Below are 230,686 nucleotides of genomic sequence, written 5' to 3'. Positions count from 1 at the left end.
CACGCCCCCCATCAAGCGCACCAGCATGGCACCGCAGGCCTGGCGAACCAATCCGGTCGGGCGTTTTTGGGATTCAATGTTGGGCCGCAATCCGGTGTCACGTGAGCAAACAGATGAGCAGGCCGCAGCGGAGAAAAAGTGGCGCAGTGTCGGCTCTCTGCGGCGCTATATATTGCTGATATTGATTGTGCTGCAAACTGCCATTGCTACCAGCTATATGAAGACCATCCTGCCTTATCAGGGCTGGGCGCTACTCGATCCTTTCGAGATCTGGCAGCAGAACTGGCAAGTTTCCGTGTTGCAACTGCTGCCCTATTTACTGCAAACCGGCATCCTGATCCTGTTTGCCATTCTGTTCTGCTGGGTGTCGGCGGGTTTCTGGACTGCGCTGATGGGCTTTTTGCAACTACTGATTGGCAAAGATAAATATAGCATCTCCTCCACCATCAAAGGGGATGAGGCGCTCAATCCGGCCCACCGGACGGCGCTGATTATGCCAATCTGTAATGAGGACGTGGCGCGGGTGTTTGCCGGTTTGCGCGCCACTTACGAGTCCGTCGCGGCGACCGGTCAGCTTGAGCACTTCGATATCTATGTGCTGAGTGACAGCTATGATCCCGATATCTGTGTCGCGGAGCAGAAAGCCTGGCTGGAGCTGTGCCGTGATGTTGAGGGCCATGGCCGCATCTTCTATCGCCGCCGTCGCCGCCGGGTGAAACGCAAAAGCGGCAATATTGATGATTTTTGCCGTCGTTGGGGCGGCCAGTACAGCTATATGGTGATTCTGGATGCCGATAGCGTGATGAGCGGTGAGTGCTTGACCGGGCTGGTGCGGTTGATGGAGGCCAATCCGAATGCCGGCATCATTCAGTCTGCGCCGAAAGCTTCCGGTATGGATACCCTCTACGCGCGCATTCAGCAGTTTGCGACGCGGGTTTATGGCCCCCTGTTCACCGCCGGTTTGCACTACTGGCAGTTGGGCGAATCCCATTACTGGGGCCATAACGCCATTATCAGGGTGAAACCTTTTATCGAGCACTGTGCTCTGGCCCCGCTGCCGGGGGAGGGGTCGTTCGCCGGCTCCATCCTGTCCCATGACTTTGTGGAGGCTGCATTAATGCGCCGCGCCGGCTGGGGGGTGTGGATAGCTTATGATCTGCCGGGCAGTTATGAAGAGTTGCCGCCTAACTTGCTGGATGAGCTAAAACGTGACCGCCGCTGGTGTCACGGTAACCTGATGAACTTCCGCCTGTTCTTGGTGAAGGGGATGCATCCGGTTCACCGCGCGGTGTTCCTCACCGGGGTGATGTCCTATCTCTCTGCGCCGCTGTGGTTTATGTTTTTGGTGCTCTGTACCGCGCTACAAGCGGTGCATACCCTGATGGAGCCGCAGTACTTCCTGCAACCGCGTCAGCTGTTCCCGGTCTGGCCGCAGTGGCGACCAGAGTTAGCCATTGGGCTGTTCTCCACCACCCTGGTGTTGCTGTTCCTGCCGAAGCTACTCAGCATCATTCTGATCTGGGCCAAAGGGGCGAAAGAGTATGGCGGGGCGATTCGGCTGCTGCTGTCGATGCTGGCAGAGATGCTGTTCTCGGTACTGCTGGCCCCAGTGCGGATGCTATTCCACACCGTATTTGTGGTCAGCGCCTTCCTCGGCTGGTCAGTGCAATGGAACTCGCCGCAGCGTGATGATGATGCCACGCCGTGGAGTGAAGCCATGGTGCGCCACGGCCCGCAACTGCTGCTGGGCTTGGTGTGGGCCGGCGGTGTTGCCTGGCTGGATCTGCGCTTCCTGTGGTGGCTATCGCCCATCGTCTTCTCGCTGATCCTCTCTCCGGTGGTTTCGGTGCTCTCCAGTCGCCGGACTCTGGGGCTGGCCAGTAAGCGCGCTAAATTGTTCCTGATCCCGGAGGAGTGCCATCCGCCGCAGGAGCTGCTGGCGACGGAAACCTATCTGAAGCTGAACCATCAACGGGCGCTGAGTCATGGCTTCCTGGCCGCGGTAATGGACCCATCCTATAATGCCCTCGCCAGTGCCATGGCCACCGCCCGTCACCAGCGCCGTGCAATTATCGAGCAGGTTCGCGCCGAGCGTGTGGCGCAGGCACTGGTTGCCGGGCCGGATAAATTGGCTAAAAATCAGTGTTTAGTGCTGCTCAGTGATCCGGTATTGATCTCAGATCTGCACCAGAAAATCTGGCAGCAGCCGGAGCAGTATCAAGTCTGGAGCGGCTATTATCGCCAACGGGTGCATAATCAGCAGGCACTCCCCGCCGCGAAGTAACGGCAACAGAGTGATTGTCATGTGGACTAAAAACGGGCATACATTGGTATTGCCCGTTTTTTTGTTCTGCGAAGCTAAAAGAGTGATTACGTGAATCTCATCGTTAAACTGATACAACGCCCCAATATCATCCTCCGCACGCTCTTACTGGGGCTGGGGATTATCCTGCTGTCAGGGTGTGGCAGCATCATCAGCCGCATCGTGCCGGGGCAGGGCCATGGGCACCAGTACTATCCCGGCGTGCAGTGGGATATGCGGGAGGGGGCGTGGAAATACATCACGGTGATTGACGTGCCGCTGTCAATGATTGTTGATACTTTTATGCTGCCAATTGATGCCCAGCATGGGCCATATGAGTAGTGTCAGGTGCCGAGTTTAGGCACTGATTAGGTGATAAAAAGATGCCAGCAGAATCAATTAAATCGTCCGAAACTCATTCACCAGTGTTGCCGCCAACCTCAGTGATGCGGGTCGCCAGACCCACTGATAATCTTGATGCCATCAGTGAGATGTACTGCCGTGGTTTGGGATTCACCGAGCTGGGTCGTTTTGCTGACCATCAGGGATTTGATGGTGTGATCCTCGGTCATCCACACCACGCTTATCATTTAGAATTTACTCACCACCGTGGTGTTCAGGTGGGGCGAGCGCCAACACAAGATAATTTGTTGGTTTTTTATCTGCCGGACGAAGTGCTGTGGGGCCATCAGTGCCAGCAAATGCTCAGCGCCGGGTTTCGCGCGGTGGCGTCTTATAACCCTTATTGGGATGTTAGCGGCAAAACCTTCGAAGATAGCGATGGTTATCGGGTGGTATTGCAGCAACGGGCATGGGGGCAGTAAACCCGCCAATCAGGCGGGTTATTATCAATACAGAACACCATCACTATCAGGCGGCTTGCTGCCCTTGGGTGTTATTCATCATCCGACGAATCGGCACGATAAGCAGAATCAACACCGCGGCACAGATAACCAGGGCAATTGAGCAGCGGGCAAACAGAGTCGGCAGCATATCAAGCTGGTCAGCTTTAACATGACCGCCAATCAGACCCGCCGCCAGGTTACCCAGCGAGCTGGCGCAGAACCACAACCCCATCACCTGACCGCGCATTCTGTCTGGTGCCAGTAAGGTCATGGTCGCCAGGCCAATCGGGCTGAGGCACAACTCGCCAAGGGTCAGCAGCAGGATACTCATCACTAGCCACAGCGGGGAAACCCCCTCGCCACCACTGTTAAGCACATGCTGCGCCGCGTACATCATCACCGCAAAACCGGCGGCGGCACATAAAATCCCAATAACGAATTTAGTGATGCTGCTTGGCTGGATCTTTCTCTTCGCCAGTGCCGGCCAGGCCCAACTGAATATCGGGGCTAAAATGATAATAAACAAGGCATTAATGGACTGAAACCAGACGGTTGGGATCTCAAAACCCATCAAATTACGATTGGTATAGTCATTGGCGAACAGGTTAAATGAGGTCGGTTTCTGTTCAAATGCTGACCAGAAGAAGGCGGCTGAAACCAGCAGAATAAAGCACACCAGCAGGCGGGCGCGATCTTTGCGGCTCAACTTGGCGAAGGCGAACAGATAGACGAAATAGAGTGTCACCGAGGCGGCAATAATATAGGCCAGCAAGCTGGCAACCAGCACCGGATTAATGGGGATAATCCCCTGTGAAATCAGGGTAATGATGGCCATAACTAACAGCAGAATAGCCGTAACCCACTTGCCCACCCCCTGGCGCTTATTGGTGGGTCTATTCCAGCTTGAATCTAAGCCGACTTCGGCATCATAGCGTTTCATTGAGGGGATGGCGAAGTAACGGAAGATCAGTAATGCTACCAGCATCCCAATCCCGCCAATACCAAAGCCCCAATGCCAGCCGTGGGTCTTCAGCAGCCAGCCAGAGAGCAGCGGCGCAATAAATGACCCCATATTGATGCCCATATAGAACAGTGAGAAACCGCCGTCGCGGCGAGCATCACCGGGCTTATACAGTGTCCCTACCATCACCGAGATACAGGTCTTGAACAGGCCGGTGCCGAGCACGATAAACACTAAACCGATAAAGAACAGGTCATTGCCGAAGAAGGCGGATAGCGCGATCGACAGGTGGCCCAGTGCAATCAGAATCGAGCCATACCAGACTGCGCGTTGCTGACCAAGCCAGTTATCCGCCAGCCAGCCGCCGGGCAGAGCTGCCAGATACATACTACCGGCAAAGATCCCAACGATAGCCGAGGCTTGCTCGCGCGGCAGCCCCATACCGCCGTCAAAAACCGTGGCGGCCATAAACAGAATTAACAGTGGGCGGATGCCGTAGAACGAAAAGCGCTCCCACATTTCGGAAAGAAACAGTCCGCTCAGCGGATAAGGGTGGCCAAAGAACGTGCGGCCACCTTCAGATTTAACAGAGGTTTGCATAAGGTCTTCCCATAAGAATTTAACGCAGTGATCACGTTATATTTTTGTTTTCACGCTGGGTTATATCGTATTTTTAGATGAAAAGTCGACACTCATAACAATTATCAACCAGTTAAAGCAGAATGTGACTATTTTTTCAGCTTTTTCTTGTGGGATCACAGTGATGGCGTTTGAAGCTGAAAAAAGTGGGAAAAAGAGGGTGTTAGCTTGATAAGTATGTGCTTTTGGGGCATTGACATCAATAAGATGAATGTTAGTTTTTATTAAAATGGAAAGCCAGTTTGAATCGTCGGAATATGCTTATTCATTTTGGTGATAAGTCTGAATTGACGCCTAACCCACTGTTATAAGCAGGGTCAATAACATAAAAAAAGCCACCCCCGAGATGCGCGGAGTGGCTCAATATCACCGCTGAAAGTTTAGCGGTAAGCTTCGTTTTTGGTCACCGAGTAACGACCGCTGCCCAGCAACATAATGGCAACGCCACCTAAGAAGTACATCGCTTCGTTTTCCAGACCCCATGCACCGACCTGAGTCAGGGTAAAGAATTTACCTGTGCCGACCATCAATACCGCCACCAGCAGGTTAACCGCATAAACAAAAGCCGCAGGGCGGGTGAATAGGCCAAGAATGATCAGCAGTGGGGTAATGATTTCGCCAATGTAAACGCCATAAGCCACAAAACCGGGAATGCCTTGCGCCTGTAAAGAGTCAGCGATCCAACTGGTACCGTGCTGAATTTTTGCCACGCCGTGGAACAACATTAGAATACCGAACGTCAGGCGCAATAAGAGCTTACCGCCATCTTGATGATCAGTTAAGCGGGTGAACCAGAGATTGAGAGTTGCCAACATGAGTGTATCCTTATTAAGAAATAACCCTATAATAACTGCGATTAATTACTTTTAATTATCTGTCAGATAGATACTACATTTCTAGTGGATAAAACTGACAGATTATATCAAAAAAACTGATATAAAATAATTCTCATTATCATTTATGTTATTACTTTTCAGAATAAGTCGTGTTACTCATATAGCGAAGGTGCCCCCTCCGGGCGGGTCTTAAACCGCCGGTGCAACCACATATATTGGTCAGTGGCTTGAGTAATCTCTTTTTCGATCACTTTATTCATAAAGGCCGCAGCCTCCACTTCACTATCCAGCGGGAAGTTTTCAACGGCAGGCTGCAAAATCAGTTGATAGCCCTTGCCACCCGGCAAGCGCCGTGGCGTGAATGGGATCACCGCCGGTTTGCCCATGCGCACCAACAGATAAGTCCCGGTGGTGGTGGCGGCTTGTTCGACGGCGAATAGCGGCACAAAGACACTGCTGCGCGGGCCATAATCGTGATCCGGCGCGTACCAGATAATTTCGCCCTGTTTTAGGCAGCGGATCATCCCCTTCAGGTCTTTGCGGTCTAGCATGGCCTTATTTGAGCGCATCCGGCCCCAGGTCTGCATCCAATCCATAGCTTTATTATCATGGGGGCGATAGACGCCAATCCCCGGATTGTAGATGCCAAAAATACGCGCGCCCAGCTCCAGAGTCAGAAAATGCAGGCCAATCAGCAACACCCCTTTGCCTTCATCGCGGGCTTGCTGGATATGCTCTAGCCCACTGACACTACACCAGCGCTCAATGCGCCAGTTGGGCCAAAACCACGCCATACCGGTCTCAAATAGCCCCATCCCCACCGATTCAAAATTCTTAACCAGTAGCTGATCGCGCTCCACTTGCGGCATCGACGGGAAGCACAACTCCAGATTGCGCTGTGTAATCTGCTTGCGCCGTTTGAGAAAGCGCATAGAGAAGCGGCCAAGGGAAGTGCCCATGGCATAGATAACCGGGTAGGGGAGCAGCACCAGCAGGTAGAGAGTAGCCAGGCCGAGCCAGGTCAGCCAATAGCGGGGGTGCAGCAGTGAACGATCAAAAGAGGGAACTTGCATATCTATTCTCAGCGTCATTGTAATTCATCGGGACAGTTAACAATTAGTCTTGATGGCGGAGATGTGGTGCATTAGTGAATCTCGATGGGCACTCCATGCCAACCTGTTTAGCTGTCTCATCAGTGGTTTAAGATAGACCATTGTGGCATTTTTAGTGGGCTACGGGAAAAAAGACCGCACCAAAAAGCCATTTTTATGCCGCCTTGTTGAAGATCCCGACAGCTAAATCATCAAATTGAACGTAAAATAAGCAAAATTTCATCCGGCTATTTTATCGGACTCAGCAGGCTGACTAGCTCCGCGAGGCTGTTAACCGCCATCTTCTCCATGACTTTAGCCCGATGCACTTCTACCGTTCTGACCGACACACAAGCTCTGTCGGCGATATCGCGGTTAATCAAACCCTGCATCACCCATTGTGCAATCATCTGCTCCCGTGATGTGAGAGTAGCATAGCGCAGCGCGACCTGTCGGCGGGCAACCCACTGCTCAGATTGCAGCAAACCCTGCTGCAAGGCGGCAATCAATGGTGCAGTCGCCACCGGTTTTTGTAAAAAGTCCACCGCCCCCAGCTTCATCTGCTCAACCGCTTGCGGCACCTCGCCATGGGCGGTGAGGAAGATAGTGGCGAGTGTGCTCTCTATCTGACGCATCCGGGCATAGACCTCAGTGCCATCGAGCAATGGCATACGGATATCCAGCAGCACCACCCCGGCGTGATACAAATCAGCCTGCGCCAGAAAACGCGCACCGTCGTGCCACACCTTCACTCTATAGCCCAGGCTGTCGAGCAGAAAACGGCAGGCGTCGGTGACGGCAATATCGTCATCAACCAGATGAATCAGTGACAAAAGTCAGCTCCTTGTGTGGGTTAAGTGGCAGTGTTAGGGTCACTTGCAACCCCATTTTACCTTTGGTAGTCCGCTGGTTAAGTAGCGTCAGATGGCCGCCCTGACTGCTGATCAATCGCTGGCAAATCACCAACCCCAGCCCCAGTCCATCACTTTTAGTGGAGCGAAAGGGGATAAAGGGCAGGCGAAGTTGTTCAGCGGTCAAGCCGCCAGCATCATCTTGCAATATCAGGGTGACCACGCCAGCTTGCTGATAGGCATGACAGGTTAACTGACGCGCACCAGCCTGCAAGCTATTGGTGATCAGGTTACATAAAACTTGATCGAGTAAGGTGGGCGGCAAATGCAGTGTCAATGTGGTGTCGATATCCAGCTGTAACTGACAGGGCGGCTGATGCTGCTCGGCCCCCAATAACTGCCAGATATGGTTGAGCAACGTATGCAGTGGCTGGCTGATTATTGAATGCTTCGCCGCTGAATTAGGCGCGGGCTGTTTCCCGACCCACAGCCGCAGGTTGGCAATGATATCGGCCCCGCGCTGGGCCTGATGAGCTATCTGCCCGAGGATCGGCAGCAACGGGTGATCCCCTTGTTCCCGCTGTAAGCGGATGGAGCAGCCCTCGGCATAGTGCTGAATGGCACTGAGCGGCTGGTTCAACTCATGGGCAAACCCAGAGGTCATCTCCCCCAGAATACTCAGGCGCTGCGCCTGCTCCAATGCGCTCTCTCGGCTTCTCAGCTGTTGATGTAGCTGCTCCAACTGGCGACTGCGGCGGCGCACCAAAAAAGCCACCCAGATATGATTGGCACCGAGTAACAGCAAAATCAGCCCAATAGTGGCGATCAATAGCCGATGCTGCTGCGCCCAATCGACCATCTGCTGCCAAATCTGCGGTTGTCGCGGGTGTTGATTCACCGAGCGCAGTAAGCTTTCCACCTGACTGGTGGAGGAGGCCGCGCCCCACTGTGGATTTTTGCTGCTATCGGGGCTGAGTAAAGTTCGCGTGACACTGTCCACCAGCTTATCAGGCACGTGGGATAACGCGGCAAATGACCAGTTAGGGTACAACTCGGTGCTGGTCAGGCAGGGGATCGGGGTCTGTTTTGCCAATAGTGGCCGGAAATCCGCCGCCTGTACCAATCCCTCGGCTTGCATATCCTCCAGCAAGCAGGTGGGGACAATGGCGGCGGAGATGGCGCGATCGCGCAGCAGATAGATCAAGGCATCCACCGGAAAGCCCGAAAAATGTAACTGAAAATCCTGCTCGGGCTGAAGCCCGGCATCGCGCAACGCTTTGTAGCCCAAGAGATAACCGCCAAACGCAGCGGGTGAGACTGCGCCGACCCTCAGGCCCCGCAGACTCTGCGGGCTATGGATATCACTGTCAGCGCGCACCAGAATCACACTACCAATCACATTGCGGCTGGTGCTGTCCGGCTGGTGGCTGGAGCGCAGTGACACCAACCACCGCAAGGGGTAGTGACTATCAATCTGCACATATTGCGCCGGATTGGTGAGCAGAAAATCGATTCGGTTTTGCGCCACGGCGGTCTTCATCGTATTCAAATCCAGCGGCAACAACTGAAAATGGTGATCCGGCAACTGCTGATTTAGCCTCTCGGCCAGCGGTTGCCAATGGGCCTGCGCCTGCGCATCGCCACGCAGTGCCAAAACCCCGATGGTCCATTCATCGGCATCAGCGGCTGAAATGCTGCAAAAGAGCATTATCGCCAGCACTCTGAAATACATGCATTGTCCTTTTTATGATCCCGATCGCGGTGGGTAATTGTCCTGGATCAAGTCCCTAAAGGGAATGTGGAAAACCACAATAGGGCTTCTGCTGGCAGATTTCTACACTGCTTGTCACCAAGAAGATTCTTATCAAAAAAGATGAGCAGAAAAATGGATCACGGGAAGAGAGCATTTTTACAGCGGTTGGGGGTGCTAACCGCCGGAGCCGCACTGGTGCCGTTGGCGCAGGCGGGCTGGCAGATGGAGCCGGCGCGCAAACAGGGTGATATCAAACGGCGCTATGCCATGTTGATTGATTTGCGCCGCTGCATCGGCTGCCAAGCTTGCACTGTTAGCTGTGCTATCGAAAACCAACTGCCGCAGGGGCAGTTTCGCACCACGGTCAATCAGTATCAGATAGCACTGTCGGGGGCGGAGAGTGTCACCAACGTCTTGTTGCCACGGCTGTGTAACCACTGCGATAACCCACCCTGTGTGCCGGTTTGCCCGGTGCAGGCCACCTATCAGCGGCAAGATGGCATTGTGGTTATCGACAATACCCGCTGCGTCGGTTGCGCCTATTGTGTGCAGGCTTGCCCCTACGAGGCCCGATTTATCAATCACAGCACCCAAACCGCCGATAAGTGTACTTTTTGTGTGCATCGACTGGACGCCGGGCTACTGCCTGCTTGTGTTGAGTCTTGTGTCGGCGGGGCGCGCATCATTGGCGATCTGCGCGATGGCGATAGCAAATTACGCCAAATGTTGCTGGAACATGCGACGGATATCAAAGTGTTGAAGCCAGAACAGGGCACTCATCCGCAGGTGTTTTACCTTGGCTTAAATGAGCTATTTACCCGCCCATTACAGGGCCAGCCCGCATTGTGGCAGGAGATACATCCATGATCCGCGAAATTTTAGCCCGCCCGCAGGATATCGCCTGGCTACCTTGGGCGGTGCAGTACTTCTTCTTTATCGGGCTGGCCTGTAGCGCGGTGCTGTTTGCCGGTTGGCAGCGGGTCGTCTCGCGCCAGCACTCTAATCCGCTGGAGTTCGCCGCACTGATATTAGCGGTGACGGCGGTGGTGGTCGCGCCGCTGGCGTTAAATGCCGATCTTCATCAGCCGGCCCGTGTCTGGCACTTTTATGCGCACTTTACGCCGTGGTCATGGATGTCATGGGGCTCACTGTTCTTACCGCTATTTAGCCTGCTGGTAGTGGCCTATTTTATGGTGCTGACCTATAGCCGGTTGTGGGGGCGAGCGCTACCACGGCTACTGGCGGGGTTGGCACTGCTCTGTGCACTTTCTGCCGTCAGCATTTTGCTGTACACCGGCCGCGAGGTGTCGATATTACGCGCTCAGCCAGTGTGGTTTAGTCTGTGGCTGCCGCTGTTTATCTTCCTTAGCGCCTGGCAGGCTGTTCCGTCATGGCTGGCCGCATGGCTATGGCGCAATCGGCAATATCAGCACAAATTAGCGCGCTGGCAGTTGATCAATTTAGTGGCACTGGCGGCGGTAACCTTGCTGTGGGCCAGTGGCGATAGCCTGTCTGGACAGGCGCTGCGCGCGTGGGTCACCCACACCCCAATGTTGGCGGCACTCCCCATGGTGCTGTGGTTGCTACTACTTGGGCTGGCAGGGGCCAATTTACAAAAAAAATTATCAATCCCGCTGCTGGTGGCACAGGGGGGAATAGCCCTCAGCCTCTGCTGGTCGGTGCGCTGGTTGCTGCTGATGCAAACGCAAACCTTGCCTAAATACAATATCTTAGTCAATCCCTACTCCTTGCCGCTCGGCAGTGAGGGATTGCTGGCGATTATCGGCACATTCGGATTATGGATAGCCGTGATTATTGCGGTGCGCGAAGGTGTCAGTTGGCTGGAACAAAAAGTGTCGGGCGGAAAAACATTTGAAGGGGAAATGCATCATGGCTAAGTTTACACGGCGTCAATGGTTAAAAGGCAGCTTAGCTTTGGGTGGCGTGGCCGCGTTTGCTGCCAGTTACCATGAGGTGGCGCGCAAAACCGTGGCCGGACTGCTGGATGGCAGTGCCGGCAAGCTCACACTCGACCCTATCAGCGCCAATGCTCTACCCCCCGAAGGGCGTGTCGGGGCGCAGTGGCAGGCCAACCCACAACAGGCGGTATCAATGACGCAATGCTTTGGCTGCTGGACACTGTGTGGCCTGCGGGTGCGAGTTGATACCCAGCAAAATAAAATTTTGCGGATCGCCGGTAATCCTTACCATCCCTTATCCCATGACCACCACTTCCCCTATCAACTACCCCTGAGCGAAGCACTGCAACGCCTCGGCGGTGAACAGGGTATGGAGGGGCGCTCGACCGCCTGTGCTCGTGGTGCCACGCTACTGGAGGGGGTCGATAGCCCTTACCGCATCACTGAGCCGATGAAGCGAGTCGGCCCACGGGGCGGTGGTAAATGGCAGCGCATCAGCTTTGAGCAACTGGTGGCAGAAGTGACCGAGGGCGGTGATCTCTTCGGTGAGGGGCCGGTTGAGGGGCTGCGGGCGATCCGTGATCTGGTCACTCCCATTGATGCCAAACAACCCTCCCTTGGCCCGAAAGCTAACCAACTGCTGGTGACCAATGCCGGTGATGATGGCCGCGATGCCTTTATCCAGCGCTTTGCCAACCAGGCCTTCGGGACTAAAAATCTCGGTAGCCATGGTGCGTACTGCGGGCTGGCTTACCGTGCCGGCTCCGGTGCGCTGATGGGGGATTTAGACAAAAATGCCCACGTGAAGCCCGATTGGGATCACCTCCGTTTTGCTCTGTTCCTCGGCACCTCGCCGGCGCAATCGGGTAATCCATTCAAGCGCCAGGGGCGTCAGCTCGCCAATGCGCGCCAGCGTGATGATTTCAACTATGTGGTGGTCGCCCCCGCCTTGCCGCTCACCACCACCCTGGCCAATCAGCATAACCGCTGGGTGCCGGTGTTGCCGGGGAGTGATGCGGCGCTGGCGATGGGGATGATCCGCTGGATTATCGAACAAAATCGCTTCAATCATGGTTACCTGTCACTGCCCGGTGAAAGCGCCATGCAGGCTGCCGCAGAGCGCAGTTGGACTAATGCCAGCCATCTGGTGATTATGACGCCAACTCATCCGCTATGCGGTCAATTCCTGCGTGCGAGTCATTTAAGTGGTGAATCGGTAGCGGAGGGGGAAGAGAGCCAGGTGTTGGTACAAGTGGCACCAGACGCGGCACTGCAACCCGCCACGTCCACCCTACAGGCAGAGTTGTTCGTCACCCGAGAAGTGACCTTGCATGATGGGCTGCGTGTGCAGGTGCAATCGGGCATGAGCTGCCTGCAACAGGCGGCGGCGCGCTTCTCCCTGTCAGAATATAGCCAACAATGCGGTGTGCCAGAGGCCACGATGATTGGTCTGGCGCGTGAATTTACCGCGTATCAGCGGCAGGCGGCGGTGATCTCCCATGGCGGGATGATGGGCGGCAATGGCTTCTATACCACCTGGGCGGTGATGATGCTCAATGCCCTGATTGGCAACCTGAATCTCAAAGGCGGGGTGTCGGTCGGCGGCGGTAAATTTGATGGCTTTGCCGATGGGCCGCGCTATCAACTGGCGACCTTTGATGGCATGGTCAAACCCAAAGGTTTGCCGCTCTCGCGCAGCAAACAGCCCTATGAGCAGTCAGCCGAGTATCAGCAAAAAATTCAGCAGGGCCACTCCGGTTATCCGGCTCGCGGCCCGTGGTATCCCTTTGTTGGCGGGCAGTTGACCGAGCAGTTGGCTCCGGCGCTGGCCGGATACCCATACCCGTTAAAAGCTTGGATCAGCCACATGACCAATCCCCTGTATGGGGTGGCGGGTCTACGCAATCTGATTGAGGAGAAGCTGCGAGACCCGCACCACCTGCCGCTGTTTATCGCCATCGATGCCTTTATGAATGAAACCACCGCACTGGCGGATTATATCGTACCGGATACCCACAATTTTGAGAGTTGGGGCTTCAGTGCGCCGTGGGCGGGGGTGTTGGTCAAGGCCAGCACCGCCCGTTGGCCGGTAGTTGAATCGCGCACTGCCCGCACCGCACAGGGCGAACCGGTGGCGATGGAGAGTTTCCTGATTGCGGTGGCGAAAACATTGCAACTGCCGGGTTTTGGGGCCAATGCGATGCAGGACAGTGCGGGCAAGCATTGGCCGCTAGAAAGGGCAGAGGATTACTACTTACGGGCGGCGGCTAATATTGCCTATGGTGGCGAAAAACCCCTGCCAGCGGCGGCGGATGATGAGCTAAAATTAACCGGCGTGGATCGCTTGTGGCCGGCATTACAGCGCAGCTTGCAGGTGGATGAGCAGCGCCGTGTCGCCTATCTGTTGGCGCGCGGTGGCCGTTTTGCCCCCTATGAGAAAAGTTGGAGCGGTGATGCCACCGGGCCGCAGTGGAAAAAGCCACTGCAAATCTGGAATGAGAATGTGGCGAAACATCACCATGCCATTACCGGCGAGCGCTACAGTGGTTGTCCGACCTGGTATCCACCACGTTTAGCTGATGGTTCGGATCTGTTCCAACACTATCCGGCGGCGGAGTGGCCGCTGCGCTTGATGTCATTTAAGTCACATCTGATGAGTAGCTCGACGGCGATGATTGAGCGGCTGCGGGCGGTCAAACCCACAAATCTGGTTGCCATTAATCCAGGAGATGCCAGCCGCTATGGCATACAGCAGGGTGATATCGTGCAACTGATGACACCAGGAGGGCAGATGGAGGTGCAAGTCAGCCTACTGGATGGCGTTATGCCTGGTGTGGTGGCTATTGAGCATGGTTATGGGCATCGCGAAATGGGGGCCAGAACCCACTTCCTTGATGGCGAAATGATGGCGTCAGACCCGCGCATTGGTCAGGGAAGCAATCTAAATGAGTTAGGTTTTACCGATCCGACGCGGGAGATCCCCAACACCTGGTTGGACTGGGTGAGTGGTGCTGCTGTCCGGCAGGGCTTACCGGCGAAACTGGCGTTGATCAGCTAAAAAACGTCATTTTTAACCTACCGATTAACGGCTGACTATTTTTTGCATAAATCCCTCACCACTGGAGAGGGATTTATCATTTCTGGGTTATGATAATTTTGATGTATAAATCAGCATAATCAGTATTTAGCGGAGAAGCGGCAATGTCAGCAGCAAAATTCAGTGCGGGTCTATTGGCTGTTGGCGGCCTTTTGGGCTATGTCGGCGCCTATTGGCAGACAAAATCGTTGCTGATCGCGGCGGGCATCTCCCTGCTGGCCGGTATCATGGTCTCTGGTTTTACTGATCGCGCGAGTTTTACGGGTGAGGATCATCGCGGCAAATAGCGGGTGCCGCCGCTGATTTCAACGCCGCCCGCTGACCAATAAATGGGGCGACGCTATGTACCATCATGCCAACCATCACCAACCCGATACCCACATACCATTGGCGTCAAGTGCACCACCACCAGTCGCGCTAATGATGTGCCACCCCGCTGTTTCAGGTATTATATGCGCCGCACGGGGCAACCGGTGCCGGAAATATCAGTTCTATTGCGCGATGAATTACCTTGGTTAGTTGTCTAATGACTTACGTAACCCATTGAGCAGTAATTAAATATCTATCAGTAACCTCTTTGAAAGACAGGAACGTACACCATGCCAGTGTTACATAACCGAATTTCTAATGAGGAACTTAAAGCGCGCATGTTGGCTGAAACCGAACCGCGCACCACAGTTTCTTTTTATAAATATTTCACCTTAGAAGATGCCAAAGCCTTCCGCGATAGCCTCTATAGCCAATTTGTTAAACTCGGGGTATTTGGCCGGGTTTATGTGGCGAAAGAGGGGATTAATGCCCAAATTAGTGTGCCTGCTAACCGCTATGACGACTTTAAAGTCGCGCTGTTCGCCGCACACCCCGCACTGGATCAAGTGCGGCTGAATGTGGCCCATGAAGATGACGGTAAGTCATTTTGGGTGTTGCGCCTGAAAGTTCGTGAGCGCATTGTGGCCGATGGTATTGATGATGATAGCTTTGATCCCAGCAATGTGGGGCACTATCTGCAAGCGGATCAGGTCAATCAAATGATTGATGACCCGGATACTTTGTTTGTCGATATGCGTAACCACTATGAATACGAAGTGGGCCATTTCGAAAACGCGATAGAAGTGCCCTCCGATACCTTCCGTGAGCAACTGCCAATGGCGGTTGATATGCTGCAACATAACAAAGAGAAGAATATTGTTATGTATTGCACTGGTGGGATTCGCTGTGAGAAAGCCAGCGCCTATATGTTGCACAACGGTTTTAAAAACGTTTATCACGTTGAAGGCGGGATCATCGAATATGCCCGCAAAGCGAAAGAGCAAGGTTTACCGCTGAAATTTATCGGCAAAAACTTTGTTTTTGATGAGCGAATGGGGGAGCGGATCTCTGACGATGTGATCGCGCATTGCCATCAGTGCGGTGCCGCTTGCGATGCGCATACCAATTGCAAAAATGATGGTTGCCACTTGCTGTTTATTCAGTGTCCGGTTTGTGCGACTAAATTTGAAGGCTGCTGTAGCCCGATTTGCCAGGAAGAGCTGAAATTGCCGCAGGAAGAGCAGCGTTCCCGCAGGGCTGGGCGCGAAAACGGTGTCAAGATTTTTAATAAATCGAAAGGGCTGTTGCAAACAACCATGCATATTCCAATGCCAGAAAAGGGTACGGATAATAAAGAGTGATACTCAATTAATCCGAGTATTAACCTGCTGGTTATACTATTAAATAGAGACGTTGTCGGTTATTTTATTCGACAGCGTCTTTTTTTTGCCATTTTGAGCGGTGGCGGTTCTAATACAAGGATTGATAATGACAACACCTGTGGTAAGTCATCAAGGGTTACGGCTAGTTGCAATGCTGGCAATGCTGGTGGTAATTATGGCCGGAATAAAGGCTGCATCACCCATCGTTGTGCCATTCTTACTGGCTATTTTTCTCGCTATTGTACTGAATCCGCTGGTTAAATTACTCGAGAAAATAAGAATTCCCCGCACACTGGCTATTGTCCTATTAGTCACCCTCATTATTTTACTGATGGCACTACTCTTTAGCCGCCTGGGTTCCTCATTAAATGAGTTCGCCCGATCATTACCGCAATATCGCGGTATGATGCTGGAAAAAATGCGCGAGCTACAAGAGTTCGCCATGCGCTTTAATATCGAATTCTCGGTGGATGACATCATGAAACATGTCGATCCTAGCACTGCGGTGAACTTTGTTACTCGGCTGCTTAGCCATCTTTCTGGTGCCATGGCCAGCACGTTCTTGTTGCTGATGACCGTGGTGTTTATGTTATTTGAAGTGGAACGTCTGCCTTATAAAATGCAGCTGATGTTTGATAATCCAGAGCAGGGGAATGCTATCCTCAAACGTGCGCTAAATGGTGTAACCCACTATCTGGTCATCAAAACAGTTATTAGTATCGCGACGGGGATTGTTATTTGGCTATTCCTGGCGGCGATGGGCGTCAGATTTGCTTTCCTATGGGGCCTGCTAGCTTTTGTCCTGAATTACATACCTAATATCGGTTCAGTATTGGCTGCTATTCCGCCGATTATTCAGGCGCTGCTGTTTAACGGCTTTGCCGATGCTTTTGCGGTAACCGGCGGCTATATTCTAATCAATCTGATTGGCGGTAATATTATTGATCCACGTATGATGGGCCGTGGCTTGGGGTTATCAACGTTGGTGGTATTCTTATCATTGATTTTCTGGGGTTGGCTATTAGGGCCAATTGGTATGCTGCTCTCTGTCCCTTTAACCATCATTGCCAAAATTGCACTTGAACTCACCCCTGCGGGCTATAAATTTGCAGTTTTACTGAGTGATGGTAAACCGAGCAAAGCGGAGTAACACCAGATTAGTGGTTATCGGCTTGGGGCCTCGGGTGGATTGATACCCGTAGGCCCACTAGATACAGTAGCGTAGACGTATTAATTAAACTAATAGAAAAAGAAATAAATATCTAACGCCAACAAAATCAACCATAGGCAGATATAGAGCAATAGGTGCTCTCGGACATTATTGATAACCATCGAGAGCAATTTATTTAACATGCTGACTGCCTGCGGTTAAAATCGTTGCTCATTATAGGGATTTTTAATTTAGCAAACAATAAGCTAGCAGATTAAATTCCGGTATCTGGAATCTGGCAAGAGGATGAGGAGGTTAGATAGCCAGAGTAATAAAATAGTCAGTTGTGGACATCTCTTCTTATTAGAATTATCAGATCAAATGTAACCGTTTCTCTAACTGCAATCTATCGTTAGCTATATTAATCCGGCTACATTTTCTATCAAAATTACTTATATATCGGCTTAATTAATAATAAATTTAGTATAAATATTTAAAAACATTATAGATAAAGCACAGCTCTAGCCGATTTCTGACTTTGATTTTTTCGGTAATATGCCGCTTATGTGAATAAACGGTGCTATCACTGATATTCAATTTTCTGGCAATACGGTAATTGGGCATCTCCATCATCCAGTAGCACATCACTTTATGCTCTTGTGGGCTAAACAGTGATGATGGGCAAGGTGAGTGCGGTTTACGCATCTCATTTGAGATATTAGAAAGCTTTTTCAGCAGCTCCGGCAAATACCTTTTTGCCAAAATTGAGACTGAATCAGTCAAGGGAATTGGCGTTTCACTGAATGGATAGGAGGCATCCAAATAAATATAGATTTTAGCTTGGCCACAACAACTTAAAAATTGTTCGAGTAATGGGCAATAGCCGCCGAAACGGCAATATTTGGTAAGATTAACAATTATTATATCTGGAGCAAAATCATTAACAGTCAATGTCGCCTGCTCAACAGTAGGCGAATCCATTAAATTAAGTGATACAGAGCTATTAAAATAAGTATTTACCCCTGATCGGGTATAAAAACATTCATCAATAATTAATATTTTCATGAGACATACATCCTTGTCTAACTGCAACCATACCTGGCTGCATACAAGGATAAGGTAGTCCTCAGATGCCTTAAACGTCAATTCGGGATTATCGACTTATTTCGACGGAATGCACGAATAAATATTACCATTACCATTAATAGGGTGACTGTTTATACCAAAAAATAGGTATAAATAATATAAATAAAACTCGGGCGAGCTATTTTTTATTAAAATAGTCGCCGGTAAGAATATGTGGGTTAAGAGTCAGTTCTCAGGCTCGGAGTGAGTGAAACGAGACAAAGAAAAAGCAGATATATCAATGGGGGAAGCTCTGTTTTGTGCGAAGAGCGCCGCAACTTCTCCCAATGCTGTCGCAAATTTAAACCCATGGCCACTTAAACCCGTTACCACCATAATATTCTGGTTATCAGGCAGGGTATCAATGATGAAGTCTTCATCGGGGCTCATATCATAGCTACATGCGGCGCCACGCAGGCAGACGCCAACACCGGGTAAGAAATTCCGTAAAAATCCAAAAACTTCCGTGCCATCTTCTGCATAGCTGCCAAAAGGTTTGCGCTGAGCCGCTGACTCAATAGGCTGCCCGCCATTATGCTTGCCGAGTTTAAGCTCCTCATTTTGTGAGGGAAAACCGTAATAATGGATGTTATCCGGTGTTTCTACGGTAAATGCCGGGAAATGATTACCTTCGCTGTAGCGGCCATCGGCATGATGCCAGGAGAAAACTTTGCGTATTGCTGTCACGGGCAATGTAGGTAACAACTCTTTGACCCATGTGCCGGCGGTAACGACGACTTTTTTGGCACTATAAGTACCATCAATGGTGACGACATCTACCCCCTCCTCCAGAGGGACAATCGCCGTGACCGGGCAATTGAATAAGATACCGCAGCCAGCCTCAGTGACCGCCTTAATTAATGTTTTGATAGCTAATTCTGAACGCAAAAAACCAGCCTGCGGTTCAAACACACCAATATAATTGTCCGGTACAGTAAATACTGGCCATTTTTCACGAACCTGCGCTGCTGTTAACGTCTCTACCGGCAAATGATATTGTTGCGCGCTGTGTTGTGCATTTTGCAGGAAAGTTGAGTCATCTGGCCCCAAATTAAGCACGCCACTGGCCTGAAATAACCTCTCACCGGTTTCGGCTGACAGTTGATCCCAAAGCGCTTGAGCACGTAATACTAAGGGCACATATTTCTCGCCTTCACCATATGCATGGCGAATGATTCGGGTGTCGCCGTGGTGGCTGCCAGCCTGATGGGGAGGCATCGCACTATCAATCATTAGCACGTTTAAGCCGGCTTGTGAGGCATAGTAGCCCGCGGCAGAGCCAACAGAACCACTACCAATGACAATCAAATCGTAATCCATATTTTGCACCTTGGAGAATATCGTTACGGGCTTAATTCAACACGTTTTGGATTAGCTGCGCGTATTTATCGTGGTTTTTGCCAAAACGATTTCAATTCAGAAACAATAAAAACTAAAACGATAGTAATAGCATGGGAGTGAGGGGAGAAAAAGGGGTGTTAGCCCTATGGCGGTGGGAGTGGTTAATAAACAGGCACCAAGTGATATTCACTGGTGCCTGTTTTTGAGAGCATTGAACAATTAACTGGTGGACAAAAATTAATGCTTACGGTGATCCAGATCTTGATATTCTGATGACTCAATTTTTGCAATGCCTGCTTCTAAAATATTTATTAATTGGCGTGCAACATCGGTTGTTAACCAGAGTGTTCTATCAACCAGTGCATCTTCTGGCGGTTGATTCATGGAAGACAGGTAATGAAGACGTATCATCATCGCGTTGTATACATCTACCGTGCTGATATCCCAACCTACAAGCGGGTGAGTCTGAATAACTTCATCATTTCTGTGCATAAAGACCCCTTATCTAGTAGTTACTGACTGGAGTGACTAATGAGGATCAATGCGGCTCATTATCAAGTGAGCTTTTTCAGTATACGCAACGGCTAATAAATGTGGTGATTATCCACGGATCTTTACAAATTATTTATTTTCTGATGATTAATTAATCGCAGGCGAGTGACGAAAGTGCTGGGAGAAAGGGGGGATATATCCATTGATATAAAAAAGCCGAGGAGCGACCCCCGGCAAAAACAGCATTGTAGTGGGTTATTTTGCGTCAAACCAATCGTCAGCGCTTTCCCATATTTCTTGTAATATCTCAGAGATCAGGTCCTTATCTGTTTTAGCTCCGCCCAAAACAGAAAGGTTATTTGCTCCAGCGTAACGCACTTGCACTGTGGTGCTGGTGTCCGGGAATTTCGAATCCAGTCGTTTACTTAATTCATTGGTTAGCGCTTCGATAGCACCGGCGGGTAACTGGTTTTTTTTATCAATACTGACTTCAACACGCATATCTGGCCCTCCGAATATTTATACTGGTTATTTATACAGTGTAAGTATTCAGGTTGCAACTGGCTGAGATAAAAATTTTTGAGGGTAGGGAGTGAGGCTCCCTACCTCTGATCATTATTAACCTTTAACTGACCAGTTAATGCTTTGACCGGCTAGATAAGGGACGATCGACTCACTTCCCAGCGGGATCTCTTCCGGTTGTTGGCAGGGCGTTCGAACCAACTCAACAAAATCGTCGTTAACTGGCAGGCCATAGAAGCGTGGACCATTTAAGGAACAGAATGCTTCCAAATGTTGTAGTGCGTTCATCTCTTCGAAAACAGTCGCATAAGCAGGCAGTGCTGAGGGGGCATTGAACACACCAGCACAGCCACAGGATGACTCTTTACGCTGTTTGGCATGTGGAGCTGAGTCGGTTCCAAGGAAGAAACGGTCTGAGCCACTGGCGACAGCCTGGCGCAATGCTGCCTGGTGCGTGCTGCGTTTCAGTATTGGCAGACAGAACAGATGGGGGCGAATGCCACCGACCAGCATATGATTGCGGTTAAACATCAGATGTTGTGGGGTGATGGTCGCACCAAGGAAACGATTGCCTGCCAGCACGTAGTCGGCGGCATCTTTGGTGGTGATATGCTCAAAGACAATCTTCAGCTCGGGGAAGTTGCGGCGGATCGGTTCCATGATTTGATCAATAAAACGCGCTTCACGATCGAAGATATCGACTGCGGCATCGGTGACTTCGCCGTGGATAAGCAGTGGCATACCCATTTTTTGCATTTGCTCAAACAATGGATAAATCGCTGGAATATCGGATACACCATGATTTGAGTTGGTAGTGGCATTGGCTGGATAGAGTTTTGCCGCCGTAAATACGCCTTGCTCAAAACCGGCGGTCAACTCATTGATATCAAGTGAATCAGTCAGATAACAAGTCATCAACGGCGTGAATTTATGCCCAACCGGCACGGCCGCCAGAATACGGTCCCGATACGCAATCGCACTGGCAACAGTGGTAATAGGCGGGGCCAGATTCGGCATAACAATAGCTCTGGCAAACACCTCGGAGGTATAAGGCAGCACGGTACTGAGCATTTCGTCATCACGTAAGTGAATATGCCAGTCATCTGGGCGGCGAATTTTCAGGGTTTGGGGTTGTGCAGTCATTCAACAAGCTCCGCAGTGGTGATGAGATTTCGGGTTTTTATACTGTTTCCGGCGGGGTGTAAGGATAAGCGGAAAGTGCGCAGGATGCATCTGATTGTTAGGCTTAAGTTGAAAACATTGTAAGTGGTGAGTTGAAAATAACCTAAAAAGGGCATCTTATAGAGGGGCTATAGGTGAAATTGCTCGCTAAGATGAGTGATTAATTAGCCGTAAATAGATGGATTAAATGTACTGTATGGGAGAATTACGATGGAAGTTCGTGTGATTGCCAGTTTAGTGGCCAAGCCTGAATTTGTTAATGAAGTCAGAGAGGCGGTTCATCAGATTATAGAACCAAGTCGTGAGGAGAAGGGGAATCTGCAATATGATCTCCATGCTGAGAACGACCAAAATGGTTCTTTTGTGTTTTTCGAGCGCTGGGCATCTGCTGAAGCATTGGAAAAACATAATAAAGCGCAACATTTCATCGATTTTGTTAAATCGATAGAGGGCAAGCTGGAAAGTATTGAAATCAAGACACTGAAACAGATAGCTTAAACTTTATATAATAAAACCCGCCGAAGCGGGTTTTATTTTGCATGTTGCTTTTAGCAATAGTGCATTTATTCGACTGACTGTGGTTTGGTCGCCGGGGCTGTTGCCTGAGTGGCGGCTGCATGCCCGCCAGCAGAACCTTTGCCTGCAAAATCAAAGGCTGGGCGTTCCCAATGACCTTTGGTTTGCGACTCCGGCGCATATTCAGGTGCCGGTGCTTTGGTCATCGGTGCAGAGGCGTAGTGTTTGAATAACACGCCTTCCGGATGCGCGACAGCTGGTTGTTGCTGTGTCACAGCTGGCGTTACATCGACGACAGGTTCAGCTACATGCACCTCTTCAGTGGCAGCCTCTTCCGCGACAGTATTAGCTTCAGTCAGGTTCGGCTCTTCAACTGACTCTTCAACAACCGCCGACTCTTCAACAACAATCAGCTCTTCAACAGCCGCTGTCTCAGCGGCAACTGGCACCTCAACAATAGTCTCTTCAGCTTGGGTCTCTTCAACCTGAAGCTCTTCAACCACAGCTTCTGGCTCAATGGTGTTTTCGCTGGCAGTTTCTGGCGTGATAGCTTCTTCAACGACAGGGGCTGCTTCAATTGCTGTAATGGTTTCGGTTGCTGCTACCACTTCGGCAATTGGCTCCGCGATAATTTCAGGCACAACAACAGGGGCACGGCCTGGAACGGCGGCAGCCGAAGACGAAGAACCACCGGGCTTATGTTGCGGCGCAGGTGTCGGAGCAACAGCTTCAGTCACCGCTGCGATAACCACTGGCGCTGCAATGATTGCCGCTGGAACATTCACCGGAGCTTCGACTACGGAAGTTTCAACTACCGTAGCTTCTACTGCAGCAACGTCGACTGGCAATTGTTCTTCAACCGGATTTTCAACAAACGCGGCTTGTTCAAATGGCTGAGCGACCGGATAACGAACCCAAACCTTACCTGACGCCATTTCCGGTGAGGCGAAAGCACCCGCCAGAGGCATAGCAGATTGAGTCGGGTAGCGCTCATCACGGTAGCGACGACGGCGTTGACCGCTCACGCGCAGGTGACGAGGTGAACGGCGAGAACGACGTGGCATGCCATTTTCATTGTTGCCATTACGATCATTAGTCGCTTCATCATCTGCCTGAGCAGTTGCTTGCGGCAGTAACTTCACCTCTTCCTGCACGACTGGCGTAGCAAAAGTCGTGACTGATTCGCTGACAGGGGCAACCGGTGAGTTGCTTTCCTGAGCATTCAGTTCATCGTTGGCTGATTGAATGCGGACTTTCTGATTCAATTGGCGACGTTGACGACGTTGCATCACCTGTTGACGTTCTTCTTGCTCAGGTTGCGCTTCTTCGACACTGACGACGGGAACATCAACGTTAGCTTTAACATCCTGCGGTGCTTGACGTTTGTCATCCTGCCGGCGGCGCTGGCGATCACCACGACGTTGCGGCTGCTCTTCGCGCTGCTCTTTATCGGCTTCAACAATATCAGTTGATGCTGCTACAGCAGTTTGTTGAGTTGGACGCTTATTATTGCGGCGTTGATCATCACGACCCTCGCGATTGACATTGTCGCGGCCATTATTGTCACGACTATTGTTGTCACGACTATTGCTGTCGCGAGCACTGTTATCGCGGTTAGCATTATCACGGCCATTATTGTCACGGCTAGCGTTATCACGACCTTCGCGTGGTGTGCGGTCACCGCGATCTTTACGGCCACTGTTTTGGCGGCGTGGATTGCGACGATCATTACGACGAGTTTCGCTAGCTTCGGTTTTTTCAACTTCAACCGGCTTAACTTCGGCTTCTGCTGATGTAGCGAAGATGCCTTTCAGACCTGTGAACAGGCGGCTAAAGAAGCCTGGCTGTTCAGTGGTGGTAGTAGCAGCAACCTGTGGCGCAGCAGTGGGTTTAGCACTGGCGGCAGCAGGTGTTGATTCCGGTGGCACTTCCGTTGGTAAAGAGAAGGTCGCCAGCGCCGGTTGTTCTGGGCGCTTACGTTCAATAGTGGCCTCTTCCTGCGGCTGCGCCATTTCTGCTTCATGCAGTTGTGGCAACAGGTAGCTAAGGGAAGGAACTTCCTCACCTTTACGGACCCGAAGGACGGAGTAGTGCGGTGTTTGCATCTGATCGTTTGGCACGATCACCGCACGCACGCCGCCTTGACGTTTCTCAATGGCGTTCACTGATTCACGTTTTTCATTTAGCAGATACGAAGCTATCTGTACTGGCACAATGGCGTGAACTTCATGGGTGTTCTCTTTCAGCGCTTCTTCTTCAATCAAACGCAAAATAGAGAGTGACAGGGATTCGTTATCACGCACGGTACCGGTGCCGCTACAGCGTGGGCAGACATGGTGGCTTGACTCACCCAGCGATGGGCTGAGACGCTGACGGGACATTTCCAGCAAACCAAAGCGGGAGATGCGACCAATCTGGATGCGAGCGCGGTCCTGACGGACGGCATCGCGTAAGCGGTTTTCCACTTCACGTTGATGACGCACAGGGGTCATATCGATAAAGTCGATAACAATCAGGCCACCCAAGTCACGCAAACGTAACTGACGAGCAATTTCATCCGCAGCTTCAAGGTTGGTGTTGAAGGCCGTCTCCTCGATATCACCACCACGGGTAGCCCGTGCGGAGTTGATATCAATCGCGGTCAGGGCTTCGGTAGTATCGATAACGATGGAACCACCGGATGGCAGACGCACTTCGCGCTGGAATGCAGATTCAATCTGCGACTCAATCTGGTAGTGGCTGAACAGTGGGATTTCGCCACTATAGAGCTTGATTTTGCTGCTGAAATCCGGGCGACCTAACGCGGCGATATGCTCTTTCGCCAACTCGAGAACTTTCGGGTTGTCGATCAGAATTTCACCGATGTCTGGGCGCAGGTAGTCACGGAAAGCACGGACAATCACGTTACTTTCCTGATGGATCAGGAACGGCGCAGGGCGACCTTCCGCCGCTTTTTTAATCGCATCCCAGTGCTTCAGGCGGAATGACAAGTCCCATTGCAGCGCGTCGGCAGATTTGCCAACACCGGCAGTACGGACAATCAGACCCATGCCATCAGGCAATTGCAGAGAGGATAGGGCCTCTTTCAGTTCTGTGCGGTCATCACCTTCGATGCGGCGAGAGATACCACCGGCCCGTGGGTTGTTCGGCATTAGAACTAAATAGCTGCCAGCCAGGCTGATGAAAGTCGTTAGTGCGGCACCTTTATTGCCACGTTCTTCTTTATCAACCTGAACAATAACTTCTTGGCCTTCGCGCAGCACATCTTTGATGTTCGGGCGGCCATGGGAAGAGTAATTACTAGGGAAATATTCGCGAGAAATTTCTTTTAGTGGCAGGAAACCATGTCGTTCAGCGCCGTAATCAACAAAAGCGGCTTCCAGACTGGGTTCGATTCGGGTGATTTTACCTTTGTAAATATTCGCTTTTTTCTGTTCATGGCCTGGACTTTCAATATCCAAATCATACAGCCGCTGTCCATCTACAAGGGCAACACGCAACTCTTCTTGCTGAGTTGCGTTAATCAACATTCTTTTCATCTTTACTTACTCATTATTTTTACATTGGCGTTAGAACTGCGGGCAAATTAACCTCATGGTCGGGTAAACCGATGACCCCGAGTCTTCTAGCAAAGCCGTCAACCTCACGGTTGTCGCCTGCATAGGGGCGCATTATTTCGGTAAGCCTGTGTTTCGTTCTGAAAAACAGCGCTTTTATATAAAGGGCAGCTTCTGAATATAAGACAACAGAGCTTTACCCACTTGCCGACCAAGCTGCAACCCGCAGCCCGCTAATTGCTTGATTTCACATTACGTCTTACGCCATTGCTGCGTTTTTGTGTGATCAGGCAAATCTTTTTATTCCACAAGTCTCTTGGTCTAACGAGAATCAACGCAGAATTACTATCATTATTCCATTGCTGACACTGATATAGCAAGATGACTTTACCTGTCTACATAAAGATTATTTTACTGTTTACACAGTGTTGGCGGCTATCGTTGTCTTATTAAACAATAAATGTACGCAAACGTTATCTTTAAATAGTCAGAATGACAGTTAAGCACAGAAAAAGGGGTGGCGCTAATTCCTCGGTGTATTTAGAATCGCGCCCCATGAAAACGAATAATCCAGCAGTACAATTAATAACCATATCTGCCGATGAAGCGGGCCAGCGGATCGACAACTTTTTGCTCACCAAATTGAAAGGTGTGCCCAAAAGTATGATCTACCGTATCGTACGCAAAGGTGAGGTTCGGGTTAATAAAGGGCGCATTAAGCCAGAATATAAACTGGCCGACGGTGATGTAGTGCGCGTGCCACCGGTGCGTGTTGCGGAGCGTGAAGAGATTCAGATATCAGCTAAACTTGATAAAGTCGCGGTGCTGGCCGATTGCATCTTATTTGAGGACGACTACCTCTTGGTGCTGAATAAGCCTTCAGGCACGGCGGTGCATGGCGGCAGTGGTTTGAGTTTCGGCGTGATAGAGGCATTACGTGCTCTGCGCCCCGAAGCCCGCTTCCTGGAGTTGGTTCACCGCCTTGACCGCGACACCTCGGGTGTCTTGCTGGTCGCCAAAAAACGCTCGGCGTTGCGCTCTTTGCATGAGCAGTTGCGCTTGAAAGGGATGCAGAAAGATTATCTGGCGCTAGTTCGTGGTCAGTGGCAATCCCACTGCAAAGCAGTGCAGGCACCGTTGCTGAAAAATATTATGCAAAGTGGCGAGCGGGTGGTGAAAGTCAGCAGCGAAGGTAAACCTTCAGAAACGCGCTTTAAAGTAGAAGAGCGCTTTGAGCACGCGACTCTGGTTAAAGCCAGCCCAATCACTGGCCGTACCCACCAGATTCGCGTACATGCGCTACATGCAGGCCATCCAATCGCATTTGATGACCGCTATGGTGACCGTGAGTTTGATCAACAATTGCAAGGGACTGGGCTGCATCGTCTATTCCTACATGCTGCGGCATTACGTTTTGAGCATCCGAATACCGGTGAAACAATGCGCATTGAAGCACCGCTGGATAACCAGTTACGTCATTGCTTGCTGATACTGCGTAAGAAAACGGCCGTTTAAAGCCGCTTACAGTAATGGATTTACCCCTTGCTCAATTAACATTTGGGTGAGGGCAATGAGTGGCAGGCCGATGAGGCTGTTTGGATCACGGCCTGACAAACGCTCAAATAATGTAATACCCAACCCTTCACTTTTAAAACTACCCGCACAATTCCACGGTTGTTCTCGTATCAAATAGCCATTTATCTCCGCTTCACTTAAGGTGCGGAAATAGACGTCAAAGGTTTCGCAAAGACAATTAATGGTGCTGGTTGCTGTATTTAGCAGCGCTAAACCGGTATAAAAAGTGACACATTGCCCGCTGGCTTGCTGTAATTGTTTCACTGCATTGGCATGATTGTGGGGTTTTCCGACGATCTCTCCGTTAATCACACAAACTTGATCTGAGCCGATAATCCTATGTTGTGGATAACGCGCAGCCAGCGCTTGTGCCTTTGCGAGCGCTAGCCGTTGCACCAATGCGTCAGCGGCTTCCCCTGGCTGTGGTGTCTCATCGACCTTTGGCGCGGCGGTAATAAAGGGTAATTGCAGCTTTTCGAGCAAGGTGCGGCGATAAGATGAGGTTGAAGCAAGAACCAGTTGCGGCATAATATTTTCCATAAACCGTAGCGTAATTTAATCAGGCATTTTAAACTGTCTGCCGCTTCGGAAGCGAATATTGGTGAAAGGTGCAGTAAAACGGCCTTTTTCTTTGACTCTATGTCGTTACAAAGTTAATATGCGCGCCCTATGCAAAAGGTAAAATTACCCCTGACCATTGATGCGGTTCGTACCGCTCAGAAACGTTTAGATTACGCAGGTATCTATTCGCCTGAGCAGGTTACACGAGTAGCCGACTCAGTGGTAAGTGTGGACAGCGATGTCGTGGCCTCATTATCGTTTAATATCGATAATCAGCGTCTGGCGGTTATTACAGGTCATGCGGACGTCGATGTAACATTGATGTGTCAGCGCTGCAATAACACGTTTGCACACCATGTTCATACAACGTATTGTTTTAGCCCGATCGTCAATGATGAGCAGGCTGAAGCATTACCGGAAGCGTACGAGCCGATTGAAGTCGACGAATTTGGCGAAGTTGATCTGCTGGCAATGATTGAAGACGAAATTATTCTTTCACTGCCTGTCGTTCCGGTACATGATTCTGAACACTGTGAAGTGTCCGAGGCGGACATGGTATTTGGTAAACTGCCTGCAGAGGTGGAGAAACCCAATCCATTTGCCGTATTAGCCAGTTTAAAGAAAAGTAATTAAGGAGTAAGGTCAATGGCCGTACAACAGAACAAACCAACTCGTTCCAAACGTGGCATGCGCCGTTCACACGATGCGCTGACCACTGCCACTCTGTCTGTGGACAAAACTTCCGGTGAAACTCACCTGCGTCACCATATCACAGCTGACGGTTTCTACCGTGGCCGCAAGGTTATCGGCTGAGTAGTACTTGCTAATCTTTAGCAAGGCGATACCTTGACTTGTCTAACCCTGGCGTTAGATGCAATGGGTGGGGACTTCGGTCCCTGCGTCACAGTGCCTGCTTCATTGCAGGCACTGGCCTCTAACCCACAGCTAAAACTCTTGCTGGTCGGGGATCCCGACACCCTCACTCCGTTACTTGTTAATGCCGCTCCTTTGTTGCTGGAGAGGTTGCAGGTCATCCCTGCTGAGCATGTTATTGCCAGCGATGCTAAACTCTCACAAGCTATTCGTGCCAGCCGTGGTACTTCTATGCGCATAGCATTGGAATTAGTCAAAAACGGTGAGGCCCAGGCTTGTGTTAGCGCAGGGAACACTGGGGTATTGATGGGGTTGGCGAAGATGATGATCAAGCCACTGGATGGCATAGCGCGTCCGGCGTTGATGAGTGTCATTCCAAATCAACAGCGCAGTAAGACAGTGGTATTAGATTTAGGCGCTAACGTTGAGTGTGATAGTACGATGTTGGTGCAATTTGCTGTCATGGGATCGGTGATGGCAGAAGAAGTTGTTGGAATTACGAACCCGCGTGTTGCTTTGCTTAATATTGGCGAAGAGGAAAGCAAAGGGCTAGATAATATCCGCGAAGCCGCCGCAGTATTAAAAAATACACCGGCAATCAATTATATTGGTTATCTGGAAGGCAATGATTTGCTGACGGGCAAGACTGATGTAATGGTTTGTGACGGCTTCGTGGGTAACGTCACTCTAAAGACCATGGAAGGTGTGATAAGAATGTTCTTGTCACTGCTCAAATCATCGGGCGAAGGCAGTAAGCAATCCTGGTGGCTTAAACTCATTGGGCGCTGGCTGCAAAAACGTGTGGCAAAGCGGTTCGGTCATTTGAACCCCGACCAGTATAATGGTGCATGTCTGTTAGGATTACGGGGCATCGTAATCAAGAGTCACGGTGCGGCGAATCAACGAGCATTCGCAGTCGCCATCGAACAGGCTGTACAGGCGGTGCAGCGGCAAGTCCCTCAACGGATTGCCGCGCGCCTTGAAGCGGTACTACCCAAGAGTGACTGATCGTACATGTATACTAAGATTCTCGGTACGGGGAGTTATCTGCCCGTACAAGTGCGCAGTAATGCTGATTTAGAAAAAATGGTGGATACATCGGACGAGTGGATTGTCACCCGGACAGGTATTCGTGAACGACGTATTGCTGGGCTGGATGAAACCGTGGCGACCATGGGTTTCCAGGCGGCAGAAAAAGCCTTGGAAATGGCCGGCATTGATAAAGACGAAATTGGTCTGATCATCGTTGCAACTACCTCATCAAGCCATGCTTTCCCAAGCTCGGCCTGTCAGGTACAGCAAATGTTGGGCATCAAAGATGCCGCCTCTTTCGATTTGGCTGCGGCCTGTGCGGGCTTTACCTACGCACTCAGTGTTGCTGATCAGTACGTTAAAAGCGGCGCGGTCAAACATGCCATCGTGATCGGTTCAGATGTACTATCTCGTGCACTGAACCCTGAAGACCGAGGCACAATTATTCTGTTTGGTGATGGCGCAGGCGCTGTCGTGCTGGGCAGATCCGAGCAGCCGGGTATCATTTCGACTCATCTGCATGCAGATGGCCGTTATGGCGAATTGCTCGCACTGCCGTATCAGGATCGCCAACAGCAAGACCAACCCGCCTATGTCACGATGGCCGGGAATGAAGTCTTTAAAGTTGCGGTGACCGAGCTTGCCCACATTGTGGACGAGACATTGCAGGCCAATAATCTGGATCGCTCAGCGCTGGATTGGTTGGTGCCACATCAGGCTAACCTGCGTATTATCAGCGCAACGGCTAAAAAATTAGGCATGGGGATGGATAAAGTGGTGATCACGCTTGATCGTCATGGCAACACCTCGGCGGCATCAGTACCTGCGGCGTTTGACGAAGCAGTACGCGATGGGCGTATTCAACGTGGGCAGCTCGTGCTGCTGGAAGCGTTTGGCGGTGGCTTTACCTGGGGCTCTGCGCTGGTTCGTTTTTGATCTAATAGCGACTCTTTTGATTTAACAGGAATGCAGAATGTCGAAATTTGCTTGTGTTTTTCCAGGTCAGGGCTCTCAATCCCTTGGCATGCTGGCCGATTTGGCCGCACAATTTCCGATAGTTGAAGCAACCTTCAGTGAAGCATCATCGGTACTGGGTTACGACCTGTGGCAGTTGGTGCAACAAGGCCCAGCAGAAGAGCTGAATAAAACGTGGCAAACACAGCCTGCATTGCTGACGGCCTCGGTGGCTATCTGGCGTGTTTGGCAGCATCAAGGTGGTCAATTGCCTGCGATGATGGCCGGTCATAGTCTGGGTGAATATTCAGCTCTGGTTTGTGCTGGCGTACTGGATTTCAAACAGGCGGTGAGTCTGGTTGAACTGCGCGGTAAACTGATGCAAGAAGCCGTACCCGAAGGTACTGGCGCGATGTACGCAATTATTGGGCTGGATAATGAATCCATTGCCAAAGCCTGCGAAGAGTCCGCGCAAGGGCAGGTTGTCTCACCGGTCAACTTTAACTCACCGGGTCAGGTGGTTATTGCGGGTAACAAAGAGGCGGTAGAGCGTGCCGGTGCTGCGTGTAAGGCTGCTGGCGCCAAACGTGCTCTACCTTTGCCGGTCAGCGTGCCTTCTCATTGTGCGTTGATGAAACCTGCGGCGGATAAGCTGGCAGCAGCACTGGAAAATATTGAGTTCCAGGCACCGATATTCCCTATCGTGAATAACGTAGACGTGAAAACTGAAGTGTCGCCAGAAGCTATTCGTAGTGCGTTGGTGCGCCAGTTATATAATCCGGTACGTTGGACTGAGAGTGTTGAATTTATGGCAGCAGAAGGTGTTGAGCTGCTGTTAGAAGTTGGGCCGGGTAAGGTCTTGACTGGCTTAACCAAGCGTATCGTTGATACTTTAGCCGCAGCGCCGGTAAACGATGTTGCCACGCTAACGAGTGCGCTTGAAAATCAAGAAAGAGGATAACATGAGCTTCGAAGGAAAAATTGCGCTGGTAACCGGCGCTAGCCGCGGTATCGGCCGGGCGATTGCAGAGCTATTGGCTGAACGTGGTGCCCGTGTTATTGGTACAGCGACCAGTGAGAAGGGTGCACAAGCGATTAGCGCCTACTTGGGCGATAGTGGCAAAGGTTTAATGCTAAATGTCGTGGATCCAGCATCAATCGAGTCAGTTTTGGCAACGATTCGTGCGGAATTTGGCGAAGTCGACATTTTAGTGAATAATGCAGGTATTACGCGTGATAACCTGCTGATGCGTATGAAGGACGAAGAGTGGCAAGATATTATTGACACCGATCTGACTTCCGTATTCCGTCTGTCAAAAGCGGTAATGCGCGCTATGATGAAAAAGCGGTTTGGGCGTATCATCACCATCGGGTCTGTAGTTGGGACAATGGGCAATGCGGGGCAGGTTAACTACGCGGCAGCTAAAGCGGGTCTGATCGGTTTTAGCAAGTCTTTGGCGCGTGAGGTTGCTTCACGTGGCATTACTGTCAACGTTGTGGCACCTGGCTTTATTGAGACGGACATGACGACGGCGTTGACAGATGATCAACGCGCAGGCATTTTAGCCCAGGTACCAGCTAACCGGCTTGGGCAAGCTAAAGAAATCGCCAGCGCTGTTGCATTTTTAGCCTCTGACGAGGCCAGCTACATCTCTGGTGAAACATTACATGTCAATGGCGGCATGTATATGATTTAAAAATCACGAAAGTATTTGCGTTATTTGGGGTGGAAACCGCAAAATAGCGTAAAATCGTGGTTTGACCAGCCGAGATTTAGTTGCATCTTTTTCAACATTTTATACACTACGAAAACCATCGCGAAAGCGAGTTTTGATAGGAAATTTAAGAGTATGAGCACTATCGAAGAACGCGTTAAGAAAATCATCGTTGAACAACTGGGTGTTAAAGAAGACGAAGTGAAGAACAGTGCTTCTTTCGTTGAAGATCTTGGCGCGGATTCTCTGGACACCGTTGAGCTGGTAATGGCTCTGGAAGAAGAATTTGATACTGAGATTCCAGACGAAGAAGCAGAAAAAATCACTACTGTTCAGGCAGCTATTGATTTTATCAACGCTAATCAGCAGTAAGCGAACATGCTTTTAGTTTAGATAGTTAGGCGGTCATTCGACCGCCTAAGTTTTTTTTGTCCTAAGCGTTATTTTCCCTCCTTGGAGGACAACCGTGTCTAAGCGTCGAGTTGTTGTGACTGGACTGGGCATGTTGTCTCCTGTCGGTAATACAGTCGAATCCACATGGAAAGCTGTTCTTGCCGGGCAGAGTGGCATCAGCCTGATCGACCATTTCGATACTAGTGCCTATGCAACGCGATTTGCTGGCTTAGTAAAAGATTTTAATTGTGAAGATTACATTTCGCGTAAAGATGCACGCAAAATGGATGCTTTCATACAGTACGGTGTTGCCGCTGGCATGCAAGCCATGCAAGACTCCGGACTTGAAGTGACAGAAGCGAATGCGCCTCGTATCGGTGCCGCGATTGGCTCGGGGATTGGTGGCTTGGGTCTGATTGAAGAGAACCACGCCTCATTGGTGAATGGTGGGCCACGTAAAATTAGCCCGTTCTTCGTGCCCTCAACCATTGTTAACATGATTGCCGGCCACTTGACCATTATGTATGGTCTGCGTGGGCCAAGCATCTCTATTGCGACGGCATGTACTTCTGGTGTGCACAACATCGGTCACGCGGCACGTATCATTGCTTACAATGATGCTGATGTCATGGTGGCGGGTGGGGCTGAAAAAGCCAGTACGCCATTAGGTGTCGGTGGTTTTGGTGCTGCTCGCGCATTGTCTACTCGCAACGATAACCCACAGGCAGCAAGTCGCCCATGGGATAAAGAGCGTGACGGTTTTGTGCTGGGTGATGGCGCAGGCATGATGGTGCTGGAAGAGTACGAACACGCGAAGAGACGTGGTGCAAAAATCTACGCTGAAGTTGTTGGGTTTGGTATGAGCAGCGATGCCTACCATATGACCTCTCCACCGGAAGACGGCTCTGGAGCAGCATTGGCCATGGTGAATGCCTTACGTGATGCGGGTGTAACCCCCTCTCAAATTGGTTATATCAATGCCCACGGCACATCAACTCCTGCTGGTGATAAAGCCGAAACGCAGGCAGTTAAGTCTGTATTTGGTGAAGATGCCCGTAAAGTGATGGTCAGTTCCACCAAATCTATGACTGGGCACTTACTTGGTGCGGCAGGTGCAGTTGAATCTATCTTCACTGTGCTGGCTCTGCGTGATCAGGCCATCCCCGCGACCATTAACCTGGATAACCCAGATGAAGGTTGTGACCTGGACTTTGTTCCCCATGATGCCCGTCAGATAAAAGATATGGAGTACACTCTGTGTAACTCCTTCGGCTTCGGCGGCACAAATGGCTCTTTGGTTTTCCGCAAGGTATAACCTTGGCTGTTAAGCTTCTGCTGCTTAAAAGACCCGGTTTTCCGGGTCTTTTATTAGCTAAACCACCCACCCTCATAACATCCCTCAATAATAATTGTCTCAGATCTGAAAACATCCATTGGCTTAAAACTGATACTGTCAGATGACAAACAATCGCATCCCACTTAAAGAGAATCTGAATGTTCTGGATTAATGGCGTAGAGCAAAATTTGATTTCAGCTTCTGACCGTTCGGTGCAGTTTGGTGATGGCTGTTTTACCACTGCAAGGGTCTCTCACGGGCGGGTGGTGTGGCTTGATAAGCACATACTGCGCTTGCAGCAGGCGACTGAGCGCTTATTGATGCCCGCAGTAAATTGGAACGCATTGACCCAAGAAATGGTCGAAGCGGGAAACCATACCGAGGAGGGGGTACTGAAGGTGATTATTAGCCGGGGTAGTGGTGGGCGCGGCTACAGTGGCACGGCTTGTCAGCATCCGACGCGGATTATTTCCCTCAGTGATTATCCGGCCCACTACCATAGCTGGCGTGAACGTGGTGTCTCACTGGCACTTAGCCCTGTACCTTTGGCGCGTAACCCCTTGCTGGCTGGCCTGAAGCATCTCAATAGACTGGAACAAGTACTGATTCGTGCGCATCTTGAGCACACAACAGCCGATGAGGCACTGGTGCTTGACACTGAAGGTATGCTGGTGGAATGCTGTGCGGCTAACATATTTTGGCGTAAAAATGGGGTGATATTTACCCCCAATCTGAGCCAATCCGGTGTTGATGGCATCATGCGTCAACAGATTATGGCCTGCCTTGAGGCGCATGGTCGGCGGGTCGAGATTGTGGCACAACCGCCGGGTGTCCTGGCTGATGCAGATGAAGTGGTTATTTGTAATGCGCTGATGCCGCTACTGCCGGTAAATCGCGCCGATAACTGGGTTTATCATTCGCGGCAACTGTTTGATTTCCTGAGTCAACATTGCTGTGATGCATGAGTGACTCAATATAGCTTTCATGAATACTTTTAATGTGAAGATGGCCGTCCGATGAAAATAAAAAGCACCAGAGCGATAATCCTGTTGGTGGTGATCTGTTTGGGATTACTGCTGCTGGGTTATCAAAAAGTACAGCATTTTGCCAACCAGCCATTGGCGATTACGCAAGAGACCATTTTTAAGCTGCCGGCGGGTACCGGGCGGGTGGCATTGGAGAATTTGCTGCAACGTGATCACCTGATTAAAAATACCCGCTTATTTCCTTGGCTACTGCGTATCGAACCTGAACTGGCTAAATTCAAAGCGGGGACTTACCGCTTTACCCCCGGAATGACGGTGCGCGAGATGTTGCAACTGCTGGCCAGCGGCAAAGAGGCACAATTTACCGTGCGCTTTGTTGAAGGCAAACGGCTGCGTGACTGGATGGATGAGCTGCAACAATCAAAATATGTGAAGCAGGTGCTGGAGGGCAAGAGTGATGCAGAGATCGCGACCTTGCTGGGGCTGAAAGAGAGTGAGCACCCCGAAGGCTGGCTCTATCCAGATACCTACTCCTACACTGCTGGCACCACGGATCTTACATTGCTTAAACGCGCCCACGTGAAGATGAAGAGCACGGTTGATGAAATCTGGCAAGGGCGCGATAAATCATTGCCTTATAAGACGCCGGGCGAACTGGTCACGATGGCGTCTATCATCGAAAAAGAGACTGCGGTAAATGAAGAGCGGACCAAAGTGGCATCGGTATTTATCAACCGCCTGCGCATGGGGATGCGGCTGCAAACCGACCCGACGGTCATCTATGGTATGGGGGAGAATTATAACGGCAACATTAGTCGTAAAGACTTAGAAACCCCGACGCCTTATAATACCTACGTTATTTCCGGTCTGCCGCCGACCCCCATTGCGATGCCGGGGTTGGCATCCTTGACTGCTGCTGCCCATCCGGCCAACACTGCCTACCTCTATTTTGTGGCAGATGGTAAGGGCGGGCATACATTTACCACCAATTTAGCCAGTCATAACCAAGCGGTGCGGGTTTATCGCCAATCGCTAAAGGATAAAAATGAACAGTAAATTTATCGTTATTGAGGGGCTTGAAGGGGCAGGGAAAACCACCGCCAGAGAGACTGTGGTTGCCACGCTACGTGCCCAGGGGATTAACGATATTGTCTTTACCCGCGAGCCGGGAGGGACGCCGCTGGCAGAGAAGCTGCGTGATTTGATTAAGCAAGGCATCGATGGCGAAGTTTTGACAGATAAAGCAGAAGTGTTGATGCTGTATGCCGCGCGCGTGCAACTGGTTGAAAACGTGATCAAACCTGCACTAGCCCGTGGCAGTTGGGTGGTGGGTGATCGCCATGATTTATCGTCGCAGGCCTATCAGGGCGGGGGGCGGGGCATTGATAGCCAGCTGATGACCTCATTGCGTGCTACGGTTCTGGGCGATTTTCGCCCTGATCTGACGCTATATCTGGATTTACCGCCGACAGTTGGTCTCGCCCGCGCCCGTGCTCGTGGCGAGTTGGATCGTATTGAACAAGAGTCACTGGCCTTTTTCGAGCGCACCCGTGCGCGCTATCTTGCCCTGGCTGCTGCTGACTCAAGCATCAAAACCATTGATGCTTCACAGCCGCTAGAACAGGTGAGCGAATCTATCAGCCAGGTGCTGAGCCAATGGCTGGCTGGCCAGGAAACCTTGTAATGAAATGGTATCCTTGGTTAACGGGGCCTTATCGTCAGTTGATAGGGCAGCACATCGCCGGGCGTGGGCACCATGCGTTACTGCTGCACGCGTTGCCCGGTAATGGCGAAGAGGCGCTGATTTATGGCCTCAGCCGTTGGTTGATGTGTCAGCAACGCCAGGGTGAGAAAAGCTGCGGCGAATGCCACAGCTGCCGTTTGATGTTGGCGGGTAATCACCCTGACTGGTATGTGCTGGCAGCGGAAAAAGGTAAAAGTAGCATCGGGGTTGAACTGGTGCGCCAGCAGATCGAGAAGCTTTACTCTCATGCGCAGCAAGGTGGGGCCAAAGTGGTGTGGTTACCTCACGCCGAACAGCTGACAGATGCAGCTGCCAATGCCTTGCTGAAAACACTGGAAGAGCCGCCAGAGAAAACCTATTTTCTACTCGATTGCCACCAACCGGCGAGCTTGCTAGCCACCTTACGTAGCCGCTGTTTTTACTGGTATCTGGCGTGCCCGGAGACGGCACTCAGTCTGCAATGGCTGCAACGCCAGCTTCAAGCTGAACCTGTTGCGGCACTGGCGGCGCTTAAATTGAGTGAAGGCGCACCGCTGGCGGCAGAGCGTCTGCTGCAACCGGAGCGCTGGACTATCCGAATCACCCTATGTGACGCGCTCAGTAGCGCATTAAGTCATTCGGATCTACTGTCGCTATTACCGCAATTGAACCATGACGATGCGGCTGAGCGCTTACAGTGGATCGCTTCGCTGCTACTGGACGCCTTGAAGTGGCAGCAGGGCGCGAGTGAGTTTGTGGTGAACCGGGATCAATTACCCCTGCTGCAACAGCTGGCACAGGCGGCTACCACGCCGGCATTACTACAATCGGCTCAGCAGCTAGCCCATTGTCGTCATCAATTATTAACTGTGGTCGGTGTCAACCGTGAATTGTTACTCACCGAGCAATTGCTCAACTGGGAAACCGCACTCTCCAGTGGCACCTATTCCACTCTATCTTCGTTGTAAATGGGTTTAATATTATGTTGTTAGTCGATTCACACTGCCATCTTGATAGCCTTGATTACCAGACGTTGCACCGCAGCGTTGATGATGTATTAGCCAAAGCGAATGCGCGGGATGTGGGCTTTGTGCTGGCGGTTGCCACCACTTTACCGGGTTTTTCAGCCATGACAGCACTGATTGGCGAACGCAAAGATGTGGCATTCTCATGTGGTGTTCATCCACTTAATCTTGACGGTGGCTATGATTTTCAGCAGTTGAGAGAGCTGGCGGCGGCAGACAATGTGGTCGCCATGGGTGAGACGGGGCTGGATTACTTTTATCAGCAAGATAATATCCCGCTGCAACAAGCCTCCTTTCGTGAGCATATTCGTATCGGCCGTGAATTGAACAAACCGGTTATCGTGCATACCCGTGATGCGCGCGAAGATACCCTCGCCATTTTACGTGACGAGCAAGCTCAAGATTGTGGTGGCGTTTTACATTGCTTTACAGAAGACAAAGCGACCGCCGCCACTCTGTTGGACTTGGGTTTTTATATCTCTTTCTCGGGGATCCTCACCTTCCGCAATGCAGAACAGCTGCGTGACGTTGCCCGCTATGTGCCGCTGGATAGGTTGTTGGTAGAGACGGATTCACCTTATCTGGCACCGGTTCCTCATCGTGGTAAAGAGAACCAACCCGCCTATGTCCGTGATGTCGCAGAGTATATGGCGGTATTGAAAGGCGTGAGTATTGAATCTCTGGCCGAAGCCACCACAGACAACTTCTGTCGACTGTTTCATCTGGAACCATCGCGACTCGCCAGTGAAAAGCGCTAACTTCCTTAATAATACTTTTTTTTAAGCTCGTAATTAATCGCCGAAACGAGTAATGTTCTCACCCGATTTATTGGGTGAGGGCAGGTATTATTGACGTTTTTTTACAAAAAATGTACGGTTTTAAGCAAAATCAGCGCTTTCTTGAAAGAAACGTGACTGCCATCAAACATTAAGCAGGCTATTTATTTTACTCTTCGTAAAAATTAAAGGGGTGCTTTAGACACTCTTATTCGCAAAGGCTTACTCCCCCCTTTGTAACGCCAATAAACGCGAGAAAAAGCAGAAAAAAGCACTATTACTCAGGAGCTCACTCACTATGTTTAAAAACGCATTTGCAAACCTGCAAAAGGTAGGTAAATCGCTAATGCTACCGGTATCCGTCTTACCCATCGCAGGTATTCTGCTGGGTGTCGGTTCCGCGAATTTTAGCTGGCTACCAACGGTAGTCTCTCACGTAATGGCAGAAGCGGGCGGTTCCGTTTTTGCTAACATGGCATTAATCTTTGCTATTGGCGTTGCACTTGGCTTTACCAATAACGACGGTGTATCCGCGTTGGCGGCAGTTGTTGCTTACGGCATCATGGTGAAAACCATGGCTGTGGTAGCACCACTGGTCTTGCATCTGCCAGCAGAAGAGATTGCTGCTAAGCATTTAGCTGATACCGGGGTATTGGGCGGGATCATCGCAGGTGCGATAGCCGCCTACATGTTTAACCGCTTCTACCGTATTCAGTTACCTGAATATCTGGGCTTCTTTGCGGGTAAACGTTTCGTTCCGATTATCTCTGGTTTCACCGCGATCTTCGTGGGCGTGATTTTGTCTTTCGTATGGCCACCAATCGGTACGGCTATCCAGACATTCTCCCAGTGGGCTGCTTATCAGAACTCCGTTGTCGCGTTTGGTATCTACGGCGTGGTTGAACGTGCGTTAGTACCATTCGGTCTGCACCATATCTGGAACGTACCATTCCAAATGCAAATTGGTGAGTACACCAATGCTGCGGGTCAGGTATTCCACGGTGACATTCCACGTTATATGGCGGGTGACCCAACTGCGGGTAAACTCTCTGGTGGTTTCCTGTTCAAAATGTACGGTTTGCCAGCGGCAGCGATTGCGATTTGGCACTCAGCTAAACCGGAAAACCGGGCAAAAGTGGGCGGGATTATGATCTCCGCAGCACTGACCTCATTCCTGACCGGTATCACCGAGCCAATCGAATTCTCCTTCATGTTCGTGGCGCCAATTTTGTATGTTATCCATGCAATTCTGGCCGGTCTGGCGTTCCCAATCTGTATCCTGCTTGGGATGCGTGACGGTACTAGCTTCTCCCACGGCTTGATCGACTTCATCGTACTGAGCGGCAACAGCAGCCGTATCTGGCTGTTCCCTCTGGTAGGTATCTGCTACGGTCTGGTGTACTACACCATCTTCCGTGTGCTGATTGCCAAACTGGATCTGAAAACACCAGGCCGTGAAGACTCTTCTACTGAACAAACGACACAGAGCGGCACAGAAATGTCAGCGGCACTGGTTAACGCGTTTGGCGGTAAAGAGAACATCACTAACCTAGATGCATGTATTACCCGTCTGCGTGTTAGCGTGGCGGATATATCTAAGGTTGACCAGGCTGGTCTGAAGAAGCTGGGTGCTGCGGGCGTTGTGGTCGCCGGCTCTGGTGTTCAGGCTATCTTCGGGACAAAATCTGATAACCTGAAAACAGATATGGACGAGTATATTCGTAACCATTAATTCAGGCTAGGGGAGTGCAAAAGGGGGGCTTATGCCTCCCTTTTTTTGTGTTTTACGCGCGTTCTAAAACGGCTTTATAAGCAACTGCTGACCAGGGAAATCAATTACCATGGCGAATTGGTGAAGGAAGTTATTGCCGATTACTCCATCGGCATCCATCTGCTTGAATGATCCGTCTAATAATACTGCATTCAGTTTTATCCCCTCGGCACCCATTTCGCTAAGCTGAAACGCCGAAGCTACACAGCCCTCAATGTCTCCTTCAATGCGTACTTCTGCCAGCACGGCGCGGCAGGGAATATCAGTCACAGGGCGACTAAGCCGCTCTTTCCAAAAAACCGAGAAGGTGGCACCAGTATCCAACACCATGTTGTACTGTTTTTTATCTTGCGAGACTTTAATTTTAATCCCTTCTTGGGTGAGTCGCAGCGGTAATGAGAGCCAACCATCAGCTATATTGATGCCCAACTCTTGAGTATTATCAGCAACGGAGATGCGCTGGTTTTTGTAATCTAACATCACTGACTTTTCTTTAAATAAGCCCAAACCAATGACCATTGAGTCGGGGAGGCTGCTGTCAGGGGTGAGAGTTAGCCCCCAAGGGGTAAATGAAACCCCTTTGACATCCTTAAATGTCATGCCATTAATTGAGACTTGGGGGATGTGAAACTTATCATTAAAAGAGACGTTGCCAGCCAGATCGATAGCGCGATGCTTTTCTGCATCAATGACTAATTCGGGGAGTTGAGCCATAACCTCTTCCGTTAAATGCAGGCCAGTGTTGGAGCCTGTATCAATTGAAAATGTCTGGCGCATGCCGTTGATGTCAATTTTGACCAAGGGGTTCGAGGTTTTATCCCACTCAAAGGGCATATGCATGACTTTCTCTGCTGCGGTAGCATTGAGGGCCGCCAGTGAGAGGAGAGAGGTTAAGAGAGTCATTGTGATAGCTATAATATGTTTATTCAATGACATGATGTTTTCTTTCAGTAAAAAGTGCATGAGGAGTTTCCTTTTCCTTTTCAGTGTTGGTGCTGAGGTCAAATACCCGGTCCGCCATCGCTATCATTGACGGACGGTGGGCAACAAAAATGCGGGTGATTTTTAACGCGCGTATCGAATCATTAATTCGGGCTTCATTATCGATATCCAGATCACTGGTCGCTTCGTCGAGAAATAGTATTCGCGGGCGTTTGTACAAGGCGCGGGCCAGAGAGATACGCTGCCGCTGCCCACCGGACAACGCACTGCCCATATCACCGACCATGGTTTCATATTTCATTGGCATGGCTTCAATCTCAGAATGAATTGAAGCAAGACGAGCACACTCAAACACCCATTCGCTATCTGGATGAATATCAAATGAACTGATGTTATCCAGCAAAGACCCCGCAAAGAGTCGGTCTTCTTGTAAGACGTAGGCGATATGTTTACGGTAGGCCTCGAGGCCCAATCGCCGCACATCTATGCCATCCAATAATATGGTGCCGCTCTCTTGCGGGGCTAACCCCCCCATGGTTTTAAGCAGTGTTGATTTACCACAACCCGATGGCCCGACGATGGCGATACTTTCTCCCGCCTTGATAGACAGAGAGATATTCTCAAATACCGCAGGTTCGCCATCACCATAGCGATAGCTCAGCTCTTTTACGTCAATAGTGCCAGCGAGGGGGGTGGGCATGACTAAATTCATCTCACCCTCATCAGATTCAGGTGGGGTAAGTGCCACTTCAGAGAGGCGCTCACTGTGCATATCAATCAAACGGAGTTTGATTATTGAGTCAACCACGCTAATGGTTCGGGTGATGTACATATCCGAATAAATTAAGAATGCGAATAGCATACCGGTGGTCATGGTGCCTACATCAATCAGCTTCGCGCCCAACCACAGTACCATTGCGGAAGATATCCCGATTAACAGCAGCCCTACCGTCTGTGTCGCCAGATCTATTTTAAAAAGGTAGATCTTTGCATTGGCTTCATCGACAACCAGATTGAGCCAATCGGAACGCCGACGTTCTGCTAAATTAAAAATTTTAACGCCATTGATACCGCGTACTGTTTCAAGGAAGTGCGAATGTTGTTTCGCTTCGTGAGCAATAGCTTCAAGGTTGGCAGAGCGGTAGGCGCGAAAAAGACAGAATTTTATGGTGGCATAGATGCAGGATAGAGACACAACCGCTGCCGTAAGGTAGCCATTGTAGACCGACATTAAAAAGAGCAGTCCAATCACCACCACAATATCCAGCAGTGATGCAACCATCTCCGCAGTAAAAGCATCTTGCACCACCGAGAGCGAGTTAAAGCGCGACGACACATCACCAATATGCCGTTTTTCGAAATAGGAAGCCGGTAGTCGAAGCAAATGGCTAAAAAGCCCTGAGCTCCATTGGAGACCCAACGAGTACTTAACAGACATCAACGTCCAGGAACGAACCAAACTGAGTAACGCTCGGAAGATTAATAGGGCAACAATCCCCCAGACGATGAGTGTGACCAGATTGATATCGCCAGATCGTAAGGCCATATCGACAGTGAATTGAATCGCCATCGGCACTGCCATGGTCAGAAGTTCAATGGCAAATGAGAGGGCTAATACATGTGCTAGTGCCCGCGACAATCCAGACACGTTTTTGAACATGTCCAGCAGTCGAATGACCTGTTTTTCAGTACGCCGCTGAAAGCGCTGATTAGGCCAAATCTCAAGGGCGATGCCGGTAAAGTGTTGAGATAACTCCGTAATAGAGATTCGTCTCTCACCTTTTGCTGGATCATGAATGATGGCCCCGTGGCGAGAGAATTTCTTTAGCACCACAAAATGGTTAAACGACCAATGCAAAATACAGGGGGTTTTTAGCTGAGGGACGGCGTCTAAATCAGCACGCACCGGGCGTGACCCCAATGATAGCCGATCAGCCAGTACGATGAGATCCCGTAGCGACATGCCCTTTAGCGACACTTGATAGTGTTTGCGCAGTGCCTGGAGATCGATGTTAAGGCCATAATAGCCCGCAACCATCGCCATACAGGCCAGCCCGCACTCCGTGGCTTCTGTTTGCATCACCACCGGCAGGCGTTGGCGCAGCGCTTCAAAGTAGCCCTTCATTGTGCTGGCGATCATACGGCATCTCCCACTTCACTTCTCGTCGTGCTGAGAGTGCTTTTGAGGGGGGAGAGTAGCCATTGGTAAAGAGGACGTTTTCTGATGAAAATATCTGTTTCAACACCAATCCCCGGCTGCAGCGGGTAGGTTTCTCCGGCTAATAATACCCCATCACTCTTGGGGCTGATGCGTATTTGGAAATACTTTAATGGAGATGGAGAGTGATGAGTCTGCACCCCATTTGCGGCTAAAGCCCTTTCGCTGGCGGCGCTGGAAATTGCGGTGGTAGAGATTGAAGTAACAGTACCGTCGTATTGCCCAAACCATTGGTATGGGTAGGCGTCGAAGCGCAGCCTTACTGTCTGGCCCTCACGTAACTCGCCAATGGCGTCGGTGGCAGCAAAAATCTCCACCTCGGCCCGCCCTGATGTTGGCACCACACTGGCTAACTCTTGTGTTGCCCGAATATTGTTGCCAGTTAGCCCGGTGATGCCAGTTAATACACCATCGATTGGCGCAGTGATATACAACTCCCGCCGCTCTTCCGTAGAGACTAAATCTTGATCCAACTGGGCAGTTTGTCGATGCAGCCCCTCCAAGGTAGCGGCAAGTTCGCTATGGATTGCGGCTAACCGTGCTTGTATGCTGACGACTTCCGCCTGTAGCTTGACCTTTTCCCGCCGGAGGGTTTTGAGTTGAACCGAGGCGCTATAATACTCAGATAGGCGTGCCATATGCTCTGTCTCAAGGGCAATTCCCTGACGAACTAACTTTTTAAAGTGCTCTGCTTTTGCCAATAACCATGAAGTTTGCTGTGCGGATTTGGCAATCAAATCGTCCATTTTTTGCTGCTCGGTCTCTTTGTTTGCCAGCAGTTGACGAAGAAAGTTTTGCTCAGTATCTGCCGCCGCAGATTTCAGCGTGATCTCCCGCTCAATAGTGACTTTCTGCGACTTTAGTGCGGCACTCATTTCATGACTCGTCGCGCCATACTCGGTTTGCGTCTCCCGGTTAACAATAAAAATTACCTCACCGGCACGAACCGCTTTTCCTTCTTCAGCAAAGCTACGGACAATCACGCCATCGTGGGTAGCGGTGATCCGCGCCACCGCAGGTTGGTGAACCACGGTGCCCGTAAGGCGCGCTCTCTGTGTGTAAGTCCCCACCACCATGAAGGTTACCAGGCTAACAATAAACACCAGCGCTATCATTGCCCAAATAGAGGCACCCATCGGTGTCATCACTTGCGGGCTGCCTAACCAATAGTGAGATCGATGCGCTATCGCCTCTTGTCTGAAAATAGGGTGTATATTGACCAATTTGTGGGCGCTCCTTCAGCATTTAGCCAAAATCTGTTGGTGACAAAAAACTATTGGCTAATGGCTGCCATAATGCGCTCTTCTTTGATGCCCATATTGAGCAAGTGAGCAGATGCACGGCTCAGGAAACTTCTCATGGAGTAGCAATAAACAGATTTACGGTTGAAGCGCTCTTCGGGGGAAAAACGATTCATAATGCGGCCACCGGCGCAGACATTTTCCCAAATGCAGCCTGTGCATTCGGTGGGTAAGGATTTCCCAATAGATACATATTCTTGAAATTGCGGACTATTTATTACATCAGAGAGGTTAATTTCAGAAACATGACCAATCGCATTGAAAATTCTGTCTGATGTAGACCGTAAGGTATCATCCACACGAATCAAACCATCTGAACCGACAGTGCAGGCATAGGTCCCTGTGACCTCGGGCGTGTGACCCAAAACACCAACTTTTTTTGCGCCGAGAAGAGTAGCAATATGTGTTTGAAAGAGGCGGACAAAAATCTTGGGGTTATCATCTTTCATCCATTCGTCTAATGCCTCGTTAAGAAAGCGCCCCATGCTGACGGGATCTGCGTAGGTATCGTTGTATGCGTCGTCGGGTATCAGAATGTCAAAACCATAGACACCAAGGTCATCCACGAAATGCCGATAGATTTCAGCCCCATTCGCCTGAGGATTTGCAACACATAAAATGCCCGGTTCTGCCTGAAGTCGTCCCTGCTTATAGGCATTTTGCAGCATACGCAAACCACGTACCGTGCCCTCGTAGGTACTGCGCCCTTTGGTGTCCAAGCGATGTCTGTCATTAATATGTTTAGGGCCGTCAATTGAGATACTGACGTATACTAAATACTGTTCAAATAACGAGATCCACTCATCATCAATAAGCGTTCCATTAGTTTGTAATGCAAGACTGATATTCGAACGGCCATAGTCAGCTGTCGTGAGTTGATCACACATGCTGGCAAAATTCTCTTTTTTCATCAATAGCGGTTCCCCGCCATGGAAATCAATTTGTAGGGTGGCAATGTCATATTCCAGACAAGCTCGCTGTAAAAAATAGACCAATTGTTCAATGTTTTTATTGGAGATTCTGGCTGGGCTATTATCAGCGATTGAGTTTCCCTTATTGAATACGTAACAATAGTCACAGTTGATATTACAGCGCTCACTTATTTTTAATATAATTTCAAGGTGCTGAATGCTTTTTTTACTTGATATATTGACCATGAGGCTACACTCCTCCCAGCGTTAATAAATATGTCTGGGCTGTAGAGTTAATAAGTAAAAAATAGGGGCCACCAATGGCAGCCCGCATATGATTAAAAATTAGAATGCTCTTCCCCACCGAGCAAAAGCATTTATCCACCCGCCAGCTATCTGCTCAAGGACATCTTCTGCCAAGCGCTGAGGGTGATTCCGTTTAGCTTCGCTAACATTAACGACAGTTTTTGTTGCCATGATCTCTTTTTTCAAACTAGACATAATTAATCCCTCCATTGATGATAAAAACCAAGAGATAATTTCTTGGGCTTTTCAGTTAAGGAAAGTATTATTGCGCGAGTCTTTATTTTTGCTTATGGGAATATATCACATGTATATCTTAATTCTATAATTCAGTGCAATTACACGCTCTCCTACTTCCCTTGAGTTAAAACTATCACTGAATATATCGTCGTGTCAAAGGAGATAACTATTTTTATTATCGCGATATGGCGCGGTAATATTAATTAAGTGAATTCGTTATGTTAGGCTTTCAATTTAAGTAGTTGGCTATTTCTGTATGATAAATATAATTTAATCACTTATCATATTTAAGTGGGATGAAATTGATAATTATCGGTACCAAGATAACTATTTTGCACCATAAGCGCTATCGCCCGGTGATGACTCCGCCTATATTTATCACCAGGCCGCAATCTAAGCCGATACTCTTTCAATGAGTAAATGACGTTAGTGCACCCCTTTACGTAGGTTGCAACTATTCCGGCTCCAGCCAGGTGGTTTGGAAATCAAACCAGCCTAGATTATTTAGGTGCGCGCCCTGCGCCTGTTCGGCGGCTTTTATTTAGGCGCAACCCTTTTGACGATGATATTTGAGGCAATAAGATGACTCGCTACCTAAACAAAGATACCCAAGTCTGTATCTCTCTGGCCGCCAGACCCAGCAACTTCGGCACCCGCTTTCATAACTTTTTGTATGATGCGCTCGATCTCGATTACCTCTATAAGGCCTTCACCACCACGGATTTGGCTGCGGCCATTGGTGGCGTGCGGGCGCTTGGGTTCCGGGGGTGCGCCATTTCAATGCCATTTAAAGAGGCGGTTATCCCGCTGGTGGATGAGATGGCCCCATCAGCCGCAGCAATTAATTCGGTTAATACTTTGGTTAACACTGATGGCTATTTGACGGCGTACAACACTGACTATCTCGCCATCGCGCAATTGCTACAGACCTATCAGGTGCCGAGCGATAAAGTTTTTGCGCTACGTGGCAGTGGGGGGATGGCGAAGGCGGTGGCGTTTGCCCTCAAAAATGCCGGTTTTAAGCAGGGCTTTATCATTGCAACCAATGAAAGAACCGGTAAGCAATTAGCTGAGCAGTCGGGCTACCGCTATCGCCCTGATATGCAAGGGGTTCAGGCCGATATGCTCATCAATGCTACGCCAGTGGGTATGGCTGGGGGCAAAGAGGCGGACAACATGGCTTTCACTGAAAATGAAGTTAACCATGCAGATACCATTTTTGATGTGGTGGCGCTGCCGGCGATTACCCCACTGATCCGTTATGCCAAAATGCAAGGAAAAACGGTGATTACCGGTGCTGAAGTATTTGCCATTCAAGCGGTTGAGCAATTTGTGCTGTATACCGGCATTCGTCCTGATCCGGCTTTGTTTGAAAAAGCGGCGGCTTATGCCCGCGGCTGATGATTGAGGTTGAAATCAATAGAATTTGTCGCTCATACTACGCATTCCCCATTTTTATCATGATTAAGGAAATGCGTTATGGCCGAAGAAACGATTTTCAGCAAAATTATCCGCCGTGAAATCCCTGCCGACGTGGTTTATCAGGATGAACTGGTGACCGCGTTTCGTGATATTGCCCCACAGGCACCCACCCATATCTTAATCATTCCCAACATTCTTATTCCTACCGTGAATGATGTCACCGCTGAGCACGAAGCAACATTAGGTCGCATGATCACGGTAGCTGCTAAACTTGCAGAGCAGGAGGGCATTGCTGAAGATGGCTATCGCCTGATTATCAATTGCAACCGCCATGCCGGGCAGGTTGTCTACCATATCCACATGCATTTGGTCGGTGGTCGTGATTTGGGTTCGTTGCTGTCGCATAAGTAATTAACTTTATACCCTAAATAAGAGGTAAGCCTATGCGCCGTGTGAAGGCGTTTTTATTACCGGTGATTGCGTGCGCAAGTATCGCGACCCTGCTGGGGTGCAGCAGCCCGAAGGGGATTGCGGTCAATCAACAGCAAACCGTAGTAATGGATTCATCGGTACTGACGGCGGGCATTTTGGCTTCTCAACCTGCAATATCAACCTCTTCTGGCAACAATGTTGTGCGCTCAGTTATCTCTAATAGCCAGAATAAGCCGGTAAAAATCAACTATCGCTTTTATTGGTATGATGCGCAGGGCCTGGAGGTCGAGCCACTCGAAGCGCCGCGCATTCTGATGATTGCGCCAGGGGATGAGGTGGCGGTTCAATCAGTGAATAATAATTTTAATGCGCAAAATGCGCGCCTCTATTTATTTTTATAACGCGCTTCTAGCTATTTTTATAATAGTTCAGCCGCTATTGGAGTGGGACAATGAAAAGGTATTTATCTGTGGCGCTAGCGGCACTTGTGCTGACGGGGTGTATTACTAAGCCACCTGTTGAGCCAACCACACCGCCAGTCACCATTGAGCCGGTCACACCACCTGTCATCGAGACGCCACCGCCGGTCGACACCGTGCCGCAGCCGCCGAAAGTACAGCAATCTATCGACTGGGCCGCCAGTGTAGAACCTTTAGTCGCGCAAATGGTCAACAGCAAAGATGTGGCGAATGGCAGCATTTTGCTACTCGATAGCGTCAAAAATAACACCAACGGCGCGTTGCAGATGGCGAAAGCCACCACCGCACTGCATCAGGTGCTGACATCAAATAAGAAATTTGTGTTGATCTCGCCGCAGCAATTAGCTGTCGCCAGGCAAACACTGGGCTTATCGGACGAGGATAGCCTGGGGTCGCGCAGCAAAGCGATTGGTTTGGCCCGTTATGTCAGTGCACAGTATGTGTTGTACAGCGATGTTAGCGGCGATGTGAAGTCCCCGACCATTGAAATGCAGTTGATGCAGGCGCAAACCGGCGAAATCATCTGGTCAGGTCATGGCCCAGTCCAGCGCTGATCCCGCCCTACATGCACTGATTGAGAGCATCAATCCGGCGGTGAAAATCGCCGATTATCAGATTAGCCCTGTCTCCGGTCTGACCGGTGAAAGCTGGCGCATTACTGCGGCGAACATTGATTGGCTGGCGCGTGAGCAGTCAATGCAGAAAATGCAACTGGGGGTGAATCGGCGGCGAGAGCGCAAGCTGTTGCGTCATGTCGCTGGCAGCGATTTATCTCCGGTCGCTATTGCCGCAAATCCGCACTGGCTGGTGGTCAATTGGCTCCAAGGTGACGTTGTCACTGATGCGCAATTCATTGAATTATCGAATAATGGTAAGTTGGCGCAGCTGTTGGCTCGTCTCCATTATCTACCCGCCAGTGGTTATCGTCTGGATTTGCGCGGCCAGTTAATCCGCTATGGCAATCTGATTGATCCCGCCCGCCGCACTCCGGGTTGGCTGCGGCTCCAACAAGATTTTCTGCGCAAAGCGCAACCGCAACCAATAAAACTGGCTCCCTTGCATATGGATATTCATCCCGGCAATCTCTTAATCACCACCACTGGGCTGAAACTGATTGATTGGGAGTATGCCGCTGATGGTGATATTGCGCTGGATATTGCGGCCCTGTTTCGTGGCAATAACTGGTCGCAGTCACAGCAGCAGACTTTTTTGCAGCACTATTGTGGCGGTGAACATGGTGGCGGTGGCTACCATGACATTACCGCTCTCGCGCGTCAGATACAGCGCTGGCTGCCGTGGATTGACTACCTGATGCTGATGTGGTTTGAAGTTCGCTGGCAGCAGACGGGGGATAGCGCATTTCTACAATGGGCCGCGCCGCTACGTCAGCGATTTAATCTGTCTTTTTGATTTTTACTTTAAAGTTATGGGGTTATCGTGGGTCCAGTGATGATAGACGTTGCCAGCTATGAGCTGGATGCAGAAGAGCGTGAGATTTTAAAACACCCGCTGGTGGGTGGCCTGATTTTGTTTAGCCGTAATTATCATGATGCTGAGCAGTTGCGTGAGTTAGTGCGCCAAATCAGGGCCGCCTCCCATGATCGGCTGGTGGTGGCGGTTGATCAGGAGGGGGGGCGGGTGCAGCGTTTTCGTGATGGCTTTACCCGCCTGCCTGCGGCCCAGTCGTTTGCGGCGATCAATGATCCCGTCACGGCGGCGCAGTTGGCGCAAGAAGCGGGCTGGCTAATGGCGGCAGAGATGACCTCAATGGATATCGACATCAGCTTCGCGCCGGTGTTGGATATTGGTCATGTCAGTGCCGCCATTGGTGAGCGCTCGTTCCACAGTGATCCGCAGCAAGCTCTGCATATGGCCGAGTGCTTTATCCGAGGGATGCATAGCGCGGGGATGAAGACCACAGGCAAGCACTTCCCCGGTCACGGCGCGGTCACGGCGGACTCACATAAAGAGACGCCACGTGATAATCGACCACTGGCAGAAATCCGTACTCATGATATGGTTATATTTCGCGAACTGATCGCGCGCGGGTTGCTGGATGCCATCATGCCCGCTCACGTGATTTATACTGAAGCCGATGCCCGCCCGGCAAGTGGCTCGCCTTACTGGCTTCAGCAGATATTGCGCCAAGAGCTAGGTTTCAATGGCATCATTTTCTCCGATGATCTCTCGATGGAGGGGGCGGCGATTATGGGCAGTTACGCCGAGCGCGGACAGGCATCTTTGGATGCAGGGTGCGATATGATTTTGGTGTGCAATAACCGTCAGGGGGCAGTCAGTGTGCTAGATAACCTCTCTCCGGTCAAAGCAGATTCACTGACGCGATTGTACCATTCTGGGCAGTTAAGCCGTCAGGCGTTGATGGCGTCATCACGCTGGCAGCAGGCAAATAGGGCGTTGACGGCACTCAGTGAGCGCTGGGATGCACATAAGAGCTTCTAAGTTAAGTCGCGAGGATAAATATGATCGTCTATCTACATGGTTTTGATTCCAACAGCCCCGGTAATCACGAGAAAGTCCTGCAACTGCAATTCATTGATCCGGATGTGCGTTTTATCAGTTACAGCACTTTGCATCCTCGCCATGATATGCAGCATTTACTGAAAGAGGTGGATAAAGCCATCCAGCAGGGCGGCGATGCTAAATCACTGATTTGCGGCGTCGGCTTGGGGGGGTTTTGGGCTGAGCGTATCGGCTTCCTGTGTGGAGTTCGTCAGGTGGTGTTCAATCCCAATCTCTACCCACAGAATAATATGAGTGGCAAAATTGACCGCCCGGAAGAGTATGTCGATATTGCCAGCAAATGCATCAATAACTTCCGCGAGAAAAACCGCGATCGTTGCCTGGTGGTGCTCTCTCGCCATGATGAAATGCTTGATAGCAAGCTGACGGCCAGTGATCTGCACCCCTATTATGAGATTGTCTGGGATGAGAAACAGAGTCACAAATTTAAGGATCTGTCGCCGCACCTTCAGCGCGTCAAGGCGTTTAAAACGCTGGGGTAGTATGAGGGATGGAGTGACCTAAAACTCCAGGTTAATGCCGCTTAATGTTAATGATGAGTTAATTGTAGAACTAATGACTCACGATTAGCTGGCTTGGAAAGAGTAGCTGACGTGCTTTTTTCAGGCCATTTTTATGGCGAATAACATCAAAATAGCTCTTCCCGTGTTGGCAATTAGCAAAGTTCTAAATTGTGACGAAATGCTAACTATTTGAATCCTATTCCAGAAAAAATCTGCCGCTGCCACTTTAATCAAAAAAAGTTGATATATATCAATTTTGGTATGACCAAATAACCCTGCATGATATTCTGGCTACAGATTATTGATTTAGCATCAGCGAACCCTATGTTATCTAAGGATATTATTCATTTACCCTTAGCTAACAATTGGTTCACATTTAGGGGGTCATTTTGACAACGCCGAAGAAAAAAATCGTTATTATTGGTGGTGGTGCCGGCGGTCTTGAGCTGGCAACAAGTCTGGGTCACAAGCTAGGCCGCAGTAAAAAAGCCGAAATAGTTTTGGTCGATCGTAACCATAGCCATTTGTGGAAACCGCTGTTGCATGAGGTGGCAACCGGCTCTCTGGATGATGGCGTCGATGCGCTGAGCTATCTGGCTCATGCCCGTAACCACTTCTTTAATTTCCAGTTGGGTTCCTTAACTGACATCAACCGTGAAACCAAAACCCTCAGTTTGGCGGAGATTTGCGACGAACACGGCGATGTGCTGGTGACGCAACGTGAATTAACCTATGACATTTTGGTGATGGCGCTGGGTAGCACCTCGAACGATTTCGGCACGCCGGGGGTGAAAGAGAACTGCATCTTCCTGGATAACCCGCATCAGGCGCACCGTTTCCATAATGAGATGCTCAACCTGTTCCTGAAATACTCCGCGCAACCGGGTGAGAAGGGCAAAGTGAACATCGCCATTGTGGGTGGTGGTGCTACCGGTGTGGAGCTATCTGCTGAGCTACATAATGCGGTGAAACAGCTGCACAGCTACGGTTTTGAAGGTTTGGATAACCAGGCGCTGAATGTAACACTGGTTGAAGCGGGTGAGCGTATTCTGCCGGCCCTGCCGCCACGCATTTCGGCTGCTGCGCATCAAGAGCTGATTAAGTTGGGTGTCCGTGTATTGACCAAAACTATGGTAACCAGCGCTGACGAAAACGGCCTGAATACCAAAGAGGGCGAGTACATTAACGCCGATCTGATGGTCTGGGCCGCAGGGATTAAAGCGCCGGACTTTATGAAAGATATCGCCGGGCTGGAGACCAACCGCATTAACCAGTTGGTGGTTGAACCGACACTGCAAACGACCCGTGATCCGAATATCTTTGCCATCGGCGACTGTGCCTCTTGTCCGCAGCCAAATGGCGGTTTTGTGCCGCCGCGCGCGCAGTCAGCACATCAGATGGCCAGCCGTTGTTACAGCAACATTCTGGCACTGCTCAATGACCAGCCGCTGAAGCCGTACATCTACAAAGACCACGGCTCACTGGTTTCACTGTCGAAATTCAGCACCGTTGGCAGCTTGATGGGCAACCTGATGCGTGGCTCCATGATGGTCGAGGGCCGTGTTGCTCGAGTGGTCTACATCTCGCTCTATCGTATGCATCAAGTGGCACTGCATGGTTACACTAAGACAGGCCTTATGATGCTGGTGGGTGGGATTAATCGGGTGATTAGACCGCGCCTTAAGCTCCACTAAATTCCTTGTCCTCGCAGCAGGATTAGCTGTAATACCAATGGCTTTTAGGTCTGTTCTGCTCAATAGAAACCGCTGCTATTTTATTATGGTGGCGGTTTTTTTTGATCTTAAGCAACGCACGTAAAGCTAAAAAAATGCGCAGGTAATGTTAAATCATCAGCATAAAATTTCGCATTAACATGGCCTATCAGTCGGATTCCTCCTAAACACATTCATTCACACCTATTATCTGGATGTTTAGTCCATTTATCTTATTGCTAGGTCTACGCACATTGTGCAGACTTCATCGGTCTACTGAGTTAAGACGGCGAGTCACGCACGCCGTACTCCGGTGATCAGGGTTCAGCCCTCAAAGCCAGACGCTGCCAGATTTTCTGTTTATTACATGGAATTCTGGGGCAGAAGATGCGTGGTAACACTTTCAGGAGGATTTCCTGTGAACAAATCAATGTTAGCAGGTGTGGGTATCGGTATTGCGGCCGCTCTGGGAATTGCCGCTGTCGCGAGTATGAATGTATTCTCCGGCGCACCGCAATATGCACAAGTTCTTGCCGCAACGCCGATTAAAGAGACTATCAAAACGCCGCGTAAAGAGTGCCGCGATGTGACTGTCACTCACCGTAAACCGGTGCAGGATGAGAACCAAATCGCGGGTTCAGTGTTAGGTGCCGTTGCGGGTGGCGTTCTGGGCCATCAGGTAGGCGGTGGCCGTGGTAAAGATATCGCCACTGTTGCAGGTGCCTTGGCAGGTGGCTATGCCGGTAACCGCGTGCAAAATAACATGCAGGAAAATGATACTTATACGACCACCCAACAACGTTGCCAAACGGTTTACGACAAGTCACAGAAGATGCTGGGATATGACGTAACCTACAAAATTGGCGATCAACAGGGAAAAATTCGTATGGATCGTGATCCAGGCACGCAGATCCCAATCGATAAAAATGGTCAACTGATACTGAACGACCGAGCATAATACAAAATCTGTTGTCCAAGACCTTGTACCAAGAACCCGCGATATAGTGCTAATTCTGATCGCTTAACGTAATTTTTAGCCAATTGATACTCAAAGTTATTGGGGTTGCAGGTAGGCAGCAAATGAATGACAAATCGGTGAAAACCGATTTGAACAGCATTTATGCTAGCCCGTAGGGTGAGCCTCTTTGAGGCTCATTAATCCCGATGAGCTTACTCAAGTAAGTGATTCGGGTGAGTGAGTGTAGCTAACACCCCTGCGGCGCCAGGCACGAAGAGTATAACAGTTTAGCGAGTGGCATTAGCATTAACGCGGGTCTCTCCTTGCTGAGAGCCCGCGCTAATTAGCCAATTAAGCTACGCAATGCTGAGCAAATGCCGCTAACAATTCGCTGATAAATTTCAGTCGTTGCGTCCGGTCAGTTAAATCCTGCATAAACTTCAGCTTGGTTGGCCCTTCCAGTCGATATATTTTCGGCTGACGTTGCAGCAGCCCAATCAGATAGACCGGATCGACCCTGTTCTTCTCGCTAAATTCGACAAAACCACCGCGTTCATTGCCTTCAATTCGCTTAATCCCCAACTTCTGCGCTTGCTGACGCAATTCAGCGGTTTGTAACAGGTAGCGGGCAGCATCTGGCAGCTTGCCAAAGCGATCGATTAGCTCAACTTTTAACTCATCAAGTTCTGTTTCATTACGTGCACTGGCGATACGTTTATAGAATGAAAGCCGGACATTCACATCAGGAATGAAATCATCGGGCAGCAGTACCGGCATACGCATCTCAATTTCAGTCTGATGACTGGTCAAATCCTCCAGTGATGGCTCGCGCCCCTCTTTCAGTGCATCAACGGCGTTCTCCAGCAGCTCCATGTAGAGCGAGAAACCAATGGTGGTCAACTGGCCGCTTTGGTCCTCGCCTAACAATTCACCCGCCCCACGAATCTCCAGATCATGGGTTGCCAGCGCGAAGCCCGCACCGAGATCTTCCAGTGAGGCGATCGCCTCCAGCCGCTTTTTGGCATCGGCGGTCATGGCTTTTGGGTTCGGCGTCAACAGGTAGGCATAAGCTTGATGATGCGAACGCCCGACACGGCCGCGCAATTGGTGTAGCTGTGCCAGACCAAAATGATCGGCGCGTTCAATGATAATGGTATTAGCACTAGGAATGTCGATACCTGTTTCGATAATCGTTGTGCATACCAGCACGTTAAAGCGCTGGTGATGGAAGTCATTCATCACCCGCTCTAGATCCCGTTCACGCATCTGACCATGACCAATTGCGATCCGTGCCTCTGGCACTAATTCAGCTAGCCGCTGGGTAGCCTTTTCGATGTTCTCCACGTCGTTGTACAGGTAGTAAACCTGCCCACCACGCAGAATCTCACGCAAAATCGCTTCCCGAATCACCAGGCTGTCATATTCGCGGACAAAGGTTTTCACCGCCAACCGACGCGCTGGCGGGGTGGCAATAATCGACAAATCGCGCATGCCGCTCATCGCCATATTCAGTGTGCGCGGAATAGGCGTTGCGGTTAGCGTCAGGATATCCACATCCGCGCGCATGGCTTTAATGCGCTCTTTATGGCGCACACCGAAACGGTGCTCTTCATCGACAATTAGCAGGCCGAGATCTTGCCAGCGCAGATCACTTTGCAGCAACTTGTGGGTGCCGATAATAATATCAACTTTCCCTTCCGCGGCTTGCTCCAGAATGAGCTGCTGCTCTTTGGCGCTACGAAAGCGAGACATCATCTCAATCCGCACCGGCCAGGTGGCAAAGCGGTCGCGGAAGTTGTCAAAATGCTGCTGGGCGAGCAGGGTGGTCGGCACCAATACCGCGACTTGCTTATTATTAGCCACCGCGAGGAATGCCGCCCGCATCGCCACTTCAGTTTTACCGAAGCCGACATCACCACACACCAGTCGATCCATCGCCAGCGGCTGGCACATATCACTGAGAACTGCATTGATGGCCTGTTCCTGATCCGGGGTGGTTTCAAACGGGAAGCTTTGGCAGAACAGCTGATATTGTTCGCGATCGAGTTTAAATTTGAAGCCCGATTTGGCTGCGCGCTGGGCGTAGATATCCAGCAGTTCAGCCGCCACATCCCGCACTTTTTCTGCGGCCTTCTGTCGTGCCCGACCCCAAGCTTCGCCGCCCAGTTTATGCAGCGGCGCATTTTCGTCTGCACCACCGGAATAGCGGCTAATCAGATGCAAGGATGAGACCGGCACATACAGCTTATCTTCACCGGCATAGGTCAATATCAGGTATTCAGCTTTGATACCGCCCGCTTCAAGGGTGGTCAGGCCCAGATAGCGGCCAACGCCGTGTTCCAGATGCACCACCGGCTGACCGGGGCGTAGCTCGGCCAGATTGCGGATCAGAGTATCGGTATTGATGGTGCGGCGGTTATCTTGCCGACGGCGGCTAACGCGCTCGCCCAACAAATCGCTTTCACAAATCAGCGCGAGCTGTTTATCCGCATCAAGGAAGCCTCGTTCGGCCGCACCAATCATCAGATAGTGGCCGGGGGCGCGGGCTTGCGATAATTCGGTTATCAGGGTCGGGCTGATTTTTATCCGTGCCAGCAGGTCTTGCAGTGTTTCGCGTCGCCCCTCACTCTCTACGGAGAACACAATGCTGCCGCTGAATGCCTCAATAAAGCGGCGCAGATTATCCAATGGCGCTTTTTGCTGCGCTTGCACCGCTAAATCAGGTAGCGCCTGATAGTGCAAGTTGGTATTGGCTGTTTTGGCGGGCAGTTCATCGGTTTTAAGCTGGAGCCGTGGCCACTCTTTTAGCTCGCTGAATAGCGAGTCTACCCGCAACCAGAGGGTTTCGGGGGCCAGCAATGGGCGCATTGGGTCAATGCGACGACTCTCAAAACGCTGATTCACATCGAGCCAAAAACGCTCAGCTGAGTTCTCCAGTGAACCGGTGTTTATCAATAGGGTGTTTTCAGGTAAATAGCTGAACAGTGAAGGTAATGGCTGGCTGAAGAACAGCGGCTGCCAGTACTCGATCCCAGCGGGCCAGATGCCTTTGCTCACTTGCTGATAGATATGTTCCGCATCACGGCGGACGTCGAACTGCTCACGCCATTGGCTGCGAAATAGCTCAATGGCCGCTTTATCAATGGGGAATTCATGAGCCGGCAGTAAGTTTATCTGCTCAACTTCAGTGAGCGTGCGCTGGGTATCCACATCAAACACCCGCAAACTGTCAATGTCATCGTCAAAGAAATCAATGCGATATGGCTCTTCGCTGCCCATCGGATAGAGATCCAGCAGTGCGCCACGGGTGGCAAACTCACCGTGCTCCATGACCTGATCAACACTGCGGTAGCCTGCTTGCTCTAGTTGGGCGCGTAACTTATCCCGTGACAGGTGCTGGCCCTTTTTCATCACCAGTGCATGACCATGCAGGAACTCATGGGGGCATACCCGTTGCATTAGGGTATTGACTGGGAGAATAATAACGCCGCGTTCCATTGCAGGAAGCTGGTATAGGCAGGAGAGGCGGGCCGAAATAATATCCTGATGCGGTGAAAAACTGTCATACGGCAGTGTTTCCCAGTCGGAGAGGGTATTCACCGGCCATGATGAGAATTGCTGGATCTCATCTCGTAGGCGCAGCGCCGTCTGCATATCGGGGGTAATTAACATTACCGGGCCATGATGGCGCTCAATGATTTCCGCACATTCGACCGCGCAAGCAGAGCCGGTCAACTGACCTAACTGACGGGTATCGCCACGTCGTTCAGGTAATGAATAACGATATTGTTGGGACATAAGCAGTTAAACAGTCTCTTTATCAGGACAAATTATCTCGGCGGCTATCCTAGCACGTGAACAGCTATAGCCACAGATGGGTGCTCTTTTTTGGAATAAAAGCCGGAGATTTAGGCGGTTAATGGTTCCATAAAGCGGTAGTACCCTTTATTATCCTCGATCACTTTGCTTTAGCAACAGGATCTAAACAGATTTCATGTATCAACCTGTCGCACTATTTATTGGCCTGCGTTATATGCGCGGCCGTGCATCCGACCGTTTCGGTCGGTTCGTTTCGTGGCTTTCGACCATTGGCATCACGCTGGGTGTGATGGCACTGATTACAGTATTATCTGTGATGAATGGTTTTGAGCGCGGTTTGCAAGATAATATTTTGGGGCTGATGCCACAGGCGCTGATAACCACGCCGCAAGGTTCACTCGACCCGAAGCAGATGCCAGCTTCAGCACTGAAATCACTGACCGGTGTGACCGACATTGTGCCGCTGACCACCGCGGACGTGGTGTTGCAAAGCGCGCGCAATCTCTCCGCGGGGGTGATGTTGGGGGTTGATCCCTCTCAGCATGAGCCATTGGCTAGCTATTTGGTTAATGTGCAGCTGAAAGATTTACAGCCCGGTAGCTACAATATGATCCTCGGCGAGAAGCTCGCAGGGCAGTTAGGGGTTAAACGGGGTGAAACGCTGCGTTTGATGGTGCCGAGTGCCAGTCAGTTTACCCCGATGGGGCGCATCCCTAGCCAGCGGCTATTTAATGTGATCGGGACATTCGCGGCGGACAGCGAGGTCGATGGCTATCAAATGCTGGTTAATCAGCAGGATGCATCGCGCCTAATGCGCTATCCGGCGGGCAATATTACCGGCTGGCGTTTATTCCTTTCACAGCCGCTCTCCGTTGATAGCCTGAGTCAGCAGACCTTGCCGGAGGGCATGGTTTGGAAGGATTGGCGTGATCGCAAAGGTGAGTTATTCCAGGCCGTGCGCATGGAAAAAAATATGATGGGGCTGCTGCTGAGCCTGATTATCGCCGTGGCGGCCTTTAATATCATCACCTCGCTGGGCCTGTTGGTGATGGAAAAGCAGGGCGAGGTGGCTATTTTGCAGACGCAAGGCTTGAGCCGCCGCCAAATCATGCTGATATTTATGGTGCAGGGCGCGACCGCTGGCGTGATTGGTGCGCTGCTTGGTGCCGGATTGGGTATTTTACTCGCCAGCCAATTGAACACCATCATCCCTATTCTCGGTTTACTGATCGATGGCGGCTCATTACCGGTGGAGATTAACCCGCTTCAGGTCACGGTCATTGCCCTGGTGGCGATGGCGATTGCTTTGCTATCCACGCTTTATCCTTCCTGGCGCGCTGCCGCCGCACAACCTGCCGAGGCTTTACGCTATGAGTAATCATCCTTTATTACAGTGCTTAAACTTGTGCAAACGCTATCAGGAAGGGCAACTGCATACTGACGTTCTGAGCAATGTGTCGTTCACCATTGAGTCTGGTGAGCTGATGGCAATTGTCGGTAGCTCCGGTTCAGGGAAAAGCACCTTGCTGCATCTGTTGGGGGGTTTAGATACCCCAACCTCCGGTGAGGTGATTTATCAGGGGCGCTCACTGAATCAGCTCTCCTCCAGTGCGAAAGCGGAACTGCGTAACCGTGAGTTAGGTTTCATCTATCAATTCCACCATTTGTTGCCTGATTTTACTGCATTAGAAAATGTCGCGATGCCACTGTTAATCGGCGGCGCTAAACCGGCGCAGGCGCAGGATAAAGCCCGTGCCATGTTAGTGGCCGTCGGGCTGGAGAAGCGCAGTAAGCATCGCCCCTCGGAGTTATCCGGTGGTGAGCGCCAGCGGGTGGCGATTGCCCGCTCGCTGGTCAATAACCCTTCGCTGGTTTTAGCCGATGAGCCGACCGGTAATCTTGACCAACGCAATGCAGATAGCATCTTCAATTTGCTGGGTGAATTGAATGTTCGTCAAGGGACGGCATTTTTAGTGGTCACCCACGATTTACAGTTGGCGAAACGGATGAGTCGCCAGTTAGAAATGCGTGATGGTCAGTTACAACAGCACTTGACGTTGGTGGGGGCGCAGTGATGGGTGCTTTGCCACTTTCGCTCTTAATCGGTTTGCGTTTTAGCCGTGGCCGCCGTCGTGGCGGTATGGTGTCGCTAATTTCGGTGATTTCCACTCTGGGTATTGCCTTGGGTGTTACCGTATTGATCGTCGGCCTAAGTGCGATGAATGGCTTCGAACGTGAGCTGAAAAACCGTATTTTGGCGGTTGTACCTCATGGCGAGATTGCGGCAGTTAATCAGCCATTCGCTGACTGGTCATCAAGCTTACAACGCATTGAAAAAGTGCCGGGTATTCTGGCGGCGGCTCCTTATATCAATTTTACCGGGCTGATTGAAAACGCCACGCAGCTGCGGGCGGTGCAGGTCAAAGGGGTTGATCCCGAGTCTGAGCAGCGCCTTAGCGCATTGCCCAGTTTTGTTGCTGATCACGCCTGGGATAATTTCAAGGCGGGGCAGCAGCAGATTATCTTAGGCAAGGGTCTGGCGGATGCCCTGGGGGTGAAACAGGGTTCTTGGCTGACGGTGATGATCCCCAATAGCGATCCTGAGATGAAACTGCTGCAACCTAAGCGCATTCGTCTACAAGTGGCGGGTATCTTTCAGCTAAGTGGTCAGTTGGATCACAGTCTGGCACTGGTGCCATTGGCTGATGCACAGCAATATCTTGATATGGGTGATAGTGTTACCGGTATCGCCATCAAGGTAGATGATGTTTATAACGCCAATAAACTGGTGCGCAGCGCCGGTGAGATGAGTAACGCCTATGTCTATATCAGCAGCTGGATTGGCACCTATGGCTATATGTACCGAGATATCCAGATGATCCGCACTATCATGTACTTAGCTATGGTGCTGGTGATCGGGGTTGCCAGTTTTAATATTGTGTCTACGTTGGTGATGGCGGTTAAAGATAAGAGTGGTGATATCGCCGTATTGCGCACGTTAGGCGCTAAAGATGGCCTGATCCGGGCCATCTTCATCTGGTATGGCTTGCTGGCCGGGCTTATCGGTAGCATTAGCGGTGTGGTGGCGGGGGTGATTATTTCGCTGCAATTAACCACCATTATCCGCGGTTTGGAACAGCTGATCGGGCATCAATTTTTGTCGGGTGATATCTATTTCATCGATTTCTTGCCGTCAGAGCTGCACTGGTTTGACGTGGCCTGCGTACTGGCAACTGCGCTGGTGCTGAGTTTGATTGCCAGCTGGTATCCTGCGCGTCGTGCCAGTCGTATTGATCCTGCGCGGGTATTGAGCGGGCAGTAGTTATTGCCGTGATACTCCCAGCGGCATCTGTGTTGGCCGCAGGCTACAACTCGAATTATCTAGGGCATATAAGGATAAGTTTATGTATTACGGCTTTGATATGGGTGGCACCAAAATTGAGTTGGGCGTTTTTGATGCCAACCTACAGCGAATCTGGCATAAACGAGTCCCTACGCCACGTGAAGACTATCAACAGTTGCTGCAAACATTACAGAGTTTAACACTGGAAGCAGATGCGCATTGTGGTGTTAAAGGCCGTGTGGGTATTGGTATTCCCGGTTTGCCTAATGCAGATGATGGCACTGTTTTCACCGCCAATGTTCCGGCGGCTATGGGCCAATCATTGCAAGGCGACCTGTCAAAATTGATTCAGCGCGAAGTTCGCATTGATAACGATGCCAACTGTTTTGCGCTGTCTGAAGCTTGGGACCCTGAATTTCGTGCCTATCCAACCGTTTTGGGGCTGATTCTTGGCACAGGGGTTGGCGGTGGTCTGATTGTCAACGGCAGCATTGTTAGTGGACGCAACCATATCACGGGTGAATTTGGTCACTTCCGCTTACCGGTGGATGCGCTAGATATCTTGGGCGCAGATATTCCTCGGGTGCCTTGTGGCTGCGGCCATAATGGTTGTATCGAGAACTATATTTCTGGCCGTGGTTTTGAATGGCTGTATCAGCACTTCACTCAACAATCTTTGCCCGCGACCGAAATTATCGCCAACTATAATGCTGGTGAACCTAAGGCCGTGGCTCATATTGAGCGATTTATGGATGTGCTCGCCGTGTGTCTGGGCAACTTACTGACCATGCTGGACCCCCATTTAGTGGTGATTGGCGGCGGATTATCTAATTTCGCGCAGATCTATGAGGAGCTACCCAAACGCTTACCGCAACACTTATTGCGGGTGGCGCGCTTGCCACGCATTGAAAAAGCGCGTTATGGCGATGCGGGTGGTGTTCGTGGGGCTGCATTTCTGAATTTGAATGAGTAATAGTCGTTACTATCAATAATAATACCCAATGTCATTGATGCTACAGGTGGGCGGTATGTTGCCCCTGTCGCCCCAAGTGGCAAGGTTATAGAAGAGGCAAAAAGTTATGCGCATTCGCCATCGGCTATGTCGGTTTCGCAAGAATAAGCATTTGCGGCATCAACGTTTTCGCTCCCGTATTTTTCATCGGGACAGTGCTGCCATCTCAGAAATGAAGAAACCCTTGGTGGTGGTACTGACGGGAGCGGGTATCTCGGCTGAATCTGGTATTCGTACTTTCCGTGCCGCTGATGGCTTATGGGAAGAGCATCAAGTGGAGGATGTCGCCACGCCTGAGGGGTATCGTCGGGATCCTGAATTAGTCCAAGCTTTTTATAATGCGCGCCGTCGTCAGTTGCAGCAGCCAGATATTGCACCCAATGCCGCTCACTTCGCACTGGCCGATTTGGAAGCGGTGCTTGGTGATAACTTTGTTTTGGTGACTCAGAATATTGATAACCTGCATGAAAGAGCGGGCAGTAAACGAGTGATCCATATGCATGGTGAGCTACTGAAAGTCCGTTGCACGCAGTCTGGCCAAGTGCTGGATTGGCCGGGTGATCTCTCTGCTGATGAGCGCTGCCACTGCTGCCAATTCCCTTCACCGCTGCGGCCGCACATTGTGTGGTTTGGCGAAATGCCGATGGGGATGGATGAGATCTATCAAGCACTGGCTGAAGCTGATTTCTTTATCTCAATTGGCACCTCAGGTCATGTCTATCCTGCTGCCGGGTTTGTGCATGAATCAAGCTTACATGGTGCGCATACCGTCGAGTTGAATCTGGAACCTAGTCAGGTGGAAAGTCAGTTTGATGAGAAGCACTATGGTCTGGCGAGTAAAGTAGTACCAGAATATGTGCGCGAATTTTTAACCACGCGTGGCGAGAATCGTCAGGGCGACTAATTATTTCGGCTAATGCTCTCTCTGCTTTTGTGGCACAGCAATAATACTCTGCCGGTTGATGAATAACTCATCCGGCGAGTTTTTTATGTCGCGGCTTTTATTCTGGCTTAAGTTTGTCTAAAACTGACCTGACGCAATATTTGATCACGATCACTTCCCCATAATGATAATCACTATTATGAGGGTGGGAACCATGGACAAATTACTCGACCGCTTTTTCAACTATGTCTCTTTTGATACACAAGCAAAAGCTAATGTAAAATCCGTGCCGAGCACTGAAGGGCAGCGCAAGCTTGCTCAGGCATTGCAACAGGAGTTGCAGGCGCTGGGTCTCTCTCAGGTTAGCTTGAGTGACCATGGCTGTCTCATGGCAACATTGCCGGCAAATGTCTCCTGGCCGGTCCCCACCATTGGTTTTATTGCCCATCTTGATACTTCACCTGATTTCTCAGGTAAAAACGTCAATCCACAGATTTTAGAAAATTACCGCGGTGGCGATATTGCCCTAGGGATGGGTGATGAGGTTTTATCTCCGGTTATGTTCCCGGTATTGCATCAGCTACTTGGGCACACCTTGATAACCACTGATGGTAAAACCCTGTTAGGCGCAGATGATAAAGCTGGCATTGCCGAGATAGTCACCGCCATAGTGCGCTTAAAGCACAGCCAGGTTCCTCACGGGGATATCCGCATTGCATTCACACCAGATGAAGAGGTGGGCAAAGGTGCGCGCTTCTTTAATGTGGAGGAGTTTGCTGCGCAGTGGGCTTACACCGTAGATGGTGGCGGTGTCGGTGAGCTGGAGTTTGAGAACTTTAATGCGGCATCAGTGACCATCAAAATTGTAGGGAATAATGTTCATCCCGGCAGTGCTAAAGGGGTGATGGTCAATGCTTTGTCGCTGGCGACTCGTTTCCATCAGGAACTTCCTGTGGAGGAAACACCTGAGTGTACAGAGGGTTACGAAGGTTTCTACCATCTGCAAAGTATCAAAGGCACTGTTGAGCGGGCAGAAATGCACTATATTGTGCGGGACTTCAATCGCGATGGTTTTGAAGCGCGCAAGAAGAATATGGTAGATATTGCCAAGCGGGTCGGGAAAGGTTTACACCGTGATTGCTATATCGAAATCATTATGGATGACAGCTATTACAACATGCGTGAGCATATTATTAAGCATCCGCATATTATTGAACTGGCGCAGCAGGCCATGCGCGATTGTGATATCACCCCGATTATGAAGCCGATCCGTGGCGGAACCGATGGCGCTCAGCTATCCTTCCGTGGGTTGCCTTGCCCAAATATCTTTACCGGCGGTTATAACTATCACGGTAAGCATGAGTTTATTACGCTGGAAGGGATGGAGAAAGCGGTCTCAGTTATTATGCGAATTGCGGAGTTGACCGCTAAACGAGCTAAAGCCGCATAAAATTACTGGCTATTTTTTAGCAAAACACCCCGTTGTTTGGGGCACCAGACTGCTGACAAACTCCGATGGCGCGATCTGGAACGGAGGGACGGGTAGAAGAGTAAAGCGTCCGCGCCAGGGATGGCGCGGATCGAGCCTCCAGGGAAGGATTTACGGCGTCTTTACGATCTACCTGTTCCCTCCGCAACCGATACTTTGTCAATAACCTCACGCCCCACTATTCGGGGCGTTTTTTTATGTCATAAACCGCAAAATTAGTCGTTAAAATACCAATACCCGCTGTTCACCATCGCACTTAGCATCGCCAGGAATGATGGATCTTCCAGTGCGTCACCCAGTTTCTCGGCATCAACACTGAAATATTGGCACAATGCGTCGGCAGCCTGCAAATGCGGTGTATCAATCAACTCACCGTTAGCATAACAATGCTCACCAATGCGCAGCACACGTAGGCCGCTTAGGCGTTGCAGCGCTTCGCCTTGCTGGAGCAACTCATAGATATCACCGGCCTGATAAGGCGGCTCCGGTGGTGCAATATCCAACTCATGGCGCGATTGAGAGATAAACTCACCGAACCAATTTTGGAAGTGCTCTGGTTGCTGGACTAAATCCAACATCATGGTACGGAGCTTATCGACCTCTTGCGGCAACACCTCAGCAGGATGTTCGCGCAATGGCAGGTCGGGATCACTGTAGCGGTAGCTACCTAACTCCCGCGAAAGTATGTAGTCAGCAAAGCCACTGACCAGTTCTCGTGCATTCGGTGCGCGGAAACCGACAGAGTAATTCAATGCATTTTCAAGTGCATAGCCTTCATGAGGGAAACCCGGTGGGATATAGAGAATATCACCTGGCTCCATCTCTTCATCAATGATGGCGTCGAAGGGGGCCACTTGCAGCAAATCTGGATGTGGGCAATGCTGCTTCATTTCAGTTTTTTCGCCGACCCGCCAGCGCCGCCGACCGGTGCCCTGAATGATAAAGACGTCATATTGGTCAAAGTGCGGGCCTACGCCGCCACCGGGTACTGAGAAGGAGATCATTAAATCATCCATGCGCCAGTCAGAAAGCGCACGGAAGGGGCGCATTAATGCCGCCGCGGGTTCGTGCCAGTGGTCAACCGCCTGAACCAGCAGTGACCAGTTGGTTTCACCTAAGTGGTCAAAGCTCTCAAAGGGGCCGTGACCCACTTGCCAGCGACCATCCTCATGACTGACCAGACGGCTATCGACCTCATTCTCCATCGCTAATCCGGCAAGCTCGTCTGGCGAGAGCGGGTCAATAAAATTTTTAAAGCCACGTTTAAGGATAACGGGACGTTTCTGCCAGTAGCGCTGCAGAAAATCGGGCCAATCGAGATCGAGTTGGTAATCCATGTTTATTCCAAATAGGAGGGGGCTTGGCAGTGATTATAACGGATGCCTGTCACCAGTATCAGGGGGGATAGGCAAATTTTGTTAATCATCGTGATAATCGTTTTGTTGGCCAAAGGTTACCATCATTTTTGCGCCACCTAAGGGGCTCTCAGTGATGGAAATTTTACCCTGATACTGCTCGATTATTTCGGCGGCGACCGATAACCCCAGCCCTTGCCCTGGGCGTAATGTATCCACCCGCAGACCGCGCTCGAAAATCAACTGCCGCTTGCTTTCAGGGATGCCCGGCCCATCATCCTCGACGACGATAGTGAGCTGTTTTTCAGAGTGTAGGGCGGTAATCTCAACAAATTCCAAACAGTATTTGCAGGCGTTATCCAAAACATTACCCATCACCTCCATAAAGTCATTTTTATCACCGAGGAAAGTAACTTCCGGCGAGATATCGAGAGTCAATACGACCCCTTTACGCTGGTAAACTTTATTTAGCGCACTGCACAGGCTATCTAGCAGGGCAGGAACAGAGTGAATTTCCCGCACCAGCACGCTATGTTCTGAACGCATACTGGCCCGATGCAGGTAGTAACCAATTTGTTGGGAGATTCTACTGATCTGCTCAAGCATGATCGGCTCAATTTCCTCGATACTCTCCTGTTTACCGGTACGCAAAGAGCGTAATGCCGTCTGTAATACTGCCAGTGGGGTCTTAAGACTATGGGTGAGATCCGACAGTGTGGTGCGATATTTGGTATAACGCTGGCGTTCATTAGTTAGCAAAATATTGAGATTACGAACCAAACTTTGTAATTCGCGGGGCGGGTTCTCATCCAGTTGTTCGCGCTCACCTTTTTCAAGCTGATTGATCTGGCTGACCAGCGCTTTAATTGGCCGTAGACTCCAATAGGCTGCCAGCCACAGCAGGGGGATCACCAACAGTAAATTTGCCAGTAAGACGTAGCTAAACCAGTCCCAAACCAGATCAGACCGCTGTAGCTCCTGCGGGATAGTATCGACGACCACAATAGTGAGTTGTGGCAAGTGGGAGGTCGGGGGATAAGTATTGACGGAGATTGAGTGAGTTAAGGCGCTGTTGTCGGTATCGTCATATTTTTTAAGCTGATCTTGGGCTTTCTGGTTATCACCGAGCATCATGCTACTGATGTGCGTTCCAGTATCCAGTTCGTAAAAGCCCGGTTTTTGTAACCAGCTTTTTTCGATACGAGATTCCAGTTCAGGGACATGACGCTGACGCCACAAGATGTTGCCATCTTTATCGTAAATCAAAATCAGCGTAGGGATGTTCAGCTCAAGTTCAGGGGGCATCGAAATACTGAGTTTATTATCGTGCCACTGTGCCAGACTGAAAAATAGGTTACTTTCACCACGGTGAGCTTTGAAGGTGTTCTTATCGAAGCTGACAATATAGCCCACCACCGCCACCATGCCATAAGAGAGTGATAGCGCAAGGATGACACCGGCAGTTGCCATAAGAAAACGGGCCCGCAGGGAGAACGGCTTACTATTTTTCCTGAACATGGTGTCTAGCTGGCGTCAAAACGGTAGCCCTGACCACGGATGGTCGTAATCACTTCACCCTCATGTTCTGCCTGCAGTTTTTTACGCAAGCGGCCCATTAATACATCAATGGTATGGCTCTCACGTAGTTCTGCATCAGGGTACAGTTGCAGCATCAGTGTCTCTTTGCTGACGACCCTACCCGAATTACGAATGAGGGTTTCAATAATGGTGTATTCGAAGGCCGTCAGTTTAATCTGTTGCTGATTGACACACAACTCTCGGCGCGAAAGGTCAATCTGAAATGGGGGGAACTCAATGACCTGAGACGCCAGACCAATATTGCGCCGCATCAAAGCTTGCATTCGAGCAATGACCTCCTCCAGATGGAAGGGTTTGGTCACATAATCATCGGCACCAGCTTCCAGCACCGCAACTTTATCTTGCCAGCTCTCACGTGCTGTCAGCACCAAAATGGGTAAGTTGGTTTGGTGGCTACGCCAACGACGGATAAGGCTCAATCCATCTTCACCGGGGAGACCAAGATCAATAATGGCGATATCTGGGGCGTGCTCTTGTAGGAAATAGTCCGCCTCTTTAGCATCTTCTGCTGCGTCGACCTGATGACCCATTTCACGCATTTGCACCGTAAGATGGTGGCGCAACAAAGCGTTATCTTCCACAACCAAAACCCGCATATCCAATCCCTCGATAGCTCATTGATCGGATAATTAACTATTACCCGGTCAATAATTAAAACTGATTATTTAGAAGTTATAACGCAAACCCACTGCATGTGATAGTCGCGCCTACGTGTATACAGTCCTTTTGATATTGCTAGCATTATCTGCGACAACAACTAAACCGGAACTAAACCGGGACTAAACAGGGAGGGAGTAGGGTAACGAAATAGACCGTGGGGTGATAAAAATGACGCTAACCCTTTGTATATTCGTTGGTATTTTAAGCTATAACTAGTCCACCAGGCTGAGTTGAGGGGCGTTGACGGGTGAATGACCTGCAACGTCAATCACGTTGCAGGTAAGTGATAAAGATTACTTTAATTCATCAACCATGGATGCCGCCCGACCAATATAGTTGGCGGGGGTCATGGCCTTCAGGCGAGTTTTCTCCTCTTCCGGCAAGGCCAGACCATCAATAAACGCCTGCATACCTGCGGCATCAACACGCTTGCCACGGGTAAGTTCTTTCAGTTTTTCATACGGTTTTTCAATGCCATAGCGGCGCATGACGGTCTGGATTGGCTCAGCCAGAACTTCCCAGTTATGGTCCAACTCTTCCAGCAGGTGCGCTTCATTGACTTCCAGCTTGCTGATCCCTTTCATCGTCGCCTGATAGGCGATCAGGGCATAACCCAGGCCGACACCCAGATTTCGCAACACAGTGGAGTCGGTGAGATCACGCTGCCAGCGTGAAACCGGTAACTTACTAGCCAAATGGCCCAGCACTGCATTAGATAGCCCAAGGTTGCCCTCGGAGTTTTCGAAATCAATCGGATTGACTTTATGCGGCATGGTGCTTGAGCCAATTTCGCCGGCGATGGTTTTTTGCTTGAAGTGATTCAGTGCAACATAACCCCAGATATCACGGTCAAAATCGATCAGGATAGTATTGAAGCGGGCAACACAATCAAAAAGCTCAGCAATATAATCGTGAGGTTCGATTTGAGTGGTGTATGGGTTCCAGTTAATCCCCAGTGATGTGACAAAACTTTCGCTGAACTGATGCCAGTCAACTTCAGGATAAGCCACGATGTGCGCATTATAGTTGCCGACAGCACCATTGATTTTGCCCAGAATTTCCACTTGTGACAGTTGGCGGAACTGACGCTCCATACGGTAAGCAACGTTAGCAAACTCTTTGCCGATAGTGGAGGGGGTTGCGGGTTGGCCATGGGTGCGGGACAGCAGCGGCAAGTCACGGTATTGGTGGGCCAGCGCTTTAATTGAATCAATAATCTGACGCCACATCGGCAAGACCACATCCTGGCGGGCGGTTTGCAACATTAAGGCGTGGGATAAGTTATTGATATCTTCAGAGGTACAAGCGAAGTGAATGAATTCTGACACCGCATGTAAGGCTGGAATGCTCTCCACCTTCTCTTTGAGGAAGTACTCAACCGCTTTCACATCATGGTTCGTGGTACGTTCAATGGTTTTGATGCGCTGTGCATCCTGCTCATTGAACTCTTGCACGATCTTATCGAGGTAAGCGTTTGCGTCGGCATCAAAAGCCGGAACTTCTTTGATTTCTGCACAGGCGGCCAGTTTTTGCAGCCAACGTACTTCGACCTGCACACGGAATTTCAGCAAACCGAATTCGCTGAAGATTGAGCGCAGTGCGCTGACTTTATCGCCGTAGCGTCCATCAATAGGTGAAACGGCGGTCAGTGAGGATAATTCCATCGGTGGCGACTCCTGAGATCAGATTTCAATTATGAGCAAGAATACTCTGTGCCTGCTTAAACAGACGATTTCGCGAAAACATTAACTGCAAGCGGCTTCCGCCAACTTGTTGCCAAAGCACGGCTGAGCGGATGCCCGCCAGCAGGGTGGCACGAATTTTTGCCTGCACCAGTGTGCTTTGTAAAATAGCCGGTGAACCTATGACCTGAATACGCGGGCCGAGCGGGCTGATAACATCAGTATAAATAGATGCCAGCGAACTCATCATAGTTTCAGATTCGAGGTCAAAATGTGCCAGTTGGCGATCAAGCTGGCTGATACGTTCACCTAAGGTATTCATGGCTGACTTATTGGCGTTGAGCTTACGTTCCAGCACCATCAAGCTCAGGGTATAGCGGGTCAATTCCGCAGCCGGCCCCTGACGATTGGCATTTAAGACGCTTTGCAAGGTTTCCAACCCCATTTTCAGGGATTGCTCATCACCGCCAAACACCGCCAGTGTTGACGGGGGGTTGGTTTGCAGCAACCCCCCCAGCACGGTACTTAATGCGTCATTATCGCACTGACCTTCATGGGCCAATTGTTGAACCAAGCGAGCTGACTGGCAGACTCCTGCCAATGCCAGTGTAATATCATAATAGTTCTTCGCCACGGTCACTCCTGTAAACATTTCGGCTCAGTGTTGACTGATTTAGTAGGGTGCTGAGTCAGTCAGTGGGTAGCGCGCTTCAATAATACCACCACCGAGACACACTTCAGCCTGGTAGAAGACGGCGGACTGACCGGGCGTAACTGCCGCCACCGGATTATCAAACCGAACTTCAACACGGTCATCATCCAGTGGGGTCACGGTGCACGGGATATCCTGCTGACGATAACGGGTTTTCACCACACAGCGGAAAGCGGCAGTGATGGGTTGACGATCAACCCAATGTAGCTGTTGGGCAATCAGGCCCACAGACATTAATCGCGGATGTTCATGGCCTTGTGCTACCAGCAAGATATTGTTGGCCACATCTTTATCCACCACATACCAAGGGTCATCGCCGCCATCTTTGGTGCCACCAATCCCTAACCCCTTACGTTGCCCCAAGGTGTGATACATCAGGCCCTGATGTTCACCCACATGCTGGCCGTCTACGGTCATGATAGGCCCGGGTTGCGCCGGCAGGTAGCGGCCAAGGAAATCGCGGAATTTGCGTTCGCCAATAAAACAGATGCCGGTAGAGTCTTTTTTCTTTGCGGTGACCAGATCAAGCTGCTCGGCGATGCGGCGAACTTCAGGTTTTTCTAACTCACCCACCGGGAACAGGCTCTGAGCAAGCTGTTCGTGACTGAGGGTATAAAGGAAGTAGCTTTGATCTTTATTGCCATCCAAGCCACGTAACAAACGGCTTTTACCATTAACGTCCTGACGGCGAACATAGTGACCGGTAGCAATATAGTCCGCCCCCAGATCTTCGGCGGCGAACTCAAGGAAAGCTTTAAATTTGATCTCTTTATTACAGAGAATATCGGGATTAGGCGTGCGCCCAGCTTTATACTCGGCCAGGAACAGTTCGAACACGTTGTCCCAATACTCTGCGGCAAAATTGACGGTGTGCAACTCCATGCCCAGCTTGTCGCATACCGCTTGAGCATCGGCCAAATCGGTCGCTGCTGAGCAATACTCTTCGCCATCATCCTCTTCCCAGTTCTTCATGAACAGGCCTGCGACTTGGTAGCCCTGTTGCTGGAGCAGGTAAGCGGAAACGGAAGAGTCGACACCGCCGGACATACCGACGATGACTTTTTTCTGGCTGTTATCTGACATGGGAGTCTCACTAACGTAAATACCTAAGTCTCGGCTGGACTCTCGCGGATCAACCATCCGCACAATTTATCCACGCCGATAAGGCATTATAAAAACAAGCGCCGGATTTTATCACGTTGATCGCGTTGCTGCATTGTTGATTCGCGCTCTGAGTGAAATTACCTGCGTAAATCAAATCCGCCTGTTATAGCGGCCAGTTAAAGGGGCCAACTAAATCAAGGGAGTAGCGCTCTGGCTGTTGGTAACAGCGGATACTTTCTGCGACCAGCGGTGAACGCAAATTGGCTGATTGCACTATTTCATCGGCAGTGAGCCACAGGCAGCAGTCGATATCAGTGTCATGGGGCGAGGTGGGTAGTGGGGCCGGCAGTTCAATCACAAAAGCGAAACGTAAAAATGGCGTTTTGTCCGGTGCTATCCATTGATGCATCCGCAAAAACGATTGCGGTGTTGCACGAATACCGGTCTCCTCCCACAACTCCCTTTCCGCAGCCTGTAGCAGGGTTTCATCTGCTTCCAGGTGACCTGCAGGTTGATTCCACAACTTTTTGCCGTTAATGGTCTCTTCGACAACTAAAAACTTCCCTTGGGCGTGTACGACACAAGCGACGGTAACATGGGGCTTAAACATGGTTTATCTCCTTCCATTCGCCTGGCTGCAGGTCGCCAAGACTTAAATTTCCCATACTAAAACGTATCAGACGTAGAGTTGGGAAGCCAATATGGGCGGTCATTCTGCGGACTTGCCGGTTGCGACCCTCGAAAAGGGTGATCTTTAACCAACTGGTGGGGATCGATTTTCGCTCGCGAATAGGTGGATGACGTGGCCAGAGCCATTCGGGTTCAGCCACTAACTCAGCGCCGGCCGGTAAGGTCGGGCCATCTTTTAAGGTCACCCCCCGCTGAAGCTGAGTAAGCGCTTCCTCTCCGGGTACTCCCTCTACTTGCACAAAATAGACTTTACCTGTTTTCTGGGCCGGTTGCGTCAGTTTGGCTTGTAACTTGCCATCATTGGTTAACACCAGTAAGCCTTCACTGTCACGATCAAGTCGGCCAGCGGCATAAACATCACTAAAAGGAATGAATTCCTTCAAAGTTCGCCGTCCCGACTCATCTGTAAATTGCGGCAACACATCAAAAGGCTTGTTGAATAACAGCACTCGCCGTGGGGTAACTGGCGCTGTCGCTTTGGCCTGTGACTGAGTGCTGAATCGGTTAACTTTGTGATTTTTAACAGAGAATTTATTCATGATTATTGCGATTCCGAATGATTAGCGCATTATACCTCAATCCGTTTCGGATTGGCGTGGAACGAATATTCAAGTAGTATTGACACGAATCTTACAAGGCATTAACAAAATTGCGCTGAAGGAGAGGTTGATGGAAAGCAAAGTAGTGGTTCCGGCAGAAGGTAAGAAAATTACTGTCGATGCTCAGGGTAAACTGGTCGTTCCGCATAATCCGATCATTCCCTTTATTGAAGGTGACGGCATTGGCGTTGATGTGACTCCGGCCATGATCAACGTGGTCGATGCTGCGGTGAAGAGAGCTTATAAAGGTGAGCGTAAAATCGCCTGGATGGAGATCTACACCGGTGAAAAATCAACGCATGTTTATGGTAAAGACGTCTGGTTGCCAGAAGAGACATTGGATCTGATTCGTGACTATCGCGTTGCGATTAAAGGCCCGTTGACCACGCCTGTGGGTGGCGGTATTCGCTCTTTAAACGTTGCTTTACGTCAACAACTCGACCTGTATGTGTGCCTGCGCCCAGTGCGTTATTACGAAGGGACACCAAGCCCGGTAAAACACCCTGAATTAACCAATATGGTGATTTTCCGCGAAAACGCAGAAGACATCTATGCGGGCATTGAATGGAAAGCGGGTTCACCAGAAGCTGAGAAAGTGATCAAGTTCCTGCGTGAAGAGATGGGCGTGAAGAAAATCCGCTTCCCTGAACAGTGCGGTATCGGTGTAAAACCTTGTTCAGAAGAGGGGACCAAGCGCTTGGTACGTGCTGCGATTGAGTATGCAATTACCAACGATCGTGAATCAGTCACTCTGGTTCATAAAGGCAACATTATGAAATTCACCGAAGGCGCATTTAAAGACTGGGGTTACCAGTTAGCGCGCGAAGAGTTTGGTGGTGAGCTGATCGACGGCGGCCCTTGGGTTAAAATCAAAAACCCAAACAACGGCAAAGAGATCATCGTGAAAGATGTGATTGCTGATGCCTTCCTGCAACAAATCCTACTGCGTCCTGCTGAATATGATGTTATCGCCTGTATGAACCTGAACGGCGATTATATTTCTGATGCATTGGCTGCACAGGTTGGCGGTATCGGCATTGCCCCGGGTGCTAACATTGGTGATGAGTGTGCCTTATTCGAAGCCACACACGGGACTGCACCAAAATATGCGGGTCAGGATAAAGTGAACCCAGGTTCTATTATTCTGTCAGCTGAAATGATGTTACGTCATATGGGCTGGTTCGAAGCGGCCGACTTGATTATCAAAGGCACCGAAGGCGCAATTCAGGCCAAGACTGTGACTTATGATTTCGAGCGCTTAATGGATGGCGCTAAACTATTGAAATGCAGTGAATTTGGCGACGCCATTATTCAGCACATGTAATTGCACGATTAGTGCAATATCTCACGGAGGCTTCGGCTTCCGTGATTTTTTCAACCTTCTTATGTTTCTTCTGCAAAACCCCCTGCAAAATAGCCATTTTTCGCTGACTTAATATCCTGTGATTAGCAAAATTCCGAAAATTTTTAAGGTATTAGCGGTATGTCTCATGGTTTGGAACCACTCTCTGCTAGAGTATGCCCACTGATTATTATAGGAATAGTAATTAATGGGACGGATTTTAAGTATTTGTTTGCTGGCTTTGGCATTAAGTGCTTGCGATAGAGGCCATGCGCCTTTTATCTTCACAGCAAACGTTGCAAGCTATTCGAATATATTCGGGTTTGACCCAATACAGGGGCCGGTGAAATCACTGACTCAAAAAATGCTAGATGCGAAGGGTGATACTTATTCTGACGTTCATGCAGAGATAAATGAGGATGGCTGCTTTACCGCCCTTCGGATACATACTCCCGATCAAGATGTCGATTTGGATTACGTAAAAGAGGGGAGTTATCTAATCGATAATAAAACTAAAGAAAAACAGCTCGTTTTAAATGATAAATGCAACATTACTCAAACCGCGAGTGGAAACGTTAAAGTCATAATTAATGACAAAGGATTCGTAACAGATGTTAAAATGTCTGAGTCTGGAGCGACAAAGAAACATTATGATTATGATGCTAGTGGGTTTCCTGTCGTAGATATTAGCTACGATAATGGCAAGATATTTAAAATAGTGACTGAATTAGATGCTAAAGGACAAAGCCCATTTAATTATAAAACGAAGATTTATGAAAATGATAAGCTGGTACTGTCAACTAAAAGAGTTTGTGAAACTGATTCACATGGGAATCCGACATCTTGCAAAATAGAGAGTATGGAGCCTGAAGGTAAAGTCATCGAGGTCTACACGGCCACATATAGTACAGAGTACTACTGATTGCGGCGTTTTAATTAATAAGTTTTAATTAAAATAGGATAGGCGGGAACTCTTCCCGCCATCTGATGTGAATACTTACGCGAAAGGAGGCTCTTTTCTCAGAATTTTATCTATGATATTTAGCACACCAGAATCATTATTTGAGTCAGTCTGATACTTGGCAATTCGTTTAATATTATCGGGTGCATTTGCCATGGCATAACCAAAGCCCGCGTATTGCAACATTTCAACATCATTACCACCATCACCAAAGGTGACGACCTCCTCATCTTTTACCCCCCAAATATTTTGGAGTAATTTGATGCCATTGGCTTTGTGGACACCGGGTATTATCAGGTCGACAGAACCATGGCCGCTGGAGACTGGCGTGACAATACCTGCCAGTTCATATTCAATGAACGTCATAAAATCGGGCAACTTTTCATTGGGTAAACTGATCGCGAATTTAAATGCTGGTTCTGTGACTTGAGTGAAATCATCAATAATTTTAAGTCGATGATAGTATTTACTCATGGTGGTATAGAACTCTTCATCTGAAGAACTCAGCATATACGCACCATTTTTTCCGCAAAGTATCACATCAAGATAGGGGATCGGCAGTAACGTTTTTAGCACATGATGACAGTCGTCACTGGCTATTTTCCCACAAAAAATCTCAGTATTTTCATTGCTGACATAGGCGCCATTCTCAGCAACAAAAGCGATTTCATTAACGATATCAGGGAAAAATGAAATTAGCTGATAATATTGATTGCCACTGGCAACAACAAATTTTATTCCATTTTCTTTTAATTGTGAATATTGTGCACTAAACCGTTGCCGATCAAAGCTCATTTGATCGTTGAGGAAGGTTCCATCCATATCAACAGCAATAATTTTGATGCTCATTTCATTTTCCTCTTTAGCATATTTTAAAATAGGGCTGATAGAAAATATTCACACGTAACTTATCTAAAAAAAAGCTAGCATAATTTTGCTAGCCGGTAAAATTACCTACTCAGTTACATTCTAATCTTCAAATTTAATATTCAAAACATTGCGTTGGCTAACTCTGCTGCTGCTGATACCTTTAGCCTGAGAGTCCAGAGGGTAGTCGAGGGGATAAGTTGACATTCTATAGTGACCTTTCTCTGGTTAAATGTGTTTGAGTGATTAATTTGAAAACACTTCATAAAAGACTTAAATTAAGTTATAAAATATAATGCTGCGGCAAGAAGTGTCAAGCACAATCTTGACTGGTGAGCAGGTTTATCACCTGAGGTTGCAGGGCGGCGATATTCAGTGGCGAGTGCAAACTTGCAGTGTATTTTTTGAATAGTGATATTTCTGTCTTAGACTGATTTACCCGATGGCAGAAGCCTCTGAGTGTTAAATCTTAAATATGCGGAAGTTATTGTAAGCATCAAGGGTGTATTCTGATATTCCATTATGGTAATCAGATTTTATGCTATCGCGATAAACAAAGTGAGGAATGTGTTTGCTATCAAATGTTTTTAATAACTCAGCAGAGAGATCTTCGATACAATTCTGGCTGATCAGCTCCCCAGATATGGCTATAGTGGCAGGATTAATTATTGCAATCAAAGATGACGTAATATGGGTTAGTCTATCTAACACCAAGGTGTGCTGATATTTTATATTGGTGCTATTTTCAGCGCTATTATAAAATGGCAATTTAGATACTTCACCTGCAAATTGGCTGGCACCTCTAAGCATTTCCCCTGAAATAACAATACCACAACCAGTACAATGCCTTGGTGGCATGTAAATGTAAGCAATAGGTTCATTTATATTACGGCAGTTAATCCGATAGAAGCCAAATGCCGTATAATTCATATCATTACCTACCTGAACAAAAATACCAAAGCGGGCACTTAATTGTTCGGTTATTGCTAATCCCTCTAGGTTAGTTATATCGCAGGAAAGTACGCTTCCACCAACAACAATACCGGGTAACCCAAGCCCTACGGCTCGGATGTTACTATGCTTATCAGCAACATTCTGAATGTGCGTTATCAATGCATCCACAGTGAGATTACTGTAGATCTCATCATATTCTGCAATGGTCTTATTATCAGCAGAGATTAGGCGAGAGGATATAACACCTGAGGTATTGGTTCCCTCGATATAAATGCTTAATAGGCTAAAATAGTTCGAATTATATATATAACGTTTTGCTGGGCGGCCACCGCGTGATTCATCAAGAGACTCCTCAATAATTTCTCCCTTTGAACAGAGTTCATTCAAAATAGTGCCGCATGTCGCCAGACTGAGTCCAGTGTGGTTAGATATATCGCCTTTGGTTGCTGACACCAGTGATTTTAGTGTACTTGTAACCAGCATAATATTTTTTTGTTTCATCTGTCTGGTGGTATTCATCGGAATAGTTGTCATTTTTTTCACCAATGGTTCAGCAGAAATGAATATAACATGTTAGTATTTATGAGGAAATCACTATCATTGTATTTGTTGTTAGCCTTCGCGTACTTATTTCACCCGTTTGACTACTGATATTTCTAATTTAGGCTGGACAGATAATACATAAAATTCAATTAAGCCTGTAGGGGTAATAACCCACCTACAGGCTTTCAGTGGCAGAGGGTATTAGCCTGCCGACTCTTGCTTATATAGCTCTTTTGGCGCTGTTTTGGCTATTTCGGGTTCGGTAAATAGAGCATCTTGCGATATGACTTCTATCGGTGCAGCAGCAACCTCGCGGGCGCGTTTGCGTAAACTGAACCAACCGGCAATAAGTAACAGGGTTATCACGGGAATAGTGGCGATAGTCCAGGTGCCATTCGGATAGTCGAAAGCCATCATCACTAAAACTCCGAGCAGGAAACAGAGTGTCAACCAAGATGTTACTGGAGCGCCGGGCATTTTAAAGGAGACCGGTTTAGCTGTACCCTGTTTTATTGCCTGGCGTAATTTCATCTGGCAGATAATGATAAATGCCCATGAGCTGATAATACCCAATGAGGCGATGTTCAAAACAATTTCAAATACTTGTGATGGAACAAGATAGTTTAATAATACGCCAAAGACATAAATTCCTACAGTAACGAGTATCCCGGCATAGGGGACAGATTGCGGGCTCATTTTGGACATGAATTTAGGTGCCGAACCGCCCATGGATAGTGAGCGCAAAATACGGCCAGTAGAGTAAAGGCCTGAGTTCAAGCTGGAGAGTGCAGCTGTTAACACCACAATATTCATGATGCTACCAATATAGGGGACACCTAAATTACTGAAAAAGGTTACAAAAGGACTTTGCCCCGCCTGGTAGGCATTCCATGGTAGCAAACAGACCAACAGCACTACGGAGCCAACATAAAATAGACCGATGCGCCAAATGACACTATTAATAGCCTTTGGCAGCATTTTTTCCGGGTCCTTGCACTCACCAGCGGCAGTACCGATCAATTCAATCCCCGCGAAAGCGAATATCACTCCTTGGATCAATATCAGCGCTGGTAATAACCCGTGCGGAAAGAGTCCGCCATTATCGGTGATGAGATGCACACCAGTTGGGTGCCCTGCAACACTCTGCCCAGTCCCAAGGAAGACTACCCCCACGACCAAAAATATTGCAATAGCCGCGACTTTGATCAGCGCGAACCAAAACTCCATTTCGGCAAACCACTTCACACCAATCATATTCATGGTCGCGACAATTGATAACGCGGCGAGTGCAAATAACCATTGGGGAACATCAGAGAACGTCCCCCAATAGTGCATATAGAGTGCTACAGCAGTAATATCGACGATCCCGGTCATTGCCCAATTGAGGAAATACATCCACCCCGCGACATAGGACGCCTTTTCGCCTAAAAACTCTCTGGCATAAGAAACAAAGCTACCACTGGAAGGGCGATGTAAGATTAATTCGCCGAGAGCTCTGAGAATTAAAAATGAGAAAACCCCGCACACAAGATAAACCAACGCTAGCGCCGGACCCGCCATTTGCAAGCGGGCACCAGTACCCAAAAACAATCCGGTACCAATAGAACCGCCGATAGCTATCATCTGTATATGACGTCGCCCCATACTTTTGTGGTAGCCAGTATCATGAGAATCTAACCAGCGTTTCTTTGCGGCGTGATGAGTCTCCGCGGAGTATTTTCCTGACATCATAGACTTTCCCTATTTTCTTGTCTGTCGTGCAATCATCGTGAATGTATTACAGCAACTGATTGCTAAAGGTTAATGCATAAATAGCGTCTTAGCGCCTTCCGTTATTATGGTTTTTATTGCTGTCATGGGATTTCTGGAGGGGCATGCTATCGTTTCTATCGTGATGAGGCAAAAAATATTCACTTATAACTTATTTTTGTTGTGCTATTAGCAGAGTCAGTAATTTAAAATTAATGATTAATTTATATACAATAAGAGTGTTTTTCAGGCATTGAATTCACCCCACCTATTGGTTAAATTCCATACAGTTTGTAGCTCATTGTTTAATATATTAAAAATTAATCATTGCTTACCTTAAGTATAAATTAAGCATACATTGATTAAAAATCAACTATTCTCATGCTTAGTTTGTATTGCGGGATTATTTAACGACACTAAATTGCAATTTATCTTATTGCTATTAATAATGAGCTATCATTGTTTTTTATTTTCCCGCTTTAACTTATAATTTATTTTTATGCAGTGCCGCTAATATTCTCAATTGTATTGAACAGGCTGCTAGATTGTTGTAATTAAATCTGTTTTGCCAATAAGTTTGGGGGCGGATATTTTTATGTGAGTGACCTTGATTACTTACTGAGCATAAACCGGCATGTTTTTAGTCAGTATGGGATCTGGCACACAATTTGTTGAAAATGATATTGCATTCCGTATCCATCAATAGGGATACGCGCAGCGCAGTAGAAGTGATTATTGCCAAAATTTTATGGAGGAGTGTTACTGCTAAAGCAGGCAAAACTAAAATAGAAGTGTACCACTGCAAGCGGGTACATTTTTGAAAATCATACCAGACAAAACCCTCACCCTTCGGATTATTTAATTACAAAACGCCAAGTTAAGTTAATTATAATAAACTTGACGATATCTTCTCAAAAATAGAAATCCTAACCACTGAGGTTGTTTTTTTATTTTTAATCGAGTGGTAGTTTGATTGCATATTTTACATTTCAACAAAATGGTTGGTATGTAATGTCGATAATTTATTTTTTAGTGCCACTCTGGTTGATGTTTTTATAAGAAAAATCAATCGGATGAATATTAACAGCTTTAAGCATTAGATAAGCCATCTTCCGTTCCTTAGGTGCTACCCAACTGTAGGTCTAAAATGAAAAAAACAGATCAGGATACCGCTCTTTCATCCGCCGATAAAATTGATGTGGCGGATAGGTCCGCAACCAAGAAATTTATTTCAAGTATCAATGAAATGAATATAAATACCATGCCAATGGCACTGTTTATGACTATTTCGGCCATTGTGTTTATTTCAGCTTATGCCAGCTATTTGCCGAAAAATATGATTGGTGGCCTGGCTGTTATCATGACGATGGGCTTTGTTTTATCACACATTGGCCGCCATATTCCCGTACTGAAAGATATTGGTGGCCCGGCTATTTTATGCTTAATGGTGCCGTCGGTTCTGGTTTACTTTGGTATTTTCCAAACCAATACGTTGGACACTGTCCACTTGCTGATGAAAGAGGCAAATTTACTCTATTTCGTGATAGCCAGCCTGGTGGTCGGTAGTATTCTCGGTATGAACCGCGTGGTACTTATTCAAGGGATGACACGAATGTTTATCCCGTTGGTGGTGGGCACGATAACCGCAGTGGCTACCGGTTTGCTGGTTGGTAAATTATTTGGTTTTACCGCTTACCACACTTTCTTCTTTATTATTGTCCCCATCATCGGTGGCGGTATTGGCGAAGGTATTTTGCCATTATCGTTGGCGTATTCAGCCATCCTTGGGCAGTCTCCCGATATTTATGTGGCTCAACTTGCCCCTGCGGCGGTAGTTGGCAATATTTTTGCGATTATTTGTGCGGGGGTATTAGCACGTATTGGTATGCGCCGCAAAGATCTCAATGGCGAGGGGATGCTAATTCGTTCGGCAAAGGACAATGCCGTATTTACTTCGCAAGAGGGGCCAAAACAAGCAGACTTCCAATTAATGGGCGGAGGGTTGTTGATGACCTGCGCTTTCTTTATTGTTGGCGGTCTGTTTGAGCATATCGTGCATATTCCTGGCCCTGTACTGATGATCTTGATTGCGGTGATGTGTAAATACGCACAGGTTATTCCATCGAAAATGGAGCAGGGTGCGCATAGTTGGTACAAATTTGTCTCTACCACACTGGTGTGGCCGCTGATGATTGGTCTGGGAATGCTATATGTCCCATTGGAAAGTGTTGTCGCGGTATTCTCTGTCGGCTATGTGGTGGTCTGTGGTGCCGTGGTGCTATCAATGGCGGCGATCAGTTTTATTATCGCCCCGTATTTAAATATGTATCCGGTTGAAGCTTCCATCGTCACTAGCTGTCACAGTGGATTAGGGGGGACGGGGGATGTTGCAATTTTGTCCGCCTCTAATCGAATGTCATTGATGCCTTTTGCTCAGATAGCAACCCGTATTGGTGGCGCATCTACCGTGATTGGTGCCACGCTGTTATTAGGCTGGATTATGTAACGCCCCAATTGGCACCGGCGCAACAAGCGGTATCCCTTATCGGGTGCCGCTTGTTTTCGGGGGCTTAGGCGCACTTGGTTGTGGCTAATGCTGCTATTGGCAATACTGTTTTAAGACTTCTTGCTGGCTGGGTAATCGCTTGTAGAGATAGACGGGGCGTCCGGTCGCTCCATAAAGAACCTTAGTGCTGAGGACTTCGGTATCTGAAAGATAAATCAGATATTTGCGGCAAGAAACCCGCGAAATACCAATGGCGTTCGCCATCTGCTCAGTTGAGAACTCCCCCTCCTGCATTTCCTGAATCCATTCACATACCGTGCGCAGTGTCTGTACAGTCAGCCCTTTTGGTAACTTTTTTCGCTCGGTAGGGGTCAGGTTACTGCGCCGCAGTAATGAGTCCACATCTTCTTGAGCGCAATATTCACGTTGATCCAGCAAGCTCTTTTTTTCACGATAAATGGAGAGCGCCTCTTCAAAACGTGAGAACTGGAAGGGCTTAATTAAGTAATCGACAACCCCATATTGCAGTGCTTTTTTTATGGTATTCACATCGGTGGCTGATGAAATCACAATCACATCTGTATGTGCGCTGAATTCACGCAGCACTGGCAATAAATCCAACCCATTGTCTTGGCGCATAAAAACATCCAATAACACGAGATCAATTGGCTGTTCCGCTGCCATTAAGTACTCTCTGGCTTGCTGTAAGCTGGAAACTGAACCGTAGCAGTTGAAACCGGCTACCTGGTTGAGATAACACTTATTCAGTTCAGCCACCATGGCGTCATCATCCACTATTAATACATTAATCATGATTTACCGCGCTGATGTTGTTTGAAGAGATATCGCTAGAAGTCATATTGTTATTAGGTGTCATATTATTAAGGGTAGTGTCGTAGGGGAGGCTGATAAAGAACTGTGTAAAAATGCCCGCTTCAGAGTCAAATTCAATATTGCCGCCAATGCTCTCTAAACTCTGGCGTACCAGGCTCAAACCGATGCCGTGTTCATTTCCTTTGGTGGAGAAGCCATTATCAAAAATACGATCTTGCAGTTCAGCTGATATGCCCGGCCCATCATCGCTGACCACACAATGCACTCGGCCATGTTGATAATGGAAGCTGACATTGATCTCACGTTGGCCCTGGTTGCCAATGGCCTCCATAGCATTCTCAATCAAATTGCCTAATACCGTGATTAAGGTGGTGGTCACTTGTTCATTATCTGTATCCGGTAATAAGCTATCGTCGCTAATAGATAATGTGATGCCTAAATCCCGCGCCCGGTTAATCTTCCCTAACAGAAAACCAGCAATGACCGGTGATTTTACTTTGCGTAGTAGAGAGCCGATTTCCGCCTGATAATTATTCGATGTTTTAACGATATAATCTTCGAGTTGCTGATAATATTTCATATGTAGTAGGCCGAGGATCACATGGAGCTTATTCATAAATTCATGTGACTGCGCGCGTAAAGCATCAGCGTAATGCACCATGCCGGTCAGGCGTTGCATTAGTTGGCTCACTTCAGTTTTATCGCGGAAGGTGGCAATGGCGCCGATAATATTACCCTTCACCATCACCGGGACAGTATTGGTCAGCAGTATGCTGCCATTAAAGTTTATCTCTTCGTCACGGCGGGCGATGCCAGTTTCCAAGACCTGTTGTAAATACAAGCGCACCGGCCAATATTGACTGGCATGGCTCAATAACAAATTCTCCATCGGACCACTTTGCTTAAATAGGCGTTTGGCTTCATGGTTAACCACGGTAATACGTGAGTCGGCATCAACAGCAATGACCCCCTCCTTAATTGATTGCAGCATGGCGTTACGCTGCTCAAACAAATTAGATATCTCGTATGGCTCAAAGCCCAACATAATTCGCTTTAGTGCTTTAACCAAAAACCAGGTTCCCAGCGAACCAATCAATGCGCCAAATAAAATGGTCCACGGAATCGTCCAGCGAGTTTCACTCACCACCGAATCAATGCTGGTCAGGGAAATACCAATCGCCACCACGCCTATTTGTTCTCCCTGTGGCTTATAAATAGGGATAAAAATACGCAATGCTTGCGCCAGTACACCACGATTTATCGCGCTGTGCTCTTTACCCTGCAATGCGGGAAGCAGATCATTGCCGATAAAGTGTTGACCGATCATTTCAGGATTGGGATGTGAATAACGGATACCTTTCATATCAGTAATAACGATGAATAGCAGATCATTGGCTCTCTGCACTTCGCTGGTATAGGCCTGGATCTGCTGTCCGGCCACCGGGTTTGTTAAGCCGTTAATGATGGTGGGTGAGTAAGAGATGGCCCGTGCAACGGCGACGGCTTTGTTTTGCAAACTCTCTTGAGCCATCTGGCTGAGCTGAATAAAGAACAGTGTGTGAACCACGAATAGCACAGAGATAATTACCGCAGAGACCATCAGGGTAATTGAGGTGCTGAGCCGTAGCGGCACTTTTTGTTTTCCTGCCGATGTTGCGTTGTTCATGTCATGCTCCAGAGACACCGGCCTGCGTGATTCTCAGACGTCCAGATTGATGAAATGGGTGTGTGACCAAAAGCCGTAAGCCCAATCAGCGGGCTGACAAAGTTGCCTTATAGTTTACGCTGTTTAGTTATTAGGATGCTAAGACTTGGGATTACTTTAGCTACATAACGATTTATATAGTTATTCAAATTTCACCCTTTACGACTTGGATATCACAACCGAGGGCTATGTGCGATCTACCCAGCTTCGGTCACGACAACCATGGGGGGCGTTGAATTCGGCAACCCAAATCAGTCTCAGTTGGTGACGTTCAATCGCTAGCACGACCACTGCTTGTTTAGTTAGCCTGCTTGCCGATAATTTGATGGTAATTAATGTGATTATACACGGTGGTAAAAGTGTTTTTGTCACTTTTTAGCGCTAATTGGCTAATTTTGTTGATAAATGAGGTAATGAAAAACATAACATTATAAATGTTAAATCATGTGATTCTGTGGCTTATTCCATGTGTCGGGAAGGGCAATCAATTATCTGTATTAATTTGATTCATCTGGCAGCATTAAATATTGCGATAGGTGCTGTTTCATTTTCATTAATATTAGTGATTAACAGCAAACTTGAACCCTTTGTTGCGCTGTTATATCAGATTATTGCTAGCTAACATGGTAATCTGCTGTTTGTAATTAAATACACGGTCGTCAATTTTTTTATTCCTCCTCGTTAATGTCATGATTCTGAAACAGTCTCGATGTTTTTTCCTCGGCTCGGTAACAATCAAATTATTGAAAACAAGTGATATACAGCTTTCTTAAGCTAGGATATCTTACGCTAAGAATTTCATGATTTTTTGATAAAGCTAAGGCTCAAGCAAGCTTCAATTGATTATTACCATCTCCTATTAATTTAAACGAAGGAACTATTTCTGCTGTTTAAAATAAGTTAAAGAGACCAAGAAAGACATAAGAGTAAACAGAAGTTAAACGAGAGATAAATAATATGCCTACAGATGATAGCAAGAAAGGAATTATCGACTATGTATCAACCGGACATCTGCCGGATCCCGATACGGTTGTGAAACTGGTGCAAGAAGCCCATCAACGTTTTGGCACAGATACCGAAGGCGTGGTTTCAACAGTTTACCCTGCATTGGAGCGTATTCCACCGAATCTCTTTGGTGTATGCATGGTCGGCACTAACGGTAAAGTGCATTCGGCCGGTGATGTAGACTATGAATTTACCATTATGAGCGTCTCTAAACCCTTTGTTTTTGCGCTAGTTTGTCAGGCTATTGGGGCAAAAGTTGCGCGCGAAAAATTGGGCGTGAACAGCACGGGGATGGCATTTAACTCGGTCACTGCGATTGAACGCGCAGCGGATGGGCGCACAAACCCAATGGTGAACTCCGGTGCCATTGCCACCACAAGTTTAGTGCCGGGTGCGACCAGTGATGAGCAGTGGAAATTCATTTATGACGGTTTATGCCGCTTTGCTGGGCGCGAACTGACGCTGAATGAAGAGGTGTATCAATCGGCCTGTGAAACCAACTTCCGCAATCGTGGTATCGCCAATGTATTACAAGGCTATGGGCGTTTGGGCTGTGATCCGCTGATTGCCACCGACTTATATACCCGCCAATGTTCACTGAATGTCAGCGCCCGTGATCTTGCGGTGATGGGTGCAACACTGGCTGATGGCGGTGTTAACCCACTGACCCGTGAGCGGGTGGTGGATAACGATGTGTGTCATTATGCATTAGCGGTCATGGTAACGGCAGGGCTGTACGAAACCTCCGGTGACTGGTTGTATGACATTGGTCTGCCCGGTAAAAGCGGCATTGGTGGCGGGATTGTGACAGTGTCACCTGGAAAGGGTGGTTTGGGGACCTTCGCCCCATTACTGGATGCTGCGGGGAATAGTGTCAAAGGGCAACTGGCAGCCCGATTCTTATCACGTCGTCTTGGGATGGACATGTTTGTTTCTGAACCTTACACCGAAAAGGGTTGAGTCCAGAGATCTGGGCATTGCGCTGAAAATCGTTTGTTTTAACAACTAAGCGGTTTCAACCGCCGAGTGGTTCTGAAAACAAGAATACATGTCAAAAGGATAGAGAAATTTATGGCGAATCAATCAACTCACCGCGCAGGTGCGGAAGTTAAAGAGTCCTGGGTGCCGATGATAACCATCGCATTAGCTCAGATTTTAATGTCATTCAACGTTGCCTCTCTGCCGGTCGCCTTGGGGGGAATGGTCAAAAGTTTTAATGTGCCACCCACGACAATTGCGACCGCTATCGTGATGTACTCACTGTCAGTTGCCGGTTTCGTTATGTTGGGTGCCAAACTCAATCAGCGTTTTGGGCCATTGGTGGTGTTCCGCAGCACTGTTCTGTTGTTCGGCATCGCACAGGTCATGATGACATTCAGCCCGAATGTTACTGTGATGATCAGTGCGCAGGCACTTAGTGGTCTGGCGGGTGCGGCCTTGGTGCCAGCATTGGTGGCGCTGATTGCTGAAAACTACCGTGGTACGCAACAGGCTACCGCGCTCGGCGCTTTGGGTTCTGCCCGTGCCGGTGCCGGTGTGGCGGCGTTTCTGATTGGCGGTATTCTCGGGACTTATATTGGCTGGCGTCCGGCGTTTGGTATTTTGATTGTGTTGTCGGCAGTCATCTTTGTACTGAGCTTCCGCTTGAAAGCGGATAAGGGCCGTCCAGAAGTGGGCATCGATATCATCGGTGTGGTTCTCGCCGCTTCGGCCATTATTTTGCTGTCATTCGGCTTCAATAACCTGAACCGCTGGGGTTTCGGTTTAGTGCGTGACGGTGCGCCATTTGATCTGCTGGGCTTCTCACCTGCGCCATTTATGATTGTACTGGGTATCGTGTTGGGTCAGGCGTTTGTGGTCTGGACACGTCGTCGCCAGGAGCAAGGTAAGACGCCGTTACTGGCACTGGAAGTGATTACTTCATCCACCGAGAAAGCCGCCGTGTTTGCCATGTTCGCCGTGGTGGCACTGGAAGCGATGTTGAACTTCTCTGTTCCGCTGTACATTCAAATCGTACAGGGCAGTACCCCAATGGCAACGGCGATCGCTATGATGCCGTTTAACTTGTCGGTGTTCTTCTCGGCGATGCTGATTGTCCGCTTCTACAAGAGACTGACGCCACGTAAAATTGGCCGTTATGGTTTTATCACTTGTACCATCGCCCTGTTGTGGCTGGCATTTGTGGTGCGAAATAACTGGAGTGAGTTCGCCGTTCTGATAGGTCTGGTGATCTTCGGCCTTGCTCAGGGGGCGCTGGTTACCTTGCTGTTCAACGTGTTGGTCAGTGCATCACCTAAAGCACTGGCAGGTGATGTGGGTTCACTGCGCGGCACCACCAACAACCTGGCTAACGCCATCGGTACGGCGGTTGCCGGTGCTTTGCTGGTGGGCCTATTAAGTGCCAACGTGATGCGCGGTGTGGCTGAAACGCCAATTCTGACGCCAGAGATTCAGGCTCAGGTCAATATGGATAGCATCAACTTCGTCAGTAATGACCGCCTGCAAGGGGTGTTAGCACAGACCACCGCAACCCCTGAACAGGTTGCAGAAGCGGTGCGCGTCAACGAAGAAGCACGGTTACGAGCACTGAAATTTGGCTTGCTGATCATGGCGTTGCTATCGCTGTTGGCTATTTTCCCTGCCGGTCGCTTACCTGACTATCTACCGGGTGAATTGCCTGCGGATAATCTGGACCCCAAAGCCGGTAAGTAAGTGGCGATATTGTTAGAAAAAGTATTCTAAAAAAGAGTGACGGTGGGCGATGAGGATTGCCGCTGTCACTCTCCTTTCTGGTCAGAACTTCATCCCACCGCTAATCACCTGCGTTCTGTAACGTCACCACGGTAATGGACGAGAACTGTAAATGTTATTCGGTTAAACCGTGCGGAACCACCAGATTTCCCCGGAAAACTTGTGGATTGACATGATTACCCGCCCGGGCATCAATCAGATCGACAACTTTTCTGGCCAGTGTTTCCAACGAATACTCTATGGCGGGTACTGCCGGAACCCCCGGTAATTGCACCGAACCATCCAGGCTGAAAACCATCACTTTATCCGGCACGGTGCGCTTGAAGAGATGCAGCAGCGCAATCGCTTTTTGGGCTTCAATTTCATCCATCACCAGCAGGGCATTAAACTGCACGCCATTGTTCAACAGTGTCTGTAGTGCCTCGGAAGAGGAGAGAACACTCCCCATCACCAGACTGCGATTATAGGGGATCAGGTAATTTTCTAGCGCCCGCTGATAACCCAGTAGTGTCTGCTCCGCCACAGTTCCCGAAGCATGGTTTAGCAGCGCGATATGCCGACGGCCCTGACTGACCAGATAGTGGCAGGCGGTCTCTGCCGCGAATGAGTGGTCGAATAAAATGCTGTTAGGGGTCGAGGATTCAAGGCAATCAATCATGATGGTCTTGTCATCGGGTGGCGGCAGCGGAAAGCGCGCGCCGATGATGATAATGGCATCACACAGACCATTGGCAAGCTCAGTGACGGCGTTGGTGACCCCGACACTGTTGTCCGCAAAGCGCAGTAATAGGTGCTTTTGATGCTGACTAAACTGTTTTTCCAGAGCAAACAGATAACTGGTTGTTTGCTGAATGTGTTCAGTGGCACAAATCACCCCAATGCAGCCCGTTGACTGTGCGGTCAGAAATTGCGCGATCACATTCGGTTTATAGTTAAGAATTTCAACTGCTTTCATGACTGCCAGACGGCTCTCTTCCTTGACCCCGCGCGACCCGCTCAACACCCGAGACACAGTGGCTTTAGATACGTTGGCTAACCGTGATACATCATTAATAGTCGACATAACTTCACTCCACTTTATCTGATCAATGGCCAGAGGGCCTTATCAGTTCCTTTTATCCTTGGTTCCAATCCAACGCCACCCATTCTATACCCTGATTGCCTTTGCGGAAACCGTTGTTACCAGAGAGTATCCAGTAAAACCTTGATTCCTGCTTAGCTTTTTGTGATGTCTTTCACAACTGCATATCTTTCAGTAAGTAAATATTTGAGCGCGCTCTCATATCTCTGTTGTTTGGATGGAAACCGGTTTCCATTTTGTTTCCAATGAGGCTCAATATGACAACATGGCAAGATGACAGTGAGGCTGTAGGTAATGAAAAAAATAATGTTGTGCTGCTCTGCGGGGATGTCCACCAGTATGCTGGTGAAAAAAATGCTGGCTGAGGCGGCAACCCGTGGAGTTGAGGTTCAAATTGATGCTTTTGGTGCCAGCGAGTTCAATGAGCAATTCGGCCGTTATCAGGTTGTGCTGCTAGGGCCGCAGGTGAAATACATGCAACGGGATTTAGCTGCGATAGCTGAGCCGTTGGGGATCCCGGTGATGACCATCGACATGATGGATTACGGCATGCAACGCGGTGATAAGGTCCTCGACTTCGCCTTATCTCTTATTAATGCAGTGAAATAAAAGGTATCTGCAATGAGTTCTCTTTACCAAACAATGGTTGGGATGATAGAGCAAACCATCACGCCGCTGGCCGGGCGATTAGGGCAACAAAAGTACATTATCGCGATCCGCGACGGTTTTACCTCGGCGCTGCCGTTTATGATCATCGGCTCGTTTATGCTGGTCTTTATCTTCCCGCCATTTTCGGCTGATACCAGTTGGGCTTTTGCGCGTGCATGGCTGAATTTCTCCAGTACCTATCGCAATCAGCTGATGTTGCCTTTCAATCTCAGCATGGGGGTGATGACCTTCTTTATCTCTGTTGGGATTGGCGCAAGTCTGGGGCGGCAATATAAGCTCGACCCCATCATGACGGGCCTGCTGGCATTGATGTCATTCTTGCTGGTGGCGGCACCTTACGCCGATGGCCATATTTCAACTCAATACTTCTCCGGCCAGGGGATTTTTACCGCCATCGTGACTGCGGTCTACTCCACTGAACTGTATGCATTTTTAAAGCGCCACAATATCACCATTCGTTTACCAAAAGAGGTGCCAACCGGTGTTGCGCGCTCCTTTGAGATCCTGATCCCCGTGGTGGCCGTGGTCGCGACTCTGCACCCGCTGAACTTATTTATCGAATCATCCACCGGAATGATTATTCCTGAAGCGATCATGCATCTGTTAGCACCTCTGGTTTCAGCTTCAGATTCGTTGCCAGCTATTTTGCTGTCAGTATTGCTCTGCCAAATATTGTGGTTTGCGGGTATTCATGGTGCCCTAATTGTCACTGGTATTATGAACCCGTTCTGGATGACCAATCTGGCACTGAATCAGGCGGCATTAGCCGCGGGCGCACCGCTGCCCCATATCTACCTGCAAGGCTTTTGGGACCACTACTTATTGATTGGCGGTGTTGGCTCTACGCTACCGCTGGCCTTCCTGTTACTGCGCAGCAAAGCTATTCACTTGCGAACTATTGGCAAGATGGGGATTGTGCCGAGCTTCTTTAATATCAACGAGCCGATTCTCTTTGGTGCACCGATCATCATGAACCCGGTGTTCTTCCTGCCCTTTATCTTTGTTCCGATGATCAATGCCACATTGGCTTATATCGCCACCAAGTTGGGCTGGATCGCACAAGTTGTCTCATTAACGCCATGGACCACACCTGCACCTATTGGTGCCTCTTGGGCTGCAAATTGGGCCTTTAGCCCGGTGGTGATGTGTTTGTTATGTATGCTGTTCTCTGCGGTGATGTACTACCCATTCCTCAAGGCTTATGAGCGCAGTCTGCTGAAAGCTGACGAAGAAAAAGAGCAACAACAGAGCTTTGCTGAAGCAGCTGAAACTCGCTAGATCCTAATTTGATTCGTGTTACGGAGAGTATAATGAAGTATCAATTTCCACGTGATTTCTGGTGGGGCAGCGCCAGTTCCGCCCCGCAAACTGAAGGCGAAAGTCTGAGTGGTGGCAAAAGTGCGACTGTCTGGGACACCTGGTATGCCAAGCAGCCAGGGCGCTTTCATCAGCAAATTGGCCCGCAGCAGACGTCGACGTTTTATCAGCACTGGCAGCAAGATATCGCCCTGCTGAAACAGCTAAATCACAATAGTTTTCGCACCTCAATTTCCTGGGCGCGCTTGATGCCCAAGGGGCGGGGTGAAGTCAATCCAGAGGCGGTGGATTTCTACAATGGGGTGATTGACCAATTGCTGGCGCAGGGGATAACCCCGTTTATCAATCTGTTCCACTTTGATATGCCGACGGTGATGCAAGAACAGGGGGGGTGGGAAAGTCGCTATGTGGTTGACTCCTATGCAGAATATGCTGACACCTGCTTCCGTCTCTTTGGCGATCGGGTGCAACACTGGTTTACTTTCAATGAGCCTATCGTGCCGGTTGAAGGTGGTTATCTGTACGATTTTCATTACCCCAATGTCGTCGATTTCAAGCGCGCCGCCACTGTGGCCTATCACACCGTACTGGCCCATGCTTTAGCGGTAAAAAAATACCGTCAGCGCGAATTAGGTGGTGAAATAGGTATTATTTTAAATCTGACGCCATCCTACCCTCGCTCCGAGAATCCGGCGGATGTTAAAGCGGCCAACATTGCAGATTTGCTGTTTAACCGCAGTTTTCTCGACCCGGTATTACGTGGCGAATATCCGGCAGAACTTGTCGCTTTACTGAAAGATTACGATCAATTACCTGATTGCCAGCCCGGTGACAGTGCATTAATCGTAGAAGGGAAAGTCGATCTGCTCGGCATTAATTATTATCAGCCGCGTAGAATAAAATGTCGGGATAGCCGGGTTAACCCTGATGCACCATTTATGCCGGAATGGTTATTTGATTACTATCAGATGCCGGGCTGCAAAATGAATCCGCATCGAGGTTGGGAAATTTATGAACCCGGTATTTACGATATTCTGACTAACTTGCGTGAAAATTATGATAATCCACGCTGCTTTATTTCAGAAAATGGCATGGGCGTTGAAAACGAACAGCGCTTTAGCCAGCACGGGCAGATTAATGATGACTATCGTATTGAGTTTGTCTCTGAACATTTAAAATGGGTTCACCGCGCATTAGCCGAAGGGAGTCACTGCCTGGGCTATCATATGTGGACATTTATTGATAACTGGTCATGGTGTAATGCTTACAAAAACCGCTATGGTTTTGTGCAGTTAGATTTGAAAACCCAACAGCGCATAGTGAAGAAGAGTGGTGAATGGTTCGCGGCAACCGCTAATAACCAAGGTTTTGATGAGGTAGAGAAAAATGATTGATCTTGAAGAGGCGGTCATGGAGATCATCGTCAATGCCGGTCAAGCCAGAAGCTTATGCTTTGAAGCCCTGCGCGCCGCGCGGGAAGGGGATTTCACCCAGGCTCATACCCTGTTAGCGGAGTCTGATGGGTTCACCAAAGCGGCGCATCGTATGCAGACCAAGCTGATTGAACAAGATGCAGGTGAAGCCAAAACGCCGATGACACTTATTATGGTCCATGCGCAGGATCACTTAATGACATCACTATTAGCCCGTGCGTTAAGCAATGAAATAGTATTACTGTATCAGCGAGTATAATTAACGCGCCATAATTAGCTGTCTCAAATAAAAATAGATATTAACTATTTCGCAGAGGTCAAATATGAATATTTAACCATGGCGGGTCATTTGCCAATTAATGCTTCTGGGTATAACAATAAATAAATTATTAACTCTTTAAAATCGAGTGGCAGAGTGTTGCCTATAGATTATGAAAGTATCCTTTACTTCACATTATCCTAAATAGAGATGGTCAATATGAATAAGTTTATACTGGTTGGACTTACCAGTCTTTTATCATTGCCTGCGTTAGCTGAAGTGACCTGGGAAACCCCTCAAGGGAATCTTAAGTTATATGGTGATGTTGAAATTAATATGGACGCGGCCAGTAAGAGCGGACAACTCACCTCATTACGTACCAGTGCAAATAAAGACTGGAAAGCAGGTAGCCGGGAGCAATGGGATATTAATGGACGAATTCTGATTGGCCTGGATGGTTATCGCCGCCTGAATAATGGCAACTTTGCGGGCTTTACCGTGCAGCCATTAGCTGACGTTGGCGGCAGCATGAACCTTGATGATGCGGCATTCTTCTTTGGCCATGAAAAAGACTGGAAAGTTAAAGTCGGCCGCTTTGAAGCTTACGATATGTTCCCACTGAATCAGGATACTTTTGTCCAGCACTCAGGGAACACCGCGAATGACTTATATAGTGACGGCTATGGCTACATCTATATGATGAAAGAGGGGCGTGGGCGCAGCAATAATGGCGGCAACTTCTTGGTAAGCAAATATCTGGGTAACTGGTATTTTGAAGTTAACACCATCTTAAAAGATGGTACTTCACTATTTGCCAATAGTACTTACCATGGCAATACGCTGGAAAACGAAAAAAATGTGGCTTATGTTCGCCCGGTTATTTCGTGGAAACAAGAGAGCCTCTCTGCGGCCATCGCCATGGAAAGTAACGTCATTAGCAATGCCTATGGCTACCGGGATGACCAGGGAGAGTGGCAGGATCAGTCTAAACGTAATGGTTATGGTGCCACCTTCACCTTTAATAATCAGGATAAAGACCCCGAAAATGGTATTGTGGCAAACTTGAGTTCGGCTTATATGGATGCAACCAATGAGAAGAACTTCAGTGCCGGTGCTAATATCTTATGGCGAAACTTTGAAATTGGTTATATCTACGCACATAACGACATTGAATATTTCAACAGTGCGAATGCTGGCGTGATAACTTCCGGGATATTAACCTCACCAGACAAATATGATGTGCACACAATTCATACCTCATATAAAATTGCCAATATTATGGATATGAATAACTTTAATTTATACCTTGGTGCCTACTGGTCTAAATTGGAAGTTGCTGAAAATAATAAAGTGGTGAATGGCGAAAACGATGATCGTTATGGCGTTCGTGCCAGATTTAAGTATTTCTTCTGATTTAATACCAGTGACTGGATAATAAATATTATTAATTAACTATTTAACTCGGATTATATATTTACTGAAATAAGCGCCTGTCTGCGGATTTAGGTCACTTTCACCTGTGGTATTTCCGCAGCAGGCGAGTTTTTTCTGCTTATCAATCACAGCTAAAATCACAGCTAAGCCGCCTGAGATAGGCCAAGAGACTGGCTAGAAAAGCGTGTTTCCCTAGCCCATAATTGCGGGGTGCTCCGCATTTCTAAACAAAACTTCAAGAGACTAAATATTTTTTGATACGGATCAAGACACATTTCCTTTGTTTAGTGTTAATGTTAATAAATCTCATTATCACTCCATGTGCGTTACTCAATTATGCGAATTTGGCACAAAATTATTCTACTTTGCTGCTGCTGGTGGCTTTCAGGTTCATTAGCGTGGGCCGCTGTGGATTACCAGCAACTGGTCAATGATATCCAATCCCGTCTTGATAAAACGTCTCAGCTCTATCAACAACAGAACAGTAATGAAGCCCGCACCACGGTGCAGATGGCGTATTTTGAACTATTTGAAAACCTAGAGGGGCCGATTCGCATCAATATCTCTGCCCAAAAGAGTTATCAGATGGAAGCGGCTTTTGGTGAAATCCGCCGCATGATTGGCGAGGGGCGGCCGCAAGCTGAGGTTGATAATAAAATCAACTGGCTTAAAAGTGAGCTGGCAGGGGTACTGCCCGTCCTGACTGATGGTCATAAGCTTACTGCTGAACAACAACATGCGGCATATGAAAACAGTGACATTGCGGTGTACTGGCAGCAGAGCTTCAAAATTATCGATGATTTATTGGCGCAGGCTATCAGTGAGTATCAGGCCGGCAATTTCGCCGCCGCCAGCCAGAGTGTGCAACAGGCGCACTATCAGGGCTTTAAAAACTCTGAAATGGAGATGTCAGTGCGGGGCAATCGTTCCGCACAAGACGCCGCCGCGATTAACCAACAATTCACTGCATTAATCGATTTAACCAGCAAACCTGACCAAATGACGGAGGTCGCTTATCGCGTCACGGGTTTGTTGCAAACCATTGAAGAGATACTGCCGGGGTTACCCACCACCCGGGAGCAGCAGCAAGTCAGCGCCGATCAACCCATTGTCGGGCAATCCTCTGCGGCAGGTGCTAATACTGATGAACAGGCCAATGCTGATTGGGCTGCGGTTTCCGACAAAATAAATCAGGCCATTACAGCTGCTATCGGCCAGTACCAAAAGGGGCAGACCGCACCTGCCATGCTGGCGGTACAGGACACCTATTTTGATCTGTTTGAAGCCAGTGGTATGGAGAACAAAGTTGGTTCACGTGATGCGGCGTTTAAATCAACACTAGAAGGCCACTTCACCCGCCTGGTTAGCCTGATGAAAGCGGGGCAGCCGGCCGAACAGTTGCAAGCTGAAGCAGTGGCCTTGCAAAACGATCTCTCCAGCGCGGTCGTGATGTTAGGTGGCGGGGATGAAACCAACTGGAGCCTGTTTATCTACAGCCTGCTGATCATTGTCCGCGAGGGTCTGGAAGCCTTGCTGATTGTGGCGGCTATCGTCGCTTATCTGGTCAAAAACAACCATCAGGACAAACTGCCGCTGATTCGCCAATCAGTCGTAGTGGCATTAATTGCCAGTGTACTCACCGCCTTTGTCTTCCAGTGGCTCTTTGCCAATTCAGGGCAAAGCCGCGAGTTGCTGGAGGGCTTCACCATGATGATCGCCGTGGTGATGCTGTTCTCCATGAGCTATTGGCTGCTATCCAAAACAGAAGCACGCCAATGGAAAGCCTATCTCGAAGGGAAGTTCTCCAAATCACTCAGTAGCGGCTCAATGATAGGGTTATGGCTAACCAGCTTCCTGGCGGTGTACCGCGAAGGGGCCGAAACCGTGCTGTTCTATCTGGCCTTGATGGGCGATGCCAGTAGCACCAGTGGCCACTTGTCGATTCTGGCGGGTTTTGGCGTTGGTTCTGTTTTCCTGCTGGTAGCTTATTTAGTCATGCGCTTTACCGTGGTCAAATTGCCGCTTAAACCCTTCTTTATGTTTACCGGTGGCTTTATGTATCTGATGGCGTTTGTCTTCGCCGGTAAGAGTGTCCTTGAGCTGATTGAGGGTAAATTATTTGAGCCGACCCTGCTACCGGGCGTACCTGAAATTAGTTGGTTGGGGATCTATCCATACCTGGAGACGTTGATTCCCCAAGGGATATTACTGATTGCTGCACTGATTGCCCTTTGGGTAATGCAACGGCGCGGTCATGCTATCCCAGCATAATGGTCCGGCATGATGCCGGTGTGAATTACGACAATGTACTTATCATTTGATACCAGAGGGTGTGCTACATGACCATGAAGAAAACGATTATTGCCAGCAGCATCATTGCCAGCATTTTTGCAGCACCGGCTGCTTTTGCCTTTAAAGAGTATCCAGCTGGCGAACCTATCAAAATTAATGATATGGAAATTGCGGCGGTCTACTTACAGCCGATTGATATGGAACCTCGCGGCATGGGCTTGCCAGCCGCGAAAGCCGACATCCATCTGGAAGCTGATATCCATGCAACTGAAGGCAATAAAAATGGTTTCGGTGCTGGCGAATGGATGCCCTACCTGACTATCGCTTACACCTTGGTGAATACTGACACAGGCGCTAAACAAGAAGGCACCTTTATGCCAATGGTTGCCAGCGATGGCCCACACTACGGCGCTAACATCAAAATGATGGGGGTGGGTAACTATAAAGTGACCTATCACATTAGCGAGCCATCCAAAGCCGGTTTACATCGCCATACAGATAGCGAAACAGGTGTTGGTCGTTGGTGGAAGCCGTTTGATGTGAGCTATGACTTTAAATATACCGGCTTGAATTGATAGTAATGGTCGCGATGACTAATGAGTGATCGCGGCTTTTTTTATTGATATAGAGCGGTCAGGCAATTGTTGCTATCAGCACCTATAAGTGCTGATCAGTGATAACTGGCAGGTGTTGTGATCTCCTTGCCCAAGGTGTGTGCTAATGAGTTATTTTTTTGTTTCCGTGCTACAAGCCTTTTTGCCCGTGGCCTTGCTACTGGGGTTAAGTTGGGTGATTCGTCCCGCCCCTGCATTGAGTCGGGTGGTATGGATAACAATACTTATGGCTATAGTCGGGATATGGGCCGGTACTCATTACCCTAAATCGCAGCAGTTGCAGTTAGTACTGGCGGGGATTCAACTTCTCGCGCTGTTGTTACTCTTATTCAGTCAATTCACTCCCCGCCGCTCATTAGGCTACTTCTGGCAGGCAGTTCTGGTATTCGGCGCAGCACTCAATTGGGGTAATAACCCTAATTTGGGGGCGTTTACCAACATCCATGTTATCAACACTGACCTGCTTCTCAATCTGGCGGCTATTATCGTCGCATTCGCTTGGGTAATTTTCTGTGCAGTATTATTGCTGATGATGATTCGGCAACTGCCACGCTGCCGCTGGCCGCTGTTACTGCTATTAACACTGCTACTCATTTTGCCGTTGAGTGGCGATGCTATCCTGCTACTGATGAAGTTGCAGGTGTTGCCGTTAACCAAATCACTGCTCAGTTATGTTGCTTTGGTGACTAACGGACATGCCTGGCTCAGCTATATTTGTGCGCTGCTACTGGCATTGACGACCCTCTGTTATCTGCTGCCGCTGCGCCATGCTCGCCAGATGGTCAGTGAAAATTCAGAGCCGATTGCTCACCGTAAAGCTTTGGCAGCTTACCGCAATGTGCGCAGGATTTTTGTGTTGGCTTTATTGGCATGGATTGTGGTGACGGGCGCGCAACTCTATTGGGACAAAGTGGCTTCTCAGCCGCCACAACTCTCCGAAGCCTTACCCGTCACGCTAGCCGCAGATGGCTTAGTCCATATTCCGGTAGAGCAGGTGCGGGACGGCAAGTTGCACCGTTTTGTTTGGGTCGCTGATGATGGCAAAGCCGTACGTTTCTTCATTATTAACCGCTATCCCGACCGCTTGCGCCTTAGTGTGGTCTTTGATGCCTGCCTGCTATGTGGCGACCAAGGCTACGTGATGGAGGGTAATCAGGTTATTTGTGTTGCTTGCGCGGTGCATATTTTCATTCCTTCTATTGGCAAAGCGGGGGGATGCAATCCGATTCCGCTGGAAGAGTGGCGAAGTGATGATAAAGAGCTGGTAATCCCCAAAGCCTCTCTGGAGGCCGGGGTCAATTACTTCACCACGGTTGTGACATTAGATGTCATTGATCCGGTTGATAAAACGCACCTGACTAACCAAAAAGCCGAATTTAAGTACAGTTATGGCGATAAAACCTACTTCTTCTCATCAGAGGCGAATTACAACCGTTTCCGCGATAGTCCAGAACAATTTGTCACCCCAGTTATCAGCAGTGAAGAGAGTGATACTCAGGAGAACCCATAATTATGTTGTGGCGTATGCTCAAGCAGTCTTGGTTTAGGAATGTCCGCCGCAAGTCGCTGGCCGTATTTACGGTATTCCTTGCCGCAGGGCTAATCTCTTCACTGTTGGCGGTGTCGATAGATATTGGCGATAAAATGTCCCGTGAGCTGAAATCTTATGGTGCCAATATTCTGATTGAACCTGCCGGTCAGGTTGCGCTGCCGTCGCTGTTTGGTGAGCAGAGTAATCCACTGAGTGGCCAGGATTTCCTGGATCAAGCTGAGTTGCCCAATATTAAGGACATTTTTTGGCGTAACAATATTGTCGGTTTCGCCCCATTACTCAGCGGTGAAACTGAGATCAATGGGCAGACTATTCCGCTACTGGGCACCTATTTTAATCAGCCAGTGGATGTGCCTGATGAAGAGGATTACCACACGGGTCAGCAAATTATCAGCCCATATTGGCAGGTCAATGGCGCTTGGCCGCAAGAGCCAATCAAGGCCGATGCTCACGAGGTTCAGGCGCTGCTGGGTAAACAATTGGCGCAACAAACCGGCTGGAAAACCGGCGATGAGCTGCATCTGAACGGCGTTTCTGGCCCGTTAACGGTGAAGATAAGCGGCGTATTGAGCAGTGGTGGTGAAGAGGAGAGCCGTCTGGTGTTACCGCTGGCAGCAGTGCAATCATTACTGGGGCTGCCGGGGAAAATTCAGGCCGTACGGGTATCGGCACTGACGGTGCCGGAAAACGAATTGTCACGTAAAGCGCGTGAAAATCTTGAGGCCCTCAACGCCGAAGAGTATGACCTGTGGTATTGCACCGCCTATGTCTCTTCAATCGCCCACCAACTAGAAGAGGCCATCTCTGGATCAGTGGTCCGGCCCATCTGGCAGGTGGCGGCATCGGAAGGGGTGGTGATTGAAAAAATACAGTTGCTACTGGCAGTCGTCACCGTGGCGGCGTTGATTGCCGCGGCCATGGGGATAGCATCACTGATGACCAGCACCATTATGGAGCGGGCTAAAGAGATCGGTTTGATGAAAGCATTAGGGGCGCGCCAGTGGCAAATTCTGATGTTGTTCTATCTTGAGGCCGCTATCAGTGGTCTGATTGGGGGCTTAGCGGGCTGTCTGGCGGGGTGGGGGTTAGCAAAAACCATCGGCTTGATGCTGTTTGGTGCGCCATTGAGCTTCGCCTGGATGGTGGTGCCATGTGTGTTGGTGATCTCGATTTTGATTGCGGTCATTGGTACTTGGTTCCCTGCGCGGCGTATCGCCAGCCTCTATCCGGTGGAGGTGCTCTATGGCCGCTAATCATCCGGCAGTGCAACATAAAGGTAGCCATAGCATGTTTTGGCGGCTCGTGCTCCGTGCCTTACGCTTGCGGATGCAGCGGGTCAGTGTGGTCTTTGCGGCACTGACTGTCGGTGCGGCGATTGTCACGGCTATGTCGGCCGTCTATTTCGATATTAATGCCAAGATGAGTCAGGAGTTACGCACTTTCGGCGCGAATTTCTATATCGGCCCTGGGCATGGCAGTTCATTTGAGCAAGCGCGATTCCAGCCAATCATTGATGCGGCCCCGAAAGGGCTTATCAACGCCTCCAGCCCCTATATCTATGGCATGGCGCGGACTGAACTGGAGAAAGTGGTGTTGATGGGGGTGTGGTTTGAATCCCTGCAACAGCTTGTGCCTTACTGGCAAGTCACTGGCAATTGGATTGGCGTCAGTTTTGATGATCGCAACGCGATGATAGGTGTCAAACTTGCGGAGCGGCTGCATGTCAAAGTGGGCGATACCCTCACCTTAGTCAGTGAAGGTGCGCGGCAGCGTCTGCAAATCAAAGGCATTGTTGAGGCTGGCGATGCCACCGATAACATGTTGATTGTTAACCTGGAACTGGCCCAGAAATGGCTCAATCAACCGGGGCATATCAGTAACGCGCTGCTTAGCGTCAGTAATGATGTGGGTCAGGTCGAGACTTTTGCCAGCCATCTGCGTGAACAATACCCTGACCTTGAAATTCGGCCAATTCGAAAGGTATCCGCCTCTGAAGGGCAGGTGCTCGATAAAATAAAAGGGCTAATGGGGTTGGTGTCAGTTGTGATTCTTATTTTGTCCTCCCTATGTGTCAATACCACACTGATGGCTATCGTGGGCGAGCGCGCGAAAGAGTTTGCCTTACAAAAAGCACTGGGAGCCAGTGGTGGTGACATTATTCGCCAAATGTTGACCGAAACCCTGATTATCTCGCTGGCTGCCGCAATTTGTGGTGCTTTGCTGGGCTATATATTGGCACAAGTCTTGGGGCAAACAGTATTCAGCGCGTCAATAGCCTTACGCGCCCCGGTATTACCGCTGACACTGGTATTGTCATTGTTAGTGGCCGCTGTTGCGGCAATTGTTCCCACCCGCCGGGCTATTCATATTGAACCCGCTAAAGTCCTTAAAGGAGAGTAGCAAATGACATCAAAGCTAACACAGGTGAAACCTGAGCAAGTTACGGATGCTGTCATTGAAACCCGGCACTTATATAAGCGTTTCGGGCAGGTGACGGCGCTGGAAGATATCAATATTCGCATCAATCGTGGTGAGTTTGTGGCAATTATGGGGGCATCTGGCTCAGGTAAAACCACGTTGATGAACATTCTGACTTGCCTGGACACGGTAAGCGAAGGGCAGGTGTTGCTCGATGGCATTGATGCTGCGGGCCTGGATGAAGAGGGGCGCCGGAAATTTCGGGCTGACAAAATAGGGCTGGTTTTCCAGCAGTTCCACCTTATCCCCTACCTGACGGCGCTAGAAAATATTATGTTAGCGCAGCATTACCACAGTGTGGTGGATGAAGAGGCGGCGCGGCAAGTATTGGAGCAGGTTGGGATGACGCCACGTATGGGTCACTTACCCAGTCAGCTTTCTGGTGGCGAACAACAGCGGGTATGTATTGCGCGCGCACTGGTCAATCAGCCGCCGATTATTTTTGCCGATGAACCTACCGGCAACCTTGATGAAGAGAATGAACAGCGGGTCTTGGATCTGTTAAACCATATTCATCGCCAAGGTAGAACCATCGTTATGGTTACTCACAATCCAGACTTAGGCTGTGTTGCTGATCGGATAATCCGACTCCAGCACGGTAAATATCTTAACGAAGAGAGTCGTCATCATGTGGCTTAACGGGTTAAAAACGGTGGGCCTTTGTAGTCTGCTATTGCTGCTTAGCGCCTGTAAACAAGAAGATGTTGCGGTGGGGGAAGTGGCCCCGCAACTGGCAGCTTATGATATGCAAGGTAAACCGGTCGCACTCGATCAATGGAAAGGTAAACAGATATACCTCAACTTTTGGTCGGCAAGCTGTGGCGGTTGTCTGGCTGAAATGGCAACACTGGATAAGCTGAGTCAGCAATATCAGAATGATATTGTGGTGGTAGCTATCAACACCGATCCGGCGCAGGTGGATATCAACCCGGTATTGGTGCAACGCAATCTCAGCTACCCTGTCATTCGTGATCAACTGGGTATCACGCAGGAGCGCTATCAGGTTATTGGCACGCCAACCTCTTTTCTGATTGATCAAAGCGGCAAGGTAACTGAATTGCATCAGGGTGCACGTAATGAGAAGGATTTGACGGCGTTGTTCCAACAATGGGCAACGGGTGCATAATGAAATTAATGCTGTTGGCTCTGGGCATGATGACGTTTAGCTTAACCACACAGGCGGCCACTGACGGTGAGCATATCTATAAACAAACCTGTTCAAGCTGCCATGGGCGTTTGGCTGACAGGAAAGGTTTGGATAAAGCTCCTCCGCTAATATCATTATCTCGCAATGAAATAGTTGACGGCCTCACTGCGCGGCGTGATGGCAAGATTGTCGGCAGGGGGAATAAAGCCAAAGCGCATCTGTCAGATGACGATATCCAAAAGCTTGCTGATCATATTGAAAACCTAAAAATAGCCAAGCCTAAAGCCCCTTGATATCTTGGCGTGATGCTATTTGATTGATTTTTAAAATTAAATTCGCGTAGGGTTATCACTAAATAGGCGTTTTCTTGCTGCTTCATTTGATCAGATGAATGCTGTATTATATGTTGCATATAAAATGCATCTTTAGGTTATTTGAGGAGTATCAGCATGGAAAATAGATCAACGCTACTTTGCTATAAAAAGTTACCTCTCTGGAACAGTAGTGATGTGCCAGCGATGTTTCGTGAGAAACACAATACCAAAGCAGGCACTTGGGCCAAACTCACTATTCTCAGCGGGGAGATGGATTTTCTGATTCTGGATGAAGCAGGAAACACCCTGGAAAGGCACTCATTTTCAAATGAACATCAGCCACCGTTTATTGAGCCACAAGTTTGGCACCGTATTGCAGCTTGCTCAGATGATCTGCAATGCCAGCTTAGTTTTTACTGCACAGCAGAAGATTTTTACCATCAGAAATACAATTTAACCCCGACACACTCCGAAGTGATTGAAGCGGTAAAATGGGTTCAACCGGGTAAAGCATTAGATTTAGGTTGTGGTTCCGGGCGTAACTCGCTATACCTGAATTTATTGGGTTTTGATGTTACGGCGCTGGATAAGAGTGCCGATAGCATCAGTAACTTACAGCAGATCATTGCACAAGAAGAACTGCAAAAAATAACGGCCAATAGCTACGACATCAATGAGGCCAGTTTGGATAACCGCTACCACTTTATTCTGTCGACGGTGGTTTTGATGTTCCTGCAACCGGAAAGAATCCCCCATATTATTAACAACATGCAAGAGTGTACCTTGCCCGGTGGTTATAATCTGATTATCTCCGCCATGTCGACTGATGACTTCCCCTGCACGGTGCCATTCTCCTTTACGTTAAAGTCAGGTGAGTTAAGCCATTACTATAAAAATTGGGAAATTATTAAGTACAACGAAGATGTTGGGCAATTGCATAAGACTGACGCCCAAGGCAATCGGATAAAATTACGTTTTGCGACCTTGCTGGCGAAAAAACCATAATTGCAGCCTCGAATAAAGCTTGCCGCTGCGTGATATTCAAAATCTCATACTACATTGCGGTTAATTTAACGGGCGGTAAGTTGGGGCGTTCCTATCACGGCTAGTGAATGCTGTTGAGAATTATTAATTAACTTTATTGATAATCATTATCACTGAGTGTAATAATACCACCATACAGGTTCCGCGGAGTATGGATTGTGTCGAATGCAGCTGAAGTGATTATCCCTTCAACAACGGCGATTTCTGATGAAATCGCCAGTTTGTTTGCCCGTACATTCGTACACTTCTCAGAAACCTTTCATGTGGATGCGGTTGTCATACCGCAAGAGAGTCTGACACTGAACCAATGGTCTGCTGACAGCTGTTTGCCACGATTGATGCAAGCGTATGAAAATAGCTACTACCACGATGGTGCACTAACAGCGAATCATAAAGCACTGCACTCACTCTGGGGGCAGTGGTATTTTGGCCTGGTTATTCCACCTATCATATTGATGTTACTGGTATTACCCGCAACTATAGAGACTCGCCCGGAAAGATTTCGCATTAAATTTCATACGACGGGGCGACCTGAAGCTATCTATTATCAGCACAGCTGGTTGGACAAATCGCCCTCGTCGCTATTGGCGCGTCTCTATTTACTACTCGATCACCATATTATTCCTATTATGGAGAAAATAGCGCATCAGCCGCAGGCTAATATCCGGTTGATATGGAATAACATTGGCTATTTGATGTTTTGGTATCTACGTGAATTCAGCAATAAGCTGGGTGAAATTGAAGGTTTTGACGATATTATTGAAAACCTTTTTCTCTCCCCATATTTGCCTGACGGGCGAGAAAATCCACTCTTTCGCACTGTTATTCTGCGTAATGGCAGTATGCAGCGCCGTACATGCTGTCAACGTAATAAGCTACCTGGGGTGGGCAGTTGCCTCGATTGCCCGGTTGAATCTCGCCCATAATAACCCGCCTGGCTGCAACTTCAGTGACTTTGGGTATATGATTCAACTCACAGATAAAGAAAAGAGTTGAGGGCAGTTTCGGTGAATAACGAAAAGATTGCGCATTTAGACGCGGTAAGTCATAACGCCCGTAGGGTAATGGAACGAGAAGGGATAGATGCTTTGGTGGTCACAGTATGTGATAATTTTTATTATCTGACTGGGTTTGCTAGTTTCTTTATGTATACCTTCCGGCATACCGGCGCGGCCGTTGCTATCATGTTTCGCGATGACACCACTCCTTCGCAAATCATTATGAATGAGTTTGAGGCTGCCAGCACACACTTTGATATGCCCAATATGGAGCTGAAAACTTTTCCAGTATGGGTTGATGTCGACGATCCACGTAATCCGCTCAATCATCAGAAAAAAAGTGAGCGCCCGATTGGCCCGCCAGTTGAAGCTGTTTTCGGCTTAGTTAAAGCGGCGCTGGAAAGTGCGGGCGTAATGAATAAGACAATTGCTATTGAATTAAATGCAATGTCCAACGGCGGTAAAAGAGTGTTGGATCAAGTGGCCCCAGGGTTAAAATTGGTTGATTCCGCCCCGTTATTTAACGAAATAAGAGTGATAAAAAGCCCGTGGGAGATAAAACATCTACGAAAAAGCGCTGAAATTACCGAATATGGTATTGCTTGTGCGGCTAAAAAAATTCGTGTCGGTTGTACCGCTGCGGAATTAACCGCCGCATTTAAAGCGGCCGTCATGACGTTTCCGGAAACTAACTTTTCGCGTTTCAATCTTATTGCGGTTGGCGATAACTTCTCACCTAAAATTATTGCGGATGAGACGCCGGCCAAAATGGGGGACTTAATTAAGTTTGATTGCGGTGTTGATGTTGCCGGCTATGGTGCGGATTTGGCAAGAACCTTTGTGTTAGGGGAACCAGACCCACTGACGCAGCAGATCTATGACACCATCAGAATCGGTCATGAACATATGTTATCGATGGTAGCACCTGGGGTGAAATTAAAAGATGTTTTTGATTCCACCATGGAGGTCATCAAAAAGTCAGGCTTGCCGCACTATAATCGAGGTCATCTCGGGCATGGCGATGGTGTATTTTTAGGATTAGAAGAAGCCCCCTTTGTGAGTACATTGGCAACTGAAACCTTTCGTCCTGGAATGGTATTAAGTCTCGAAACACCTTATTACGGTATTGGTGTTGGTTCAATTATGTTAGAGGATATGATTCTCATTACCAATAACGGCTTCGAGTTTTTAAGTAAATTGAACCGTGACTTAGTGCGCTACCATTAATTTGTTCACAATATCTCACTTTACGTGAATTAAATTCATCTGTGTGAATAGCTCCTCGGTTCTTTCCGTGCACTTATTTACCTTTTACGGGAGCAGATGTGTAGGCTCCCGTAAATAATAATATTAGTCATATAAAATAGTATGTTAGAGCACAGGAGTGGTTTAACTCTATTGTTAATAGTATTCTCTTGGTTATTTGTTATTTTGAAATAGTTCTATTAATAATGATAACGGAAGTGATAGTCGACCTTGCCAATAATAGTGTGAGTTTGTGATCCTAAATATAAAGAATATTTTATATAATCAAAATTCTAAGCAGTAAGTGGCGTCATAAAACCAAATCGTGCGGCCTTTTCACAGGATACTGTGTCGCGATATTCACTTAGTGAAAATATTTTATCTCCAATCATTGGATTTTCACGATACTTTTAACTAAGATTATTCTTAAGTGTGCTGGAATTGACGCATATACCACATTTTCACCTCTATTAATCGCTGGAATAACAATATTCTATAATAACTCGACAACAGTATTTTCTTTCAACTATCCTATGTAACATGCTGTAATACATTCTAAGGACTTCATTTCATCATAATTCCATAATGAAAAACGGAAGTTCGTGAAGTGGCTTTTCTTGATCATCAAACAAGTTGCTGGCTTAAGGGTTATATAATGTATAACGCATTTACGACACTGCTGCGCCCATTGCATCGGCACAGAATTACTTTATTAGCGCTATTAATTTCCGGCCTTGCAGTTAACCCCGTCATGGCAGAAACACAGTATGATTCATTAATCATCAAAGCCAGAGCAGGGGATACTGCGCCGGTTCTTGACTATTTACAAAAACAATCTAGCGCAGGCCCACTTAATAGCGGCCAAGTTGATGACTGGCTACAGATAGCCGGTTGGGCAGGGCGCGATCAAGAAGTGATCGACGTTTACGAAAAATATCACTCATCAATGAATCTCTCCTCGCGTGGATTAGCGGCTGCGGCGCGGGCTTATCGCAACGAAAAACGTTGGGATCAAGCTTTGGCGCTATGGCAAAGCAGCTTGAAGAAAGACCCGACCAACCCTGATCTTATCACCGGCATGATCATGACACAGGCGGACTCGGGGCGTGGCGGTGAGGCTTTACAGCAGGCAAAAGCGTTAGCCGAGCGTGATCCCTCCGCGAAAAACTACATGACACTCTCTTACCTGAGTCGGGCCACTAACCGCAATTATGATGCGTTGCAGGCTTCCAGTGAGGCGGTACGATTAGCTCCTGAGTCTGAGGAAGTATTAAAGAATCACCTTGAAACCTTGCAAAGAAACCGTATTGCCGATCCGGCGTTGCAGCTTGCTAAAGAGAATCCGAAGCTGGTCACCGCAGAGCAATATCGGCAGCTTGAGAGAGATGCCGCGGCGGAACAGGTTCGTATGGCGGTGCTGCCAACGCGCAGCGAAACGGAACGTTTCTATATCGCCGATCAGGCACTGGCAGACTATCAGGATTTGTTAACCCGTTGGAGCAAAGATCCTGAGGCTCAGGCAGATTACCAGCGCGCCCGTATTGATAGGTTGGGTGCATTGCTGGTGCGCCGTAATACTGTTGAGCTGATTAAAGAGTATGAAGCGATGGAGGCGGAAGGCTACAAAATGCCTGACTATGCCCGTCGCTGGGCCGCTTCTGCTTATATTGATCGCCGGATGCCAGAAAAAGCTGCGCCGATCTTGACCAGCCTGTACTACGCCGATGGTAAAACTTTCCGCAACAGTGATGACTTGCTTGATGCTGATGATCTCTATTATGCACTGAATGAAAGTGAGCAATTGGATAAAGCGCATCAATTTGCTAAGAACTATAGCGAGCAAACGCCATACCAAGTTGGGGTTTACGGCCTGCCGGGTAAAGAGCCTAATGACGATTGGATGGAGGGGCAGACGCTGCTGGTTCAGTCCCTGGTGGCGCTTAATGACCTGCCCGCAGCACAGAAAAAGCTGGAGACACTCTCCAGTACTGCCCCTGCTAACCAGAATCTACGTATCGCCTTAGCCAGTGTCTATCTGGCCAGAGATCTGCCGCGTAAAGCTGAGCAAGAGTTGAAAGCCGTTGAGTCCCTGGCACCACGCAGCCTTATTTTGGAACGTGCACAAGCTGAAACCGCGATGGATTTACAGGAGTGGCGTCAGATGGAGTTGCTGACCGATGATGTGATTACTCGCTCACCGGAAGACGTGCCGTCGCAAGAGCTAGATCGCCAACGCAAAGTCCACCATATGTATGAGCTGCGTATTCTCGGTAACCACACGCTCTCCTCCAATAGCCCGGTTAGTGGTAGCAAAGATTTTGGTATTGAAACCCTGCTGTATAGTCCGCCGATAGCGGATAACTGGCGGGTATTTGGCGGTGGTAACTATGACAATGCGCAATTTGAAGAGGGTAAGGGCATTAATCGCGTGATGCGTTTAGGTGGAGAGTGGCGATCGCGTGACCATTGGGCTGAGGCCGAAGTGAATAACCAGAATTACGGTTTCGGCAATAAAACCGGTGCCCGGTTAGCCACTTGGTACGATTTTAATGATCACTGGCGGGTCGGGGGCCAGGTCGAAAGATTGGCTAAAGAGACCCCACTGCGCGCGTTGAAAAACAATATCACCGCCAACAGTGCTTCTGCCTTCGTGCTATGGAAGGCAGATGATCGACGTGATCTTGAGTTTAACGTCACACCATCAGATTTCTCTGACGGCAACAACCGTTGGGAATATGAGCTTAATGGGCGTCAGCGCATCTGGACCGGGCCATATCTGACGGCTGACTTCAGTTTGGGCCTGGCTGCGAGCCATAACACCAAAGAAGATGTGATCTACTACAACCCGAAAAGTGATTTCACTTACCTGCCGGCAGTGACCCTGAATCACATTATGTATCGCCACTATAAGACCGTCTGGAGCCAGCAAATACAGCTTGGCGTGGGGGGCTACTGGGAGAAAAATTATGGTAATGGCCTGGTCACCACGGCAGGTTATGGGCAACGTATTCAATGGAATGATGTTGTCGATGCTGGTGTAGCAGTTACCTATGATAAACGCCCTTATGATGGTGTCCGTGAGCATGACCTTTCGCTCGCTTTTGATTTGAATTACCGTTTCTAAGGGATCAGCGCTATGGCGAAGATACTATTTATTATCCGGATACTCGTAGTAGGAATGATAACGCTACTGGCCTCCGTGTGTTATGCCGAAAAACCGGTATTTGTTCCTCCGGCCGAGCGTGCGTTACCGCTAAGTGAAAGGCCATGGCAAAAAAATACCTTTGTGGTTATTGCTTATCATGATGTTGAAGATGACTCGGCAGATCAGCGCTATCTGTCGGTAAGAAGCAGTGCATTAAGTGAGCAGTTGGCGTGGTTGAAAGATAATCGCTACAACGTGGTTTCTGTCGATCAGATTTTGGCGGCCCGCAATGGGGGAACGCCACTGCCAAACAAAGCTATTTTGCTCACTTTTGACGATGGTTACCGCAGTTTTTACACGCGGGTGTATCCGCTGTTAGAAGCAAATAATTTTAGCGCAGTGTTGGCACCGGTAGGCACCTGGATTGATACACCGCCCAATAAAAAGGTCGATTTTGGTGGTTTAAGTACCGATCGCGATCGTTTCCTGACCTGGAAAGAGATCGCCGAAATGTCTAAATCAAAACTGATTGAGATAGGTGCGCATACCTATGCCTCACATTATGGTGTGATTGCCAACCCACAGGGGAATACTGAACCGGCGGCGGCCAACCTGATCTATGATCCAAAGACGAAGAAATATGAAACCGAAGCGGCATTCAAGCAGCGGATGGAAAAAGACGTTTCGTTAATTACTCAGCGGATTATCAAGGCCACAGGGAAACAACCGCGGGTCTGGGTTTGGCCATACGGTGCGCCAAACGGCACAGTATTAACTATCTTACGCCAGCAGGGTTATCAAATGGCGATGACCCTCGAACCGGGCATTGCTAACGTCAATGACCTGATGAATATTCCGCGTATCTTGATCAGTAATAACCCCTCGCTGAAAGACTTTGCCCAGTTGGTCACCTCGGTACAAGAAAAAGATATTATGCGGGTGGCACATGTTGATTTGGATTATCTCTACGATCCAGATCCGGCACAGGAGAAGGAAAATCTCGATAAACTGGTGCAGCGGATCTCTGATTTACGTGTTACCACGGTGTTTTTACAAGCTTTTTCTGACCCCAAAGGGGATGGCAATATCCGGCAGGTCTACTTCCCTAACCGCTGGATCCCAATGCGTCAGGACTTGTTTAACCGCGTAGCCTGGCAATTAGCCTCTCGTCCAGATGTCGATGTGTATGCCTGGATGCCAGTGCTGGCCTTTGACATGGACCCATCTTTGCCCCGCATCACCCGTATTGATCCGAAAACTGGCAAAACAAGCATCGATCCAGACCAATATCGCCGGCTGTCGCCATTCAATCCAGAGGTTCGGCAGCGCATCATTGATATCTATCGCGATATGGCCTACAGCGCACCTATTGATGGCATTCTCTATCACGACGATGCAGTGATGTCTGATTTCGAAGACGCCTCGCCGGATGCTATCCGCGCCTATGAGAAAGCTGGCTTCCCAGGTTCGATTGCCACTATTCGCAACGATCCCGAAACCATGGCGCGCTGGACCCGCTATAAGAGTAAATATCTGGTTGATTTCACAAATGAATTAACAAAACAGGTACGTGATATTCGTGGCCCGCAAGTAAAATCAGCACGTAATATATTCGCTATGCCAATTTTAGAACCGGAAAGCGAAGCATGGTTTGCGCAGAATCTTGATGATTTCCTGGCTAACTATGATTGGGTTGCCCCGATGGCCATGCCATTAATGGAGAAAGTGCCGCTATCTGAGTCAAAAGAGTGGCTATCGCAACTGGTTAATAAGGTTGCAGAACGCCCTGGCGCACTGAATAAAACTGTATTTGAACTGCAATCGAAGGACTGGACCAAGCCTGAAGGCAGCAATGCTATTAGCGGCCCGATATTGGCAGGATGGATGCGCCAGTTGCAGTTAAATGGCGCGCAAAATTTTGGTTACTATCCGGATAACTTTATCACTGGCGAACCACCGCTAAAAGATGTCCGCCCTGTGCTATCTTCTGCCTGGTATCCTTTATATGATCGATAGAATTATTGCGTTACTCATCCTATGCCTGGTATTGAGCATTCCTGCGGGAATGATCCTGCTCTTTACCGGTGACGTACTGCTGAATTTTGTTTTCTTCTATCCGCTCTTTATGTCCGGTATCTGGATAACCGGCGGCCTCTATTTCTGGCTACGCCGGGAGAGACATTGGCCGTGGGGCGATGATGTGCCAGCGCCGGAGCTGAAAGGTAACCCGTTGGTGTCGATTTTAATCCCTTGCTTTAATGAGGGGTTAAATGCGCGGGAGACCATTCACGCGGCATTGGCACAGACCTACACCAATATCGAGGTTATCGCGATTAACGATGGCTCCAGCGATGATACCGCCCAAGTGCTGGATTCGTTGCTGGCCGAAGATCCTCGTCTGCGAGTGATTCATCTGGCCCATAATCAGGGGAAAGCCATTGCCCTGCGCATGGGAGCTGCGGCGGCGCGCAGTGAATATCTGGTCTGCATTGATGGTGACGCCTTACTGGACAAAAAAGCGGTGCCTTATCTGGTCGCGCCACTGATTGCCAACCCGCGCACCGGCGCTGTCACCGGCAACCCGCGTATCCGCACCCGCTCAACCTTGATTGGTCGTGTTCAGGTTGGCGAGTTCTCCTCTATTATCGGGCTGATTAAGCGGACGCAACGTGTCTATGGTCAAGTCTTCACCGTTTCTGGTGTGGTGGCCGCTTTCCGCCGTAGAGCGCTAGCGGATGTGGGCTACTGGAGCCCGGATATGATCACGGAAGATATTGATATCAGTTGGAAATTGCAGGTTAGACACTGGTCAGTATTTTTTGAGCCTCGGGGTTTGTGCTGGATTTTGATGCCAGAAACTCTAGGGGGCTTGTGGAAACAGCGCCTGCGCTGGGCGCAGGGCGGGGCAGAAGTCTTCCTGAAGAATATGTTCAAGCTATGGCGCTGGCGTAATCGCCGGATGTGGCTGCTGTTCCTGGAGTATTCGCTCTCTATCACTTGGGCCTTTACTTACCTGTTCAGCATCACTCTATTCCTGCTGGGTCTGGTGATCCCACTGCCGCCGGGAATTCATGTGCAAACGGTCTTCCCGCCAGCCTTTACCGGGATGGTATTGGCCTTAACCTGTCTGTTGCAGTTTGCTATCAGCCTGGTGATTGAACGACGCTACGAGCCTAAACTGGGTAGTTCTCTGTTCTGGATTATCTGGTATCCGATGGTCTACTGGATGCTCAGTCTGTTTACCACTGTGGTTGCGTTTCCCAAGGTCATGCTCAACACCAAGCGTAAACGTGCGCGTTGGGTGAGTCCAGATCGTGGAATAGGGAGAGTTAAACCATGAATGAACCCCTGATTCATACCGAGCAGCGGGCTTTGCCCCGCTGGATCGACATCATCATTACCGCGTTGGCCTGGTTCGGTTTTATCTTTCTGTTTGTGAAAGGATTTCTGGATATGATCGACCGGGCGCCGCACATGGGGCCAATCCCGTTTCGGCTCTACATTCTCAGCGGCCTGACCACCATCGCCCTGTATGCGGCCATTGCGTTATTTAATGCTGTGATCATTATTATCTGGGCCAAGTACAACCAAATCCGTTTTCAGGTTGAACGCCGTGGTCATCGGCCACATCTGGATGATGAGGAGCTGGCGAACAGCATGGATATCTCGGGCGAGATGATAGCCCAGTTGAAGGCTGGCACCTGTCTCACGTTATACAACGATGAGCACGGGCAGATCCTTGAGGTCAAAGAGGGGCTACAACTGCCAACTGTCGCTCCGGTGGTTAATTTACGCCGAGGGTGATGGGCAATAATCTCTGGATACTTGAGGTCAGTGACCATCAGGCGCTGATATCGGGTATTCAGGGATAGCCGTTATGATTTTAGCCCTGCTTCTGAGATAGATGCCGCAAAACACCACTTTCTTTTATTACCCCTCCTTATATATTGTTATGATCTGGCTAAAATTATAGTGTGAAGTCACCATTGAGTTTCGTCATAACAGCTATTTCTCTGGCAGTTGAATTAAAAAGGGAGCACACAGTGAAGCAAAACGATTTCGGACAAACTATCGGAGCAGAACTATTGGATTGGCAAGCCGCACTGTTGCCGCAGCGGGAAATTTTGCCGGGCCATTTTTGCTATCTCGCTCCAGTCAATGCAGATAAACATGAGGCCTGCTTATATCAGGCGTATCACATGGTCAAAGATGCAGATGACTGGACCTATTTTTATTGTGAGCGACCGGAAAATGAAGCCAGTTTTCATCAATATTTGCAAACATTAATCAATAGTACAGATTCTCTCCACTATACGGTGGTTGATGCCCAAATGGGCCTCGCATTAGGCACTGCTGGCTTACAGCGAATTGATGAAAAAAATGGTGTTATCGAGATAGGCTCGGTTAATTGGTCACCGCGATTAAAGCGCAACTCGGCAGGGACTGAGGCGATATATTTACTCTTACATTACGTCTTTGACAAATTAGGATATCGTCGCTGTGAGTGGAAATGTGATTCATTGAATGAGCCGTCAAATGCTGCGGCATCTCGCTTTGGTTTCCAATTCGAGGGGCAATTTCGTCAGGCTATCGTGACGAAAGGGCGCAATAGAGACACCAATTGGTATTCAATCACTGACCGCGAGTGGCCATTAATTAAGCAGGCATTTAATGATTGGCTGGCTATGGAAAACTTTGATAGTCAGGGCAAGCAAAAAGCGCGTTTGCAGGATTTAAGAATCAGCCGTTAGTAATAATCAGATTAATAATATTTAATACTATCCCCTTGAATTACCTATTGATGATTAGATTTCGCCTTTACTTAAAGCTGCGATAAAAAGGGTAAGGGCGAAATAGCAGCACGAGATTAATGCAGGAAGCAAAACGGGGCTAAATAGTATAGCGCGATTTGAAAAATGATTAGAGTGAAAAATAAACAAATAAAAAATTATATATTTTTTGCATTTTGATCGCGCGAAAGTTAAGAGTGTCATTATACTGTAATCATCTGGCGGTATTTTTCACACGGTGCATAGCTTAGGCTGTTGTTTATCACTGCGGGGATCGCTAATGGTAGAGTCCATGATTGGGCTGTTAAGACAAGAGCAAAGTTTTACTCAAGCGACTCGCTGTGACGAGGGCTTCCCCTCCGACTCTCAATTTCCAGCACTACTGTCAGTCTCTACCCCTGATCTATTATCACCAACATTTTTGTTCCCGCTATTTATATCCCTTAAGACCCCCCGTTGCGATACTGTTTTCACTCCAGCTATTAGGCAGCTTGAGTGTTTATATTATACGCATTTTTCATTGGCTACTATTGGCTGCGAAGGAAGCCAAAACCTCATCCGTATGTGAAACATAATCGCGCAGGCAACTTCTGCTGCGGTAGGTGAAACAAACTGTAAGGTGCCACTATGGGAAGACAGAAAGCAGTGATCAAAGCTCGTCGTGAAGCAAAACGCGTCATTAGACGTGATTCACGTAGCCATCGTCAGCGTGAGGAAGAGAACGTGACATCGTTAGTGCAAATGGGCGGTGTTGAATCAATAGGTATGGCACGGGATAGCCGTGATACCTCCGTTATTCAGGCGCGTACGGAAGCTCAAGGTCATTACTTATCAGCCATAGACAGTAAACTGCTCATCTTCGCCACTGGTGAAGCGGGGTGTGGTAAAACCTTTATCAGCGCGGCCAAAGCCGCTGAAGCACTGATTCACAAAGAAGTTGATCGAATTATTGTAACGCGGCCTGTATTACAGGCGGATGAAGATCTGGGCTTCCTGCCCGGTGATATCTCGGAGAAATTCGCGCCTTACTTCCGCCCGGTGTATGACATTCTGTTACGCCGACTCGGCTCCTCTTTCATGCAATATTGTCTGCGTCCGGAAATTGGCAAAGTGGAAATTGCGCCATTTGCTTATATGCGAGGGCGTACCTTTGAGAATGCGGTGGTGATCCTCGATGAGGCACAAAACGTGACCGCCAGCCAAATGAAGATGTTTCTGACCCGTCTCGGTGAAAATGTCACGGTTATCGTAAATGGCGATATCACCCAATGCGACCTGCCGCGTGGTGTGAAATCAGGTCTTAGTGATGCGCTGGAGCGTTTCGCTGAGGATGAAATGATTGGCATTATCCGCTTTGACAAACAGGACTGTGTCCGCTCAGCGCTGTGCCAACACACATTGAATGCCTACTCATAACGCCAGTTTCTGAAGAGTTGACCCGATAAAAAAGGGCAAGCGCGATAAACGCTTGCCCTTTGCTTTCAATGAAAAAGCTGATAAATAGCCGCTACAGCATAATGGTCATCATGTAAGCGGCAAACAGTGCCAAATGGGCGGTGCCGTTCAAGACGTTGGTTCTGCCGGTGGAGAATGAGATCTGCGACAGAATCAGGACGCTAACCATCACCACGATATGTGGCGCTTCCAGACCAAAGGTCAACTCTTGCCCGGTCAGCACTGCTATTAGTGTCACCGCAGGAACTGTCAGTGAGATGGTCGCCAGCACTGAGCCGAAGAACAGGTTCATGGCGCGCTGCACCTGATTTGCCAGCACTGCTTTTAAAGCGCCCAAGCCTTCTGGAGAGAGGATCAGCAGGGCAATCAGGAAGCCTGTAAATTTGGCCGGTGCATTCAACTCAGTCAGCAGTGCTTCCAGTGGGTTAGCATCAAATTTGGTGACTGCAATCACCGCGACCAGATGAACCAACAACCAAAGTGTATGCCACAGGCTGCTGTGAGACGACGGCTTACCGTGCGGGTCACTGGGATCATCACCTTCGTCTTCGTGTTCATAGACAAATAGGTTCTGGTGCGTTTTGGTCTGGATCAGCAGGAAAACGCCATACATCGCCGCCGAAATGGCCGCGACAACCAGTGACTGTGCCACGGTAAAATTACCGCCGGGCAGGGTGCCGGGTAATACCAACACAATGATCGCCAGTGGAAAGATAGCCATCAGATATTGTTTGATACCCACCAAATTGACGTGCTGAGTGGCAAATTTACGCCCACCTAGCAGTAACGAGACACCCACCAATCCACCGATCACAATCATGATGATGGAGTAGAGTGTATCGCGCATCAACGCGGGGGCGGCATCGCCGGTTGCCATCATGGCCGAGATCAGGCTGACCTCAAGCACCACCACTGACAGACTGAGGATCAGAGAACCATAGGGTTCACCTAAGCGGTGTGCTAACACGTCGGCATGGCGAACCACGCTGAAAGCGCTGCTCAGAATACCCACCAGGGCAATCAGGTTGATAATGATAACGGCGGTGAAATTGCTGGTATTGCCCCAGATATTAAGAATAACCAGCGCAATAATGGGCAGAATAAGGGAGTATTCGTGATGGCGTGATTTAGATCGGCCAGGATCATTTTGCGACTTCATTTTGAGAAGGCTCCTGATAACTTTACTCTATTAAACGGGCATTACAGCCATTTAACGATAATTAAGCGCCATATTGCAGGCTAAGTAGCCTTAAGACTAACAAATAACAGGAAATTGTCGCAGAAAATTTACAAGGTTTTAACTGGGCATGGTCAAAAAAGCGCAAGAAAAAGGGGCGTCACCAGGTAATACCCCTTGATTTTTAGGGATTAATTGAGACTAATCGTCAATGTTGTCCATAACTTCGTGGCGCTTATGATGGTAGTCCTCTTCATTCAGCCCTTCACGCCAGTAAGGGATGGCATAGAGTTGTTGGCGCTCACCGCCTTTTTCACGGCGCAAATAGCGGCGTAACTGCACCACCAGACTATCTTCACCGGCAATCCAGAAGGCCGACTCTGCCATCGACAAATTCAGTGCGCAGAATTGGGTAATCACCTGCTGCGTTTTCTCGGTACCACCAATCACCCAACTGAGTTCAACAGCGGCAGGCTTGATCAGCTCCAGCACATCTTGTGGCGTATTCACACGAATAATGGCATGGCCTTTAGCATCAGCAGGCAGGGACTCCAGCAGTGCGGCAATGGCAGGGAGCGAAGAGGGATCGCCAACCAGATAGCGGTAAGTTGCCGCAGGCAGCAGAGTTTCAGGCCCACCGGGATTGGTGATGCCTAACCAGTCACCGGGCCTGGCATTGCGGGCAAAATTTACCGCCGGGCCACTGTGGTCATGGATAGCGAACTCAATATCTATCTCACATAACTCTGGGCGGATAGCCCGCACTGAGTAGGTGCGAACAATCGGGCGCACTTGTGCCGCTGGCCACACCGGGCCTTTCTCACCAAGCACCGGTAACTCCGGTTGCGTTTGACCCGCTAAAGGCAGAAATATCTTCAAATGCGCGCCACCACACTGTGGCGGATAGTTGTGCAAAGTGGGGCTAGCAAAGGTAATGCGGCGCAGATGAGGTGAGATATCCACCACTTTTTTCACCTGGACCAGGCGGGGCGGGGTTGGGCGATATTTGGGCTTTACTGCAGTAGATGTTGTGGTCACAGTTTATCCTGATTAGCGGCTGGCGGAGTATGCAGGCCATCAGCCAATATTGAGAGTAGCAATTAAAGCAATAAATCATGCCAATAATCAATAGTAATGATAACTATTATCAAAAAGAAGGATTATATTACCTTAAAAATAATAGGGCTGGGTTATAGCTGCAAGATAAAAACTTAACTTAATTACTGGGAAGAGATCCCGTGTCGTATTTAATTATTTATTTAAGTCGCGTGAACCAGATGATATATAACGGAGGTGTATTGGTTATTTCACATTTTATTATTTTTTATCATATAGTTAATGCTGGCTTGACTATTAAGTGGTTTTAATTTGATGGGTTATGATTTTAACTATAAGTTATTTTACCCCATACGTAATGGTTTTTTACACAAACACAAGGAGAGTTATCATGCCTAAGCAAAAGCTGCCTGAAGTTAATTATCTTATTGATGGTTATTTAGATGGACCTAAAGAAATAAGCCTTGGGGTATATACAATAATAGCCAACAAAAATAAGGAGGTTAAAATTCTGGTACCAGAAATTTCCAAGCTAGGAAGTGATAAAAAGAGAGTGCTGTTCTCTGATTTAAGCCACTTCTTAATTTCAAATTTTGATGATAATAACATTCCATCTACAATTATATTAGATAGTGATAAAATTACGGCTGATGGGGAAGTATTAGCCAGAAAGAGAGATGGTAAGTGGGTTAGTAACAAATCTGTGATAGAGCTTATTAAGCAACAGTGTTTCTATGATTTCTACACTAAAAACATTAACAACTCTAATGAGGGGATGAATAGTAATAACACCTATGGTATTAGATTATCACGGTATACGGACTCTTTATCAAAGCGTTATTTTAGTGATGTTATTAATAGATATATAAATATAGATCTATCCTCATATGAGGGTAGTAGTGCTGAAAATAAAAAGGTTATCCAGCAACATATAAAAATAATAAAGAATGCCATTTCTAACAGTTACACTAGGTTGGAAGAAGTGCCAGAAAGAATTGTTATAAAAAATAACCCATCAGATTCCACAATGCCATATATATATAGTAGAAGTGGAGATCTTTACCTGAGTAAAAAGCCGGATAGGAGTTATGTGTTCGAAAAAATTGATTTTTCTGCATATGAACACTCTTTAAGTGAGGAGTATCAACGGTTATCTGCCATAAAAAATCCAAATGCTAAAATTAAGAAAGAGATCGAGACGGTAAGCGAATTATATAAATTACTGTCTGAATACAATAAAAGCTCAATTGAGTTTTCAACCGGTAAGGCGAACGGGCAGCAACCTATTTCCTCGATAAATTATCTGATGCGGATTTTAGATAATATTTCATTATGGAGTAGAAGTAATAAGGTTATTATTGACTTATTAAGTGATGTTGAACGTTATAAAGAAAATATACTTCCAATGGGGAGTATTGATAGTGATTATTTTACCCATGATGCTGACACTTATCATCGGGAGTTAGGCGTGGATAGTGATCCTGTCTTAGCTGATAAATTATTTGAATTCGAGAGAAAACTGCAAATAGCAGAATCAGTTATTGATCAAGTGAGAGCTGACAAGGGGCAGAGTGAATCTTTGATTATCATTCACAAAGATGAGCTAGCTCCTTTTTTTTCAAAAAGTGATGGCTCAATAATTAAGTCTCTTGTACTTAAAGCTGCGACAGATAATGTAATAAATAAGTTATTTAAAGAGTATGTTAATACGATTAAGAAGGATCCTGCTCTCTCTCAGGGTAAAAATTGGATTACAGATATTCATAATAGTGACAAACAATTTAGTGACAGTTTAACCACTAAAATAGCTGAGCTACATCCTAAAAAAAATAAGCCTATTACTCGCTGGCCTTTACTGACAGAAAAAGTGGAAATAAATGAATATGCTAGGGTGACAAAATCAAATTATGAGTTTCAGATTATTTTTCAACTAAGCCACGATAAGTTGGTGGCAGATTCTGCCGTCAAGTTGGCAGGAAAACACCATCAGGGGGCAACTTCCGTCATTGTACAACTTGATGCTAATGGTTCGTATCGCACTTTTGGTGTGGATGCTGCTACTGGACTTTTTAATCTACTGGAGGAACATGCATTTATTGATCTGCTTAAACAGCGGGTCAATAATGGGAAAACGAAATTACGTTGGCAATTAGTCGGCCATGGTGAGGGGATAAAAAATCAGGAGTCAACAACGTTAGCCGGCCAACAACCTGATCAGTTGGCTAATAATCTGGGCCAATTTTATCGCAAATTACAGCAGCATCAGGTGGATATTAAGCCACAACAAATTAGCCTGGTGGGGTGTAAAATGACCGGGTTTGAGAATGTGCAGCAGAGTTTTGCTTATCAGTTTATGAAGGTGATGGGAAATAATGGAATTAAGTCAACACTTTCTGCGACAACCAAAGCGATAACTGTTGATCAAGAAGGGCATAAGCCTGTAGTGACTGCGAGAGAGGGTAATAGTCTTGTCACTAACAATGCAAAGGTTATCTTCAAATGGAGTGAGCAAGGGGAGATTGAACACCAATTTAAGGCCAAGAGCAAATTTGAGTATCATGAAAATATTAATAAGTTAAATTCATTAAGCGATAAGAATATTAATCAGCCAATACCAGAGTCATCGCCATCAATAAATAAAACTGTTGTTCATGAAGCATCAGCCACTAATAAGCTGGCTAAAATAGGTCCTAAAGTAGGTCGTGTGATGCAGGGTTATGGTGTTATTTCTGCTCTAAGGCAGGTTGCGGATTATAACCGACGAGTTAATAGTGGCGAGTTACCTCCCGAGCAAATTGCACAGATGGAGCAGGATTTAGCCTTAACCTTCGGCGCAATAGTCAGTGATTTCTCCATTGATGGTGCTCAATATGGGCTTAATAGCAAATTAGGGCAAGGGTTACTGAAACATAGTAAAGTTGCAGCAGGCGCGCGCGTTGGTATGCCTGTACTATCAGCGCTCAGTAGCTGTTTTGATATTTATCAGGCCTATAATGCATTTTCAAAATTAGCAGTAGAGAGTGATTCCCATTCACAGCGTGATCTCGTGGTGAGTGGCGTTTTTTCCACAGTGAATGCCTCTATTGGTATCGGTATGGGCATTGCCATGGCAATTGGTGGGAGCCTGGCCACCTATGCAGGCCCGGTGGGGATGATTGCTGCAGTAGCGATGCTAGCGGCCTCACAGATTTATTCCGCAGTGACTCAAATTGAGCGTATTCGGGATATTTTACCGGAGATGACGATAGGAGAGCGGATTGAAAATGGTCTGCGGTTATTCTTTGACATGCCAGTAACAGAGGATATAGCCAATAAAGTTAATGCTAAGAATGCTCAGAAAGTGCGGCAATATATATTAGAGCAGCAGCATCATACTTATCAGGAGTTATTAAAAAACAGTGTTGATAAAGATACGCTGTTCTATAGCCGTGGTGATATACGCCTTCATGAGATTATACATACTCGACCATCTACTTCAGATACTACTATAGATTATAGCCCTGGACTCTTAGGGATGGGGCGCCCTACTGTCAGTAGAAATAATAGTTCTTTAATAGCAACTGAATATAAAAACTATAGTCTGGATGAAATTCAAGGTGTTAATGATACCATTGTTGCCGATGAATATAGTGATGGCACTGATAACAGTGTTGTTAGAGTGGGAAACATAGAATATCCTGTCCGCCCTGACAAAGTATTAGCCCAGAATAAAGCTGCACTTTTCAGTTTGGGCAGTGGTGATGATACCGCCAGAGGCTATAAAAATAAAAGTAATGTCTTTATGGTGGAACAGGGGTATAAGGAATTTACTGGTGGAAACCAGAGTGATACTTTTATTTTTAATAATCCTGATATTGGAGAAAGAGTCAGTCAGCTGGATGGTGGCGAGGGGAGTGACACTATAATTTTGGCAGAACCAAAGAGTGACGACATAAGTAACAACGTCAATCTTACCTCAGGCGTGTATACTCAGCTCAGCACGGGGAAGGTGCAGCATATTGCCAAACTTAGCAATATCGAAAATATCATTAGTCATAAAAGTACGAATGATACTATCAACGGTAACAATCAAGATAATTATCTCAATGGCTTAGGTGGCAAGGATACTATATTTGGGTATGGTGGGAATGATTTTATTGCTTTACAAGCAGGGTTTGCTGCTGGTGGTGATGGAATTGACACTTATCATATCCTACAAAATAGCACCGAAAAAACAGTTGAAGTTATTATTGCTGAAAGCTCCGAGTCATTAACATCAAGAACAGAAACTAGTAATATTTTGCTGGATTATAGCGTCGAACAGATAACCTCATTACGGCGCACTGGTAATGGGATGTTATTTGAGTTGGAAAATAATAACGGTAGCCTGACTAAATTGGTGCTCAATGATTGTTACCAATCAGTGGAGGGGAAGCTATTACGAGTATTGGATTATAATTTCATCACTAATGATGGTTTTATTTTGACACCGCAATGGCCGGCTGAGCTACAAAAGGCCACTGAGTGGTTCCACCCGATTATGTTGGCGCAATATTCCCCACTGAGTGATCGTCGTTATAACAGGCTACTAGAGAAGTATCATCCACAAGAGATCACCGTCCGTTTCGAACTCGACGGTGAAAAAAAAGGTCACAGCGTGACACATCTGATTAAGCAACCATCAGGTGAGGATCTTATTCTGGCAGAAACAGTGCTGCCGCCAGTTATCCGACTCTCCGTTTATGATATGCCAATATTGATGGGTTATTTACCTAATTATGAGTTGTTAGGTGATGATCGCAGGAATGTTTTTCTTGCCAAACAGAACAATGGGTTATTAGCAGGAGGCGGTGGTAGTGATGATTACATCATTCAATATAATCCCGCTAATCCAATGGAGATCGTCATTGATAACTATGACAGTGAACAGGCCATCGATACACTTATTTTTGAAGGGGTAGAGGCGTATGAGTTTGTTGCCACTGCCGATGAGCAAGATGTTATTTTGACCCATAGAGAAAAACCGGCAGAGTATAATCGTGTCCGGCTGGTGAATTATCTACAGGATGAGAAATATCGTCATCTGGCATTAATGGACAGTAGTGATCCATTAATGCGTAAAGATAATACTCTAACCGGGGTGAGGATACATCAGATTGAGGTCGATACGAATGGAAAACCGACTGTTACACCGAGATTTATCCCCTTGGCCACTGACGATGTTAATCTTAATACTCATTTAGTTCAGTTATCAGAACTGATGGCGAGTATGCCGGTAACAGAGCGAATTGCAGTGAGTGATAACTACCACCAGGGGCTGAAAAATAGCGGGACTCACCTCACGATAAATACCGAATTAAGTGCTGCATAATTTTTGTATTATAAATTTGGCGAGTAGCGTTGTCTGCTCGCCAGTCAGATCCATCGGGCAGCGTGATAGCTTAATAGGGGCTGTAATGGCAGCGTGCTATATTAAAAAGTTATTTCATATAGCCAGCGGGATTATTCCACATCTGCTGGTATAAAATTGAGGGAGTTCTATTTCCACCTGCCAATATGATAAATAATACTATTTTTATTTCCTCATTCTCAATTGAGAGGATATCTATCTACTTAAGCTTTAGTTAGCACAAAAAAATATAAGAAACGTTTTTTTTGTATTTGTTTGACATCAACTTCCCCCGTAAAACTATCTCACCCCAGCCTATCGGCAACAGCAAGTTCTTTGGGGCGATTTATTAAAATGAAGTAAAAGGGGCTAAGTATGAATTTCCAACAACTGAAAATTATTCGGGAATCAGCCCGCTGCAATTACAACCTCACTGAGGTGGCTAATACTCTATTCACCTCACAGTCGGGGGTTAGTCGGCATATTCGCGAACTGGAAGAGGAGCTAGGGATTGAGATCTATATCCGCCGCGGTAAGCGCTTATTGGGGATGACTGAACCGGGCAAAGAGTTACTGACGGTGGCGGAGCGCATGTTGAATGATGCTAATCAAATTCGTCGTCTGGCCGATGTATTCAGCAATAATGATAGCGGGCAGTTACATATAGCCACGACTCATACGCAAGCGCGCTATAGCTTACCTCGGGTGATTAAAGAGTTTCGTTTGCTCTATCCGCAGGTGAAGTTGGTGATTAGTCAGGGTAATCCACAAGAGATTGCCGCTATGCTGCACTCCGGCGAAGCCGATATTGGCATTGCCACTGAGCTATTGATGAGTGATGAGTCCGTCGCGGCATTTCCTTACTACCGCTGGCACCACGCGATTGTAGTACCAGAGAATCACCCGTTAACCCAAGAAGCTAATATCACCCTGGCAACCTTGAGCAGTTTGCCATTAATTACCTATCGTCAGGGGATCACGGGCCGCTCACGTCTGGATAATGCTTTTAAAAACGCAGGTTTAACACCAGATATTGCACTTAGCGCGCAAGACTCTGACGTGATTAAAACCTATGTTGAGTTAGGTCTGGGGGTGGGGATTTTGGCGGATATGTCCTATGAGGCAGATCGTGATAAGGGGCTGGTACGACTGAATGCAGAGCACTTATTTGATGCTAATACTGTCTGGCTGGGGTTAAAACGGGGTCAGTTACAACGTAACTTTATCTGGTTCTTTATCCAGCTCTGTAATCCAACACTCTCCCTGCATGATATCAAAGAAAAAGTGCTGGCAGAGGCCAGCGAGGAGAGGGTGATTGATTACCAGATTTAGCCAATAGCCGGCGCTGACTGGCAGTGTCAACATCCAAGGTCAGTCAAGGTCATCATTGTCCGGGCTAAATTGCACCCGCACTTCAGTCCCACCCTCTTCTCGCTGACGAATATTACACTGTCCATGTAAGCTGGTGGCGCGATCCTGCATAATCATCAGGCCGTAATGATTCGGCCGCTCACTGGCTTGACCAATGCCACAGCCATTGTCGATGATGGACATCACAACTTCACCCCCCTCAGCCACCACCCTGACCTCGGCCTTGCTGGCATGGGCGTGCTTATAGATATTGTTCAGCGCTTCACGGGCGATATTGACCATATGAATAGCTTGATGGTCGGGCACCGCGTCTGACGCCAGGTTAAAATCGAGGGTAATGGGCACCTTAGCCCGTTCGCTGAACTCATTGACCAGTGTCTGGAGCGCGGCATGTAAGGTGGCAGCATTGAGCTTCAGGCGGAAGGTGGTTAGTAACTCACGTAGCTGGCGATAGGCGATATTAAGTTCATCACGCATTTGCTGTATCAATAAGTTGCTGGCGACGGGCAGATCTGTAGTCTGCATCTGCAAGCAACTCACTTGTATCTTCAGACAAGAGAGGGATTGCGCGATGGAGTCATGCAGCTCGCGCGCAATGGATGAGCGCTCCTCCATCAACAATAGTTGCTGCTGATGTCTGGCCTGGCTCTCCAGCGCTAATGTACTGGTCAGTTGCTCAACCAACATGTTAACCAACTGCTGTTGATCTGAATTGAGAGGGCTGTCCGTGGGTAACTTCGCCAGCAGTAATCCATATTGACCGAGCTTATCACTCAGGCTCCAACTCAATGATTCACGTGATGTTGCCTGGCTGACCCCGCTAAATGCGCTGCTGATGGTTAATTGTGTTGGGACAGATGATTGTGTTGGGACAGATGATTGTGTTGGGGCAGATGATTGTGTTGGGACAGATGATTGTGTTGGCACAGCTGATTGTGTTGGGCGATTTTGTGGTGGTAAATATTCACCATCCATATTATCCGAGAGGTGAGCACGGTAAAGGTGATTGCCGTACAAACAGATCTGCACATTTTCCAGCGGGGTCAGCGCTTGCAGTTGATCAATCACTGGAACCAGCCGTTCACTCAATGGTTGATGGGTATGGAGCTGACGACTGCTATGGTAAAGAAAGGCCAATACTTGGTTTTTCTGTTGTAAATCAGTGGTTTTTTGCGCAACTCGCTGCTCCAAATCACTGTAGATCAACGACAGTTCCTGCGACATGCGATTCAATGCGGTCCCCAGCATACCCATCTCGTCACGTTGATTGGCCAGGGTGTAGCGCTTGCTGAAGTCACCACGGCCAATTGCATTCGCCATTGAGATTAATTGCAGCCATGGGCGCAATAAGCGGCGGCGCAGATAGTAGATAGTGGCTAACAGCAGGCCCAGCGTCAGAATGATGAAAACCAGTTGAATCAGTGTCACCAGCAGCAGTCGCTGCTCTGTTTTATGGTCAATGGCTAATACCAGCGCATCAAGCTGGTGGACAAAATCAGCCACACTGGCAGCCACCTCGTCAGGGTGCTTGGCTTGCAGCAACTGTGGTTTTAGCTTGTTTTGCCAGTAGCGTTCGATTTGCAGATATTGATTGGTCAAACCTTCCCGTTTTAGGGCTTGCTGCAAATCACGGCTGGTTTTGTCCTGCTCCAGCGCCACCAGATAGGGTAAATCGCGATCATCCAGCGGCACCATAGAGAGCAGCCGATAACTTTGCATACGCAGTGAACCCGCTTTATTGATGGCGTGGGCATTACCCTGAATGCTTTGCGCCATCCACGACGAAATCGTCATGCCCGCTAACCCCAACATACCCAGCAGTATCATCAGTAAAGAGATCTGATTCACCAGTGGGATAAGGTAACGTTTCATTAAGTGGGATCCCTAGTCTAATTAGCCTGCAACTTTAACGGTTTTAAGAGTGAAATGTTAGCGCTAATGAGACTTCATCCCAGCCGCCGTCATCATCATACGGAACAGCATAGAAACCGCCAATAGTGCCAGTACGCTACCGCACCAGATAATTAGCATCCAACCGAGGCGCTGCCACCAGGGCGCTCTTCTCGGCTCAGTAGGTGACGAAGGTGATGGTGATTTAATCATTCAATGATAGCCCTGTTCGTGATTGATTTTCCCACGGAATACGTAGTAGCTCCAGAAGGTATAAACCAGAATAATGGGGATGATAAAGAGTGCGCCAACCAGCATAAATCCTAAGCTCTGAGCAGGGGCTGCCGCTTGCCATAAGGTAATAGCGGGCGGAATAAGATAGGGCCAGATGCTGATACCTAAGCCGCTATAGCCCAGAAACACCAGTAAGAGTGTCAACAGGAAGGGGGCGTAATGACCGCCACGTTTGACGGCGCGCAGCAAGGCCCAACTGGCCAGTAGCACTAATATGGGCACTGGCAGGAACCAAAACAGATTCGGTAAGCTGAACCAGCGCGCGGCAATTTGGGGATGTGCCAGCGGCGTCCAGAGACTAATGACAGCAATAATAAGCAGCATTACCCCGGTCAGTGGGGTGGCCAGTTTATGCATCACCTCCTGTAGATGGCCCTCGGTTTTCATAATCAGCCAGGTGCAGCCAAGTAGCGCATAGGCTGTCACTAACCCGATGCCACAAAACAGGGCAAAGGGGGTCAACCAGTCAAACGGCCCGCCGCTGTAGCTGCGGCCTGTTACCGGGAAGCCATGAATAAAGGCCCCGACCACCATGCCCTGGGTAAAGGTGGCAATCAGTGAACCGCCGATAAAAGCTTTATCCCAGATATGCTGCTTTTCAGGGCTGGCTTTAAAGCGGAATTCAAATGCTACGCCACGGAAGATCAACCCCAATAGCATCAGGGTCAGCGGGATAGCCAGGGCATCCAAAATCACCGCATAGGCTAATGGGAAAGCCCCCAATAACGCCGCCCCCCCCAGCACCAACCAGGTTTCGTTACCATCCCAAACCGGGGCTACGCTATTCATCATCAAATCCCGGTCGCGACTGTTTTTGACCAGCGGGAACAGGATGCCAATCCCTAAATCGAAACCATCCATCACCACATACATCATGGTGCTAAATACAATGATGACGAACCAAATCAGTGGAAGATCAATACCCATCATTAGCTCCTGTTGGGTTGGTGGTCAGTTGGCGGTGGAGTGCTAACACTATCAAATGGCTCACTGACGGCAGAGAGTGGGCGGGCGGGGGTTTTGTGTTGCCCTGGGCCGCCGGGATCTTGCTGCTCACCTTCATGGGCCTTTGGCCCTTGGCGAATCAGCCGCATCATATAGGCGTAGCCCACGCCAAATACCGAGCCATAAACTACGATGAATACCAGCAAACTGATGCTCATATGCATCTCGCCGTGAGATGACACCGCATCACTTGTGCGCTGCAAACCATAAACAATCCACGGCTGGCGGCCCACTTCAGTGGTAAACCAACCAGCCAGAATGGCAATCAGCCCGGACGGCCCCATCCACAGCACGAAATAGAGAAAAGGGCGCGACTGATACAAACCACCACGCCAGCGGAGCCATAAACTCCAAAAACCAGCCAAAATCATCAACATACCTAGCCCGACCATGATGCGGAACGACCAGAACACAATGGTAGAATTTGGGCGGTCTTCTGGCGGGAAAGATTTCAATGCCGGGATCTGTTTCTCCAGGCTGTGGGTCAGGATCAGGCTACCTAAATAGGGGATCTCCAGCGCGAAACGGGTTCTCTCCTGCTGCATATCCGGCCAGCCAAACAGAATTAACGGCGTGGCTTCACCGGGCTTATTCTCCCAGTGGCCCTCAATGGCGGCAATTTTAGCCGGTTGATATTTCAGGGTATTCAAGCCGTGGGCATCACCAATCACCGCCTGTAGCGGGGCGACAATCAGGGCCATCCACATCGCCATCGACAGCATTTTCCGCATGAGCGGTGTATCCCGCTTGCGCAGTAAATGCCAGGCGGCGGAGGCCCCGACAAAGAAGGCGGAGGCCAAAAACGCGGCGGTTGACATATGCAGTAGCCGATAAGGGAAGGAGGGATTAAAGATCACTTTCAGCCAGTCAACCGGCACCACTTGCCCATTAATCACTTCAAAACCTTGGGGTGTCTGCATCCAGCTATTGGAGGCCAGGATCCAGAAGGTGGACATCAGGGTGCCGAGCGCCACCATGCAGGTGGCAAAGAAGTGCAAGCCGGGGCCAACGCGGTTCCAGCCAAACAGCATCACACCGAGGAAACCGGCTTCGAGGAAGAACGCGGTCAGCACTTCGTAGGTCAGCAGGGGGCCGGTGATACTGCCGGCAAATTGTGAGAAAAAGCTCCAGTTGGTGCCAAATTGGTAGGCCATGACGAGGCCGGAAACCACTCCCATGCCGAAGTTGACGGCGAAGATTTTTGACCAAAAATGGTAAAGATCACGGTAATCCTCATTTTTGGTTTTTAACCATAAACCTTCTAATACCGCCAGAAAACTGGCTAGCCCGATAGTGATAGCGGGGAAGATAATATGGAACGAAATGGTGAAAGCGAATTGGATTCGGGCCAACTCAAGAGCGGTTAAGCCAAACATAATGACCTCGCTGCAAACATGGTACTGCCTCATTAATCGATAAAATGAATCAAGCCCAGTGTGGCGAGCCACAGGCGACTATTTCAGGGCGTAAACTTGGCAGTTAGTTAACCATAAGTTAAAGTGGCTATAATAGTGACAATTAATTCAATCTTACCTATAACAGTTGGTCTATGACTCGATATGAACAGTTAGCGCAACAAATACGGGCGCAAATAGAATCCAAAGTCTGGCAGGCGGGCGACAAACTGCCGTCGCTGCGGGAGAGTTGTAAGCAATCGGGCTTAAGTTTAATGACCGTGGTGCAGTCATATCAGCTACTGGAAAGTCAGGGGTGGATCGTCGCCCGCCCGCAATCGGGATACTATGTTGCCTCGCGTCCGACACAGCTACCGCAACCGCAGCGCGGGAAAAAACTGCATCTGGATGAGCAAGTAGACATTAATGCGTTTATTTTTGATGTACTACAAGCAGGTAAAGATCCTGCCATCATGCCCTTTGGTTCGGCATTTCCTGATCCGAGCTTATTGCTACAGCCCCGCTTATCCCGTGCGCTGGCCAGTGTCGCCCGCAGGATCTCGCCACAAAGCTCGGTAACCAACCTGCCGCCAGGGAATGAGAGTTTGCGGCGCAATATCGCCCAGCGCTATGCCGCCAGTGGCATGAATGTTTCACCGGAAGAGATTGTGATTACCGCCGGCGCGATGGAGTCACTGAGTTTGAGTCTGCAAGCGGTGACGCAGCCTGGAGATTGGGTGGTGCTTGAGTCGCCCGCTTTTTATGGTGCATTGCAGGCGATTGAGCGCCTGCGGTTAAAAGCCATTTTCATCACCACACATCCACAGCATGGCATGGATCTCGATGCCCTAGAGCAGGTCATCAGCCAATACCCCATCAAAGCTTGCTGGTTAATGAGCCATTTTCAAAATCCACTGGGGTGCTCAATCTCTTGGCCGCAGAAAAAACGGCTGGTGGCGCTGCTGCAACAGCACCATATCTCACTGATTGAAGATGATGTTTATGGTGAATTGTACTTTGGTGCGGAGCGCCCATTACCGGCCAAAGCGCTCGATCAACACCGGCAGATTTTGCACTGCTCTTCGTTTTCAAAATGTCTGGCACCGGGATTCCGTGTGGGGTGGGTCGCCGCTGGGGAACATGCGCAGCGCATCCAACATTTGCAACTGATGAGCACGGTTTCGGCCAGCGTCCCGACCCAGTTGGCGATTGCGGATTATCTCACTCAAGGCGGTTACGATACTCATCTGCGCCGCTTACGCCGCTTAATGGAGCAGCGCTTGAACGCAATGCGGCAGGCGGTGGTTGAGCATTTTCCTAAAAATGTCAAAATCAGCCATCCTGCGGGGGGCTATTTTTTGTGGTTGGAGTTGGAGCCACCGTTTAATGCCAGCGAATTATATCGGCGTGCGCTGGAGCAGGGCGTCAGTATTGCCCCCGGCAGGATGTTCACCACCGGTAATCAGTTTGATCACTGCTTTCGGCTCAATGCCTCTTTTGCCTGGTCAGAGCAAAGCCAAAAGGCAATCCAGATCTTGGCGCAATTGATTAACCAGCTCACCGATAATAGATAATAGCCACTTCCGCTAACCCTCGCGCAATTCAAACTGCTGTGCCGCAGCCAATGGCTCCAGAAATTGGGGCCTAAATAGCATTATCCGCTAGTCATGTTGCGGTAACTCCCCCCTCTATGCTGCATAAGACTCTTATTTGTTGCCGCAATGCCCTTTGTCGCCACAGTAGAAATGCACTCAATTGAAGCATTCACTGCTCATTTATAGGGCGGCAGCAGTATCGATTGTTATTTATGTGTTGCAAAACTGTGATCTGATAGAGCAAAAATCAAAATTGACCATAAATGCATACAATTGCTAGTCAAACCCGCACAAATGGTCAATTTAACCACTAAAATACAGAATGAATGCGGCTATCTTGCATAGTTATGCATTTTAAATTATTGTTTTAATGGAATTTATACATTCTATTCACATATCTTGTGGTGTGGCACGAAAGCTGCTGTACACTTTATATCAGGTGAATATATTTCATTCTTTATTGTTATCAGAATAAGAGATTTTTGTTGGCTGCTATCACCAAGCCTAACCAGAGATCTCTCAACCCAATATTTACGCTGATTAAAGAGGCCACTATGGAACAGCCAATCCCGGTTACCCGACACTCTTTTGATGAATGGATCGTCCCAACCTATGCGCCAGCTGATTTTATTATCGTGCGGGGAGAGGGGGCGACACTGTGGGATCAGCAGGGCAAATCATATATCGATTTTGCCGGTGGTATTGCCGTCAATGCCTTGGGGCATGGGCATCCAGCGGTTAAGGCGGCACTGATTGAGCAAGCCGACAAAGTGTGGCACCTGGGCAACGGCTATACCAACGAACCGGTGCTGCGCCTGGCGAAGCAACTGATCGATGCGACTTTTGCCGAGAAAGTTTTCTTCTGCAACTCAGGGGCCGAGGCCAATGAGGCCGCGCTGAAACTGGCGCGCAAATATGCGCTGGATAATTTTGCCAACAAGCCGGGGCAGCAGGGCGAGAAGAATCAGATTGTGGCGTTCAGAAATGCGTTTCATGGCCGCACGCTGTTTACTGTCTCGGCGGGGGGCCAGCCGAAATACTCGCAGGATTTTGCCCCGCTGCCGGGGGGGATTAGTCACGGTATTTTCAATGATCTGGCCTCTGCACAGGCACTGATCACTGACCAAACTTGTGCGGTGATTGTCGAGCCTATTCAAGGCGAAGGTGGCGTATTGCCAGCCGATCGCGAGTTTCTGCACGGCTTGCGGGCCTTGTGTGATCGCCATAATGCGCTGCTGATTTTTGATGAGGTGCAGACCGGGGTGGGCCGCACCGGCGAACTCTACGCCTATATGCATTACGGCGTGACGCCGGATGTCCTGACCAGTGCCAAGGCCTTAGGTGGCGGCTTCCCGATTGCCGCGATGCTAACCACCACAAAATATGCCAGTGCGCTGAATGTCGGCAGTCATGGCACCACCTATGGCGGTAACCCGCTGGCTTGCGCGGTTGCCGGTACGGTTTTGTCACTGATCAATACCCCGGCGGTGCTGGCGGGCGTGAAAGAGCGGCACCAGTGGTTCCTGGATGGATTAGCTGAAATCAATGCCCGCCACAGAGTCTTTGCTGAAATCCGTGGGCGCGGTTTGCTCATTGGCTGTGTGCTTCACAGTGATTATGCCGGTAAATCCAAAGAGATAGTTCAGGCCGCAGCTCAGCATGGAGTTATTGCGCTGATTGCCGGCCCTGATGTGGTGCGCTTTGCCCCGTCACTGATTATTTCGCAGCAGGATATTAAGGAAGGGTTGGCCCGGCTCGCCTTGGGGATTGAGCAGGTGTGTCGAAAGGCTAAGTCGTAACATTTATGCAGTCAGCAAGGGACCTTGAATATGATGATCATTCGCCCGGTAGAGCGCCGAGATTTAGCCGATATCCTTGAGTTGGCAGGAAAAACTGGCGTTGGCATGACTTCACTGCCACAAAATGAGCCACACCTCGCCGCTCGCATTGAGCGCGCGATAAATACCTGGCAAGGTGCTTTGACTGCGGGCGATCAGGGCTATCTGTTCGTCCTGGAAGATAGTGAGCGAGATAAAGTGGTGGGGGTCAGCGCCATCGAAGTGGCGGTGGGGATGAATGATCCTTGGTACAACTTCCGCGTTGGGACGCTGGTACATGCATCGAAAACGCTCAATGTGTACAAATCCGTCCCGACCCTATTTCTCAGCAATGACCACACCGGATATAGCGAGCTGTGCACGCTGTTTCTCGATCCTGAATATCGCATCAATAAAAACGGCCCCTTCTTATCAAAAGTGCGCTTTCTATTTATTGCCGCCTTTCGCGACTACTTCTCCCGCAAAGTCATTGCCGAGATGCGGGGTTACACCGATGAACAGGGCCGCTCGCCATTTTGGGAGAATGTTGGTCGCCACTTCTTCTCGATTGAATTCGCCAAAGCCGATTACCTCAGTGGTACTGGGCAAAAAGCCTTTATTGCGGAATTAATGCCTAAGCACCCGCTATATGTCGATTTTCTGGCGGCGGAGGCGCGGGCAGTGATCGGGCAGGTTCATCCCCACACCGCACCCGCACGGGCAGTTCTGGAGACTGAAGGGCTACAATATCAAGGTTACGTGGATATCTTTGATGGCGGCCCAACACTGGAAGCCAACACTGATGAAGTGCGCGCTGTGCGTGACAGCAGTATGCGAAAAGTGGTTATCGATGATATCGATATTGACCCGAGTGGCACCGCCTATTTGGTGGCGAATGACCATTACCAACATTTCCGCTCAATATTGATTCACACTCATCTATCAGATGAATTGCTGCACTTAACCACTAAAAATGCGGCTGCGCTAGGTGTCACGGCAGGTGATTCGGTTCGGATAGTGAGCCTCTTTGCTCCGGAGATAAAAAAATGACCCATCCTGCACTGTTTATTCAGGGTGAATGGCGCACCGGCCAGGGTGCCCATTTCGACAAACATGACCCCATGGACCAGCAACTCTTGTGGCAGGCGCGAGCCGCTGACCCTCAGGATGTCGCGGCGGCTTGTCACGCCGCACGGGAGGCTTTCCCCGCCTGGGCGCGTGCGCCGCTGGAACAACGCGTGGCGGTGGTGCAACGTTTTGCCGCCTTACTTGAGCAGCATAAGCAACAACTGGCGCGCACCATTAGCCTCGAAACCAGTAAACCGCACTGGGAAACCCTAACGGAAGTGCAGGCGATGATTGGCAAAGTGGCCATTTCGTTGCAAGCCTATCAAACCCGCACTGGCAGCAGCCGAACCCCGATGGCCGATGGTCTCTCGGTGCTACGTCATCGGCCTCATGGTGTCCTGGCGGTGTTTGGCCCTTACAATTTCCCTGGGCATCTGCCCAATGGGCATATCGTGCCGGCACTATTGGCCGGTAATACTGTGGTGTTTAAGCCCAGTGAACTGACACCGGTGACGGCAGAAGAGACCGTCAAATTGTGGCAGTTGGCTGGCATACCTGACGGCGTGCTCAATTTAGTGCAGGGCGGGCGCGAAACCGGCGAAGCGCTGGCGGCGCAGCCCGATATTGATGGCTTACTGTTCACCGGCAGTGCGAACACCGGTTACCACTTACATCGCCAGTTGGCGGGGCAGCCGGAAAAAATTCTGGCGCTGGAGATGGGCGGCAACAATGCCCTGATTGTCGAGCAAGTGACAGATCGTGATGCGGCGGTCAATCTCGCCATTCAGTCGGCATTTATCTCCGCCGGGCAGCGCTGCACCTGTTCACGTCGGCTGTTAGTGAAAATCGGGGCTGAGGGGGATGCCTTTTTGCAACGATTTGTCGCCGTCGCCAAAGCCCTGCGCATTGGTCGCTGGGACATGCAACCCGCCCCTTTTATGGGCGCGGTGATCTCATCGCAGGCCGCCGAAAAGATGCTGGCAGCACAGCAACATTTGCTAGCTTTAGGTGGCAAGCCACTGTTAACCATGACCCGCCCCGACAGCCAGAGTGCAGTATTGACCCCCGGTATCATTGATATCACCGGTATCGCGGCGGTTCCCGATGAGGAGTATTTCGGCCCGCTGGTCAGTGTGATTCGCTATGACGATTTTGCTCAAGCAGTGAAGATGGCTAATCAAACCCGCTTCGGGTTAGCCATTGGTCTGGTCTCTGATGATCGCCAACAATTTGAGCAACTGCTGCTGGAAGCTCGAGCGGGGATTGTTAACTGGAACAAACCGCTGACCGGGGCCTCCAGTGCTGCGCCCTTTGGTGGGGTTGGCGCCTCGGGCAACCATCGGCCAAGTGCATTTTATGCCGCTGATTATTGTGCCTGGCCAATGGCATCACTCGAAAGTGAGAGCCTGACACTGCCCGCGACTTTATCACCGGGGATCTGTTTTGATTTACCCGACCAACACTGATTTACCCGACAAACACTGATCCGCGCAGGGAGAACATGATGGCAGGATATGAAGTTAACTTTGATGGATTGGTTGGGCTGACACATCACTACGCTGGATTGTCTTTTGGCAATGAGGCCTCGACGACCCATCAAAACAGCATCTCTAACCCTCGATTAGCCGCCAAGCAGGGGCTGCTAAAAATGAAGGCGCTGGCGGATTTAGGCTACAAACAGGGCGTTTTGCCGCCACAGGAGCGCCCGGCAATCGGGGTGCTGCGGCAGTTGGGTTTTAGCGGCTCTGATGAGCAAGTGTTGAGTGAAGTGGCCCGCAAATCACCGCGCCTGTTATCAGCGGTCAGCTCCGCCTCTTCGATGTGGACTGCTAATGCCGCGACGGTCTCCCCCTCAGCGGACAGCAGTGATGGCCGCGTCCACTTCACTGTTGCCAATTTGAATAATAAATTTCATCGGGCGATTGAGGTGGATACCACCTCTGCACTGTTAAAAGCGGTTTTCAACAACCATCGCCACTTTGTTCATCACGATGCTTTACCCGCTGTCGAACTGTTTGGCGATGAGGGGGCGGCTAATCACAACCGGTTGGGCGGCGAGTATCATCAGCCGGCAATTCAGATGTTTGTTTATGGCCGCAAAGGGCTGGAAAATGGCAGCAGCCCGAGCCGCTATCCTGCCCGCCAAACACTGGAAGCCAGTCAGGCGGTCGCGCGCTTGCACCAGTTATCATCTGAACAGACGGCCTTTGTGCAGCAAAACCCCGCCGTGATTGACCAAGGGGTCTTTCATAATGATGTCATCGCGGTCAGTAATAAAAATGTGTTGTTCCATCACCAACATGCATTTGTGCCAGATATCCAAGTAATGGATGGTATTCGCCGCAAAATGGGGCGCATTGAACAACAACTGATCACGATTGAAGTGCCGGCTGCTGAGGTGTCAGTGGCTGATGCGGTATCAACCTACCTGTTTAACAGCCAATTGTTAAGTAAACCCAACGGCAAAATGCTGCTGGTTATCCCACAAGAGTCACAAAATAGCCCTGCGGTGTGGCGGTATCTGTCCGAACTGATAAATAGTGGCGGGCCAATTGATGAAGTTAGGGTATTCGACCTGCGGGAAAGTATGCGCAATGGTGGTGGCCCGGCCTGCTTACGGTTACGTGTGGCGTTGAATGACACTGAGTTACCTGCGGTTAATAGCCGAGTGATGATGACCCCAGCACTGTTTGTCGCGCTGAATAATTGGGTTGACCAGCATTATCGTGATCACTTGCAATTTAAGGACTTAGCAGACCCGCAGCTATTGCAAGAGGGGCGGCAGGCTTTGGATGAACTGACGCGGATACTCAATCTTGGCTCGGTATACCCATTCCAACGGAATTAGGCGCTAAGCAGAGGGAAGGATAATGCCAGATTTCTTGTCGGTGACACTCTCGGGCCATTCACCGCAAATCACTCAAGGTGAAACGGCAAACCTCAAATGGCAATGGCTTGGCGCAGGGGTGTTGATGTTGACGCCCCATGGCAGCTACACCCAGTCGGTGGTGCTATCTGCCGGCATCCATGGAAATGAAACCGCGCCGATTGAGATCATTAATCAATTAGTCGCCGAGTTATTGCTGGGTGAATTGCCACTGGCGGTACGTGTGCTGGTGATATTAGGGAATCCGCCGGCCATTATAGCCGGTGAGCGCTACCTCATTGCGGATATCAACCGCATGTTTGGCGGGCGTCATCAGAGCTACTCAGCGGGGGAGGAGCCAGCAAGGGCGGCGTTTCTCGAACAGGTGATGGTTGATTTTTTTGATGCGGATAACCAATCAATACGGCTGCATTATGATTTACACACCGCGATCCGAGGTTCCCATCATACCCGCTTTGGTTTATTACCCTACCAGTCCGCGCCGTACTCTGCGGCAATGCTGCGCTGGTTACAAGATATTGAACTGGATGCACTGGTGATGCACACCTCGGCGGGGGGAACCTTTGCCCACTTCAGTAGTGAGCACTGTCTGGCGGCAAGTTGCACGCTGGAACTAGGAAAGGCGCTGCCATTTGGTCAAAATCAACTCGCGCAATTTAGTGCGATTATTGCGGGATTGAGGGCATTAGTCAGTGGTGAGCAACTCTCTAAGCGCTCGACAGAGGCGATGATACTCTATCGGGTGGTTAAATCACTGCTTAAACAGCACACAGATTTTAAACTTTTGGTGGCGGATGACACGCTGAACTTTACCCGTTTCAAGCAAGGCACACTGCTGGCAGAACAACCCAATGAGCTTTATCGTGTCCAGCATGACGCGGAGTGGATCTTATTTCCCAATCCACGGGTCGCGATGGGGTTACGTGCCGGGATCATGTTGGTGCAAATGGATGAATGTGAGCTACCTATAGTATAAGTAAGGGGTGATTACCAATACCGCCCTGGATAGTGACGTGAGGTAATATCACGAGCAGAACTATTACTTAAGCTAAATTCAAAGCAATATATCTTTATTAACATACAAAATAATGGGCCAGGGAAGACAATGGCTCATTTTTTATTCATTAAATTTAAAAAGCTTCTCTTCCATTTTAGCCCACTCTTCCACTATTAATAAAAAAATGGCAGCTCATTAACGAATCCAAGAGACCATTTTTATATATTTATTAATTCAATTTATGCTTATTGCACCAAATGTGACATTTAATGGCTCACTCTTTGTGTTTTTATAGCCATTAAGTAGCAGTGGATATATAAAAAAGTGCAATGGAACTGTGATAATCACTGCATTTTACAAATCTTATTGTCAAATAGAACAAAAAAGAAACAAATAGAAATGACTTTGCACTAAATTAGTGCTAATGCACTGTTTTGGTTATATGTAATTACTTAAAATCCATCATAATCAACGTGTTATAAAAGTTCCTTAAAATACATTTTGTTACAATTGATTACCTGTTTAAACGTATATATCTTCAAATTTACCGTTTTAACTTTTCGTGCTTAGTGATAATGTCTATTCGCTTTACAAGACAGGTAACTATAAAAAATTAAAAATTAACTTTTATGAGGCTAAAACAAATTTAGCCCGGCGGGTTAATTTTATTAAAATTTAAAGGAAAAATAATGATGAAGCGCAGTGTGCTGGCCTTAGCGGTCACCTTGAGTATGGTTCCGACTCTGTCAAACGCAGCAGAGATTTATAATAAAGATGGCAACAAACTGGATCTTTATGGCCGCGTAGCCGCTAAATACCTTTTTACTAATCATAATAACTCAGATGCGACTTATGTTCGTTTTGGCTTTAAAGGCGAAACACAAATTAATAGCCAACTGACCGGTTTCGGCCAGTGGGAATATAACGTTGCAGCAAGCAATGCCGAATCTCAGGGCGATAAAGGCAATAAAACCCGTCTGGGCTTTGCTGGTTTGAAATTTGCTGAATTTGGCTCTTTTGATTACGGTCGTAACTACGGCGTAGTTTATGATGCACTGGCTTACACCGACATGCTGCCAGAATTCGGTGGTGACTCAATCGCTTATACCGATAACTACATGACTGGCCGCTCCACCGGCCTGGCAACTTACCGTAATTCTGACTTCTTCGGTCTGGTAAAAGGTCTGAACATTGCAGCGCAGTATCAAGGCCGCAATGATGATGGCGATACCACTAAGAATGAGCGCGCAATTCAGAAAGCTAACGGCGACGGTTTTGGTTTATCTGTTGATTATCAAGATATTGAAGGCAGCGGTGTTGGCTTTGTAGCAGCATACTCCTCTTCCAACCGTACTCTGGGTCAGAAAAATCTGGCTGACAGCGCTACCGGTGACAAAGCTCAAGCTTGGGCAACTGCGCTGAAATACGATGCAAACCAGGTTTACATCGCAGCAATGTACGGCGAAACGCTGAACATGACCCCATATAAAGCATTGATCGCCAACAAAACTCAGAACGTAGAATTGGTTGCTCAGTACCAGTTCGAAAATGGTATTCGCCCATCAATCGCTTATGTTCAGTCTAAAGGCAAAGACCTGTCAGCTGTCGGTGATGCTGATTTGCTGAAATATGCTGAAATCGGTGTGACTTACTACATCAACAAAAACATGTTCACCTATGTTGACTACCAGATTAACTTGCTGGATGAAAACAACCCACTGGGTCTGGGTACTGATGATACTGTTGCAGTTAACTTGACTTACCGTTTCTAAGTTAATTTAAGCAATTGTTATTGCCCTTTTCTGTGTCGGAAATTGGTGAATTAAAAAGGCGGGATAACCCCCGCCTTTTTTGCTTTTCAATAATCACTATCAATTCAATCATTCCAATAAATGATGGTAAATTACTTACGATCATTCAGCGCTGATAATAGCTCTCGCCCCATAACAACATTCTATTAATCAGCTGTTGGAGTAATTGTTGTAAATGAGTTGCCCGCTCTGGCAGGTAGGGATAAGGTTCGGTTTCAGACATATAGTTGAGCTGCGATAACTCCAACTGTACTGCGTGTTGATGCTGCTGAGGTAAGCCATAGGCTCGAGTGATATGCCCCCCTTTAAAACGACCATTTAATATATGGCTAAATGAGGAGTGATGCTGACAACATTCAAGCAACTGCTCGCTTAATGACTGTGCACAGCTGGCCCCACTGTTAGTACCAAAGTTCAAATCTGGTAGTCGCCCCTCAAACAATCTCGGGATAACCGATGCAATCGAGTGAGCATCTAACAGCAACACATAGCCAAACTGGTTTTTAAGGCGAACCAACTCTGATTGAAGTTGCTGATGATAGGGGCGCCAAATATGTTGCAGGTAAGATTGACGCTCTTGCGGTGACGGCGTTTTACCCGGCATAAAGCAAGGACGGCCATCGAAAAGTGTTTCAGGGAACAAGCCAGTCGTTGCGGTGGTATATAGCGGCTGATCATCCTCTGGTCGATTGAGATCAACCACCAAGCGAGAGTAATTACCGATCACTAGGCTGGCCCCCATTTCATGGGCAAAGTCATAGAGACGAGGAATATGCCAATCGGTATCGGATAAAGGGCGAGCCGCGTCTGACAGACCCGCTGCAACGGCAGGCGTCAGCCGTGTTCCTGCATGAGGAATGCTGATTAATAGCGGCAGTTTACCCGCGCAGAAGCTCAAAGGGTCGGTGATATTCATGGGCGCGTCTCCCCTTGGAAAACGACAGTCGCAGGTAATTGGCCACCCAGCCAGTAAGCCAATTCGGCAGGGTGAGATAATGACCAATGAACCCAGTTCGCTAATTTACCTGTTTCCAGCGTGCCCTGGCTCTCTTGCAGACCAAGAGCCTGAGCGGCATGACAAGTCACTCCTGCCAGCGCTTCTTCTGGGGTCATGCGGAATAGTGTGCACGCCATATTAAGCATCAAACGCAAGGAGAGTGCAGGGGATGTTCCTGGGTTAGCATCACTGGCTAAGGCCATTGGTACCCTATATTGGCGGAACAGTTCGATTGGCGGGCACTGTGTTTCCCGCAATAGATAATAGGCCCCCGGCAGCAACACTGCGACAGTTCCCGCTTTAGCCATTGCCTGAACATCTGACTCGGTTACATATTCGAGATGATCGGCTGAGAGCGCATGATATTTGGCGGCCAGTGTGCTGCCATTCAGTGCAGAGAGCTGTTCAGCATGTAGCTTGACGGGTAAACCTGCTTGCTGTGCGGCCAGAAATACGCGTTCAACTTGCGCGGGTGAAAATGCCAGATGCTCACAAAAAGCGTCAACGGCATCTGCCACTCCCTCTGCGGCAACTTGCGGAATAATGGTATGGCAAACGAAATCAATATAGTCATCAGCTCGACCTGCAAATTCAGGCGGTAAAGCGTGGGCTGCCAGACAAGTTGTTTTAACTGTGATAGGCAGTAATTCACCTAACTGACGAGCAACCCGCAACATTTTTATTTCACTTTCAAGGTCAAGGCCGTAACCGGACTTAATCTCAATGCAGGTTACGCCCTCTGCAAGTAGCGGTTTTAGGCGAAATAGAGCTTGTTCCAGCAGTTGTTGTTCGCTGGTATTTCGCGTGGCTTTGACTGTGGAGATAATGCCGCCGCCTTTGGCCGCAATTTCGGCATAACTAACGCCATTAAGGCGTTGCTCAAATTCGGCGCTGCGATCACCACCAAAAACCAGATGAGTATGGCAATCAATCAATCCGGGGGTAATCAGGCCACCTTGATAGGCGACTTCACGTGAGGCACTGAATGCGGGTAATTCGCTATGTGGCCCAATCCAGACTATTTTACCGTCAGTCACCGCCATCGCACCTTGCGGTATCAGGTGATACTTCCCACCACACATGGTCACGATGTCGGCGCCGTACCACAGGCTGTCGCAGTGAATTTCTGACACAATCTCACTCCCCAAAAAAACAGACGAAATTAAGTTGTATATACAATCATGGACAACCTAGCGCATAAATTCACTATCAGCAAGATAGGGATTTCAACAATTGCGTAACACTTCGCAGTTCTCGCAGAGAAAAAAAATTGTTCAGGACGTCACGGTGCCTTGTGGGGTAAAACGACCATAGAGCTGATAGCGAGAACCTGGATAGAGCAGTTGAGCCGCGGTCACGATGGCTTTTCCATACCAGGTTCGACGGCGAATCAACAGGCAGGGTTCATGTTCATCCAGTTGCAGCAGTTGTCGTTCGATAGGGCTTGGGATCACCGCCTCAACAATATGTTCACCCTCAGTGAGCGGGGCCACTTGGGTGAGGTAGCTGTAAGGCGTTATCAGATTGAAATCCTGCTTCATGTAGTCGGGTGCAGTATTGGGATTGACGCAACGGTTTTCGACCTGAATGGGAACGTCATTCTCATAATGAACAATTTGCGAGTAGAACAGGGGGTGTCCGGGGTGAATAGCTAAAGTTATTGCTTCTTCTGGAGTTGCTGGGCGGGCCTCTAGTTGCAAGATTTTACTTCTGTGTCTGTGGCCTCGAGCTGTAATTTCATCAGCAATATTATGAACTTCTAGCAAGGCGCTGTGCGCTTTTGCCTCAGCAACAAAGGTTCCTACACCTTGCATGCGGATGAGGAAACCTTCGCTGGTCAGTTCACGTAGTGCGCGGTTAATGGTCATCCGGCTGACCCCTAACTCGGTAACCAGCTCACTTTCAGAGGGAATACGCTGGTGGGGCTGCCAGATGCCGGTTCTGATTTGACGAATGATAGCCAGCTTCACTCGCTGGTAAATTGGCGCAGGAGTATCGTCCATTGCGGCACTTAATTGTAAGACTGCTGGCTGTTCCGCCACGGCGTTAACCTCGTCAAATAATAAAATCATATGTTAAGTCTAAGGTTCAATTTAGCGTATGTATATGTATATACAAGTGGATGGTTTAATTAATTGACGCCGCTGCTGCTAGCGCGTTTGACTCTGAACAAAATATTGGGACATCGCTATGCCAGTTTATTTTACCAAGCGTGCTTTTTTACCTGATGGATGGGCAACGAATGTGCAGATCACTGTCAATGAACAGGGGGTCATTCAGCGTATTTGTCCTGGGAGCAGTGATGCAGGTTGTCAGATTTTATCAGGGCCCATCGTACCCGGTATGCCAAATCTTCACTCACACGCTTTTCAGCGCATGATGTCAGGGCTGGCAGAAATTGCGGGTAATCCGCAGGACAGTTTCTGGACTTGGCGGGATCTGATGTATCGGCTGGTACAGCAATTGACACCGGAACATATCGGTGTGATAGCGCGCCAGTTGTATATCGAAATGCTGAAAGGTGGCTATACCCAGGTTGCGGAGTTTCATTATTTACATCACGACACTGACGGTCACCCATACAGCGATCCGGGCGAAATGACGTCACAGCTGAGTCAGGCAGCACAAGATGCTGGGATCGGGATGACTCTGCTGCCGGTATTGTACAGCTATGCGGGTTTTGGTGCCCAACCGGCTCAACGGGGGCAGCGTCGTTTTATTCAGGGCACTGAAAGTTATCTCAAACAGCAGCAAATTATCAGTAAACAGCTTGCTAACCAGCCGCTGCAAAATCAGGGTTTATGTTTCCACTCGCTACGCGCTGTGGAGTTAAGCCAAATGCAGGAGGTGCTTCATGCCTCAGATAAGCAATTACCGGTACATATCCACATTGCAGAGCAGCAAAAAGAAGTTAATGACTGCATGGAGTGGAGTGGGCAGCGGCCTGTTGCATGGCTGTATGACCATTTGCCTGTCGATAGCCGTTGGTGTTTGATTCATGCTACCCATCTGGATGAGTCAGAGCTTGTGCGCCTGGCTAAAAGTCAGGCAGTTGCAGGGTTATGCCCAACCACAGAAGCGAATTTGGGGGATGGTATTTTCCCTGGTGTTGACTATCTACAGTATCAGGGGCGCTGGGGTATAGGGTCGGATAGTCACGTTTCACTGGATGTGGTGGAGGAGTTACGGTGGTTGGAATATGGTCAGCGTTTGCGTGATCAACGGCGTAATCGCCTGACCAGTGAGCAGCTTCCTGCTGTTGCTGACTTACTTTATACGCAAGCGCTAGCGGGCGGGCGGCAGGCTTGTGCCAGCAAAATTAGCCAGTTAGCTGAAGGCTATCGTGCAGACTGGCTAGTTTTGGATGGTGATGATCCCTATATTGCCGGTACAGAATCAGCTTCTTTGCTGAACCGTTGGTTATTTGCGGGGGGCAAATCGCAAATTCGAGATGTTTATGTGGCGGGTAAAGCGGTAATAGTGGATAGATATCATCCACTGCAACAGCAAACTGCACAGGCTTTTCTAGCTGTACTGAAAGCCTGTCAACAGGAGGTCTGATGAGCTTTACCGTTTTTGACTTTGCCAGTTTACCGGTTAGTCGTTGGCGAAATGGGGGCGGAGAAACCCGTGAAATTGCATGCTGGCCAGTCGGGGGAGATGATTTTGCCTGGCGCGCCAGTATCGCGACGATTGAACAAGATGGCCCGTTTTCGCTATTCCCAAATATCGACCGGTCAATTACGTTACTCTCAGGAGAGGGCGTTGTACTCTCCAGCCCAGACTGGGAAGCTCATACACTCTCACTGCCATTACAACCTTTTGCTTTTCCCGGCGATACTCCTATTCATGCGCAGCTACTAGGTGGGAGCAGCCAAGATTTTAATATTATGACTCGGCGAGGCTGTTGGCAGTCCTCAGTAACTGCGGTGAGTTCGGCACGGGAATTACCCGCATCCCATGCAGGACTTCTCTATGTGGTGAAAGGGAAATGGCTCATCAATCACACCGCAACCCACGAACTAACTGTTTCACAGGGCTGTTGGTGGCTGCCTACAATCAAAGGGGGGCAACTACAACCGCTCGTGGCGGATAGTTGCTTGTTGTGGGTGGATCTGTTTTCAGAGCGATAACTTATCTATCACTTCCATCCTTTTTGCCGCTGACCATCGATATCAGGCATTGATTTATCATATTAATATAATTCAGATTTATGTGATTAATGCCCACAGACAGACCGTGGGCTACACTCTTTGACTGCTTTATACTGCGTCTCTTCTCTAGATAAATTTTGCCTAGGCGGTTTTTTGGTTGCTAAATAACACATTTAGTCGTCACCCCTCGCTCAAATTACCTGTATTTGCTAGATCCCTGCCATGGTTTTGTTATCTGCTCAATACAAATGCACATAGGTTATCTTAATGAAACAACGATAAATTTTACCCTGTAAGCTGGGTGTTCATTAGATCTAGGTTGGAAGATAGGTGCCTATTGATTACAATATATGTAATAGTATAACATTACATTTAAGTATTCAACCAGGAGCTATTCATGCCAAAAAAACTTGTCCATCGAACCATTATTGCACTCGGAGTTTGTGCCTCACTAAGCAGTTTTAACTCATTAGCTCACGGCAACCATAGCCATGGGCATGAGCATCAACAAACGGATGCAGAACGTAAAGCAAGTGAAGGCGTTTTTGAAGACCAAGAGGTTAAAGATAGAGCGCTCAGCGATTGGGATGGGGTTTGGCAATCAGTGAATCCCTACCTGCTAAAAGGGGATTTGGACGCGGTATTGGTTCATAAGTCGCAGAAAAATAAAGATAAAAGTGTTGAAGAGTACCGGGAGTATTACAAAAAAGGTTACGCCACTGATGTTAATATGATTGGTATTGAGGACAATACGATTGATTTCCATACCACTGAAGCCGTGTACTCCTGCAAATATAGCTACTCTGGTTTTAAAATAATGCACTACGATTCAGGGAAAAAAGGTGTGCGCTATCTATTTGAGTGCAAAGATACCCATTCGAAAGCACCCAAATATGTTCAATTCAGCGACCACATCATTAAACCACAAAAATCCCAGCATTTTCATATTTATACGAGCAATGAATCACATGAAAAATTACTTAAACAAATGGATAATTGGCCAACCTTTTACCCAATAACATTGGATAAAGATGACATCGTTCACGAGATGTTGCACCACTAAGATTGCTGTTTTGCCCCCTTAAAACGTCCATATAAGGCCGTTGTGGCCAAAATTTCAAGAGGAAATAGGGGGGCGTAACCCAAGCAATTCCGATGTGTGACGTGCGTAGAACTAATTTTCATTAAAATTGAAATGTTGTTTTACTAGTGCTATCTTCGATATAATCAAGCCAAACATAACACCTTCAATGAACCACGTGTCATTGACCAATCGGAGATAAAATAATGAAAATTGCACTGATGATGGAAAATAGTCAGGCAACGAAAAACGCGATAATCCTGAAAGAGCTGAATGCTGTAGCCTCGGAAAAAGCGTACCCGGTATACAACGTAGGTATGAGTGATGAAAACGACCATCACCTGACTTATATTCATCTGGGGATCATGGCCAGTATCTTGCTGAATTCTAAAGCGGTTGATTTCGTGGTCACTGGCTGTGGTACAGGCCAGGGCGCAATGATGTCATTAAACATCCACCCTGGCGTGGTGTGTGGCTATTGCATCGATCCAGCGGATGCTTTCCTATTTGCTCAAATTAATAATGGTAATGCACTGTCACTGCCATATGCCAAAGGTTTTGGCTGGGGCGCAGAGCTGAATGTACGTTATATCTTTGAAAAAGCGTTCACTGGCGTGAAAGGCGAAGGCTACCCACTGGATCGTAAAGAGCCACAAGTGCGTAACGCGGGTATCTTGAATCAAGTGAAAGCTGCGGTAGTGAAAGATAATTATTTGGATACACTGCGTGCTATCGATCCTGAACTGGTGAAAACTGCCGTTAGCGGCGAACGTTTCCAGCAGTGCTTCTTCGATAACTGTCAGGTTGAAGAGATTAAAGCATTCGTGAAACAAGTTCTGGCGTAACGCCGGAGGCGGGTGACAAAAAAGTCACCCGCACCCAAAATATAAAGGCTCCTAATCAGGAGCCTTTTTCCTTTCTGAAACATCACGTTATCTGAAACGGGTAGGATAAATCAACACTTAGGTGATGTTCCCTGAGGGGGTAAATAGCGCAGGGGATCAAGGGCTGTGGCGCGGTAACGGATTTGAAAGTGCAACATTAAGGTATCCGTCCCGCTACTTCCCATGGTGGCTATTTTTTGCCCAGCGCTCACATCCTGCGCATTCTTGACCAGCATAGTGTCATTATGTGCATAAGCGGTGATGAAATCATTGCCATGCTTAATCATGATTAAGTTTCCATAGCCGCGCAGCTGATTTCCCACATAGACGACCCGCCCTTTGGCTGAGGCGTAGACTGGCTGACCGCGTTTACCCGCAATATCTATGCCCTTATTGCCACCATCGGCGGTGGAATACTTCGAAATTATTTTGCCGCTAGTTGGCCAGCGCCAACAACGATTGGCGCCAGGGGGTGGCGCCGAATTGGCTAGCGCGGCACTTGAAGATTTACGTTTACCCGCAGCTTGACGCCCTGCGGGTGCGGAACCGCTGAGATGAATTTTTTGCCCAATCTCTAGTTGATAGGGGGGACGAATTTTATTGATGCGCGCAAGGTCACTGACTTCACTGTCACTGATCCACGCAATAAAATAGAGGGTGTCGCCCCGCTGGACGGTATAGGTTTTATCGTTGTAACTGCCTTTTGGCAGTGTGGCATAGTCACGATTTGATTTGCTTGAGCATCCTGCCAATAGGAAAATTGCCATTGCATATAAAGCTAAGCTTGGCCACAAATGCATTTTGCTTTTAGGGTTCAAAAAATTTCCTTTCTCATCGTGAAGTGTCGTTCCCTCAGCCCCCTATATTAACATTTGAACGATAAGCGTCAAAATATACGCAAGCGCAGGGATGTCAGGCTGCGCCGCTATTGTCATAATTCTAAAAGATTAACGCCCCACGCGCGCCTGCATCGCCGCAGGATAACGCTCACCTTGAATGCGAACCGTCTCCAGCGTGGCGGCCATGTTTTGCAGGTCGTTGGCACTCAATGCTATCTGGATCGCACCGAGGTTCTCCTCCAGACGATGGAGCTTAGTGGTGCCGGGGATGGGCACGATCCACGGTTTTTGCGCCAGTAACCACGCCAGTGCAATCTGGGCCGGTGTGACACCTTTTTGGCTAGCAATCTCAGTGATCAATGTCACCAGTTGCTGGTTGGCGTCGAGTGCAGCAGGTGCAAAGCGCGGCACTTTGCTTCTGAAATCGTCGGCACCAAAAGTAGATCCCGCTTTGATGGCACCGGTTAGAAATCCTTTACCCAAGGGGCTAAATGGTACAAAACCGATGCCTAGCTCTTCAAGTGTCGGCAGGATTTCGTGTTCGGGTTCGCGCCACCACAGCGAATACTCACTCTGTAATGCAGTCACCGGCTGAATGGCATGAGCGCGACGAATGGTTTGTACGCCAGCCTCTGAAAGGCCAAAGTGCTTCACTTTCCCTTCTGCAATCAGATCCTTGACGGTACCAGCAACATCTTCTATCGGCACCTCTGGATCGACGCGGTGTTGGTACAGGAGGTCGATAACATCGGTTTTCAACCGGCGAAGAGAGCCTTCAACAGCAAAGCGAATATGTTCAGGGCGGCTGTTCAGGATCTGCTGCTTATTATCATCACCAAAGGTAAAACCAAATTTAGTGGCAATGACCACCCGATCACGCATCGGCTTGAGTGCTTCACCGACCACATCTTCGTTGATGTATGGCCCATAAACTTCAGCGGTATCAAAAAAAGTGACGCCGCGATCAACGGCGGCGCGAATTAGCGCTACCGCCTGCCTGGTATCAGTTGCAGGACCATAACCATGACTCAGCCCCATACAGCCGAAACCTAATGCCGAGGCTTCAAGCCCCGAATTGCCAAGAATACGTTTTTGCATGTGATAATTCCTGATTAAACATCCAGTTTACGTTGGGTCAGCCACTCAACCATGGCCGGATCACGGTGGGAGAAGAAGGCGCTGGTGGCGGTATCCATGGCGGCTATCTGTGTCATCTCTACGGCGTTGAGTGCAAAATCCAGCACATTAAAGTTTTCCGTTATGCGCTCTTTGCGAACTGATTTTGCCAGCGAAACAATGCCCCGCTGATAAATCCAGCGCAGAACAACTTGCCCCACACTTTTGCCATACTTCTCACCAATAGCAGCTAGCCGTGGGTTCTGGAATAGACCATTGCGACCCTCAGCGAAAGGTGCCCAGGCCTCGGGCTGGATGGTGCGACTTTGCATCCACGGCACCGCATGAAGTTGTTGGTTGAAGGGGTTGACCTCAATTTGATTCACTGCGGGAATAATTTTGTTAAAGGCCATCAGGTCCGCGAGGCGATCCGGGTGAAAATTGCTAACACCAATCGCCCGGATTTTGCCCGCCTGATATAACTCCTCCATGGCACGCCAGGCACCATGGAGATCGCCATAGGGCTGATGAATCAAATAGAGATCAACATAATCAAGCTGTAGACGATTCAGCGAGCGCTCAAATTGTGCTTTCGCCCCTTCATAGTGAGTGTCCTGTAGCCAGAGTTTGGTGGTAACAAAGAGTTCATCGCGTGCCACACCACTCAGTTTCAGTGCATTACCCACTTGTGTTTCATTCTGATAAGAGGCTGCTGTGTCAATGAGACGATATCCCACATCAATTGCATCAATAACTGCCCGCTCACACTCGGCAGGATCAGTCATCTGAAAAACGCCAAAGCCCAATAAAGGTATCTGAATGCCATTATTTAATGTCACTGTGTTCATTGTGATCTCCTGTGCGGATGTGTTAGTCACCCAAAGAGTAGCGCAGCTGCAGTCATAAGATTAGACACTATAATCTGAATGGCTTTATTAGTTAGATTCATAAATAGTCATGATGACGATGCGATAAAACCTAATGGCGCCACCGGCGACGCCATTACTGCATGATTACTGAAGGTTTTTCTCTTTCAGGAAGGTAGAGACCAGATCGGCAATTTGGACGTTATTCAGATCTGAGAAGGGGAAGTGAGTGTTCCCTTTGATGCCAATTTCCGGCAGATGGATAACCGTCACGTCTCCGCCATGCTTATTCACCACATCCCGCCATTGACGGGCAACGGCCAGTCTGGCCCGCCAGCTATCCTGGGCCGGCAGGGCAGTCGGCTTATCCGGAATATTGTCGCCGTAGATGATAAGCACCGGGATTTTAGTCAGTGCCTTAAACTGCTCCAGTGGCACAGACTCCCCTTTGACAGTATCAAAGGCATTTTTGGTTGGCGGTGGGACTTCGCCTTCGGGAAAGACAAAGCTGCTGCCCGGTTCAAACGCGACTATCCCTTTTACATTGGTGTTCTTCATCGCGGTAAACCAGCCAGGGCCGCCCCCCTGAGAGTGGGTAAACAAAATCGCCGGGCCAGATTTATCCACTACCGCCGACATAGCATCTGCAATCACATTGATATCAAAGGGGCCGGTGTTGGGGGTCATCTGGCGGAAGTACTGATTTAATGCCTCTTTATCCGGGGAGAACTGTACGCCATCAAAGAGATCTGGCCAGACACCCAGACGGAACTGGTTAAACCATAACTGTTCATCCGCAACCGGTTTGACGGCACCTTCCACCATGCTGCGGCCAGCATCACCCCGACGTGGCTGATCAACCAGATAGGTCGAGAAGCCGCGGCGCAGGAAGATGTTCTGAAAACCTTCGCGACCATCTGGTGTGCTTTCCCATGTGCGGGAAGATTGCCCGGCACCGTGTAGCATCACAATGGGATATTTATGTGGGTTCTCAGGGATTTGATAGAACACCGCCGCGTGATCGCCATGGTAACTCTGGCCTGCCGGGTCTAGCGGTTTTTTCGGATCAAACTGACCCGGTGCCGTCATGACTGAGCCGCCTGCGGCAAAACTTCCCTGCGCCTGGATAACCAAGGGTTTGCTTGGTTCAGCCAATGCAGATTGCGATATTAATCCACTAACCAACATACAGGCGGCCAGTGTTTTTAGTAGATTTTTCAAGGTCATATCCTCATTGTGGGTACTGGGTATCAGTGACTTTCTCCATCCAGGTCACGGTGTTGCCATCGAGTGATTCTGAAACGGCAATATGTGTCATTGGCTCTTTTGCGGATGCGCCATGCCAGTGTTTGACACCCGGCGGTATCCACACCACATCACCGGTTTTGATTGACTGGGCCGCCCCCTGCCACTGCTGTACCCAACCAGTACCGGAAGAGACAATCAGTGTCTGCCCAAGGGGATGGGTGTGCCATGCTGTCCGTGCTCCGGCGTCAAATGAGACGGTTCCCCCGGAGATTCGCGCAGGTGTAGTGCCTTTAAAGCGCGAGTCAACTTTTGCCGTGCCGGTAAAGTACTCCGGTGCACCAATAGTAGTGGGTTGTGAGCCAGCAGGCGTGACGGTCACCGCCTCCTGCGTAGCGGCGATGGCCTGGGTGGCGGGCAGCAGAAGTGCCGCCAGTGTGATGAGGAGAATTTTCATATCGATTCAATCCTTTACGCGAGAGATCCAATTAAGCTATTGAAGGTAAAAACTATTTCCCCTCTTTAAACACCTCTTTGGCAATGGATATCGCCGTGACTGCTGTTGGCCAGCCTGAATAGAAGGCAAGGTGAGTGATGGTTTCGACCAACTCCTCTTCAGTGACGCCGTTTTGGCGCGCCAGACGCAGATGAGAACGCAACTGGTCAGGGCGATCCATCGCCACCAGGGCGCTGACGGTCACCAGACTTCGATCACGTTTTGAGAGCTGCGGTCGCTCCCAGATATCGGCATACAGCACATCGTCAGTGAGTTGCGCCATCTTAGGGGCAATATCGCCCATTAATTGCTGCGCTCGTGACGGTTGCGCTGGCTGGTTTTTCTCGGCATCCTGCGCGGCATAGGCAGGGAGTGCAAATACTATTGATCCTGAAAATGCTATGGAGCTACAAAAAGCACACTGCTGAATAAATTTTTTCATCATCTTCTCCCTCGGTTATCGGCCCTATAAAAAAGGGCGGTATATATCAGTAACGATAAATTGAGTTTACGGGATGATTGATGTCATCAGGCTGACGGTTCACTGACATGTCTGTCAGAATGGCGGTTAAAATCAGGTTGATTAAAGGTGGTGATCTCCGCCGGCTCACTGCCGACGGCGAGAGTCAGACCGAAGGTATTAATCCCATTTTCACTACTGGCAAACACCTCTCCCCGATGCATTATTGCCACCGCTCTGACAATGGAAAGCCCGAGTCCATGGTGGGTGGCACTGTGGCTACGGGCAGTATCCACGCGATAAAAACGCTCAAATAACCGTTTTAGATGTTCAGCCGCAATAGGCTCGCCGATATTGGCGACGGCAATAGACGCAAGATTGTTTTGCTGGGTGATCCTCACGGTGACCGTGGTGTTGGGTGCGGCATGGCGGGCGCTGTTCTCCAGCAGATTTGCCAGCGAGCGGTGGAATAGTCGGCGATCAATCCGTGCGGTGATATCCCCGACGACCTGAATAGAGAGGTTTTTTTCTGCAAATGATGGCTCGACGTACTCTGTGGTTTTGTAGGCCTCTTCCCGCAGAGAGACGGCAGTTAATTGGGTGGCATGTTCGCCAGCCTGAGCATGAGAAAGAAACAGCATGTCGTTGACGATAGAGGTCATGCGCTCAAGCTCCTCCAGATTAGAGGCCAGTAAATCCTCCAGCTCCTGAGTGTCACGTGGACGTGATAGAGCCAACTGGGTCTGGCCCATCAGATTGGTCAGCGGGGTTCTCAGCTCATGTGCCACATCGGCATTAAAGCTCTCAAGTTGCCGCCAGGCGATCTCCTGCCGCGCCAGTACGCCATTGAAGGCGACGGCCAGCTTTTGCAACTCATCAGGTAGCGTCGCGGTATCCAGACGTTGCCCATGATTGCCCGGGGCGAGGTGATGGGCCTGACTACTGAGTTTGTTGACCGGGCGCATGCCGATTCGGGCAATGACAAAGCCCAGCAGCGCTACCAGCGAGACGCCAATCGCGATAATAATAATCAGCGTGCGGGTAAATTCATTCAGGGTGCCCATATAGGGGGTGGAATCGATAGCAACGACATAGCGCAGTGCGGGGCGCTCACCGGCGGCCGGAATCTCCGACATTAGCAAAAATAGCGAGCATGAATCTTCGGTTGCACCAGGAACTTTGCTGAATCCACTGCGCAGTGAGGCCCAGTTGACACCACTTGGCGGCGGGCCACCTATCTGAAGTTGCGGGTTATCACTGAGCAGCCAATATTGTACACGGCCGCCCTCAGTGGTGGCTAAATCGGTAAATTTGTTCGCCAGCGTCTGCCAGCCATCCAGGGTGGTGCGCGACACTATCCATGGTGCCATCAGCGACTCCCGAAAGCGCAATTCGTTATGCATCTGCTTTTGCAGTGATTCATGTAGGGAGCTTCTTAGCACAATGCCGACCACTGAAATGATCAGCACCGCGGCAAGGGCAAACATCAGCGCCAGTCGGCCTGAAATGGAACCTTTAATCATCGCCATCATCTCTATTGGGCCGGTTACTCGGGCCGGGTTTCAAGGACATAGCCCATGCCTCGTACGGTATGCAGCAGTTTGACCGGGTAGGGCGCATCCATTTTGGCCCGCAGGCGTTTTATCGCCACTTCGACGACGTTAGCATCGCTGTCAAAGTTCATGTCCCAGACCTGCTCTGCAATCATCATTTTTGACAGAATCTCTCCCTGATGTCTGGCGAGCAGGCTTAGCAGGGCAAACTCTTTTGCCGTGAGTTCAAGGCGCGCTCCACCTCGGGTGACCCGTCTCGCCAGTAGATCGAGATGCAGATCGTCAATATGCAGCTGTGTGACATCGGCACCGTCGCTGGGCCGCCGCCGCAACAACGCCTGGATGCGGGCTACCAACTCAATCAGCGAAAAAGGTTTCGGCAGATAATCATCCGCCCCATGACGCAGCCCCTTGACGCGCTCATCCACCGAACCGCGCGCAGATAACATCAACACCGGGGTTTGCTTGCTGGCCCGCAGACCTTGAAGAACACTGTACCCATCCATGCCGGGCAACATAACATCCAGCACAATCGTATCGTAATCATACTCAAGGGCCAGATATAACCCATCCGTGCCGTTGGCTGCCACATCGACAGTAAAACCCAGTTCGCTGAGTGCGCGATTGATATAGGAAGATGTCTTCTCTTCATCTTCGACCAAGAGTAGCCGCATGTCTGTTTGCCCTTTATCCATTAGGATAAGAAAAATATGATGATTTAGCTCATTATAGCGGTTCATGACCAACACTAAGCTGACATCTTCCTGACATTTTTGTCAGGAAAGTTATGGGGTCGACTGACAGAAATGTTATCTGGCGGTCATGCTGATGTCAGGGAGTTCCTTATAAACTACGATAAACCTTTACGCTCTATTTAAATATAAGTGACAAAATTTTAAATAAAAGTGAAGAGGACGGCAGAGTCGTTTTTATTATCCTATTAGGAGGTGCTCGCAAATGAAGATGAGATTATTCAACTTACTATTACTCACGGCAGTTATTAACCTATCATCAGGAGTGGTTATGGCCGCAGACTATAAATTAAATCCGTTTACATTAACCTATGACGGTGCAATTACTGAAAACGTGAAAGGCAAAGTTAATATCCATCCGGTAACTTATAAATTGAATGGTCTGGATATTTCGGCCAACGTTTATACCCCAGCGAATTATGACCCGGCAAAAAAATACCCGGCGGTGGTGGTGGCTCACCCTAATGGCGGCGTGAAAGAGCAAGTTGCCGGCCTATATGCCCAACGTCTGGCAGAACAGGGCTATATCACCATTGCTGCGGATGCGGCCTATCAGGGGGCCAGTGCTGGTCAGCCGCGCAATGTGGATAAACCGGCCTATCGTATTGAAGATATTCACGGTATGGCAGACTTCATCACCCAATATCCCGGGGTGGACTCTGAGCGTTTAGGTTTGTTGGGTATCTGTGGCGGTGGCGGCTATTCATTAAAAGCGGCGCAAACTGATAAGCGTTTCAGTGCTATTGCTACATTGAGCATGTTTGATTCAGGTTTAGTCAGACGTAACGGCTTTCAGGATTCACAGCTCTCGACAATACAAGAGCGCTTAAAACAAGCTTCCGATGCTCGCGCACAGGAAGCGGCGGGTGGTGAAGTGACCTATATAGGGGATGCCAAACTGACCGATGAGCAGATAGCTAAACTGCCATTTGACCTGTATCGCCAAGGTTTTGAGTACTATGGCAAAACGCACGCTCACCCTAACTCAACCTTCAGATACACCGCCAGCAGTCTGCTCGACTTAATGAGATTCGATGCGGCAAGTAATATGGATTTGATTAATAAGCCGCTGCTGATGATGGCGGGTAGCAAAGCCGACTCCCTTTATATGACTGAAAAGGCCTTCAAAGGCGTGACCAATGCGAAAGATAAAGAGTTATTCCTGATTGAAGGTGCAACTCATATTGAGACCTATTGGAAACCGGAATATGTGAATCAGGCTATGGGTAAATTAGATCAGTTCTTCGGCAAAAATCTGTCGTAAGCCGAAATAGAGTCAATAAGTTATGTTGTGCCAACACTATTAATATATCGACATTTCCGATGATACTCTCTAATGCCACAACTATCATTGTGGCATTAGAGAAATATAGTTTCACACCTGTCATATGACCAGTGTTCACTGGGGGTAGGTTATCATTGCGGTCCATTTAGGTATGCACTGGAAAATGCTCGCCAACTTTTTTAGCAGAATCTGGCATATCTCGCCGCACTCTTTTTGGGCAACATGGTTCATGCCCGCTATCTCCCTCAGCATTGCAGCCTATGGTTTTTATGCGTTTATTGAGCGGGGCATGCTGCCTTATTTACTCATGCAGGTAGATTTTGCATTTTTTGATTTTGAACAATCGAAAACACGGTTCTATCTGGACTTCCTGGCGATGACAGTGCTATTTGCTTACCTGACGCGGTTTTTATTGTGGCTAATGATATTCACAGTAAAGAAGTTAAAAACCACGGTATTAAATCTTGCACTGAGGCGCTTATAAGTGATGAGCATTATTGAAGCTGAATAGTCACTCCAGCAAGCCGACTGCTGCGCTCCTCACCATTTAAAACTGCGCTGCCACGAGATATTCTGAGACCCGATGAAAAATCCACGCAATTGCGTGGATTTTATGGATTTGGTCACTCTACGTGAGATTCAATAAAACCTCATGAGACAGCAAAAACTATTTAGACGTTAAATAAGAAGTTCATCACGTCGCCATCTTTTACGATGTAATCCTTACCTTCTGAACGCATTTTCCCCGCCTCTTTCGCGCCTTGTTCACCTCTGTAGGTGATGAAATCATCAAAGGCGATAGTTTGAGCGCGGATAAAGCCTTTTTCGAAGTCGGTATGAATTTTACCGGCAGCTTGTGGCGCGGTTGCACCTACAGGGATAGTCCAGGCACGGACCTCTTTGACACCGGCAGTGAAGTAGGTTTGCAGATTCAGTAATTCATAACCGGCACGAATAACACGGTTCAGACCTGGCTCTTCAATACCCAACTCAGCCATAAACTCTGCGCGGTCTGCGTCTTCCAGTTCAGCAATATCAGATTCAACAGCGGCGCAAACAGCAACCACGACAGAACCTTCTGCTGCGGCAATAGCACGGACCTGATCCAGATACGGGTTATTTTCGAAGCCATCTTCATTGACGTTGGCAATGTACATGGTTGGTTTCAGTGTCAGGAAGCTCAAATAACGGATCGCCGCTTTATCTTCATCAGTCAGATTTAATGCCCGCAACATGCCCGCATTCTCTAAATGTGGCAGACATTTTTCCAGCGCTTCCAGTTCAGCTTTAGCGTCTTTATCGCCGCCTTTAGCTCTCTTCTGAACCCGATGCATGGCGCGTTCGCAAGCTTCCAGATCAGAAAGTGCCAGCTCAGTATTGATGGTATCAATATCATCAGCCGGATCAACTTTCCCTGCTACGTGGATAATATTGTCATTCTCAAAACAGCGCACCACGTGACCAATCGCTTCGGTCTCACGGATATTGGTCAGGAATTGGTTACCCAGACCTTCGCCTTTGGATGCCCCTTTAACCAGGCCCGCGATATCAACAAATTCCATGGTCGTTGGCAAGATACGTTGTGGTTTAACAATCTCAGCCAGTTGGTCCAGACGCGGGTCCGGCATTGGCACCACACCCGTATTGGGTTCAATGGTGCAGAACGGGAAGTTAGCGGCTTCGATGCCCGCTTGTGTCAACGCGTTGAACAGGGTGGATTTACCAACGTTAGGCAGGCCCACAATACCGCATTTGAATCCCATGTTTTATATCACCTTAAATAACTTAAAAATCAACTCGTTAGGGTTAACAGGTTGATGTAATCAAAATTTATGTCGTCATTATACACATAATGATGATTTATCTCGATCATGCTGTTTCAAGGTGGGAGATGATTTCGCTTTGATGACGGATAGGTGATTGATTTTTCTAACTCTGCGTCCGAGATCACGCTTCTGCCATCTGAAGTTTTCTGACGGATGTCCGATAACTAGTGATTACTATCTGCATATTGAGTTTGGATTATCCCAATGGAAATGAGCATCTATAAGTGGCTAGTGGTGATTTTGCTAGGGGGGATGGTCGGCATTGTAGGAATGCGGTTTTTAACGGCAGATATTGAACCCGCCGGGCCTGGCTTTGCCCAATTGATTGATCAATATGGCGTAGAAATAGAAAACCAATCGGGCAAAAGCGTCAGATATGTGGGCTACAAGAAGAACAGACTATATGAGGATTTTGACAGCATTCAGCTGAAATTTACCGCTACAACCGACAAATTTGAGCGCAGTCACGAGTTGTCAGAAAATAAGAGAAAGGCGGTGGCATGGGATACGCTTTTTTGTACTGATAGACTCAGCGATATTGCTGATGAATATGATGGTAAGAGCACTAATTTTCTTGGTCAAGTGAGAGTGATTATTTCAGGTGTCGTATTAACCAGTGAGGGGCAGCAGGGAATTAATGCCCTGTGCAATAAGGGTGAATGAGGCAATAAACTGCGTAATGTGAAAGAGCCGCTCCCCGGCTTATTTATAGGCATCCGCTGAGGAGTCGGTAAGGTTTTATACGCCAGCCTTGAAGGAGTGCAGGCGATTCATCGCCTTAGTGATATCCTCCTTCATCAGTACTTCAGTACAGCGGATAGCTTCGTCAATGGCCTCGTCAATTAACAGCTGTTCGCTCGCCGGTGGTTTACCCAGCACAAAACCGACAACTTTGCTTTTATCCCCTGGATGGCCAATACCAATGCGTAAACGATAGAAATTAGGGTTGTTGCCCAGTTTGCTCTGAATATCTTTCAGGCCGTTATGACCGCCGTTGCCGCCGCCCAATTTCAATTTTGCCGCGCCCGGTGGGATATCCAGCTCATCGTGGGCGACTAAGATCTCTTCAGGCTGGATACGATAAAATCCCGCCATCGCCACCACGGCTTTGCCACTGAGATTCATAAATGTAGAGGGTACCAGCAAGCGAACATCCTGACCTGCCAGGTTTAACCGTGCGGTATAACCGAAGAATTTAGCTTCTTCTTTCAGTGATTGATTATGGCGTTCAGCCAATAAATCCACATACCAGGCACCGGCGTTGTGGCGGGTTTGGGCATATTCAGCGCCAGGGTTTGCCAGCCCAACGATTAATTTAATACTGCTCACGTCGTCATTCGCTATTACTCAAGGAATTTAAGTGTCACAGTTTACCTGTCATGGCGTGTAATGACAAAGTTGATATCCTTGCTACCGGTAGTGGTAGGGGGCGATTATTTAACGGTAACGCCAAATTTTTGGCTATATTTGCGAATGTGCAGATGTCGACGTAGCTAAATTAATTGAGTGAACTGATAATAATTATTAGTAATGTTAATAATCACCTTTTGGTATAATTCAATTTCAATGCTAAATGTTTGGAAAGTGTAAAGATTTGTTGGATTATATTTGCCAGTTGTGATCGCAAGCGCAATACCTTCCTCGCTAGCCTGACTATACTGAGTTATTAAGTGGAGATGAATAATCGCATTAAGCAAGCAGTTTCAAGGCTCGGCTGAGTGATTATTTATTGGCAACCCAGAGTGGAGGTGGCATATGAAACGTAAAAGCGCTGCAAGGCTAGGTAATGTGCTGATGGGATTGGGTTTGGTGACTATGGTGGTTGGGGTAGGTTACTCAATCCTGACTGAAGTCACCCAACTTGGCTTACCGCAATTCTTTGCCCATGGTGCTGTAATGAGTATTTTTGTGGGTGCACTGTTATGGTTGGTGGGCGCCCGTATCGGTGGCCGTGAAGAAGTTGCAGACCGCTATTGGTGGGTTAAGCACTTTGATAAACGTTGCAATCGTAATCAACGTCACTCATAGCCACTGGCTATAAAATGGCTAGCGGTTATAAAACAGCTATCAGTTATTGAGTTACGACCCTATAGGTAACGTAGCCAATATTGCAGTAGCAAATTGAAACCTGTCTGCTCAGTTTTTCATTGAGCTGATGTGCAGGAGGGGTAAATGACGGCTCAAAAATCCATTGGTCAAGGAAACATTGATCAAGGAAATATTGATCAAGAGTAGAAAACCCGTTGTCGCATCTGCTTCAACGGGTTTTTCTTTATCTGCATCAGTTCAGTTATTGCATTATATCAACGAGTGACAAACATCCCACGCAATGCCCGCTAAGCGGCTCATCACAGTAATAGCCTAACGGCCAACTGCGGCCAAACAGCACCGCAGAAATGTTCATAGCCCGATAGTGATTAATGCTCAAACATCGCAGAGATCGACTCTTCATTGCTGATACGGCGGATGGCTTCAGCCAACATGCCAGACAGCGTCAGAGTACGTACATTTTTCAATGCTTTGATTTCAGCTGATAGCGGAATGGTGTCACACACAATCACTTCGTCAATAACGGAGTGTTTGATGTTCTCAACCGCATTGCCAGAGAAGATCGGGTGAGTTGCGTATGCGAATACACGCTTGGCACCACGCTCTTTCAAGGCTTCAGCTGCTTTACATAACGTGCCACCGGTATCGATCATATCGTCAACCAATACACAGTCACGACCCGCAACGTCACCAATGATATGCATCACCTGAGAAACGTTAGCGCGCGGACGGCGTTTGTCGATAATCGCCATATCAGTATCGTTCAGCAGTTTTGCAATGGCTCTGGCGCGGACCACGCCGCCGATGTCTGGAGAGACAACAATTGGGTTTTCCAGATTCTGCTGCAACATATCTTCCAGCAGGATTGGGCTACCAAATACGTTATCAACCGGAACATCAAAGAAGCCTTGGATCTGTTCAGCATGAAGATCCACTGTCAATACGCGGTCAACCCCAACACTTGAGAGGAAGTCTGCAACAACTTTGGCAGTGATGGGGACACGGGCAGAGCGCACACGGCGATCCTGACGAGCGTACCCAAAGTAAGGAATAACAGCAGTAATACGTCCTGCGGAGGCGCGACGCAGGGCATCAACCATGACAACCAGTTCCATCAGGTTATCGTTCGTGGGTGCGCAGGTGGACTGGATGATGAAAATATCACCACCGCGTACATTTTCGTTGATTTGCACGCTCACTTCGCCGTCGCTAAAACGACCTACAGCGGCGTCACCAAGACTGGTGTACAAACGGTTGGCAATACGTTGTGCTAGTTCCGGGGTGGCGTTACCAGCAAAAAGCTTCATATCAGGCACGAGAAGAACCTCAGGCATGCGTCCAGAGAAGATATTGTCAGATCAGTAATCAGGGGCGACTATTCATACTGATTGCAATATACATACGGGTATTTAAAGCCAAAACACAGTGATAACCATCATCATTCAAGTTGCAGATGAGCCAGCTGCTCTCGCGTGCCGCTCTTCTACATTATGAAATCTATCCGGTACAAACAGCATTATGAACCGGCTTTCAATCAAGTGAGACAGGTATTTTCAGAACCCAAGGTCAGTGGGGCCATGACTTCGACCTTACATAACGCTGTAAATCGTTATCTGCGCTCACAACTTTCAAATTTCCCAGAGCGGAAACCATGCAGTGGCGAAACATTCACACCACGAGCGACAAAACCGTGCAACCACTCCGGGGCAATACTTAACACCTGCCGGGCTGATGACTCAGTGTCGAATTCTGCAAACACACAAGCACCTGTTCCGGTAAGGCGTGACGGTGCGTATTCTAACAGCCATGAAAGAGCCTGTTCAACCTCGCGAAAACGTTTTCTTGCGATCGGTTCGCAATCATTTGCGTAAGGAGTGCTTAAAAGCGCCGCCAGCGGGCGAACTGGCGTATTTCTTTTTAATTCAGGATCGGAAAAAATAATGGGTGTTGGGATGCTTACACCGGGGTGCGCCACCAAATACCACTTCTCCGCAGGTGTTGCTGGCTGCAATTTTTCGCCAATGCCCTCGGCAAAGGCGGCATGTCCGCGTACAAATACCGGGACATCGGCACCTAATGTCAGCCCAATAGTGGCTAACTCTTCATCAGATAAGCCACATTGCCACAGGGTATTGAGCGCGACTAGCACGGTTGCGGCATTGGAAGAACCGCCCCCCAAACCGCCCCCCATCGGCAGACGTTTATCAATACTGATATCCGCCCCCCGTGCTGTTTTGGTCGCGCGGGGCTGTTTTTGTAGCAATCTTGCGGCTCGGACTATCAAGTTCTGCTCGTTTTCCACACCCGCTATCGGCGTCAATAGGCGAATTTGGTCGTCATCGCGCGGCACAATCGTCAGTTCGTCGCCATAATCGAGAAACTGAAACAGTGTTTGTAATTGATGATAGCCATCGGCGCGTTGCCCGGTGATATAAAGAAATAGATTCAGTTTTGCCGGTGACGGCCACCGATGTTGGTTTGCGCTAACCATGTTATTTGACAGTCCAGTTATCCATTTTCAGTTTGATACGTTGCCCACCTTGGCTCAGTTCCATACGGCTAGGCAGTGCTGGTGTCACCTGCGTATTGTACTCCTGATAATCCACCGTCCAGGTCACCCCCGCCTGGGTGTAAGTCAGCTGTTTCAGGCGATACTTATCGTCGAGTGTGAAATCGGTAGTCTCCCCAGGCAAGCCGAGAATCCATTGACGCAGGCTATCCAATGGAATAGCCATGCCGGTCAATTTCTGAATCATCTCTTGCGGATTGTCACTGACGTAGCGTTTGCCCTGATTATCGGTCAACTGAGTTACACCCGGCTGTACCACCAACTCTAACTCAGTGCTACCTAACGGATTGGTCAGCAGCAGGCGATAACGCTCTGGCGCGGTTTGTTGCCAGAAGAAGCGGGCATAGACTTTTTGTTTTTCAGAGATATAAGCGAAAGCGCCACGGGTCTGGAATTGGCTGAGTTGCTGTAGTTGTTGTTCATGCTGACGCCATTGTGGCGATGTCGGGCTGGTCGCAGGGCCTGTCGGCGGCGTGGTGCTACAGGCTGCCAGCAGCAGAGTAGCTAAAGGAAGTAAGCGATAAAAACTGATTTTGCGCTGCGGCATATGGGTATAAATCCTATCGGCCGCCGGGTTTGCACTGGCGGCACATTTCTGATGGAGCACTATGTTTCTCATTGGGCAATATAGTGTAAAGCAAATCCTGTTGATGCGCTGTAAACAGGCAATATTGCTGCTCACGCTAACGGCCTAACGGCGGAGCGTCAATATCTTGTTCGATTTTGTACAGCATATAATCAAATTCTGAGCATAATTTGGGATAATACTTAGGATGATGCACTGCGCCTTTTATTGATCTCGCGCATCAAGTAGAATGCGGTTCAGACGAGAATCCATACTAACATCAGTATTACTCGAAGCCGTTCCCATGACTCTGCTTGCATTAGGCATTAACCACAAAACCGCTCCTGTATCGTTACGTGAACGGGTGACATTTTCACCGGAATCGATCGATCAGGCACTTGCTAGCTTGCTCCAACAGCCGTTGGTGCAGGGCGGTGTCGTATTGTCTACCTGCAACCGAACCGAGCTTTACCTCAGCGTCGAGCAACAAGAAAATCTGCACGAACAACTTATCGCCTGGCTGTGTAGCTATCATAAGCTCAGCCCGGACGAAGTGAAAAAAAGCCTCTACTGGCACCATGGTAATGACGCGGTCAGCCACTTGATGCGCGTCGCAAGTGGCTTGGACTCTCTGGTATTAGGGGAGCCACAAATTCTGGGGCAGGTGAAAAAAGCCTTTGCTGAGTCTCAGCGCGGCCAATCGCTATCTGGCGAGTTGGAGCGTTTGTTCCAGAAATCCTTCTCGGTGGCTAAGCGGGTTCGGACTGAAACTGAAATTGGTGCCAGCGCGGTTTCGGTGGCTTTTGCCGCCTGTACGTTGGCGCGGCAGATATTTGAATCTCTGTCTGAGCTGAATGTATTGCTGGTCGGCGCGGGTGAAACCATTGAGCTGGTGGCTCGCCATCTCCGTGAGCATCAAGTCAAACATATGATTATCGCCAACCGTACCCGTGAGCGAGCACAAGCACTGGCGACGGAAGTGGGCGCTGAAGTCATTACCTTGCCAGAAATTGACGCCCGTCTGGCTGATGCTGACATCATTATTAGTTCTACCGCCAGCCCGCTGCCAATTATTGGTAAAGGGATGGTGGAGCGCGCGCTGAAAAGCCGCCGCAATCAGCCAATGCTGTTTGTGGATATTGCGGTGCCGCGCGATATCGAGCCGGAAGTTGGCAAACTCTCTAATGCCTATCTGTACAGTGTTGATGATTTACAAGCGATTATTCAGCACAATATGGCGCAACGTCAGGCCGCCGCGGTTCAGGCTGAGTCGATAGTGCAGCAGGAAAGTATGAATTTTATGACCTGGTTGCGTGCGCAGGGGGCGGTTGAAACCATTCGTGATTACCGCTCTCAGGCCGAACAGGTGCGCAGCGAGATGACCGCTAAAGCTTTAGCTGCCATTGAGCAGGGTGCTAATGTCGAGCAGGTGGTGAATGAACTGGCCTACAAGCTAACTAACCGCTTGATTCATGCGCCCACCAAATCCCTCCAGCAAGCCGCCAGCGATGGCGATATGGAGCGGTTGCAATTATTACGCGACAGCCTTGGGCTGGATCAGCACTAGTTTCCTCTAATTACAGGGTTTAAAACCACGGATGAAGTCTTCTATTGTTGCCAAACTGGAAGCATTACAAGAGCGCCACGAAGAAGTGTTGGCTTATCTTGGTGATGCCAGCGTCATTGCCGATCAAGACCGTTTTCGCGCGTTATCACGAGAATATGCGCAACTGACTGATGTCACTCGCTGTTTTAAAGAGTGGCGCAGTGCGCAGGAGGATATTGAAGCGGCAGAAATGATGCTGGACGATCTCGAAATGCGTGAGATGGCACAGGAAGAGCTGAAAGAGGCCAAAGCGCGCAGCGAAGAGCTGGAACAGCAGTTGCAACTGTTGCTGCTGCCGAAAGACCCTGATGATGAGCGCGACTGTTTTCTCGAGATCCGCGCGGGGACGGGGGGCGACGAAGCCGCTATCTTTGCCGGTGATATGTTCCGTATGTACAGCCGTTATGCCGAAGCCCGTCGCTGGAAAGTTGAGATTATGAGCGCCAGTGAAGGTGAGCATGGCGGTTATAAAGAGGTGATTGCTAAAGTCTCTGGCGAGGGGGCCTTTGGGCAGCTGAAATTCGAATCAGGCGGTCACCGGGTGCAACGTGTACCTGAGACTGAATCACAGGGGCGCATTCATACCTCGGCCTGTACTGTTGCCGTGATGCCCGCTATTCCTGAAGCTGAAATGCCGGAAATCAACGCCGGTGATCTGCGTATTGATACTTTCCGCTCTTCAGGGGCGGGTGGTCAGCACGTTAACACCACCGACTCGGCAATCCGTATTACCCACATTCCTACGGGGCTGGTGGTGGAGTGTCAGGATGAGCGTTCGCAACACAAAAACAAAGCTAAGGCGATGTCCGTATTGGGCGCACGTATTCGTGCTGCCGAAATGCAAAAGCGCCAACTGGCGGAGGCTTCCGAGCGCCGCAACTTGCTCGGCACGGGCGACCGCTCCGATCGCAACCGCACCTATAACTTCCCGCAGGGGCGCGTGACTGATCATCGTATCAACCTGACGCTGTACCGGCTGGATGAAGTGATGGAAGGTAAACTGGATATGTTGATCCAGCCGATTGTGCAGGAGTATCAGGCTGACCAACTCTCCGCATTATCTGAGCAAGATTAATGGATTATCAGCAGTGGCTGTCGTTAGCGGCGGCCCGTTTTAGCCAAAGTGATAGCCCGAAGCGCGATGCTGAGATTCTGTTGAGCTGGGTGACCGGGCGAGCGCGTACCTATTTATTGGCTTTCGGTGAAAGCCAATTGACTCCCGAGCAGCTAGCGGCGTTAGAGCCACTGGCCGCCCGCCGTGAGCAGGGCGAGCCGATTGCCTATTTGGTTGGTGAACGAGAGTTCTGGTCGCTACCACTGAGTGTTTCCCCCGCCACACTGATCCCACGGCCAGATACTGAATGCCTGGTCGAGCAGGCGTTGGCGCTTCTGCCCTCCACCCCTTGCCGCATTCTGGATCTGGGCACCGGTACTGGTGCTATCGCCCTGGCCTTAGCCAGCGAGCGGCCAGATTGCGCGGTGGTTGGCGTGGACATTAAAGCCGATGCTGTTGCGCTGGCACGGCATAACGCCGAGAAACTCGCGCTAGAGAATGTCGATTTTCTGCAAAGCAGCTGGTTTCAATCACTAGATGGTAAATTCACGCTGATCGCCAGTAATCCTCCCTATATCGATGCCAATGACCCCCATCTTAGTGAAGGGGATGTCCGCTATGAACCGCAGAGCGCGTTAGTCGCAGCGGCTGAAGGAATGGCTGACTTGGCTGACATTATTCGTCAGGCCCCGGATTATCTGGAGCAGGGCGGCTGGTTAGTGTTAGAGCATGGCTGGCAGCAGGCGCAGGCGGTACAAAAACACCTTAAAAAAGCGGGTTTTAGTGCTGTAATTACCCATAAAGATTATGGTAATAATGATCGTGTTACTTTGGGGCAATGGGCGTGTCATTAAGCAGAATAAAATAAGGAAGCAACAGTCATGTGGGTCGATTATCTCGCCATGAAGTATTTGCATTTACTCACCGTGGTCATCAGCATTACGCTGTTTGTATTACGTTTCTTCTGGAAATGTCGCGGTTCAGCTATGATGGACAAACGCTGGGTGAAAATAACGCCGCATATCAATGATACGCTGCTGTTTGGCAGTGGCATTATACTGATCTTTATAACCGGTTTTTATCCTTTCAGTCCGCAAGGAACATGGCTGACTGAAAAGCTATTTGGCGTTATTATCTATATCCTGCTTGGCTATGTTGCATTAGGTAAGCGAACTCGCAGCCAGAGTCGTCGCTGGCTTGCCTTTATACTCGCATTGGGTTGCCTCTATTTGATTGCCAAACTGGCAACAACTAAGTTACCACTGCTGATGGGATATTTATGAGTAGTATTGCTGATTTCGAATTTAACAACGCGTCCCTGTGTGATGGGGTGTTACTGGTTACCCAGGAGATTCGACACGATTTTCCACTGGCTGAAGTACGCAACCAACTGCAACAGCTGGTCGATGATGCGCGGGCGGCTATGCCTGCCGATCTCAATCAGGATCAGCAATTAGAAGTGCTTATCGATCTGTTTTACCGCCAGTGGAAATTTGGCGGCGCAGGTGGCGTTTACCGCCTCTCCGATGCTATTTGGCTGGATAAAGTCCTGGATAAGCGCCAGGGAACGCCGGTGTCGCTGGGGGTGATTTTCCTCTATATCGCCCATCAACTGGATTTGCCTTTAATGCCAGTTATCTTTCCAACTCAATTAATCCTTCGTGCTGATTGGCTGGACGAAGAGATGTGGCTAATTAACCCGCTAAACGGCGAAACACTGAACGAGCATATGCTGGAAGTGTGGATCAAAGGTAATTTAGGGTTAAGTGCCGAATTGGAAGATGAAGATTTAGAAGAGGCGGAAAATACCATTATTGTCCGCAAAATGCTCGATACGCTGAAAGCCGCATTAATGGAAGAGAAGCAGATGGAGCTGGCATTACGTGCCAGTGAAGCGGTATTGGCATTTGACCCCGATGATCCCTATGAGATTCGTGACCGTGGCCTGATCTATGCCCAGTTGGATTGCAATCACATCGCTATCTCTGATTTAAGCTATTTTGTCGAACAGTGCCCGGAAGACCCGATCGCTGAAATGATAAAAATGCAGATCCACTCCATTGAGCAACAGCGGGTAACATTGCACTGATTTTTTTCGACAGTGGGGGTGTCGCAGCGGCTAGATAACAGCCAGCATTTACCGCCCTTGGCGGTAGAGATAACCTGCTGTAATTAATCTCGATTTACCCTTTATAAAGGTATTAGTATGAAACAGAAAGTGGTTAGCATTGGCGATATCAACGTAGCGAACGACCTGCCTTTCGTGCTGTTCGGCGGCATGAATGTGCTTGAGTCTCGTGATCTGGCGATGCGCATCTGCGAGCATTACGTCACCGTGACCCAAAAACTGGGTATCCCTTACGTGTTTAAAGCCTCGTTCGACAAAGCCAACCGTTCTTCAATTCACTCTTACCGTGGCCCCGGCCTGGAAGAGGGGATGCGAATTTTCCAAGATTTGAAACAACAATTTGGCGTAAAAATCATCACCGACGTCCATGAAGCCAGCCAGGCACAACCGGTATCCGAAGTGGTCGACGTTATCCAACTGCCCGCTTTCCTGGCTCGCCAAACTGATTTAGTTGAAGCCATGGCGCGTACTGGCGCGGTGATCAACGTCAAGAAACCTCAGTTCGTCAGCCCTGGTCAAATGGGCAATATCGTCGAGAAATTCAAAGAAGCGGGTAACGATCAGGTGATTCTTTGCGATCGTGGTAGCAACTTTGGTTATGACAATCTGGTGGTTGATATGTTGGGTATCAATGTGATGGTGCAAGCCACTGGCGGCCATCCAGTGATCTTCGACGTGACCCATGCGCTGCAATGCCGTGACCCATTTGGTGCGGCATCAGGTGGTCGCCGTGCTCAAGTGGCTGAACTGGCCCGTGCCGGTATGGCGGTAGGTTTGGCGGGGCTGTTTATTGAAGCTCACCCAGAGCCAAACAGCGCCAAGTGCGACGGCCCGTCAGCACTGCCATTAGCTAAACTGGAGCCGTTCCTGGTTCAGATGAAAGCTATCGACGATTTGGTGAAGAGTTTCCCTGAGCTGGATACCAGCAAATAATATCTGGCATCACTGATGTTGAGTATTGCGCTATAAGTCGAATGATTGAAAAGGCAGCTATTGAGGCTGCCTTTTTTGAGCGCGGTAACCGCTATTTTGAATATAGCGCTTCCAGCGCTTCCGGCAGGGTGCCGTAGAAACTCAGCTTGCCCTCAATAGGCTGCACTCTGGCTCTTGCTAGCGTCTTCAGTGGCTGGAAAGGGATATCGGTGATGATGAGCTGCTGCTCATTGCTCAGGGCCTCAGTGAAGCGCAGAAACGCATTTAAGCCACCGGCATCCAAAACCGGCACCGCATCCCATTGCAGAATAATGGTCTGGTAATGCTCACTCCGGCCCCGCAACTCGTTAAATATCCGCTCAGCCGCTGCGAAGAACAGTGGCCCGTTCACCCGTAAGATTAATGTTTTCTCATCAACCGCCGCCGGTATTTCACTCAACCGCGTCATTCGCGCAATGCGCCGCATAAACAGCAGTGAGGCCAACACAATACCGACCGTGATAGCAATCACCATGTCGAATAACACGGTCAGACTCATGCACAGCAACATCACGATAATGTCGTCTTTTGGCCCTCGGCGCAGCAGATCAACAACTTTATGTGCCTCACTCATGTTCCAGGCCACAATCAGCAGCAGCGAGGCCATCGCAGCCAAAGGGAGATAAGAGAGCATCGGGGCCAGCACCAGTAAGGCCAGCAGCACCAGCAGGGCATGGACAATGGCTGACACGGGTGAGGTGGCACCGGCGCGGACATTTGCCGCAGAGCGGGCAATAGCCGCTGTGGCGGTGATCCCACCAAAGAATGGCGCAATCATATTTCCCAATCCCTGACCCACTAACTCACTGTTTGAGTGATGCTTTTGCCCAGTCATTCCATCAAGCACCACCGCACATAATAGTGACTCAATCGCCCCCAACATTGCCATCGAAAAAGCGGCCGGCAGCAAGGCGGAAAGTGTCGCCCAGTTCAAGACAAAATCCTGCCCATTGGCGGCAGGAAGATGCCAGGGCAAGACAAATTGTGGCAGGATGGGGGGAATGCCATGGCCCTGAGTGCCATCGGCCAGCAAATAGCCAAATCGTGAACCAATAGTCGCGACCTGATGATCAAACAGTGATAACAGACCCATCACAGCAGTGCCGGCAACAAGCGCAGGTAAGTGACCCGGTAACTTTAATTTTAACCGGGGCCAGAGAATCAATACCAGCAGCGTAACAGTAGCAATTAAGGTATCACTGAAGTTGATGGTTGGCAGCGCTTGCGCCAGTGCGCCAACTTTGCCGACATAATTTTCCGGCACTTCGGTTAGGTGCAAGCCAAAAAAATCCTTCACTTGCATGGTGGCAATGGTGATACCAATCCCTGAGGTGAAACCCAAGGTTACTGACAGCGGAATATATTCAATTAAGCGGCCAAGTCGCCCCAGCCCCATGCAGAGTAAAAATATGCCGGATATTAATGTCGCCAGTAATAAACCGGCCAAACCGAACTGCTGTGACACAGGATAGAGAATAACAACAAAGGCCGCCGTCGGGCCGGATACGCTATAACGGGAGCCGCCACTGACCGCAATGACAATACCGGCAATCGCTGAGGTATATAAGCCATATTGCGGCGGGACGCCACTGGCAATAGCCAAAGCCATCGCCAGCGGAATAGCAATAATACCGACAGTGACACCGGCAATTATATCTTTAACAAGTCGTTGAAGTGTATAGGTTTCTCGCCAGCAAGCGTCAATTATCGCGCTGAACGGCCTAATGCCGTTAATTCCGTGCGTTTTCATCTAAGGTGCAAACCAAATAAAGAAAAGACAAAATAAATGGCGGGCCAATAAGGGTCCGTCTCGAGTAGCAGATACACACGATACGCCAATTAGGCGGCCAATATCTAGATGTATATCAATCTCTGTCGGAATTGAGAAAAGACGCGCTTTTAAAAAGGGCATTAAGTGAACAGTTACATTGCCGGTAGGTGAACTTCTCATCCGGATAAATGAAAAGTGACTATTATCCTCGCTAGCTATCTCTTTTACCCCCAAATAGCAGAAACTGAATATTAAACCGCAAGAAGAAGATGATACCGTATTAGGCGGAGGAGTTATGAGGCTAAACAATATCTTGTTACCTGGCGATATTGGCAAAACTCATCATCAAATTATTCCGGAATAAAGCCTGTTTCGCAGCTAAGATTTAGGTTAGAAACTATTGCCATTATCCATGCTCAATGTTTAGGAATTCCGATGAATAATTTCAGTCTAAATTATAATTTAACATTAATGGGAAATCGGTCACGTCAATGTTGGTTAAAATCAACAGTGAAAATTCAAAGGACTGACGCTACGCCATGAGTGAATTAGAATCTCTGTCAACGCTATATCGGGATGCTTGTGTCACTTATGCGACCCTCTCTATTAGTTATTTTGCTTTAAGTAAAAATAGTGCCTTCTCCTATCATGGGGATGTCTGGAAACGTGTTGTATTCGGTCTGGTGGCGGGGCTGGTTTCGCTCTACCTCAATCAAGATCAGTGGATTATTTCCGGTTCATTTTTTTACAGTTTTGAATTGATCCCAATCGTTTTGGTTACTTTTTATGGTGGTTGGCTGAGTGGCTTAACGGCATTGGTGATAAATTATTTTTTTACCGGGTGGTTTACACTAGATAATGCATTAATAACAATAATGTTTATTCCACTTTTACTCGCCAAAGTATGGGAGAAAAAGAGTAATCGCATTTTTTACACCACAATTATCTCAATTGCCATTTATCGCATAATCGTCGCTGTTCTATTTGTTCCGAATGAACTGCTCTGGACTCAAATTGTGGTGTATCAACTGATTTCTGCCTTCTGTTTAGCTATTTGCTACCACGCATTGAATTTTAAAGAGCGCCATATTTACGCCTATTTTGCGATGAAAAATCGGGCTAATATCGACAAATTAACCCAATTAAATAACCGGGCCAGTGTTGATTATCGGCTGAATGCTATCCATAGCAGCCGATTGGCCTGCGGATTAATGATTCTGGATCTTGACCACTTTAAATCGGTGAATGACACCTATGGCCATGATGGCGGTGATCTGCTGCTGACTGAAGTCGGGAAGTTATTAACCTCAACCATTCGGGATGAGGATTTCGTTGGTCGCTTTGGCGGTGAGGAGTTTATTGTTATTACACATAGCCATGATCCGCAAGCCATCAAAGCGGTTGCTGAGCGAATTCGTCGGCGAGTAGAGAATTTAGATGTGGAATTGTCTGATGGCCGAAAAATAGAGGCCACAATTTCAATTGGTGCTTCGCTTTATTTGCCGGGCATGTCGATGCTAAAAGCAATAAAAATGACTGACGAAGCGCTTTATCAAGCGAAAAATCAGGGTCGTAATCAGGTGGTTTACAGCCGATTAATGCCATTCTCCCCTCTGGGGGACCGTATCAATAGAGAAGGGCGTCGCCGCAGATCATAGCGGTAGGGGAATGAGGTGAGTACCAAAGAAAAAGGCCCTGACTTTCGTCAGAGCCTTTCGCTCGAATATGGCGGTGAGAGAGGGGTTCGAACCCTCGATACACTTACGCGTATACACACTTTCCAGGCGTGCTCCTTCAGCCACTCAGACACCTCACCGTAAGTTGCCGCGCTATGCACTGCAACGGGGCGGTACTATAGGGATAGGTGGCTTGATGGTCAAGTAGTATTTATCCGTTGCCATTCATCTGGTTATTCTGCACCCAGATAGGATGAATCGCAGGCAAATCACCTGACCCAACGCCAATATTAGGTGTTAGCTGGCGAGCCAAAAAGAGATAAAAAAAACGGCAATCGAATCACAAATACTGGGGTAAGACACCAGACTTGCTTCAATTGCCGTTTGATTTTACTGCCGCGACACCGCGCTTTGCGCTGTAACGACTTAATATGGCGGTGAGGGAGGGGTTCGAACCCTCGATACGCTTACGCGTATACACACTTTCCAGGCGTGCTCCTTCAGCCACTCAGACACCTCACCGTGTTACTGCTATTTATTACTGCGCTTACTGCTATTAATGACTATCAACCGTGCTAAGCATGGTCGACCGGCGTAATGTAGGCAAAAGTGTGCCCAGCGTCAACCCTCTTATGTCGTCTTTGTCACTCTTTTGCTAAAGTTACAGCAGTTTGCTGATTTCATCGGCATTTCTTGCCGGTAGCACTTGCATCTGGCCGTTAATCGCGGAAATCTAATCGGTACTTTCGCAAGGAGCTGGCAAATAATGAATATTATTTTTTATCACCCGTTTTTTGAAGCAAAACAGTGGTTGTCAGGTATACAGTCTCGCTTGCCGGCTGCGAATATTCGGCAGTGGCGACGTGGTGATACCCAACCGGCAGATTATGCGCTGGTTTGGCAGCCGCCACAGGAAATGCTAGCTAAACGCACTGAACTGAAAGGAGTTTTTGCATTAGGGGCGGGGGTGGATGCTATTTTGGACCAGGAGCGTCGCCATCCGGGGACATTACCTGCCGGGGTTCCGCTGGTTCGCTTGGAGGACACCGGTATGTCCTTGCAAATGCAGGAGTATGTTGTTGCCAGTGTACTGCGCTACTTCCGCCGGATGGATGAGTATCAACTGCAACAGCAGCAGAAAATGTGGCAGCCGCTGGAGCCACATCAACACGATAAATTCACTATCGGCATTCTTGGGGCGGGCGTATTAGGCAAAAGTGTGGCCCACAAATTAGCCGAATTTGGTTTTACGGTGCGCTGCTGGAGCCGAACACCAAAACAGATTGATGGCGTGGTCAGTTTTGCCGGCCAAGAGAAGTTACCCGCCTTCATCCAGGGGACACAATTACTGATTAATCTGTTGCCGAACACCCCAGAAACAGCCGGTATTCTAAATCAATCGCTCTTTTCGCAACTGAATGCCAATGCCTATATCATCAATATTGCACGGGGAGCGCATCTGTTAGAGCGGGACTTATTAGCCGCAATGAGTGCTGGTAAAATTGCTGCGGCAACACTGGATGTGTTTGCTGAAGAGCCACTACCCCCGATGCACCCTTTCTGGAGCCATCCACGCATTACTATCACGCCGCACATTGCCGCCGTGACTTTGCCTAATGCGGCCATGGATCAGGTGGTCGCCAATATTCAGGCCATTGAGGCGGGCAGGGAGCCGCTGGGCTTGGTTGATGTGGTGCGAGGTTACTGATAAGGGCAGCCTACGAGGGGGATAGCCATTTGCCAGACCAGGTTTTTAGGCTGCTGATGAGAGGAATTCCTGCTATCATTAGCAGGCTATATTTTGCCTGCGAATAACTGTCCCCCGCGTTAAAAGACTTTGTGGAGTAGTCATGTATCCTGTTGATTTACATATGCATACCATTGCCAGTACTCATGCTTACAGCACTTTGCACGATTACATCGCCGAAGCTAAACTCAAAAATATCAAACTGTTTGCCATTACCGACCATGGCCCGGATATGGCGGATGCGCCCCATTATTGGCACTTTATGAATATGCGAGTCTGGCCGCGCCTGGTCGATGGCGTGGGCATCTTGCGGGGTATTGAAGCCAATATTAAGAATCTGGATGGTGATATTGATTGTACCGGCCCAATGCTCGATGCCATCGATCTGCTGATTGCGGGTTTCCATGAACCGGTGTTTCCGCCGCAAGACAAGGCCGCCAATACTCAGGCGATGATCGCAACGATGGCGCAGGGGAATGTGCATATTATCAGCCATCCCGGCAACCCTAAATATCCGGTTGATATTCCGGCGATAGCGCAAGCGGCGGCAAAATACCATGTTGCCCTTGAGCTGAATAACTCCTCTTTTAGCCATTCACGTAAAGGGAGTGAGCCGAATTGCCGCGCGATAGCTGAAGCTGTCCGTGATGCCGGCGGCTGGCTGGCGTTAGGTTCTGATTCCCATATCGCCTACTCATTGGGGATTTTTGAGCATTGCGAGCGTATTATCGCTGAGGTAAATTTCCCGCAAGAGCGCATTTTAAATGTCAGCCCGCGCCGTTTACTCAACTATCTTGAGATGCGGGGCCGTCCCGCCATCCCCGAATTAGCCGATTTATAAGAGAATCGGTGACGTTGTCACTATTATTTTTTATACAAAAAAATCAATAAGAAACAGGAAGATGTAGATGAATGATTTCTCTCTGGTGTGCCGGGTTCTGGGGTCACTGTTCTATCGTCAGCCACAAGATCCACTATTGGAACCGCTGTTTGCCCTGATCAGTCAAGGCAAGCTTGAGCAACACTGGCCACTGGAGCAAGGTGAGTTGCTGGCGCGTTTGCAGCAGGAGTATCAGCCAGATGCTTTGGCCGCTGATTATAGTGCGATGTTTGTGGGCGATGATTGCCGCGTGTCACCTTATGGTTCCGATTATGAGGATGGCTGCCCAGAAGTTGAAGTCAGAGCTTTTCTGCAACAGCGCGGTATGCCGCTAGGCGATGCGCCAACTGACCATTTTGGTGGATTATTACTGGCCGCCTCCTGGCTGGAAGATCAAGCGGCTGAAGATGAAGTCGCGGCACAAATTGCACTGTTTAATGACTATTTACTACCATGGTGTGGTCGTTTTCTTGGCAAAGTGGAGGCACATGCTTCCAGCGGTTTTTATCGCACACTGGCGCAGTTGAGTCGTGAGGGGTTGCAAGCGATGTGGGATGAGTTATCAGAAGATACCCTTCGTCCTTGACGCTACAACTGTGTTAGCGGCACTCGCGCACCCGAATCACTTACCAACGTAAGCTCATCGGGATTTACTCGTTTGCTGCCTTGTTGTAACGCCAATGACTTTGGGTATTACCCTTGGTTTTCGATGCTACAGCTATTTGCGGGCAGGGTCGATTAGTCAGTGAATGGGATGACTAGTTGGCCCGGCTTCACTTCTAAGCCTTTCGCCAGCTTCTTCGCCATCGCTTCTGCTTTACTCTTCTCGCCATCTAACACATAGGCGGGTTGCTGATCAAAATAGGACTTCAGTGACTGGTTCAGATAAGGCGTCAGCGCCTTCATCACGGAATCCATCTTCTCTGGTTTGACTGTATAATCGGTCAACTCCATATCTTTCAGGAAGATAGCGCCTTTTTCGCGATCGAATGTAGGCTGTGCTTTTAAGGTCAGCGTCATATCGGCACTTTGCGGGCCAAGGATCGAGGTGATATCCACTTTGGCGTTACCGGTTAATGTCACTTTACCGGGTTCAGCGCGACCAATCTGGCTCTGCAATTGCGTCAGGGTGATATGAGCATCAACCAAACCGGGAATACCAATCTGCTTTTCATAATTATTATGTTTTTGCAGGTAATCATTCACTTCCTGCTCGCTCAGTGAGTACTGAGTCAGTTGGTTACAGCCGACCAGTGTAACGGCCGTCAGCAGCGCCGCTGCGCCCCAAGTTATTCTCTTCATTAAAACCTCATAGCAATATGCACAATCACATCAGACAAGACGAATTTGCCCAATGATAACGGGTTAATCTGCTGTTTTGTATTATTAACCGTTGCTGTTCAACAACGGTTTGGGATTAGGCGCGTTTGGGACTGGGCGCTATAGTGCGGTAGTGCCCGGCAATTGCCCATCAGATAACCCTGAATCAGGGTGAATAACAGGCTAATTGCCGCTGAGCATCGCGGATTCAATCCGGCGCTGATTAAATTGCCAGTAGAGTCCAATCAAGGTCATTAAGCCAATAACACCTAACATGAACCACGGCAACTCCGGCATCTCAAGGGTGCGTCCCGTGTCGTACATCCAGCCGCCACCGGTATAACCCAATGCGCCACCCAGTGCCAGCCCGAGGCGGCTAAAGCCCATATAGCTGCCGCGAGCCCGTGAGTCGGCCAGTGATGCACCCAGGGTTTCACGGGCCGGTTCGGCGATGATTGACCCCATATAGAAGAAGCAGATAAACATAAACAGGGTTTGCAGATGGCTAATCAGGCCGATTGGGAACAGGCTGAGTGTCATGATCAACAACCCGGCCATCAAGCGCTGCTCAAGGCTAAAGCGCTTTTCGCTCCAGCGGGCAATCGGGTAGAGCAGTGTTAGAGAGAGCGCCGCTTCAATGGCATACATCCATTTAACCGCGGCAGGTGAACCGGCAATCTCATTGACCATGATTGGCAGCATCAGCATCACCTGCACAGCGAGCATGTAGTAGCCAGTCAGCGTCAGGACATAGGTCACAAAGCGGCGATCACGCAGCACCCGCATTAGCCCCTCTCTCATTGGCGCGCGGACAGTCGAGATGCGGTAAGCGGGCAGTAGCCAGAGATTCCAGCCCGCCGCCAGGACGAAGATAGCCGCGCCGGTCCAGCAGACAAAGTGGAAGTCGTATTGCAGCAGCCAACTGCCGATCAATGCGCCAATGACCGCGCCAGCACTGTCTTGCATCATCAGCAGTGAGTAAAAACGGCCACGTTCGTGCGGGCGGGTGAGTTTAATCACCAATGCGGTACGCGGTGGATCGAAAAGCGTGCCCCCTAAACCGGACAACGCACAAGCGAGCCACAGTATCCATGGCTCATCAGCCATTGCCATCAACGCGAAACCCGCTGCGCGCATCAGCATCCCGGTGACTATCATTGGTTTGGCGCCGAAGCGGTCGGCGATAGCCCCGCCGAAAATCCCGAGTCCTTGCTGAACCAGTTGCCTTAATCCCAAGGCAAGACCCACGATCAACGCGGCCCAACCCATTTGATCGACAAATCGGATAGAGATAAGTGGGAAGACAACGAAGAAACCCAACACCACTAATAAGTTATCAAGCAATAAAAAATACTTACCCAAGCTCCGAGCTTGCGATACCAAGGCCATGCTTCACCGTCAGAAATCAAATAAGGAGGGAATAGAAACTACATTTATGGTCTATAACCCATATATGGTCTATAGCCCATATAGTTTGTAGTGAAGTAGTTTGTACCCAAATCATCAGAAACGATAGGGGTTAGATTGATAATATTTTTTTATCGTCAATACGTTACCTCACCGACAATTTCATCATAGAATGATTTTTTAGTCCTTCAATGACACCATTTTGTGGTGTTGATATCTGAAAAGAGCGCAAGGGTGGTGTTACGCGACAGCGGTGTAACAGGTATATTGAAGCTTAGAGTCGCCGTTAGCCGCTAAATGCTAAATTAGGTGCAGCGCACCGCCAAGGGGAGCAGATGTTCGGCTATCATTCAGCAACACCTAAAATACGCCTAACCACTGACCGCATGTCACTGCGGCTGGTTCATGAGCGTGATGCTTACCGCATGGCGGAGTATTACGCTGAAAATCAGGTATTTCTCAAACCCTGGGAACCGGTGCGTGATCAAAGCCACTGCATGCCGTCCGGTTGGCAGGCGCGGCTGGGTATGATCATGGAGCTACAAAAACAGGGCAGCGCCTACTACTTTATTTTGCTAGATGCGGAGGAGAAAGAGGTGCGCGGGGTCGCTAACTTCAGCAATGTGCTGCGCGGCTCCTTTCATGCCTGTTTCCTGGGTTACTCATTAGGTGAGCGCTGGCAGGGGCAGGGCTTAATGTTTGAAGCGTTGCAACCGCTGATTCGCTATATGCAGCGGCAGGAGCGGATGCACCGTATTATGGCTAATTATATGCCGCATAATCATCGCAGTGGCAGCTTACTTGAGCGCCTGGGTTTTGAGCGCGAAGGCTACGCGAAGGATTATTTACTGATTGACGGCCAGTGGCGCGATCATGTGCTGACGGCCTTGACTAACAAAGAATGGACACCCACGCGCTGAGGTCAGGATGAAACAGAGTCTAAATGCATTAGAGGCCAGAGTGATTGGCTGTTTGCTGGAAAAACAGGTGACGACGTCAGAGCAGTATCCGATGTCGCTCAATGGTGTGACGGTAGCTTGTAATCAGAAAACTAACCGTGAACCGGTGATGGAGCTATCCGAATCGGATGTGCAGCAGACACTGGATTTTTTGCTGAAAAAACACCTTATCCGCACACAAAGTGGTAATAGGGTCATGAAGTATGAGCACCGTTTCTGCAATTCTGAGTTTGGTAACCTTAAATTCTCCCCAGCGGAGTTGGCGGTGATCACCACACTACTATTACGTGGCCCGCAGACGCCAGGTGAGTTGCGCACCCGCACCAACCGCATGTATGAGTTTGCGGATGTGAGCGAGACCGAAGCGGTGCTGAATCAGCTCTCCCAACGTGAAGATGGGCCATTTGTGGCGCGTCTGGCCCGTGAGGCGGGTAAACGCGAGAGTCGCTATAGGCATCTGTTTAGCGGCGATGCGGCAGCAACTGCACCCGCAGACGAGGGTGTTGACGGGGTAACCGGCACCCTTGAAGCCCGAGTTGCGCAGCTTGAGCAACAGGTTATGGCGCTGACACGCCGTTTGGATGAAGTGCTGATCCAGTTAGATGATTGATAAGGATGCTATGAACAAAGCGGGCGTTGGCAAAAAACTGCGTGTGGGTATCGTTGGCCTGGGGGGGATTGCGCAAAAAGCCTATCTGCCGATCCTGACCCAAGCGCTGGATTGGCAGCTGACTGGCGCATTTTCGCCCAATCAAATTAAGGCGCAGCCGGTGTGCGACAGCTACCGAATGCGCTATTTCTCGCGCTTGGATACCCTCGCCGCTGAGTGTGATGCTATTTTTGTTCACAGCAGCACCGCCAGCCATTTTCAGGTGGTGAGTGAGCTGTTGCGGGCCGGAATTCATGTTTATGTCGATAAGCCGCTGGCTGAAACACTGGCGCAGTCGGAGCAATTGATCGCTTTGGCCACCAAACAAAAGTTGGCGTTGATGGTCGGTTTTAACCGCCGTTTTTCGCCGTTATACCAGCAGCTTAAGCAAGAGATGGCCCTGCCGACCTCACTGCGCATGGAGAAACATCGCCAAAACGGCATCGGGCCAAATAGTGCCCGTTTTACCTTGCTGGATGACTATCTGCATGTGGTGGATACCGCGTTATGGCTGGCGGGGGAGTCGGCAACATTGACCAGCGGCCGCGTGCAAACCAACGCGCAGGGGCAGATGTTGTATGCCGAGCACCATTTCGACGCGGGCGATTGCCTGATAACCACCAGTATGCATCGCGATGCCGGTACTCAGCGGGAGAGTGTGCAAGCTATCAGCTTCGGGCGCTGTTATCAGATTAATGATATGCGCCAGTGGCAGCAGGAGTCTGATGGGCAGGTGATTAGTTTGCCCGCCCCCGGTTGGCAAACCACCCTGGAGCAGCGCGGCTTTGTCGGGGCTGTACGTCACTTTATTGACGCGGTGAGCCACCAAACGGCCCCGCAACTCTCGGGTGAAGAGGCGATTTATGCTCAACGCATGATAGAAGTGATGTTACAGCAGTAGAGTGCGGGCTAGGTTAGAGGCGCTGAGCAAGCATGAACAAAAGATCAGCGCTCTCAGTAAGTTGTTACACTTTTCGATGGCTATTCATAGCCGGTTACGTAGACTGGCGGCTGTTTTTAAACAGTATCAGGGCAGCGCTGATGCCCACCCTAACCCCAGATCAGAAACCTATGAATTTACTGAAATCACTGGCAGCCGTCAGTTCAATGACCATGTTTTCCCGCGTATTGGGCTTTGCCCGTGATGCCATTGTGGCGCGGGTCTTCGGTGCAGGTATGGCAACGGATGCCTTTTTTGTGGCCTTTAAATTGCCTAATCTCCTGCGGCGTATTTTTGCTGAGGGGGCATTCTCGCAGGCTTTTGTGCCGATTCTGGCTGAATATAAGAGCCAGCAGGGCGAGGAGGCGACACGAACATTTGTCGCCTATGTCTCCGGCTTATTAACCCTGATACTGGCGGTAGTCACGATATTGGGCATGTTGGCAGCACCTTGGGTTATCTTTATTACCGCCCCCGGTTTTACCGACACCCCCGATAAATTTGCACTCACCTCTGCGCTGCTGCGGGTGACATTCCCCTATATCTTGCTGATCTCACTGGCCTCGCTGGTGGGGGCTATCCTCAATACCTGGAACCGCTTCTCCATTCCCGCGTTTGCACCAACCTTCCTAAATATCAGCATGATAGGTTTTGCACTCTTTGCCGCGCCTTACTTTAATCCCCCGGTGATGGCGCTGGCCTGGGCCGTGGTGGTGGGCGGGGTGCTGCAATTGGGTTATCAACTGCCTCATCTGAAAAAGATAGGTATGCTGGTACTGCCGCGGTTGTCACTGCGTGATGCCGGGGTCTGGCGGGTGATGCGCCAAATGGGGCCGGCGATCCTTGGGGTGTCCGTCAGCCAAATCTCACTGATCATCAACACTATTTTTGCGTCGTTTCTGGTCTCAGGCTCTGTCTCCTGGATGTACTATGCTGACCGCTTGATGGAGTTCCCATCCGGTGTCCTGGGCGTGGCGTTAGGCACCATTTTGCTGCCCTCACTGGCAAAAAGCTTCTCCAGCGGTAACCATGATGAGTATTCCCGACTGATGGATTGGGGTCTGCGCCTCTGTTTCTTGCTGGCGTTACCCAGTGCGGTGGCATTGGGGATCCTCGCTAAGCCGTTGGTGGTGTCACTGTTCCAGTATGGTAAATTCAGTGCCTTTGATGCCGCGATGACCCAGCGAGCGCTGGTAGCTTACTCGGTTGGTCTGATGGGGCTGATTGTGGTTAAAGTGCTGGCACCGGGGTTCTACTCGCGCCAAAACATCAAAACCCCAGTGAAGATTGCTATTGTCACACTGATATTGACTCAGGTGATGAATCTGATTTTCATCGGGCCACTAAAACATGCGGGGCTATCGCTGTCGATTGGTCTTGGGGCATGTCTGAATGCCAGCTTGCTGTATTGGCAGTTGCGTAAGCAGCAGATTTTCCAGCCGCAACCCGGCTGGGCGCTATTCCTGACGAAATTGGTTATCGGCGTGATTGTGATGTCAGCGGTGTTGCTGGGGCTGTTGTGGGTCATGCCGGCGTGGGATATCGGCGGCATGGCTTATCGGCTGTTGCGCTTATCGGCAGTGGTGGCGGCGGGGGTGATTGCCTACTTTGCTTCACTGGCGTTACTCGGATTCAAATTGCGAGATTTTGCCCGGCGAAGCAATGGCTGATGTGACCTGCTGATGGTCAATCGGTTTGATGATAAAACAGCAAAAGGCCCCTTGGGGCCTTTTTTGTCGTCAATTATATTAGCTAAAACGGCGAGCGGTGAGAACTACATCCGCTCTACTGTGCGAATACCGAGGGTATCCAGACCTTGCTTCAGGGTTTTTGCCGTCAGCATCGCCAGTTTCAGGCGGCTTTGGCGGATCTCTTCACTTGCGGCATTCAGGATCTGGCAATGCTCGTAGAAACTGGAGAATAAGCCCGCTACGTCATACAGATAGGAGCACATCACATGAGGCGTCCCTTCGCGGGCGACGGTAGTGATGACCTCTTCAAATTGCAGCAGGCGCGTTGCCAGTGCCGCTTCACGATCTTCGGTTATCACCAGTGGCAGTGTCAGGCTATTCTCATCAACGCCTGCACGTTTAAACACCGAAACCACGCGGGTATAGGCATATTGCATGTAAGGTGCGGTGTTGCCATCCAGCGCCAGCATGTTATCCCAGTCGAAGATATAGTCGGTGGTGCGGCTTTTTGACAAGTCGGCATATTTCACCGCGCCAATACCGACCGCTTCCACCACCTGCTTCAGTTCATCCGCAGGCATATCCGGGTTTTTCTCGGCGATCAATTTGCCGGCACGCTCAATAGCTTCGTCCAGCAAGTCGGATAGCTTAACCGTGCCACCTGAGCGGGTTTTAAATGGCTTGCCATCTTTCCCCAGCATCATGCCAAACATATGGTGTTCTAGTGGCACTGACTCAGGGACGTAACCGGCTTTGCGCACGATAGTCCATGCTTGCATCAGATGTTGGTGCTGGCGAGTGTCGATGTAATACAACACGCGGTCTGCGCCCAGTGTTTCATAGCGATACTTGGCACAAGCGATATCCGTGGTGGTATAGAGGTAACCGCCATCTTTTTTCTGGATAATGACGCCCATTGGCTCGCCATCTTTGTTTTTATACTCATCCAGATAGACCACAGTGGCCCCGTCGCTCTCGACTGCCAGACCCTTGGCTTTCAGATCCGCAACAATGCCCGGCAACATGGCGTTATATAGGCTCTCGCCCATGACATCATCTGTGGTCAGGGTGACATTTAGCCGATCATAGGCAATCTGGTTCTGCGCCATGGTGATATCCACCAGTTTGCGCCACATCTGACGGCAATATTCGTCGCCGCTTTGCAGTTTCACCACATAGGCACGGGCGCGCAGGGCGAACTCTTCGTCTTCGTCATAGGTTTTCTTGGCTTGCTGATAGAAAAGCTCCAGATCCGATAGGTCCATATCGCTGGCGCTTTCATTCTGCATTTTTTCCAGATACGCAATCAGCATACCGAACTGTGTGCCCCAGTCGCCGACGTGGTTAGCGCGGATAACATGGTGCCCCAGGAACTCCAGAGTCCGCACCGCCGCATCACCGATAATGGTTGAGCGCAGGTGACCGACGTGCATCTGCTTAGCCACGTTAGGTGCCGAATAGTCAACCACGATAGTTTGCGGTTCAACCGGTGCCACGCCCAGTTTGGGTGCTGTTAACGCGAACTCTACTTTGCTGGCAACCCACTGACGGTCTAAGAAAATATTGATAAAACCGGGGCCGGCGATCTCAACCTTGCTGGCAATACCCTCAAGATCAAGCAGCTCAATGACTTTTTCTGCCAGTTGTCGGGGTTGCATGCCCATTTTTTTGGCAACGGCCATGACGCCATTAGCTTGATAATCGCCAAATTGCGCTTTGGCAGATTGGCGAACTTGAGCTTCGCTACCTGCTGGAGCACCTGCTGCAATCAGCGCCTGGCTGACTTTATCTGAGAGAAGAGCCTGAATATTCACCGGGTTACCTTAATTACGCACAAAAGAGACATTAGTGATGCACAAAAGAGTCTCTGTGCCAGTTAATTCAAACGTGGCCAGCGCCTGATACCGCAATCAATGAGTGACGGTGGGGCGGGCTGACAGCGTGTTAGTCGCAAGATGGCAGGATTTATACCATATTTGCCTTTCGGCGTCAGCATCGGGGCGGTGGTTGCGGTGAAGAAAGCCCGCAAAGAGATCAACTGACTATTTTATTAGCAATGATTGAGGTGGCGCCATAAATCAATCAGATAAAATATGGCTGATTAGCGCTAATAACTGTAGATTATGGCCGCTTCAATGTCGGAAATCGCCGCTTAAAAGGAGAGCCAGATGCGCCGTTTGCAAGATATCGCCGAATTACAGGATTTAATCACTGATCTGCCAATTTTTGAGCAGAAACTGGTGAGTTTTTCGGCCAAATTAAATTTGGATTTGACTCAATTTAGCGCCGACCATATTTCATTGCGCTGCTATCAAATTGAAACCGCGCAGCGCTGGCGTAGCGGATTATTACATTGTGGCAATTTGATGTCCGAGACGCAGATTAATGGCCGACCCATTTGTCTGTTCGATTTAGCGCAACCTTTAGCTATTGGCCCCTGGCAGATAGATTGCATTGAGCTGCCGTATCCGGGGAAAACCCATTATCCCCATCAGGGCTGGGAGCATGTGGAGCTGGTTTTGCCCGGTGACCCGCAAACCCTGCAACACCGCGCCCGAGCCTTGCTACCCGCGACATTTCCCGTGGGCATCAATGAAAAATTTAGTTCACCGCAAGGGGAGCATGAACGTTTAGCTAACCCAACGCTGGCGGTGAGTGATGGCGAGATAACCATTAAATTTCACCCATATACCTTGCGGCAAATAATAGATAGCGAGAACCATAACTAACGTAAATGGGTTATTTATTTCAACACCGACTATCACTTATGGTTATCACTGTGACTGACATCTACTCACGAACTCAAAATGGGTGCCATAGTAAGTCTCTAGCGCGCGGGATGAGATCCAGCTTTAGCGCGAGTGATATATTAAGCATATAAATTATTCAGAAATAGAATTATTCAATTCTTAGGTGATATCTATGCCCAGAGTTACCGGGTAAAACAACTGCCGCAGTGGCATCCGTCAAACGGGGGAGATAATGACTAAATTGGAAATTTGTTGCTATAGCGTCGATTGTGCGCAGGTAGCAGAAAAGGCAGGAGCCGACCGGATTGAACTATGCTGCGGTCAGTCCGAAGGGGGTTTAACACCTAGCGTCGGTGCATTAATGCAAGCCAGAGAGACCGTAACTATTCCGGTGCATCCAATCGTGCGACCTCGGGGCGGTGATTTCTGCTATAGCCATAATGATTTTGCCATCATCAAAAATGATATTGCGCGCATCCGTGATATGGGTTTTGCGGGCGTGGTCGTGGGGGTGCTGGATACTGATGGGCATATTGATATGCCGCGGATGCGCGAGATAATGTCCCTCAGCGGTGACCTGGCGGTCACATTCCATCGTGCATTTGATATGTGTCAAAACCCGATGGTCGCCTTGCAGCAATTAACCGACCTGAATGTGGCGCGGATTCTAACCTCGGGCCAGCAACAGAATGCGGAACTGGGGCTGTCACTACTGAAAGATTTAGTCGCCGCCACCCAAACGCAAGGGCCGATTATCATGGCGGGTGCGGGTGTTCGGCTGACCAATATGCAGAAATTTATTGATGCCGGTATTCGCGAGTTACACAGCTCTGCGGGGCGTTCGGTTCCCTCGACGATGAAATATCGCAAAGCTGGCGTGACTATGTGTGCCGACAGTGATGTCGATGAGTTTGCGCATTATTGTGTTGATGGTGAAGTGGTTGAGGCGATGAAGAGTTTGCTGGTGATGGGCGCACCACTTTCACGTTCAGCCTAGATCCTTCGTCCTTGAAGCTACAGCGTTGTTAGCGGCACTCTCTCACCCGAATCACTGACCAAAAGTCAGCTCATCGGGATTTGCTCGTTTGCTGCCTAGCTGTAACTCCAATGACTTTGGGTCTAGCGACAGAGACTGAAGCCACAGCGTTTTTAGCGGCTCTCGGTGGTTAATCCGAGGGCCGTTTTTATAGCTGAGGATTATGGCTTACGAGCGATTAATACGGCTCTAACTGGGGCCGGATAGCCTTCCACGGTTTTGCTTGGGTCTGTTGGATCGAGGAACTCAGCTAATGACTCGCTGGTCATCCAGTCGGTGCGGCGCTGCTCATCGGTGGTGGTCACCGCCATATCAGCGATTCTGACATCCACAAACCCACATTTTTCCAGCCACTCCTTCAATGCGGGTGCCGACGGAATGAAATAGACGTTACGCATTTGGGCATAACGATCGCCGGGCACCAATACCTGCCGGCTATCGCCTTCAACCACCAATGTTTCGAGCACCAATTCCCCCTCGCTAACCAACTGGTTTTTTAGCTGATAGAGGTGATCTAGCGGTGAGCGGCGGTGATAGAGCACCCCCATAGAGAACACCGTGTCGAAGGCTGCCAACTCGGGCAGTTGTTCAATGCCCAGCGGCAGCACATGGGCACGTTGGTCACCACCCAACAGCTTACGGATGGCTTCAAACTGACACAAAAACAGCTGCATCGGGTCGATACCCACTGCCAACTGGGCACCTTCACCAATCATGCGCCACAGGTGATAGCCGCTACCACAGCCGACATCCAAAATGGTGCGCCCGTCCAGTGGCGTGATGTGCGGCAATACCCGCTGCCATTTCCAATCAGAGCGCCATTCGGTATCGATCTCCAGCCCATAGAGAGAGAAGGGGCCTTTGCGCCATGGCATCAGGGCGCGTAACATATTTTCCATCCCCTCCCGCTGACCGGCAGAAAGAGGTGGCGACATCTCTGCCCGCACGCCATCGCGTAGATCCAGTGAGGTTGGGGTGAGCTGCGGCAAATGCTCTACCGCGTTAAACCAGGTTTTAAACTTGCCGTGCAGTGATTCGCGCTGCCAGGCACTGAGTTGCGCGGGCAGGGTATCTAGCCATGGGCTTAATGGGCCTTTGGCAATCAGCCGGTAAAAATCGCCAAATTCAATCATTGAGCCTCTCCTGCTTTCAGGGCAATTAGCGAACCAAAATTAAAACACTGGAACCAGACTTCCGCGTGCTCGAAACCGGCTTGATGCAGACGCTGTTTATGGGTTTCAACGGAGTCGGTCAACATGACATTCTCCAGCATGCTGCGTTTCTGGCTGATCTCCAGTTCGCTGTAACCATTGGCGCGCTTAAAATCGTGGTGCATGTTAAACAGCAGTTCGCCGATATCGCTATCCTCAAAGTTGAACTTCTCGGACAACACCAAGGCCCCCCCTGGTCGCAACCCTTGGTACACCTGATTGAGTAGCCGTTGGCGGTCAGCCGGCTCCAGGAATTGCAAAGTGAAATTCAGCACCACCATCGAGGCGTTTTCCAGCTTGATATCCAGAATATCTGACTCCACCACGTCGACGGGCGTCTCTGCGCGAAAAGCGTCGAGATGGCGACGGCAGCGCTCGACCATCGCGGGCGAGTTATCCACGGCAATGATTTTGCAACCTTCCGCCTTGATATTGCGGCGCATTGACAGTGTCGCGGCACCCAGCGAACAGCCCAGATCGTAAATCTGGCTATGGGGCTGCACAAAACGCTCCGCCAACATGCCGATCATCGAGATAATGTTGGAGTAGCCGGGAACCGATCGCTGGATCATATCAGGGAACACTTCAGCGACCTTTTCGTCGAAGGTCCAGTCACCTAATTTGGCAATAGGGGCAGCAAACAGGCTATCACGCTGTGGCTCTGTCGCCCCAGCGTGCTGGCGTTGCGCATCGTTTTGAGATTGAGTGTCGCGATTTGGCATGACTGTCATTGGCATTAACAAGAAATTAAAGGCGCATATTATAACAGAGAAATGGACAAATAAGCGCGATAAACCGAGGGTAAGCAGGAGATAGCGGGGGGAGACATGAAGGCGGGGATAACCCGCCCGGACTAACAGTGCTCCGGCGGCTTTGGTGCGCGGAGCGGATAACGCGGTAACAGGGTCAGGTTAGACTGAAAATCTGATCCCAAGGTAGGTAGTAAATATTAGCAATAACCATCAATACCAAAGAAACATAAGTGGCACTCATCCCAGAGCGACGCCAGCGAATTTCGCGATGGCGTAAACCATAATAATGCAGCAGGCGGCCGACTATCAGCATCAATCCACAAAGGTGAATCATCCACGTCAGTGCACCATTCATCTCCATCATAATGAGCAAAATTACAGCAATAGGAATATATTCTACGGCATTACCATGTACGCGGATGGCGGTTTGTAACTCATAAAAACCACCGTCGCCATAAGCTACCCGGTACTGGTTTCTTAATTTCACCACATCAAATGAAAGTTTGATCAATAACAGTGCGCCCAACACGACATAAAGCGAGCTAACCATTTTTAACTCCATTGCCCAACCATAGACTGGCTGAATGATGATAACCGCCTACCGGGTCACTGTCGCTAGAAAAATGGCGGGAGTGTCATTTCTTGAGTTTCAGTTTAGCGTTTGGAAAGAGGGGGTTGTCTGCGCGTGATAGTGGTTCACCGGAATCCCCACAGGCCAAGATGTGATTCCGGTGAGTGTATGGGGGCGTTATGCGTCTAGCGCGGCAAGAATTTCAGTGCTGCTGCGAACGCGGGAAATGCGTGGGAAGATATGGTTCACCGCAAACTGCTGCATCTCGGCACTCGCCGTGCTGCAACCATCTTCAGCAATCACTAACTCATAACCCAGTTCCCAGGCGGTACGGGCGGTCGATTCAACACCAATATTGGTGGCAATGCCCGCCAGTACCACGGTTTTAATCCCACGACGGCGCAACTGCAGATCTAAATCAGTGCCGTAAAACGCGCCCCACTGGTGTTTGATCACCTTAATATCCTGATCACTCACCGCCAGCTGCTCAGGGAATCTCCACCATGACTCGGGCAAACCGCCATCAGGGGTAGGGCTAGGCTGATCGACCGGCTGTTTTAGCGCCTCAGCGAAGGAGTCAGACCACCCCACGCGCACCAACACGACTGTAGCACCGAGTTGGCGAAATTTATCGGCCAGCCGCGCATTGGTTGCGATGACCTGCTCAGCGCTATAAGGGCCTTTGGCATAGGGCAAGATCCCCTGTTGCAGATCAATCAGTACCAGTGCGGTGGTTTTTGCATCAAGTTTCATTATGTCGGGCCTCGAGATCATGACGGGAGAATAGCGGCGGTTGGCTCAATCTGCTGACCAATTTATGCCAGCATAGGTTATCGGGCGCGCCTTGTGAGGGGGGAAATTTGTTAAATGATGTGTTAAAACATCACGGAAAGGGATTTTGTCGCACCTGAGCTGTGCGTTCGCTCTTATCTATGCTCCGAATTTCCTTTATAATGACCCCCTTTTTCAACACGCTAATCCAAAAAATACCTATGCCTATAGACGGTCGATTTGGATAAAATAGGGTGTGTAGCGCTTGCAACCATCAATTAGAGAAATTGCAGAAATTTTCCGACGCGCCACTGACTCAATGTCCTGCGTGTCATCAGCCTGCGTTATCGAAACTTATCTCTGCGGCCGGTTTTCAATTGAAAGGCACCGGCTGGTACGCGACAGATTTCAAACCGGGCAGTAAGAGCAAACCAGACAGTAGTAGCTGAGGCATACCTGAAAAGGGTTCATCAGAAAACAGCCGCACGGAGAGTGTATAACGCGTGCGGCATCGGCTGAGTAAAAGGATATTGTATGCGTACTGAGTATTGCGGGCAGTTGAATCTGTCCCATGTGGGCCAGGAAGTGACACTTTGTGGTTGGGTTAATCGTCGCCGTGACCTAGGTGGCCTGATTTTTATTGATATGCGAGATCGCGAAGGCATCGTTCAGGTATTCTTCGATCCGGACCATAAAGCGGCTTATGAGCAAGCATCAGAGCTGCGTAACGAATTTTGCATCCAGATCACCGGTACCGTGCGGGCGCGTCCTGATAGCCAAATCAATAAAGATATGTCTACCGGTGAAGTGGAGATCTTTGCTAACGCGCTGAATATCATCAACCGTTCTGAGCCGTTGCCACTGGACTCTAATCAGATCAACAGCGAAGAGCAGCGCCTGAAGTACCGCTATCTGGATTTACGTCGCCCGGAAATGGCTGATCGCCTGAAAACCCGCGCCAAAATCACCAGCTTTGTTCGCCGCTTTATGGACAGCCACGGTTTTCTCGATATTGAAACCCCGATGCTGACCAAAGCGACACCAGAAGGTGCCCGTGACTATCTGGTGCCAAGTCGCGTCCATAAAGGCAAATTCTATGCTTTGCCACAATCACCACAGCTGTTTAAGCAGTTGCTGATGATGTCTGGTTTTGACCGCTACTATCAAATCGTAAAATGCTTCCGTGACGAAGATTTGCGTGCTGACCGTCAGCCTGAATTTACCCAGATCGATGTTGAAACCTCTTTCATGACCGCCGATCAAGTGCGTGAAGTGATGGAAAAACTGGTGCGTGAACTGTGGCAGGAGACCAAAGGCGTTGATCTGGGTGATTTCCCGGTCATGACCTTTGCCGAAGCCATGCGCCGTTACGGTTCTGATAAGCCGGATCTGCGTAACCCACTGGAATTAGTGGATGTTGCGGATCTGGTTAAAGAGGTGGAATTTAAAGTCTTCTCTGGCCCGGCGAATGATACTAAAGGCCGCGTTGCAGCACTGCGTGTTCCTGGCGGCGCACAGGTGACTCGTAAGCAAATTGACGAGTATGGCCAGTTTGTTGGCATCTACGGCGCTAAAGGTTTGGCATGGTTGAAAGTTAACGATCGCGCAGCCGGGATGGAGGGGGTGCAAAGCCCGATTGCCAAGTTCCTCAGCGCTGAGGTTCTGGAGGCGATTCTGACTCGCACTCAGGCAGAAAGCGGCGATATCCTGTTCTTCGGCGCGGATAGCAACAAGATAGTCACTGATGCCATGGGCGCATTGCGTCTGAAAGTGGGCCGTGATCTGCAACTGACCCAGTTGGGCACATGGGCACCACTGTGGGTTGTTGACTTCCCGATGTTTGAAGATGACAGCGAAGGCGGCCTGACGGCGATGCACCATCCGTTTACCGCGCCAAAAGAGATGAGCCCGCAACAGTTGGCGGCAGCACCGACCACCGCAATCGCCAATGCGTACGATATGGTCATCAACGGCTATGAAGTGGGCGGGGGTTCTGTGCGTATTCACCGCACTGAAATGCAGCAACAGGTGTTTGGTATTTTGGGCATCAATGAACATGAGCAGCGTGAGAAGTTTGGCTTCCTGCTGGATGCACTGAAATATGGCACACCACCCCATGCGGGTCTGGCCTTTGGTCTGGATCGCTTAGTGATGCTGCTGACTGGTACTGACAACATCCGTGATGTGATAGCCTTCCCGAAAACTACGGCGGCGGCTTGTCTGATGACTGACGCGCCAAGCTTTGCCAATCCTGCTTCACTGCAAGAGCTGTCTATCAGCGTCGTGGCGAAGAAAGGTGCAGCGGAAGAAGAGAATCAGTAATGAATTATAAACGCCCCGAATCGATTCTGGCGGTTATCTACGCCAGATCCAGCGGTCGGGTGCTGATGTTGCAACGGCGAGATGATCCTGATTTCTGGCAGTCAGTGACTGGCAGTCTGGAGGAGGGGGAGACCCCGTTGCAAACTGCGCAGCGCGAAGTAAAGGAAGAGGTCGGCATTGATATACTGGGTGAAAATCTGGAGCTGTTCGACTGCCAGCGCTGTGTGGAATTTGAACTCTTTGCGCATTTGCGCCGTCGCTATGCACCGGGTGTGACACGGAATAAAGAGCATTGGTTCTGTCTGGCGCTACCCGAAGAGCGAGATGTGGTGATCACCGAACATCTCGCTTACCAGTGGCTCAATGCGGCGGATGCCGCTGCATTGACCAAATCCTGGAGCAACCAGCAAGCGATTGAAGAGTACGTCTTTTAGGCTATTTTGGAGATACTTATGGCAGGTCATAGTAAATGGGCCAACACAAAACACCGCAAAGCGGCGCAGGATGCCAAACGCGGTAAGATTTTTACTAAAATTATCCGCGAGCTGGTGACTGCCGCCCGTCTGGGTGGCGGTGATCCCGGTGCGAACCCACGGTTACGTGCGGCTATCGATAAAGCGCTGTCGAATAACATGACACGCGACACCCTGAACCGTGCAATTGCCCGTGGTGTTGGTGGTGATGAAGATAACAACATGGAAACAATCATTTACGAAGGCTATGGCCCAGGCGGCACTGCCGTGATGGTTGAGTGTCTGAGTGATAACCGTAACCGTACCGTATCTGAAGTCCGCCATGCATTCACCAAAACCGGTGGCAATCTGGGGACTGATGGCTCTGTTTCTTACCTGTTCACCAAAAAAGGCGTCATCTCTTACGCGCCAGGTTTGGAAGAAGATGCCGTGATGGATGCGGCGTTGGAAGCGGGTGCAGATGATATCGTGGTCTATGACGATGGTGCCATTGACGTGTTCACGCCTTGGGAGTCTCTGGGGGCGGTAAAAGATGCTTTAGATGCCACAGGGCTAGTGGCAGAAGGCGCGGAAGTCGCTTTGATCCCATCAACCAAAGCGGATCTGGATGCCGAAACAGCACCAAAACTGCTGCGTTTGATCGACATGCTGGAAGATTCTGATGATGTGCAAGAGGTTTACCATAATGGTGAAATCTCTGATGAAGTTGCAGCAACACTGTAAAGCTGTGCTATCTCATGCTACACATTAGCGATATCTGTCATCATCGCTGGTCACTGTTAGTGGCCAGCGTTTTTGTGCACAGAAAACCCCCAGCTAGGCTGGGGGTTCCGTAAAGCTTTCAGCTTTGAGTCAGTTATAAAAACCCCTTTTGATTTGTTAAAACAGTTTGCGGTCTGGCAACTGCAAACGTTCAACAAGAAATCAAAAGGGGGTCCCTATGAGGGACGAAAAGAGCTTAGCGCACACGCGATGGAACTGTAAATATCACATAGTATTTGCGCCGAAGTACCGAAGACAGGTGTTCTACGGGGAAAAGCGCAAAGCGATTGGCAGTATTTTAAGAAAGCTGTGCGAATGGAAGAACGTGAATATTCTGGAAGCGGAATGTTGTGTGGATCACATCCATATGCTTCTGGAAATCCCACCCAAGATGAGTGTGTCGGGCTTTATGGGATACCTAAAGGGAAAGAGTAGCCTGATGCTTTATGAGCAGTTTGGCGATTTGAAGTTCAAATATCGTAACCGGGAGTTTTGGTGTCGAGGGTATTACGTTGATACGGTGGGTAAAAATACAGCCAGGATACAAGAATACATAAAACACCAACTGGAAGAGGATAAAATGGGTGAGCAGTTGTCGATCCCCTATCCGGGTAGCCCGTTTACGGGCCGTAAGTAACGAATTGTGATGCAAATGTCAGATCGCGATGCGCCTGTTAGGGCGCGGCAGGTAAGAGAGCCTTATAGGCGCATATGAAAAACCTCCGGCTATGCCGGAGGATATTTATTTGCAGTGCCGCAGAGGCCCGATTAATGTGGTGCTTTTATCCCTCGGTATCACTAAAGTCATATCGTTGAGCCGCAACTGGGCGAACAAGGTAAATAAATTGGTATGGCGATCGTATTAGGTATCGATCCCGGTTCTCGGGTCACCGGCTATGGCGTCATCCGCCAGGAGGGTCGCCAACTCACTTATCTGGGTAGCGGCTGTATCCGTACTGTGGTTGACGATATGCCAACGCGGCTGAAGCTGATTTATGCTGGCGTGACTGAAATCATCACTCAGTTCCAACCCGATTTTTTTGCTATTGAACAAGTGTTTATGGCGAAAAATCCAGATTCGGCTTTAAAACTGGGGCAAGCGCGTGGGGCGGCGATTGTTGCTGCGGTAAACCTGAATTTGCCGGTTTCTGAATATGCCGCTCGTCAGGTGAAGCAAACCGTCGTAGGAACGGGAGCTGCTGAAAAAAGCCAGGTTCAGCACATGGTGCGTTCACTGTTGAAGCTACCTGCGAATCCTCAGGCCGATGCGGCCGATGCCTTGGCTATTGCCATCACTCACTGTCATCTCAGCCAAAATACCCTTCGATTGGGTAATAATCAGATGACATTGGCGCGCGGCAGGATCCGTTGACCCAGGTTTTAATGCGAGCCGGTTAACTGTTATTACGGGCTGGATATCCATCCAGCCTTTTTTATGCTATAAACAGCCAATTATGTTTCTACCCAAAGTAATTTGAATTGCCGCTAGCATCTATGCAGCTTCAAGTGCAAAGGGGATTATGGGTAAGGAGAGATTCACGTGATAGGCCGCCTCAGAGGTATCATTTTGGAAAAACAGCCACCACTGGTGCTGTTGGAAGCAAACGGTGTTGGCTATGAAGTCCAACTGCCAATGACCTGTTTTTATGAGCTGCCTGAACTGGGGCAGGAAGCCATTATCTTTACCCAATTTATCGTGCGTGAAGATGCCCAACTGCTGTACGGCTTCAATGATAAGCAGGAGCGGGCACTGTTTCGCGAATTGATCAAAGTGAACGGCGTCGGGCCAAAATTGGCGTTAGCCATTCTCTCCGGTATGTCAGCGCAGCAGTTTGTGGCAGCGGTTGAGCGCGAAGATATTACGACACTGGTAAAACTACCGGGTGTTGGTAAGAAGACGGCTGAACGTTTGGTGGTCGAAATGAAAGACCGCTTCAAGGGGCTGAATGGCGACCTGTTCAACAATACCGGCGACATCACCTTACCGGCCTCCTCTTCATCACAACTCTCTGATGCGGATATTGAAGCTGAAGCCGCTTCAGCCTTGGTGGCGTTAGGCTATAAGCCGCAGGAAGCCAGCCGTTTGGTGAGCAAAATCGCTAAACCGGGGGCGGATTGTGAAACCTTGATCCGTGATGCTCTGCGTGCCGCGTTATAAATAGGGGAAGATGATGATTGAAGCCGACCGCCTGATCTCAGCGGGCGTTATCAGTGATGAAGAGAGCATTGATCGGGCCATCCGCCCGAAACTGTTGGCTGAATATGTCGGGCAGCCCCATGTCCGTGAGCAAATGGAAATCTTTATTCAAGCGGCCAGACAGCGCGGTGATGCACTCGACCACGTGCTGATCTTCGGCCCGCCAGGCTTGGGTAAAACCACATTGGCGAATATTGTCGCCAATGAGATGGGGGTGAATCTGCGCACCACTTCCGGCCCCGTGCTGGAAAAAGCGGGTGATTTAGCCGCGATGTTGACCAATCTTGAGCCGCACGATGTGCTGTTTATTGATGAAATACACCGCCTGTCACCGGTCGTCGAAGAGATTCTGTATCCAGCCATGGAAGATTACCAGTTGGATATCATGATTGGCGAAGGCCCAGCAGCCCGCTCAATCAAACTTGATTTACCGCCCTTTACCTTGATCGGCGCCACGACCCGTGCTGGCTCATTGACCTCGCCGTTACGTGATCGCTTTGGTATTGTGCAGCGCCTTGAGTTTTACCAGGTCGCTGATTTAGAACACATTGTTTCGCGCAGCGCCAGATGTATGGGGCTGGAGTTAACCGCTGAAGGGGCGCACCAGTTGGCGCGTCGTTCAAGAGGCACGCCACGAATCACCAACCGGCTATTACGCCGCGTGCGGGATTTTGCTGAGGTGCGAGCTGATGGTGCCATTGATGGTGATGTGGCGATGAAAGCACTGGATATGCTGAATGTCGATGCTGAAGGGTTCGACTTTATGGACCGTAAACTCTTGCTGGCTGTGATTGATAAGTTTATGGGCGGCCCGGTAGGGCTGGATAACCTGGCGGCAGCTATTGGCGAAGAGCGGGAAACCATTGAGGATGTACTGGAACCTTATCTCATCCAGCAAGGCTTTATTCAGCGCACTCCCCGTGGGCGTATTGCCACTAATCATGCCTACAAACATTTTGGTATCACCCGCGAAGAGTAAGCTACAGCTAGGGGGTGCGTAGTTAACCGCCTTAAAGCGGGTAGTACGGCGATAAAAATGGGGCTTATTAAGATAAGCCCTCAGACTGCTGACAAACCCCGATGGTGCGATCTGGAACGGAGAGGACGGGTAGAAGAGTAAAGCGTCCGCGCCAGGGATGGCGCGGCTCGAGCCTCCAGGGAGGGATTTACGGCGTCTTTACGATCTAGCTGTTCTCTCCGCAACCGGCACTTTGTTAATAACCTCAGGACTTATCAAGCTAAGCCCTACTCAATCAAAACCACTATCCGCGCGCTTTTTGTGACAAGCTCAGTACAAACATCACCGCGGCACAAAGCACCACTGAAGGCCCGGCGGGTGTGTCATATAAAGCCGAGAAGGTTAAGCCGCCAGTCACGGCAATCACACCAATACCGACGGCAATTCCCGCCATCTGCTCAGGTGTGCGGGCAAAACGACGAGCGGCAGCAGCTGGGATTATCAGCAGTGAGGTGATAATCAGAGCGCCGACAAACTTCATCGATAACCCTATCGTCAGTGCGGTGACCAGCATCAGCAACATCCGAACCCGCTCCAGATTAACCCCATCCACATGAGCCAATTCTGGGCTGACGGTCATTGATAGCAAAGCGCGCCACTGCCAACACAACACCCCCAAGACCACCATCACCCCAGCAGCAATCAACCAGATATCACTCAATGTGACTGACAGCAGATCGCCAAACAGATAGGCCATCAAATCGACTCGCACATTATGCATCAGGCTAACCACCACCAGACCCAGAGATAATGCGCTGTGAGCCATGATCCCCAGTAGGGTGTCGACCGCGAGCTGTGGACGACGCTCCAACCACACCAAAATCAGTGCTAGCACCATGGTCATAACAATGACGGCATAAAAAGGATTTACATTGAGCAGCAAACCGAATGCCACACCCAGTAGCGAGGCGTGGGCCAGGGTATCACCAAAATAGGACATCCGCCGCCAGACGACAAAAGAGCCCAATGGGCCAGCGGCTGTCGCCAGCAAAATGCCAGCTAACCAGCCCGGCAGCAATAGTTCAATCATGCGTCACGACTCCCGCTGTTTTTCAAAATAATCTTTCCGTGCAGATCGTGGCGATGGTTATGGTGATGGCGATAAACGGCTAACTGTTCGGCACCGCGATTGCCAAACATGGCGATAAATTCAGGATGTGTTGAAACCACTTCCGGCGCACCAGAGCAGCAAATATGTTGGTTTAGGCACAAAACTTCATCGGTTTTAGCCATCACTAAATGCAAGTCATGGGAGACCATCAGCACGGCGCAGCCCAACTCCTTGCGTAATTGCTCGATCAAGTCATACAGTGCCAGTTGCCCATTAACATCAACACCTTGCGTTGGTTCATCCAGCACTAATAGCTGTGGGCGGTTCAGCAATGCGCGTGCCAGCAGCACCCGCTGGTTTTCACCGCCGGACAGTTTTTGCATCGGCTGATCCAACAAATGCGCGGCATGTACCCGCTTAAGTGCTGGCAAGATATCGGCCTTTTTGACACCGGGTTTCAGCCGCATAAAACGGCTGACCGTGAGAGGCAATGTGGCATCCAGATGGAGCTTTTGCGGAACATAACCAATGCGTAGCCCCGGCTGGCGAATCAGCGTGCCGCTGGTGGGGGCAACCAATCCCAGCACCACGCGAACCAGTGTCGATTTACCTGCGCCATTTGGCCCGAGCAGAGTCAGAATCCTTCCCGGACGCAGAGAAAGGGAGATATCATTCAGTACCCGCCGAGAACCAAAAGTGACGGATATCTTATTTAGAGTTACCAATGTGGACATTATGATTACGTTTGCAGAACCGAATGGATGTTATAATATTACGCTTTACTCAACAAAACGTCGAGAATTCGTATTATGTTACATAAAAATAAGTGGCTAAAACGGGCAATGCTAGCCAGCGCAATTGTCATTGCCAACCCATTTAATATTGCCTCAGCTGCGGTCGTTACTTCAGTACGACCATTAGGTTTTATTGCCTCTGCCATTGCTGATGGCGTGTTACCGACTGAGGTTTTATTGCCCGATGGTGCCTCGCCGCACGATTATGCGCTTCGTCCATCAGATGTCCAGCGGTTACGCAGTGCTGAGCTGGTTATTTGGGTCGGCCCGGAAATGGAAGCATTTTTATCCAAACCTCTTTCACAAGTTGCTGATAAAACACAAATTGCATTGGCTCAGCTCCCATCCATTATGCCTTTATTAATGAAAGGTGATGAAGATGAGGAGCATGAAGGGGAAGCCGCAGGGCATGACCATGATCATGCTAAAGATAATAGTGCTGATGAGCATCACCACGGCGAATACAATATGCATATTTGGTTGTCGCCTACCATAGCAAAACAATCTGCAATCGCGATTCACGACAGATTATTGGAACTTATGCCGCAAAATAAGGACAAATTAGATGCAAACCTGCGCCGATTCGAGGATCAACTAGCGCAAAATGAAAAAAATATTGCTACTATGCTAAAGCCTGCCCAAGGTAAGGGATACTTCGTTTTTCATGATGCCTATGGCTACTTTGAAAAACACTTTGGCTTGAGCCCATTAGGGCATTTTACAGTCAATCCCGAAATACAGCCTGGTGCGCAGCGTTTACATCAAATTCGAACACAGTTGGTTGAGCACAAAGCGGTATGCGTTTTTGCTGAGCCACAATTCAGGCCGGCCGTCATTAATGCCGTTGCCAAAGGAACAGGCGTCCGTTCAGGTACGTTGGATCCCTTGGGCAGCGGCATAGTATTAGGCAAGGACAGCTATGTGGACTTTCTGTCTCAGTTGTCGAACCAATACGTGAGCTGCCTGAAGCAAGATTAAAAGGATACTCATAAGTGCAGCAGATAGTCCGAACTATCACTCTGGCGTATAACAATCTCCCTCGGCCCCATCGAATTATGTTGGGGTCGTTGACTGTAATGACACTGGCTGTAGCTGTTTGGCGGCCTTTTGTTTATCACCCTGAGCATGAGCCGATCGCCAAGAGCGTGGTATTAGATACCAGTCAAACCCGCATTTTATTACCTGAAGCCAGTGAACCCATTGATCAGCCCACACCTGATGATGAAATTCCGCAAGACGAATTAGATGCCAAAGATGCCAGCGAAACCGGCGTCCATGAGTATGTTGTCTCTACGGGGGATACCCTGAGCAGCATTCTTACCCAGTATGGTATCGATATTTCGGATGTCTCCCTGCTCGCCACCTCAAACCGCGACCTTCGTAATTTGAAAATTGGGCAGCAAATCTCCTGGACCGTCAATGATGCAGGTGATTTGCAACGTCTGACGTGGGAAATGTCTCGCCGTGAAACGCGCACTTATGATCGTGTCGGCAATACATTCAAAGAGACGAAAGAGCTACAAAAGGGCGAGTGGAGCAACAAAGTTCTGGCTGGCAGCCTTGATGGCAGCTTTGTGACCAGTGCCAAGAAGGCGGGCTTAACCAGCTCTGAAATTCGTGCGGTAACCAAAGCACTGCAGTGGCAGTTAGATTTCGCCAAACTGCGCAAAGGTGATCAGTTCTCGGTTTTGATGTCACGTGAAATTCTTGATGGCCGCAGTGAGCAGAGCCAGTTGGTCGGGGTTCGTATGCGCTCCGGCGGTAAGGATTACTACGCTATTCGTGCCGATGACGGTAAGTTCTACGATCGTCAGGGTTCTGGTTTGGCCCGTGGTTTTATGCGTTTCCCAACCATGAAACAGTTCCGAATCTCCTCTAACTTCAATCCTCGCCGCATTAACCCGGTAACTGGGCGTGTTGCGCCACACAAAGGTGTGGATTTCGCGATGCCAGTAGGAACGCCCGTTCTTGCTGTTGGTGATGGTGAAGTGGTGATTGCAAAACGCAGTGGAGCGGCGGGCAACTATGTGGCTATTCGCCATGGTCGCCAGTACACCACCCGTTATATGCATTTGAAGAAATTGCTGGTTAAGCCGGGTCAGAAAGTTAAACGTGGCGATCGCATTGCGTTGTCAGGTAACACTGGCCGTTCTACTGGCCCGCATCTGCACTATGAATTCTGGATGAACCAGCAAGCCGTTAACCCATTAACCGCCAAATTGCCGCGTTCGGAAGGCTTAAGTGGTAAAGATCGCAGTGAATATCTGGCTATCGCCAAGCAGGTTATTCCACAACTGCAATTAGATTAACCGTTATCCGGTAGCCACGTTCTACCGGAGAGTTTTATACCTGGAGTTATGGGGGGGTGTTGGTCGTCGCCTCGTCGTGGCGAGATCCATGGATGGGTCGAGTAACGAGCGTCACTAATCCCCTGTAACTTCAAGGATCAAGGGTATGTTATTATTAGCCCACTGCCAACTCCAAGAGTTCCTCCATGCATAAAGAGAAAAACGACGCCGCTGGCTTTATTCCGGTATTTAAAAAATCTTTCCTACACCCACGATTTTGGGGTGTTTGGTTGGGCGCCGGAGCAATGGCGGCGATGGCTTATGTCCCGCCTAAATTCCGTGATCCATTGCTGGCGGGTATTGGCCGTCTTGCAGGGAAGTTCGCTAAGAGCGGCCGTCGCCGTGCCCGCATAAATCTTCTTTATTGCATGCCGGAACTGCCAGAAGCTGAACGCGAACATATCATTGATCAGATGTTTGCCACTGCGGCACAGCCGCTGATGATGATGGCTGAACTCTGTTTTCGCGATCCGAAAAAAGTACTGTCTCGCGTTCATTGGCACGGATTGGATATCTTGGACGAGCTGCAACGGCAGGAGCGTAACGTTATTCTGTTAGTGCCTCATGCCTGGTCAATTGATATTCCGGCCATGCTGTTAGCCGAGCAGGGTAAACCGGTTGCCGGTATGTTCCATCATCAGCGTAATCCGCTGGTGGACTATTTATGGAACAGTGCGCGTTTGCGGTTTGGTGGGCGTATTCATGCGCGTGAGAGTGGTATCAAGCCCTTTATCAGCTCAGTACGTCAGGGATTCTGGGGCTACTATCTGCCCGATGAGGACTACGGCCCTGAGCAAAGCGAATTTGTCGATTTCTTCGCCACCTATAAAGCAACATTGCCAGCGGTTGGGCGGTTGATGAAAGTCTGCCGTGCGGCGATTGTGCCGATGTTCCCAGTCTATAATTATCGTGAACATCGCCTTGATATTTATATTCGTCCACCGATGGATGATTTGGCGGATGCTGATGATACCTATATCGCCCGTCGGATGAATGAAGAGGTGGAGCTGTTGGTTAAACCTAATCCCGAGCAGTACACCTGGATTCTTAAGCTACTGAAAACCCGCAAAGAAGGCGAGATCGAGCCCTATGTGCGCAAGGATCTTTAACGCCAATTTCTTTGGGTACAACCATTAAGATTGAACATAAAAAGCCCGCTATTGATTAGCGGGCTTTTTGCTAATTAAGGCTTAAAATTGATTATTCAACGCGAATGATACGGCTGGTATTGGTGGTGCCAATCGTCCCCATCACATCACCTTGGGTCACGATCACCAGATCGCCAGAAACCAGGAAGCCTTTATCTTTCAATCGATTAACCGCCTCAGTGGCGGCAAGAATACCATCAGTGTGGGTATCGCAATAGACCGGGGTGACGCCACGGTAGATAGCCGTCAGATTCAAAGTATGGTCGTGACGTGACATCGCAAAGATGGGTAAACCGGAGCTGATACGGGACATCATCAGCGCAGTGCGACCTGATTCGGTCATGGCGATAATCGCCGTAATCCCTTTCAGATGGTTTGCCGCATACATGGTCGACATCGCAATAGCTTCTTCGACATTGTCGAATTGCACATCAAGGCGGTGCTTAGAGACATTAATGCTGGGGATTTTTTCTGCGCCCAGACAGACTCGCGCCATTGCAGCCACTGTCTCTGCCGGATACTGACCGGCTGCGGTTTCTGCCGACAACATCACGGCATCGGTGCCATCCAGTACCGCGTTTGCCACGTCCATGACTTCTGCACGAGTTGGCATTGGGTTAGTAATCATCGACTCCATCATCTGAGTCGCGGTGATCACCGCACGGTTAAGCTGGCGAGCGCGGCGAATCAGTTTTTTCTGGATACCGACTAATTCAGGGTCACCAATTTCCACCCCCAAGTCACCACGAGCAACCATCACCACATCAGAAGCGAGGATGATGTCATCCATGGCCTCATCGGTTGCCACCGCTTCAGCGCGCTCAACTTTGGCCACGATTTGCGCATTGCAACCCGCATCACGGGCCAGACGACGCGCATAGTGTAAATCTTCGCCAGTACGCGGGAAGGAGACTGCCAGGAAATCTACGCCAATTTTAGCGGCGGTAACAATATCGGCTTTATCTTTTTCAGTCAGCGCTTCTGCTGACAGGCCGCCACCGAGTTTGTTAATGCCTTTATTATTAGAGAGCGGGCCGCCGACGGTGACTTCGGTGAAGACCTTCATGCCTTGAACTTCAATCACTTTCAACTGTACCCGGCCATCATCCAGCAGCAGAATATCACCAGGGACGACATCCGCGGGTAGGCCCTTATAATCGATACCGACTTTATCTTTATCGCCTTCGCCTTTAGCCATGTTGGCATCAAGCAGGAATTTATCGTGCACATTAAGGAAAACTTTGCCTTCCCTAAAAGTAGATACCCGGATTTTAGGACCTTGTAAATCGCCAAGAATAGCAACATGACGCCCAAGTCGAGCGGCGATTTCACGGACTTTATTTGCCCGCAACTCATGATCTTCAGCGCTACCATGGGAAAAATTCAGGCGGACTACGTTAGCACCAGCAGCAATAATCTTTTCCAGATTATTGTCGCGGTCAGTAGCCGGCCCCAGTGTAGTAACAATTTTGGTCCTTCTGAGCCGTCTGGACATCTCTTACTCCGTTGACTGATGAAGCATGGTGTTGTTAAAACAGCGGATAATAATCCGAGTAAAATGTAACTAAGCTACAAATTTTACGACGAAACTTTTTCATGTTTTACGACAAAATCATGTCATGCATGTTATCCGCTTGCGGATGTAAAAACGATCGATACACAAAATGATCGACTTACAAAGCGAGCTCTTTCTCAACATATCGGCTCTGGTGACATTTACCTGAGCCAAAGTAACGTTTATTTTTCAATAATACGTCAAATTGTGACGACGGAAGATGCGCTAACACAATTTTCAGGCCAGGCCAAACAAGGCGACTTCCGCGTCTGACATCTCTTTCGCATTTATATCTCTATTCACCGCTGTTGACGCGCGGTAAATCTTTATCAAAACGAGACTCTTTCAATGCATCTTTAACCCGTTTCAGGTTATCCCTGAACTTTGCCCCGCGGCGTAGGGTAAAACCCGTCGCCAGGACATCAATTAATGTCAGTTGAGCAATGCGGGACACCATCGGCATGTACATATCGGTGTCTTCCGGCACATCTAACAGCAGTGGTAATGTCGCTTCATTTGCCAGTGGTGTATCGCGCGAGGTAATAGCAATCACGGTGGCATCGTTTTCACGAGCTAAGTGAGCTAACTCAACCAGGCTTTTTGTGCGACCGGTATGGGATATTAATACCACCACATCACCTTCACTGGAATTCATGCAACTCATACGTTGCATCACGATATCATCAAAATAAATTACCGGAATGTTGAAGCGGAAAAATTTATTCATTGCATCATGGGCCACAGCAGCAGATGCACCCAGGCCAAAGAACGAAATCTTCTTGGCCTGGGTCAATAGATCCACGGCCCGATTGATAGCGGCAATGTCTAAATTGTTTTTCACCATATCCAGACTGGCCATGGTCGATTCGAAAATTTTACCGGTGTAAGCGGCTACACTATCATCTTCTTCAACATTTCGGTTCACATAAGGTGTGCCATTAGCCAGACTTTGTGCCAAATGAAGTTTAAAATCAGGGAAACCTTTGGTATCCAGCCGACGGCAAAAACGGTTTACCGTGGGTTCGCTGACGTTCGCCATTTTGGCGAGGGTGGCGATACTTGAATGGATAGCTGTTTGCGGGGAGGCAAGGATCACCTCGGCGACTTTCCTTTCAGATTTGCTCAGGAGGTCCAGATTATTTTGGATATTTTCCAGCGTATTCATATAACGAGAGTCACCCATGGGTTTTACCGATTTCATTTAAAGGAGAAATCTATGTCGGTTTAATGAAAATATACTACGAGCTGGGACCCGTTGGCAGTGGCATCTGGTGGGAAGTGTGGCTTTTTCACCAGAATATGACCTGTGTCTAATTTTCATAATGGTAAATGGTTGTCAAAAACGTCATAAAATTACATTTTTAAGTTGCGCAGCCTGATTTGACGCGGCCTGCCGCCTGAATGGATGTTTTTTAACCTTTTTTGATTCACTTTTATCTGGGTTTACTGGCTATAGCCAAAGAGAGTACATTAGGAATGTAAGAAAATTACAAATATCCTGCAACGAGGAGAATAACATGGCGGTAACTAATACAGGCCAAGCAGCCCAGGCGTGTGATCTGGTGATTTTCGGCGCTAAGGGAGACTTGGCTCGCCGGAAACTGCTGCCTTCCCTTTACCAATTAGAGAAAGCGGGTCACATCCACCCAGATACTCGGATCATCGGCGTAGGCCGTGCCGATTGGGATAAAGACGCGTACACAGCCGTGGTAAAGGAAGCCCTCGATACCTTTATGAAAGAGGCATTGGACGATGAATTGTGGCAAAAGCTCAGTTCACGTCTCGATTTCTGTAACTTAGATGTCAATGACAGCAAGCATTTCACCAAATTGGGCAAAATGCTGGATCAAAAAAATCGCATAACCATTAACTACTTTGCGATGCCGCCGAGCACTTTTGGTGCGGTTTGCAAAGGGTTAGGTGAGGCGGGGCTGAATAAAGAGCCAAGCCGAGTGGTGATGGAGAAACCTTTGGGGACGGATTTGGCCTCTTCTCGGGTGATAAACGATCAGGTTGCTGAATATTTTAACGAGTGCCAGGTCTATCGCATCGACCACTATTTGGGCAAAGAGACAGTGCTAAATCTGTTAGCACTGCGGTTTGCTAACTCGCTGTTTGCTTCCAACTGGGATAATCGCACCATTGATCACGTGCAGATCACGGTGGCAGAAGAGGTGGGTATTGAAGGGCGCTGGGGCTATTTTGATCAGGCCGGTCAGATGCGCGACATGATCCAGAACCACTTGCTGCAAATCCTGACCATGATTGCCATGTCACCGCCGGCGGATCTGAGCACTGACCGTATCCGTGATGAGAAAGTGAAAGTGCTGCGATCGCTACGCCGTATCGATCACACCAATGTGCGGGAAACAACCGTGCGTGGCCAGTACACGGCTGGGTTTGTGCAGGGTAATAAAGTGCCTGGCTATCTCGAAGAGGAGGGGGCGAATAAGAGCAGTAATACTGAGACCTTCGTCTCTATTCGTGTCGATATTGATGACTGGCGTTGGGCCGGTGTGCCGTTCTATTTGAGAACCGGTAAGCGCCTGCCAAGCAAGTGTTCAGAGGTGGTGGTTTACTTCAAAAACCCTGCGCTGAATCTGTTCCGCGAGTCCTATCAGCAATTGCCACAGAACAAGCTGACCATTCGTTTGCAACCGGATGAAGGCATCGAAATTGAAGTGCTGAACAAAGTGCCGGGTCTGGAGCATAAGCACCGTCTGCAAACCACCAAACTTGACCTCAGTTTCTCTAAGACGTTTAACGAACAGCACCTCGCTGACGCCTACGAGCGACTGTTACTGGAGACCATGCGTGGGATTCAGGCGCTGTTTGTTCGCCGTGATGAGGTTGAGGAAGCTTGGAAGTGGGTGGATTCAATCATGGATGCATGGGCGGCGGATAACGAAGCACCTAAACCTTACCAGTCCGGGACATGGGGGCCGGTAGCATCTGTTGCCATGATCACCCGTGATGGCCGTTCATGGAACGAGTTCGAATAAGTTGATGACTCAACACATCAGCAGATGAGATTTTGCTGGTGTGCCACCGTCAGGGATGCAGGCGGGCAGCTAGGGGCAGGAGGCCCGCGCAATAATAAAGAGCCGTTAGCTGGCTCGCATTCTGATTCTTTATGGCAGGCGGAGAGCATCTGTAGGAGCTCTGCCTGCCATATTTCAACTGACACCTTCGGGTGAGTACATGCCAATCGGCATAAGTGGAGATAACAACTGATGAAAAGCTGGAAAACGAGCGCAGAACAGATCATGACCGCAGGCCCCGTTGTCCCGGTGATTGTGATTACCCAGCTCGAGCAAGCAGTACCCTTGGCAAAAGCCTTGGTGGCAGGCGGCGTTCGGGTACTGGAAGTGACGTTGCGCACCCCTTGTGCTGTTGAGGCGATCCGCGCCATTGCCAAAGAAGTGCCTGAGGCGATTGTGGGTGCCGGCACCGTGCTTAATCCGCAGCAATTGGCTGACGTAGTGGAGGCGGGTGCACAGTTTGCTATCAGCCCTGGGCTGACGGATGAACTACTTAAAGCGGCAACGAAAGGCTCTATCCCACTGATTCCTGGGATCAGCACTGTTTCAGAGCTGATGTTGGGCATGAGCTATGGCCTGCGTGAGTTTAAATTCTTCCCAGCTGAAGCCAACGGCGGTGTTAAAGCACTGCAAGCCATCGGCGGCCCATTCTCACAAGTGCGTTTCTGCCCAACGGGTGGGATTACACCTAATAACTACCGCGATTATCTGGCGCTGAAGAGCGTGCTGTGTATTGGCGGTTCATGGTTGGTTCCGGTGGATGCGCTGGAAAAAGGTGACTATGCGCGCATTACAGAATTAGCGAAACAAGCTGTTGCGGGTGCGACTGCATAAGTTGTTCTAACTCCCTGAACTGACGGGAGAATCCCAGCATTCGTGCTAAAAACAAAACCCCTGTCATGCAGGGGTTTTGTTTTTTTGAAATCACTAACTTATTATTTTTAAATCTCTTTTTTTAAACTATTTGCTAAATTGATGGTTTGCTTTATAAAATTGGCTGTGGTAAAACTGCACTAGTTAATTATTCCAATTTGATGAGGATTTTAGGCGTATCGCACTAGGTTTGGCTAACAAGTAGGTGGCTAAGGCAGGTGTGGCTAAAAAAAATAGATATATTATGATGAAAATTAATGGAATTACTTTCAAACCTTCTACCTGTCAACTCTTCCTGTCTGCCATTCTGGCCAGTGAGCATCACTGGTGCAGCGAGCTGTAGCGTCTCTCCTCTTCCGTTTTAAGTCAATTTTCGAAAAAAATTATACGCCAAGTGAGTTTCTATTTCTTACGGCCTGCGCACACCTATGCCTTGTAAATAGGGTGCCAAGTGAGGATAACCGTAATAAATAGACCTTAGCGTGCGTTGATGCGTGTTAGGAGAAGAAAGATGATTTATTGGATATTTTTGGGGTTAGCTATTGTTGCTGAGATCATTGGCACTTTATCAATGAAGTACGCCAGTGTCAGCGGTGAGATGACCGGGCATATCGTGATGTATTTTATGATAACCGGCTCCTATATTTTGCTGGCTCTGGCGGTTAAAAAAGTGGCGCTGGGGGTGGCGTATGCCTTGTGGGAAGGGATTGGCATTCTGATTATCACTATTTTTAGTGTGTTGTGGTTTGATGAAAGTCTATCCGTGCTGAAAATAGCGGGCTTAGCAACCTTGGTGGCAGGGATTATGTTAGTGAAATCAGGAACCCGTAAACCGAAGAAGCCGGGTAACCAGAGCAGGAATGCAGGTGAGCACCATGCAACAGCTTGAGTTTTATCATATTGCCTTTCTGATTCTGGCGGTCATTTTGGAGATCATCGCCAATATCTTGCTGAAGATGTCAGATGGTTTTCGCCGTGTATGGTTGGGCATCTTATCATTGCTGTCGGTGTTAGGGGCATTTAGCGCCTTGGCGCAGGCGGTTAAAGGCATAGAATTATCAGTGGCTTATGCTTTGTGGGGCGGCTTTGGTATTGCGGCAACTGTGGCGGCCGGCTGGATTTTATTTAACCAGCGCCTGAACTATAAGGGATGGATTGGTCTTATTTTGCTGCTGGCTGGGATGGTGATGATTAAGTTGTCCTAATATACCCGTCGTACTTGAAGTTGCAGGGGTGTTCGCTGCGCGCACGAACCCGAATCACTTACTTGTGTAAGCTCATCGGGATTCGCTTGCTGGCTGCCTACCTGCAACGCCAATTACTTTGGGTATAATCTGTATTGATACCTGCTCGTAACGCGCAGTAAACTAGATTGCCGCAATAATTTTGATCTCAACTTTATACTTCGGATTCATCAACTTGGATTCGACAGTACAGCGCACAGGCGCATGGCCGTCGACCACCCAGGCATCCCACGCCGCATTCATCGCCGCGAAATCAGCTTTATCAGCCAAAAAGATGGTGGCATCCAGAATACGGCTTTTATCTGAACCGAGCTGATTCAGCATGATATCAATCGCCGCCAGCGTGTTAGCGGTCTGCGCGGTGGCGTCGGCATCCAGATTTTCCGGCACACTGGTGTAGTAAATGGTGTCGTTGTGAATCACCGCATCGGACCAACGTTTTGCTGGATTAATTCGCTCAATACTCATTTTCACTCCCTTATGTGAATCTTAATGTCAGTTATTGGCATAAGGGTAGCATAGCTAATGGTGAGAATGTGTAGTCGCGGGGCGATAGGCTTGGCATAATCACCGCTGATTTCGCCCGGAAGAGACAGTGTGATAGACGATTTTGCAACAGATAGCGCACTGGCGCAGGCCATTACAGGTTTTAATCCCCGAGAGTCCCAGCGCCAGATGGCTGCGGCCATCAGTGAATCCATTGATGGCAAACAGCAATTGGTGGTTGAGGCGGGCACGGGTACTGGCAAAACATTTGCCTATTTGGCACCGGCACTGCGGGCTGATTGCAAAGTGATCATCTCCACCGGCTCCAAAGCGTTACAAGACCAGCTCTATTCCCGCGATCTGCCCACCGTGGCAACCGCCTTGAAATATAAAGGGAAATTGGCCTTGCTTAAAGGGCGTTCCAACTACCTCTGTCTGGAGCGCCTTGAGCAGCAATCATTGGCGGGGGGCGAGTTGGCGGGTGAAACACTGGTCGATCTGGTTCGCCTGCGCGGCTGGTCAGCGGAGACGATTGATGGCGATATCAGCACTTGTGGTCAGGTCGCTGAGGACAGTTTTGTCTGGCCGCTGGTGACCAGTACCAATGATAACTGTCTGGGCAGTGATTGCCCGTTGTACCAAGAGTGTTTTGTGGTGAAAGCTCGCCGCAAGGCGATGGATGCGGATGTGGTGGTGGTTAACCATCATCTGTTTCTGGCTGATATGGTGGTCAAAGAGAGCGGTTTTGCTGAATTGATCCCCACCGCCGATGTCATGATCTTCGATGAAGCCCATCAGATTCCAGATATTGCCAGCCAATATTTCGGCCAGCAGCTCACCAGCAGACAGCTGATGGATCTGGCGAAAGATATCATTATTGCTTATCGCACCGAAGTGCGGGACTCGGCGCAATTGCAGAAAAGTGCTGATCGCCTATCGCAAAGCACGCAAGATTTCCGCCTGGTTCTGGGTGATCCGGGTTATCGCGGCAATTTACGTGACGTGATGGAGCAGCCTGCGATTCAGCGGGCGCTGTTGTTACTCGATGATGCGCTAGAGCTATGTTATGACGTGATGAAACTGTCGCTAGGGCGCTCAGCCATGTTAGATGCCGCCTTTGAGCGCGCTACTGTCTATCGTAACCGCCTAAAGCGCTTAAAAGAGGTCACCACACCCGGTTACAGCTACTGGTATGAGTGCAATTCCCGCCACTTTATTTTGGCGCTGACACCACTTTCGGTCTCCGATCGCTTCCGTGAGTTGATTGAAGAGAAGCCGGGAACTTGGATTTTCACCTCCGCCACGCTATCGGTTAACGACCAATTATCCCATTTTACTGCTCGGCTAGGGCTGACCAACGCCAGAACCTTGCTGTTGCCCAGCCCGTTTGATTATGCTAATCAAGCTTTGCTCTGTGTGCCGCGTAATCTGCCCTCTGCCAATGAGCCGGGGGCGGCCCGCAAACTGGCGGTGATGCTAAAACCCTTAATTGATGCCAATAAAGGGCGCTGTTTCTTCCTCTGCACCTCGCACCAGATGATGCGCGGATTGGCGGAGGAGTTTCGCGCCAGCATGACATTGCCGGTTTTGGTGCAAGGTGAAACCAGCAAAGGGCAGCTACTGGCGCAGTTTGTGGCGGCGGGTAATGCGCTGCTTGTCGCGACCAGCAGTTTTTGGGAAGGGGTGGATGTTCGCGGCGATGCATTATCTTGCGTTATCATCGACAAACTGCCATTCACCTCACCGGATGATCCGTTACTGAAAGCACGGATTGAGGATTGCCGTCTGCGTGGGGGGACCCCTTCAATGATGTGCAATTGCCCGATGCTGTTATCACGTTGAAGCAGGGCGTGGGGCGATTGATTCGTGACATTGATGATCGCGGTGTGCTGGTTATCTGTGATAATCGGTTGGTGATGCGCCCTTATGGCGCTATGTTCCTTAATAGCCTGCCACCAGCCCCCCGCACCCGCTCATTGGCGAAAGCTATCGCTTTTCTCAAGCAACGCGATTAAAAGAAAAACGAGCAGGGGTGTGCTATCATGCGCGCCCTGTATTGAATTGATACTCTTTTCCTGCCGAGGTTGGCATGTCCACGCGAATTTTAGCGATCGATACCGCAACAGAAGCTTGTTCTGTCGCACTCTGGAATAACGGCGAAGTCCAGGCACTGTTTGAGCTTTGCCCACGGGAACACACCCAACGTATTTTACCGCTGGTGCAGCAAGTGTTGGCTGAATCGGGCTTATCACTAGGGCAGCTTGATGCATTGGCCTTTGGCCGAGGCCCCGGTAGTTTTACGGGGGTGCGTATTGGTATCGGTATTGCTCAAGGGCTGGCACTGGGTGCTGACTTGCCGATGATTGGTGTCTCCACACTACAAACCATGGCCCAGGGCGCATTTCGTCTGACGGCGGCGTCGCGAGTATTGGCCGCGATAGATGCCCGCATGGGCGAAGTCTATTGGGGTGAGTTTGAGCGAAATGCCGCCGGGGATTGGCTGGGTGAAGCGACTGAAGCGGTGATGACACCGGATCAAACGTTGGCACGCTCTCAAATGCTGAGTGGTCGTTGGGCCACGGTCGGCACTGGCTGGCAAACTTATCCTGAACTGATTAGCGGCAGCAATGTGCAACTTACTGACGGCCAAATGCTGTTGCCGCAAGCCGAAGATATGCTGCCTTTGGCGCTCTCATTGTGGGCGAACGGGCAAGCTGTCAGTGTGGAAAATGCCGAGCCGGTCTATCTGCGCAACGAAGTTACCTGGAAGAAACTGCCGGGCCGTTAGAAAAAGTACCCAATAGATTTCACAATACAGAAAGGCGGCAATCCCGATGAGCTTACATCAGTCAGAAATTTAGGGAAGTTAGCGCCGCTAACGCCGCTGTAATGTGAAAGATGGAGGGTATAGAAACTTGTTATTCAAATTAGAGTCTAAAATATTAGGACAACTAATGATAATAAGGAGTAACAGACTATGACGATTAAAACGTCAGTAGCTCAATCGACAAAACATAAAAACCGTAAATGGATGTTGGGTTGGCTGGGTTTGGGTGTGTTGTTACTTTCTGGTTGCGTGACGATCCCACCGGCGATTCAGGGCACGACAGCAACGCCGCAGCAAAATCTCAATTTGGTCAGAACCGCACCGCAGGCATTTATCGGTCAGGAGGCGCGTTTCGGCGGTACAGTGGTTAGTGTGGTCAATGAACCACATCGCACCCGGCTTGAGATTGCCACTGTTCCATTGGATTCCGGTGCCAGACCTATATTAGGTGAACCCTCACAGGGGCGGATTATTGCCTATGTGAATGGTTTCCTTGAGCCAGCGGATTTCCGTGGGCATCTTGTCACCGTCGTCGGGCCTATCACCGGAGTTGAAGCCGGTAAAATTGGTATGACGCCATATAATTTCGTGGTGATGAATGCCACGGGCTATAAGCGCTGGCATCTTGAACAGCAAGTGATGTTGCCACCAACGATGGGGCCATGGGGCTATCGGCACCCTGAAATGTGGGGGCCGGGATGGGGTTGGTATGGCCCAGGGCCAGTGCCGGTACAAACGATCGTCACTGAGTAAGCTGTTGCAGTATTATAAGTAGGCACATCATGAGAGAAGGCGCTAAATTTAGCGCCTTTTTTATGTCTGTTTTACCGCGATTAATCTATAAAAGATTATATAATCAAATGGTTACCATATTTAACACTATCATAAAATGATAACATTCTGATTTTGTTGTGTTTTTTCGGGCGGCATTGGCCGCCTTGACTATTTATGGGATCTCGATATCAGAAAATAGTGATGTATCTCCCAACCTTAAAATTGTTTAAAAGCAAACTGGTACGCTGAGTTAAAATATTGTTAAAGTTCTGGTGTAAATTTGCGTCTTTTCTTCGTGACCAATAACAATTTCAGGAGCGCTACCTTGGAAAAAGTATGGCTAAAGCGTTATCCGGCAGATGTCCCCGCAGAGATAGACCCGGATCGCTACTCTTCTTTGGTGGAAATGTTTGAGAACGCGGCATTGCGTTATGCGGATCAACCCGCGTTTATCAATATGGGCGAGGTGATGACTTTCCGTAAGCTGGAAGAGCGTAGTCGTGCTTTCGCCGCTTATTTGCAGCAAGGTTTGGGGCTGCAAAAAGGTGACCGTGTCGCATTAATGATGCCCAATCTGCTGCAATATCCTATCGCTTTGTTTGGCATTCTACGTGCAGGTATGGTGGTGGTGAATGTTAACCCGCTATACACCCCAAGAGAGTTGGAGCATCAGCTTAACGATAGCGGCGCTGCGGCGATCGTTATTGTTTCCAACTTTGCCCACACGTTGGAAAAAGTGGTCTTTAAAACGCAGGTTAAACACGTCATTTTAACCCGCATGGGGGATCAACTGTCGGCAGCTAAAGGGACGTTGGTGAATTTCGTGGTGAAATACATCAAGCGGCTGGTGCCGAAATACTATCTACCTGATGCCATTTCGTTCCGCACTGCGCTGCAAAAAGGTCGCCGTCTGCAATATGTTAAGCCGGATGTGATTAATACGGATATGGCTTTCTTGCAGTATACCGGCGGCACGACGGGGGTGGCGAAAGGGGCGATGTTGACCCACCGTAATATGCAGTCGAACCTGGAACAGGCGAAAGCTGCCTATGCGCCACTGCTGCAACCCGGGCATGAATTGGTGGTCACCGCGCTGCCGCTCTATCACATCTTTGCTTTAACCATGAACTGCCTGCTGTTTATTGAGTTGGGTGGGCGCAGCTTATTGATCACCAACCCGCGCGATATTCCCGGCATGGTTAAAGAGCTAAGTCATTACCCATTCACGGCGATGACTGGGGTGAATACATTATTTAATGCTTTGTTAAATAACGAAGAGTTCGCTAAGTTGGATTTCTCTACGCTGAGGTTGTCGGTCGGCGGGGGAATGCCGGTACAGCAGGCGGTGGCTGAACGTTGGGAAAAACTCACCGGTAAACACTTGCTGGAGGGCTATGGTCTGACTGAGTGTTCACCGTTAGTGACCGGTAACCCTTATGACTTGAAACATTACAGCGGCAGCATTGGCCTACCGGTGCCGTCAACGGATGTTCGGCTGGTAGATGATGAGGGCCATGATGTGGCATTTGGCGAGCCGGGTGAACTATGGGTGCGTGGCCCACAAGTTATGTTAGGCTATTGGCAACGGCCAGAAGCCACGGATGAAGTGCTAAAGGAGGGCTGGTTGGCAACAGGTGATATCGCGACTCTTGATGAACAAGGCTTTTTGCGCATTGTTGATCGTAAAAAAGATATGATTCTGGTGTCAGGATTTAATGTCTACCCCAATGAGATTGAAGATGTGGTCGCGTTACATCCGAAAGTACTCGAATCTGCCGTCATTGGGGTGCCTAATGGGGTTGCTGGTGAGGCGGTAAAAGTGTTCATCGTGAAAAAAGATGCCACGTTGACACAGGAAGAGCTGCTAACCCATTGCCGCCGCTACCTTACAGGGTATAAAGTACCGAAAATAGTCGAGTTCCGTGACGAATTGCCGAAATCGAATGTCGGCAAAATTTTGCGTAGGGAATTGCGTGATGAACTTGTTACCAATAAGGCTGGCGATCAAGACGCAGCTTAGCGTAACGGTATCACCCAATCATTATCAACAACGCCGGTCATCGCCGGCGTTGTTGTGTTTGCCATAGACTATAGCCGCCCCTCGCAAGATGGCGGTTATAACGACCAAGAGAATGACGTTTTGAATTATCAGTTGATCACCACCAATGATGCGTTGCAGCAGGTCTGCGAACAAGCCCGGAAACATGCTCATGTCGCGCTGGATACTGAGTTTGTCAGAACACGCACTTACTATCCGCAGTTGGGCCTGATTCAACTGTATGACGGTGAACAACTTTCACTGATTGACCCTTTGCCAATTACTGAATGGCAACCCTTCCGCGAGCTACTGCAAGATCTGGCTGTCGTGAAATACCTGCACGCTGGCAGCGAAGATCTTGAGGTGTTTTTAAATGCCTTCGACAGAATGCCGACGCCGATGATTGATACGCAAGTACTGGCCGCATTTTCGGGACGTTCGCTATCTTGTGGCTTTGCTATGTTGGTCAATGAGTTTGAAGGTGTTGAGTTAGATAAAAGTGAATCTCGTACCGATTGGATAGCCCGGCCATTAAGCGAAAAGCAGTGTGATTACGCGGCTGCTGATGTGTTTTACCTGTTACCGCTGGCGGCTAAATTAGTTGAAGCGACCGAAGCCGCCGGGCGGATGGATGCGGCTAAAGATGAGTGTCAGCTGTTGTGCCGTCGTCGTAGTGAGACACTGGACCCAGAACTCGCCTATCGTGAGATTACCAATGCCTGGCAGCTACGAGGACGTCAGTTGGCATGTTTACAGAAACTGGCCGCATGGCGTTTGCGTCAGGCACGTGAGCGCGATTTGGCGGTGAACTTCGTGGTGCGGGAAGAGAACCTTTGGCAAGTAGCCCGCTATCAGCCCACTTCGCTAGGTGAGCTGGACTCCTTGGGGCTGAGTGGGCAGGAGATTCGCTATCACGGTCGCACCTTATTGGCGCTGGTCGCTGAGGGTAATACAGTACCTGAAGAGCAACTGCCGCCACCGGTCGCTAACCTGATTGACCAGCCCGGCTACAAGAGAGTTTTTAAAGAGATTAAAGCGCTAATTCTGTCGGTCAGTGAGCGCTCTGGTCTAAGTAGCGAATTACTGGCATCACGCCGTCAAATAAATCAACTCCTCAGTTGGCATTGGAAATTGAAATTATCAGAGACTCAGCCTGAACTATTAAGTGGTTGGCGTGGTGATTTGTTATCTACGGAATTGACCGAGATTTTACAGCACTATTAATGATATTCAGGGTGGGGGAGACTTCACTCTGGTTATTTCAGTTTTTAATTCATCAGGGCTTTATGAACAACTGAAATAGAGATTAAGAATTTTCTTGTTTTAGTGGGGATGTCTATTTAATTGCGGCGATGTAGCTGGATATATATACAGTCAATAGGATGGCCATCCGCTATAGATAACTAGCACTGTAAATAAACACCCCTGTAAATGAATACAGGGGTTAGTTATTGCGAAGACATCATTTAGGTGTTTCTTCCGTTTCCGGTAATGTCACGTTAAGTTCAAGCACCGAAATATCATCCCCTTTCTGCTCAAATTGCACATGCAGCATTTCAGGTTCGATCTGGATATATTTACAAATAACCGCCAAAATATCGCGTTTTAAGTCAGGCAAATAGTGGGGCGCACTGTCCCCACGACGACGTTCAGCGACGATAATTTGCAGCCGTTCCTTGGCTATATTGGCTGTCGGTTTTTTGCGGGACAGAAAAAAGTCTAACAAAGCCATGGTTTATCCCCCAAAAAGGCGTTTCAGGAAGCCCTTCTTCTCTTCTTCGATGAAGCGGAAGGGGCGTTCTTCTCCTAGCAGACGGTCAACGGTATCGTCATAAGCTTTACCAGCATCTGACTCTTTGTCCAGAATCACAGGCTCGCCTTGGTTCGAGGCACGCAGTACTGACTGGTCTTCTGGTATAACGCCAACCAATGGGATCCTCAGAATGTCGAGGACATCTTCCATGCTAAGCATATCGCCGCGATTAACGCGCCCTGGGTTGTAGCGGGTCAACAGCAGATGTTCTTTAATCGGATCTTGGCCATTTTCGGCACGACGCGACTTAGATGACAGTATCCCGAGGATGCGGTCTGAGTCACGAACCGAAGAGACTTCAGGGTTGGTGGTAATGACTGCTTCATCGGCAAAATAGAGTGCCATCAAAGCGCCGCTTTCGATGCCGGCAGGAGAGTCACACACCACGAACTCGAAGTTCATTTCGCCAAGATCATTCAAAATCTTTTCAACACCCTCTTTGGTCAGGGCGTCTTTGTCACGGGTCTGAGAAGCGGGCAGGATATACAGATTATCTGTGCGCTTATCTTTTATTAATGCTTGGTTCAAGGTGGCATCACCTTGAATGACATTAACAAAATCATAAACGACACGGCGCTCGCATCCCATAATTAAATCTAAATTCCGTAGGCCGATATCGAAATCGATAACCACGGTTTTTTTACCTTTTTGGGCCAAGCCGGTTGCGATAGCCGCGCTTGATGTGGTCTTGCCAACGCCCCCTTTACCCGATGTAACAACAATAATGCGTGCCATGAAATGGATTCCTTGTCAAAAGGGCTTAATTTAAAGGTTGTATAGTTAGTGCGTTATCCAGCAGATGCAGACGTGCGGCCTGACCAAAATAGTCACGCGGAATCTGATCACTCAACCAGTACTGCCCTGCGATAGAGACTAGTTCAGCACCCAGATGCGTGCAAAAAATCTGGCACTGGGCATCACCGGATGCACCTGCTAGCGCACGGCCTCGCATCATTCCATAGATATGAATATTGCCGTCGGCAATTAATTCAGCACCGGCACTGACACTGCTGATAACAATCAAATCGCAATTACGAGCATAAATTTGTTGGCCAGAACGGACTGGCGTGTTGATGATTCGAGTCTTGGTCGGAACGTTTTCTGGCGGGCTGATAACTGGCTCGGGCGCCCTTTTCTGGCCTTTCCCCTCACTCAGTAATGGTAAGCCTGCTCGTGCTATCGCCCGTTTTTGACGCTCATCTTGACAACCACTGATGCCAACAATACGCAGACCTGCTGAGGTGACAGCCTGTTGGATATCTTTCCAGTTAGCACCGTTAGGTAACGTTGCAACGTTAATCACAACAGGGGCGTTTTTCAGAAAAGCGGGAGCTTGATCCACCTTTTCCTGCAATGCCTGACGGATTACCTCCGGTCGTGAATCATGTAAATGAATGACCGAAAGGGTAAAACTACTGCCTTTTAACTCAATTGGCGATTGTGACATCTATCCTGACTCAGTTTCAGCTACGTTTAATCCCCAGAATATCATTCGGGGGTACAATATTCTGATGTTCCTAAGCATGTTATAGGTAATATAAAAATAAATCTATCCGTATCAATATATTGAAATCTTAAGGTCAGAATGACAGCAATCAGACAAGAAATTACAGCATAACTTCTGCTTATTCGCTAGCCCTGAACCGTCTATATTTGGCTGATATCACTACCATTCTAGATTTGTGTATTTTTTCAACAATGAAATTCACTTAGTACCGGTTTTGCTACGCCGATAAAATTCGTTATTTCTATCAAATATGGCGAATTCTTTATCATGCGGCGTGTTTTTTATAAAATAGAGTAATAGCGCATCACTATTATCGGTTTCGTGAAATATTTCTCAGTGCTATTTCGGAAAAATCTGACTAAGTCATCTGTAAATCCAGATATCGCGAGAGTGTGGTATAGCTTGGCATGTTATAATTTTCAGCTACCATACCATTTTACTATCGAATTCGACCAATAGAGTCCAGAACATGCTTTGTGCTATTTATAGAAGCCCGAAACGGGATCAGACTTACCTCTATATTGAAAAGAGAGATGATTTTTCGCGAGTGCCGGCTGAGCTGCTCGCCAGTTTTGGCAAACCGCAATTTGCGATGCAACTGGCATTAAACAGCCGTAAAACCTTAGCAACCGCGGATATCGAAAAAGTGAAAAGTGCGCTTGTTGATCAGGGCTTTTATCTGCAAGTTCCGCCCCCGCCAGAGAGCTTGTTGAAAATGCATTTGGGCGAAAGCAAAGCATCATCCTAATATGAAGGCTTTCACCTTCCTCAGTGAGTTGCGGTCTAGTGAGGAGGGGCTTTTACCTTGATTGAGGCCATAAGCTAAATTGCGGGCGGACTTCAATATTGAGTTGGCGTGATAGTCGCTCTATGCCATAGTCGTTTGACTGCGGTGTCGGGGCTATCAGGATGTAAATTCAGGAGAGGCAGTATGTATCAACATAGAGACTGGCAAGGGGCTTTGCTGGATTTTCCAGTGAGTAAAGTGGTTTGCGTAGGCAGCAACTATGCAGAACATATTAAAGAGATGGGGAGTACAGCCTCAGTTGAACCGGTTCTGTTTATCAAACCTGAAACGGCGTTATGTGACATTCGCCAGCCAGTGTCGATCCCCAAAGAGTTTGGAGCAGTACACCATGAAGTTGAGTTGGCTGTTTTGATCGGTACGCCGTTAAAACAAGCCAGCGAAGATAGGGTGGCTCGTGCGATTGCGGGTTATGGTGTGGCGCTGGATTTAACTTTGCGCGAGCTGCAGGCGGGTCTGAAGAAGGCCGGCCAGCCGTGGGAGAAAGCCAAAGCATTTGATGGCTCTTGCCCGATCTCTGGTTTTATTCCTGTAGCTGAGTTTGGTGATGCACAACAGGCTGAATTGTCCCTGACTATTAATGATGAAATTCGTCAGCAGGGTAATACTCGCGACATGATTACCCCCATCATTCCGCTGATAAGTTACATTAGCCGCTTCTTTACTTTGCGGGCTGGCGATATTGTTTTGACGGGCACCCCACAAGGGGTTGGGCCGATGAAGTCGGGCGATATGCTTAAAATAATGCTTAATGGCAAGACCTTGAACACCCGCATAATCTAACCAAATCCCTGCCGCTTATGCCCTTTGGCTAGGCGGCAAGGCTTGCATCTGACCGCTAAAGCGTCTATAACGACCCGCTCATTTATCTACACCGGATACCGATATGTCACAACTTCCTTTTTGGCAACAAAAAACACTCGCTGAGATGTCAGATAGTGAATGGGAATCACTGTGCGACGGTTGCGGCCAATGCTGTTTGAACAAACTGATTGATGAGGACACTGATGAAATCTACTTCACCAATGTGGCCTGCGATCAGCTCAATATTAAAACCTGCCAGTGCCGTAACTATGAGCACCGCTTTGAGTTGGAAGAGGATTGCATCAAGTTAACTCGCGAAAATCTGGTCACTTTTGATTGGTTACCGCCAACTTGCGCCTATCGGCTCATCGGCGAAGGTCGTGGCTTACCCCAGTGGCACCCGCTAATCACCCATTCAAAATCCGCCATGCATGGCGAACGTATCTCAGTACGCCATATTGCGGTTCATGAAAGTGAAGTGATCGACTGGCAAGATCACATACTTAATAAACCTCAGTGGGCCAGATAACACTTACCTATTGATAGGTTAGGTGTGGCATACTAGCGCCGAAATTTAACCAAGAAACTTAATAAAATGAAATATTCAACGTTAGCCGCTGTCATCATCGGCATCTCCGCGACTTTAGGTAGTGTTTCGCATCAGGCTCTGGCGGGTGGGACTTCATTAATTAACCTTGATTGCCAGCTGAAAGAGGGGAGTCGTCTCTCTGCGGTGTTGGATGGTCCTAATCAACAATTGACCATCGATAAGTCGGTATTTCAGTTCGTAAAAGTGAATCCGGAAGGTCAGGGTGAGTCATTAATCTTCCAGAAAGCAAATAGTCAGGATCAGGTTATTGCCTCCCTCAATATATCTGCATTGCCAATTCGACTGGCTATTGTTGATGGTGAGCAGGCTAACCAGTACATTTGCACACATACCAAAGCTTAATTCGCTTATCATCAGATTGAGATGAGGCTGCCTAAAGGGTGGCCTTTTTTAGTTGTGCGACCTTTTTTATCTATAAATCTGATTAAACCAATGGATGGATTAGTCCCTAGTTGACGTTAAAGTTACCCACAAAGTTGTAAAGTGAGTCCTCTATCTAGAGAGTTAAATAGCTTGATTGATAACACCGCGATAATTTCTGCTACTGCAATTATTGAGAAGGGGGCGGTGATTGGTGCGAATGTACAAATTGGTCACTTTTGTCACATTGGCGCTCAAGTCACTATTGGTTCTGGCACGGTACTTAAATCACATATTGTCATTAATGGTAATACCGAGCTTGGCTGTGACAATAATATTGGACAATTCTCCTCCATCGGTGAGGTTAATCAGGATCTTAAATATCAGGGTGAAGATACTCGGGTTATTATTGGTGATCGCAATTTGATTCAACAAAATGTCACCATTCATCGCGGCACAATACAAGGTGTTGGTATAACGCGCATCGGTGATGATAATAATCTGATGAGTCACGTGCATATTGGCCATGACTGCGTAATAGGCAGCCACTGTTTATTAGAGTCAAATGTGGGGTTGGCGGGGCATGTTGAGGTCGATGATTTCGCCATTATTGCCGCCGCAAGTGCAGTACATCAGTTTTGTGTTATCGGCACTTATGCGCTAGTCAACACCGGTTCCTGTGTGGTGCAAGATATCCCGCCTTATGTTATTGCTGAAGGAAATCGTGCTGCGCCCGTGGGGGTCAGGGATTTGGCGATGGGGCCTGATTGGCTGGATAGTCGCGACTGGCAAGCAGTTAAAAATGCCTATCAGCTTATTTATCATACCGGTAAGCGGGTGGCGGAGGTGAATATTGAAATTGAACTTCTCGCGAAAGAGTGGCAAATACTGCACGCCTATAAGCCTTTCTTTTCCCGCTCGGCACGGGGCATTATTCGTTAATTAATCGTGGAACGGGTATTTATTAAAACCAATGGCGCCGAGTGGCGCCATTGATAGATAAAGATATGTATAAAAACTATCGGCCAAACAGATCGCGTCTTTTCGGCTTAACGAATTGGCTGATTAGAACCAATAGACCAATCACTAAATACGCAGCAAAGATCCCTACCAACCACTGTGGCATTTCTAATGACAGAAATTCCCACTGTTTTACTGAGCAGTCGCCACTGGCAACAAATACCGCAGGTAACCATTTATCCAATGGTAACCAAGAAGGGAAGCTGACAAAGAAATCACAGGTAGTGAAAGGTGAAGGGTGCAGTTGCAGCATGGTGTGAACCCAGGCTAGTTGAACCCCTCGCCATGCGCTGTAGATCCAGATAAAAATAGCCAGATAGCGCAGTGGTGATTTGGGCGCAATCGCACCCAACAACGACGCACCAAGAATGCCGAATAAAGCAGCACGTTCGTAGATACACATTACGCAAGGCTGTAACAACATCACGTGTTGAAAATAGAGCGCAATCAATTCTAGTGCAAGTGCAGTCAGGGCCATTAATAGCCAAGCACCGCGCCCTTTAGAGCAGCGGTTAAGGAATTGCAACATATCTTTATTTTCCATGCAGTAAGCAATTGTACCGGCAGTGTAAACCAAATCATCTTTGCTGCCAGCTACCCAAAGGTAAAATTAGCCAAAAATCAGCGATTTCTCGCGCGTGACAACCTATCACTGGCATAAATTTTACTTTGGGTGAGATATTGGTTTGTTTTGCCAGCTCATAATTCCCCGAAGTTAATCAACGCCCTTCGTAGCGAGGAAAAGTGTAGAACTGGCTGAGACTATTATGCAAGTAATCAGTGTGTGATGCTAACCCCTGCCACGATATGAGGCAAACTTATCCAGCCATTTTGTGTCATCCATTCTGTTACTGGGACTAATAAATATTCAACACCCAACAGACCGACAATGGTCATCACGATGGTATAGGGCAGAGCCATATACACCATACGACCATACGAAAGGCGAATAAGTGGTGCCAGCGCGGAGGTCAGCAAGAACAGGAACGCGGCCTGACCATTAGGGGTGGCAACGGAGGGGAGGTTAGTCCCGGTATTGATGGCGACCGCCAGAAACTCAAACTGCTTAAGTGAAATAACGCCATGTTCAAACGCGGTACGGGCCTCATTGATATAGACGGTGCCGACAAAGACATTATCCGAAACCGAGGAGAGCAAGCCATTAAACAGATAAAACAGTGATAACTGTGCTGATGGTGAGGCCTGCAACACAAACTGTATAATGGGGGTGAATAGACTTTGCTCAATGATTACTGCGACTACCGCGAAAAAGACGGTGAGCAGCGCGGTAAACGGCAACGCCTCCTGAAAGGCTTTACCCAGGGCATGTTCATTAGTGATACCACAGAGCGAGGTGGCGAGAATAATCACCGATAACCCGACCAACCCCACTTCGGCGATATGTAGTGCCAACGCCAGAACCAACCAAACACCAATCAGTGCTTGAGTCAGGAGTTTTGCCTTCTCCTGCCGGCTGCGTTTTGCGCTGGCTTGCTTATCGTAATCGGTCAGTACCTGGCGAACACGGTCAGGTAGCTCGGCACCATAACCAAAGAGTTTGAAGCGCTCGACCAGCAGGCAGACCAGTAATCCGCAGCACAATACTGGCAGTGTGACGGGTAGCATTCGTATAAAGAACTCAGCAAAATTCCAGCCGGCACTTTTGGCGATAATAAGATTCTGTGGCTCACCGACCATGGTCATCACACCGCCCAGTGCCGTGCCTACACCCGCATGCATCATCAGACTGCGTAAAAATGCCCTGAATTGCTCCAGCGTTTTACGATTCTCTTGATTATCGATCCAGCTGTCATCGGTAATGTCTTTATCGGTATGATTCGATGCAACATGGTGATAAATAGTATAAAAACCAACGGATACGCTAATGACTACCGCAATAACGGTTAATGCATCCAGGAAGGCAGAAAGAAAAGCGGAGGCGATGCAGAAGGCTAATGAGAGAACTATTTTTGAACGGATATTCAGTAAAAGTTTAGTAAATACAAACAGTAGCAACTGCTTCATAAAGTAGATGCCCGCTACCATAAATACCAGCAGTAACAGCACTTCCAGATTGCTGGCAATCTCTTCTGCAACTTGATGTGGGCTAGTCATGCCGATGGCAATGGCCTGAATGGCTAATAATCCACCCGGTTGCAGGGGATAACATTTTAGTGCCATTGCCAGCGTAAAGATAAACTCAATCACCAGCATCCAGCCAGCGATAAACGGGCTGACAAAGAAAAACACCAGCGGGTTAATGATAAGAAACCCGACAATGGCCAATTTGTACCAATCCGGTGAGTTGCCGAGAAAGTTCTTGAGTACCGCTTGTCTAATGGTCATATCCATTGTGAATTATGGTCTCCTTAAATAAATTATTATGGCGCTATTGGCATTCAAAGTTACGTTTTACTTTACGTCATTCATCTAAAAGCAATGCGTATAGTCTGCCCATCATTACATCTGCACAATTTTTGCAACTTTATGACTACTTTCAACGTTTGTACGATTCTGGCGCTATATCAGAGTAGAGTCGTCTGGTATGATGAGCGCACTAAATCGCTGATATGTATCGCTACGGAACGTCAAAAATATGGTTATAAAGGCGCAAAGTCCTGCCGGTTTCGCGGAAGAGTATATTATTGAAAGTATTTGGAATAATCGCTTCCCTCCAGGCACTATTTTGCCCGCGGAGCGTGAACTTTCAGAGCTAATTGGAGTGACCCGCACAACATTGCGCGAAGTGCTGCAACGGCTAGCCCGCGATGGCTGGCTCACTATTCAGCATGGTAAACCGACGAAAGTAAACAATTTTTGGGAGACATCCGGTCTCAATATATTGGAGACACTCGCGCGGCTTGACCACGATAGCGTTCCACAATTGATAGATAACTTACTGGCTGTTCGAACTAATATAGCGACTATTTTTGTCCGGACTGCAATTCGCAATCATCCAGAAAAAGCGCAGGAAATTCTGGCGCAAGCTCTGACGGTTGATGACAGCTCAGAGGCATTTACTGCACTGGATTACGGCATTTTCCGTGGGTTGGCTTTCGCTTCAGGTAATCCGATTTATGGTTTGATCCTCAATGGCATGAAAGGGCTCTATACCCGCGTTGGGCGTTACTACTTCTCCAATCCTGAGGCCCGCAAGCTGGCACTAACCTTCTACAGCAAGCTGTCGTCACTCTGTGATGAGAAAGCCTATGATCAGGTGCTGGATTGTCTGCGAGCTTATGGCAAAGAGAGCGGGGCTATCTGGCACAGTATGCAAGGTACCATGCCAAGTGATTTGGCGGATGCTCGCCGTTAGGTACAAGTACAGTTAAACAGAACAACAAAGGGGGCATTCAATGCCCCTTGAGGTTAATGACAAAGCTGCTGATAGCTCAGTGAGTGAAGGGTTTACCGCACCTAGGGGCACGTCGGTGGCTCACGCCACTTCGACCCCAACGGCACGATCCCCCTTCATTTGACTTTTTTCATGCAAAACTTCCCCTTATCGCGTTAACCCCCTACTATCTATGCCTAATCATGGATATCAGACATTTTCAGGTAAATCCTGAGGCGATGGCCGAGAATATAATGCAGACCCACCCACTATTTACCGCACTCCAACAGCGGCAACAACAGCGTGATCACCGTTACCTCTGGGGCTTGATGGTGATGCTGCTATTGGCGCTGGTCGTCAGTTTGTGTGCCGGTGATGTTTGGATTTTGCCGACTCAGTGGCTGAGCGACAGCGGGCAACTATTTGTTTGGCAGTTGCGTTTGCCCCGAGCATTAGCGGTGATGATGGTTGGCGCGAGTCTTGCCGTCTCCGGTGCGGTGATGCAGGCACTGTTCGAAAATCCATTAGCCGAGCCGGGCTTATTAGGGGTAGCCAATGGCGCGGGGGTAGCGCTGGTGATGGCCGTGTTACTGGGCCACGGGCTGCTGCCCATCTGGTTCTTAAGTGCTTGCGCGATTGCCGGGGCCCTATTTATGACTGTGCTTCTGCTCGGATTCGCCCGTAGACGATTACTGACCAACGCCCGTCTGCTACTGGTTGGCGTTGCCTTAGGGATTGTTTGCAGCGCCATTATGACGTGGGCTGTCTACTTCAGCACCAGCTTGGATTTACGCCAATTAATGTATTGGATGATGGGCGGGTTCAGCGGGATTGACTGGCGCCATCAAGGGTTGGTTATTGCGCTACTGCCGATTGTCATATGGCTCTGTTGCCAAGGGCGAGTACTTAATTTTATGTCACTGGGTGAACAACAAGCCAGACAACTGGGTATTCCCCTCCACTTATGGCGGAATTTATTGGTGCTGGCTATTGGTTTACTGGTCGGTATCAGTGTTGCTTTAGCTGGCGTGATCAGTTTTATTGGTCTTGTTATCCCCCATATTTTACGATTGACTGGCTTAACCGACCAACGGCGTCTATTAGTGGGTTGTGCTTTGGCGGGCGGCGGGATACTGCTATTGGCTGATGTTATCGCGCGTATCGCTCTATTCTCGGCAGAATTACCCATTGGCGTGGTCACCGCGACACTCGGCTCGCCGCTATTTATCTGGTTGCTGACACGGGTGAAAAGTGTAAAGTGATCGGCCTGTTACCCATTCATATTATTGTCAGTTTATCTGTTTTTCATTGCTGAATAAGGGGCCTTCCTGATGAGTAATCCAATTTATTCCATCCCAGTCAACACCATTGATCATCAATCGGTGCAACTAGAAAAGTATAAAGGTTCGGTTCTGTTAGTGGTTAATGTGGCCTCTCAGTGTGGTCTGACTAAGCAGTATGAAGGGCTAGAGAGTCTTTATAAAACCTATCATGGGCAAGGTTTTGAGGTCTTAGGTTTCCCCAGCAATGAGTTTGCCGGGCAGGAACCGGGCAGTGATGAGGAGATCCAGGCTTTTTGCCGCGGGACATTTGGTGTTGAATTCCCGATGTTCAGTAAAATCGAAGTCAATGGCCCACAACGGCACCCACTCTATCAGCAGTTGATCGCCGCTAAATCGGTGGCGGTAAAACCTGAAGGGAGCGAGTTTTATCAGCGGTTAGCGAGCAAAGGGCGTGAGCCAAAACAAGCGGGTGATATTCTGTGGAATTTTGAAAAGTTCCTGATTAGCCGCGATGGCGTGGTGCTTGAGCGCTTTGCGCCTGATATGACGCCAGAAGATCCGCTGCTGATTGCCGCCATTACGCAAGCATTGGCTAGTCACTGATTTACGGATGAAAAAGTCATTTTGAAGCTATTGCAGCTCAGCAATCTCAGTGTAGATACCCGCCTTGCACCTTTTTCTACTCAGGTGACTGCTGGGCGGCAAATTCATGTGATTGGCCCGAATGGGGCAGGGAAAAGCACCCTGCTGGCAGCAGTAGCGGGCCTATTACCTGCGGCTGGAGATATTGTGCTGGCGGGTAAATCTCTACCTCTCTATTCAGGGCGTGAATTGGCCCGGTTGCGGGCCTATTTAAGCCAACAGCAGTCGGCGCTGACCATGATGCCGGTTTTCCAATATCTTGCGCTTTATCAGCCCGCAGGGGTTGACCCAGATGCGGCAGCGGCGACGATTGGCTATCTCTGCAACCAATTACGCCTGAGCGACAAACTCCCCCGAATGCTGTCACAGCTCTCCGGTGGTGAGTGGCAACGTGTTCGTTTGGCGGCGATATTCTTGCAAGTGTGGCCAGATATCAATCCCGAGAGTCGATTGTTACTGCTTGATGAGCCTTATACGGGCTTGGATGTGGCGCAAAAAGTGGCGCTAGATGAATTGCTGCATAAATTTTGTGCGACGGGTCGTAGCGCAATTATCACGGCCCATGATCTTAACCATACCTTGCAGCAGGCCGATCAGGTGTGGTTAATGGCGGGTGGAAAGGTGCTTGCCCAAGGGGAGACTCAGCAGGTAATGCAAACCGCTACCTTATCGGAGGTATTCGAAGTCGACTTCCAAATTCACAGTTTTAATCAGCAGAATTGGATTATTACAAAAAAGATTTAAGAGTTGCGCTGACTTATTCCTCTCTATCGCTAGCAAATAATCAATATTCCATATTTATAATCTCTAATTATAATTATTATAGCTTTCACCTCAATATTTTCTAAGCAGCCTAATTAATTGAGTGGTCACGATAAAAGAGTGCCATCTATTTTATTATAGTTTTGATTTTTTTGGATAAATCTCAATCTGATATTTATGGTTATTATTTTGAATATATCCGCTAAACCCTCTTTTCTTAAGGTTCGTTTAAGGTTAATGAACTAGAGTTTCCCCCTAGTAGCTCACGACTCTATCTGAGTGGCGTTTAGTTTTCGTTAACTTATTCGGGCCTATAGTTGCCAGAAGCGCAAAGTACTCTAGGGATTTATTAATGCAGAATTTTTTGCCTTTTTCGCGCCCAGCGATTGGCAGCGACGAAATTAACGCGGTAGTCAAAGTGCTAGGTTCTGGTTGGATCACCACCGGCCCACAGAATCAGCAGTTAGAAACGGATTTTTGCGCGACGTTTGGCTGCAAACATGCGGTCGCCGTCTGCTCTGCGACTGCGGGGATGCATCTCACGCTGATGGCGCTGGGGATTGGTCCGGGCGATGAAGTGATTACGCCGTCACAGACTTGGGTGTCAACCCTAAACATGATCGTGCTACTCGGCGCGGAGCCGGTGATGGTTGATGTCGATCGCGACACGTTAATGGTCAGCGCCGCCGATGTTGCAGCGGCTATTACACCAAAAACCAAAGCTATTATCCCGGTACATTACGCCGGCGCACCCTGTGATCTTGATGCTTTGCGAGCTATTGCTTTGCAACGAGGGATTCCATTGATTGAAGACGCGGCCCATGCTGTTGGGACTCGCTATAGAAATCAATGGATTGGCGAAAAAGGTACGGCTATTTTCTCCTTCCATGCTATCAAAAATATCACCTGTGCTGAAGGTGGCTTAATTGCGACTGATGATGATGAGTTAGCGGCGAAAGTTCGTCGGCTTAAGTTTCATGGTTTGGGCGTGGATGCTTTTGATCGTCAGGTTCAGGGCCGCAGCCCACAGGCTGAAGTTGTCGAACCGGGCTATAAATACAATTTATCGGATATTCACGCCGCTATTGCCGTGGTGCAACTCCAGCGCTTAGCTGCAATCAACGCCCGCCGTCAGGAGCTTGTCGCTCGCTATCATGCGGCATTAGCGGGTTCTCCCTTGCAACCACTGGCTGTTCCTCACTATCCCCATCAACATGCATGGCATCTATTTATGGTCCGCGTCGACGAGGAGCGTTGTGGTCTTAGCCGTGATTCGCTGATGGCGCAACTGCAAGAGTTAGGGATTGGCACGGGCTTACATTTTCGTGCGGCACATACCCAAAAATATTATCGCGAACGTTTCCCACAGCTGAATTTACCTCATACCGAATGGAACTCTGCCAGATTATGCACATTGCCCCTTTTCCCCGACATGCTGGATAGCGATGTTGATCGGGTGGTTGATGCACTGACAACTATTATAGGGCCGCACCGTGTTACAAAATAAAGCGATCAAGAAAGTCTCCGTGGTTATCCCGGTTTATAACGAGCAAGAGAGCTTGCCGGTATTAATTGAGAGAACATCGGCGGCCTGTAAATTACTCACTCAACCTTATGAAATTATTCTGGTCGATGATGGCAGCAGTGATAACTCCGCCGATATTTTGACTGTGGCGGCTAATGAGCCTGATAGCTGCATCATTGCGGTTTTACTTAATCGCAACTATGGCCAACACTCGGCGATTATGGCGGGATTCAATCAGGTCAGCGGTGATCTGGTGATTACTCTTGATGCTGATCTGCAAAATCCGCCAGAAGAGATCCCTCGGCTGGTCACTGTGGCGGAAGAGGGTTATGACGTTGTCGGCACCGTGCGCGCCAACCGTCAGGACTCGCTGTTTCGTAAAACGGCCTCCCGCATGATCAACATGCTGATTCAACGGGCGACGGGGAAATCAATGGGGGATTATGGCTGTATGTTACGAGCTTACCGCCGCCATATTGTCGAGGCAATGTTACACTGTCACGAACGCAGTACCTTTATTCCTATCCTGGCAAATACCTTTGCCCGCCATACCACTGAAATTACTGTTCATCATGCTGAACGTGAATTTGGCGACTCAAAATATAGCCTGATGAAACTCATCAATCTGATGTATGACCTGATTACCTGCCTAACCACGACGCCGCTACGTCTGCTCAGCTTGGTCGGCAGTGTCATTGCACTCTCTGGCTTCACGCTGGCGGTGCTGCTGGTGGTTTTGCGTTTGGTCTTTGGCCCCGAATGGGCCGGCGGTGGTGTCTTTACGCTATTTGCCGTGCTGTTCATGTTCATCGGTGCTCAATTCGTCGGTATGGGGCTACTCGGTGAATATATCGGCCGTATTTATAACGATGTACGTGCACGCCCACGTTATTTCATACAGAAAGTGGTCGGCGGTGAGCAGACCGAAAATAATCAGGAAATAGAAAAATGAAAGCGATTGTATTTGCCTATCATGATATTGGCTGTGTAGGTCTGAAAGCACTGGTTGACGCGGGTTACGATATTCAGGCGGTATTTACCCATACTGATGATCCCAATGAAAATCGCTTTTTTACTTCAGTGGCGCGTGTCGCCGCTGATTTAGATTTACCGGTATTTGCGCCGGAAGATGTTAATCACCCATTGTGGATTGAGCGTATTCAGCAATTGCAACCTGATATCATATTCTCTTTCTATTATCGCAATATGCTTTGTGACGATATATTGTCATTAGCACCACGCGGCGCATTTAATTTACACGGCTCGCTGTTACCTAAATATCGTGGCCGTGCACCTATTAACTGGGCGCTGGTGAAGGGGGAGAGTGAAACAGGTGTGACCCTGCACCAAATGGTAAAAAAAGCTGATGCAGGCCCGATAGTGGGTCAATATAAAGTTGCCATTAGCGATGCAGACACCGCATTAACATTACATGGAAAAATGCGTGATGCTTCTCAAAATTTATTAGGTGATTTATTGCCTAAAATGAAAGAAGCGCCACTGCCTCTGACGCCACAAAATGAAGCTGAAGCCAGCTATTTTGGCCGTCGTACTGCAGCAGATGGTGAGATTCATTGGCATCAGTCAGCATCAGCTATCAATAATCTGGTGCGTGCCGTAACAGAACCTTATCCCGGTGCTTTCAGTTATCTTGGCCAGCGTAAACTGATCATCTGGCGCGCCCGTCCACTGGATATGGCCCACGGGAAATTGCCCGGCACTGTGCTGTCGACGTCACCACTGATTGTTGCTTGTGGTGAAGGGGCATTGGAGATTGTGACCGGTCAAGGTGAAAGTGGTTTGTACGTTCAGGGCAACCGCCTGGCACTCGAGATGGGTATTGTCACTGACGTGCGTTTAGCCAGAAAACCAAGCAAAACCCTAAAACGCCGGACCCGCGTGTTAATTCTCGGCGTGAATGGCTTTATCGGGAATCACTTAACCGAGCGCTTATTACGCGATGACCGTTACGAAGTTTATGGTCTGGATATTGGTTCTGACGCCATTAGCCGCTTCCTGAATAACCCCTATTTCCATTTTGTGGAGGGGGATATTAGTATTCATTCCGAATGGATTGAGTACCACATTAAGAAGTGTGACGTTATTTTGCCACTGGTTGCTATTGCTACACCGATCGAATATACCCGCAATCCACTACGGGTGTTCGAATTAGATTTTGAAGAAAATCTGAAGATCGTGCGCGACTGCGTTAAATACAATAAGCGTATTGTCTTCCCATCCACATCTGAAGTTTATGGTATGTGTGATGATAAAGAGTTCGATGAAGATAGTTCACGACTGATTGTGGGGCCGATCAATAAACAGCGCTGGATCTACTCCGTCTCTAAGCAGTTGTTGGACCGCGTGATTTGGGCCTATGGCGCGAAAGAAAATTTAAGATTCACCCTGTTCCGTCCTTTCAACTGGATGGGGCCGCGCTTGGATAATCTTGATGCTGCGCGTATTGGTAGCTCCCGCGCCATTACTCAGCTTATTTTAAATCTGGTCGAAGGCTCACCGATTAAACTGGTTGATGGTGGTGCGCAAAAACGCTGCTTTACCGATATTCATGATGGCATTGAAGCGCTATTCCGTATTATTGAGAACCGTGATGGATGCTGTGATGGTCAGATTATCAACATTGGTAACCCAACCAATGAAGCCAGTATTCGTGAGTTAGCTGAAATGCTGTTGAGTAGCTTCGAAGAGCATGAGTTACGCGGCCATTTCCCGCCATTTGCTGGCTTTAAAGATATTGAAAGCAGTGCCTATTATGGGAAAGGCTATCAGGACGTAGAGTACCGCACGCCAAGTATTCGCAATGCGCGCCGCATTTTACACTGGCAACCTGAAGTCGCCTTGCAACAAACCGTCACCGAAACCTTGGATTTCTTCCTGCGTGGCGCAGTACTTGAACTGAACGAAAGCT

At 49.0% G+C, this 230,686-nt stretch carries 203 protein-coding genes, 2 tRNA genes and 2 pseudogenes (2 of these 207 running past the window's edge); 132 read left to right on the top strand and 75 right to left on the bottom strand.

Annotation, left to right across the window (positions count from 1 at the left end):
* From mdoH to HRK25_RS17735, 3 genes are all read left to right on the top strand, one after another.
* Window positions 1–2,284, top strand: partial view of a glucans biosynthesis glucosyltransferase MdoH gene (mdoH, locus tag HRK25_RS17745; RefSeq protein ID WP_050413682.1) — the 3' portion only. 299 nt of this gene lie to the left of the window's left edge; the window shows 2,284 of its 2,583 coding nt (coding positions 300–2,583); its start codon lies off the left edge, out of view; it ends in the stop codon at window positions 2,282–2,284.
* Between the two features lie 90 nt (window positions 2,285–2,374).
* Window positions 2,375–2,644 carry a YceK/YidQ family lipoprotein gene (locus HRK25_RS17740; protein ID WP_005272976.1) on the top strand — a complete coding sequence of 90 codons (270 nt, stop codon included), beginning with the start codon at window positions 2,375–2,377 and terminating at the stop codon, window positions 2,642–2,644.
* 41 nt (window positions 2,645–2,685) lie between these two features.
* Window positions 2,686–3,126: a VOC family protein gene (locus tag HRK25_RS17735; RefSeq protein WP_049602403.1), complete on the top strand. Its 441-nt coding sequence runs from the start codon at window positions 2,686–2,688 to the stop codon at window positions 3,124–3,126.
* 46 nt (window positions 3,127–3,172) lie between these two features.
* On the opposite strand, the gene HRK25_RS17730 is transcribed toward HRK25_RS17735, so the two are convergent.
* The 5 genes from HRK25_RS17730 to ttrS all read right to left on the bottom strand — a co-directional run bounded on the left by HRK25_RS17730 (window position 3,173) and on the right by ttrS (window position 9,257).
* On the bottom strand, window positions 3,173–4,708 hold the full coding sequence (locus HRK25_RS17730; protein ID WP_005272981.1) for a peptide MFS transporter: 1,536 nt from the start codon (window positions 4,706–4,708) through the stop codon (window positions 3,173–3,175).
* Between the two features lie 419 nt (window positions 4,709–5,127).
* Window positions 5,128–5,562 (bottom strand): DoxX family protein, encoded by a 435-nt coding sequence (locus HRK25_RS17725; protein ID WP_005272985.1) that lies wholly within the window; start codon window positions 5,560–5,562, stop codon window positions 5,128–5,130.
* A 173-nt stretch (window positions 5,563–5,735) separates the two neighbouring features.
* Window positions 5,736–6,656: a Kdo(2)-lipid IV(A) acyltransferase gene (locus HRK25_RS17720; protein WP_005272987.1), complete on the bottom strand. Its 921-nt coding sequence runs from the start codon at window positions 6,654–6,656 to the stop codon at window positions 5,736–5,738.
* A 266-nt stretch (window positions 6,657–6,922) separates the two neighbouring features.
* On the bottom strand, window positions 6,923–7,507 hold the full coding sequence (gene ttrR, locus HRK25_RS17715; RefSeq protein ID WP_032897341.1) for a tetrathionate respiration response regulator TtrR: 585 nt from the start codon (window positions 7,505–7,507) through the stop codon (window positions 6,923–6,925).
* Window positions 7,485–9,257, bottom strand: coding sequence for a tetrathionate respiration histidine kinase TtrS (gene ttrS, locus HRK25_RS17710; RefSeq protein ID WP_005272994.1), 1,773 nt, complete (start codon window positions 9,255–9,257; stop codon window positions 7,485–7,487). Before ttrS ends, ttrR begins: the two co-directional genes overlap by 23 nt.
* A 153-nt stretch (window positions 9,258–9,410) precedes the next feature.
* Between ttrS and ttrB the strand changes: the two genes are divergently transcribed.
* The 6 genes from ttrB to HRK25_RS17680 all read left to right on the top strand — a co-directional run bounded on the left by ttrB (window position 9,411) and on the right by HRK25_RS17680 (window position 17,135).
* Window positions 9,411–10,145, top strand: a complete 735-nt coding sequence (gene ttrB, locus HRK25_RS17705; RefSeq protein WP_005272997.1) for a tetrathionate reductase subunit TtrB — start codon at window positions 9,411–9,413, stop codon at window positions 10,143–10,145.
* Window positions 10,142–11,176 (top strand): tetrathionate reductase subunit TtrC, encoded by a 1,035-nt coding sequence (gene ttrC, locus HRK25_RS17700; RefSeq protein WP_057646861.1) that lies wholly within the window; start codon window positions 10,142–10,144, stop codon window positions 11,174–11,176. Before ttrB ends, ttrC begins: the two co-directional genes overlap by 4 nt.
* Window positions 11,169–14,255: a tetrathionate reductase subunit TtrA gene (gene ttrA, locus HRK25_RS17695; RefSeq protein WP_099460620.1), complete on the top strand. Its 3,087-nt coding sequence runs from the start codon at window positions 11,169–11,171 to the stop codon at window positions 14,253–14,255. Before ttrC ends, ttrA begins: the two co-directional genes overlap by 8 nt.
* Window positions 14,256–14,398: 143 nt before the next feature.
* On the top strand, window positions 14,399–14,581 hold the full coding sequence (locus HRK25_RS17690; protein ID WP_005273006.1) for a hypothetical protein: 183 nt from the start codon (window positions 14,399–14,401) through the stop codon (window positions 14,579–14,581).
* 312 nt (window positions 14,582–14,893) lie between these two features.
* Window positions 14,894–15,964 (top strand): oxygen-dependent tRNA uridine(34) hydroxylase TrhO, encoded by a 1,071-nt coding sequence (trhO, locus tag HRK25_RS17685; RefSeq protein WP_005273008.1) that lies wholly within the window; start codon window positions 14,894–14,896, stop codon window positions 15,962–15,964.
* 127 nt (window positions 15,965–16,091) lie between these two features.
* Entirely contained in the window at window positions 16,092–17,135 is a 1,044-nt protein-coding gene (locus tag HRK25_RS17680; RefSeq protein WP_032897349.1) for an AI-2E family transporter, read from the top strand.
* 89 nt (window positions 17,136–17,224) lie between these two features.
* Here HRK25_RS17680 and HRK25_RS17675 read toward each other — a convergent pair whose 3' ends face one another.
* From HRK25_RS17675 to pyrC, 6 genes are all read right to left on the bottom strand, one after another.
* A complete protein-coding gene (locus HRK25_RS17675) occupies window positions 17,225–17,317 on the bottom strand; it encodes a DUF2770 family protein (protein WP_145592140.1) in 93 nt (30 codons plus the stop codon).
* A 298-nt stretch (window positions 17,318–17,615) separates the two neighbouring features.
* Window positions 17,616–18,200 (bottom strand): helix-turn-helix transcriptional regulator, encoded by a 585-nt coding sequence (locus HRK25_RS17670; protein WP_005273012.1) that lies wholly within the window; start codon window positions 18,198–18,200, stop codon window positions 17,616–17,618.
* Between the two features lie 246 nt (window positions 18,201–18,446).
* On the bottom strand, window positions 18,447–19,580 hold the full coding sequence (solA, locus tag HRK25_RS17665; RefSeq protein WP_032897353.1) for an N-methyl-L-tryptophan oxidase: 1,134 nt from the start codon (window positions 19,578–19,580) through the stop codon (window positions 18,447–18,449).
* A 258-nt stretch (window positions 19,581–19,838) separates the two neighbouring features.
* Complete coding sequence (bssS, locus tag HRK25_RS17660; RefSeq protein WP_032897356.1) at window positions 19,839–20,093, bottom strand: biofilm formation regulator BssS; 255 nt, start codon at window positions 20,091–20,093, stop codon at window positions 19,839–19,841.
* Window positions 20,094–20,348: 255 nt separating this feature from the next.
* On the bottom strand, window positions 20,349–20,594 hold the full coding sequence (dinI, locus tag HRK25_RS17655; RefSeq protein WP_005273019.1) for a DNA damage-inducible protein I: 246 nt from the start codon (window positions 20,592–20,594) through the stop codon (window positions 20,349–20,351).
* A 117-nt stretch (window positions 20,595–20,711) separates the two neighbouring features.
* Window positions 20,712–21,758: a dihydroorotase gene (pyrC, locus tag HRK25_RS17650; protein ID WP_005273022.1), complete on the bottom strand. Its 1,047-nt coding sequence runs from the start codon at window positions 21,756–21,758 to the stop codon at window positions 20,712–20,714.
* A 249-nt stretch (window positions 21,759–22,007) separates the two neighbouring features.
* On the opposite strand from pyrC, the gene HRK25_RS17645 reads away from it, so the two are divergent.
* Entirely contained in the window at window positions 22,008–22,295 is a 288-nt protein-coding gene (locus HRK25_RS17645) for a putative quinol monooxygenase (protein WP_005273024.1), read from the top strand.
* A 65-nt stretch (window positions 22,296–22,360) separates the two neighbouring features.
* Here HRK25_RS17645 and rne read toward each other — a convergent pair whose 3' ends face one another.
* The gene (gene rne / locus HRK25_RS17640; protein WP_032897359.1) at window positions 22,361–25,852 is read right to left on the bottom strand and encodes a ribonuclease E; all 3,492 of its coding nucleotides are present in this window, start codon (window positions 25,850–25,852) and stop codon (window positions 22,361–22,363) included.
* A gap of 573 nt (window positions 25,853–26,425) precedes the next feature.
* Between rne and rluC the strand changes: the two genes are divergently transcribed.
* On the top strand, window positions 26,426–27,385 hold the full coding sequence (gene rluC, locus HRK25_RS17635; RefSeq protein ID WP_005273030.1) for a 23S rRNA pseudouridine(955/2504/2580) synthase RluC: 960 nt from the start codon (window positions 26,426–26,428) through the stop codon (window positions 27,383–27,385).
* 6 nt (window positions 27,386–27,391) lie between these two features.
* Here the strand turns inward: rluC and HRK25_RS17630 are convergent, their stop codons facing one another.
* The gene (locus HRK25_RS17630; RefSeq protein ID WP_032897362.1) at window positions 27,392–27,973 is read right to left on the bottom strand and encodes a Maf family protein; all 582 of its coding nucleotides are present in this window, start codon (window positions 27,971–27,973) and stop codon (window positions 27,392–27,394) included.
* 141 nt (window positions 27,974–28,114) lie between these two features.
* On the opposite strand from HRK25_RS17630, the gene yceD reads away from it, so the two are divergent.
* The 14 genes from yceD (at window position 28,115) to ptsG (ending at window position 40,551) form a co-directional block, all read left to right on the top strand.
* Entirely contained in the window at window positions 28,115–28,639 is a 525-nt protein-coding gene (yceD, locus tag HRK25_RS17625) for a 23S rRNA accumulation protein YceD (protein ID WP_005273034.1), read from the top strand.
* 12 nt (window positions 28,640–28,651) lie between these two features.
* Window positions 28,652–28,819, top strand: a complete 168-nt coding sequence (gene rpmF / locus HRK25_RS17620) for a 50S ribosomal protein L32 (RefSeq protein ID WP_002210931.1) — start codon at window positions 28,652–28,654, stop codon at window positions 28,817–28,819.
* A 33-nt stretch (window positions 28,820–28,852) separates the two neighbouring features.
* On the top strand, window positions 28,853–29,887 hold the full coding sequence (gene plsX, locus HRK25_RS17615) for a phosphate acyltransferase PlsX (RefSeq protein ID WP_032897366.1): 1,035 nt from the start codon (window positions 28,853–28,855) through the stop codon (window positions 29,885–29,887).
* A 6-nt stretch (window positions 29,888–29,893) separates the two neighbouring features.
* Window positions 29,894–30,847 (top strand): beta-ketoacyl-ACP synthase III, encoded by a 954-nt coding sequence (locus tag HRK25_RS17610; protein ID WP_032897369.1) that lies wholly within the window; start codon window positions 29,894–29,896, stop codon window positions 30,845–30,847.
* 37 nt (window positions 30,848–30,884) lie between these two features.
* Window positions 30,885–31,826, top strand: a complete 942-nt coding sequence (gene fabD, locus HRK25_RS17605) for an ACP S-malonyltransferase (protein WP_032897372.1) — start codon at window positions 30,885–30,887, stop codon at window positions 31,824–31,826.
* 1 nt (window position 31,827) lies between these two features.
* The gene (fabG, locus tag HRK25_RS17600; protein WP_005273041.1) at window positions 31,828–32,562 is read left to right on the top strand and encodes a 3-oxoacyl-ACP reductase FabG; all 735 of its coding nucleotides are present in this window, start codon (window positions 31,828–31,830) and stop codon (window positions 32,560–32,562) included.
* Window positions 32,563–32,715: 153 nt separating this feature from the next.
* Entirely contained in the window at window positions 32,716–32,952 is a 237-nt protein-coding gene (gene acpP / locus HRK25_RS17595) for an acyl carrier protein (RefSeq protein ID WP_002220787.1), read from the top strand.
* Window positions 32,953–33,046: 94 nt separating this feature from the next.
* Window positions 33,047–34,288 carry a beta-ketoacyl-ACP synthase II gene (gene fabF, locus HRK25_RS17590; protein WP_032897375.1) on the top strand — a complete coding sequence of 414 codons (1,242 nt, stop codon included), beginning with the start codon at window positions 33,047–33,049 and terminating at the stop codon, window positions 34,286–34,288.
* 179 nt (window positions 34,289–34,467) lie between these two features.
* Entirely contained in the window at window positions 34,468–35,274 is an 807-nt protein-coding gene (pabC, locus tag HRK25_RS17585) for an aminodeoxychorismate lyase (RefSeq protein ID WP_005273045.1), read from the top strand.
* Between the two features lie 51 nt (window positions 35,275–35,325).
* Window positions 35,326–36,351 (top strand): endolytic transglycosylase MltG, encoded by a 1,026-nt coding sequence (mltG, locus tag HRK25_RS17580; protein ID WP_005273047.1) that lies wholly within the window; start codon window positions 35,326–35,328, stop codon window positions 36,349–36,351.
* Window positions 36,341–36,979 carry a dTMP kinase gene (gene tmk / locus HRK25_RS17575; RefSeq protein WP_032897379.1) on the top strand — a complete coding sequence of 213 codons (639 nt, stop codon included), beginning with the start codon at window positions 36,341–36,343 and terminating at the stop codon, window positions 36,977–36,979. The genes mltG and tmk overlap by 11 nt, the downstream gene beginning before the upstream one ends.
* Window positions 36,979–37,986, top strand: a complete 1,008-nt coding sequence (gene holB, locus HRK25_RS17570; RefSeq protein ID WP_005273050.1) for a DNA polymerase III subunit delta' — start codon at window positions 36,979–36,981, stop codon at window positions 37,984–37,986. The genes tmk and holB overlap by 1 nt, the downstream gene beginning before the upstream one ends.
* Before the next feature lie 14 nt (window positions 37,987–38,000).
* Window positions 38,001–38,801, top strand: a complete 801-nt coding sequence (locus HRK25_RS17565) for a metal-dependent hydrolase (protein ID WP_005273053.1) — start codon at window positions 38,001–38,003, stop codon at window positions 38,799–38,801.
* A 316-nt stretch (window positions 38,802–39,117) separates the two neighbouring features.
* A complete protein-coding gene (gene ptsG / locus HRK25_RS17560; protein WP_005273056.1) occupies window positions 39,118–40,551 on the top strand; it encodes a PTS glucose transporter subunit IIBC in 1,434 nt (477 codons plus the stop codon).
* Between the two features lie 63 nt (window positions 40,552–40,614).
* Here the strand turns inward: ptsG and HRK25_RS17555 are convergent, their stop codons facing one another.
* From HRK25_RS17555 to xyeA, 5 genes are all read right to left on the bottom strand, one after another.
* A complete protein-coding gene (locus HRK25_RS17555; RefSeq protein ID WP_032897383.1) occupies window positions 40,615–41,553 on the bottom strand; it encodes a pepsin/retropepsin-like aspartic protease family protein in 939 nt (312 codons plus the stop codon).
* Window positions 41,513–43,669, bottom strand: a complete 2,157-nt coding sequence (locus HRK25_RS17550; protein WP_390898810.1) for a peptidase domain-containing ABC transporter — start codon at window positions 43,667–43,669, stop codon at window positions 41,513–41,515. The genes HRK25_RS17555 and HRK25_RS17550 overlap by 41 nt, the downstream gene beginning before the upstream one ends.
* Complete coding sequence (locus HRK25_RS17545; RefSeq protein ID WP_032897388.1) at window positions 43,669–44,973, bottom strand: HlyD family secretion protein; 1,305 nt, start codon at window positions 44,971–44,973, stop codon at window positions 43,669–43,671. The genes HRK25_RS17550 and HRK25_RS17545 overlap by 1 nt, the downstream gene beginning before the upstream one ends.
* 50 nt (window positions 44,974–45,023) lie before the next feature.
* Window positions 45,024–46,208 (bottom strand): cyclophane-forming radical SAM/SPASM peptide maturase XyeB, encoded by a 1,185-nt coding sequence (gene xyeB / locus HRK25_RS17540; protein WP_005273069.1) that lies wholly within the window; start codon window positions 46,206–46,208, stop codon window positions 45,024–45,026.
* A gap of 99 nt (window positions 46,209–46,307) precedes the next feature.
* Window positions 46,308–46,463 (bottom strand): XyeA family cyclophane-containing RiPP triceptide, encoded by a 156-nt coding sequence (gene xyeA / locus HRK25_RS17535; protein ID WP_071984901.1) that lies wholly within the window; start codon window positions 46,461–46,463, stop codon window positions 46,308–46,310.
* Window positions 46,464–47,087: 624 nt separating this feature from the next.
* Here xyeA and HRK25_RS17530 point away from each other — a divergent pair.
* From HRK25_RS17530 to HRK25_RS17490, 9 genes are all read left to right on the top strand, one after another.
* A complete protein-coding gene (locus tag HRK25_RS17530; protein WP_005273077.1) occupies window positions 47,088–47,906 on the top strand; it encodes a shikimate 5-dehydrogenase in 819 nt (272 codons plus the stop codon).
* Window positions 47,907–47,984: 78 nt separating this feature from the next.
* Window positions 47,985–48,338, top strand: coding sequence for a purine nucleoside phosphoramidase (hinT, locus tag HRK25_RS17525; protein WP_005273079.1), 354 nt, complete (start codon window positions 47,985–47,987; stop codon window positions 48,336–48,338).
* A gap of 32 nt (window positions 48,339–48,370) precedes the next feature.
* Window positions 48,371–48,760 carry a YcfL family putative periplasmic lipoprotein gene (locus HRK25_RS17520; RefSeq protein ID WP_005273082.1) on the top strand — a complete coding sequence of 130 codons (390 nt, stop codon included), beginning with the start codon at window positions 48,371–48,373 and terminating at the stop codon, window positions 48,758–48,760.
* Window positions 48,761–48,810: 50 nt separating this feature from the next.
* The gene (gene lpoB / locus HRK25_RS17515; protein WP_032897392.1) at window positions 48,811–49,392 is read left to right on the top strand and encodes a penicillin-binding protein activator LpoB; all 582 of its coding nucleotides are present in this window, start codon (window positions 48,811–48,813) and stop codon (window positions 49,390–49,392) included.
* Window positions 49,373–50,248 carry a thiamine kinase gene (gene thiK, locus HRK25_RS17510; protein WP_099460625.1) on the top strand — a complete coding sequence of 292 codons (876 nt, stop codon included), beginning with the start codon at window positions 49,373–49,375 and terminating at the stop codon, window positions 50,246–50,248. Before lpoB ends, thiK begins: the two co-directional genes overlap by 20 nt.
* 27 nt (window positions 50,249–50,275) lie before the next feature.
* On the top strand, window positions 50,276–51,298 hold the full coding sequence (gene nagZ / locus HRK25_RS17505; RefSeq protein WP_032897395.1) for a beta-N-acetylhexosaminidase: 1,023 nt from the start codon (window positions 50,276–50,278) through the stop codon (window positions 51,296–51,298).
* Window positions 51,299–51,318: 20 nt separating this feature from the next.
* The gene (gene ycfP / locus HRK25_RS17500) at window positions 51,319–51,861 is read left to right on the top strand and encodes an alpha/beta hydrolase YcfP (RefSeq protein ID WP_005273093.1); all 543 of its coding nucleotides are present in this window, start codon (window positions 51,319–51,321) and stop codon (window positions 51,859–51,861) included.
* A 410-nt stretch (window positions 51,862–52,271) separates the two neighbouring features.
* Window positions 52,272–53,576: an NAD(P)/FAD-dependent oxidoreductase gene (locus HRK25_RS17495; protein ID WP_005273096.1), complete on the top strand. Its 1,305-nt coding sequence runs from the start codon at window positions 52,272–52,274 to the stop codon at window positions 53,574–53,576.
* 436 nt (window positions 53,577–54,012) lie between these two features.
* On the top strand, window positions 54,013–54,552 hold the full coding sequence (locus HRK25_RS17490; RefSeq protein ID WP_005273099.1) for a glycine zipper 2TM domain-containing protein: 540 nt from the start codon (window positions 54,013–54,015) through the stop codon (window positions 54,550–54,552).
* Window positions 54,553–54,903: 351 nt separating this feature from the next.
* On the opposite strand, the gene mfd is transcribed toward HRK25_RS17490, so the two are convergent.
* Window positions 54,904–58,350: a transcription-repair coupling factor gene (gene mfd / locus HRK25_RS17485; RefSeq protein ID WP_049602460.1), complete on the bottom strand. Its 3,447-nt coding sequence runs from the start codon at window positions 58,348–58,350 to the stop codon at window positions 54,904–54,906.
* Between the two features lie 196 nt (window positions 58,351–58,546).
* Between mfd and lolC the strand changes: the two genes are divergently transcribed.
* The 6 genes from lolC (at window position 58,547) to pepT (ending at window position 65,059) form a co-directional block, all read left to right on the top strand.
* Entirely contained in the window at window positions 58,547–59,749 is a 1,203-nt protein-coding gene (gene lolC, locus HRK25_RS17480) for a lipoprotein-releasing ABC transporter permease subunit LolC (RefSeq protein WP_005273108.1), read from the top strand.
* Entirely contained in the window at window positions 59,742–60,446 is a 705-nt protein-coding gene (gene lolD, locus HRK25_RS17475; RefSeq protein WP_032897398.1) for a lipoprotein-releasing ABC transporter ATP-binding protein LolD, read from the top strand. The genes lolC and lolD overlap by 8 nt, the downstream gene beginning before the upstream one ends.
* A complete protein-coding gene (gene lolE / locus HRK25_RS17470) occupies window positions 60,446–61,693 on the top strand; it encodes a lipoprotein-releasing ABC transporter permease subunit LolE (RefSeq protein WP_005273110.1) in 1,248 nt (415 codons plus the stop codon). Before lolD ends, lolE begins: the two co-directional genes overlap by 1 nt.
* An 82-nt stretch (window positions 61,694–61,775) precedes the next feature.
* A complete protein-coding gene (gene nagK, locus HRK25_RS17465; protein WP_005273114.1) occupies window positions 61,776–62,687 on the top strand; it encodes an N-acetylglucosamine kinase in 912 nt (303 codons plus the stop codon).
* A 106-nt stretch (window positions 62,688–62,793) separates the two neighbouring features.
* Complete coding sequence (gene cobB, locus HRK25_RS17460) at window positions 62,794–63,630, top strand: Sir2 family NAD+-dependent deacetylase (protein WP_032897401.1); 837 nt, start codon at window positions 62,794–62,796, stop codon at window positions 63,628–63,630.
* A 193-nt stretch (window positions 63,631–63,823) separates the two neighbouring features.
* Complete coding sequence (gene pepT, locus HRK25_RS17455; RefSeq protein ID WP_032897404.1) at window positions 63,824–65,059, top strand: peptidase T; 1,236 nt, start codon at window positions 63,824–63,826, stop codon at window positions 65,057–65,059.
* A gap of 254 nt (window positions 65,060–65,313) precedes the next feature.
* Here the strand turns inward: pepT and HRK25_RS17450 are convergent, their stop codons facing one another.
* The 8 genes from HRK25_RS17450 to rluE all read right to left on the bottom strand — a co-directional run bounded on the left by HRK25_RS17450 (window position 65,314) and on the right by rluE (window position 73,439).
* Entirely contained in the window at window positions 65,314–66,435 is a 1,122-nt protein-coding gene (locus tag HRK25_RS17450) for a ribosomal protein uL16 3-hydroxylase (RefSeq protein ID WP_005273123.1), read from the bottom strand.
* 81 nt (window positions 66,436–66,516) lie between these two features.
* The gene (gene phoQ / locus HRK25_RS17445; RefSeq protein ID WP_032897407.1) at window positions 66,517–67,971 is read right to left on the bottom strand and encodes a two-component system sensor histidine kinase PhoQ; all 1,455 of its coding nucleotides are present in this window, start codon (window positions 67,969–67,971) and stop codon (window positions 66,517–66,519) included.
* Window positions 67,972–67,976: 5 nt separating this feature from the next.
* Entirely contained in the window at window positions 67,977–68,648 is a 672-nt protein-coding gene (gene phoP, locus HRK25_RS17440; RefSeq protein WP_032897410.1) for a two-component system response regulator PhoP, read from the bottom strand.
* A gap of 357 nt (window positions 68,649–69,005) precedes the next feature.
* Window positions 69,006–70,376: an adenylosuccinate lyase gene (gene purB, locus HRK25_RS17435; RefSeq protein WP_005273133.1), complete on the bottom strand. Its 1,371-nt coding sequence runs from the start codon at window positions 70,374–70,376 to the stop codon at window positions 69,006–69,008.
* Between the two features lie 25 nt (window positions 70,377–70,401).
* Window positions 70,402–71,028: a high frequency lysogenization protein HflD gene (hflD, locus tag HRK25_RS17430; RefSeq protein WP_032897413.1), complete on the bottom strand. Its 627-nt coding sequence runs from the start codon at window positions 71,026–71,028 to the stop codon at window positions 70,402–70,404.
* Window positions 71,029–71,067: 39 nt separating this feature from the next.
* Window positions 71,068–72,189 (bottom strand): tRNA 2-thiouridine(34) synthase MnmA, encoded by a 1,122-nt coding sequence (gene mnmA / locus HRK25_RS17425; protein ID WP_005273139.1) that lies wholly within the window; start codon window positions 72,187–72,189, stop codon window positions 71,068–71,070.
* Between the two features lie 184 nt (window positions 72,190–72,373).
* The gene (locus HRK25_RS17420; RefSeq protein WP_032897417.1) at window positions 72,374–72,820 is read right to left on the bottom strand and encodes an NUDIX hydrolase; all 447 of its coding nucleotides are present in this window, start codon (window positions 72,818–72,820) and stop codon (window positions 72,374–72,376) included.
* The gene (gene rluE / locus HRK25_RS17415; protein ID WP_005273144.1) at window positions 72,813–73,439 is read right to left on the bottom strand and encodes a 23S rRNA pseudouridine(2457) synthase RluE; all 627 of its coding nucleotides are present in this window, start codon (window positions 73,437–73,439) and stop codon (window positions 72,813–72,815) included. Before rluE ends, HRK25_RS17420 begins: the two co-directional genes overlap by 8 nt.
* Window positions 73,440–73,569: 130 nt before the next feature.
* Between rluE and icd the strand changes: the two genes are divergently transcribed.
* Entirely contained in the window at window positions 73,570–74,823 is a 1,254-nt protein-coding gene (icd, locus tag HRK25_RS17410) for an NADP-dependent isocitrate dehydrogenase (protein ID WP_005273146.1), read from the top strand.
* A gap of 226 nt (window positions 74,824–75,049) precedes the next feature.
* Window positions 75,050–75,763, top strand: coding sequence for a YnfC family lipoprotein (locus HRK25_RS17405; protein ID WP_005273148.1), 714 nt, complete (start codon window positions 75,050–75,052; stop codon window positions 75,761–75,763).
* A gap of 75 nt (window positions 75,764–75,838) precedes the next feature.
* Here the strand turns inward: HRK25_RS17405 and HRK25_RS17400 are convergent, their stop codons facing one another.
* The 3 genes from HRK25_RS17400 to ansP form a co-directional block, all read right to left on the bottom strand.
* On the bottom strand, window positions 75,839–76,651 hold the full coding sequence (locus HRK25_RS17400) for a Cof-type HAD-IIB family hydrolase (protein WP_049602475.1): 813 nt from the start codon (window positions 76,649–76,651) through the stop codon (window positions 75,839–75,841).
* Between the two features lie 480 nt (window positions 76,652–77,131).
* Window positions 77,132–78,157 carry an ROK family protein gene (locus HRK25_RS17395; RefSeq protein WP_032897423.1) on the bottom strand — a complete coding sequence of 342 codons (1,026 nt, stop codon included), beginning with the start codon at window positions 78,155–78,157 and terminating at the stop codon, window positions 77,132–77,134.
* Window positions 78,158–78,367: 210 nt separating this feature from the next.
* Complete coding sequence (gene ansP / locus HRK25_RS17390; RefSeq protein WP_032897425.1) at window positions 78,368–79,897, bottom strand: L-asparagine permease; 1,530 nt, start codon at window positions 79,895–79,897, stop codon at window positions 78,368–78,370.
* 1,165 nt (window positions 79,898–81,062) lie between these two features.
* On the opposite strand from ansP, the gene HRK25_RS17385 reads away from it, so the two are divergent.
* Window positions 81,063–82,421, top strand: coding sequence for a 2-hydroxycarboxylate transporter family protein (locus HRK25_RS17385; protein ID WP_005273161.1), 1,359 nt, complete (start codon window positions 81,063–81,065; stop codon window positions 82,419–82,421).
* Window positions 82,422–82,514: 93 nt separating this feature from the next.
* On the opposite strand, the gene dcuR is transcribed toward HRK25_RS17385, so the two are convergent.
* Window positions 82,515–83,234, bottom strand: a complete 720-nt coding sequence (gene dcuR / locus HRK25_RS17380; RefSeq protein ID WP_032897428.1) for a two-component system response regulator DcuR — start codon at window positions 83,232–83,234, stop codon at window positions 82,515–82,517.
* Window positions 83,227–84,921 carry a sensor histidine kinase gene (locus tag HRK25_RS17375; protein ID WP_005273166.1) on the bottom strand — a complete coding sequence of 565 codons (1,695 nt, stop codon included), beginning with the start codon at window positions 84,919–84,921 and terminating at the stop codon, window positions 83,227–83,229. Before HRK25_RS17375 ends, dcuR begins: the two co-directional genes overlap by 8 nt.
* 996 nt (window positions 84,922–85,917) lie before the next feature.
* Between HRK25_RS17375 and glsA the strand changes: the two genes are divergently transcribed.
* Together glsA and HRK25_RS17365 are read left to right on the top strand one after the other, a co-directional pair.
* On the top strand, window positions 85,918–86,925 hold the full coding sequence (gene glsA / locus HRK25_RS17370; protein WP_005273174.1) for a glutaminase A: 1,008 nt from the start codon (window positions 85,918–85,920) through the stop codon (window positions 86,923–86,925).
* A gap of 111 nt (window positions 86,926–87,036) precedes the next feature.
* The gene (locus HRK25_RS17365) at window positions 87,037–88,677 is read left to right on the top strand and encodes an MFS transporter (RefSeq protein ID WP_049602478.1); all 1,641 of its coding nucleotides are present in this window, start codon (window positions 87,037–87,039) and stop codon (window positions 88,675–88,677) included.
* Between the two features lie 154 nt (window positions 88,678–88,831).
* Here HRK25_RS17365 and HRK25_RS17360 read toward each other — a convergent pair whose 3' ends face one another.
* Window positions 88,832–89,779 carry a LacI family DNA-binding transcriptional regulator gene (locus HRK25_RS17360; protein WP_005271854.1) on the bottom strand — a complete coding sequence of 316 codons (948 nt, stop codon included), beginning with the start codon at window positions 89,777–89,779 and terminating at the stop codon, window positions 88,832–88,834.
* 312 nt (window positions 89,780–90,091) lie between these two features.
* Here HRK25_RS17360 and HRK25_RS17355 point away from each other — a divergent pair, with 312 nt between their 5' ends.
* The 22 genes from HRK25_RS17355 to phoH all read left to right on the top strand — a co-directional run bounded on the left by HRK25_RS17355 (window position 90,092) and on the right by phoH (window position 115,944).
* Window positions 90,092–90,406, top strand: coding sequence for a PTS sugar transporter subunit IIB (locus HRK25_RS17355; protein WP_005271856.1), 315 nt, complete (start codon window positions 90,092–90,094; stop codon window positions 90,404–90,406).
* A 12-nt stretch (window positions 90,407–90,418) separates the two neighbouring features.
* Entirely contained in the window at window positions 90,419–91,744 is a 1,326-nt protein-coding gene (locus tag HRK25_RS17350; protein ID WP_032896833.1) for a PTS sugar transporter subunit IIC, read from the top strand.
* A 32-nt stretch (window positions 91,745–91,776) separates the two neighbouring features.
* A complete protein-coding gene (locus HRK25_RS17345; protein ID WP_005271860.1) occupies window positions 91,777–93,177 on the top strand; it encodes a glycoside hydrolase family 1 protein in 1,401 nt (466 codons plus the stop codon).
* Window positions 93,170–93,475 carry a PTS lactose/cellobiose transporter subunit IIA gene (locus HRK25_RS17340; RefSeq protein WP_032896835.1) on the top strand — a complete coding sequence of 102 codons (306 nt, stop codon included), beginning with the start codon at window positions 93,170–93,172 and terminating at the stop codon, window positions 93,473–93,475. Before HRK25_RS17345 ends, HRK25_RS17340 begins: the two co-directional genes overlap by 8 nt.
* Before the next feature lie 210 nt (window positions 93,476–93,685).
* Window positions 93,686–94,888, top strand: coding sequence for a carbohydrate porin (locus HRK25_RS17335; RefSeq protein WP_005271867.1), 1,203 nt, complete (start codon window positions 93,686–93,688; stop codon window positions 94,886–94,888).
* A gap of 357 nt (window positions 94,889–95,245) precedes the next feature.
* Entirely contained in the window at window positions 95,246–97,180 is a 1,935-nt protein-coding gene (locus HRK25_RS17330) for an FTR1 family iron permease (RefSeq protein WP_032896837.1), read from the top strand.
* Between the two features lie 68 nt (window positions 97,181–97,248).
* Window positions 97,249–97,776 carry an iron transporter gene (locus HRK25_RS17325; protein WP_004390794.1) on the top strand — a complete coding sequence of 176 codons (528 nt, stop codon included), beginning with the start codon at window positions 97,249–97,251 and terminating at the stop codon, window positions 97,774–97,776.
* Window positions 97,777–97,921: 145 nt separating this feature from the next.
* The gene (locus HRK25_RS17320) at window positions 97,922–99,325 is read left to right on the top strand and encodes a Fe-S-containing protein (protein WP_005271877.1); all 1,404 of its coding nucleotides are present in this window, start codon (window positions 97,922–97,924) and stop codon (window positions 99,323–99,325) included.
* A 2-nt stretch (window positions 99,326–99,327) separates the two neighbouring features.
* On the top strand, window positions 99,328–100,620 hold the full coding sequence (locus tag HRK25_RS17315) for an ABC transporter permease (RefSeq protein WP_005271879.1): 1,293 nt from the start codon (window positions 99,328–99,330) through the stop codon (window positions 100,618–100,620).
* A 34-nt stretch (window positions 100,621–100,654) separates the two neighbouring features.
* Complete coding sequence (locus HRK25_RS17310) at window positions 100,655–101,767, top strand: ABC transporter permease (protein ID WP_032896891.1); 1,113 nt, start codon at window positions 100,655–100,657, stop codon at window positions 101,765–101,767.
* A 3-nt stretch (window positions 101,768–101,770) separates the two neighbouring features.
* Window positions 101,771–102,484 carry an ABC transporter ATP-binding protein gene (locus tag HRK25_RS17305; RefSeq protein WP_005271884.1) on the top strand — a complete coding sequence of 238 codons (714 nt, stop codon included), beginning with the start codon at window positions 101,771–101,773 and terminating at the stop codon, window positions 102,482–102,484.
* Window positions 102,474–102,971: a TlpA family protein disulfide reductase gene (locus HRK25_RS17300; RefSeq protein WP_032896839.1), complete on the top strand. Its 498-nt coding sequence runs from the start codon at window positions 102,474–102,476 to the stop codon at window positions 102,969–102,971. The genes HRK25_RS17305 and HRK25_RS17300 overlap by 11 nt, the downstream gene beginning before the upstream one ends.
* Window positions 102,971–103,285, top strand: coding sequence for a c-type cytochrome (locus HRK25_RS17295; protein ID WP_032896840.1), 315 nt, complete (start codon window positions 102,971–102,973; stop codon window positions 103,283–103,285). The genes HRK25_RS17300 and HRK25_RS17295 overlap by 1 nt, the downstream gene beginning before the upstream one ends.
* 156 nt (window positions 103,286–103,441) lie before the next feature.
* Window positions 103,442–104,311, top strand: coding sequence for an SAM-dependent methyltransferase TehB (gene tehB, locus HRK25_RS17290; protein ID WP_005271889.1), 870 nt, complete (start codon window positions 103,442–103,444; stop codon window positions 104,309–104,311).
* A gap of 197 nt (window positions 104,312–104,508) precedes the next feature.
* Window positions 104,509–105,276 (top strand): siderophore-iron reductase FhuF, encoded by a 768-nt coding sequence (gene fhuF, locus HRK25_RS17285; protein WP_005271892.1) that lies wholly within the window; start codon window positions 104,509–104,511, stop codon window positions 105,274–105,276.
* Between the two features lie 81 nt (window positions 105,277–105,357).
* Window positions 105,358–106,575 carry a M24 family metallopeptidase gene (locus HRK25_RS17280; protein WP_032896842.1) on the top strand — a complete coding sequence of 406 codons (1,218 nt, stop codon included), beginning with the start codon at window positions 105,358–105,360 and terminating at the stop codon, window positions 106,573–106,575.
* A gap of 673 nt (window positions 106,576–107,248) precedes the next feature.
* Window positions 107,249–109,717, top strand: a complete 2,469-nt coding sequence (gene pgaA, locus HRK25_RS17275) for a poly-beta-1,6 N-acetyl-D-glucosamine export porin PgaA (RefSeq protein WP_005271895.1) — start codon at window positions 107,249–107,251, stop codon at window positions 109,715–109,717.
* 12 nt (window positions 109,718–109,729) lie between these two features.
* Window positions 109,730–111,754: a poly-beta-1,6-N-acetyl-D-glucosamine N-deacetylase PgaB gene (gene pgaB, locus HRK25_RS17270; protein ID WP_032896844.1), complete on the top strand. Its 2,025-nt coding sequence runs from the start codon at window positions 109,730–109,732 to the stop codon at window positions 111,752–111,754.
* Entirely contained in the window at window positions 111,744–113,078 is a 1,335-nt protein-coding gene (pgaC, locus tag HRK25_RS17265; RefSeq protein WP_032896846.1) for a poly-beta-1,6-N-acetyl-D-glucosamine synthase, read from the top strand. The genes pgaB and pgaC overlap by 11 nt, the downstream gene beginning before the upstream one ends.
* Window positions 113,075–113,542, top strand: a complete 468-nt coding sequence (gene pgaD, locus HRK25_RS17260) for a poly-beta-1,6-N-acetyl-D-glucosamine biosynthesis protein PgaD (RefSeq protein WP_032896848.1) — start codon at window positions 113,075–113,077, stop codon at window positions 113,540–113,542. The genes pgaC and pgaD overlap by 4 nt, the downstream gene beginning before the upstream one ends.
* A 239-nt stretch (window positions 113,543–113,781) precedes the next feature.
* The gene (locus HRK25_RS17255; protein ID WP_032896850.1) at window positions 113,782–114,489 is read left to right on the top strand and encodes a GNAT family N-acetyltransferase; all 708 of its coding nucleotides are present in this window, start codon (window positions 113,782–113,784) and stop codon (window positions 114,487–114,489) included.
* 666 nt (window positions 114,490–115,155) lie between these two features.
* Window positions 115,156–115,944 carry a phosphate starvation-inducible protein PhoH gene (gene phoH, locus HRK25_RS17250; RefSeq protein WP_005271909.1) on the top strand — a complete coding sequence of 263 codons (789 nt, stop codon included), beginning with the start codon at window positions 115,156–115,158 and terminating at the stop codon, window positions 115,942–115,944.
* A gap of 91 nt (window positions 115,945–116,035) precedes the next feature.
* Here the strand turns inward: phoH and chaA are convergent, their stop codons facing one another.
* Window positions 116,036–117,142 (bottom strand): sodium-potassium/proton antiporter ChaA, encoded by a 1,107-nt coding sequence (gene chaA, locus HRK25_RS17245; RefSeq protein ID WP_005271911.1) that lies wholly within the window; start codon window positions 117,140–117,142, stop codon window positions 116,036–116,038.
* Window positions 117,143–117,361: 219 nt separating this feature from the next.
* A complete protein-coding gene (locus tag HRK25_RS17240; protein WP_032896855.1) occupies window positions 117,362–118,198 on the bottom strand; it encodes a siderophore-interacting protein in 837 nt (278 codons plus the stop codon).
* 409 nt (window positions 118,199–118,607) lie between these two features.
* Between HRK25_RS17240 and HRK25_RS17235 the strand changes: the two genes are divergently transcribed.
* Both HRK25_RS17235 and cbl read left to right on the top strand, forming a co-directional pair.
* On the top strand, window positions 118,608–123,566 hold the full coding sequence (locus HRK25_RS17235) for a C80 family cysteine peptidase (RefSeq protein WP_005271916.1): 4,959 nt from the start codon (window positions 118,608–118,610) through the stop codon (window positions 123,564–123,566).
* Between the two features lie 393 nt (window positions 123,567–123,959).
* Window positions 123,960–124,916 (top strand): HTH-type transcriptional regulator Cbl, encoded by a 957-nt coding sequence (cbl, locus tag HRK25_RS17230; RefSeq protein WP_005271919.1) that lies wholly within the window; start codon window positions 123,960–123,962, stop codon window positions 124,914–124,916.
* Window positions 124,917–124,955: 39 nt separating this feature from the next.
* On the opposite strand, the gene narX is transcribed toward cbl, so the two are convergent.
* From narX to HRK25_RS17210, 4 genes are all read right to left on the bottom strand, one after another.
* The gene (gene narX, locus HRK25_RS17225; RefSeq protein WP_099460617.1) at window positions 124,956–126,827 is read right to left on the bottom strand and encodes a nitrate/nitrite two-component system sensor histidine kinase NarX; all 1,872 of its coding nucleotides are present in this window, start codon (window positions 126,825–126,827) and stop codon (window positions 124,956–124,958) included.
* A gap of 63 nt (window positions 126,828–126,890) precedes the next feature.
* Window positions 126,891–127,058, bottom strand: coding sequence for a DUF2474 domain-containing protein (locus HRK25_RS17220; protein ID WP_005271934.1), 168 nt, complete (start codon window positions 127,056–127,058; stop codon window positions 126,891–126,893).
* The gene (gene cydB / locus HRK25_RS17215) at window positions 127,059–128,066 is read right to left on the bottom strand and encodes a cytochrome d ubiquinol oxidase subunit II (protein WP_032896857.1); all 1,008 of its coding nucleotides are present in this window, start codon (window positions 128,064–128,066) and stop codon (window positions 127,059–127,061) included.
* Between the two features lie 2 nt (window positions 128,067–128,068).
* The gene (locus HRK25_RS17210) at window positions 128,069–129,520 is read right to left on the bottom strand and encodes a cytochrome ubiquinol oxidase subunit I (RefSeq protein WP_005271940.1); all 1,452 of its coding nucleotides are present in this window, start codon (window positions 129,518–129,520) and stop codon (window positions 128,069–128,071) included.
* A gap of 173 nt (window positions 129,521–129,693) precedes the next feature.
* Here HRK25_RS17210 and HRK25_RS17205 point away from each other — a divergent pair, with 173 nt between their 5' ends.
* The 7 genes from HRK25_RS17205 (at window position 129,694) to HRK25_RS17175 (ending at window position 139,674) form a co-directional block, all read left to right on the top strand.
* Window positions 129,694–131,112 (top strand): aminotransferase-like domain-containing protein, encoded by a 1,419-nt coding sequence (locus HRK25_RS17205; protein WP_049602494.1) that lies wholly within the window; start codon window positions 129,694–129,696, stop codon window positions 131,110–131,112.
* A 575-nt stretch (window positions 131,113–131,687) separates the two neighbouring features.
* The gene (locus HRK25_RS17200; RefSeq protein ID WP_032896859.1) at window positions 131,688–132,932 is read left to right on the top strand and encodes an aspartate aminotransferase family protein; all 1,245 of its coding nucleotides are present in this window, start codon (window positions 131,688–131,690) and stop codon (window positions 132,930–132,932) included.
* Between the two features lie 30 nt (window positions 132,933–132,962).
* Window positions 132,963–134,000, top strand: a complete 1,038-nt coding sequence (gene astA, locus HRK25_RS17195) for an arginine N-succinyltransferase (protein ID WP_005271949.1) — start codon at window positions 132,963–132,965, stop codon at window positions 133,998–134,000.
* Window positions 133,997–135,484, top strand: coding sequence for a succinylglutamate-semialdehyde dehydrogenase (gene astD / locus HRK25_RS17190; protein WP_032896861.1), 1,488 nt, complete (start codon window positions 133,997–133,999; stop codon window positions 135,482–135,484). The genes astA and astD overlap by 4 nt, the downstream gene beginning before the upstream one ends.
* A 38-nt stretch (window positions 135,485–135,522) precedes the next feature.
* Window positions 135,523–136,866: an N-succinylarginine dihydrolase gene (gene astB / locus HRK25_RS17185; RefSeq protein ID WP_032896863.1), complete on the top strand. Its 1,344-nt coding sequence runs from the start codon at window positions 135,523–135,525 to the stop codon at window positions 136,864–136,866.
* Window positions 136,867–136,888: 22 nt separating this feature from the next.
* Entirely contained in the window at window positions 136,889–137,881 is a 993-nt protein-coding gene (gene astE, locus HRK25_RS17180; protein WP_005271952.1) for a succinylglutamate desuccinylase, read from the top strand.
* 710 nt (window positions 137,882–138,591) lie between these two features.
* The gene (locus tag HRK25_RS17175; RefSeq protein WP_005271953.1) at window positions 138,592–139,674 is read left to right on the top strand and encodes a porin; all 1,083 of its coding nucleotides are present in this window, start codon (window positions 138,592–138,594) and stop codon (window positions 139,672–139,674) included.
* Between the two features lie 145 nt (window positions 139,675–139,819).
* Here the strand turns inward: HRK25_RS17175 and hutG are convergent, their stop codons facing one another.
* The 3 genes from hutG to hutC all read right to left on the bottom strand — a co-directional run bounded on the left by hutG (window position 139,820) and on the right by hutC (window position 142,752).
* Window positions 139,820–140,629: an N-formylglutamate deformylase gene (gene hutG, locus HRK25_RS17170; protein WP_032896865.1), complete on the bottom strand. Its 810-nt coding sequence runs from the start codon at window positions 140,627–140,629 to the stop codon at window positions 139,820–139,822.
* A complete protein-coding gene (hutI, locus tag HRK25_RS17165) occupies window positions 140,626–141,846 on the bottom strand; it encodes an imidazolonepropionase (RefSeq protein WP_032896893.1) in 1,221 nt (406 codons plus the stop codon). Before hutI ends, hutG begins: the two co-directional genes overlap by 4 nt.
* Before the next feature lie 138 nt (window positions 141,847–141,984).
* Window positions 141,985–142,752, bottom strand: coding sequence for a histidine utilization repressor (gene hutC, locus HRK25_RS17160; RefSeq protein ID WP_032896895.1), 768 nt, complete (start codon window positions 142,750–142,752; stop codon window positions 141,985–141,987).
* A gap of 148 nt (window positions 142,753–142,900) precedes the next feature.
* Between hutC and HRK25_RS17155 the strand changes: the two genes are divergently transcribed.
* The 4 genes from HRK25_RS17155 (at window position 142,901) to HRK25_RS17140 (ending at window position 146,790) form a co-directional block, all read left to right on the top strand.
* Window positions 142,901–144,271 carry a formimidoylglutamate deiminase gene (locus HRK25_RS17155; RefSeq protein WP_005271963.1) on the top strand — a complete coding sequence of 457 codons (1,371 nt, stop codon included), beginning with the start codon at window positions 142,901–142,903 and terminating at the stop codon, window positions 144,269–144,271.
* The gene (locus tag HRK25_RS17150; protein ID WP_032896867.1) at window positions 144,271–144,843 is read left to right on the top strand and encodes a HutD/Ves family protein; all 573 of its coding nucleotides are present in this window, start codon (window positions 144,271–144,273) and stop codon (window positions 144,841–144,843) included. The genes HRK25_RS17155 and HRK25_RS17150 overlap by 1 nt, the downstream gene beginning before the upstream one ends.
* Before the next feature lie 418 nt (window positions 144,844–145,261).
* Window positions 145,262–145,927, top strand: a complete 666-nt coding sequence (zinT, locus tag HRK25_RS17145) for a metal-binding protein ZinT (RefSeq protein ID WP_005271966.1) — start codon at window positions 145,262–145,264, stop codon at window positions 145,925–145,927.
* 224 nt (window positions 145,928–146,151) lie between these two features.
* The gene (locus tag HRK25_RS17140) at window positions 146,152–146,790 is read left to right on the top strand and encodes an RpiB/LacA/LacB family sugar-phosphate isomerase (protein WP_005271968.1); all 639 of its coding nucleotides are present in this window, start codon (window positions 146,152–146,154) and stop codon (window positions 146,788–146,790) included.
* A 110-nt stretch (window positions 146,791–146,900) separates the two neighbouring features.
* Here the strand turns inward: HRK25_RS17140 and actS are convergent, their stop codons facing one another.
* The 8 genes from actS to HRK25_RS17100 form a co-directional block, all read right to left on the bottom strand.
* On the bottom strand, window positions 146,901–147,629 hold the full coding sequence (gene actS / locus HRK25_RS17135; RefSeq protein WP_032896870.1) for an amidase activator ActS: 729 nt from the start codon (window positions 147,627–147,629) through the stop codon (window positions 146,901–146,903).
* A gap of 147 nt (window positions 147,630–147,776) precedes the next feature.
* A complete protein-coding gene (locus HRK25_RS17130; protein WP_005271973.1) occupies window positions 147,777–148,766 on the bottom strand; it encodes an aldo/keto reductase in 990 nt (329 codons plus the stop codon).
* Between the two features lie 14 nt (window positions 148,767–148,780).
* Window positions 148,781–149,632 (bottom strand): aldo/keto reductase, encoded by an 852-nt coding sequence (locus HRK25_RS17125; RefSeq protein WP_005271975.1) that lies wholly within the window; start codon window positions 149,630–149,632, stop codon window positions 148,781–148,783.
* Between the two features lie 165 nt (window positions 149,633–149,797).
* Complete coding sequence (locus tag HRK25_RS17120) at window positions 149,798–150,871, bottom strand: alpha/beta hydrolase (RefSeq protein ID WP_032896897.1); 1,074 nt, start codon at window positions 150,869–150,871, stop codon at window positions 149,798–149,800.
* 10 nt (window positions 150,872–150,881) lie between these two features.
* Window positions 150,882–151,352, bottom strand: a complete 471-nt coding sequence (locus HRK25_RS17115; protein ID WP_005271981.1) for a (R)-mandelonitrile lyase — start codon at window positions 151,350–151,352, stop codon at window positions 150,882–150,884.
* Between the two features lie 52 nt (window positions 151,353–151,404).
* A complete protein-coding gene (locus HRK25_RS17110) occupies window positions 151,405–151,836 on the bottom strand; it encodes a carboxymuconolactone decarboxylase family protein (RefSeq protein WP_005271983.1) in 432 nt (143 codons plus the stop codon).
* 83 nt (window positions 151,837–151,919) lie between these two features.
* Window positions 151,920–153,374: a heavy metal sensor histidine kinase gene (locus HRK25_RS17105; RefSeq protein ID WP_032896899.1), complete on the bottom strand. Its 1,455-nt coding sequence runs from the start codon at window positions 153,372–153,374 to the stop codon at window positions 151,920–151,922.
* Between the two features lie 23 nt (window positions 153,375–153,397).
* Complete coding sequence (locus HRK25_RS17100; protein WP_032896900.1) at window positions 153,398–154,078, bottom strand: heavy metal response regulator transcription factor; 681 nt, start codon at window positions 154,076–154,078, stop codon at window positions 153,398–153,400.
* Window positions 154,079–154,361: 283 nt separating this feature from the next.
* Here HRK25_RS17100 and HRK25_RS17095 point away from each other — a divergent pair, with 283 nt between their 5' ends.
* A complete protein-coding gene (locus HRK25_RS17095) occupies window positions 154,362–155,420 on the top strand; it encodes an alpha/beta hydrolase (RefSeq protein WP_032896872.1) in 1,059 nt (352 codons plus the stop codon).
* A 121-nt stretch (window positions 155,421–155,541) separates the two neighbouring features.
* Window positions 155,542–155,925 (top strand): annotated as a pseudogene (locus HRK25_RS17090) (DUF4405 domain-containing protein); the annotation flags it as partial.
* Between the two features lie 187 nt (window positions 155,926–156,112).
* Here HRK25_RS17090 and ychF read toward each other — a convergent pair.
* Window positions 156,113–157,204, bottom strand: a complete 1,092-nt coding sequence (gene ychF / locus HRK25_RS17085) for a redox-regulated ATPase YchF (RefSeq protein ID WP_005271995.1) — start codon at window positions 157,202–157,204, stop codon at window positions 156,113–156,115.
* Window positions 157,205–157,471: 267 nt separating this feature from the next.
* Here ychF and HRK25_RS17080 point away from each other — a divergent pair, with 267 nt between their 5' ends.
* Window positions 157,472–157,930: a hypothetical protein gene (locus tag HRK25_RS17080; RefSeq protein WP_005271997.1), complete on the top strand. Its 459-nt coding sequence runs from the start codon at window positions 157,472–157,474 to the stop codon at window positions 157,928–157,930.
* A gap of 75 nt (window positions 157,931–158,005) precedes the next feature.
* On the opposite strand, the gene pth is transcribed toward HRK25_RS17080, so the two are convergent.
* Window positions 158,006–158,596, bottom strand: coding sequence for an aminoacyl-tRNA hydrolase (gene pth / locus HRK25_RS17075; protein ID WP_005271999.1), 591 nt, complete (start codon window positions 158,594–158,596; stop codon window positions 158,006–158,008).
* Between the two features lie 426 nt (window positions 158,597–159,022).
* On the opposite strand from pth, the gene ychH reads away from it, so the two are divergent.
* Window positions 159,023–159,295 (top strand): stress-induced protein YchH, encoded by a 273-nt coding sequence (gene ychH / locus HRK25_RS17070; RefSeq protein ID WP_005272004.1) that lies wholly within the window; start codon window positions 159,023–159,025, stop codon window positions 159,293–159,295.
* Window positions 159,296–159,684: 389 nt separating this feature from the next.
* Here the strand turns inward: ychH and prs are convergent, their stop codons facing one another.
* The 3 genes from prs to lolB form a co-directional block, all read right to left on the bottom strand.
* Window positions 159,685–160,632 (bottom strand): ribose-phosphate diphosphokinase, encoded by a 948-nt coding sequence (gene prs / locus HRK25_RS17065; RefSeq protein ID WP_004390739.1) that lies wholly within the window; start codon window positions 160,630–160,632, stop codon window positions 159,685–159,687.
* A gap of 293 nt (window positions 160,633–160,925) precedes the next feature.
* Window positions 160,926–161,807: a 4-(cytidine 5'-diphospho)-2-C-methyl-D-erythritol kinase gene (gene ispE / locus HRK25_RS17060; RefSeq protein WP_005272011.1), complete on the bottom strand. Its 882-nt coding sequence runs from the start codon at window positions 161,805–161,807 to the stop codon at window positions 160,926–160,928.
* A gap of 1 nt (window position 161,808) precedes the next feature.
* Window positions 161,809–162,432 carry a lipoprotein insertase outer membrane protein LolB gene (gene lolB, locus HRK25_RS17055; RefSeq protein ID WP_032896902.1) on the bottom strand — a complete coding sequence of 208 codons (624 nt, stop codon included), beginning with the start codon at window positions 162,430–162,432 and terminating at the stop codon, window positions 161,809–161,811.
* A 322-nt stretch (window positions 162,433–162,754) separates the two neighbouring features.
* On the opposite strand from lolB, the gene hemA reads away from it, so the two are divergent.
* The 6 genes from hemA to kdsA all read left to right on the top strand — a co-directional run bounded on the left by hemA (window position 162,755) and on the right by kdsA (window position 168,171).
* Entirely contained in the window at window positions 162,755–164,017 is a 1,263-nt protein-coding gene (gene hemA, locus HRK25_RS17050; protein ID WP_005272017.1) for a glutamyl-tRNA reductase, read from the top strand.
* A gap of 31 nt (window positions 164,018–164,048) precedes the next feature.
* Window positions 164,049–165,131 (top strand): peptide chain release factor 1, encoded by a 1,083-nt coding sequence (gene prfA, locus HRK25_RS17045; protein WP_005272020.1) that lies wholly within the window; start codon window positions 164,049–164,051, stop codon window positions 165,129–165,131.
* Window positions 165,131–165,964, top strand: coding sequence for a peptide chain release factor N(5)-glutamine methyltransferase (gene prmC / locus HRK25_RS17040; RefSeq protein ID WP_049602502.1), 834 nt, complete (start codon window positions 165,131–165,133; stop codon window positions 165,962–165,964). Before prfA ends, prmC begins: the two co-directional genes overlap by 1 nt.
* A 27-nt stretch (window positions 165,965–165,991) precedes the next feature.
* Window positions 165,992–166,393: a SirB2 family protein gene (locus tag HRK25_RS17035; protein ID WP_005272024.1), complete on the top strand. Its 402-nt coding sequence runs from the start codon at window positions 165,992–165,994 to the stop codon at window positions 166,391–166,393.
* Complete coding sequence (gene sirB1, locus HRK25_RS17030; RefSeq protein ID WP_032896877.1) at window positions 166,390–167,199, top strand: invasion regulator SirB1; 810 nt, start codon at window positions 166,390–166,392, stop codon at window positions 167,197–167,199. Before HRK25_RS17035 ends, sirB1 begins: the two co-directional genes overlap by 4 nt.
* Before the next feature lie 117 nt (window positions 167,200–167,316).
* Window positions 167,317–168,171 (top strand): 3-deoxy-8-phosphooctulonate synthase, encoded by an 855-nt coding sequence (kdsA, locus tag HRK25_RS17025; protein WP_005272030.1) that lies wholly within the window; start codon window positions 167,317–167,319, stop codon window positions 168,169–168,171.
* A 91-nt stretch (window positions 168,172–168,262) separates the two neighbouring features.
* Here kdsA and dauA read toward each other — a convergent pair whose 3' ends face one another.
* Window positions 168,263–169,960: a C4-dicarboxylic acid transporter DauA gene (gene dauA, locus HRK25_RS17020; RefSeq protein ID WP_057646772.1), complete on the bottom strand. Its 1,698-nt coding sequence runs from the start codon at window positions 169,958–169,960 to the stop codon at window positions 168,263–168,265.
* 560 nt (window positions 169,961–170,520) lie between these two features.
* On the opposite strand from dauA, the gene HRK25_RS17015 reads away from it, so the two are divergent.
* Entirely contained in the window at window positions 170,521–171,639 is a 1,119-nt protein-coding gene (locus HRK25_RS17015) for a GGDEF domain-containing protein (RefSeq protein ID WP_005272039.1), read from the top strand.
* A 68-nt stretch (window positions 171,640–171,707) separates the two neighbouring features.
* Here the strand turns inward: HRK25_RS17015 and HRK25_RS17010 are convergent.
* Both HRK25_RS17010 and HRK25_RS17005 read right to left on the bottom strand, forming a co-directional pair.
* Window positions 171,708–171,797: transfer RNA gene (locus HRK25_RS17010), tRNA-Ser, on the bottom strand.
* A gap of 292 nt (window positions 171,798–172,089) precedes the next feature.
* Window positions 172,090–172,179 (bottom strand) — tRNA-Ser (locus tag HRK25_RS17005).
* 244 nt (window positions 172,180–172,423) lie between these two features.
* On the opposite strand from HRK25_RS17005, the gene ghrA reads away from it, so the two are divergent.
* From ghrA to HRK25_RS16990, 3 genes are all read left to right on the top strand, one after another.
* A complete protein-coding gene (gene ghrA / locus HRK25_RS17000) occupies window positions 172,424–173,365 on the top strand; it encodes a glyoxylate/hydroxypyruvate reductase GhrA (RefSeq protein ID WP_005272041.1) in 942 nt (313 codons plus the stop codon).
* A 142-nt stretch (window positions 173,366–173,507) separates the two neighbouring features.
* Complete coding sequence (locus HRK25_RS16995) at window positions 173,508–174,245, top strand: phosphatase (protein WP_005272043.1); 738 nt, start codon at window positions 173,508–173,510, stop codon at window positions 174,243–174,245.
* A gap of 67 nt (window positions 174,246–174,312) precedes the next feature.
* Window positions 174,313–174,870: a TorD/DmsD family molecular chaperone gene (locus tag HRK25_RS16990; RefSeq protein ID WP_005272045.1), complete on the top strand. Its 558-nt coding sequence runs from the start codon at window positions 174,313–174,315 to the stop codon at window positions 174,868–174,870.
* Window positions 174,871–175,022: 152 nt separating this feature from the next.
* Here HRK25_RS16990 and HRK25_RS16985 read toward each other — a convergent pair whose 3' ends face one another.
* Together HRK25_RS16985 and mdtH are read right to left on the bottom strand one after the other, a co-directional pair.
* Window positions 175,023–175,586 (bottom strand): lipoprotein, encoded by a 564-nt coding sequence (locus tag HRK25_RS16985; RefSeq protein WP_005272047.1) that lies wholly within the window; start codon window positions 175,584–175,586, stop codon window positions 175,023–175,025.
* Between the two features lie 201 nt (window positions 175,587–175,787).
* Window positions 175,788–176,993: a multidrug efflux MFS transporter MdtH gene (gene mdtH, locus HRK25_RS16980; RefSeq protein WP_005272049.1), complete on the bottom strand. Its 1,206-nt coding sequence runs from the start codon at window positions 176,991–176,993 to the stop codon at window positions 175,788–175,790.
* Window positions 176,994–177,346: 353 nt separating this feature from the next.
* On the opposite strand from mdtH, the gene rimJ reads away from it, so the two are divergent.
* From rimJ to murJ, 4 genes are all read left to right on the top strand, one after another.
* Window positions 177,347–177,931, top strand: coding sequence for a ribosomal protein S5-alanine N-acetyltransferase (gene rimJ / locus HRK25_RS16975; protein ID WP_005272053.1), 585 nt, complete (start codon window positions 177,347–177,349; stop codon window positions 177,929–177,931).
* Between the two features lie 7 nt (window positions 177,932–177,938).
* Window positions 177,939–178,580: a DUF480 domain-containing protein gene (locus HRK25_RS16970; protein WP_005272057.1), complete on the top strand. Its 642-nt coding sequence runs from the start codon at window positions 177,939–177,941 to the stop codon at window positions 178,578–178,580.
* Entirely contained in the window at window positions 178,573–179,520 is a 948-nt protein-coding gene (locus tag HRK25_RS16965; RefSeq protein ID WP_032896880.1) for a Gfo/Idh/MocA family protein, read from the top strand. Before HRK25_RS16970 ends, HRK25_RS16965 begins: the two co-directional genes overlap by 8 nt.
* 170 nt (window positions 179,521–179,690) lie before the next feature.
* Window positions 179,691–181,229, top strand: a complete 1,539-nt coding sequence (gene murJ / locus HRK25_RS16960) for a murein biosynthesis integral membrane protein MurJ (protein WP_005272063.1) — start codon at window positions 179,691–179,693, stop codon at window positions 181,227–181,229.
* Between the two features lie 104 nt (window positions 181,230–181,333).
* Here the strand turns inward: murJ and argS are convergent, their stop codons facing one another.
* Window positions 181,334–183,064 (bottom strand): arginine--tRNA ligase, encoded by a 1,731-nt coding sequence (gene argS, locus HRK25_RS16955; protein WP_005272066.1) that lies wholly within the window; start codon window positions 183,062–183,064, stop codon window positions 181,334–181,336.
* 354 nt (window positions 183,065–183,418) lie between these two features.
* Between argS and HRK25_RS16950 the strand changes: the two genes are divergently transcribed.
* Window positions 183,419–183,979 (top strand): VOC family protein, encoded by a 561-nt coding sequence (locus HRK25_RS16950; RefSeq protein ID WP_005272071.1) that lies wholly within the window; start codon window positions 183,419–183,421, stop codon window positions 183,977–183,979.
* 253 nt (window positions 183,980–184,232) lie between these two features.
* A complete protein-coding gene (cutC, locus tag HRK25_RS16945) occupies window positions 184,233–184,997 on the top strand; it encodes a copper homeostasis protein CutC (protein ID WP_032896882.1) in 765 nt (254 codons plus the stop codon).
* Between the two features lie 200 nt (window positions 184,998–185,197).
* Here the strand turns inward: cutC and cmoB are convergent, their stop codons facing one another.
* The 4 genes from cmoB to HRK25_RS16925 all read right to left on the bottom strand — a co-directional run bounded on the left by cmoB (window position 185,198) and on the right by HRK25_RS16925 (window position 188,323).
* Window positions 185,198–186,169: a tRNA 5-methoxyuridine(34)/uridine 5-oxyacetic acid(34) synthase CmoB gene (gene cmoB, locus HRK25_RS16940; protein WP_032896884.1), complete on the bottom strand. Its 972-nt coding sequence runs from the start codon at window positions 186,167–186,169 to the stop codon at window positions 185,198–185,200.
* Entirely contained in the window at window positions 186,166–186,969 is an 804-nt protein-coding gene (gene cmoA / locus HRK25_RS16935; protein ID WP_032896886.1) for a carboxy-S-adenosyl-L-methionine synthase CmoA, read from the bottom strand. Before cmoA ends, cmoB begins: the two co-directional genes overlap by 4 nt.
* Before the next feature lie 184 nt (window positions 186,970–187,153).
* A complete protein-coding gene (locus tag HRK25_RS16930; RefSeq protein ID WP_019209819.1) occupies window positions 187,154–187,549 on the bottom strand; it encodes an MAPEG family protein in 396 nt (131 codons plus the stop codon).
* A 198-nt stretch (window positions 187,550–187,747) separates the two neighbouring features.
* On the bottom strand, window positions 187,748–188,323 hold the full coding sequence (locus HRK25_RS16925) for a hydrolase (protein ID WP_005272084.1): 576 nt from the start codon (window positions 188,321–188,323) through the stop codon (window positions 187,748–187,750).
* Window positions 188,324–188,595: 272 nt separating this feature from the next.
* Here HRK25_RS16925 and HRK25_RS16920 point away from each other — a divergent pair, with 272 nt between their 5' ends.
* The 8 genes from HRK25_RS16920 to ruvB all read left to right on the top strand — a co-directional run bounded on the left by HRK25_RS16920 (window position 188,596) and on the right by ruvB (window position 195,074).
* Window positions 188,596–188,790 carry an FmdB family zinc ribbon protein gene (locus HRK25_RS16920; protein WP_071984890.1) on the top strand — a complete coding sequence of 65 codons (195 nt, stop codon included), beginning with the start codon at window positions 188,596–188,598 and terminating at the stop codon, window positions 188,788–188,790.
* An 85-nt stretch (window positions 188,791–188,875) separates the two neighbouring features.
* Window positions 188,876–190,663 (top strand): aspartate--tRNA ligase, encoded by a 1,788-nt coding sequence (aspS, locus tag HRK25_RS16915; protein WP_005272087.1) that lies wholly within the window; start codon window positions 188,876–188,878, stop codon window positions 190,661–190,663.
* Entirely contained in the window at window positions 190,663–191,097 is a 435-nt protein-coding gene (nudB, locus tag HRK25_RS16910; RefSeq protein WP_032896889.1) for a dihydroneopterin triphosphate diphosphatase, read from the top strand. Before aspS ends, nudB begins: the two co-directional genes overlap by 1 nt.
* A gap of 18 nt (window positions 191,098–191,115) precedes the next feature.
* Entirely contained in the window at window positions 191,116–191,859 is a 744-nt protein-coding gene (locus tag HRK25_RS16905; RefSeq protein ID WP_005272090.1) for a YebC/PmpR family DNA-binding transcriptional regulator, read from the top strand.
* A gap of 217 nt (window positions 191,860–192,076) precedes the next feature.
* Entirely contained in the window at window positions 192,077–192,535 is a 459-nt protein-coding gene (tnpA, locus tag HRK25_RS16900) for an IS200/IS605-like element IS1541B family transposase (RefSeq protein WP_032899290.1), read from the top strand.
* A gap of 213 nt (window positions 192,536–192,748) precedes the next feature.
* Window positions 192,749–193,270, top strand: a complete 522-nt coding sequence (ruvC, locus tag HRK25_RS16895) for a crossover junction endodeoxyribonuclease RuvC (RefSeq protein WP_005279945.1) — start codon at window positions 192,749–192,751, stop codon at window positions 193,268–193,270.
* 168 nt (window positions 193,271–193,438) lie between these two features.
* On the top strand, window positions 193,439–194,056 hold the full coding sequence (gene ruvA, locus HRK25_RS16890) for a Holliday junction branch migration protein RuvA (RefSeq protein WP_032899199.1): 618 nt from the start codon (window positions 193,439–193,441) through the stop codon (window positions 194,054–194,056).
* Window positions 194,057–194,069: 13 nt separating this feature from the next.
* Window positions 194,070–195,074, top strand: coding sequence for a Holliday junction branch migration DNA helicase RuvB (gene ruvB, locus HRK25_RS16885; RefSeq protein WP_032899200.1), 1,005 nt, complete (start codon window positions 194,070–194,072; stop codon window positions 195,072–195,074).
* 283 nt (window positions 195,075–195,357) lie between these two features.
* Here the strand turns inward: ruvB and znuB are convergent, their stop codons facing one another.
* Window positions 195,358–196,143 (bottom strand): zinc ABC transporter permease subunit ZnuB, encoded by a 786-nt coding sequence (gene znuB / locus HRK25_RS16880; RefSeq protein ID WP_032896133.1) that lies wholly within the window; start codon window positions 196,141–196,143, stop codon window positions 195,358–195,360.
* Entirely contained in the window at window positions 196,140–196,898 is a 759-nt protein-coding gene (znuC, locus tag HRK25_RS16875) for a zinc ABC transporter ATP-binding protein ZnuC (RefSeq protein ID WP_005270181.1), read from the bottom strand. Before znuC ends, znuB begins: the two co-directional genes overlap by 4 nt.
* Before the next feature lie 75 nt (window positions 196,899–196,973).
* Here znuC and znuA point away from each other — a divergent pair, with 75 nt between their 5' ends.
* The 3 genes from znuA (at window position 196,974) to lpxM (ending at window position 200,415) form a co-directional block, all read left to right on the top strand.
* The gene (gene znuA, locus HRK25_RS16870; protein ID WP_005270183.1) at window positions 196,974–197,936 is read left to right on the top strand and encodes a zinc ABC transporter substrate-binding protein ZnuA; all 963 of its coding nucleotides are present in this window, start codon (window positions 196,974–196,976) and stop codon (window positions 197,934–197,936) included.
* A 14-nt stretch (window positions 197,937–197,950) separates the two neighbouring features.
* Window positions 197,951–199,267: a murein DD-endopeptidase MepM gene (mepM, locus tag HRK25_RS16865; protein ID WP_032896137.1), complete on the top strand. Its 1,317-nt coding sequence runs from the start codon at window positions 197,951–197,953 to the stop codon at window positions 199,265–199,267.
* Window positions 199,268–199,452: 185 nt separating this feature from the next.
* Window positions 199,453–200,415, top strand: a complete 963-nt coding sequence (gene lpxM / locus HRK25_RS16860) for a lauroyl-Kdo(2)-lipid IV(A) myristoyltransferase (protein ID WP_005270187.1) — start codon at window positions 199,453–199,455, stop codon at window positions 200,413–200,415.
* A 91-nt stretch (window positions 200,416–200,506) separates the two neighbouring features.
* Here the strand turns inward: lpxM and pyk are convergent, their stop codons facing one another.
* Entirely contained in the window at window positions 200,507–201,949 is a 1,443-nt protein-coding gene (pyk, locus tag HRK25_RS16855) for a pyruvate kinase (RefSeq protein ID WP_005270189.1), read from the bottom strand.
* A gap of 355 nt (window positions 201,950–202,304) precedes the next feature.
* A complete protein-coding gene (locus HRK25_RS16850; protein WP_032896265.1) occupies window positions 202,305–203,174 on the bottom strand; it encodes a MurR/RpiR family transcriptional regulator in 870 nt (289 codons plus the stop codon).
* A 352-nt stretch (window positions 203,175–203,526) separates the two neighbouring features.
* On the opposite strand from HRK25_RS16850, the gene zwf reads away from it, so the two are divergent.
* The 4 genes from zwf (at window position 203,527) to mdtI (ending at window position 207,128) form a co-directional block, all read left to right on the top strand.
* Window positions 203,527–205,011, top strand: a complete 1,485-nt coding sequence (zwf, locus tag HRK25_RS16845) for a glucose-6-phosphate dehydrogenase (protein ID WP_005270195.1) — start codon at window positions 203,527–203,529, stop codon at window positions 205,009–205,011.
* 231 nt (window positions 205,012–205,242) lie between these two features.
* Window positions 205,243–205,884 (top strand): bifunctional 4-hydroxy-2-oxoglutarate aldolase/2-dehydro-3-deoxy-phosphogluconate aldolase, encoded by a 642-nt coding sequence (locus HRK25_RS16840; RefSeq protein WP_005270196.1) that lies wholly within the window; start codon window positions 205,243–205,245, stop codon window positions 205,882–205,884.
* A 550-nt stretch (window positions 205,885–206,434) separates the two neighbouring features.
* Entirely contained in the window at window positions 206,435–206,812 is a 378-nt protein-coding gene (mdtJ, locus tag HRK25_RS16835; RefSeq protein ID WP_005270198.1) for a multidrug/spermidine efflux SMR transporter subunit MdtJ, read from the top strand.
* Window positions 206,799–207,128, top strand: a complete 330-nt coding sequence (gene mdtI, locus HRK25_RS16830) for a multidrug/spermidine efflux SMR transporter subunit MdtI (protein ID WP_005163022.1) — start codon at window positions 206,799–206,801, stop codon at window positions 207,126–207,128. Before mdtJ ends, mdtI begins: the two co-directional genes overlap by 14 nt.
* 162 nt (window positions 207,129–207,290) lie before the next feature.
* Here the strand turns inward: mdtI and HRK25_RS16825 are convergent, their stop codons facing one another.
* Complete coding sequence (locus HRK25_RS16825; protein WP_032896141.1) at window positions 207,291–207,635, bottom strand: RidA family protein; 345 nt, start codon at window positions 207,633–207,635, stop codon at window positions 207,291–207,293.
* Window positions 207,636–207,764: 129 nt separating this feature from the next.
* Here HRK25_RS16825 and HRK25_RS16820 point away from each other — a divergent pair.
* From HRK25_RS16820 to rnd, 5 genes and pseudogenes are all read left to right on the top strand, one after another.
* Window positions 207,765–209,668, top strand: a pseudogene (locus tag HRK25_RS16820) (ATP-dependent DNA helicase).
* Window positions 209,669–209,742: 74 nt separating this feature from the next.
* Entirely contained in the window at window positions 209,743–210,441 is a 699-nt protein-coding gene (tsaB, locus tag HRK25_RS16815; RefSeq protein WP_005270209.1) for a tRNA (adenosine(37)-N6)-threonylcarbamoyltransferase complex dimerization subunit type 1 TsaB, read from the top strand.
* 189 nt (window positions 210,442–210,630) lie between these two features.
* On the top strand, window positions 210,631–211,233 hold the full coding sequence (locus tag HRK25_RS16810; RefSeq protein ID WP_005270219.1) for a Slp family lipoprotein: 603 nt from the start codon (window positions 210,631–210,633) through the stop codon (window positions 211,231–211,233).
* A gap of 346 nt (window positions 211,234–211,579) precedes the next feature.
* A complete protein-coding gene (fadD, locus tag HRK25_RS16805; protein WP_005270222.1) occupies window positions 211,580–213,274 on the top strand; it encodes a long-chain-fatty-acid--CoA ligase FadD in 1,695 nt (564 codons plus the stop codon).
* A 120-nt stretch (window positions 213,275–213,394) separates the two neighbouring features.
* The gene (gene rnd, locus HRK25_RS16800) at window positions 213,395–214,516 is read left to right on the top strand and encodes a ribonuclease D (RefSeq protein WP_032896268.1); all 1,122 of its coding nucleotides are present in this window, start codon (window positions 213,395–213,397) and stop codon (window positions 214,514–214,516) included.
* A 238-nt stretch (window positions 214,517–214,754) separates the two neighbouring features.
* On the opposite strand, the gene minE is transcribed toward rnd, so the two are convergent.
* The 3 genes from minE to minC are packed head-to-tail and all read right to left on the bottom strand — an operon-like array spanning window position 214,755 to window position 216,552.
* Window positions 214,755–215,024 carry a cell division topological specificity factor MinE gene (gene minE, locus HRK25_RS16795; RefSeq protein ID WP_004874203.1) on the bottom strand — a complete coding sequence of 90 codons (270 nt, stop codon included), beginning with the start codon at window positions 215,022–215,024 and terminating at the stop codon, window positions 214,755–214,757.
* A gap of 3 nt (window positions 215,025–215,027) precedes the next feature.
* Window positions 215,028–215,840 (bottom strand): septum site-determining protein MinD, encoded by an 813-nt coding sequence (gene minD, locus HRK25_RS16790; protein ID WP_004874204.1) that lies wholly within the window; start codon window positions 215,838–215,840, stop codon window positions 215,028–215,030.
* Between the two features lie 25 nt (window positions 215,841–215,865).
* The gene (gene minC, locus HRK25_RS16785) at window positions 215,866–216,552 is read right to left on the bottom strand and encodes a septum site-determining protein MinC (protein WP_005270226.1); all 687 of its coding nucleotides are present in this window, start codon (window positions 216,550–216,552) and stop codon (window positions 215,866–215,868) included.
* Between the two features lie 529 nt (window positions 216,553–217,081).
* On the opposite strand from minC, the gene HRK25_RS16780 reads away from it, so the two are divergent.
* The 5 genes from HRK25_RS16780 to lpxA all read left to right on the top strand — a co-directional run bounded on the left by HRK25_RS16780 (window position 217,082) and on the right by lpxA (window position 220,133).
* Complete coding sequence (locus HRK25_RS16780) at window positions 217,082–217,360, top strand: YcgL domain-containing protein (RefSeq protein ID WP_032896144.1); 279 nt, start codon at window positions 217,082–217,084, stop codon at window positions 217,358–217,360.
* 183 nt (window positions 217,361–217,543) lie between these two features.
* The gene (locus tag HRK25_RS16775; RefSeq protein ID WP_005270231.1) at window positions 217,544–218,200 is read left to right on the top strand and encodes a fumarylacetoacetate hydrolase family protein; all 657 of its coding nucleotides are present in this window, start codon (window positions 217,544–217,546) and stop codon (window positions 218,198–218,200) included.
* 103 nt (window positions 218,201–218,303) lie between these two features.
* Entirely contained in the window at window positions 218,304–218,750 is a 447-nt protein-coding gene (locus tag HRK25_RS16770) for a YcgN family cysteine cluster protein (RefSeq protein WP_005270233.1), read from the top strand.
* Between the two features lie 66 nt (window positions 218,751–218,816).
* On the top strand, window positions 218,817–219,173 hold the full coding sequence (locus tag HRK25_RS16765) for a hypothetical protein (RefSeq protein WP_005270235.1): 357 nt from the start codon (window positions 218,817–218,819) through the stop codon (window positions 219,171–219,173).
* Window positions 219,174–219,344: 171 nt separating this feature from the next.
* On the top strand, window positions 219,345–220,133 hold the full coding sequence (gene lpxA / locus HRK25_RS16760) for an acyl-ACP--UDP-N-acetylglucosamine O-acyltransferase (RefSeq protein ID WP_005270237.1): 789 nt from the start codon (window positions 219,345–219,347) through the stop codon (window positions 220,131–220,133).
* 76 nt (window positions 220,134–220,209) lie between these two features.
* On the opposite strand, the gene dsbB is transcribed toward lpxA, so the two are convergent.
* Both dsbB and nhaB read right to left on the bottom strand, forming a co-directional pair.
* A complete protein-coding gene (gene dsbB / locus HRK25_RS16755; RefSeq protein ID WP_032896271.1) occupies window positions 220,210–220,740 on the bottom strand; it encodes a disulfide bond formation protein DsbB in 531 nt (176 codons plus the stop codon).
* 248 nt (window positions 220,741–220,988) lie between these two features.
* Window positions 220,989–222,563, bottom strand: coding sequence for a sodium/proton antiporter NhaB (nhaB, locus tag HRK25_RS16750; RefSeq protein WP_005270240.1), 1,575 nt, complete (start codon window positions 222,561–222,563; stop codon window positions 220,989–220,991).
* A gap of 244 nt (window positions 222,564–222,807) precedes the next feature.
* On the opposite strand from nhaB, the gene fadR reads away from it, so the two are divergent.
* The 7 genes from fadR to arnA form a co-directional block, all read left to right on the top strand.
* Window positions 222,808–223,527 (top strand): fatty acid metabolism transcriptional regulator FadR, encoded by a 720-nt coding sequence (gene fadR / locus HRK25_RS16745; RefSeq protein ID WP_005270241.1) that lies wholly within the window; start codon window positions 222,808–222,810, stop codon window positions 223,525–223,527.
* A gap of 272 nt (window positions 223,528–223,799) precedes the next feature.
* Complete coding sequence (gene btuC / locus HRK25_RS16740) at window positions 223,800–224,807, top strand: vitamin B12 ABC transporter permease BtuC (protein ID WP_032896274.1); 1,008 nt, start codon at window positions 223,800–223,802, stop codon at window positions 224,805–224,807.
* Between the two features lie 69 nt (window positions 224,808–224,876).
* Window positions 224,877–225,431: a glutathione peroxidase gene (locus tag HRK25_RS16735; RefSeq protein ID WP_005270246.1), complete on the top strand. Its 555-nt coding sequence runs from the start codon at window positions 224,877–224,879 to the stop codon at window positions 225,429–225,431.
* 21 nt (window positions 225,432–225,452) lie between these two features.
* Complete coding sequence (btuD, locus tag HRK25_RS16730) at window positions 225,453–226,214, top strand: vitamin B12 ABC transporter ATP-binding protein BtuD (RefSeq protein WP_005270248.1); 762 nt, start codon at window positions 225,453–225,455, stop codon at window positions 226,212–226,214.
* A 370-nt stretch (window positions 226,215–226,584) separates the two neighbouring features.
* Entirely contained in the window at window positions 226,585–227,739 is a 1,155-nt protein-coding gene (gene arnB, locus HRK25_RS16725; RefSeq protein ID WP_005270249.1) for a UDP-4-amino-4-deoxy-L-arabinose aminotransferase, read from the top strand.
* Entirely contained in the window at window positions 227,726–228,709 is a 984-nt protein-coding gene (gene arnC, locus HRK25_RS16720) for an undecaprenyl-phosphate 4-deoxy-4-formamido-L-arabinose transferase (protein ID WP_032896148.1), read from the top strand. The genes arnB and arnC overlap by 14 nt, the downstream gene beginning before the upstream one ends.
* Window positions 228,706–230,686 carry the 5' portion of a bifunctional UDP-4-amino-4-deoxy-L-arabinose formyltransferase/UDP-glucuronic acid oxidase ArnA gene (gene arnA, locus HRK25_RS16715; RefSeq protein ID WP_032896151.1) on the top strand. Its footprint extends 23 nt past the window's final position, so 1,981 of the gene's 2,004 nt are visible here — the first part of the coding sequence; its start codon is at window positions 228,706–228,708; the stop codon falls past the right edge of the window. The genes arnC and arnA overlap by 4 nt, the downstream gene beginning before the upstream one ends.

Source organism: Yersinia bercovieri ATCC 43970 (genome assembly GCF_013282745.1).
Taxonomy (GTDB): Bacteria; Pseudomonadota; Gammaproteobacteria; order Enterobacterales; family Enterobacteriaceae; genus Yersinia; species Yersinia bercovieri.
This window is presented reverse-complemented; position numbering and strand designations above follow the sequence as displayed.

Coding starts and splice junctions, on each gene's coding strand:
- HRK25_RS17450 (WP_005273123.1), bottom strand. CDS start 66,435: ATGGATTACCAACTCGATCTCGATTGGCCCGATTTTCTGCAGCGCTAC.
- ruvC (WP_005279945.1), top strand. CDS start 192,749: ATGGCGATCGTATTAGGTATCGATCCCGGTTCTCGGGTCACCGGCTAT.
- nudB (WP_032896889.1), top strand. CDS start 190,663: ATGAATTATAAACGCCCCGAATCGATTCTGGCGGTTATCTACGCCAGA.
- HRK25_RS16770 (WP_005270233.1), top strand. CDS start 218,304: ATGTCACAACTTCCTTTTTGGCAACAAAAAACACTCGCTGAGATGTCA.
- mdtH (WP_005272049.1), bottom strand. CDS start 176,993: ATGGCCTTGGTATCGCAAGCTCGGAGCTTGGGTAAGTATTTTTTATTG.
- pyk (WP_005270189.1), bottom strand. CDS start 201,949: ATGTCCAGACGGCTCAGAAGGACCAAAATTGTTACTACACTGGGGCCG.
- hinT (WP_005273079.1), top strand. CDS start 47,985: ATGGCCGAAGAAACGATTTTCAGCAAAATTATCCGCCGTGAAATCCCT.
- HRK25_RS16995 (WP_005272043.1), top strand. CDS start 173,508: ATGTATCCTGTTGATTTACATATGCATACCATTGCCAGTACTCATGCT.
- nhaB (WP_005270240.1), bottom strand. CDS start 222,563: ATGGATATGACCATTAGACAAGCGGTACTCAAGAACTTTCTCGGCAAC.
- HRK25_RS17355 (WP_005271856.1), top strand. CDS start 90,092: ATGAAAAAAATAATGTTGTGCTGCTCTGCGGGGATGTCCACCAGTATG.
- purB (WP_005273133.1), bottom strand. CDS start 70,376: ATGGAATTATCCTCACTGACCGCCGTTTCACCTATTGATGGACGCTAC.
- astB (WP_032896863.1), top strand. CDS start 135,523: ATGGCAGGATATGAAGTTAACTTTGATGGATTGGTTGGGCTGACACAT.
- HRK25_RS17095 (WP_032896872.1), top strand. CDS start 154,362: ATGAAGATGAGATTATTCAACTTACTATTACTCACGGCAGTTATTAAC.
- aspS (WP_005272087.1), top strand. CDS start 188,876: ATGCGTACTGAGTATTGCGGGCAGTTGAATCTGTCCCATGTGGGCCAG.
- HRK25_RS17555 (WP_032897383.1), bottom strand. CDS start 41,553: ATGCACTTTTTACTGAAAGAAAACATCATGTCATTGAATAAACATATT.
- tehB (WP_005271889.1), top strand. CDS start 103,442: ATGGAAAATAGATCAACGCTACTTTGCTATAAAAAGTTACCTCTCTGG.
- actS (WP_032896870.1), bottom strand. CDS start 147,629: ATGCATTTGTGGCCAAGCTTAGCTTTATATGCAATGGCAATTTTCCTA.
- HRK25_RS17730 (WP_005272981.1), bottom strand. CDS start 4,708: ATGCAAACCTCTGTTAAATCTGAAGGTGGCCGCACGTTCTTTGGCCAC.
- lolE (WP_005273110.1), top strand. CDS start 60,446: ATGGGTGCTTTGCCACTTTCGCTCTTAATCGGTTTGCGTTTTAGCCGT.
- rluE (WP_005273144.1), bottom strand. CDS start 73,439: ATGAATAAATTCTCTGTTAAAAATCACAAAGTTAACCGATTCAGCACT.
- arnB (WP_005270249.1), top strand. CDS start 226,585: ATGCAGAATTTTTTGCCTTTTTCGCGCCCAGCGATTGGCAGCGACGAA.
- trhO (WP_005273008.1), top strand. CDS start 14,894: ATGCCAGTGTTACATAACCGAATTTCTAATGAGGAACTTAAAGCGCGC.
- HRK25_RS17630 (WP_032897362.1), bottom strand. CDS start 27,973: ATGCCGCAACTGGTTCTTGCTTCAACCTCATCTTATCGCCGCACCTTG.
- nagK (WP_005273114.1), top strand. CDS start 61,776: ATGTATTACGGCTTTGATATGGGTGGCACCAAAATTGAGTTGGGCGTT.
- lolB (WP_032896902.1), bottom strand. CDS start 162,432: ATGCCGCAGCGCAAAATCAGTTTTTATCGCTTACTTCCTTTAGCTACT.
- HRK25_RS16850 (WP_032896265.1), bottom strand. CDS start 203,174: ATGAATACGCTGGAAAATATCCAAAATAATCTGGACCTCCTGAGCAAA.
- HRK25_RS17365 (WP_049602478.1), top strand. CDS start 87,037: ATGGCGAATCAATCAACTCACCGCGCAGGTGCGGAAGTTAAAGAGTCC.
- ttrC (WP_057646861.1), top strand. CDS start 10,142: ATGATCCGCGAAATTTTAGCCCGCCCGCAGGATATCGCCTGGCTACCT.
- HRK25_RS17310 (WP_032896891.1), top strand. CDS start 100,655: ATGTTTTGGCGGCTCGTGCTCCGTGCCTTACGCTTGCGGATGCAGCGG.
- minD (WP_004874204.1), bottom strand. CDS start 215,840: ATGGCACGCATTATTGTTGTTACATCGGGTAAAGGGGGCGTTGGCAAG.
- narX (WP_099460617.1), bottom strand. CDS start 126,827: ATGAAACGTTACCTTATCCCACTGGTGAATCAGATCTCTTTACTGATG.
- HRK25_RS16840 (WP_005270196.1), top strand. CDS start 205,243: ATGAAAAGCTGGAAAACGAGCGCAGAACAGATCATGACCGCAGGCCCC.
- pgaA (WP_005271895.1), top strand. CDS start 107,249: ATGTATAACGCATTTACGACACTGCTGCGCCCATTGCATCGGCACAGA.
- HRK25_RS17345 (WP_005271860.1), top strand. CDS start 91,777: ATGAAGTATCAATTTCCACGTGATTTCTGGTGGGGCAGCGCCAGTTCC.
- HRK25_RS17325 (WP_004390794.1), top strand. CDS start 97,249: ATGACCATGAAGAAAACGATTATTGCCAGCAGCATCATTGCCAGCATT.
- HRK25_RS17235 (WP_005271916.1), top strand. CDS start 118,608: ATGCCTAAGCAAAAGCTGCCTGAAGTTAATTATCTTATTGATGGTTAT.
- HRK25_RS16810 (WP_005270219.1), top strand. CDS start 210,631: ATGACGATTAAAACGTCAGTAGCTCAATCGACAAAACATAAAAACCGT.
- murJ (WP_005272063.1), top strand. CDS start 179,691: ATGAATTTACTGAAATCACTGGCAGCCGTCAGTTCAATGACCATGTTT.
- HRK25_RS17100 (WP_032896900.1), bottom strand. CDS start 154,078: ATGCGGCTACTCTTGGTCGAAGATGAAGAGAAGACATCTTCCTATATC.
- pgaC (WP_032896846.1), top strand. CDS start 111,744: ATGATCGATAGAATTATTGCGTTACTCATCCTATGCCTGGTATTGAGC.
- tsaB (WP_005270209.1), top strand. CDS start 209,743: ATGTCCACGCGAATTTTAGCGATCGATACCGCAACAGAAGCTTGTTCT.
- rne (WP_032897359.1), bottom strand. CDS start 25,852: ATGAAAAGAATGTTGATTAACGCAACTCAGCAAGAAGAGTTGCGTGTT.
- znuC (WP_005270181.1), bottom strand. CDS start 196,898: ATGTCCACATTGGTAACTCTAAATAAGATATCCGTCACTTTTGGTTCT.
- ycfP (WP_005273093.1), top strand. CDS start 51,319: ATGATCGTCTATCTACATGGTTTTGATTCCAACAGCCCCGGTAATCAC.
- mdtJ (WP_005270198.1), top strand. CDS start 206,435: ATGATTTATTGGATATTTTTGGGGTTAGCTATTGTTGCTGAGATCATT.
- dauA (WP_057646772.1), bottom strand. CDS start 169,960: ATGAAAACGCACGGAATTAACGGCATTAGGCCGTTCAGCGCGATAATT.
- HRK25_RS17035 (WP_005272024.1), top strand. CDS start 165,992: ATGTGGGTCGATTATCTCGCCATGAAGTATTTGCATTTACTCACCGTG.
- HRK25_RS17320 (WP_005271877.1), top strand. CDS start 97,922: ATGAGTTATTTTTTTGTTTCCGTGCTACAAGCCTTTTTGCCCGTGGCC.
- HRK25_RS17015 (WP_005272039.1), top strand. CDS start 170,521: ATGAGTGAATTAGAATCTCTGTCAACGCTATATCGGGATGCTTGTGTC.
- znuA (WP_005270183.1), top strand. CDS start 196,974: ATGTTACATAAAAATAAGTGGCTAAAACGGGCAATGCTAGCCAGCGCA.
- HRK25_RS17735 (WP_049602403.1), top strand. CDS start 2,686: ATGCCAGCAGAATCAATTAAATCGTCCGAAACTCATTCACCAGTGTTG.
- HRK25_RS17130 (WP_005271973.1), bottom strand. CDS start 148,766: ATGCAAAAACGTATTCTTGGCAATTCGGGGCTTGAAGCCTCGGCATTA.
- HRK25_RS17155 (WP_005271963.1), top strand. CDS start 142,901: ATGCCAGTTTATTTTACCAAGCGTGCTTTTTTACCTGATGGATGGGCA.
- dinI (WP_005273019.1), bottom strand. CDS start 20,594: ATGCGTGTTGAAGTCAGTATTGATAAAAAAAACCAGTTACCCGCCGGT.
- astD (WP_032896861.1), top strand. CDS start 133,997: ATGACCCATCCTGCACTGTTTATTCAGGGTGAATGGCGCACCGGCCAG.
- HRK25_RS16990 (WP_005272045.1), top strand. CDS start 174,313: ATGAATGATTTCTCTCTGGTGTGCCGGGTTCTGGGGTCACTGTTCTAT.
- pgaB (WP_032896844.1), top strand. CDS start 109,730: ATGGCGAAGATACTATTTATTATCCGGATACTCGTAGTAGGAATGATA.
- HRK25_RS16905 (WP_005272090.1), top strand. CDS start 191,116: ATGGCAGGTCATAGTAAATGGGCCAACACAAAACACCGCAAAGCGGCG.
- rimJ (WP_005272053.1), top strand. CDS start 177,347: ATGTTCGGCTATCATTCAGCAACACCTAAAATACGCCTAACCACTGAC.
- HRK25_RS17150 (WP_032896867.1), top strand. CDS start 144,271: ATGAGCTTTACCGTTTTTGACTTTGCCAGTTTACCGGTTAGTCGTTGG.
- HRK25_RS17305 (WP_005271884.1), top strand. CDS start 101,771: ATGACATCAAAGCTAACACAGGTGAAACCTGAGCAAGTTACGGATGCT.
- prmC (WP_049602502.1), top strand. CDS start 165,131: ATGGATTATCAGCAGTGGCTGTCGTTAGCGGCGGCCCGTTTTAGCCAA.
- cydB (WP_032896857.1), bottom strand. CDS start 128,066: ATGGGTATTGATCTTCCACTGATTTGGTTCGTCATCATTGTATTTAGC.
- HRK25_RS17315 (WP_005271879.1), top strand. CDS start 99,328: ATGTTGTGGCGTATGCTCAAGCAGTCTTGGTTTAGGAATGTCCGCCGC.
- HRK25_RS17405 (WP_005273148.1), top strand. CDS start 75,050: ATGGGACGGATTTTAAGTATTTGTTTGCTGGCTTTGGCATTAAGTGCT.
- HRK25_RS16965 (WP_032896880.1), top strand. CDS start 178,573: ATGATTGATAAGGATGCTATGAACAAAGCGGGCGTTGGCAAAAAACTG.
- HRK25_RS17670 (WP_005273012.1), bottom strand. CDS start 18,200: ATGAAAATATTAATTATTGATGAATGTTTTTATACCCGATCAGGGGTA.
- pyrC (WP_005273022.1), bottom strand. CDS start 21,758: ATGACTGCACAACCCCAAACCCTGAAAATTCGCCGCCCAGATGACTGG.
- rpmF (WP_002210931.1), top strand. CDS start 28,652: ATGGCCGTACAACAGAACAAACCAACTCGTTCCAAACGTGGCATGCGC.
- HRK25_RS17520 (WP_005273082.1), top strand. CDS start 48,371: ATGCGCCGTGTGAAGGCGTTTTTATTACCGGTGATTGCGTGCGCAAGT.
- lolC (WP_005273108.1), top strand. CDS start 58,547: ATGTATCAACCTGTCGCACTATTTATTGGCCTGCGTTATATGCGCGGC.
- icd (WP_005273146.1), top strand. CDS start 73,570: ATGGAAAGCAAAGTAGTGGTTCCGGCAGAAGGTAAGAAAATTACTGTC.
- pepT (WP_032897404.1), top strand. CDS start 63,824: ATGGACAAATTACTCGACCGCTTTTTCAACTATGTCTCTTTTGATACA.
- HRK25_RS17385 (WP_005273161.1), top strand. CDS start 81,063: ATGAAAAAAACAGATCAGGATACCGCTCTTTCATCCGCCGATAAAATT.
- HRK25_RS17645 (WP_005273024.1), top strand. CDS start 22,008: ATGGAAGTTCGTGTGATTGCCAGTTTAGTGGCCAAGCCTGAATTTGTT.
- HRK25_RS17420 (WP_032897417.1), bottom strand. CDS start 72,820: ATGTTTAAGCCCCATGTTACCGTCGCTTGTGTCGTACACGCCCAAGGG.
- ptsG (WP_005273056.1), top strand. CDS start 39,118: ATGTTTAAAAACGCATTTGCAAACCTGCAAAAGGTAGGTAAATCGCTA.
- phoH (WP_005271909.1), top strand. CDS start 115,156: ATGGGAAGACAGAAAGCAGTGATCAAAGCTCGTCGTGAAGCAAAACGC.
- HRK25_RS17725 (WP_005272985.1), bottom strand. CDS start 5,562: ATGTTGGCAACTCTCAATCTCTGGTTCACCCGCTTAACTGATCATCAA.
- ansP (WP_032897425.1), bottom strand. CDS start 79,897: ATGATGTCAGGAAAATACTCCGCGGAGACTCATCACGCCGCAAAGAAA.
- HRK25_RS17105 (WP_032896899.1), bottom strand. CDS start 153,374: ATGATTAAAGGTTCCATTTCAGGCCGACTGGCGCTGATGTTTGCCCTT.
- fabD (WP_032897372.1), top strand. CDS start 30,885: ATGTCGAAATTTGCTTGTGTTTTTCCAGGTCAGGGCTCTCAATCCCTT.
- yceD (WP_005273034.1), top strand. CDS start 28,115: ATGCAAAAGGTAAAATTACCCCTGACCATTGATGCGGTTCGTACCGCT.
- HRK25_RS17330 (WP_032896837.1), top strand. CDS start 95,246: ATGCGAATTTGGCACAAAATTATTCTACTTTGCTGCTGCTGGTGGCTT.
- HRK25_RS17610 (WP_032897369.1), top strand. CDS start 29,894: ATGTATACTAAGATTCTCGGTACGGGGAGTTATCTGCCCGTACAAGTG.
- tnpA (WP_032899290.1), top strand. CDS start 192,077: ATGAGGGACGAAAAGAGCTTAGCGCACACGCGATGGAACTGTAAATAT.
- HRK25_RS16925 (WP_005272084.1), bottom strand. CDS start 188,323: ATGAAACTTGATGCAAAAACCACCGCACTGGTACTGATTGATCTGCAA.
- ispE (WP_005272011.1), bottom strand. CDS start 161,807: ATGGTTAGCGCAAACCAACATCGGTGGCCGTCACCGGCAAAACTGAAT.
- fabG (WP_005273041.1), top strand. CDS start 31,828: ATGAGCTTCGAAGGAAAAATTGCGCTGGTAACCGGCGCTAGCCGCGGT.
- ychH (WP_005272004.1), top strand. CDS start 159,023: ATGAAACGTAAAAGCGCTGCAAGGCTAGGTAATGTGCTGATGGGATTG.
- znuB (WP_032896133.1), bottom strand. CDS start 196,143: ATGATTGAACTATTGCTGCCGGGCTGGTTAGCTGGCATTTTGCTGGCG.
- HRK25_RS17300 (WP_032896839.1), top strand. CDS start 102,474: ATGTGGCTTAACGGGTTAAAAACGGTGGGCCTTTGTAGTCTGCTATTG.
- astE (WP_005271952.1), top strand. CDS start 136,889: ATGCCAGATTTCTTGTCGGTGACACTCTCGGGCCATTCACCGCAAATC.
- pabC (WP_005273045.1), top strand. CDS start 34,468: ATGTTCTGGATTAATGGCGTAGAGCAAAATTTGATTTCAGCTTCTGAC.
- HRK25_RS16930 (WP_019209819.1), bottom strand. CDS start 187,549: ATGGTTAGCTCGCTTTATGTCGTGTTGGGCGCACTGTTATTGATCAAA.
- hutG (WP_032896865.1), bottom strand. CDS start 140,629: ATGAATATCACCGACCCTTTGAGCTTCTGCGCGGGTAAACTGCCGCTA.
- chaA (WP_005271911.1), bottom strand. CDS start 117,142: ATGAAGTCGCAAAATGATCCTGGCCGATCTAAATCACGCCATCACGAA.
- ruvB (WP_032899200.1), top strand. CDS start 194,070: ATGATTGAAGCCGACCGCCTGATCTCAGCGGGCGTTATCAGTGATGAA.
- kdsA (WP_005272030.1), top strand. CDS start 167,317: ATGAAACAGAAAGTGGTTAGCATTGGCGATATCAACGTAGCGAACGAC.
- ttrS (WP_005272994.1), bottom strand. CDS start 9,257: ATGTATTTCAGAGTGCTGGCGATAATGCTCTTTTGCAGCATTTCAGCC.
- hemA (WP_005272017.1), top strand. CDS start 162,755: ATGACTCTGCTTGCATTAGGCATTAACCACAAAACCGCTCCTGTATCG.
- mnmA (WP_005273139.1), bottom strand. CDS start 72,189: ATGTCAGATAACAGCCAGAAAAAAGTCATCGTCGGTATGTCCGGCGGT.
- xyeA (WP_071984901.1), bottom strand. CDS start 46,463: ATGTCTAGTTTGAAAAAAGAGATCATGGCAACAAAAACTGTCGTTAAT.
- HRK25_RS17680 (WP_032897349.1), top strand. CDS start 16,092: ATGACAACACCTGTGGTAAGTCATCAAGGGTTACGGCTAGTTGCAATG.
- bssS (WP_032897356.1), bottom strand. CDS start 20,093: ATGCACAGAAATGATGAAGTTATTCAGACTCACCCGCTTGTAGGTTGG.
- ghrA (WP_005272041.1), top strand. CDS start 172,424: ATGAATATTATTTTTTATCACCCGTTTTTTGAAGCAAAACAGTGGTTG.
- HRK25_RS17205 (WP_049602494.1), top strand. CDS start 129,694: ATGACTCGATATGAACAGTTAGCGCAACAAATACGGGCGCAAATAGAA.
- minE (WP_004874203.1), bottom strand. CDS start 215,024: ATGGCTTTGTTAGACTTTTTTCTGTCCCGCAAAAAACCGACAGCCAAT.
- HRK25_RS17360 (WP_005271854.1), bottom strand. CDS start 89,779: ATGTCGACTATTAATGATGTATCACGGTTAGCCAACGTATCTAAAGCC.
- ychF (WP_005271995.1), bottom strand. CDS start 157,204: ATGGGATTCAAATGCGGTATTGTGGGCCTGCCTAACGTTGGTAAATCC.
- phoQ (WP_032897407.1), bottom strand. CDS start 67,971: ATGTTCAGGAAAAATAGTAAGCCGTTCTCCCTGCGGGCCCGTTTTCTT.
- HRK25_RS16970 (WP_005272057.1), top strand. CDS start 177,939: ATGAAACAGAGTCTAAATGCATTAGAGGCCAGAGTGATTGGCTGTTTG.
- sirB1 (WP_032896877.1), top strand. CDS start 166,390: ATGAGTAGTATTGCTGATTTCGAATTTAACAACGCGTCCCTGTGTGAT.
- cutC (WP_032896882.1), top strand. CDS start 184,233: ATGACTAAATTGGAAATTTGTTGCTATAGCGTCGATTGTGCGCAGGTA.
- HRK25_RS17125 (WP_005271975.1), bottom strand. CDS start 149,632: ATGAACACAGTGACATTAAATAATGGCATTCAGATACCTTTATTGGGC.
- mfd (WP_049602460.1), bottom strand. CDS start 58,350: ATGTCCCAACAATATCGTTATTCATTACCTGAACGACGTGGCGATACC.
- thiK (WP_099460625.1), top strand. CDS start 49,373: ATGGCCCAGTCCAGCGCTGATCCCGCCCTACATGCACTGATTGAGAGC.
- glsA (WP_005273174.1), top strand. CDS start 85,918: ATGCCTACAGATGATAGCAAGAAAGGAATTATCGACTATGTATCAACC.
- acpP (WP_002220787.1), top strand. CDS start 32,716: ATGAGCACTATCGAAGAACGCGTTAAGAAAATCATCGTTGAACAACTG.
- HRK25_RS17115 (WP_005271981.1), bottom strand. CDS start 151,352: ATGAAAATTCTCCTCATCACACTGGCGGCACTTCTGCTGCCCGCCACC.
- lpoB (WP_032897392.1), top strand. CDS start 48,811: ATGAAAAGGTATTTATCTGTGGCGCTAGCGGCACTTGTGCTGACGGGG.
- HRK25_RS17340 (WP_032896835.1), top strand. CDS start 93,170: ATGATTGATCTTGAAGAGGCGGTCATGGAGATCATCGTCAATGCCGGT.
- HRK25_RS17530 (WP_005273077.1), top strand. CDS start 47,088: ATGACTCGCTACCTAAACAAAGATACCCAAGTCTGTATCTCTCTGGCC.
- xyeB (WP_005273069.1), bottom strand. CDS start 46,208: ATGGTCAATATATCAAGTAAAAAAAGCATTCAGCACCTTGAAATTATA.
- HRK25_RS17335 (WP_005271867.1), top strand. CDS start 93,686: ATGGTCAATATGAATAAGTTTATACTGGTTGGACTTACCAGTCTTTTA.
- cmoA (WP_032896886.1), bottom strand. CDS start 186,969: ATGCCAAATCGCGACACTCAATCTCAAAACGATGCGCAACGCCAGCAC.
- HRK25_RS17375 (WP_005273166.1), bottom strand. CDS start 84,921: ATGAACAACGCAACATCGGCAGGAAAACAAAAAGTGCCGCTACGGCTC.
- astA (WP_005271949.1), top strand. CDS start 132,963: ATGATGATCATTCGCCCGGTAGAGCGCCGAGATTTAGCCGATATCCTT.
- HRK25_RS17395 (WP_032897423.1), bottom strand. CDS start 78,157: ATGACAACTATTCCGATGAATACCACCAGACAGATGAAACAAAAAAAT.
- mltG (WP_005273047.1), top strand. CDS start 35,326: ATGAAAATAAAAAGCACCAGAGCGATAATCCTGTTGGTGGTGATCTGT.
- dsbB (WP_032896271.1), bottom strand. CDS start 220,740: ATGTTGCAATTCCTTAACCGCTGCTCTAAAGGGCGCGGTGCTTGGCTA.
- HRK25_RS16780 (WP_032896144.1), top strand. CDS start 217,082: ATGCTTTGTGCTATTTATAGAAGCCCGAAACGGGATCAGACTTACCTC.
- mdtI (WP_005163022.1), top strand. CDS start 206,799: ATGCAACAGCTTGAGTTTTATCATATTGCCTTTCTGATTCTGGCGGTC.
- btuC (WP_032896274.1), top strand. CDS start 223,800: ATGCAGACCCACCCACTATTTACCGCACTCCAACAGCGGCAACAACAG.
- HRK25_RS17220 (WP_005271934.1), bottom strand. CDS start 127,058: ATGATTAAATCACCATCACCTTCGTCACCTACTGAGCCGAGAAGAGCG.
- holB (WP_005273050.1), top strand. CDS start 36,979: ATGAAATGGTATCCTTGGTTAACGGGGCCTTATCGTCAGTTGATAGGG.
- cmoB (WP_032896884.1), bottom strand. CDS start 186,169: ATGATTGAATTTGGCGATTTTTACCGGCTGATTGCCAAAGGCCCATTA.
- cbl (WP_005271919.1), top strand. CDS start 123,960: ATGAATTTCCAACAACTGAAAATTATTCGGGAATCAGCCCGCTGCAAT.
- prfA (WP_005272020.1), top strand. CDS start 164,049: ATGAAGTCTTCTATTGTTGCCAAACTGGAAGCATTACAAGAGCGCCAC.
- fadR (WP_005270241.1), top strand. CDS start 222,808: ATGGTTATAAAGGCGCAAAGTCCTGCCGGTTTCGCGGAAGAGTATATT.
- tmk (WP_032897379.1), top strand. CDS start 36,341: ATGAACAGTAAATTTATCGTTATTGAGGGGCTTGAAGGGGCAGGGAAA.
- HRK25_RS17400 (WP_049602475.1), bottom strand. CDS start 76,651: ATGAGCATCAAAATTATTGCTGTTGATATGGATGGAACCTTCCTCAAC.
- HRK25_RS17350 (WP_032896833.1), top strand. CDS start 90,419: ATGAGTTCTCTTTACCAAACAATGGTTGGGATGATAGAGCAAACCATC.
- dcuR (WP_032897428.1), bottom strand. CDS start 83,234: ATGATTAATGTATTAATAGTGGATGATGACGCCATGGTGGCTGAACTG.
- HRK25_RS17200 (WP_032896859.1), top strand. CDS start 131,688: ATGGAACAGCCAATCCCGGTTACCCGACACTCTTTTGATGAATGGATC.
- HRK25_RS17690 (WP_005273006.1), top strand. CDS start 14,399: ATGTCAGCAGCAAAATTCAGTGCGGGTCTATTGGCTGTTGGCGGCCTT.
- minC (WP_005270226.1), bottom strand. CDS start 216,552: ATGTCACAATCGCCAATTGAGTTAAAAGGCAGTAGTTTTACCCTTTCG.
- HRK25_RS17675 (WP_145592140.1), bottom strand. CDS start 17,317: ATGGTTATCAATAATGTCCGAGAGCACCTATTGCTCTATATCTGCCTA.
- HRK25_RS17175 (WP_005271953.1), top strand. CDS start 138,592: ATGATGAAGCGCAGTGTGCTGGCCTTAGCGGTCACCTTGAGTATGGTT.
- cobB (WP_032897401.1), top strand. CDS start 62,794: ATGCGCATTCGCCATCGGCTATGTCGGTTTCGCAAGAATAAGCATTTG.
- rluC (WP_005273030.1), top strand. CDS start 26,426: ATGAAAACGAATAATCCAGCAGTACAATTAATAACCATATCTGCCGAT.
- phoP (WP_032897410.1), bottom strand. CDS start 68,648: ATGCGGGTTTTGGTTGTGGAAGATAACGCTTTGTTGCGCCACCATCTT.
- HRK25_RS17565 (WP_005273053.1), top strand. CDS start 38,001: ATGTTGTTAGTCGATTCACACTGCCATCTTGATAGCCTTGATTACCAG.
- pgaD (WP_032896848.1), top strand. CDS start 113,075: ATGAATGAACCCCTGATTCATACCGAGCAGCGGGCTTTGCCCCGCTGG.
- HRK25_RS17080 (WP_005271997.1), top strand. CDS start 157,472: ATGGAAATGAGCATCTATAAGTGGCTAGTGGTGATTTTGCTAGGGGGG.
- zwf (WP_005270195.1), top strand. CDS start 203,527: ATGGCGGTAACTAATACAGGCCAAGCAGCCCAGGCGTGTGATCTGGTG.
- HRK25_RS16950 (WP_005272071.1), top strand. CDS start 183,419: ATGCGCCGTTTGCAAGATATCGCCGAATTACAGGATTTAATCACTGAT.
- HRK25_RS17110 (WP_005271983.1), bottom strand. CDS start 151,836: ATGATGAAAAAATTTATTCAGCAGTGTGCTTTTTGTAGCTCCATAGCA.
- lolD (WP_032897398.1), top strand. CDS start 59,742: ATGAGTAATCATCCTTTATTACAGTGCTTAAACTTGTGCAAACGCTAT.
- HRK25_RS17210 (WP_005271940.1), bottom strand. CDS start 129,520: ATGTTTGGCTTAACCGCTCTTGAGTTGGCCCGAATCCAATTCGCTTTC.
- HRK25_RS17720 (WP_005272987.1), bottom strand. CDS start 6,656: ATGCAAGTTCCCTCTTTTGATCGTTCACTGCTGCACCCCCGCTATTGG.
- ttrA (WP_099460620.1), top strand. CDS start 11,169: ATGGCTAAGTTTACACGGCGTCAATGGTTAAAAGGCAGCTTAGCTTTG.
- HRK25_RS16765 (WP_005270235.1), top strand. CDS start 218,817: ATGAAATATTCAACGTTAGCCGCTGTCATCATCGGCATCTCCGCGACT.
- HRK25_RS16825 (WP_032896141.1), bottom strand. CDS start 207,635: ATGAGTATTGAGCGAATTAATCCAGCAAAACGTTGGTCCGATGCGGTG.
- solA (WP_032897353.1), bottom strand. CDS start 19,580: ATGGATTACGATTTGATTGTCATTGGTAGTGGTTCTGTTGGCTCTGCC.
- ttrB (WP_005272997.1), top strand. CDS start 9,411: ATGGATCACGGGAAGAGAGCATTTTTACAGCGGTTGGGGGTGCTAACC.
- zinT (WP_005271966.1), top strand. CDS start 145,262: ATGCCAAAAAAACTTGTCCATCGAACCATTATTGCACTCGGAGTTTGT.
- HRK25_RS16775 (WP_005270231.1), top strand. CDS start 217,544: ATGTATCAACATAGAGACTGGCAAGGGGCTTTGCTGGATTTTCCAGTG.
- HRK25_RS16735 (WP_005270246.1), top strand. CDS start 224,877: ATGAGTAATCCAATTTATTCCATCCCAGTCAACACCATTGATCATCAA.
- HRK25_RS16985 (WP_005272047.1), bottom strand. CDS start 175,586: ATGAAGAGAATAACTTGGGGCGCAGCGGCGCTGCTGACGGCCGTTACA.
- lpxM (WP_005270187.1), top strand. CDS start 199,453: ATGCATAAAGAGAAAAACGACGCCGCTGGCTTTATTCCGGTATTTAAA.
- HRK25_RS17295 (WP_032896840.1), top strand. CDS start 102,971: ATGAAATTAATGCTGTTGGCTCTGGGCATGATGACGTTTAGCTTAACC.
- HRK25_RS17140 (WP_005271968.1), top strand. CDS start 146,152: ATGAAAATTGCACTGATGATGGAAAATAGTCAGGCAACGAAAAACGCG.